The 208,641-nt window shown below is 59.7% G+C and carries 181 protein-coding genes and 3 pseudogenes (1 of these 184 cut by a window edge); 83 read left to right on the top strand and 101 right to left on the bottom strand.

The annotated features are described in order from the left end of the window. Both rhtA and AB7M25_RS09100 read left to right on the top strand, forming a co-directional pair. A protein-coding gene (gene rhtA, locus AB7M25_RS09105) for a threonine/homoserine exporter RhtA (protein WP_429389102.1) crosses the window boundary here: on the top strand, window positions 1–636 show its 3' portion. It extends 252 nt beyond the left edge of the window; the window shows 636 of its 888 coding nt (coding positions 253–888); the start codon falls outside the window, past its left edge; it ends in the stop codon at window positions 634–636. A gap of 168 nt (window positions 637–804) precedes the next feature. After that, window positions 805–1,086, top strand: coding sequence for a hypothetical protein (locus tag AB7M25_RS09100; protein WP_218482961.1), 282 nt, complete (start codon window positions 805–807; stop codon window positions 1,084–1,086). Window positions 1,087–1,100: 14 nt separating this feature from the next. Here AB7M25_RS09100 and AB7M25_RS09095 read toward each other — a convergent pair whose 3' ends face one another. Further along, window positions 1,101–1,661, bottom strand: a complete 561-nt coding sequence (locus AB7M25_RS09095; RefSeq protein WP_429516736.1) for a TetR/AcrR family transcriptional regulator — start codon at window positions 1,659–1,661, stop codon at window positions 1,101–1,103. Window positions 1,662–1,753: 92 nt separating this feature from the next. On the opposite strand from AB7M25_RS09095, the gene AB7M25_RS09090 reads away from it, so the two are divergent. Then, the gene (locus tag AB7M25_RS09090) at window positions 1,754–2,482 is read left to right on the top strand and encodes an SDR family oxidoreductase (RefSeq protein ID WP_429389104.1); all 729 of its coding nucleotides are present in this window, start codon (window positions 1,754–1,756) and stop codon (window positions 2,480–2,482) included. A gap of 36 nt (window positions 2,483–2,518) precedes the next feature. Beyond that, window positions 2,519–3,109, top strand: a complete 591-nt coding sequence (locus AB7M25_RS09085) for a 2-hydroxychromene-2-carboxylate isomerase (protein WP_429389106.1) — start codon at window positions 2,519–2,521, stop codon at window positions 3,107–3,109. Here the strand turns inward: AB7M25_RS09085 and AB7M25_RS09080 are convergent. Continuing rightward, a complete protein-coding gene (locus AB7M25_RS09080; protein WP_429516734.1) occupies window positions 3,106–4,104 on the bottom strand; it encodes a zinc-dependent alcohol dehydrogenase family protein in 999 nt (332 codons plus the stop codon). The genes AB7M25_RS09085 and AB7M25_RS09080 overlap by 4 nt on opposite strands. A gap of 103 nt (window positions 4,105–4,207) precedes the next feature. Between AB7M25_RS09080 and AB7M25_RS09075 the strand changes: the two genes are divergently transcribed. Continuing rightward, on the top strand, window positions 4,208–5,128 hold the full coding sequence (locus tag AB7M25_RS09075) for a LysR family transcriptional regulator (RefSeq protein ID WP_454237181.1): 921 nt from the start codon (window positions 4,208–4,210) through the stop codon (window positions 5,126–5,128). Here the strand turns inward: AB7M25_RS09075 and AB7M25_RS09070 are convergent. The 4 genes from AB7M25_RS09070 to AB7M25_RS09055 form a co-directional block, all read right to left on the bottom strand. Further along, window positions 5,121–6,929, bottom strand: coding sequence for an aminopeptidase P family protein (locus AB7M25_RS09070; RefSeq protein WP_429389112.1), 1,809 nt, complete (start codon window positions 6,927–6,929; stop codon window positions 5,121–5,123). The genes AB7M25_RS09075 and AB7M25_RS09070 overlap by 8 nt on opposite strands. A gap of 65 nt (window positions 6,930–6,994) precedes the next feature. Continuing rightward, complete coding sequence (locus AB7M25_RS09065) at window positions 6,995–8,152, bottom strand: cysteine desulfurase family protein (RefSeq protein ID WP_454237180.1); 1,158 nt, start codon at window positions 8,150–8,152, stop codon at window positions 6,995–6,997. Between the two features lie 210 nt (window positions 8,153–8,362). Continuing rightward, window positions 8,363–8,977 (bottom strand): LysE family translocator, encoded by a 615-nt coding sequence (locus tag AB7M25_RS09060; RefSeq protein WP_104448866.1) that lies wholly within the window; start codon window positions 8,975–8,977, stop codon window positions 8,363–8,365. Window positions 8,978–9,078: 101 nt separating this feature from the next. Further along, entirely contained in the window at window positions 9,079–9,348 is a 270-nt protein-coding gene (locus AB7M25_RS09055) for a hypothetical protein (RefSeq protein ID WP_429389116.1), read from the bottom strand. A 275-nt stretch (window positions 9,349–9,623) separates the two neighbouring features. Between AB7M25_RS09055 and AB7M25_RS09050 the strand changes: the two genes are divergently transcribed. The 9 genes from AB7M25_RS09050 (at window position 9,624) to AB7M25_RS09010 (ending at window position 16,694) form a co-directional block, all read left to right on the top strand. Further along, on the top strand, window positions 9,624–10,082 hold the full coding sequence (locus AB7M25_RS09050; protein ID WP_429389118.1) for a VOC family protein: 459 nt from the start codon (window positions 9,624–9,626) through the stop codon (window positions 10,080–10,082). A 351-nt stretch (window positions 10,083–10,433) separates the two neighbouring features. Then, window positions 10,434–11,636, top strand: coding sequence for a PepSY-associated TM helix domain-containing protein (locus AB7M25_RS09045; protein WP_454237179.1), 1,203 nt, complete (start codon window positions 10,434–10,436; stop codon window positions 11,634–11,636). After that, entirely contained in the window at window positions 11,633–12,175 is a 543-nt protein-coding gene (locus tag AB7M25_RS09040) for a thiamine pyrophosphate-binding protein (RefSeq protein ID WP_454237178.1), read from the top strand. Before AB7M25_RS09045 ends, AB7M25_RS09040 begins: the two co-directional genes overlap by 4 nt. Then, window positions 12,172–12,501 (top strand): hypothetical protein, encoded by a 330-nt coding sequence (locus AB7M25_RS09035; RefSeq protein ID WP_095968110.1) that lies wholly within the window; start codon window positions 12,172–12,174, stop codon window positions 12,499–12,501. Before AB7M25_RS09040 ends, AB7M25_RS09035 begins: the two co-directional genes overlap by 4 nt. Then, a complete protein-coding gene (locus AB7M25_RS09030) occupies window positions 12,498–13,070 on the top strand; it encodes a DUF6162 family protein (RefSeq protein ID WP_429389124.1) in 573 nt (190 codons plus the stop codon). Before AB7M25_RS09035 ends, AB7M25_RS09030 begins: the two co-directional genes overlap by 4 nt. A 35-nt stretch (window positions 13,071–13,105) precedes the next feature. Further along, window positions 13,106–14,032, top strand: coding sequence for a metal ABC transporter substrate-binding protein (locus AB7M25_RS09025; RefSeq protein WP_429389126.1), 927 nt, complete (start codon window positions 13,106–13,108; stop codon window positions 14,030–14,032). Next, window positions 14,029–14,892 (top strand): metal ABC transporter ATP-binding protein, encoded by an 864-nt coding sequence (locus AB7M25_RS09020; RefSeq protein WP_429389128.1) that lies wholly within the window; start codon window positions 14,029–14,031, stop codon window positions 14,890–14,892. Before AB7M25_RS09025 ends, AB7M25_RS09020 begins: the two co-directional genes overlap by 4 nt. Further along, window positions 14,892–15,791, top strand: coding sequence for a metal ABC transporter permease (locus AB7M25_RS09015; RefSeq protein ID WP_428605125.1), 900 nt, complete (start codon window positions 14,892–14,894; stop codon window positions 15,789–15,791). Before AB7M25_RS09020 ends, AB7M25_RS09015 begins: the two co-directional genes overlap by 1 nt. Next, on the top strand, window positions 15,792–16,694 hold the full coding sequence (locus AB7M25_RS09010) for a metal ABC transporter substrate-binding protein (protein ID WP_429389130.1): 903 nt from the start codon (window positions 15,792–15,794) through the stop codon (window positions 16,692–16,694). Window positions 16,695–16,883: 189 nt separating this feature from the next. Here AB7M25_RS09010 and AB7M25_RS09005 read toward each other — a convergent pair whose 3' ends face one another. The 4 genes from AB7M25_RS09005 to AB7M25_RS08990 all read right to left on the bottom strand — a co-directional run bounded on the left by AB7M25_RS09005 (window position 16,884) and on the right by AB7M25_RS08990 (window position 20,795). Then, complete coding sequence (locus tag AB7M25_RS09005) at window positions 16,884–17,111, bottom strand: MbtH family protein (RefSeq protein WP_429389132.1); 228 nt, start codon at window positions 17,109–17,111, stop codon at window positions 16,884–16,886. Window positions 17,112–17,192: 81 nt separating this feature from the next. Beyond that, window positions 17,193–18,593 carry an aspartate aminotransferase family protein gene (locus AB7M25_RS09000; RefSeq protein ID WP_429389133.1) on the bottom strand — a complete coding sequence of 467 codons (1,401 nt, stop codon included), beginning with the start codon at window positions 18,591–18,593 and terminating at the stop codon, window positions 17,193–17,195. Window positions 18,594–18,792: 199 nt separating this feature from the next. Next, window positions 18,793–20,118 (bottom strand): ATP-binding protein, encoded by a 1,326-nt coding sequence (locus AB7M25_RS08995; RefSeq protein WP_007973431.1) that lies wholly within the window; start codon window positions 20,116–20,118, stop codon window positions 18,793–18,795. Further along, on the bottom strand, window positions 20,115–20,795 hold the full coding sequence (locus tag AB7M25_RS08990; RefSeq protein WP_008020398.1) for a response regulator: 681 nt from the start codon (window positions 20,793–20,795) through the stop codon (window positions 20,115–20,117). Before AB7M25_RS08990 ends, AB7M25_RS08995 begins: the two co-directional genes overlap by 4 nt. Window positions 20,796–21,111: 316 nt before the next feature. Between AB7M25_RS08990 and AB7M25_RS08985 the strand changes: the two genes are divergently transcribed. From AB7M25_RS08985 to dsbG, 4 genes are all read left to right on the top strand, one after another. Next, window positions 21,112–21,852, top strand: coding sequence for a hypothetical protein (locus AB7M25_RS08985; RefSeq protein ID WP_454237177.1), 741 nt, complete (start codon window positions 21,112–21,114; stop codon window positions 21,850–21,852). A gap of 96 nt (window positions 21,853–21,948) precedes the next feature. After that, the gene (gene dsbD, locus AB7M25_RS08980; RefSeq protein WP_429389139.1) at window positions 21,949–23,685 is read left to right on the top strand and encodes a protein-disulfide reductase DsbD; all 1,737 of its coding nucleotides are present in this window, start codon (window positions 21,949–21,951) and stop codon (window positions 23,683–23,685) included. Beyond that, window positions 23,685–24,539 carry a TlpA family protein disulfide reductase gene (locus AB7M25_RS08975; protein ID WP_429389141.1) on the top strand — a complete coding sequence of 285 codons (855 nt, stop codon included), beginning with the start codon at window positions 23,685–23,687 and terminating at the stop codon, window positions 24,537–24,539. The genes dsbD and AB7M25_RS08975 overlap by 1 nt, the downstream gene beginning before the upstream one ends. Continuing rightward, window positions 24,515–25,282, top strand: coding sequence for a thiol:disulfide interchange protein DsbG (gene dsbG, locus AB7M25_RS08970; protein WP_102700840.1), 768 nt, complete (start codon window positions 24,515–24,517; stop codon window positions 25,280–25,282). The genes AB7M25_RS08975 and dsbG overlap by 25 nt, the downstream gene beginning before the upstream one ends. A 147-nt stretch (window positions 25,283–25,429) precedes the next feature. Here the strand turns inward: dsbG and AB7M25_RS08965 are convergent, their stop codons facing one another. Beyond that, window positions 25,430–26,242 (bottom strand): alpha/beta fold hydrolase, encoded by an 813-nt coding sequence (locus AB7M25_RS08965; protein ID WP_429389143.1) that lies wholly within the window; start codon window positions 26,240–26,242, stop codon window positions 25,430–25,432. Window positions 26,243–26,447: 205 nt separating this feature from the next. After that, entirely contained in the window at window positions 26,448–39,446 is a 12,999-nt protein-coding gene (locus tag AB7M25_RS08960) for a non-ribosomal peptide synthetase (RefSeq protein ID WP_454237176.1), read from the bottom strand. 384 nt (window positions 39,447–39,830) lie between these two features. Between AB7M25_RS08960 and AB7M25_RS08955 the strand changes: the two genes are divergently transcribed. Beyond that, entirely contained in the window at window positions 39,831–40,379 is a 549-nt protein-coding gene (locus AB7M25_RS08955) for an RNA polymerase factor sigma-70 (protein WP_429389147.1), read from the top strand. Between the two features lie 126 nt (window positions 40,380–40,505). Here the strand turns inward: AB7M25_RS08955 and AB7M25_RS08950 are convergent, their stop codons facing one another. From AB7M25_RS08950 to AB7M25_RS08940, 3 genes are all read right to left on the bottom strand, one after another. Further along, entirely contained in the window at window positions 40,506–41,519 is a 1,014-nt protein-coding gene (locus AB7M25_RS08950; protein WP_454237175.1) for a GNAT family N-acetyltransferase, read from the bottom strand. 76 nt (window positions 41,520–41,595) lie between these two features. Beyond that, the gene (locus AB7M25_RS08945; RefSeq protein WP_429389151.1) at window positions 41,596–42,417 is read right to left on the bottom strand and encodes a substrate-binding periplasmic protein; all 822 of its coding nucleotides are present in this window, start codon (window positions 42,415–42,417) and stop codon (window positions 41,596–41,598) included. A gap of 89 nt (window positions 42,418–42,506) precedes the next feature. After that, the gene (locus AB7M25_RS08940; protein ID WP_429389153.1) at window positions 42,507–43,133 is read right to left on the bottom strand and encodes a TetR/AcrR family transcriptional regulator; all 627 of its coding nucleotides are present in this window, start codon (window positions 43,131–43,133) and stop codon (window positions 42,507–42,509) included. A 177-nt stretch (window positions 43,134–43,310) separates the two neighbouring features. On the opposite strand from AB7M25_RS08940, the gene AB7M25_RS08935 reads away from it, so the two are divergent. The 8 genes from AB7M25_RS08935 (at window position 43,311) to ppnP (ending at window position 52,638) form a co-directional block, all read left to right on the top strand. After that, window positions 43,311–45,113 (top strand): acyclic terpene utilization AtuA family protein, encoded by a 1,803-nt coding sequence (locus tag AB7M25_RS08935; protein ID WP_454237174.1) that lies wholly within the window; start codon window positions 43,311–43,313, stop codon window positions 45,111–45,113. A 12-nt stretch (window positions 45,114–45,125) separates the two neighbouring features. Next, window positions 45,126–45,995 (top strand): SDR family oxidoreductase, encoded by an 870-nt coding sequence (locus AB7M25_RS08930; protein WP_007973449.1) that lies wholly within the window; start codon window positions 45,126–45,128, stop codon window positions 45,993–45,995. A 3-nt stretch (window positions 45,996–45,998) separates the two neighbouring features. Continuing rightward, entirely contained in the window at window positions 45,999–47,615 is a 1,617-nt protein-coding gene (gene atuC, locus AB7M25_RS08925; RefSeq protein ID WP_429389158.1) for a geranyl-CoA carboxylase subunit beta, read from the top strand. Between the two features lie 24 nt (window positions 47,616–47,639). Continuing rightward, on the top strand, window positions 47,640–48,797 hold the full coding sequence (atuD, locus tag AB7M25_RS08920; RefSeq protein ID WP_454237173.1) for a citronellyl-CoA dehydrogenase: 1,158 nt from the start codon (window positions 47,640–47,642) through the stop codon (window positions 48,795–48,797). Next, window positions 48,794–49,591, top strand: coding sequence for an enoyl-CoA hydratase/isomerase family protein (locus tag AB7M25_RS08915; protein WP_454237172.1), 798 nt, complete (start codon window positions 48,794–48,796; stop codon window positions 49,589–49,591). The genes atuD and AB7M25_RS08915 overlap by 4 nt, the downstream gene beginning before the upstream one ends. 118 nt (window positions 49,592–49,709) lie before the next feature. Further along, window positions 49,710–51,671: an acetyl/propionyl/methylcrotonyl-CoA carboxylase subunit alpha gene (locus AB7M25_RS08910; protein ID WP_454237171.1), complete on the top strand. Its 1,962-nt coding sequence runs from the start codon at window positions 49,710–49,712 to the stop codon at window positions 51,669–51,671. Between the two features lie 70 nt (window positions 51,672–51,741). Beyond that, window positions 51,742–52,284 (top strand): exonuclease domain-containing protein, encoded by a 543-nt coding sequence (locus AB7M25_RS08905; RefSeq protein ID WP_429389164.1) that lies wholly within the window; start codon window positions 51,742–51,744, stop codon window positions 52,282–52,284. Between the two features lie 69 nt (window positions 52,285–52,353). After that, window positions 52,354–52,638, top strand: a complete 285-nt coding sequence (ppnP, locus tag AB7M25_RS08900) for a pyrimidine/purine nucleoside phosphorylase (RefSeq protein ID WP_007973461.1) — start codon at window positions 52,354–52,356, stop codon at window positions 52,636–52,638. Window positions 52,639–52,723: 85 nt separating this feature from the next. On the opposite strand, the gene AB7M25_RS08895 is transcribed toward ppnP, so the two are convergent. Further along, entirely contained in the window at window positions 52,724–53,530 is an 807-nt protein-coding gene (locus tag AB7M25_RS08895; protein WP_429561558.1) for an MOSC domain-containing protein, read from the bottom strand. 173 nt (window positions 53,531–53,703) lie between these two features. After that, window positions 53,704–54,639 (bottom strand): chemotaxis protein CheV, encoded by a 936-nt coding sequence (locus tag AB7M25_RS08890; protein WP_429389168.1) that lies wholly within the window; start codon window positions 54,637–54,639, stop codon window positions 53,704–53,706. 463 nt (window positions 54,640–55,102) lie between these two features. Between AB7M25_RS08890 and AB7M25_RS08885 the strand changes: the two genes are divergently transcribed. The 3 genes from AB7M25_RS08885 to AB7M25_RS08875 all read left to right on the top strand — a co-directional run bounded on the left by AB7M25_RS08885 (window position 55,103) and on the right by AB7M25_RS08875 (window position 57,570). Beyond that, the gene (locus tag AB7M25_RS08885; RefSeq protein WP_429389170.1) at window positions 55,103–55,573 is read left to right on the top strand and encodes a hypothetical protein; all 471 of its coding nucleotides are present in this window, start codon (window positions 55,103–55,105) and stop codon (window positions 55,571–55,573) included. Window positions 55,574–56,020: 447 nt separating this feature from the next. Then, window positions 56,021–56,914 (top strand): sensor histidine kinase, encoded by an 894-nt coding sequence (locus tag AB7M25_RS08880; protein ID WP_454238340.1) that lies wholly within the window; start codon window positions 56,021–56,023, stop codon window positions 56,912–56,914. After that, window positions 56,911–57,570, top strand: coding sequence for a response regulator (locus AB7M25_RS08875; protein ID WP_429389172.1), 660 nt, complete (start codon window positions 56,911–56,913; stop codon window positions 57,568–57,570). The genes AB7M25_RS08880 and AB7M25_RS08875 overlap by 4 nt, the downstream gene beginning before the upstream one ends. On the opposite strand, the gene yegS is transcribed toward AB7M25_RS08875, so the two are convergent. Continuing rightward, window positions 57,554–58,471, bottom strand: a complete 918-nt coding sequence (gene yegS / locus AB7M25_RS08870) for a lipid kinase YegS (RefSeq protein ID WP_429389174.1) — start codon at window positions 58,469–58,471, stop codon at window positions 57,554–57,556. The two genes, AB7M25_RS08875 and yegS, sit on opposite strands and share 17 nt — an antisense overlap. A 209-nt stretch (window positions 58,472–58,680) precedes the next feature. On the opposite strand from yegS, the gene AB7M25_RS08865 reads away from it, so the two are divergent. After that, complete coding sequence (locus AB7M25_RS08865) at window positions 58,681–58,935, top strand: hypothetical protein (protein ID WP_454237170.1); 255 nt, start codon at window positions 58,681–58,683, stop codon at window positions 58,933–58,935. 65 nt (window positions 58,936–59,000) lie between these two features. On the opposite strand, the gene AB7M25_RS08860 is transcribed toward AB7M25_RS08865, so the two are convergent. Both AB7M25_RS08860 and moaB read right to left on the bottom strand, forming a co-directional pair. Beyond that, window positions 59,001–60,188, bottom strand: coding sequence for a molybdopterin molybdotransferase MoeA (locus AB7M25_RS08860; RefSeq protein ID WP_454238339.1), 1,188 nt, complete (start codon window positions 60,186–60,188; stop codon window positions 59,001–59,003). Between the two features lie 22 nt (window positions 60,189–60,210). Further along, entirely contained in the window at window positions 60,211–60,750 is a 540-nt protein-coding gene (gene moaB / locus AB7M25_RS08855) for a molybdenum cofactor biosynthesis protein B (protein ID WP_015094061.1), read from the bottom strand. Between the two features lie 81 nt (window positions 60,751–60,831). Here moaB and mobA point away from each other — a divergent pair, with 81 nt between their 5' ends. Both mobA and AB7M25_RS08845 read left to right on the top strand, forming a co-directional pair. After that, a complete protein-coding gene (mobA, locus tag AB7M25_RS08850; RefSeq protein ID WP_429389178.1) occupies window positions 60,832–61,434 on the top strand; it encodes a molybdenum cofactor guanylyltransferase MobA in 603 nt (200 codons plus the stop codon). Between the two features lie 76 nt (window positions 61,435–61,510). Next, window positions 61,511–61,732, top strand: coding sequence for a YgdI/YgdR family lipoprotein (locus AB7M25_RS08845; protein WP_007973479.1), 222 nt, complete (start codon window positions 61,511–61,513; stop codon window positions 61,730–61,732). A gap of 85 nt (window positions 61,733–61,817) precedes the next feature. Here the strand turns inward: AB7M25_RS08845 and AB7M25_RS08840 are convergent, their stop codons facing one another. The 4 genes from AB7M25_RS08840 to AB7M25_RS08825 form a co-directional block, all read right to left on the bottom strand. Next, entirely contained in the window at window positions 61,818–62,708 is an 891-nt protein-coding gene (locus AB7M25_RS08840) for a pseudouridine synthase (protein ID WP_454237169.1), read from the bottom strand. Between the two features lie 334 nt (window positions 62,709–63,042). After that, complete coding sequence (locus AB7M25_RS08835; protein ID WP_007973482.1) at window positions 63,043–63,360, bottom strand: hypothetical protein; 318 nt, start codon at window positions 63,358–63,360, stop codon at window positions 63,043–63,045. Between the two features lie 172 nt (window positions 63,361–63,532). Then, window positions 63,533–63,769, bottom strand: a complete 237-nt coding sequence (locus AB7M25_RS08830; RefSeq protein ID WP_429389182.1) for a glutaredoxin family protein — start codon at window positions 63,767–63,769, stop codon at window positions 63,533–63,535. A 75-nt stretch (window positions 63,770–63,844) separates the two neighbouring features. Beyond that, window positions 63,845–65,053 (bottom strand): ammonium transporter, encoded by a 1,209-nt coding sequence (locus AB7M25_RS08825; RefSeq protein ID WP_429516713.1) that lies wholly within the window; start codon window positions 65,051–65,053, stop codon window positions 63,845–63,847. A gap of 329 nt (window positions 65,054–65,382) precedes the next feature. On the opposite strand from AB7M25_RS08825, the gene AB7M25_RS08820 reads away from it, so the two are divergent. From AB7M25_RS08820 to AB7M25_RS08785, 8 genes are all read left to right on the top strand, one after another. Further along, window positions 65,383–65,697, top strand: coding sequence for a DUF883 family protein (locus AB7M25_RS08820; protein WP_429389185.1), 315 nt, complete (start codon window positions 65,383–65,385; stop codon window positions 65,695–65,697). 1 nt (window position 65,698) lies between these two features. Beyond that, a complete protein-coding gene (locus tag AB7M25_RS08815; protein WP_429389187.1) occupies window positions 65,699–66,088 on the top strand; it encodes a phage holin family protein in 390 nt (129 codons plus the stop codon). Beyond that, a complete protein-coding gene (locus AB7M25_RS08810; protein ID WP_429389189.1) occupies window positions 66,085–66,429 on the top strand; it encodes a hypothetical protein in 345 nt (114 codons plus the stop codon). The genes AB7M25_RS08815 and AB7M25_RS08810 overlap by 4 nt, the downstream gene beginning before the upstream one ends. Before the next feature lie 217 nt (window positions 66,430–66,646). Next, window positions 66,647–67,975 (top strand): deoxyguanosinetriphosphate triphosphohydrolase, encoded by a 1,329-nt coding sequence (locus AB7M25_RS08805; RefSeq protein WP_102700815.1) that lies wholly within the window; start codon window positions 66,647–66,649, stop codon window positions 67,973–67,975. A 176-nt stretch (window positions 67,976–68,151) separates the two neighbouring features. Continuing rightward, window positions 68,152–68,544, top strand: coding sequence for a response regulator (locus AB7M25_RS08800; RefSeq protein WP_104448906.1), 393 nt, complete (start codon window positions 68,152–68,154; stop codon window positions 68,542–68,544). A 247-nt stretch (window positions 68,545–68,791) separates the two neighbouring features. Then, the gene (locus AB7M25_RS08795) at window positions 68,792–69,418 is read left to right on the top strand and encodes a response regulator transcription factor (RefSeq protein ID WP_007973494.1); all 627 of its coding nucleotides are present in this window, start codon (window positions 68,792–68,794) and stop codon (window positions 69,416–69,418) included. A gap of 8 nt (window positions 69,419–69,426) precedes the next feature. Then, window positions 69,427–73,068, top strand: a complete 3,642-nt coding sequence (locus AB7M25_RS08790; protein ID WP_454237168.1) for a transporter substrate-binding domain-containing protein — start codon at window positions 69,427–69,429, stop codon at window positions 73,066–73,068. A gap of 49 nt (window positions 73,069–73,117) precedes the next feature. Continuing rightward, window positions 73,118–76,063 carry an HD domain-containing phosphohydrolase gene (locus tag AB7M25_RS08785; protein ID WP_454237167.1) on the top strand — a complete coding sequence of 982 codons (2,946 nt, stop codon included), beginning with the start codon at window positions 73,118–73,120 and terminating at the stop codon, window positions 76,061–76,063. On the opposite strand, the gene AB7M25_RS08780 is transcribed toward AB7M25_RS08785, so the two are convergent. Both AB7M25_RS08780 and AB7M25_RS08775 read right to left on the bottom strand, forming a co-directional pair. Then, complete coding sequence (locus AB7M25_RS08780; RefSeq protein WP_429389198.1) at window positions 76,064–76,546, bottom strand: GAF domain-containing protein; 483 nt, start codon at window positions 76,544–76,546, stop codon at window positions 76,064–76,066. It lies immediately after the preceding gene. Further along, the gene (locus tag AB7M25_RS08775; protein WP_454237166.1) at window positions 76,543–77,433 is read right to left on the bottom strand and encodes an ATP-binding protein; all 891 of its coding nucleotides are present in this window, start codon (window positions 77,431–77,433) and stop codon (window positions 76,543–76,545) included. The genes AB7M25_RS08780 and AB7M25_RS08775 overlap by 4 nt, the downstream gene beginning before the upstream one ends. Window positions 77,434–77,598: 165 nt before the next feature. Between AB7M25_RS08775 and AB7M25_RS08770 the strand changes: the two genes are divergently transcribed. Continuing rightward, window positions 77,599–79,920: a response regulator gene (locus tag AB7M25_RS08770; RefSeq protein ID WP_454237165.1), complete on the top strand. Its 2,322-nt coding sequence runs from the start codon at window positions 77,599–77,601 to the stop codon at window positions 79,918–79,920. Here the strand turns inward: AB7M25_RS08770 and AB7M25_RS08765 are convergent. From AB7M25_RS08765 to msrB, 3 genes are all read right to left on the bottom strand, one after another. Next, window positions 79,904–80,365 (bottom strand): MarR family winged helix-turn-helix transcriptional regulator, encoded by a 462-nt coding sequence (locus AB7M25_RS08765; RefSeq protein ID WP_429389202.1) that lies wholly within the window; start codon window positions 80,363–80,365, stop codon window positions 79,904–79,906. The genes AB7M25_RS08770 and AB7M25_RS08765 overlap by 17 nt on opposite strands. Continuing rightward, complete coding sequence (locus tag AB7M25_RS08760; RefSeq protein WP_008002671.1) at window positions 80,362–80,847, bottom strand: glutathione peroxidase; 486 nt, start codon at window positions 80,845–80,847, stop codon at window positions 80,362–80,364. Before AB7M25_RS08760 ends, AB7M25_RS08765 begins: the two co-directional genes overlap by 4 nt. A gap of 187 nt (window positions 80,848–81,034) precedes the next feature. Beyond that, window positions 81,035–81,430 carry a peptide-methionine (R)-S-oxide reductase MsrB gene (gene msrB / locus AB7M25_RS08755; RefSeq protein WP_218479702.1) on the bottom strand — a complete coding sequence of 132 codons (396 nt, stop codon included), beginning with the start codon at window positions 81,428–81,430 and terminating at the stop codon, window positions 81,035–81,037. Between the two features lie 226 nt (window positions 81,431–81,656). Between msrB and AB7M25_RS08750 the strand changes: the two genes are divergently transcribed. Both AB7M25_RS08750 and htpX read left to right on the top strand, forming a co-directional pair. After that, complete coding sequence (locus tag AB7M25_RS08750) at window positions 81,657–82,868, top strand: pyridoxal phosphate-dependent aminotransferase (protein ID WP_007973513.1); 1,212 nt, start codon at window positions 81,657–81,659, stop codon at window positions 82,866–82,868. A gap of 318 nt (window positions 82,869–83,186) precedes the next feature. Next, entirely contained in the window at window positions 83,187–84,077 is an 891-nt protein-coding gene (gene htpX, locus AB7M25_RS08745; RefSeq protein ID WP_007973520.1) for a protease HtpX, read from the top strand. Window positions 84,078–84,261: 184 nt separating this feature from the next. Here the strand turns inward: htpX and AB7M25_RS08740 are convergent, their stop codons facing one another. After that, a complete protein-coding gene (locus AB7M25_RS08740) occupies window positions 84,262–84,918 on the bottom strand; it encodes a thiopurine S-methyltransferase (RefSeq protein ID WP_429516706.1) in 657 nt (218 codons plus the stop codon). Between the two features lie 102 nt (window positions 84,919–85,020). Between AB7M25_RS08740 and AB7M25_RS08735 the strand changes: the two genes are divergently transcribed. Continuing rightward, complete coding sequence (locus AB7M25_RS08735) at window positions 85,021–85,788, top strand: DODA-type extradiol aromatic ring-opening family dioxygenase (RefSeq protein WP_429561651.1); 768 nt, start codon at window positions 85,021–85,023, stop codon at window positions 85,786–85,788. 197 nt (window positions 85,789–85,985) lie between these two features. On the opposite strand, the gene AB7M25_RS08730 is transcribed toward AB7M25_RS08735, so the two are convergent. Further along, on the bottom strand, window positions 85,986–87,659 hold the full coding sequence (locus AB7M25_RS08730) for a DEAD/DEAH box helicase (protein ID WP_007973525.1): 1,674 nt from the start codon (window positions 87,657–87,659) through the stop codon (window positions 85,986–85,988). 424 nt (window positions 87,660–88,083) lie between these two features. Between AB7M25_RS08730 and AB7M25_RS08725 the strand changes: the two genes are divergently transcribed. Beyond that, on the top strand, window positions 88,084–88,875 hold the full coding sequence (locus tag AB7M25_RS08725) for a crotonase/enoyl-CoA hydratase family protein (protein ID WP_429389209.1): 792 nt from the start codon (window positions 88,084–88,086) through the stop codon (window positions 88,873–88,875). Between the two features lie 124 nt (window positions 88,876–88,999). Here AB7M25_RS08725 and AB7M25_RS08720 read toward each other — a convergent pair whose 3' ends face one another. After that, window positions 89,000–89,755 (bottom strand): spermidine synthase, encoded by a 756-nt coding sequence (locus AB7M25_RS08720; RefSeq protein WP_429389211.1) that lies wholly within the window; start codon window positions 89,753–89,755, stop codon window positions 89,000–89,002. A 150-nt stretch (window positions 89,756–89,905) separates the two neighbouring features. Here AB7M25_RS08720 and AB7M25_RS08715 point away from each other — a divergent pair, with 150 nt between their 5' ends. After that, window positions 89,906–91,252 carry a class II 3-deoxy-7-phosphoheptulonate synthase gene (locus AB7M25_RS08715; protein ID WP_429389213.1) on the top strand — a complete coding sequence of 449 codons (1,347 nt, stop codon included), beginning with the start codon at window positions 89,906–89,908 and terminating at the stop codon, window positions 91,250–91,252. An 86-nt stretch (window positions 91,253–91,338) separates the two neighbouring features. Here AB7M25_RS08715 and AB7M25_RS08710 read toward each other — a convergent pair whose 3' ends face one another. Then, entirely contained in the window at window positions 91,339–92,568 is a 1,230-nt protein-coding gene (locus AB7M25_RS08710) for a winged helix-turn-helix domain-containing protein (protein ID WP_454237164.1), read from the bottom strand. Window positions 92,569–92,648: 80 nt separating this feature from the next. Beyond that, a complete protein-coding gene (locus AB7M25_RS08705; RefSeq protein ID WP_007973532.1) occupies window positions 92,649–92,864 on the bottom strand; it encodes a DUF1127 domain-containing protein in 216 nt (71 codons plus the stop codon). Between the two features lie 95 nt (window positions 92,865–92,959). Between AB7M25_RS08705 and AB7M25_RS08700 the strand changes: the two genes are divergently transcribed. Further along, window positions 92,960–93,814 (top strand): LysR substrate-binding domain-containing protein, encoded by an 855-nt coding sequence (locus tag AB7M25_RS08700; RefSeq protein ID WP_102700339.1) that lies wholly within the window; start codon window positions 92,960–92,962, stop codon window positions 93,812–93,814. On the opposite strand, the gene AB7M25_RS08695 is transcribed toward AB7M25_RS08700, so the two are convergent. Beyond that, window positions 93,804–94,553 (bottom strand): sulfite exporter TauE/SafE family protein, encoded by a 750-nt coding sequence (locus tag AB7M25_RS08695; protein ID WP_429389218.1) that lies wholly within the window; start codon window positions 94,551–94,553, stop codon window positions 93,804–93,806. The two genes, AB7M25_RS08700 and AB7M25_RS08695, sit on opposite strands and share 11 nt — an antisense overlap. A 110-nt stretch (window positions 94,554–94,663) precedes the next feature. On the opposite strand from AB7M25_RS08695, the gene AB7M25_RS08690 reads away from it, so the two are divergent. From AB7M25_RS08690 to AB7M25_RS08675, 4 genes are all read left to right on the top strand, one after another. Next, a complete protein-coding gene (locus tag AB7M25_RS08690; protein WP_429389220.1) occupies window positions 94,664–95,620 on the top strand; it encodes a LysR family transcriptional regulator in 957 nt (318 codons plus the stop codon). A 67-nt stretch (window positions 95,621–95,687) separates the two neighbouring features. Further along, on the top strand, window positions 95,688–96,149 hold the full coding sequence (locus AB7M25_RS08685) for a MarR family winged helix-turn-helix transcriptional regulator (protein ID WP_429389221.1): 462 nt from the start codon (window positions 95,688–95,690) through the stop codon (window positions 96,147–96,149). 350 nt (window positions 96,150–96,499) lie between these two features. After that, window positions 96,500–96,919, top strand: a complete 420-nt coding sequence (locus AB7M25_RS08680; RefSeq protein WP_007973539.1) for an organic hydroperoxide resistance protein — start codon at window positions 96,500–96,502, stop codon at window positions 96,917–96,919. Window positions 96,920–96,953: 34 nt separating this feature from the next. Beyond that, window positions 96,954–97,970 (top strand): alpha/beta hydrolase, encoded by a 1,017-nt coding sequence (locus AB7M25_RS08675; RefSeq protein WP_454237163.1) that lies wholly within the window; start codon window positions 96,954–96,956, stop codon window positions 97,968–97,970. Between the two features lie 162 nt (window positions 97,971–98,132). Here AB7M25_RS08675 and AB7M25_RS08670 read toward each other — a convergent pair whose 3' ends face one another. Together AB7M25_RS08670 and earP are read right to left on the bottom strand one after the other, a co-directional pair. Continuing rightward, entirely contained in the window at window positions 98,133–98,702 is a 570-nt protein-coding gene (locus AB7M25_RS08670; protein ID WP_007955690.1) for an elongation factor P, read from the bottom strand. Between the two features lie 48 nt (window positions 98,703–98,750). Next, the gene (gene earP / locus AB7M25_RS08665; RefSeq protein WP_429388086.1) at window positions 98,751–99,893 is read right to left on the bottom strand and encodes an elongation factor P maturation arginine rhamnosyltransferase EarP; all 1,143 of its coding nucleotides are present in this window, start codon (window positions 99,891–99,893) and stop codon (window positions 98,751–98,753) included. Window positions 99,894–100,017: 124 nt separating this feature from the next. On the opposite strand from earP, the gene AB7M25_RS08660 reads away from it, so the two are divergent. Beyond that, window positions 100,018–100,428, top strand: a complete 411-nt coding sequence (locus AB7M25_RS08660; RefSeq protein WP_104448924.1) for a hypothetical protein — start codon at window positions 100,018–100,020, stop codon at window positions 100,426–100,428. A gap of 2 nt (window positions 100,429–100,430) precedes the next feature. Continuing rightward, entirely contained in the window at window positions 100,431–100,913 is a 483-nt protein-coding gene (locus AB7M25_RS08655) for a GreA/GreB family elongation factor (protein ID WP_429388090.1), read from the top strand. Window positions 100,914–100,919: 6 nt separating this feature from the next. On the opposite strand, the gene cysB is transcribed toward AB7M25_RS08655, so the two are convergent. The 5 genes from cysB to AB7M25_RS08630 form a co-directional block, all read right to left on the bottom strand. Next, window positions 100,920–101,894 (bottom strand): HTH-type transcriptional regulator CysB, encoded by a 975-nt coding sequence (gene cysB, locus AB7M25_RS08650; RefSeq protein ID WP_015094029.1) that lies wholly within the window; start codon window positions 101,892–101,894, stop codon window positions 100,920–100,922. 113 nt (window positions 101,895–102,007) lie between these two features. Continuing rightward, on the bottom strand, window positions 102,008–102,511 hold the full coding sequence (locus AB7M25_RS08645) for a universal stress protein (RefSeq protein ID WP_057713811.1): 504 nt from the start codon (window positions 102,509–102,511) through the stop codon (window positions 102,008–102,010). Between the two features lie 95 nt (window positions 102,512–102,606). After that, window positions 102,607–103,512: a 5'-nucleotidase gene (locus tag AB7M25_RS08640; RefSeq protein ID WP_110659447.1), complete on the bottom strand. Its 906-nt coding sequence runs from the start codon at window positions 103,510–103,512 to the stop codon at window positions 102,607–102,609. 26 nt (window positions 103,513–103,538) lie between these two features. Continuing rightward, window positions 103,539–104,492 carry a putative 2-dehydropantoate 2-reductase gene (locus tag AB7M25_RS08635; protein WP_429388093.1) on the bottom strand — a complete coding sequence of 318 codons (954 nt, stop codon included), beginning with the start codon at window positions 104,490–104,492 and terminating at the stop codon, window positions 103,539–103,541. Then, window positions 104,489–104,875, bottom strand: coding sequence for a thioredoxin family protein (locus tag AB7M25_RS08630; protein WP_033052386.1), 387 nt, complete (start codon window positions 104,873–104,875; stop codon window positions 104,489–104,491). Before AB7M25_RS08630 ends, AB7M25_RS08635 begins: the two co-directional genes overlap by 4 nt. Between AB7M25_RS08630 and AB7M25_RS08625 the strand changes: the two genes are divergently transcribed. Both AB7M25_RS08625 and AB7M25_RS08620 read left to right on the top strand, forming a co-directional pair. Beyond that, window positions 104,874–105,317: a PilZ domain-containing protein gene (locus AB7M25_RS08625; RefSeq protein ID WP_104448928.1), complete on the top strand. Its 444-nt coding sequence runs from the start codon at window positions 104,874–104,876 to the stop codon at window positions 105,315–105,317. The two genes, AB7M25_RS08630 and AB7M25_RS08625, sit on opposite strands and share 2 nt — an antisense overlap. 187 nt (window positions 105,318–105,504) lie before the next feature. After that, window positions 105,505–106,581, top strand: a complete 1,077-nt coding sequence (locus AB7M25_RS08620) for a 3-deoxy-7-phosphoheptulonate synthase (protein ID WP_429388097.1) — start codon at window positions 105,505–105,507, stop codon at window positions 106,579–106,581. Between the two features lie 85 nt (window positions 106,582–106,666). Here the strand turns inward: AB7M25_RS08620 and AB7M25_RS08615 are convergent, their stop codons facing one another. After that, entirely contained in the window at window positions 106,667–106,954 is a 288-nt protein-coding gene (locus AB7M25_RS08615) for a GNAT family N-acetyltransferase (protein ID WP_150812280.1), read from the bottom strand. Between the two features lie 639 nt (window positions 106,955–107,593). On the opposite strand from AB7M25_RS08615, the gene oprI reads away from it, so the two are divergent. Further along, window positions 107,594–107,845, top strand: a complete 252-nt coding sequence (gene oprI, locus AB7M25_RS08610; RefSeq protein WP_003199355.1) for an outer membrane lipoprotei OprI — start codon at window positions 107,594–107,596, stop codon at window positions 107,843–107,845. 123 nt (window positions 107,846–107,968) lie between these two features. Here the strand turns inward: oprI and AB7M25_RS08605 are convergent, their stop codons facing one another. From AB7M25_RS08605 to AB7M25_RS08595, 3 genes are all read right to left on the bottom strand, one after another. Further along, a complete protein-coding gene (locus AB7M25_RS08605) occupies window positions 107,969–108,943 on the bottom strand; it encodes a L,D-transpeptidase family protein (RefSeq protein ID WP_007973563.1) in 975 nt (324 codons plus the stop codon). A 756-nt stretch (window positions 108,944–109,699) separates the two neighbouring features. Next, complete coding sequence (locus AB7M25_RS08600; RefSeq protein WP_003226812.1) at window positions 109,700–109,993, bottom strand: hypothetical protein; 294 nt, start codon at window positions 109,991–109,993, stop codon at window positions 109,700–109,702. A 56-nt stretch (window positions 109,994–110,049) separates the two neighbouring features. Beyond that, a complete protein-coding gene (locus AB7M25_RS08595) occupies window positions 110,050–110,655 on the bottom strand; it encodes an arylesterase (protein ID WP_429388099.1) in 606 nt (201 codons plus the stop codon). A gap of 10 nt (window positions 110,656–110,665) precedes the next feature. Here AB7M25_RS08595 and AB7M25_RS08590 point away from each other — a divergent pair, with 10 nt between their 5' ends. The 3 genes from AB7M25_RS08590 to greB are packed head-to-tail and all read left to right on the top strand — an operon-like array spanning window position 110,666 to window position 114,385. After that, the gene (locus AB7M25_RS08590) at window positions 110,666–111,349 is read left to right on the top strand and encodes an ABC transporter ATP-binding protein (protein WP_429388102.1); all 684 of its coding nucleotides are present in this window, start codon (window positions 110,666–110,668) and stop codon (window positions 111,347–111,349) included. Continuing rightward, window positions 111,349–113,853, top strand: coding sequence for an ABC transporter permease (locus tag AB7M25_RS08585; protein WP_429388105.1), 2,505 nt, complete (start codon window positions 111,349–111,351; stop codon window positions 113,851–113,853). Before AB7M25_RS08590 ends, AB7M25_RS08585 begins: the two co-directional genes overlap by 1 nt. A 34-nt stretch (window positions 113,854–113,887) precedes the next feature. After that, entirely contained in the window at window positions 113,888–114,385 is a 498-nt protein-coding gene (gene greB, locus AB7M25_RS08580; protein ID WP_007973570.1) for a transcription elongation factor GreB, read from the top strand. 3 nt (window positions 114,386–114,388) lie between these two features. On the opposite strand, the gene AB7M25_RS08575 is transcribed toward greB, so the two are convergent. The 3 genes from AB7M25_RS08575 to AB7M25_RS08565 all read right to left on the bottom strand — a co-directional run bounded on the left by AB7M25_RS08575 (window position 114,389) and on the right by AB7M25_RS08565 (window position 116,905). After that, window positions 114,389–114,697, bottom strand: a complete 309-nt coding sequence (locus AB7M25_RS08575; protein ID WP_008001428.1) for a hypothetical protein — start codon at window positions 114,695–114,697, stop codon at window positions 114,389–114,391. A 248-nt stretch (window positions 114,698–114,945) separates the two neighbouring features. Further along, window positions 114,946–115,380 (bottom strand): DoxX family protein, encoded by a 435-nt coding sequence (locus AB7M25_RS08570; protein ID WP_104448931.1) that lies wholly within the window; start codon window positions 115,378–115,380, stop codon window positions 114,946–114,948. A 103-nt stretch (window positions 115,381–115,483) separates the two neighbouring features. Continuing rightward, window positions 115,484–116,905, bottom strand: coding sequence for an MltF family protein (locus AB7M25_RS08565; protein ID WP_429388110.1), 1,422 nt, complete (start codon window positions 116,903–116,905; stop codon window positions 115,484–115,486). Between the two features lie 224 nt (window positions 116,906–117,129). On the opposite strand from AB7M25_RS08565, the gene AB7M25_RS08560 reads away from it, so the two are divergent. The 3 genes from AB7M25_RS08560 to AB7M25_RS08550 all read left to right on the top strand — a co-directional run bounded on the left by AB7M25_RS08560 (window position 117,130) and on the right by AB7M25_RS08550 (window position 120,102). Beyond that, window positions 117,130–117,939, top strand: a complete 810-nt coding sequence (locus tag AB7M25_RS08560; RefSeq protein ID WP_429388113.1) for a TatD family hydrolase — start codon at window positions 117,130–117,132, stop codon at window positions 117,937–117,939. Window positions 117,940–118,052: 113 nt separating this feature from the next. Then, window positions 118,053–119,534 carry a methyl-accepting chemotaxis protein gene (locus AB7M25_RS08555; protein WP_429388115.1) on the top strand — a complete coding sequence of 494 codons (1,482 nt, stop codon included), beginning with the start codon at window positions 118,053–118,055 and terminating at the stop codon, window positions 119,532–119,534. Window positions 119,535–119,736: 202 nt separating this feature from the next. Further along, window positions 119,737–120,102, top strand: a complete 366-nt coding sequence (locus AB7M25_RS08550) for a terminase (RefSeq protein WP_429388118.1) — start codon at window positions 119,737–119,739, stop codon at window positions 120,100–120,102. On the opposite strand, the gene AB7M25_RS08545 is transcribed toward AB7M25_RS08550, so the two are convergent. The 3 genes from AB7M25_RS08545 to AB7M25_RS08535 form a co-directional block, all read right to left on the bottom strand. Continuing rightward, window positions 120,103–120,900: an acyl-CoA thioesterase gene (locus AB7M25_RS08545; protein ID WP_429388121.1), complete on the bottom strand. Its 798-nt coding sequence runs from the start codon at window positions 120,898–120,900 to the stop codon at window positions 120,103–120,105. 233 nt (window positions 120,901–121,133) lie between these two features. Beyond that, entirely contained in the window at window positions 121,134–121,892 is a 759-nt protein-coding gene (locus AB7M25_RS08540; protein WP_429388123.1) for a CHAD domain-containing protein, read from the bottom strand. A 130-nt stretch (window positions 121,893–122,022) separates the two neighbouring features. After that, window positions 122,023–122,301, bottom strand: a complete 279-nt coding sequence (locus AB7M25_RS08535) for a hypothetical protein (RefSeq protein WP_007973587.1) — start codon at window positions 122,299–122,301, stop codon at window positions 122,023–122,025. 221 nt (window positions 122,302–122,522) lie between these two features. On the opposite strand from AB7M25_RS08535, the pseudogene AB7M25_RS08530 reads away from it, so the two are divergent. Beyond that, window positions 122,523–123,561: pseudogene (locus AB7M25_RS08530) on the top strand (patatin-like phospholipase family protein). A gap of 171 nt (window positions 123,562–123,732) precedes the next feature. Here AB7M25_RS08530 and AB7M25_RS08525 read toward each other — a convergent pair. The 6 genes from AB7M25_RS08525 to kdpF all read right to left on the bottom strand — a co-directional run bounded on the left by AB7M25_RS08525 (window position 123,733) and on the right by kdpF (window position 131,846). Beyond that, window positions 123,733–124,422 (bottom strand): response regulator, encoded by a 690-nt coding sequence (locus tag AB7M25_RS08525; RefSeq protein WP_429388129.1) that lies wholly within the window; start codon window positions 124,420–124,422, stop codon window positions 123,733–123,735. Between the two features lie 48 nt (window positions 124,423–124,470). Further along, window positions 124,471–127,122 carry an ATP-binding protein gene (locus AB7M25_RS08520; RefSeq protein WP_429388131.1) on the bottom strand — a complete coding sequence of 884 codons (2,652 nt, stop codon included), beginning with the start codon at window positions 127,120–127,122 and terminating at the stop codon, window positions 124,471–124,473. Between the two features lie 131 nt (window positions 127,123–127,253). Then, window positions 127,254–127,799, bottom strand: a complete 546-nt coding sequence (gene kdpC, locus AB7M25_RS08515; RefSeq protein WP_429388134.1) for a potassium-transporting ATPase subunit KdpC — start codon at window positions 127,797–127,799, stop codon at window positions 127,254–127,256. A 185-nt stretch (window positions 127,800–127,984) separates the two neighbouring features. Then, window positions 127,985–130,042, bottom strand: a complete 2,058-nt coding sequence (gene kdpB, locus AB7M25_RS08510; protein WP_454237162.1) for a potassium-transporting ATPase subunit KdpB — start codon at window positions 130,040–130,042, stop codon at window positions 127,985–127,987. 11 nt (window positions 130,043–130,053) lie between these two features. After that, a complete protein-coding gene (gene kdpA, locus AB7M25_RS08505) occupies window positions 130,054–131,748 on the bottom strand; it encodes a potassium-transporting ATPase subunit KdpA (protein ID WP_429388138.1) in 1,695 nt (564 codons plus the stop codon). A gap of 8 nt (window positions 131,749–131,756) precedes the next feature. After that, window positions 131,757–131,846 carry a K(+)-transporting ATPase subunit F gene (gene kdpF / locus AB7M25_RS08500; protein ID WP_007899818.1) on the bottom strand — a complete coding sequence of 30 codons (90 nt, stop codon included), beginning with the start codon at window positions 131,844–131,846 and terminating at the stop codon, window positions 131,757–131,759. A gap of 343 nt (window positions 131,847–132,189) precedes the next feature. Here kdpF and rfbB point away from each other — a divergent pair, with 343 nt between their 5' ends. The 6 genes from rfbB to AB7M25_RS08470 all read left to right on the top strand — a co-directional run bounded on the left by rfbB (window position 132,190) and on the right by AB7M25_RS08470 (window position 137,718). Beyond that, entirely contained in the window at window positions 132,190–133,272 is a 1,083-nt protein-coding gene (gene rfbB, locus AB7M25_RS08495) for a dTDP-glucose 4,6-dehydratase (RefSeq protein ID WP_217837535.1), read from the top strand. Then, window positions 133,269–134,144: a glucose-1-phosphate thymidylyltransferase RfbA gene (rfbA, locus tag AB7M25_RS08490; protein WP_104448944.1), complete on the top strand. Its 876-nt coding sequence runs from the start codon at window positions 133,269–133,271 to the stop codon at window positions 134,142–134,144. Before rfbB ends, rfbA begins: the two co-directional genes overlap by 4 nt. 46 nt (window positions 134,145–134,190) lie before the next feature. Continuing rightward, window positions 134,191–135,060, top strand: coding sequence for a dTDP-4-dehydrorhamnose reductase (gene rfbD, locus AB7M25_RS08485; RefSeq protein ID WP_454237161.1), 870 nt, complete (start codon window positions 134,191–134,193; stop codon window positions 135,058–135,060). Between the two features lie 259 nt (window positions 135,061–135,319). After that, window positions 135,320–136,684 carry an ethanolamine permease gene (eat, locus tag AB7M25_RS08480; protein ID WP_454237160.1) on the top strand — a complete coding sequence of 455 codons (1,365 nt, stop codon included), beginning with the start codon at window positions 135,320–135,322 and terminating at the stop codon, window positions 136,682–136,684. Window positions 136,685–136,825: 141 nt separating this feature from the next. After that, on the top strand, window positions 136,826–136,993 hold the full coding sequence (locus AB7M25_RS08475) for a DUF2897 family protein (RefSeq protein WP_079246726.1): 168 nt from the start codon (window positions 136,826–136,828) through the stop codon (window positions 136,991–136,993). Between the two features lie 167 nt (window positions 136,994–137,160). Next, on the top strand, window positions 137,161–137,718 hold the full coding sequence (locus AB7M25_RS08470; protein ID WP_429388146.1) for a TetR/AcrR family transcriptional regulator: 558 nt from the start codon (window positions 137,161–137,163) through the stop codon (window positions 137,716–137,718). Here AB7M25_RS08470 and fabF read toward each other — a convergent pair. Together fabF and AB7M25_RS08460 are read right to left on the bottom strand one after the other, a co-directional pair. Continuing rightward, window positions 137,699–138,988, bottom strand: coding sequence for a beta-ketoacyl-ACP synthase II (gene fabF / locus AB7M25_RS08465; RefSeq protein ID WP_429388148.1), 1,290 nt, complete (start codon window positions 138,986–138,988; stop codon window positions 137,699–137,701). The genes AB7M25_RS08470 and fabF overlap by 20 nt on opposite strands. Before the next feature lie 31 nt (window positions 138,989–139,019). Then, entirely contained in the window at window positions 139,020–139,814 is a 795-nt protein-coding gene (locus AB7M25_RS08460) for an SDR family NAD(P)-dependent oxidoreductase (protein WP_429516686.1), read from the bottom strand. 361 nt (window positions 139,815–140,175) lie between these two features. Between AB7M25_RS08460 and AB7M25_RS08455 the strand changes: the two genes are divergently transcribed. Further along, entirely contained in the window at window positions 140,176–141,582 is a 1,407-nt protein-coding gene (locus AB7M25_RS08455) for a Wzz/FepE/Etk N-terminal domain-containing protein (RefSeq protein WP_429388150.1), read from the top strand. Between the two features lie 80 nt (window positions 141,583–141,662). Here AB7M25_RS08455 and AB7M25_RS08450 read toward each other — a convergent pair whose 3' ends face one another. From AB7M25_RS08450 to AB7M25_RS08440, 3 genes are read right to left on the bottom strand one after another with little or no spacing between them, the layout of a single operon-like run. Continuing rightward, entirely contained in the window at window positions 141,663–143,072 is a 1,410-nt protein-coding gene (locus AB7M25_RS08450) for a TolC family outer membrane protein (protein ID WP_429388152.1), read from the bottom strand. Next, window positions 143,069–144,391 carry an HlyD family type I secretion periplasmic adaptor subunit gene (locus AB7M25_RS08445; RefSeq protein ID WP_429560658.1) on the bottom strand — a complete coding sequence of 441 codons (1,323 nt, stop codon included), beginning with the start codon at window positions 144,389–144,391 and terminating at the stop codon, window positions 143,069–143,071. The genes AB7M25_RS08450 and AB7M25_RS08445 overlap by 4 nt, the downstream gene beginning before the upstream one ends. A gap of 13 nt (window positions 144,392–144,404) precedes the next feature. Beyond that, complete coding sequence (locus AB7M25_RS08440; protein WP_429388233.1) at window positions 144,405–146,147, bottom strand: type I secretion system permease/ATPase; 1,743 nt, start codon at window positions 146,145–146,147, stop codon at window positions 144,405–144,407. Between the two features lie 289 nt (window positions 146,148–146,436). On the opposite strand from AB7M25_RS08440, the gene AB7M25_RS08435 reads away from it, so the two are divergent. Then, window positions 146,437–148,203, top strand: a complete 1,767-nt coding sequence (locus tag AB7M25_RS08435; protein ID WP_429560657.1) for a calcium-binding protein — start codon at window positions 146,437–146,439, stop codon at window positions 148,201–148,203. A 98-nt stretch (window positions 148,204–148,301) separates the two neighbouring features. Here the strand turns inward: AB7M25_RS08435 and AB7M25_RS08430 are convergent. From AB7M25_RS08430 to mtnA, 26 genes and pseudogenes are all read right to left on the bottom strand, one after another. Further along, window positions 148,302–149,524 (bottom strand): IS3 family transposase gene (locus AB7M25_RS08430; RefSeq protein ID WP_454236982.1). Its coding sequence is split into 2 segments (ribosomal slippage): window positions 148,302–149,173 and window positions 149,173–149,524, totalling 1,224 coding nucleotides; the frame shifts between segments, so codons are not numbered across the junction. Window positions 149,525–149,629: 105 nt separating this feature from the next. Then, window positions 149,630–149,965, bottom strand: coding sequence for a ComEA family DNA-binding protein (locus tag AB7M25_RS08425; RefSeq protein WP_429516678.1), 336 nt, complete (start codon window positions 149,963–149,965; stop codon window positions 149,630–149,632). Between the two features lie 112 nt (window positions 149,966–150,077). Further along, window positions 150,078–152,072 carry a polysaccharide biosynthesis protein gene (locus tag AB7M25_RS08420; protein WP_454237159.1) on the bottom strand — a complete coding sequence of 665 codons (1,995 nt, stop codon included), beginning with the start codon at window positions 152,070–152,072 and terminating at the stop codon, window positions 150,078–150,080. Window positions 152,073–152,175: 103 nt separating this feature from the next. Further along, window positions 152,176–153,201, bottom strand: a complete 1,026-nt coding sequence (locus AB7M25_RS08415) for an MraY family glycosyltransferase (RefSeq protein ID WP_429388160.1) — start codon at window positions 153,199–153,201, stop codon at window positions 152,176–152,178. 64 nt (window positions 153,202–153,265) lie between these two features. After that, entirely contained in the window at window positions 153,266–154,228 is a 963-nt protein-coding gene (locus AB7M25_RS08410; protein ID WP_429388162.1) for a UDP-glucose 4-epimerase family protein, read from the bottom strand. A 20-nt stretch (window positions 154,229–154,248) separates the two neighbouring features. Next, window positions 154,249–155,376 (bottom strand): non-hydrolyzing UDP-N-acetylglucosamine 2-epimerase, encoded by a 1,128-nt coding sequence (wecB, locus tag AB7M25_RS08405; RefSeq protein WP_454237158.1) that lies wholly within the window; start codon window positions 155,374–155,376, stop codon window positions 154,249–154,251. Next, window positions 155,369–156,379, bottom strand: coding sequence for a polysaccharide biosynthesis protein (locus tag AB7M25_RS08400; RefSeq protein ID WP_015093995.1), 1,011 nt, complete (start codon window positions 156,377–156,379; stop codon window positions 155,369–155,371). The genes wecB and AB7M25_RS08400 overlap by 8 nt, the downstream gene beginning before the upstream one ends. A 33-nt stretch (window positions 156,380–156,412) precedes the next feature. Further along, window positions 156,413–157,270 carry a dTDP-4-dehydrorhamnose reductase family protein gene (locus AB7M25_RS08395; RefSeq protein ID WP_429388163.1) on the bottom strand — a complete coding sequence of 286 codons (858 nt, stop codon included), beginning with the start codon at window positions 157,268–157,270 and terminating at the stop codon, window positions 156,413–156,415. Beyond that, on the bottom strand, window positions 157,267–158,511 hold the full coding sequence (locus AB7M25_RS08390) for a glycosyltransferase family 4 protein (RefSeq protein WP_454237157.1): 1,245 nt from the start codon (window positions 158,509–158,511) through the stop codon (window positions 157,267–157,269). Before AB7M25_RS08390 ends, AB7M25_RS08395 begins: the two co-directional genes overlap by 4 nt. 3 nt (window positions 158,512–158,514) lie before the next feature. Then, a complete protein-coding gene (locus tag AB7M25_RS08385) occupies window positions 158,515–159,654 on the bottom strand; it encodes a glycosyltransferase family 4 protein (protein ID WP_429388167.1) in 1,140 nt (379 codons plus the stop codon). Between the two features lie 24 nt (window positions 159,655–159,678). Beyond that, a complete protein-coding gene (gene asnB / locus AB7M25_RS08380; protein ID WP_429388170.1) occupies window positions 159,679–161,604 on the bottom strand; it encodes an asparagine synthase (glutamine-hydrolyzing) in 1,926 nt (641 codons plus the stop codon). A gap of 34 nt (window positions 161,605–161,638) precedes the next feature. Then, complete coding sequence (locus tag AB7M25_RS08375; protein ID WP_429388172.1) at window positions 161,639–162,850, bottom strand: hypothetical protein; 1,212 nt, start codon at window positions 162,848–162,850, stop codon at window positions 161,639–161,641. Between the two features lie 115 nt (window positions 162,851–162,965). Continuing rightward, on the bottom strand, window positions 162,966–164,189 hold the full coding sequence (locus AB7M25_RS08370) for an oligosaccharide flippase family protein (protein ID WP_429388174.1): 1,224 nt from the start codon (window positions 164,187–164,189) through the stop codon (window positions 162,966–162,968). 5 nt (window positions 164,190–164,194) lie between these two features. Next, on the bottom strand, window positions 164,195–165,244 hold the full coding sequence (locus tag AB7M25_RS08365) for an NAD-dependent epimerase/dehydratase family protein (RefSeq protein ID WP_429388177.1): 1,050 nt from the start codon (window positions 165,242–165,244) through the stop codon (window positions 164,195–164,197). 61 nt (window positions 165,245–165,305) lie between these two features. Continuing rightward, a pseudogene (tviB, locus tag AB7M25_RS08360) lies at window positions 165,306–166,584 on the bottom strand (Vi polysaccharide biosynthesis UDP-N-acetylglucosamine C-6 dehydrogenase TviB). 468 nt (window positions 166,585–167,052) lie between these two features. Further along, window positions 167,053–168,093, bottom strand: a complete 1,041-nt coding sequence (locus tag AB7M25_RS08355) for an LPS O-antigen chain length determinant protein WzzB (RefSeq protein ID WP_429516672.1) — start codon at window positions 168,091–168,093, stop codon at window positions 167,053–167,055. Window positions 168,094–168,499: 406 nt separating this feature from the next. After that, window positions 168,500–168,814 (bottom strand): integration host factor subunit beta, encoded by a 315-nt coding sequence (ihfB, locus tag AB7M25_RS08350; RefSeq protein WP_104448966.1) that lies wholly within the window; start codon window positions 168,812–168,814, stop codon window positions 168,500–168,502. A gap of 133 nt (window positions 168,815–168,947) precedes the next feature. Next, entirely contained in the window at window positions 168,948–169,229 is a 282-nt protein-coding gene (locus tag AB7M25_RS08345) for a hypothetical protein (protein ID WP_429388181.1), read from the bottom strand. A gap of 208 nt (window positions 169,230–169,437) precedes the next feature. Further along, entirely contained in the window at window positions 169,438–171,129 is a 1,692-nt protein-coding gene (rpsA, locus tag AB7M25_RS08340; RefSeq protein ID WP_007973639.1) for a 30S ribosomal protein S1, read from the bottom strand. Window positions 171,130–171,249: 120 nt separating this feature from the next. Continuing rightward, window positions 171,250–171,939 (bottom strand): (d)CMP kinase, encoded by a 690-nt coding sequence (gene cmk / locus AB7M25_RS08335; RefSeq protein ID WP_007973641.1) that lies wholly within the window; start codon window positions 171,937–171,939, stop codon window positions 171,250–171,252. Beyond that, window positions 171,936–174,143, bottom strand: a complete 2,208-nt coding sequence (locus tag AB7M25_RS08330; protein WP_429516742.1) for a bifunctional prephenate dehydrogenase/3-phosphoshikimate 1-carboxyvinyltransferase — start codon at window positions 174,141–174,143, stop codon at window positions 171,936–171,938. The genes cmk and AB7M25_RS08330 overlap by 4 nt, the downstream gene beginning before the upstream one ends. A 28-nt stretch (window positions 174,144–174,171) precedes the next feature. Next, window positions 174,172–175,284, bottom strand: coding sequence for a histidinol-phosphate transaminase (gene hisC / locus AB7M25_RS08325; protein WP_429388183.1), 1,113 nt, complete (start codon window positions 175,282–175,284; stop codon window positions 174,172–174,174). A gap of 12 nt (window positions 175,285–175,296) precedes the next feature. Further along, complete coding sequence (gene pheA / locus AB7M25_RS08320) at window positions 175,297–176,391, bottom strand: prephenate dehydratase (RefSeq protein ID WP_007939916.1); 1,095 nt, start codon at window positions 176,389–176,391, stop codon at window positions 175,297–175,299. Next, complete coding sequence (gene serC, locus AB7M25_RS08315; protein WP_429388185.1) at window positions 176,391–177,476, bottom strand: 3-phosphoserine/phosphohydroxythreonine transaminase; 1,086 nt, start codon at window positions 177,474–177,476, stop codon at window positions 176,391–176,393. Before serC ends, pheA begins: the two co-directional genes overlap by 1 nt. A 221-nt stretch (window positions 177,477–177,697) precedes the next feature. Then, window positions 177,698–180,352 carry a DNA gyrase subunit A gene (gene gyrA, locus AB7M25_RS08310; RefSeq protein WP_218479647.1) on the bottom strand — a complete coding sequence of 885 codons (2,655 nt, stop codon included), beginning with the start codon at window positions 180,350–180,352 and terminating at the stop codon, window positions 177,698–177,700. A gap of 416 nt (window positions 180,353–180,768) precedes the next feature. Continuing rightward, window positions 180,769–181,845: an S-methyl-5-thioribose-1-phosphate isomerase gene (mtnA, locus tag AB7M25_RS08305; protein ID WP_429388187.1), complete on the bottom strand. Its 1,077-nt coding sequence runs from the start codon at window positions 181,843–181,845 to the stop codon at window positions 180,769–180,771. Between the two features lie 108 nt (window positions 181,846–181,953). Between mtnA and AB7M25_RS08300 the strand changes: the two genes are divergently transcribed. The 3 genes from AB7M25_RS08300 to mupP are packed head-to-tail and all read left to right on the top strand — an operon-like array spanning window position 181,954 to window position 184,719. After that, window positions 181,954–183,288, top strand: a complete 1,335-nt coding sequence (locus AB7M25_RS08300; RefSeq protein WP_454237156.1) for a TRZ/ATZ family hydrolase — start codon at window positions 181,954–181,956, stop codon at window positions 183,286–183,288. A gap of 56 nt (window positions 183,289–183,344) precedes the next feature. After that, window positions 183,345–184,043: a bifunctional 2-polyprenyl-6-hydroxyphenol methylase/3-demethylubiquinol 3-O-methyltransferase UbiG gene (ubiG, locus tag AB7M25_RS08295; protein ID WP_007973655.1), complete on the top strand. Its 699-nt coding sequence runs from the start codon at window positions 183,345–183,347 to the stop codon at window positions 184,041–184,043. Between the two features lie 4 nt (window positions 184,044–184,047). Further along, window positions 184,048–184,719 carry an N-acetylmuramic acid 6-phosphate phosphatase MupP gene (gene mupP, locus AB7M25_RS08290; protein WP_102702340.1) on the top strand — a complete coding sequence of 224 codons (672 nt, stop codon included), beginning with the start codon at window positions 184,048–184,050 and terminating at the stop codon, window positions 184,717–184,719. Between the two features lie 20 nt (window positions 184,720–184,739). On the opposite strand, the pseudogene AB7M25_RS08285 reads toward mupP, so the two are convergent. Next, window positions 184,740–184,820: pseudogene (locus AB7M25_RS08285) on the bottom strand (outer membrane lipoprotein carrier protein LolA); the annotation flags it as partial. A 55-nt stretch (window positions 184,821–184,875) separates the two neighbouring features. On the opposite strand from AB7M25_RS08285, the gene AB7M25_RS08280 reads away from it, so the two are divergent. Both AB7M25_RS08280 and AB7M25_RS08275 read left to right on the top strand, forming a co-directional pair. Next, the gene (locus AB7M25_RS08280; protein ID WP_429516667.1) at window positions 184,876–185,616 is read left to right on the top strand and encodes a YciK family oxidoreductase; all 741 of its coding nucleotides are present in this window, start codon (window positions 184,876–184,878) and stop codon (window positions 185,614–185,616) included. A 367-nt stretch (window positions 185,617–185,983) separates the two neighbouring features. Continuing rightward, window positions 185,984–186,910: a GGDEF domain-containing protein gene (locus AB7M25_RS08275; protein ID WP_429388195.1), complete on the top strand. Its 927-nt coding sequence runs from the start codon at window positions 185,984–185,986 to the stop codon at window positions 186,908–186,910. A gap of 134 nt (window positions 186,911–187,044) precedes the next feature. Here AB7M25_RS08275 and AB7M25_RS08270 read toward each other — a convergent pair whose 3' ends face one another. From AB7M25_RS08270 to AB7M25_RS08240, 7 genes are all read right to left on the bottom strand, one after another. Beyond that, on the bottom strand, window positions 187,045–187,806 hold the full coding sequence (locus AB7M25_RS08270; RefSeq protein ID WP_429516663.1) for a TenA family transcriptional regulator: 762 nt from the start codon (window positions 187,804–187,806) through the stop codon (window positions 187,045–187,047). 76 nt (window positions 187,807–187,882) lie between these two features. Then, a complete protein-coding gene (locus AB7M25_RS08265; protein WP_429516662.1) occupies window positions 187,883–190,342 on the bottom strand; it encodes an EAL domain-containing protein in 2,460 nt (819 codons plus the stop codon). A 166-nt stretch (window positions 190,343–190,508) separates the two neighbouring features. Further along, window positions 190,509–192,326: an ABC transporter ATP-binding protein gene (locus AB7M25_RS08260; RefSeq protein WP_454237155.1), complete on the bottom strand. Its 1,818-nt coding sequence runs from the start codon at window positions 192,324–192,326 to the stop codon at window positions 190,509–190,511. After that, complete coding sequence (locus AB7M25_RS08255) at window positions 192,319–192,954, bottom strand: DsbA family protein (protein WP_429388205.1); 636 nt, start codon at window positions 192,952–192,954, stop codon at window positions 192,319–192,321. Before AB7M25_RS08255 ends, AB7M25_RS08260 begins: the two co-directional genes overlap by 8 nt. Window positions 192,955–192,957: 3 nt before the next feature. Beyond that, window positions 192,958–193,899: an oxygen-dependent tRNA uridine(34) hydroxylase TrhO gene (gene trhO, locus AB7M25_RS08250; RefSeq protein ID WP_015093968.1), complete on the bottom strand. Its 942-nt coding sequence runs from the start codon at window positions 193,897–193,899 to the stop codon at window positions 192,958–192,960. 187 nt (window positions 193,900–194,086) lie between these two features. Then, entirely contained in the window at window positions 194,087–194,386 is a 300-nt protein-coding gene (locus AB7M25_RS08245) for a BolA family protein (RefSeq protein WP_007973667.1), read from the bottom strand. Between the two features lie 12 nt (window positions 194,387–194,398). Then, entirely contained in the window at window positions 194,399–194,923 is a 525-nt protein-coding gene (locus tag AB7M25_RS08240; RefSeq protein WP_007973670.1) for a DUF2059 domain-containing protein, read from the bottom strand. Between the two features lie 191 nt (window positions 194,924–195,114). Here AB7M25_RS08240 and AB7M25_RS08235 point away from each other — a divergent pair, with 191 nt between their 5' ends. After that, the gene (locus AB7M25_RS08235) at window positions 195,115–196,509 is read left to right on the top strand and encodes a class II fumarate hydratase (RefSeq protein WP_454237154.1); all 1,395 of its coding nucleotides are present in this window, start codon (window positions 195,115–195,117) and stop codon (window positions 196,507–196,509) included. A gap of 127 nt (window positions 196,510–196,636) precedes the next feature. Here AB7M25_RS08235 and AB7M25_RS08230 read toward each other — a convergent pair whose 3' ends face one another. The 3 genes from AB7M25_RS08230 to pap all read right to left on the bottom strand — a co-directional run bounded on the left by AB7M25_RS08230 (window position 196,637) and on the right by pap (window position 200,655). Continuing rightward, window positions 196,637–197,596, bottom strand: a complete 960-nt coding sequence (locus AB7M25_RS08230; RefSeq protein WP_454237153.1) for a DMT family transporter — start codon at window positions 197,594–197,596, stop codon at window positions 196,637–196,639. A 248-nt stretch (window positions 197,597–197,844) separates the two neighbouring features. Continuing rightward, the gene (locus AB7M25_RS08225; RefSeq protein WP_454237152.1) at window positions 197,845–199,029 is read right to left on the bottom strand and encodes a thiolase family protein; all 1,185 of its coding nucleotides are present in this window, start codon (window positions 199,027–199,029) and stop codon (window positions 197,845–197,847) included. A gap of 102 nt (window positions 199,030–199,131) precedes the next feature. Further along, window positions 199,132–200,655 carry a polyphosphate:AMP phosphotransferase gene (gene pap / locus AB7M25_RS08220; protein WP_454237151.1) on the bottom strand — a complete coding sequence of 508 codons (1,524 nt, stop codon included), beginning with the start codon at window positions 200,653–200,655 and terminating at the stop codon, window positions 199,132–199,134. Window positions 200,656–200,930: 275 nt separating this feature from the next. Here pap and mnmC point away from each other — a divergent pair, with 275 nt between their 5' ends. From mnmC to AB7M25_RS08195, 5 genes are all read left to right on the top strand, one after another. Then, entirely contained in the window at window positions 200,931–202,910 is a 1,980-nt protein-coding gene (gene mnmC / locus AB7M25_RS08215) for a bifunctional tRNA (5-methylaminomethyl-2-thiouridine)(34)-methyltransferase MnmD/FAD-dependent 5-carboxymethylaminomethyl-2-thiouridine(34) oxidoreductase MnmC (protein WP_454237150.1), read from the top strand. A 170-nt stretch (window positions 202,911–203,080) separates the two neighbouring features. Next, window positions 203,081–204,853 (top strand): N-acetylglutaminylglutamine amidotransferase, encoded by a 1,773-nt coding sequence (locus tag AB7M25_RS08210; RefSeq protein ID WP_429516655.1) that lies wholly within the window; start codon window positions 203,081–203,083, stop codon window positions 204,851–204,853. 3 nt (window positions 204,854–204,856) lie between these two features. Beyond that, window positions 204,857–206,605, top strand: a complete 1,749-nt coding sequence (gene ngg, locus AB7M25_RS08205; protein ID WP_454237149.1) for an N-acetylglutaminylglutamine synthetase — start codon at window positions 204,857–204,859, stop codon at window positions 206,603–206,605. Window positions 206,606–206,766: 161 nt separating this feature from the next. After that, complete coding sequence (locus AB7M25_RS08200) at window positions 206,767–207,957, top strand: osmoprotectant NAGGN system M42 family peptidase (protein ID WP_429388223.1); 1,191 nt, start codon at window positions 206,767–206,769, stop codon at window positions 207,955–207,957. A 201-nt stretch (window positions 207,958–208,158) separates the two neighbouring features. Beyond that, on the top strand, window positions 208,159–208,386 hold the full coding sequence (locus AB7M25_RS08195) for a YheU family protein (RefSeq protein ID WP_003199186.1): 228 nt from the start codon (window positions 208,159–208,161) through the stop codon (window positions 208,384–208,386). A 4-nt stretch (window positions 208,387–208,390) separates the two neighbouring features. On the opposite strand, the gene csrA is transcribed toward AB7M25_RS08195, so the two are convergent. Further along, the gene (csrA, locus tag AB7M25_RS08190) at window positions 208,391–208,576 is read right to left on the bottom strand and encodes a carbon storage regulator CsrA (RefSeq protein WP_104448987.1); all 186 of its coding nucleotides are present in this window, start codon (window positions 208,574–208,576) and stop codon (window positions 208,391–208,393) included. Window positions 208,577–208,641 lie beyond the last annotated feature (65 nt).

Here is a 208,641-nt window from a genome sequence, read left to right as displayed (position 1 = left end):
ATGAACTTCCTCTTCTATATGTCATTGCAAACCGTACCGCTGGGCATCGCGGTGGCGCTTGAGTTCACCGGCCCACTGGCCGTGGCGATCTACGCCTCGCGTCGCGCGATCGACTTTTTGTGGATTGCACTGGCCGCCGTCGGCTTGCTGCTACTGATACCAACTGGAGAAGCGAGCGCAGGAATCGATCTGCTAGGCGCCGGCTATGCCTTGGGGGCGGGGGTCTGCTGGGCACTGTACATTTTGTTCGGGCAAAAAGCGGGGGCCGATAATGGCGTGCAAACCGCCGCGCTGGGGGTAATGATCGCAGCGCTCTTCGTAGCCCCTATCGGTATTGTCCATGCTGGCTCCGCTTTGCTGAGCCCGTCATTGATCCCTGTAGCCCTCGGCGTCGCCGTCCTGTCCACAGCCCTCCCCTACACCCTGGAGATGGTCGCTCTGACCCGCATGCCTGCCAGAACCTTCGGTACGCTGATGAGCATCGAGCCCGCCTTCGGCGCGTTATCTGGCTTGCTGTTCCTTCATGAATACCTCTCGCTGTCGCAGTGGATGGCAATCATGTGCATCATTCTGGCCTCCGTCGGTGCAACCATGACCATGGGCAATGCCACCAGGCCAGCAGTCGCGGCAGATTGATAGCAGATATGACGCAGGTCTGGTATTTGCCGCTCAATTAGGCCATGTTTAGCCCCGCACCCAGAGTCATGCCATGGACAATTTCAGATAGGGATATCGCTACGCTTCAAGCGAAAGCGAATGCAGCCAGACCCGGGCACAAGATCCGGGGACGCTATAAGGACAGTAATGAAACGATTTTTGATGCTGATCGCCGCACTTGCAATTGCGGGATGCGCAGCGACATCCGACACACAGATCAAGCACGGCAAGAAAGGGCTACACATCAACTGTTCCGGACTGTCTTCGTCCTGGGACAAGTGCTACGCCAGCGCTGCCAACTCCTGCGCGCCCAAGGGATACAAGGTCATCGCCAAGTCGGGAGACGCCGTGGAAGAGCCCGGTGATTATCCGTTTGGCCTCAATCCCGCGGGTTATACCAGCCGCAGCATGATTGTCATCTGCAAATAGGCAGGGCCGTCGCGTCAGGTTCCCGAACTTGCGATCTGACGGCCGATTTCCTCGTAGCTGGACTTCAGCACCCTGCGCTGGACATCCGGGCTAGCCAGCATGCGCGCTACGACCAACGCGCCAATGCATTGCGACAGAATCGCCCACGCCAGGCTGTCGCTTTGCAAGACACCTGCCCAACTTTCCTGAAGACGGCAAATCCAGTGCTCAGCCTGTTGGCGGACATTCACATCGGAACGGGCAATTTCCGCCCCCAATGCCGGTAACGCACAACCGGTTTCCGGATTCTCGACGTGAGACATGCTCAGGTACAGTTTCAGGCAGCGCTCAAGCTTGTCACGGTCCTGCCCTTCCCCCAGCCGCGCCAGACTTTGACCCAACTCACGTTCGACAATGCTTGCGAACAACTCGTCTTTCGACGAGAAGTGACTGTAGAAGGCCCCGCCACTCAGGCCAATGGCTTTCATCAGGCCGTCTACACCCACCGTGGAAAAACCGGACTTCTTGGCCGACAACGCGCTGCTTTCCAGCAGCCTTTGCCTGGTTTCCAGCTTGTGACTGACCGAATAACGCATTGCTTTTCCCCCTGAGTTGCTCACCTTGACGCCTGTCGAATCATAGCATAACGTTCGTTTAGTTAACGATCGTTTACCAAAGGGATCAACCCATGAATAACAAGAAGGTCGTATTGGTCGTTGGCGCAGGTGATGCCACGGGCGGCGCCATTGCCAAGCGGTTTGCCCAGGAAGGGTTTGTCGCCTGCGTCACCCGCCGCAGCGCGGACAAGCTCCAGCCACTGGTGGAGGCCATCAAGGCTGATGGCGGCGAGGCCCACGGATTTGCCTGTGATGCACGTAATGAAGAAGACGTGATCGCGCTGGTCGAGCAGATCGAAAGCCAGATCGGCCCCATCGAAGCATTTGTCTTCAACATCGGCGCCAACGTGCCGTGCAGCATTCTCGAAGAAACCGCCCGCAAGTATTTCAAGATCTGGGAAATGGCCTGTTTTTCCGGTTTTCTCAATGCCCGAGAAGTGGCCAAGCGCATGGCCAGGCGACAGCGCGGCACGATCCTGTTCACTGGCGCCACCGCTGGCATGCGTGGCGCTGCCGGGTTCGCCGCATTTGCCGGTGCCAAGCACGGCATTCGAGCATTGGCGCAAAGCATGGCCCGAGAACTCGGGCCGATGAACATTCACGTTGCCCATATCATCGTCGATGGCGCCATCGATACCGATTTCATCCGTGAAAGTTTCCCCGAGAAATACGCTACCAAGGATCAGGACGGCATCCTCAATCCCGAGCATATCGCCGAAAACTATTGGTACCTGCACAGCCAGCCCCGCGATGCCTGGACCTTCGAGCTGGACCTTCGCCCCTGGAGCGAACGCTGGTAATCGCCCACACACAACAATAAGACGAGCGCCTTGAACATGAGCAAAACCGTGGAGTTCTACTTCGACCTCGGCAGCCCCGCCACCTATCTGGCCTATACCCAGCTACCGAAGATTTGCGCACAGACCGATTCCCGGCTGGTCTACATTCCGCTCTTGCTGGGCGGAGTATTCAAAGCCACCGGCAATGCTTCTCCGGCGACTATCCCGGCCAAGGGCCGCTACATGTTTCAGGACCTGGACCGCTACGCCAAGCGCTACGGCGTGCCCCTGAAGTTCAATCCGCACTTCCCGATCAACACCTTGATGCTCATGCGCGCCGTAACGGGCATGCAGTTGCGCCACCCGGAACGCTTTGCCGCCTTCCTCGACTGCCTGTTCAAGGCCATCTGGGTAGAGGGTCGCAGCCTGGACGAACCGGCAACCGTCGCGGCAGTGCTCAGCGAAAACGGCTTCAACCCACAGGAAGTACTGGCCCTGACCGCCGATGAAGAAATCAAGACGGCGCTCAAGGACAATACCGAAAAAGCCGTACAGCGAGGCGTATTCGGAGCCCCGAGCATGTTTGTCGACAACCAGCTGTACTTCGGCCAGGATCGACTGGACTTCGTGCTCGAAGCCTTGAGTTAGACCTCGATGACCAACCGCCCCTTTGCCGCTCCCGACAAGAGCAGTGCATGGGCGGATTCTGCCGATTCCAGCGTGAACGAGTGCGGGTCAAGCAACGGCACGAGCTTGCCCGCCTCGATCAACCGCGCCGCCTCGCGCAGAATCTCGCCGTGATGCTCGCGTCCCTGGCCCGTCAACAGCGGCAGCAGGGTGAAGACACCGGAGTAAGTCGCCCCGCGAAAGGAAAGCGGTGCCAGGCTGTGCTGGCCCCACCCCAGGCAGCTGAGTACATGACCGTGATACACCCGGGCAGCCTTGAATGACGCATCCAGCGTTTCGCCCCCCACGGTGTCATAGACAATGTCGAAACCCTCACCGGCCGTGTGCTCGGCCACATAGTCTTCGACCGAAGACTTGCGGTAATCGATAAACGTCGCGCCGAACCCTTCGATGATCGATTGCTGCCCGGCCGAGCCTGTGGCAAAAACCTCAGCACCAAAAGCGCGGGCGATTTGTACCGCTACATGTCCGACGCCACCGGCACCACCATGAATCAATACCTTCTGACCGGACCGAACGCGAGCCCGGTCCACCAGGCCTTCCCAAGCGGTGATCAGCACCAGTGGCAATCCGGCCGCTTCGCGCATGCCCAGGTTGTGCGGTTTGTGAGCCAACAGGCGGGCATCGACCGCCGCGTACTCGGCCAATGAACCTTGAACACCACCAATACCGGTGGCCATGGCATACACCTCATCCCCCGGCAGCCAGCCACTGACGCCCTCGCCCAGCGCCTCTACGGTCCCGGCCAGATCCATTCCCACGATCGCCGGCAATGGTTGCCGCGCATGGGCCGCCTGCCCGGAGCGGATTTTTCCATCCAGTGGATTCACACCGCTGGCCTTGATCCTGACCAATACCTGCCCTGCCTGTGGCACGGGCCGCGCGATGGAGACCAGGCGTAACGGCGCATTGGCCGAGTCGATCATCAGAGCGCGCATGTTCAGTGAGTCAGTCATTTCGCCATCTCCCATCAGAAGTGAATACAGGTCAATCTTGCCTCGCCCTATACATGCCGATAAGACGCCATATCGCTATAGTGATCATGCCGACACAGCATCAATGAGAAATACCGTGGACACACTCAATGCAATGGCGATTTTCGTACGGGTGGTCGAGCGTGGCAGCTTTTCCGCCGTTGCCCGAGAGTTGCAAACCAGTCAGCCGACCATCAGCAAGGTGCTGCAAGCGCTGGAAACCCGATTGGGCGGAAAGCTGATTGCCCGCAGTACCCGCAAGCTATCGCTGACGGACGAAGGTCAACGCTATTACAACGATTGCCGGATCATCCTCGCTGCCGTGGATGCGGCAGAACATAGCTTCCAGTCCGGCCGGGAGCGGGTTGTCGGCCCTCTGAAAATCGGTTCGTCGGTCAGTTTCGGCCGCTTGCAGATCGCCCCCCGATTGCCGGACTTTCTCAGACACTACCCTGACGTACAGATAGACCTGCAACTCAACGATCAGAACCAGGATCTGGTCAGTGAAGGGCTGGACGTCACCTTCCGGATCGGTGCCCTGAACGACAGTGGCCTGATCGCTCGCCTGGTGGGTACGACCCATCGGGTGACCGTTGCATCACCTGACTACCTCAGGCAATACGGTCAACCGCAAACACCGCAGGAACTGGGCAGGCACAACTGCCTGATGTTCAACCTGCTGAGCAGTCAAAACCTGTGGGTTTACACAAAAGATGCCCAGCGTCATGAGGTGCGGATCAAGGGCAATGCGCAGAGCAACAATTCCGAGGCGATCCGCGAACTGGTGCTGGGGGGATTGGGGATTGCGCTGTCGCCGGTATGGTTGTTCAGCGAGGATCTGAAAGCCGGGAGAGTGACGGCGATTCTTCAGGACTACACAGCGCAGTCGCTACCGATTCATGCCGTGTCCCCGGCGAATCGTCGCCAATCCGCCAGGGTCAAAGCCTTTGTTGACTACATGAGCCGGGCGCTGGAGACAGCGCCCGAACTGAAAGCAATCAAATAGCCACGGTACGAGTGTTCAGCCACTCAAGGGCCGCACCCTCGACCAATGGGCTCAGGCGTTCGCGCACTTCGGCATGGTAGGCGTTGAACCACTGCTTTTCGTCTTCGGTCAGCAGCGTGGTTTCCAGGCAACGGGTGTCGATCGGACACAGGGTCAGCGTTTCGAACTTCAGGAACTCACCGAATTCGCTTTTGCCTGCCTCACGGTTCATCGCCAGGTTTTCGATCCGCACGCCCCAACGGCCCGGACGATAGGTGCCCGGTTCAATGGACGTGATCATGCCCGGTTGCATCGCCGTCTGTGGCGCAGGCGCAGCCTGATAGGCGATGACTTGCGGACCTTCATGAACGTTGAGGAAGTAACCGACGCCATGACCGGTGCCATGACCATAGTCGACACTTTCCGCCCAGATCGGCGCACGGGCGATGGCATCGAGCAGCGGCGACAGAATGCCTTTCGGAAACTGCGCGCGGGACAAGGCAATCACGCCCTTGAGCACGCGGGTGCAATCGCGCTTTTGCTCATCGGTCGGGGTGCCCACCGCAACCATCCGCGTGATGTCGGTGGTGCCGCCCAGGTACTGGCCGCCGGAATCGATCAACAGCAGGCCGTCCCCTTCGATGACCGCGTGTTCCTCTTCGGTGGCATGGTAGTGCGGCATCGCGCCATTGGCGTTGTAGGCGGCAATAGTATTGAAGCTCAGCGACACGTAACCCGGCCGGCGTTCACGGGCGGCGGTGAGTTTTTCATCGATGGTCAGTTCGGTGATGCGCTCACGGCCCAGCGCCGAGTCCAGCCAGGCGAAGAATTCGCACAGTGCTGCGCCGTCCTGCTCCATGGCCTGACGGATGTGTTCGGCATCGGCCAGGCTTTTTTGCGATTTGGCCAGGGTGGTCGGGTTCAGGCCCTCGATCAGTTTCACCCCGCTGTCGAGGTTGTCCAGCAACCCCGCCGTGACCCGCGCCGGGTCGACTTGCAGGCTCGCGCCGCTCGGCACGGCGCGCAGTGCTGCAGCGACTTCGCTGTAATCGCGCAAGGTCACGCCGTCCTGTTCAAGGATGGCGCGCAGTTCGGCACTGACTTTGCTCAGGGCGACAAACAGCGTGGCCTGTTGCTGATTGATCAAGGCGAAGGAAACGAATACCGGGTTGAACGACACGTCGCCGCCGCGCAGGTTGAACAGCCAGGCGATGTCATCGAGGGTGGCGATGAAATGCCAGTCGGCACCGCGGGCCTGAAGGGTTTCACGCAGTTTGGCGAGTTTTTCGCCACGGCTGACGGTCGCCTGTGGTGGCAAGTGCTGATAGATCGGTTCGTTCGGCAGGCTTGGACGGTCGCTCCAGACTCCGCCAAGCAGGTCGATGTCGGTGCGCAGACGGGCGCCACGCTCTTCGAGTTTAGCGCCCAGGGTCCGTGCCGACGCCACGGCCATGACCGCACCATCGACCGCGACAACGCCCCCCTCGGGGGTTTGCTCGGCCAGCCATTCCAGTGGCCCGGGTTGACCCGGTTGCAGCTTGACCAGGTCAATGCCGCTGCCCTTGAGTTCCTTGGTCGCCTGCTCCCAATAACGGCTGTCGGCCCAGACGCCGGCAAAATCCGGGGTCACGATCAGGGTGCCGACCGAACCATGGAAACCCGATAACCACTGGCGCCCCTGCCAGTAACCCGGCAGGTATTCGGACAGGTGCGGGTCGGCCGACGGCACCAGCAAGGCGTGAATGCCCTCCCGGCTCATCAGTTCGCGGGTTTGCGCCAGGCGCCGGGGCACCGATCCATTGATCGAAAGCTGCGTATTCATCGTGTCTCCTGCTAACCACTTCATCATTATTGTTAAGTGCCGCTCAACGTCGGCGCTTCGTCGCCCTATTGCCAGAATGCCGGAGCACTGGCGCAGGCTGCCTTGATCAGTTGAACCGCCTGGTCGATGTCCTGCTCGGTGGTAAAGCGCCCGAGGCTCAAGCGGATGGTGCGGCTGGCCGAGCGGGCATCATGCCCCAAGGCCAGCAGCACATGGGATGGGGTATTGCTCGCGGAATTGCAGGCCGAGGTCGCGGAAAACGCGATCGAGGCCAGCAACGCCGCCGGATTGAACTCGCCTTCCGCGAAGGTCAGGCTCAGGGTATGGGGAATGCGCCGGGTCGGGCTGCCGTTGAGACGCACGCCGGGAATGTCCAGCAATTGCTCGAGCAAGCATTCACGCAAACGCACGATGGTGGCTTTCTCTTCATCGAACGCAGCCGCCGCCAGCGCAAAGGCCGAGCCCATGGCCACGATCTGATGGGTCGCCAGGGTGCCCGAACGCAATCCGCCCTCATGCCCGCCGCCATGGATCTGCGCCTGCAATCGTTGTTGGGCACGCGGACCGACATACAACGCACCGATGCCTTTGGGGCCGTACAGTTTATGCGCGGAAAACGACATCAGGTCCACCGGCCACTGCCCGAGGTCGATCGCCACTTTGCCCGCGCCCTGCGCGGCGTCGACATGGAACAACGCCCCGCGTTCACGCACCACCTGACCGATGGCGGGAATATCGTTGAGCGTCCCCAGTTCGTTGTTGACCAGCATCAGCGACACCAGGAAAGTGTCCTCGCGCATGGCTTCGCTGACCGCTTGCGCGCTGATCAACCCATCAGCATCCGGCACCAGGTACGTCACGGCGACACCGGCATCCTGCAGTTGCCTGGCGGTATCGAGAATGGCCTTGTGCTCGATCTGGCTGGTGATGATATGGCCACCGCCAGTGCCGCGGCCCTGGGCTACGCCTTTGAGCGCGAGGTTGTTGGATTCGGTAGCGCCTGAGGTCCAGACGATCTGCTCAGGTGTCGCGCCGACCAGTTCGGCGACCTGGCGTCGCGCCTGCTCCACCGATTGCCGGGCCTGCTGGCCGAAGACATGAGAGCTTGAGGCCGGGTTGCCGAAATTGCCGGTAAAGCCCAGACACTCGACCATCACCTTGATGACCCGCTCATCCACCGGCGTGGTGGCGGCGTAATCGAAATACAACGGACGTTTGTTCATAAAAGAAAGACTCGCAGAGCGTGTTCCGGGATCAGGAAGCTCGTGACTGTAAACGGCAAAGCGCAGCCTTGTGAGCTGCGCGCTGTTTTCAGAACGTTACCAATACCTGATCGGATGCCGTTAAAGAAGGACTACTTCATTTAATAGTGCGTAGGAACGCTCCTGAAAAGTCAGCTTAACAGGCATCGGGCAACCGGTTGAAGCAATGCGTCAGCTAAAGCTTTCGAGCAGCAGCGGATACAGCGAACCCACGAGCAGCGCGGCCATGCCCCAATTGAACAGGCGCAGCCAGCGGCGATCCTTCAGAACGTTGCGCAACAGCGTGCCGCAAGCGGCCCAGACACCGACGCTCGGCAGGTTGATGATGGCAAAAACGGCCGCAATCACGATCACATTGGTGAAGTAACCCTGCATCGGCGTGTAGGTGCTGATGGCGCCAATGGCCATGATCCAGGCCTTGGGGTTGACCCACTGGAACGCGGCGGCGCCCAGATAGCTGATCGGTTTCGCCTCGCTCTGCTGACTCTCCGACATGGGCCCGGAATGAGCGATTTTCCACGCCAGATACAGCAGGTACGCCGCCCCCACGTAACGCAGCACGGTGTAGAGCAAAGGGTAAGCCTGGAACACCGCGCCAAGGCCGAAACCGACCGCCACCACCAGTACAAAGAAGCCACAAGTGATGCCGAGCATGTGCGGAATCGTGCGGTTGAAGCCGAAATTCACCCCGGAAGCCAGCAACATGGTGTTGTTCGGACCGGGTGTGATCGAGGTGACGAGGGCGAACAGGGCAAAGCCCAGCAGCAGGTCGAGTGAGAGCGTCATGGGAGGCAGTCCGTCAGGGTCGGTCAGGTGTTGACCCTATCGCACACCTTGGGCGAAACCCATGGACAGTTAGGCGAAACTTGGAGCAGTACAGTTTCGCCTCAGCTTGGACGACCGTGAAGCTGTATAGATCGCCCGGCGTTCATTTCCCCCTGCTTGTCGTAGCTGAACGACTTTTGCGGTTGGCCGAGCAGTTCGGCTTTCTTCGCGTGGTATTCGTCGAAGGACAATCCGCGGCGGTTCAGCGCCTCCAGCGCCAGCTCCTTGCTTTCTTCAGCGCTGTAGGGCCGTAGCTCCGGGGAAACATGGCTGGCACATCCGGCGAGTACGGAGACGGCGAGCATCAGCAAAGTGGCGATCATCGGTTTCATTTCTGGCGTCCTGGCGACTGGGTTCGAGGCAATGAACACAGGCTACCCGCGCCTTCCGGGTAGCAGAAATCAACGCTTTCAATAGTGGCTATCAGGAAATGGCGATCATTGTCGATGTGCTGGGAGCGCACTGGTTGGAGCCGACCTGATGGCACTTGTGTGGCGATGCTGCTCGTCGGGCGCTCGGTGGGGCGAAAGCGGCTGGCCTATATTTATCCGGTTGTACAACGAAGCAGGTACTTTCCATTCACACAACAAGAACAGGGAGATCCATCATGAGTGTCAAACCCATTCCGGAGGGGTATCACAGCATCACCCCCTATCTGGGCATCCACAAAGCTGCCGAAGCCATCGATTTCTACAAGAAAGCCTTCGGCGCCACCGAGGTCATGCGCCTGGCCATGCCCGATGGTGGCATCGGTCACGCCGAACTGCGCATCGGCGATTGCCCGATCATGCTGGGCACACCGTGCGATCAAGGACCGCTGAGCAACCCGGACAATTCGCCGTCCGTGGGTCTGCATTTGTATGTGACCGATGTCGACAAGTCCTACAAACAGGCCATCGATGCCGGTGCCACCGTTGTATCCGAGGTCAAGGATCAGTTTTACGGCGATCGCTCGGGCACCTTGAAAGATCCCTACGGGCATCTGTGGTTCCTGGCGACGCGCAAGGAAGACCTGACGCAGGAACAGATTGAACAACGGGCGAAGGAAATGTTTCAGCAGGGTTGAAATCTTCGCGAGCAGGCTCGCTCGGACTCTGTGGGAGCGGGCTTGCTCGCGAAGGCGGTGTGTCAGGCAACATTGACTTTGAATGTGCCGTTCCCTTCGCGAGCAAGCCCGCTCCCACCGTTTGATCTTCAGTGAATGTAAATCCTGCGGCCGGCCGTGCGCGGATTGCACTGACTTTCTGCCTATCGAGAAACATTTTCTTTCACTTCCCCTTTCGGGATTTCCTTTGCTCATCCGTCTTACCTAGATGCAGTCCTGTCGCGTAGGCAACAGCCACGACTGGACCTTCAGGGCGCTCATCCCTGCGAAGCCCGCAGCCGAGCTGCCTCTCATCCAGGCAAGACCTTCAATATGTCGAAGAAATCCCGTTCAAAAATCTGGTTCCTGGTCCATAGCTGGCTGGCGCTGCCGATCTGGTTTTTCGTGCTGATCGTCTGCGTGACCGGCACCCTGGCGGTGATCAGCCAGGAAATCGTCTGGCTGGCCAACCCGCCCATGCGCGCCAGCCAGCCCTCGGACGATGCACCGCTGCTCAGCTATCAGCAGATCATCGAGGCCATCAACAAGGCCGAACCGCGAACCGTGGTGCAGAGCATCAGTCGGCCCGACGAGTCGCACTTCGCGCTGGATGTCGAAGTCAGCTATCCCGACGGACGCTCGGTGGTGATTTATGTCAATCCATACAGCGGCGTGATCCAGGGCGTCGCGCCGGAGTTCAACTTCCGCGCCTTCACCCGGGCGCTGCACGGTTGGTGGCTGGTGCCGTTCACCAACGGCTACAGCTGGGGCTGGTACCTGGTGTCGTTTCTCGGCTTGCCGCTGCTGGCTTCATTGGTCACCGGGCTGGTGGTCTACAAACGCTTCTGGAAAGGCTTTTTCCGCCCGACCCTGCGGATTCGCCACGGCGCGCGGATTTTCTGGGGCGACTTCCACCGCTTGAGCGGCATCTGGTCAATCTGGTTCATTGCGGTGATTTCCATCACCGGCACCTGGTTCCTGATCCAGGCCTTGCTGTTCGACAACCAGATTTCCATCTCCACGGAAAAGATCATTCCGGCGATGTCCCGCGAAGCGGTGCCGCTATCGCCCGATGGGTCGCCCCCGCCGCGCATCGACCTCGATCGCGCGATTGAAATCGCCACGCAGAAAATCTCCGGGCTGGAAGCCAGCTTCGTCAGCCTGCCGGGCAATGCCTATAGCCACCTGGATGTCGGGGGACGCGGTTGGTATCCACTGATGTTCCAGACCGCGACCCTCAATCCGTACACCGGCGAAATCGCCGCATCGCGCCTGATTTCGGATCGTTCGGCCCTGGAGTTCGTCACCGAGTCCATGCGCCCGCTGCACACCGGCGACTTCGGTGGCCTGTGGATCAAGCTGATCTGGGCGTTCTTCGGCCTGTTGCTGAGCATGATGGTGCTCAGCGGCTTGCTGATCTGGACCAAGCGCACCGCACTGGCGACGGCCAATGCCTTCAAGCGCAGCAACAAAAAAACGCGTAGCACCACGGCGCAACCGGCTACCCGCAACGAAACATCGGAGGCCAACCTGTGAGCAAAGACATTGCGCTCTCGCAACCCTCGCGCCTGAGCGTGTTCTGGCACAAATGGCGCTTTCACCTGAATGTCCTGTTACTGCTGATTCCGCTCGGTTTCATGCCCAAGTATTTCGCCGACGAAGCGTTGATGCGTGGCGACAGCGGCCTGGGCGAACGCGAAGTCGGCGAAGTCCAGGTCGGCCCCTGGAGCCTGCGCCTGGCGGAGTTGCGCAACGCCGCACCCACGCTCGATGGCCCGGCCGGCTACATGAAGGGCTTCAACGCGGCACTGTGCGAGGCCTGTATCGGACAGGTCAAGGCCACTTACCTGCGCATTGGCAAACCCCGCAGCCTGCGCGCCGCCGGCGTGATTTTCTTCGGCACGCCGTACCGCATGGGCGCTTCACTGCCCGTCCCGGAAAAGACCACGGCCGACGCCGAGCTGTGGATCACCATGGAAGGCTGGGACGGCGCCATGCATCAGGCATCCATTCCTTTGAGCCAGGCCTCTCCCGCCACCCTCGCCTGGCTGAACAAACAAGGAGGCAAACCATGATCAACCCGCTTCGTCCACTCAACACTCTGTTGCTGCTGCTCTGCGCCGGCTTCAGCGCCAGCGCCCTGGCCCACAACCCGATGTGCGAATGCAAGGCCATCGACGCCGAGCAGATCAAATGCACTGGTGGTTTTTCCGACGGCAGCGGCGCTCCGGGCGTGACCCTCGATGTGATCGGCTACGACGAAACCATTCTGGTGCCAGGCAAACTCGGAGCCGATTCGACCCTGACGTTCAAGAAGCCCGGCGCCGAGTTCTATGTGCTGTTCGACGCAGGCCCCGGTCACGTGGTGGAAATCGACCAGGCGGACATCCAGGCGCCATGAATACTTCAACGACCCAAGTGGTGCGCCCGGCCGGTGCCGGCCACGAAACCCTCTACGTCCTGCTGCTGTGCCTGATGATCCTTGCGGTCGCCGGTTCGGTGGTGCTCTGGCGCGGGGAATCCCATGAGGCGAGCAGCGTCAACAGCCACCAACTGGATGCGCGTCGCGACCTCAGCGCTGCCGAGCAAGGCATCTACGCCGATTTGCGGGTGACGCTGGACGAGATTCATTTGCTGCGCCAGGAACAGCAAACCCTGCCGACTCCCGAGGCCCTCGCCGACGAGGGTTTTGCCCCGTTTGCCCGGGATGCCAGCTCCGTCAGCCGTGGCAGCCATGCCTGGCAATTGCTCAACGCCAAGGCCTACTTCGGCCAGAGCCAGACGCCGACGGTCGCCGGTTCATTCCTGATGCGCTTGACCGCCACCGATGATGCTCCGGACATCTGGCTCAACCGCGCCGGCACGCTCACGGCTCCAGCCGACCTCAGCGACAGCGCGCTCGAAAGCGCCGGCTGGCAACAGATCGTCGCGCAATTCGATGCCGGCGTGACCCGCCAGCACCGGCATTGAACCCTCGCCCTCCCCCGAGAGAAGACCGCTTTCCCATGCCCATTTCATCTCAACGTTCTATCTTGCGCGTGCTGCTGATCGGCCTGCTGGCCTGCCTGCTGCCATCCCTCGCCAATGCCGACGCAGCCAAGCGTCTGCGCATCGGCATCACCCTGCACCCTTATTACAGCTACGTGGCGAACATCGTCGGCGACAAGGCCGAAGTGGTGCCGCTGATTCCGGCCGGTTTCAACCCCCATGCCTACGAACCCCGCGCCGAAGACATCAAGCGCATCAGCGGGCTGGACGTGATCGTGCTCAACGGCGTAGGCCATGATGATTTCGCCGACCGCATGATCGCCGCCAGCGAAACCCCGAACGTGCCGGTGATCGAAGCCAATGAAAACGTGCCGCTGCTCGCCGCCACCGGTGTTGCCGCCCGCGGTGCCGGCAAGGTGGTGAACCCGCATACCTTCCTGTCGATCAGCGCCTCGATCGCCCAGGTCAACAACATCGCCCGGGAGCTGGGCAAGCTCGATCCGGTCAATGCCAAAACCTACACCGAGAACGCCCGCGCCTACGGTAAGCGCCTGCGCAAGATGCGCGCCGATGCCCTGGCCAAACTGACCCAGGCGCCGAACGCCGAGTTGCGCGTGGCCACGGTGCACGCCGCCTACGACTACCTGCTGCGCGAATTCGGTCTGGAAGTGACCGCCGTGGTCGAGCCGGCCCACGGCATCGAGCCGAGCCCGAGCCAGTTGAAAAAGACCATCGACCAACTGCGTGAACTGGACGTGAAGGTGATCTTCTCGGAGATGGATTTTCCCTCCACTTACGTCGACACCATCCAGCGCGAATCCGGCGTGAAGCTGTATCCGTTGTCGCATATCTCCTACGGCGAGTACGCCGCCGACAAGTACGAAAAGGAAATGACCGGCAACCTGGACACCGTGGTGCGGGCGATTCAGGAGTCAGGGGTATGACTGCCAAGGAGATCATCAGTGCACAAAACCCCGTTCCAAGCGACTCCGAATCCATTGTGGGAGCGGGCTTGCTCGCGAAGGCGGTGGATCAATCAGCATCATTGCCAAATGACACACCGCATTCGCGAGCAAGCCCGCTCCCACAGGTTCCCGGCCCGACCCTGGATTTTTCCGACATCAGCCTGACCCTCGGACGCACGACGATCCTCGACAAGGTGACCTTCCAGGTCCGTCCCGGCAGCGTGCATGCGCTGGTCGGCCCCAACGGCGGCGGCAAGAGTTCGTTGATCAAGACCCTGCTCGGGCAAATGCCGCATCAGGGCCGCTTGAACCTGCAGTGGTCGGCCGAGCCGGGGACCATTGGCTATGTGCCACAGGCGCTGGAGTTCGACCGGGGCTTGCCGATGACCGTCGACGATTTCATGGCTGCCATGTGCCAGCGTCGCCCGGCCTTTCTCGGTTTGAGCAAACATTACGCGGCGGCGATTGGCGAGGCCCTTGAACGGGTCGGTATGCAGGACAAGCGCAAGCGCCGCATGGGCGCATTGTCCGGCGGCGAACGCCAGCGTGTATTGCTGGCCCAGGGGCTGATCCCATCTCCGCAATTGCTGGTGCTCGACGAGCCGATGTCAGCCCTCGATGAGGCCGGGATCCGGGTGTTCGAACGCCTGCTCGGCGACTGGCGAGCGGCGGGCATCACCGTGCTGTGGATCGAGCACGACCTGGAAGCGGTCGGGCGCCTGGCCGATCACGTCACCGGCCTCAATCGCCGCGTGCTGTTCGACACCACGCCGCAACAGGCACTGACGCCGGAGCGCCTGCTGACGTTATTCTCGACTCACCCACGGAGCCTTGCCTGATGAGTTACGAAGCTTTTCGCCTGATGGTCCAGGGTTGGGCATCGTCGGGTTATCTACCCGAGGCGCTGGCCTATGGGTTTGTGGTCAATGCACTGCTCGCCGGCCTGTTGATCGGCCCGGTGCTGGGCGGCCTGGGTACGCTGGTGGTGGTCAAGCGCTTCGCGTTTTTCTCCGAAGCCGTCGGCCATGCCGCATTAACCGGCGTGGCCATCGGCATTTTGCTCGGCGAACCCTACACCGGTCCCTACGGCAGCCTGTTCGGCTACTGCCTGCTGTTCGGCATTCTGCTCAACTATCTGCGCAACCGCACCGGCCTGGCGCCGGACACCTTGATCGGCGTGTTCCTCTCGGTGTCGCTCGCCCTGGGCGCCAGCCTGTTGTTGATTCTGGCGGGCAAGATCAACGTGCACATCCTGGAAAACGTGCTGTTCGGTTCGGTGCTGACGGTCAACGGCAATGACTTGCTGGTGCTGGCCATCGTCGGTGCGCTGGTGATGGCCCTGGCTTTGCCCTTGTACAACCGCATCATGCTCGCCAGCTTCAATCCGCAACTGGCGGCCGTGCGCGGGGTGGCGGTGAAAGCCCTGGATTATCTGTTCGTGATTCTGGTGACGCTGATCACCGTCGCCGCGGTGAAGGTCATCGGTGCGATTCTGGTCGGCGCGCTGCTGGTGATTCCGGCAGCGGCGGCGCGTTTGCTCAGCCAATCGCTGAAGGGCTTTTTCTGGTGTTCGGTGCTGATCGCCACCGTCAGCACGCTGTGCGGGATTCTCGCGCCGATCGTCTTCGACCTGCCGATTCCGTCCGGCGCCGCGATCATCCTCGTGGCCGGTATCGCCTTCGCCCTGGCCGCCATTGCGCGCGGCATCGTCCCCAGCCTGAAAGGGAACCTTGGATAAATGATTGTTTCTCTGCGCCAACTGACCCTCGCGGTGGCCCTGTGCGGGCTGACCGCCACGACCTTCGCCGCAAACGACGGCAAACCGCTGCGTGTGCTGGCCTCTTTGCCGATTACTTATGGTCTCGGTGAAGTGCTGCTCAAAGGCACCGATGTCAGCCTCGAACGTGCCGCGCCGGCCAATCTGCCCGGCAGCCGCCAGACCGCCTACTTCACCGGCCGAGGTGCCCCGGCGCTGGCCCGACTGGCGAAGGATGCCGATGCGGTGATCGGCCTGCGCTCACTCTGGCCGGATGACCCGCTGTACCCGATCTCCCGGCGCAGCAATATCCGTATCGTCGAAGTCGATGCCGCCCGCCCGGTGGACGGCGCCCTGCCCGGCATCGCCGTGCAGCCGGGCAACAGGGTCGACGGCCTCAACAGCCAGCCGTGGTTTTCCAGCAACAACATGGGTCGCATGGCCGACGTGATGGCGGCGGACCTGGTACGCCTGGCCCCCGAGGCCAAGCCGAAAATCGATGCCAACCTGGCAGCCCTCAAGCAACGCTTGCTCAAGCTCAGTGCCGACAGCGAAGCGCGGCTGGCGACGGCCGATAACCTCAGTGTGATGAGCCTCAGCGATCATTTCGGCTACCTGATCGGTGGGCTCAATCTGGAGTTGATCGGCCAGGACGCACGCCCCGATGCCGAGTGGACAGCCGATGCGCTCAAGCAGTTGGGCACAACGCTCAAGGACAACGATGTGGCGGTGGTGTTGCATCACCGGCAGCCATCGGATGCTGTGAAAGCGATGATTGCCGAATCGGGTAGCCGGTTGGTGGTGTTGAGCACCGATGCCGGAGATCCGGTGGCGGAGCTGGAGGGGAATGTGGATCTGGTCATCAAGGGGTTGGGCGGCGCGTAATCCTGTAGGAGCTGGCTTGCCAGCGATGGACGTTAACGATGACGAGTACTTGGTGGATGAACGTGGTGCCTATGAGTCCATCGCTGGCAAGCCAGCTCCTACAGGTTCTGCGGTGTGCACAAATTTGCTGTAGACCTGAAAAAGCCCGCTGACCTTACCGGCTCAGCGGGCTCTTTTATGCGCGACGACTCAGTGCGCCACAACCGCCGGCTCATCCATCTTCTGGCGCAGGCTCAACGGACGCATGTCGGTCCAGGTCTCTTCGATATAGGCCAGACATTCCTTTTTCAGCCCGCTTTTGCCCACGGTGCGCCACCCCTGCGGCACGGCTTTGTAATCGGGCCAGATCGAGTATTGCTCTTCATGGTTGACCACGACCTGAAAGAGGATGTCCTCGCGGTCGAATACTGAAGTCATGCTGTCTCTCCATCGATATTGGGCGGGCTGCGCCCTGTGCGCAGCCGTTATGTAGAAGTAACGTTGCGTGGCGCGAAAAATTTACTGATCGCCGGTGGCAGCAGCCAGGGCCCGGCCGAAAATCCCGGCCACCTGATCGATTTCCGCAGCGCTGATCACCAGTGGCGGCAGGAAGCGCACCACCGCGCCATGACGGCCACCGAGTTCCAGGATCAAGCCACGCTTGAGGCATTCGCGCTGTACCAAGGGTGCCAGGCGGGCGAAGGCCGGGGGGTGACCCTGGGCATCCAGCGCGCCCGTCGGATCGACCAGTTCGACACCGAGCATCAAGCCACGCCCACGAATATCTCCCAGTTGCGGGAAGTCCCGTTGCAGGATGCGCAGGTGCTCGGCCAGGCGCTCGCCCATGGCGGCGGCATGCTCGCAGACCTTGTGTTCGACCAGATAACGCATCACTGCGGAACCGGCGGCCATGGCCATCTGATTGCCACGGAAGGTCCCGGCGTGGGCGCCCGGCAGCCAGGTGTCGAGCCACTCACGGTAGACCACCACCGCCAACGGCAGGCTGCCGCCGATGGCCTTGGACATCACCACGACATCGGGAATGATCCCGGCGTGCTCGAAGGCAAACATCTTGCCGGTACGGGCGAATCCGCTCTGGATTTCATCGACGATCAGGGCGACGCCGGCCTTTTCGGTGATCCGCCGCACACCGCGCAACCAGTCCAGGTCGGCCGGGATCACCCCACCCTCGCCCTGCACCACTTCCACGATTACCGCCGCCGGCAATTGCACGCCGGCCTCGGGGTCGTTGAGCAAGTTTTCCAGATAACTCAGGTTGGCTTTCACCCCTTGCGTACCGCCCAGCCCGAACGGGCAGCGGTAATCGTAAGGGTACGGCATGAACTGCACGCCGCTGCCGAGCAAGGCGCCCAGCGGCTTCTTCGGCCCGAGGCTGCCCATCAGGCTCAACGCGCCCTGGCTCATGCCGTGATATCCGCCCTGGAACGAGATCACGGTGCTGCGGCCGGTGGCGGTACGCACCAGCTTCAGGGCGGCTTCCACGGCGTCGGTGCCCGTAGGACCGCAGAACTGGATCTTCGCTTCAGCGGCCAGGGCAGGCGGCAGCAGTCCGAACAAGTCCTGGACGAACTGATCCTTGACCGGGGTGGTCAGGTCCAGGGTGTGCAGCGGTAGTTCATCGGTCAGCACTTGCTGGATGGCCTGGATCACCACCGGGTGGTTGTGCCCCAGGGCCAGGGTCCCGGCACCGGCCAGGCAGTCGATGAACGTGCGGCCTTCGACGTCTTCGACGTAAATACCCTTGGCGCGCTTGAGCGCCAGGGGGATGCGTCGCGGATAGCTGCGGGCGTTGGATTCCTGCTGGCTCTGGCGGACCAGCAATGGCGATTCATTGAATTGATAAAGCGTCTCGGCGGACGTCGCCGGCTGATCTTCGATAAGGCTGGTAGCGACTGACATCTCTCGACCCCTCAATACGGTTTTCCTGTTCTGGAAACGCATCAACGCTTGAGGGATTTAGGCGGTAACACGGAAACCTTTGTAGGAGCGAGCTCTGCTCGCGATGGACTCAAGAACACCGCGTGCATTCAGAAAGCACGCGTTATCGTTATCGACCATCGCGAGCAAGCTCGCTCCTACAGGGGTTTTGTGGTGTTTTTCAGACCGGTTGCAGCGGCATCGTCAGCTCGACCCGCAAACCGTCCGGTCGGCTATCGAATTGCAGTGTACAACCGCAACGCTGAACGATGGCCTGGACAATCGCCAGCCCCAGGCCACAACCCGTGCTCTGGCCGTTGCGCCAGAAGCGTTGGGTCAAGTGCTGCAAATCCTCTTCGGCAATCCCCGGCCCATGGTCGCGCACCACGAACTGCACACGATTGCCGGTGGTTTCCAGGCTCAACTCCACCGCTTTGTCGGCGGGAGTGTGGCGCAGTGCGTTGTCGAGCAAGTTGCGCAGCGCGGCGATCGACAGCACGGCGGGCATTTGTACTGGCGCAGCGGAGACCTTGCCCGGCGCCTGAAACCTGATGCGCTGGCGATCACCGCTCGCCGCATCCTGGATCGCCAGTTTTGCCACTTGCTCGGCGTTGCACTGCACACCGTCGTCAAACGACAGGCTGCCCTCGACTCGCGCCAGCAACAGCAATTGCTCGAGGGTGCGATGCATGCGATCCGCCCCTTCTTCGGCACGCGCCAGGGATTGGTCCCGGGCGCTACCGTCGGTCATGCGCGCCACTTGCAGATGGGTCTTGATGGCGGTCAGCGGGCTGCGCAACTCGTGGGCCGCGTCACCGGTCAGGCGACGTTCGCGCTCGATGGTCTTGCCGATGCGCTGGAGCAACTGGTTCTGGGTTTCCAGCAAGGGTTGCAGCTCGCTGGGCAATGGCTGGATCTGCAAGGGTTCCAGGGAGTCGGCGCTGCGGCGCATCAAGGCGTCGCGCATGCGGTTGAGCGGCGCCAGCCCCTGGCCGATGCCCAGCCAGAGCAGGCACAGGCAACCGAGCAGCGCCACGCCCACCGGTACCGAAGCGGCCAGCAGGATCGACATGTTCAACGCCTCACGCTCAATCTGCCGGTCGGCGGTGGTGATGCGCAGATCGCCCCGGGCCAGTGTGAAACTGCGCCACGGCGCGCCGTCGATCATCTGATCGTGAAAACCCAGCTTCTCGGCCTCCAGAGTCTGCTGCGGATCGGTGTGGCTGCGGGCCAGGATTTCACCGCGCAGCGAGCTGACCTGGCACGCCATGCCACCCGGTATGTTCAGTTGTTCGGCGCTGAAGTGGGTGCCCTCGCCCTTGCTCGGCACGGGCGGCAGTTGCTCCATCAGGCCGGCGACCATGCGTGCCGACGCCACCAGGCGCTGGTCGAGGGAAAACATCATTTGATTGCGCAAATCGCTGAGCATCCAGGCCGCGGCCAGGGCCCAAATCAAGGCAAATGCGGCGCCGAGCGTCAGGCTCAGGCGCAAACGCAGACTCATCACTTCGATTCTTCTCCGCCATCAGCCGGCCCCAGGCGATAGCCCAGGCCGCGCACGGTCTCGACAATGCCATTGCCGAGCTTGCGCCGCAGGTGATGGATATGGACGTTGAGGGCGTTGCTTTCCAGCTCGTCGTTGAAACCGTAGACGCTGTCCTTCAGTTGCTCGGTGGACAGCACCCGGCCACGGTTATGCAACAAGGCTTGCAGCAGCGACTGCTCACGACGCGAGAGGTCCACCGGCTGACCGGCGAGCGTGGTTTCGCGGCTGCTCGGGTCGTAGGTCAGGGCGCCGTGTTCGATCAGGTTGACGCTGCGCCCCGCCACCCGTCGCAACAGCGTGTGCAGGCGCGCAGCGAGTTCGCGCAGGTCGAAGGGTTTGAGCAGGTAATCATCGGCACCGGCTTGCAGGCCATCGACGCGGTCGGTGACCGAATCCCGCGCGGTGAGGATCAAAACCGGCAACTCCAGGCCCTGATGGCGCAACTGCTGCAGCAGCTTGAGGCCGTCTTCGTCCGGCAGCCCGAGGTCGAGCACCATGACATCGAACTCCGCCACCTTGAGCATCGCCCGGGCGGCGGACGCCGTGGCCACGTGTTCCACGGTCAGGCCCTGGGCGGTCAGGCCGGCGACGATGCCACTGGCGATCAGTTCATCGTCTTCGCAAACCAGTACGTGCATGACAGCTCCATGGGTAAAAACATGAGTCAAACAGCGGTGGATTAAGGTGCAATTATGACAAGGGCATTGGCTGACGAACAGCATGGGGAGATTTCGATCAAGCCCAGCCCTGGATGACAGCGTATTTCTTGACCCTTCAAATTTGGCAGTACTGCCCAAAACTTATCTAACGGCGTTATTTAAAGAGAAAACAAACAGCCATCAAATACACATTTAAACCCTCTTCAAAACAAGCTAGCTTCACGCCTGCCAAGATAAGAACATCCATAAAACTTTAACCACTTCAAAACCCCAAACATCTGAAAGGAATCAGACTATGTCAAAACCAAAAGAGTTTATTGCCGTTGATTGGCGCTCCGGAAAAGACCGCTTCTATTTCTTCTTCAAAGAAAGCAACACATACACTCGATTTGATATTGGCGACAACAAAGTCCCTGACGATTATCCCGCCGAAGTCAAGCCCAGCAATTGGGACAGTTTTCACTCCAACGCCAAGAACCTGCGGTTCGGGTTCACCACTACCAATCTGCTGAGTGAAAGCCAGTGGAGCATCGACGAAGACTTCCTGTGGCTTTTCTATTACGAAGGCCATACACCAATGGTTTGTAAATACGATCAAGACGATGACAAGGTCATAAGGAATTACCGCGTTGCAGATTCAGAATGGCGCAAGATACTTCCCTATTTCGATCGCATCGTCGCCGGCACATGGTGGCGTACTTATGCCCCGGAAAATAGCGGGACGTTTCGTTTTCTCATGAACGATGGTAATTCACTGCTGCTGGATTGGAATCTACCGCAGCGCCCCCCGCATTTTAACGAGGGGATACACGAGTTGAAAATTGAACCCATCACCGATGCGACCTGGCCTGGTCTGGAACCTTACAAACATCGGTTCATGACGGCCGTACAACACGATCGGACGCTTGCCGACAGTTATCTCTATATCTTCCTGACTGATAACGAATACATCACCTACAACATTCAAGAAAACAAAGTCGAATACGGCCCATACGAAGTCAACGACGTCACCTGGCCAGGACTGTTACGCGACTGAGCTGCAGGGCCAATGGCGGAACTGCGCGGCGGTTAATCATCGGTTAATCGCCACCGCACATTGTGCACCTCACCTGCACTGAGCCAAGGTTTTTCCATGCGTCGACTGTTTTTATTTTTTGTTCTCTTGATCTCGGGTCTGGCCCAGGCGGGAACCAATCCGTTCGAAACCAAACCTGAATTTCTTCCGGTCGGCAAAGCCTTCATTTTTACTTCCGAACGCCTGGAATCCGGTGAAACCCAGCTGTTCTGGCAGATTGCCGACGGCTATTACCTGTATCAGAAGCGCCTGAAATTCGATGGCCTGCCGGAACAGCACAAACCCGTGCTACCGGAGGGCGAGGCCCACAGCGACGAGTTTTTTGGTGAGCAACAGGTTTATCGACAAGGCCTGGAACTGAAAATCCCTGCCGGGGCCAGTGGCCAGATCAAGGTAGGCTTCCAGGGCTGTGCGGATGCCGGTTTGTGTTATCCACCGCAAACCCAGATCGTGGACCTGGGCGACAGTGCCATAGTTAATTCAGCCACCGAAGCGCCAGATCAGGCCTTGGCCAGCGACCTGCAACAACGGGCGCTGGGCTGGAGCCTGCTGGTGTTCTTCGGTCTGGGCCTGCTGCTGGCCTTCACCCCCTGTTCATTGCCGATGCTGCCGATTCTGGCGGGGTTGATCGTCGGCAGCGGCGCCACGCCCAAGCGCGGTTTCGCCCTGGCCGGCAGTTACGTGGTCAGCATGGCGTTGGTGTATGCGGCGATGGGTGTCCTGGCCGCCTCCCTGGGGGCGAACCTGCAAGCCTGGTTGCAAAACCCCTGGCTGCTGGGCAGCTTCGCGGCGATTTTCGTGTTGCTGGCGCTGCCGATGTTCGGCTACTTCGAGCTGCAACTGCCGGTAGCCGTGCGTGATCGCCTGGAAAACGTCTCGCGCAATCAACGCGGCGGCAGCCTGATCGGCGCCGGGGTGCTGGGCGCCCTGTCCGGACTGCTGGTCGGGCCCTGCATGACCGCACCACTGGCCGGCGCCCTGCTCTACATCGCGCAAAGCGGTAACGCGTTGCATGGCGGGTTGATTCTGTTTGCCATGGGCATCGGCATCGGCGTACCGCTGCTGTTGCTGGTGACCGTGGGCAATCGCTTCATGCCCAAGCCGGGCGCCTGGATGAACCTGGTCAAGGGCATTTTCGGCTTTCTGTTCCTCGCCACTGCGTTGCTGATGCTGCGCCCGGTGCTGGACGAATCCCTGTGGGTCGGCTTGTGCGGTGCACTGCTGTTGATCACGGCGTACAGTGCCTGGAAACAGTCGGCGGGTTTCGGCCGCATTGCCCACCTGTTTGGCGCCAGTTCATTGCTGCTCGGTTTGTGGGGGGGCCTGCTGGTAATCGGGGCGGCCGGTGGCAGTGACGATCCGTTCAAGCCGTTGCAGGTTTTCCGCGCCTCGAACCAGGCGGTGGCCGCCGTGCCGGTTGGCCACGATGCCTTCACCACCATCAAGGATCCGCAGGCATTGCAACGGGAGCTCGACGCCGCGCGGGCGCAGGGCCAGTGGGTGCTGCTGGACTACTACGCTGACTGGTGTGTGTCGTGCAAGGTCATGGAAAAACAGGTCTTCGGCAACACCAGTGTCCTGCAAGCCTTGAGCGATGTGCGCTTGCTCCGCCTGGACGTCACCGCCGACAATGCCGCCAGCCGCGAGTTGCTCGGCCGTTACAAAGTGCCAGGGCCACCGAGCCTGCTGTGGATTGGCGCTGACGGTGAAGAACGGCGCAGCCAGCGCATCACCGGCGAGGTCGATGCCGACACTTTCCTGCAACGCTGGATTACCACCCGAGACGCCCGTTAATGCTGACCTTCACCCTCGGCACCTTTGCCATCGCGCTCAATCACCTGCTGCTGATCAGTGCGCTGGCGCTGGCCACTTTTGTCGGCTGGCGGGTGGCCAAGCGTGGCGGAGAAAACCCCGAGTCCGCGCTGTTCAGCCTGTTCCTGCTGGGCATGCTGGCGGCCCGGATCAGTTTCGTGGCGGTCTATTGGGCGCACTACCGCAATGATCCGTGGCAGATCATCGACCTGCGCGATGGCGGTTTTCTCGCCTGGCCGGGGGTGATTGTCGTGCTGCTCGCCACGCTGTATCGCGGCTGGCGTCGCCCGGGTCTGCGCCGCCCGTTGGGCTTTGGCGCGGCCAGCGGCCTGGCATTCTGGATGCTGGCAACGTTCTCCCTGTCGATTTATGAACATGGCACACGCCTGCCGGAAATCGCCCTGCGCAACGCCGCCGGCGAAACCGTGCAACTGGCCGACTACAAGGGCGGCCCGCTGGTCATCAATCTCTGGGCCACCTGGTGCCCGCCGTGCCGCCGGGAAATGCCGGTGCTGGAAAGCGCCCAGCAACAACGTCCGGACCTGACGTTCCTGTTCGTCAATCAGGCGGAAAGCATGCAAAGCGTCGCGACCTTTCTGGAGACCCAGGGCCTGAGCCTGTCCAACGTGCTGTTCGACGGCGGCGGGCGACTGGGCCAGGCCGTCGGTTCCATGGCATTGCCGACTACGCTGTTCTACAGCCCCGAAGGTCGCCTGCTGGGTAGCCATCTGGGTGAGCTGTCAAACGCCAGCCTGGCTCGCGCACTGGAAAACTTCGACACCGTTCCCGCCACCTCTTCAAGGAAACTGCCATGCCCCGCCTCCGCCACCTGCTGACCCTGAGCCTCGGTGCTGCCCTGCTGCACCTGCCATCGGTGCAGGCCGAAGAGTTGCCCGATGCGATCAGGAAAATCGAGGCCAAGGGCGCGAAAATCGTCGGCCAGTTCGACGCCCCTGACGGCTTGCGCGGGTATGCCGCGCAATACCAGGGCCGCGGCATGGCGCTGTACCTGACCCCGGATGGCAAACACGTGTTGCTGGGCAACCTGTATGACGCCGAGGGTAACGACCTGAGCAGCGCGCCATTGCAGAAACTGGTGTATGCGCCGATGGCCAAGGAAGTCTGGGCCAAGTTCGAAACCAGCAACTGGATCGGCGACGGCAAGAAGGATGCGCCGCGCGTGGTGTACCTGTTCAGTGACCCGAACTGTCCGTACTGCAACATGTTCTGGGAACAGGCCCGGCCGTGGGTCAAGGCCGGCAAGGTGCAGTTGCGCCACATCATGGTGGGCATTATCCGCGAGGACAGCCCGGGGAAATCCGCCGCACTGCTTGCCGCCAAAGACCCGGAAAAAGCCCTGCAGGATCACGAAGCCGCCGGCAAGGGCAGCTCGCTCAAGGCCTTGAAGGAAGTGCCGCCAGCGATTCAGGCAAAGTTCGCGGCCAACATGCAATTGATGGAAGAGCTGGAGTTGCAGGCGACCCCGGCGATTTTCTACATGGACGACAAGGGTAATCTGCAACAACAGCAAGGCGCGCCGTCACCGGACAAGCTGGTGAAGATTCTCGGGCCGAAGTAAGTAGCCCGCCGTCGGATTCACGGTGATCACTCTGACGCCATCGCGGGCAAGCCCGCTCCTACAGGAGACTACGGTGTTCACAAAATCTGTGTTCACCACCTGCCCTTGTGGGAGCGGGCTTGCCCGCGATGAGGCCAGCACAACCGACTAAACTCTCTCGGCCAAAAATGCCAGCAGGGTTTCGGTCACGAACTGCGGATTCTCCAGACTGGAAATATGCCCCGCCTCCGGCACCAGTACCCACGGGCAGCCAATCAACTCAGCCATTTCACGGGCTTCCTCCGGCGGACGCGGGATGTCCTGATCACCGCACATCACCAGAGTGCTGGCAGCGTCCAGCTCGCCCAGCCGGTTCATACAGTCATCACGACCAAAGGTAATGCGCCCCATCGGCACGATGCTTTCACGCAGGCGACCAGCGGGCAAGGCAGCCAACGCCGCACGGAAGTTCCGGTACAGCGCTGATTGCGGGTCGATACCGGGGCGAAAGAAGATCGGCACCACGATATCCAGCAGCGCAGGAGTGATGACACCCGCCTCTTCGATCTGCTTCAACAGTGAAAAGTAATACTGGCGAGTCGGCTCAGGTTCAGCACCGACGTAGGTGTCCATCAGCACCAGCCCGTTGATCCGGTGTGCAGCCGATAAGGCCAGGCGCGTTCCCCACATGCCACCGACCGACAAACCGACCAGCGTGACCCGCTCGATGTCCAGATGATCGAGCAGGACCAATGCCTGACGCGCCAGGTCATCCAGCGATACAGTGCCGACAGGCAATGGCCCGGATTGACCGTGCCCCCACAGATCCAAGGCTATCACACGATACTGTTGCGTCAGCGCGGCAATCTGCGGCGCCCACATGCCCTGGTCCCACAGGTAACTGCCGGCCAGCAGTACAGCGGGGCCGGTGCCTTGATCGATGTAGTGAAGGGGTTGTCCGCCTATCGTTACGAAGGGCATCGACTGTCTCCGCGAGCAAAAAGGGAGCCCGAAGACTGAGCGGCTCACGGATCACAGTCAATCGCCAGAATGTATGCGTTTGTACCACCGCCTTCGCGGGCAAGCCCGCTCCCACAGGGTTTCAGGTGTTCATGCATCATGAGTACACCACCGAACCTGTGGGAGCGGGCTTGCCCGCGATGAGGCCGGTACAGCCGCTGGAGATTTACAACCCCTCCAGCTCCGCCATCAGGTCATTCAGGCGGTCCACCTTCTCCTCGGTAATCTCGCTGGCCACCAATCCGTCGATGTACCCGGCCAACGCCTCCACCGTGCTGCACTCGAACATCGCCCGCAACGGCACGTCCCGTTGAAGGGTTTTCTGCACCCGTGAGGCGATCTGCGTGGCCAGCAGCGAATGCCCGCCCAGTTCGAAGAAGTTGTCGCGAACACCCACCTTCTCGACTTTCAGTACCTCAGCCCAAATGTCTGCCAGGGTCTGCTCCAGGTCATTGCGCGGCGCCTGGTAATCCTGGCTCTGCATCTGGCCGATCTCCAGCACCGGCAGGGCCTTGCGGTCCAGTTTGCCGTTGGCGTTCAGCGGCAGCTTGTCCAGCCACAGCCAGTGCAGCGGCACCATGTATTCCGGCAGTTCGGCGCGCAGGCGTTGCTTGATCCGCTCCAATCCCTCGGCCGGACTCAACGCAACCTGCGCCGCGACCAGATAGCCCACCAGATGCTTGCCGTTCACCCCTTCCTGCACACCCACCGCCGCATCGCGGACTTCCGGTTGTTCATGCAGACGAGCCTCGATTTCACCCAGCTCGATGCGGTAGCCGCGAATCTTCACCTGATGATCGATGCGCCCCACGTACTCCAACACGCCATCGCTGCGACGGCGGGCCAGGTCACCGGTGCGATACAGGCGCTCGCCCGGCGCGCCGAACGGGTTCGGCACAAACACCGGAGCCGTGCGCAACGGGTCGCTGACATAACCGCGCCCGACCCCGGTGCCGGCGACGCACAGTTCACCCACGGCACCCAGCGGCACCAGTTCCAGTGCGCCATCGAGCACATACAACCGGTTATTGTCGGTCGGCGTACCGATCGGCAAATAGCTGCCGCGGGTCGAGGCCAGGTCGACACGGAAGAACGCCACGTCGTCCGAGCACTCCGCCGGACCGTAGGCATTCACCAGGCCGATCTGCGGATAACGCAGCAACCATTGATGCGCGAGCTCCGGCGGCATCGCTTCACCGGTCGGCAGCATCCAGCGCAGGCCGTCGAGGCTCATGCGCTCCTGGGCGAGCATGCCCTGGATCAGCGACGGCACGCTTTCCAGCACGGTGATGCCCTGTGCCGCAACATGCGCCAGCAAACCCTGCGGATCGTGGGCGATGGTGTTCGGCACGATGTCCACCCGTGCGCCGAACAATGGCGCGGCGAGGAACTGCCACACGGAAATGTCGAAGCTCTGCGAGGCGGTCTGGGCGATCACGTCGGCGTTGCTCAGGTTCAGGTACGGCACTTTGCTCAATTGGTTATTGAGCATGCCGCGCTGCTCGACCATCACGCCTTTGGGCAACCCGGTGGAACCGGAGGTGTAGATCACATAAGCGAGGTTGTCCGGGCCACTGTAGATGCCTGGGTTGTCCGCCGACAGCGCAAGGGACTGGACCTCCTCCCAGACCAACAGCCGTGGCCGGCTGGCGCAGCCGAACTCGTCGAGCAAAGCCTGCGCCTGTTCACGGCACGCTTGCGTGCACACCAGCAGTGGCGTGCGGCTCAGTTCGATGATCCGGCTCAGACGCTGGCTCGGCAGGCCCGGGTCCAGCGGCAGGTAACCCGCGCCGGCCTTGAAGCTGCCGATGATCATGCCGAGCAAATCGAGGCTGCGTTCGGCCAGCAATGCCACCGGTTGATCGCGCCCGACACCGGCGGCGATCAACCCATGACCGAGGCGGTTACTGCGCTGGTTCAGCTCCGAATAACTGTACTGCCGGTCAAGACAACTGGCGGCAATCCGCTGCGGGTGTCGGGCGACCTGCGTTTCAAACAATGAAACGTAGCTCTGCTCCAGCGGATATTCGTGTTCGCTCTGGTTGCAGCCATGGAGGAGGAAGTCCTGCTCCTCGGCCCCCAACAACGGCAGGTCGGCCATGTCGCCGTGGAAACCTTCCACCAACGCCAGCAGTAATCGCTTGAACTCGCCGAGCATGCGCTCGACCGTAGCTTCATCGAAGTAGCGCTGGTCGTAGGACAGGTGCAAGCCCAGGTCATCACCCGGATAGCACACGGCCGTCAGCGGGAAGTTGGTGTGGGTCCGGCCCGAATCCGAGGTCGCGTTGAGGCTCTGCGCACGGTCCAGCACCGAGACTTCCACTGGTGCGTTTTCGAACACGAACAGGCTGTCGAACAGCGGCTGGCCTTTGGGCAGCTCGCTTTGCTCCTGGATGTTCACCAGTGGCAGGTATTCGTATTCACGCAGTTGCATGTTGCTGTCGAGCAGACCGGTGAGCCACTGGCGCACGCTGCATCGCTGACCGTCCTCGGGCATCTTCACCCGCAGCGCGATGCTGTTGATGAACAGGCCGACGGTGCGCTGCATCTGCGGCATCTCCACCGGACGCCCGGCCACGGTGACGCCGAACAGCACGTCGCGATCACCGCTCAAGCGTCGCAGCACCAGCGCCCACGCCGCCTGGGCGAAGGTGTTGACGGTCAACTGATGGGCCTGGGCCAGTTCGCGCAATTGCGCACCGTCACGGGCATCGAGCCTGGTGTAGCGGTCGCCGACGATCATGCCGCCACTGTCGCCGGCATGTTCACGCAGGAACGGCCGGTCGCTCGGGATCGGCGTGGTCCGCTCAAACCCCAGCAGGTTGGTTTTCCACCATTGCCGCGCTTCGTCCAGGCTCTGGCGTTGCAGCCAGCCAATGTAGTCGCGATAACGCGACACAGGCCCAAGCTGCGCTTCCCGGCCTTCGCCGAGGGCGCTGTAGATCTCGAAGAAATCGTTCATCAGCAGCGAGCGGCACCAGGCATCGATGAGGATGTGGTGGTTGCTCATCATGAACCAGTAGCGCGCCGCGCCGACCCGGATCAGGCGCAAGTGGAACGGCGCCTGGTTGAGCAGATCGAAACCCGCCTCGCGTTCGGTCTTGAGCAAGGTTTGCAGCTTCGGCTCTTGCTCGGCTTCGGCGATATCACGCCAGTCGAGGTACTCGATCGGTGTGCTGCCCGGTTTGTGGATCACCTGCAGCATGTCCGCGCCGACGTTCCAGCAGAACGACGCGCGCAATGCTTCGTGGCGGGCGACGACGGCTTGCCAGGCCTGGGCGAAACGCTGCGGATCCAGCTCGCTGTTGATGCGGTAGCGGTCCTGCATGTAGTACAGGCCGGTGCCCGGCTCCAGCAAGGTGTGCAACAGCATGCCTTCCTGCATCGGGGTCAACGGGTAGACGTCTTCGATAGCGGCGGCCGGGACTGGCAGTGCATCCAGTTGCGTCTGGCTGAGCTGCGCCAGCGGGAAGTCCGACGGCGTCAGGCCGCCGGCGTCGTCGCGCAGGCAATGCTCGATCAGGCTGCTCAACTCACCGAGGTAGGCATCGGCCAACTCGCCGATGGTTGACGGATCGAAGCGTTCGGCGCTGAACGTCCAGCGCAATACCAGTTCACCGCCATACACCTGACTGTCGACGCTGAGCTCGTTGGGCAACGGTGCATGGGCATCGTGGGCCGCGCCGACGGCTTCATCCAGGGGATGGAACAGCGCCTCCGCGCCGAAGCTCTGGTCGAACTGGCCGAGGTAGTTGAAGGTAATCGGTGCCTGCGGCAAGCCCGCCATGCTGTGGCGACTCGGCTCATCGGCGAGGTAACGCAGCACGCCATGACCCAGGCCCTTGTGCGGCACGGCACGCAGCTGTTCCTTGATCGCCTTGATCGAGGCCCCCTGCCCGGCGGCTTCTTCGATGTTCGACGGCGTCAGGCGCAACGGATAGGCACTGGTGAACCAGCCCACCGTGCGGGTCAGGTCGATGTCGTCGAACAACGCTTCGCGGCCGTGGCCTTCCAGTTGAATCAGCGCCGATGGCTGACCGCTCCAGCGGCACAGTACGCGGGCCAAAGCGGTCAACAGCAAGTCGTTGACCTGGGTGCGATAGGCACTTGGCGCCTGCTGCAGCAACTGCCGCGTACGCTCGCTGTCGAGACGCACGCTGACGGTTTGCGCATGACGGTTTTGCCGCCCGCCTTCAGGGTGATCGCAGGGCAGACCGGCACATGGCCCGGCCAGTTGCGCCTGCCACCAGCCCAGCTCTTCGCGCAGGGACTCGCTGCCGGCGTAGGCCTGCAAGCGTCCGGCCCAGTCCTTGAAGGCACTGGTTTTCGCCGGCAGTTTCACCGACTGCCGCGCCTCCAGTTGGCGATACACGGTTTGCAGGTCATCGAGCAGCACCCGCCACGACACACCGTCCACCACCAGGTGGTGAATGGCGATAAACAAGCGTTGCTGGCCTTCAGGGCCATCGACCAGCAACACGCGCAGCAAGGGTCCCTGTTCAAGGTCGAGACTGCGCTGGGCATCGGCGAACAAGGCCGCGCTTTTATCCATCGACGAAACACGCACTTGCCACAACACCGGCGCATCGGAAACCGGCTGGTGCAAGGCCTGCCACTGGCCGGCAACCTTGCCAAAGCGCAGGCGCAAGGCGTCGTGCTGTTCAATCACGGCCAGCAACGCTTGCTCCAGGCGATGAGATTCCAGCACCACCGTCGGTTGCAACAACAACGCCTGGTTCCAGTGTTGGCGTTGCGCGATATCGGTGTCGAAGAACCAGTGCTGGATGGGTGTCAGGCGCGACTCGCCCATGATCAAGCCCTGCTCGGCGCTGACCTGCTCGCTGCGGGTGGCCACGGCGGCGAGGGTCTGCACGGTCTGGTGCTGGAACAGGTCGCGAGGGCTGAAGTGAATGCCCTGCTGCCGCGCCCGGCTGACCACCTGGATCGACAGGATCGAGTCGCCGCCCAGTTCGAAGAAGTTGTCGTTGAGACCGACCTGATCGACGTTCAGCACTTCGCACCAGATCTGCGCCAGCGTGACTTCAAGCTCATTGCTCGGCGCCACGTAGTCTTGGCGATTCAGCTCCGGGTCCGGTGCCGGGAGCGCACGGCGGTCGAGTTTACCGTTGCCGGTCAACGGCATGCTCGCCAGCAGGATCAGGTGCGTGGGCACCATGTAGTCCGGCAGTTGCGATTTCAAATGCGCCTTGAGGGCTTCGCGCAATATCGATTGCTGCGCTTCGCCCTGTTCGGCGACATCCGTCACCAGATAGCCGACCAGTTGCTTGCCGCTCGGTGCGTCAAGCGCCAGCACGACCACCTCACGGACTGAATCATGGTCCAGCAGGCGGGTTTCGATTTCACCGAGCTCGATGCGGAATCCGCGAATCTTCACTTGGTGGTCGATGCGTCCAAGGTATTCCACCAGGCCATCGGCACACTGGCGCACCAGGTCACCGGTGCGGTAGATACGCCCGCCATCGGCGGCAAACGGATCGGCCACAAAGCGCTCCGCTGTCATGCCCGGACGCTGGTGATACCCCTGGGCCAGGCCCGCGCCACCGACGTACAACTCGCCCGTCGCGCCTTGCGGCACCAACGCCAGGTCGGCGTCGAGAATGTAGGCCACGCGGTCGCCGATCACACTGCCGATCGGCACGCTGCCGGCGCCCTCTTCCAGCACTTGCGGAGCAAGGCTGGCCAGCGGCATGACCACGGTCTCGGTCGGGCCGTAGGCGTTGAAGAAGCGGCTCGGCTTGAACGCTGCACGAATACGCGCCAGGTGCTCACCGGTCAGCGCTTCGCCGCCGGTGATGATCATGCGCACCGGCAGGGTCTGTTCCTGGGTCGCCAGCCATTGCGCCAACTGGCTGCCGTAGCTCGGCGTGAAACCGAGTACGTTGATCTGATGACGACGGATCAGGCCGCAGATTTCTTCGGCGTCCCACTGCCCTTGCGCTCGCAACACCACGTGCGCGCCGCTGAGCAGCGGCACGAGCAAACGCTCGGTGGCGGCGTCGAAGTTGATCGAATAGAAGTGCAGTTCACAGTCGTCGGGGCGCATGCCGAAACGCTCGATCACCGCGCGGCAATGCATGGCGATTTCACCGTGGGACACCACCACGCCTTTCGGTTTCCCGGTCGAGCCCGAGGTGTAGATCAGGTAGGCCTGATGCTGCGCCAGACTGATCGACGGCAGCTCGCTGGCCGGGAAATGGGCCAGCGCAGCGGCGTCTTCTTCAAGACACCAGCGGCCGACGGTCGCTGGCAACTCGCCCAGGGCCTTGAACATCGCCGCATCGCTGAGCAGCAGACCGATGCCGCTGTCTTCGATCATGTAGTGCAAGCGGTCCAACGGGTATTCCGGATCCAGCGGCACATAGGCGCCGCCCGCCTTGAGGATCGCCAACAGACCAACCACCATTTCCAGCGAACGCTCAAGTGCCAGGCCCACACGAACCTGCGGTCCGACACCTCGCTCGCGCAGCATCCAGGCCAGGCGGTTGGCGCGGCTATCGAGTTCGGCGTAGCTCAGGGTTTGCCCGGCGAACGTCAGGGCCGGCGCATCCTGGCGCACCAGGGCTTGCTCGGCGAACAGGTGATGGATGCATTGATCCAGCCGATGCTCGCCTGGCTCGACGCCGAGGCTGTCGAGCAGAAGCTGTTGCTCGCCGGACGCCAGTAGCGGCAGTTCACTCAAGCGTTGTTGCGGATCGGCAATCAGCGCTTCCAGCAGATTGCGCCAATGCCCGGCCATGCGGGCGATGCGCGGTTCGTCGAACAGATCGGTGCTGTAGGTCAGGCCGCAACCGAGGCGATGGTCGAGGTCGGTGACTTCCAGGTTGAGATCGAACTTGGTCGCGCGGGCATCGTTGGCCAGGTACTCGACCGTCATGCCGGCCAGGGTGCGGCTTTGCTGAAATTCCCAGCGCTGCACGTTGCACATCACCTGGAACAACGGGTTGTACGCCGCGCTGCGTGGCGGTTGCAGGGCTTCCACCAGATGATCGAACGGCAGGTCCTGATGGGACTGGCCTTCGATCACCGTGTGCCGCACCTGCTCGAACAGCTCGCCGACAGACATCTGCCCGTCGAGCTGGCAGCGCAACACCTGGGTGTTGAGGAATGCACCGATCAGCCCCTCGCTTTCCGGACGAATGCGGTTGGCCACTGGCGCGCCGATGCGCAGATCGGTCTGGCCGCTATAGCGGTACAGCAGGGTCGCCAGTGCGGCGGTCATGGTCATGAACAGGGTCAGGCCGCGCTGTGCATTGAAGGCACGCACCCGTGCCGCGAGCTCGTCGCTCAGGTCAAAGCGATACAGCTCACCCTGATGGCTTTGTACCGGCGGACGCGGACGGTCAGCCGGCAACTCCAGCAGCGGATGTTCATGGCCCAGTTGCGTGGTCCAGTAATCGAGCTGACGCTGACGCTCGCCCGACTCCAGCCACTGACGCTGCCACACGCTGTAATCCAGGTACTGCACCGGCAACGGCGCGAGCGGCGATTCACGGTCGTCGACAAAGGCTTCGTACAGCGCGCTGAGTTCCCGGGCAAAGATGTCCATCGCCCAGCCTTCGGTGACGATGTGGTGCAAGGTCAGAACGAAGTAGTGCTCCTGCTCGGCAGTCTTGACCAGACACCCACGCAGCAGCGGTCCGGTTTCCAGATCAAACGGCTGGTGCGCTTCGTCATCGGCCAGTTGCTGGACCTGCCACTCGCGGCCTTCGGCATCCAGCGCGGTGAAATCCTTCCACGCCATGCGCACGCCGGTCTCCATGTGCACCTGTTGGCGAGCGACGCCGTCAACGCTCGGGAACGTCGTGCGCAGGGTTTCATGGCGCATGATCAAGGCTTGCAGCGCCGCTTCGAAACGCGCGACATCCAGCACGCCGCGTAGCCGCGCCATGCCGCCGACGTTGTAGGCCGGGCTGTCCGGCTCCATCTGCCAGAGGAACCACATGCGCTGCTGAGAATAAGACAGCGGCACCGCCTGGCGGCGATCGATTGTTTCAATCGGCGGCTGTTTGTTGGTGCTGCAGCTGGCCTGGATCAAGCGGACCTGTTCGGCAAATGCGCCCAGCTCGCTGTGTTCGAACAGCGTCCGCAGCGGCAACTCGACGTCACAGGCTTGACGGGTGCGGGAGATGATTTGCGTGGCCAGCAGCGAGTGGCCGCCGAGGGCAAAGAAATCATCGCGCAGGCCGACTGGCGTCAGGCCCAGCACTTCGCGCCAGATACCAGCGATCTGTTGCTCCAGCTCGGTCACGGGCTCGATGTGTTCGCGAACCTGCCACTGCGGTTCCGGCAAGGCGCGACGGTCGAGTTTGCCACTCGGGCCGAGGGGCATTTGGTCCAGACGCATCAGCTGTGCCGGGACCATGTATTCCGGCAGTTGCGCCGTCAGCGCCGCTTTCAGGCGAGTCGTTTGAGCATCGATGGATTCAGCAGTATCGGTCGTGGTGAAGTAACCGATCAGTTGTCCACCCGCCGCCGTTTCGCGCACCAGCACCACCGCTTGGGCGACACCTGCCTGCGCCAGCAGACGGGCTTCGATTTCCTGCGGCTCGACGCGGAAGCCGCGCAGCTTGACCTGCTGATCGAGGCGACCGAGATACTCGATCACGCCATCGCCAGTCCAGCGTGCACGATCACCGGTGTGGTACAGACGCGCGCCGTGCTCGCCCAATGGATCGACGACAAAGCGTTCGGCAGTCAGGCCCGGACGGCCCAGATAGCCACGCGCCAGACCGCTGCCACTGATGCACAACTCACCCGGCACACCGGCCGGCACCGGATTGAGCTCGCTGTCGAGCACGCGGCAGATCACATTGCCCAGTGGCCGGCCAATCGGCGAGCGTTCGCCATCGGCGCTGGAGCATTGCCAATGGGTGACGTTGATCGCGGTTTCGGTCGGACCGTAGCGGTTGTGCAACTGTACGGCCGGCAGTTGCGCCAGCACGCGGTTGCGCAGCTCCGCAGGCAAGGCTTCGCCGCCGGAGAATACGCGGCGCAGGCTGGAGCATTCAGTGCTGAGCGGTTCGTCGATGAACAACGAAAGCAGCGGCGGCACAAAGTGCAGGGTGGTCACGCCGTACGCTTGCACAAGCTGGGCGATGCGATGCGGATCACGGTGTTCGCCGGGGCCGGCAAGCAACAGGCGACTGCCGGTGATCAGCGGCCAGAAGCACTCCCACACCGACACGTCGAAACTGATCGGCGCCTTTTGCATCAGTACGTCGGTTTCGTCCAACTGATAGGTTTGCTGCATCCATTGCAGGCGCTCGGCCAGTGCCGCGTGGGTGTTGCCAACACCCTTGGGTTGACCGGTCGATCCCGAGGTGTAGATCACATAGGCGAGGTTATCGCCTTGCAGATGCAGGCCTGGCGCCTGGCTTGGCCAGCTGTCCAGGTGCAAGGTGTCCATGGCGATCACACTGACGCCCTGGCTGGCCGGCAAGCGATCGAGCAAGCAGGTTTGCGTCAGCAGCAATTCGACACCGCTGTCGCTGAGCATGTAGGACAGGCGCTCGGCCGGGTAGTCCGGATCCAGCGGTACATAGGCACCACCGGCCTTGATGATCGCCAGCAGGCCGATCAGCAGTTGCGGCGAACGCTCGCAGGCAATGGCCACGCAGACGTCCGGGCCGACGCCCTTGTCGCGCAGGTAGTGGGCCAGGCGGTTGGCCTGGGTGTGCAGTCCGGCGAAGTCCAACTGACCGCCGTCCCACAGCAGCGCCGTGCGTTGCGGGGTCAGCCGGGCTTGTTCGTCAAGCCGTTCCGGTAGCCATTGACTGGCCGGAGTGCAGGGTGCTACGGACCAGTTCGCTTGCTGGTTGTGCTCAGTCTCAGTGAGCAGTTGCAGATCGCCGAGGGCCGTTTGCGGACGCTCGCAGACTTCACGCAACAGGTTGGCGTAATGCTGGGCCAGACGCTCGATGGTCGCTACATCGAACAACTCGCTGGCATAGTCGAAGGACAGGCTCAGGCGACCGTTGCGATCCTCTTCACTGTGCAATTGCAGATCGAACTTGGCTTCCCGGCTGTGCCACGGCAGTTCTTCGGCCAGCAACCCGGGCAGGCGCTTCAAGGCACTGAGGTCGCGCTGCTGGTGGTTGAACATGATCTGGAACAAACCCTGTTCACGAGCCTGCGGGAAGGCTTCAAGCAGCTGTTCGAACGGCAAGTCCTGATGCGCTTGCGCACCCAGCGCTGCCTGACGGGTTTGCCCAAGCAGCTCAATGAACGGCAGCCGTGAATCCACCTCGGCGCGCAGCACCTGGGTGTTGATGAAAAAGCCGATCAGGCCCTGCGTTTCCAGGCGCGGACGGTTGGCGTTCGGCACGCCGATGCGGATGTCACGCTGACCGCTGTAGCGATGCAACAAGGCCTGGAACGCAGCGAGCAGCAACATGAAGGAGGTCGATTCGTGGGCCTGGGCGGTCTGGCGAATCCCATCGCTGAGGGTCGCATCCAGACGCAGGGTATGGCGGGCGGCGCTGTGCAGTTGTTGTGCGCAGCGTGGATGATCGGTGGCCAGGCTCAGGGTTGGATGCTCATCGCCCAGACGGGCTTTCCAGTAGGCCAGTTGCCGCTCGCCCTCCCCTTGCGCCAGCCATTGGCGCTGCCAGCTGGCGTAATCGGCGTATTGCGTCGGCAATGGCGCCAGCAGCGCTTGCTGGCCTTGGGAGGCCGCCGCATACAGGCGCGAAAACTCGTCGATCAGCACATTCAGCGACCAGCCATCAGCGATGATGTGGTGCATCGTCACCAACAACTGATGGTCTTCGTCGTCGAGGCGAACCAGCGTCACCCACAGCAGCGGGCCTTTCTCCAGATCGAACCGGGTACGCGCCTCGTCCTCGCGGATTTGCTGCGCACGGGCTTCACGTTCGGCAGCCGGCAGATCGCTGATGTCGATCATTTGCAGGTTGAACTCAGCACCCGCGGTGACCTGCTGCAGGGCCACGCCATCACGCTCGAAAAAGCGCGTGCGCAGGGATTCGTGGCGCTCGATCAACTGCTGGAAACTGGCGCGCAATGCGTCCTCGTCCAGCTCGCCACGCAAGCGCAAGGCACCCGGAATGTTGTAGGCGCTGCTGTGGGGGTCGAGTTGCCAGGTGATCCACAAACGGTTTTGTGCCAGCGATTGCGGCATCGGATGCTGGCGCGACAGCGCCGTGATCGCGCCCTGGGCCAGGCCACCGTCCTGTTGCTGACGGGCCACGGCATCGGCGAATGCGCCAAGGGTCGGGGCTTCGAACAGCAGGCGCAGGTTCAGCTCCAGCCCCAGCGCTTCACGCAGACGCGCCACCACTTGCGTCGCTGCAATGGAGTTGCCACCGAGCAGGAAGAAATGATCGTCGGCGCCCACCCGCCCGACCTGCAATTGCTCGCACCAGATCCGGCCGATCAGGCTTTGCAGTTCAGAGCCCGACTCGACCTGGCTTGCACTTTCGGTGCTGGCCGACGGGAACACCGCGTAGCTGTCGAGGCTGCCGTCCGCCAGTCGACTGCGGCACGCCGAGCGTTGCAATTTGCCGCTGGACGTCTTGGGCAGCGCACCCGGATTGAGCAGCACCACCACGCTCGGTGCTTCCTGATACGCCTCGGCGACGGCCTGGCGAATGGCCTTGATCAGGGATTCGGGTGGCAGGATTTTCTGTACGCTGCGGCTGATTTCGGCGGCGATGCCGATGCCCTCCTGACCATCGACCGTGACGGCAAAGGCAGCAACGCGGCCCTTGCGCACCACTTCCACTTCGCACTCGACGGTCTGTTCGATGTCCTGCGGGTACAGGTTGTGCCCGCGCACAATCAGCATGTCCTTCAGGCGGCCGGTGATGAACAGCTCGCCGTTGCGCATGAAACCCAGGTCACCGGTTCGCAGCCAGGTCTGGCCGGCGTGCCGGACGAACGTCTTGGCTGACGCCTCGGGGTTGCGCCAATAACCGAGGGCGATGCTCGGCCCGCTGGCCCAGACTTCGCCGACGGCGTTGTCGACCTGTTCGCTGAGCGAAACCGGGTCGACGATCAGCACGGCGTGATCCGGCTGGCTGATGCCACAACTCATGATCGGGCTGCCCTCGCCCGCTTCCACCCGGTTCTGCGCCAGGGCCTGATCGTCCACCCGCAGGTTGCCGATGCCTTCGCCGCGCGCGGTGCCGGCCACAAACAAGGTGGCCTCGGCCAGACCGTAAGAGGCCATGAAGCTGTCCGCGGTGAAACCACAGCTCGCGAACTTCTCGGCGAAGCGTTCCAGGGTGTCGAGGCGAATCGGTTCGGAACCGGAATACGCCACGCGCCAGCCACTCAGGTCCAGCCGTTCCAGGGCCGATTCGCTGACCCGCTCGCTGCACAGGCGATAAGCAAAATCCGGCCCGCCGCTGATGGTGCCGCCGTATTCGCTGATCGCTTCCAGCCAGCGCAACGGCCGGCCGAGGAAGTACGCCGGCGACATCAACACGCAAGGCACGCCGCTGAAAATCGGCTGCAGCAAGCCGCCGATCAGGCCCATGTCGTGGTACAGCGGCAGCCAGCTGACGATCACGTCGTCGGGATTGAGGTCGATGCCGAAGCCGTGACGAATCAGCAATTCGTTGGCCACCAGATTGCCGTGGCTGACTTGCACACCCTTGGGCAGCGCGGTGGAGCCGGAGGTGTATTGCAGGAAGGCGATGTGATCGTCCTGCAAATCCGCCGCGACCCAGCGGTCGGCCAGCGCACCGTCGAGGGTGTCGACACACAGCAACGGCGGCGCCCCTTCGATTGGCTGCAATGCATCGCGCAGCCCGGCGCTGGCCAGCAGCAGGCGCGGCTGCGCATCGCTGATGATCGACAGCAGGCGCTCCTGGTGATGACGGCGCGTCGACTCCGGCGGGTAGGCCGGGACCGCGATCACCCCGGCGTACAGGCAACCGAAGAACGCCGCGACGTAATCCGGGCCGCTGGGGAACAACAACACGGCGCGGTCGCCAACATCCGCTTGAGCCTGCAAGGCGCCGGCAATCGTCCGCGCCCGCTGATCCAGCTCGCGATAACTGAGCACCACAACCTGTTCCGGGGTCTCGGCAAGAAAACGCAGGGCCACCCGATCCGGCGTCAGGGCCGCGCGGCGCTGAAGGGCTTGGACCATTGTGCTGGGGAGTTCGAACGCGTCGGTCATGAGGTTTCCTGCCTGATTTCGGCTTGGTAGGAGCGAGCCTGCTCGCGAAAATCCGGAGAACACCGCGGGGTGTCAGGCGCCCATCGTCATCGTTGACGACCATCGCGAGCGAGCTCGCTCCTACGGGGTGATGAGGGTTGCGCTGTGCAATTCACCAATGAGAACGGATGACGTCTTGAAATAATTAGTCGCCAGGTTGCAACGCCAGGCGGGCTGAAGGGAGCGTCAACGTGTCGCAGTTCGCACTCTGCACCTTTGTTGCTCAGTAATTCTATTTCTCATTTGACAATCATTATCATCAAGCCTAATTTGTCGCTCGATTGTGCAGGACGGCCCCCCGGTTTATCCCCGTCCCACTAACCTTTTGGCAGCAGGGTGATTTCCATGATGGAACCAGTATCCACAAGCAGGTGCGATACACCGCTACTTCAGGCATTCGTCGATAATCGACTGATTCTGGTGAAGATCGCAGCCCGTATTACCGGTTGCCGCTCACGTGCCGAAGATGTTGTGCAGGACGCGTTCTTCCGGTTGCAATCAGCCCCGCCCATCACCAGTTCGATCAAGGCCCAGCTCAGCTACCTGTTCCAGATCGTGCGCAACCTGGCAATCGACCACTACCGCAAGCAGGCGCTGGAGCAGAAGTATTCCGGCCCTGAAGAGGAAGGGCTGAATGTGGTGATCCAGGGTGCGTCACCGGAAACTTCGCACATCAATTTCTCGACGCTGGAGCACATTGCCGATGCGTTGACCGAGTTGCCGAGCCGTACCCGCTACGCCTTCGAGATGTATCGCCTGCACGGCGTACCGCAAAAAGACATCGCCCAGGAACTCGGCGTCTCGCCAACCCTGGTGAACTTCATGATTCGCGATGCGCTGGTGCACTGCCGCAAAGTGTCGGGGAATCGTGGCGATATAGCCGCTCGCCACTAAGATCTGAAATCTGCGTCGCTCCCTTCGCGAGCAAGCCCGCTCCCACAGATTCAGCACACACCCTGTAGGAGCGAGCTTGCTCGCGATAGCGGACTCAAGATCTATACAGAGCTTGAGCCGTACCTATCAAGCCAGTGCGCACCGATCAAAAAACCGCTCACGCCCCAACACCATCAAGGCCGCGCGCTTGTGCGGGAAGTCGAACTCTTTCTCGCAGTGAAAGCACTGGTTGTGCATGTACCCGATCATCTTCGAGTTATCGGCACGCGGCTCGGCCACTACGCGCTGCGTGCGCGGATCATCGAGAAACAGGTAATGCACCAGCGCCGATAACCAGCTCGCCACCTTGTGCGGACCGCGATGGTTTTCCTCACCCACCAGCATGTGAATGCCACGGTCGTAATCGCCGGCATCATAGAAGGGTGCGATGCGATCCTCCTTGGCCCAGTAGGCTTCGAAGTAAGCGAACGGCTGATCGTCGAAACACCCGATCAGCGTCAGGGTGTGCGGATCAGCCTCGAGTTTGCTCAGGTATTGGCGATGCTGTTCGAGGCTGCCCTGCTCCTGCCAGAAGCTGGCGACGCGCGGACTGTTCTGCCAACGATTGAAACGCGCCAGGTCTTGCTCGATTTCCAGGGTACGCAGGGAAACCCAGGCGCCCAGCTGCGCATCGTATCGTCGATACACCTCACCCCGGGGTTTCACCGCTCGCAGTGGGTGACGCTTGCCGCCGGTGATGACCATTTGCTGTGGGTAGCTGCCGGTCAGGGAATGCCCCAGCCATGGCTGCGGCAACTGCCAGAACAAGGTGCGCTCGCAGCAATACTGGCCATTGACGGAAGTCGGAATCAGCAAACCACTGAGCACAGCTTCGTGCGGCACCTCTTGCAGTTGCCAGACCAGGCGCTGACAGTCGGAGTCGCGGGCGAACAGCCAGTAACAGGCCGCCCATATCGCTTGCCCTTCGGGATGACTGAAGCGCTCCAGCAATTGCACGTGCAATTCGGGGCCAGGATTGAGCCGCAGGATGAGCAACGGCTGCCCTTCCAGGCTGAGGCTCAGGCGGCCTTGCGTTTCATCAGCGGCAAGACGACTGCCGGTCGGCAGGCACAGGGCAGTCAGGTCATTCAGATTGGACATGGGGGCGGACTCACGATAATCGTCGACAGTTCAACGAGGTGACGTCAGCCACGGCGGGAAATTTAGGAAAAGAACGTCAATTGACGACTTGAGGTGCCGGTTCTTTGTGCGGGACCGGCACCACCGCAATCTTGTACGGATCGAAAATCCTCAGCATCTGGCCACCGTCCCGCAAGCCTTGCAACAACTTGCCGAAGGCCTCGCCGCTGATGGGGGCCGCCGGGCGCAGGATGGCGTAATGGTGATAGAGCTGATCGATGCGATCGGACGCCAACAACTCCTTGGCGACATTCGGATTGCGCAAAAAATAGTCGTTCAGGTAAGAGCGCGTGACCAGGGCGATGTCGGCGCGACCGCGTAACACCATCAGCAGATTGCTGTCATGGGAATAGGTCAGCGTGGCATTGTAGTTTTTCGCCAGGTACTGGGGCTCGGCATTGAAGTTGGCGAACTCGTAGTGATAGCCGCTGAAGAGTGCCAGGCGCTTGCCGCTCAGGTCGGCAAAATAGCTTTGCTGCCGATCGGGCAGGCGTTGCGCGACAAAAATCTCGGCGTCTTCCAGCCCCATGTCGACGGCGGTATGGGGAATGTCTTCCCAACCCCAGGCCGGATTTTCGAAGATGGCCATGTCGACCCGCCCCTGCTTCAAGTCACCGAAACGCCGTGGAATGGACGTGGGCACCAGGACAAACCGATAGTCGCTTTGCGCTGCGTTCAGGGCCTCGACCAACTGCGGCAGCAACCCGGTATCGGCCCCGGATTCCGGGCGCACGGTGTAGGGCGGAAAATGCGCGGCACCAATGCGCACCAGTTGCGCAGCCTGGGATGGCAGCACCGTTAACACCGCAAGCGTCGCGAGCAAAAGCCGCGAAGCTGTTCGAATTGGCGACCCCCTCAAAACAGCTCACTCCCCAATAAAACGGCATCGATGACTTCAAGCTAGGCGTTTTCGTCAAGTTAGCCAGTTTAATGCTGGCCAACACAAATTTATTGCCGGTCTTCCAGCACCAGAATCAACGCTTCATCGGCCAACTGATCAAGGCTCATGCTACCGCTGGCGCGAAACCAGGTGGTGGTCCAGGACAATGCGCCGGTCAGGAAGCGGCGGGTGATGAACACATCGCCGCGGATAAACCCGGCGCTCTTGGCTTCGCCCAGTACTTGCAGCCAGATGTCTTCGTAGATTTCGCGCAGCGCCAGGACCTTGGCCTGGCCCTCTTCGGACAGCGAGCGCCATTCGTAGACCAGCACGGCCATGGCCTCGCCGCTGCCGCCCATGATCGACTGCAATTCACAGCGGATCAGCGCCAGCACCCGTTCGCGCACATTGCCGGCCTCGGCGATGGCCGCACGCATCAACGCAGTGTTGTAGCGGATGGTTTCCTCCATCACGGCGCGCAGGATTTCGTCCTTGCTTTTGAAGTGATGGAAAATACTCCCGGACTGGATGCCCACGGCACCGGCCAGATCGCGCACGGTGGTGCGCTCATAGCCTTTATTGCGGAACAGGTGGGCCGCCACTTGCAGCAGCTTGCCACGGGCGCTGTCCGGGTCGGTCAATTGGCCGTCGTCCACCAATTCACGCATGACCCTCAGGGCTTTTTGCTCGTCCACCCGTTCTCTCCTACAGTCGATCAATCAATAACGCCGATCACCCCGAAAACAGCGGGGTTGCGCGGGCAATTTAAGCTCATGGATGCAACCAAGCAAGCGCTTGGCAGAAGATAACCCAGTCATTTACAAACCAAGCGCTTGCTTGGTAATGTCGACGCACTTGAGTTGGAGGTGGCTATGGAACGGACTGCGCCAAAATCAATTCGCATCGGTTGCGCCAGCGCCTTCTGGGGCGATACCTCGACCGCTGCCGCGCAACTGGTGGAACACGGGCATCTGGACTATCTGGTCTTCGACTACCTGGCCGAGATCACCCTGTCGATCATGGCCGGCGCACGGATGAAAGACCCCCTGGCCGGGTATGCGGGTGACTTCATCGAAGTGCTCGCCCCCTTGCTGCCGCAGCTCGCGCAGCACAACATCCGGGTCATCAGCAATGCCGGCGGGGTCAATCCCCAAGCCTGCGCCGCCGCCCTGCAAGCGGCTTGCGACAAGGCCGGGGTGGCGTTGAAGATCGCCGTGCTGCTGGGTGACGACCTGCAACCGCAACTCAAACAGCTGGGCAGCCAAGGCATTCATGAAATGTTCAGCGGTGCGCCCCTGCCATCGAGGTGCGTCTCGACCAATGCCTACCTCGGCGCACCCGGCATCGTCGAAGCCCTGCGTCTGGGCGCGGACATCGTGATCACCGGACGCGTGGTCGACAGTGCCGTGGTCAGCGCTGCGCTGGTGCATGAGTTCGGCTGGTCGTGGCACGACTACGACAAACTCGCCCAGGCGGCATTGGCCGGGCACATCATCGAATGCGGCGCCCAGTGCACGGGCGGCAACTTCACCGATTGGCGCGATGTGCCCGACTACGAACACATCGGTTTTCCCATCGTCGAAGTCAGCGCCGACAGCCAGTTCATCGTCAGCAAACCGCAAGGTACCGGCGGGCTGGTCACGCCACTGACGGTGGGTGAACAGATGCTGTATGAAATCGGTGATCCGCGCGCGTATCTGCTGCCCGACGTGGTGTGCGACTTCACTCAGGTCAAACTGCTGCAACAAGGCAAGAACGCGGTGCAGGTGCACGGCGCCAAAGGCCTGCCGCCGACGGCTCAATACAAGGTCAGCGCCACGTACCCCGATGGTTTTCGCTGTACCGCCAGTTGCCTGATTGCCGGCATCGATGCCGTCGACAAGGCGCAGCGAGTCAGCGCGGCGATCATCAACAAGACCTCGGAAATGTTCAGCCAGCGCGGCTGGGCGCCGTACAGCGAGGTGAATATCGAGTTGCTGGGCAGCGAGGCCACCTACGGCCCCCACGGCCAGCGGCAGGACAGCCGCGAAGTGGTGATCAAACTCGCCGTGCGCCATCCGGACAAGCAGGCCTTGATCGTGTTCTCCCGGGAGATTGCCCAGGCCGCCACCGGCATGGCGCCAGGGCTGACCGGCATTGTCGGTGGTCGGCCGACGGTGTATCCGCTGATCCGACTGTTCTCGTTCCTCATCGACAAAACCGCCTGCACGCTGGACATTGACTTCATGGGCCGGCGCCACCCCTGTGCCCTGCCCGCCCTCGATACGCTCGACCCGCTGGACCTGCCAGCCCCGTTCGCTGCGCCGAAGCCGACCGGCCAGGCCGACGCCAGCGTGGCCCTGGTCAAGCTGGCGGTCGCCCGCTCTGGCGACAAGGGCAACCACAGCAACATCGGCGTCATGGCCCGCGATCCCGAATTCCTGCCATGGATCGCCGAAGCCCTGACCCCGGAGGTGATCGTCGACTGGATGGGCCACGTCCTCGATCCCATCCACGGGCGGGTCGAACGCTGGTACTTGCCCGCCAGCCACAGCCTGAATTTCCTGCTGGAAAACGCCCTCGGCGGCGGCGGTATCGCCAGCCTGCGCATCGACCCGCAAGGCAAGGCCTTCGCCCAGCAACTGCTGGAAATCCAGATCCCGGTGCCGCAGCGCATCGCCGACCAGTTCAACTAGAGGATTGCCGCCATGGCCTACGATTCGATTTTCAAAGCCGATTTGTTTGCCGGCCAAAACATCATCGTCACCGGTGGCGGCAGTGGCATCGGCCGCTGCACCGCCCACGAACTGGCGGCCCTCGGCGCCCATGTGCTGCTGGTCGGGCGCAAGGCCGACAAGCTCAAAACCGTTGCGGCAGAGATCGCCGAAGACGGTGGCAAGGCCGACTGGGCTGTTTGCGATATCCGCGAGGAAGAAGCGGTGACGCATCTGGTCAGCGAGCTCATTCGCAAGCATGGACCGATCCATGGCCTGGTCAACAATGCCGGCGGGCAGTACCCGTCGCCCTTGGCCTCGATCAATCAAAAGGGTTTCGAAACCGTGATGCGCACCAATCTGGTGGGCGGCTTCCTGATGGCCCGGGAAGTGTTCAACCAGTCCATGAGCCAGCACGGTGGCGCCATCGTCAACATGCTCGCCGACATGTGGGGCGGCATGCCCGGCATGGGCCACTCCGGCGCGGCACGTTCGGGCATGGACAACCTGACCAAGACCGCCGCGTACGAATGGGGTCATGCCGGGGTGCGGGTCAACGCCGTGGCGCCGGGCTGGGTTGCCTCCAGCGGCATGGACACCTACGAAGGCGCCTTCAAGGCCGTGATCCCGACGTTGCGCGAACACGTACCGCTCAAGCGCATCGGCACCGAATCGGAAGTCAGCGCGGCGATCGTTTTCCTGCTCAGCCCGGCAGCGGCGTTCGTCAGCGGCAGCACCCTGCGCATCGACGGCGCCGCCAGCCTCGGCGGGCGCGCCTGGCCGATCCATAAAGCGACCAACAGTGAGTCCTACAACGGTTTCCACCGCGCCTACATACCCGACGTGTTGAAGGACAAGGAATAACCCATGCCGGTGATTCAGTCGCAACTCGACCCCCACAGCGAGTCGTTCGTCCAGAACCGTGCTGCGATGCTCAGCGCCATCGAACAAGTCCGCGCGCTCGAACAGAACCTGCTGGACAAGGCCGCCGAAGCCAAACCCAGGTTTGAAAAACGCGGTCAGTTATTGCCCCGCGAACGCCTCAATCTGCTGCTCGACCCCGGCGCGCCGTTTCTCGAACTGGCGAGCCTGGCCGGCTACAAGCTGCACGACGACAAGGACGGCAGCTGTGCCGGTGGCGGCCTGATCGCCGGCATCGGCTATGTGTCTGGCGTGCGCGTGCTGGTAGTGGCGAACAACAGCGCGATCAGGGGCGGAACCATCTCCCCCAGCGGCTTGAAAAAATCCCTGCGCCTGCAACAGATCGCCATGGAAAACAAACTGCCGGTGATCACCCTCGCCGAAAGCGGCGGCGCCAACCTCAATTACGCGGCGGAGATTTTCGTCGAAGGCGCGCGCAGCTTTGCCAATCAGGCGCGGATGTCGGCCATGGGTTTGCCGCAGGTGACGGTGGTGCACGGCTCGGCCACGGCGGGAGGCGCCTATCAGCCGGGTTTGTCGGACTACGTTGTAGTGGTGCGCGGCAAGGCCAAGCTGTTTCTCGCCGGGCCGCCACTGCTCAAGGCCGCCACCGGCGAAGTCGCGACCGATGAAGAACTGGGCGGCGCCGAGATGCACGCACAGACCGCCGGCACCGCCGAATACCTGGCTGAAAACGACGCCGACGGTGTGCGCCAGGTACGCGAGATCGTCAGCCTGCTGCCGTGGAACGAGCAGTTGCCCCAACCGCACGAACGACGCTGGGAGGAGCCGCTGTACCCCATCGACGAACTGCTCGGCCTGATCCCGGATGACCCGAAAAAACCCTACGACGTACGCGAAATCATCGCCAGGATTGCCGACGCTTCGAACTTTCTCGAGTTCAAGGGCGAGTTCGATCAGCAGACCGTCTGCGGTCACCTGAAAATTCAGGGACGCGCCTGTGGCTTCATCGGCAACAACGGCCCGATCACGCCCAAGGGCGCGAGCAAGGCTGCGCAATTCATTCAGCTGTGCGACCAGAGCCAGACGCCGCTGCTGTTTTTCCACAACACCACCGGGTTCATGGTCGGCACCGAATCGGAACAGCAGGGTGTGATCAAACACGGTGCGAAAATGATTCAAGCAGTGGCCAACGCCCGAGTGCCGAAGCTGACCATAGTCGTTGGTGGCTCCTACGGTGCCGGCAACTATGCAATGTGCGGGCGCGGCCTCGACCCGCGTTTCATCTTCGCCTGGCCCAACAGCCGCACCGCGGTGATGGGCGGCGCGCAAGCGGGCAAGGTCCTGCGCATCGTCACCGAGGCCAAACAGGCCAAGGACGGCCTGGTGCCCGATCCGAAAATGCTCGACATGCTCGAACAGGTCACCGCGCAGAAACTCGACAGCCAGTCCACGGCGCTCTACGGCAGTGCCAATCTGTGGGACGACGGTTTGATCGACCCGCGCGATACCCGGACCTTGCTCGGTTACTTGCTGGACATTTGTCACGAGGCCCAGGTGCGGCCATTGCAAGCCAACAGTTTTGGCGTAGCCCGGCTCTAGGCCGGCTCAAGGAGAACAATAAAAATGATCTTCACCCAGGAACACGAAGCACTGCGCCGCACCGTGCGCCAATTCGTCGAGCACGAGATCAACCCGCACGTCGAAGAATGGGAAAAGGCCGGGCGCTTCCCCATCCACGACATCTTCCGCAAGGCCGGCGATCTCGGCTTGCTGGGCATTTCGAAACCGGAAAAATTCGGCGGCATGGGGCTCGACTACAGCTATTCGATCGTCGCCGCCGAAGAATTCGGCACCATCCATTGCGGCGGCATCCCGATGTCCATCGGCGTGCAGACCGACATGTGCACGCCGGCACTGGCCCGTTTCGGCTCCGATGAATTGCGCGACGAATTCCTGCGCCCGGCCATCAGCGGCGAGCAGGTCGGCTGCATCGGTGTTTCCGAAGTCGGTGCAGGTTCCGACGTCGCCGGGCTGAAAACCACCGCGCGCAAGGACGGCGACGACTACGTGATCAACGGCAGCAAGATGTGGATCACCAACTCGCCGAGCGCCGACTTCATCTGCCTGTTGGCCAATACGTCGGACGACAAGCCGCACATCAACAAGTCGCTGATCATGGTGCCGATGAATACGCCGGGCATCAGTTTGAGTTCGCACCTGGACAAGCTCGGCATGCGCAGTTCGGAAACCGCCCAGGTGTTTTTCGATAACGTGCGCGTGCCGCAGCGCAACCGCATCGGCCATGAGGGCGCGGGGTTCATGATGCAGATGCTGCAGTTCCAGGAAGAGCGCCTGTTCGGCGCGGCCAACATGATCAAGGGCCTGGAATATTGCGTCGACAGCACCATCGAATACTGCAAGGAGCGCAAAACCTTCGGCAATGCGCTGATCGACAATCAGGTCATCCACTTCCGTCTCGCAGAACTGCAAACCGAAATCGAATGCCTGCGGGCACTGGTCTATCAGGCCACCGAGCAATACGTCAAAGGCCAGGACGTCACGCGCCTGGCCTCGATGGCCAAGCTCAAGGCCGGGCGGCTGGGCCGCGAAGTCAGCGACAGCTGCCTGCAGTATTGGGGTGGCATGGGCTTCATGTGGGACAACCCGGTGGCCCGCGCTTACCGCGATGTGCGGCTGGTGTCGATTGGCGGCGGCGCCGACGAAATCATGCTGGGGATCATCTGCAAGTCGATGGGCATCCTGCCGGGGAAAAAGAAATGAACAACCTGCCGGTTTGCCAGACCTTGCTGCTGGAACTGCACAACGGCGTGTTGCACGTCACCCTCAACCGCCCGGAATGCCGCAATGCGATGAGCTTGCAGATGGTCGCCGAGTTGCGTTCGGTGCTGGCGGCGGTACGTGATAAACCAGGGGTTCGCGCACTGGTGATCGGTGGCGTCGGCGGGCACTTCTGTGCTGGCGGCGACATCAAGGACATGGCCAACGCCCGCGCTCAGGGCCCAACTGCGCATCGGGACCTGAACCGGGTGTTCGGCGCGCTGCTGCAAGAGGTGCAACACGCACCGCAAGTGGTGATCACGGTGCTGCAAGGCGCGGTACTCGGCGGAGGTCTCGGCCTGGCCTGCGTCAGCGATATCGCCCTGGCTGATCACCAGGCGCAATTCGGCCTGCCGGAAACCAGCCTGGGTCTGCTGCCGGCGCAAATCGCACCGTTCGTGGTCCAGCGCATCGGCCTGACCGAGACCCGGCGGCTGGCCCTGACCGCGGCCCGGTTTGATGGTCACCAGGCACGGCGCATGGGGCTGGTGCATTTTGTCGAGCATGATCCGCAGGCCCTGGCCGAGCGTCTCGATGAGGTGTTGGCCCATGTCTTGTGTTGTGCGCCGGAGGCGAATGCGATGACCAAAAAACTCCTGCTGGCGAGTGCCGGACAACCGTCGGATGCCCTGCTGGATCAGGCTGCCGAATGGTTCAGCGAAGCGGTGACCGGAGCAGAAGGCGTCGAGGGAACGATGGCCTTCGTGCAAAAACGCAAACCGGGCTGGGCCATTTAAAAGCTTCGCTGGCAAGCCAGCTCCTACAGGGTTTGTGTGTGACATGAATCCACTGTAGGAGCTGGCTTGCCAGCGATGAAGCCCGAACAGACACCGCACAATCTGAGAGACACCGCCCATGCCCGGACTCAAGAAAATCCTCATCGCCAACCGCGGTGAAATCGCCTGCCGCATCCAGCGCACGGCCCAGGCGCTGGGCTATCGCACGGTTGCCGTGTTCAGCGACGCCGACGCCGATGCATTGCACGTGCAGATGGCCGACGAGGCAGTCAACATCGGTCCGGCCGCAGTGCAACAGTCTTACCTGAACATCCCGGCCATTCTCGACGCCGCCCGGCGTACGGGGGCGGATGCGATCCATCCGGGCTACGGTTTCCTCTCGGAAAACGCCGGGTTTGCCCGCGCCTGCCAGGATGCCGGCATCACCTTCATCGGCCCCAGCCCCGAGGCCATCGAACTGATGGGCAGCAAGCGCCTGTCGAAGATCGCCATGATCGAAGCCGGTGTGCCCTGCATCAAAGGCTATCAAGGCGCCGAACAGGACGACGCCACCCTGAGCCGCGAAGCCGAGCGCATCGGCTATCCCTTGATGATCAAGGCCAGCGCTGGGGGCGGTGGACGCGGCATGCGCCTGGTGCACGAAGCCAGCCATCTGCTGGAACAGATTCGCACTGCGCGCTCCGAAGCCCTGAACGGATTTGGCAGCGACGAACTGATACTCGAACAGGCACTGATAGAACCCCGTCATGTCGAGATTCAGCTGTTCGGTGACCGGCATGGCAACCTGATTTACCTCGGCGAGCGCGATTGTTCGGTGCAGCGTCGGCATCAGAAAGTCATCGAGGAAGCGCCCTGCCCGGTGATGACCCCTGAACTGCGCCAGGCCATGGGCGAAGCGGCGCTCAAGGCCGGCCGGGCGGTGCAGTACGTCGGCGCGGGCACTGTGGAATTTCTGCTGGATGCCCGCGGGCAATTCTATTTCCTGGAGATGAACACCCGACTGCAAGTCGAGCACCCGGTGACCGAATTGATCACCGGGCTGGACCTGGTGGCCTGGCAATTGAACATCGCCGAAGGGCAACCACTGCCCTTGCGCCAGGAACAGGTGCAACTCACGGGCCACGCCATGGAAGTGCGCCTGTATGCCGAAGACCCGGCCCAGGGTTTCCTGCCCCAAACCGGTCGCGTCGTGGCCTGGGAACCGGGATTGCAGGAGGGCGTGCGGATCGACCACGGCCTGATCGAAGGTCAGCTCATCAGTCCCTTCTACGACCCGATGCTTGGCAAGCTCATCGCCCACGGCGCCACCCGCGAGGAGGCCCGGCGCAAATTGCTGCGGGCGGTACAAGACAGCGTGCTGCTGGGGGTGCAAAGCAATCAGCGTTTGCTCGAAAACCTGCTGGAGCACCCGCAGTTCACCAGCGGCGACTTCAGTACCGGGTTCATCGCGCAGCACTTTACCGACCCTGCCGGTCTGCAGTCCCATGCCCCGGGTGCACAACACCTGGCCATCGCAACCGCCCTCTTCTACCAGGCTTCGGCACAGGCTCATCCAGCCCCGCTCGGCGGTTGGCGCAACAATGCCAGCGTGCCCCTGCACTATCGTATCGGCCTTGAGGATCAGGACTGGGTGGTGACGTTGCAGGCAATCCCGGGTGAACCATTGCGCATTCAGGCCGCCGAACGCTGCCTCGAGCTGAAGGTCCTCCACTGCGACGGACGCTGGGCCACCCTCGAAATCGATGGCATCCGCCAGCGCCACGCCTATCGCCTGGAGGCAGGGCAACTCTGGCTGTTTACCCGGCCGGGCAGCTTGCAGTTTGCCGATCGTACTCAGGCGCAGGTTTCCAGCCGGGCCAGTGTCAGTTCCGGCACCCTCAAGGCCCCGATGGACGGTGCGATTGTCGACGTCCTGGTCAATGAAGGCACCCCGGTCATTAAGGGCCAGCTGCTGGTGGTACTGGAAGCGATGAAAATGGAGCACCCCTTGAAATCAGGCATCGACGGTGTCCTGAAACGCTTGCAGGTCAAAGTCGGGGATCAGGTGAAAAACCGACAGATACTGTTGGAGGTCGAATAAGGCGCTAGGCGGAACCGCCGGGTTTGGCTACGCTCAAACCCTACAGGACGCGGATACCAGGAACCCTGCAATGCCTCATTGGCTGGTCATTGATCTGGAGGCCACCACCGATGAGGGTGGATGGCCCGTAACGGATATGGAAATCATTGAAATCGGCGCCACCCTGGTGGACCGCAAGGGACGTGAACTGGACCAGTTCCAGCGCTTCGTCCGCCCCTTGCGGCGGCCCTTGCTGACGCCGTTTTGCCGCGAGCTGACGCACATCACCCAAGCCAACATCGATGCGGCGCAACCGCTGGGCGAAGTCTGGCCGGCGTTTGAACGCTGGCTCGGCCATCACCACACGCGACTTGAAGGCTGGGCCAGTTGGGGCGATTACGATCGCAAACAGCTGCTTCAGGATTGGCAGCAACAGGGACTCGTCAGTGTGCTGGCCAACGTGCCCCACATGAACCTCAAACAGCGCTTTGCCAAGGCCAGGCGCCTGGAACGCCCGCTGGGGCTCAACGGCGCCCTGCAACTGGCCGGACTGCAGTTCACCGGCCAGCAACACCGGGCGCTGGAAGATGCGCGCAATACCGCACGCCTGCTGCCACTGGTTCTTCCGCTTTAGACAGGTGACGACACCCGGGGCCTTGTGCATACTGGCCGGCCCTTTTTAGCCCTTTTCGAGGAATCGCCCATGTTTAAAGTCAACGAGTACTTCGACGGCACCGTCAAGTCGATCGCCTTTGGCACCGCAGAAGGTCCAGCGACCATCGGCGTCATGGCTCCGGGCGAATACGAATTCGGCACCAGCCAGCGTGAAATCATGCACGTGGTCAGCGGCGCATTGACCGTCAAACTGCCAGACAGCAACGACTGGGAAACCTTCGCCGCCGGCAGCCAGTTCAACGTGCCGGCCAACAGCAAGTTTCAGTTGAAAGTGGCCGTCGACACCGCTTACCTGTGTGAATACCGCGGCTAAACCCGCAGGCTTTGCCGAAATAAAGGTCAGCGCAATAAAAATGCCCGTGTTTTTCGACACGGGCATTTTTTTGCTCTGCGCAAAATTATTCGAGGATCTCCACCGGCATGCCGACTTCGAGTCGACCGTTGCCGTCGTTGACCAGGTTCTGGCCAAACATCGCGCCGTCAGCCTGCGAACGGTATTTCTGCAAGGTTGCCAGGGGTTCGCGGTCGTCGCTGCGCTCGCCGGTTTGCGGGTCGATGGTGGTCAGGATGCAGCGTGAGCAGGACTTGACCACGCGGAACTCGACATCGCCGATGCGGATACGCTTCCAACCGTCCTCGGCGAAAGCTTCACTGCCTTCGATCACCAGGTTGGGCCGGAACCGCAACATCTCCAACCGACGCCCGACCTGTTTCGACAAGTCCTCGAGGGAGGCCTGGCCAATCAGCAGCAGCGGATAGCCATCGGCGAAGGCCACCTGGTCGTCATCCTTGCCGTAGCCCGCCTCCGTCATCCGCGCCCGATCCAGCGGCACTTGCACCAGACGTGTCGGTTTACCAATGAACTGGCTGACCCAGGCTCCGGCTGCATCGCCTGCATCGGGGACCCGCAAGGTATCGCGCCAGATCGTCACGCCACGCAGTTCTGCATCAAGGCCGGGCAAGGCTACGTCGATCGGCGAATGACCAGGCGCACTGAGCGTCAAGCCGCCTTCGGCATTCCACAACGCCGACAACTGGCTCATCTGCGCCACCGCACGCTGGGTCAGGAAACGACCGCTGGCTTCATCCACCAGCATCCAGCGGCGATCGCCGTCCAGACCGAGTTTATCGAGACCGGTCTGTTGCAGCATCTCGCCCTTGGCGGACTTCAACGGATAACGATACAACGCGCTCAGACGCAACATGGCCAGCTCCCTGTTAGGCAAAACGCCACCCTATACGAGCTTGATCAGCGAATCAAAGAGCAAAAAACTGTAGGACCGAGCTTGCTCGCGAAAAACCCAAGGACGCCGCTGGGCATCTGGCTTTACGCGTTATCGTTCAAGACCATCGCGAGCGGGCTCGCTCCTACAAGGGCTCAGACGGTGACTTCGTCAAGCATCAGGCGCTGGCGCACCACGTCGACGAGTTTGTCCGGCTGAAATTTGGAGAGGAAATTGTCGCAGCCGACCTTTTTCACCATCGAATCGTTGAAGCTGCCGGACAACGACGTGTGCAGCACCACGTACAAGCCACGCAGGCGCGGATCGTTGCGAATTTCGGTAGTCAGGCGATAGCCATCCATTTCCGGCATTTCCGCATCGGTGAAGACCATCAGCAGTTTTTCGGTCATGTCCACGCCGGTGTCGGCCCAGGCCTTGAGCATGTTCAAGGCCTTTAATCCGTCGCTGGCGATGTGCATCTTCACGCCCAACTGTCCCAGGGTATCGCGCAATTGCGCCAGGGCCACATTCGAGTCATCCACCAGCAGCACCTCACGGCCACGGGCGCGTTCCAGTACCGGATCTTCGAGCTTGTCACGGGAAACCTTGGCGTTGTACGGGACGATTTCGGCCAGGACCTTTTCGACGTCGATGATTTCCACCAGTTGATCATCGACCTTGCTGATGGCGGTCAGGTAATGCTGGCGACCGGCACTGCTCGGTGGCGGCAGGATGGCTTCCCAGTTCATGTTGACGATCCGGTCCACGCCACCGACCAGGAAGGCCTGAACCGAACGGTTGTACTCGGTGACGATAATCGTGCTGCCAGGCCCCGGCACCAGCGGGCGCATGCCGATGGCCTGGGACAGGTCGATCACCGGCAGGGTCTGGCCACGCAGGTTGACCACGCCGCAGACAAAAGGATGGCGCTGCGGCATCAGCGTCAACTTTGGCAACTGCAGCACTTCCTGTACTTTAAAGACGTTGATCGCGAACAATTGCCGTCCGGCGAGCCGGAACATGAGAATTTCCAGGCGATTCTCACCCACCAGTTGCGTGCGTTGGTCTACCGTGTCGAGAATGCCGGCCATCAATGACTCCTGGTCTTGTTCGGATGAATTCACTTAGAGAAAGTTATCGGCTGTTTTTGCCGAAGCTTGACCCTCTCTAAAATGCCACGCGCAGGCATTGATGTCACATTAACATCATGCTTTACTGATGCTGTGATTACATCTGCTGCACTTCTGCGCCACGCGGCCCTGGTTCTTGCGAAAGGTTCCGCTGCGTAAGGGATTCCCCTATCAACAATCAGGTGAAACCTGATATTCGCAATATCCAATAGCCATTAATGTGACGCCATTCTCATTGCATGAACGGAGTCAGGCTTTTGTGTGCGATCGCAAGCCAGTGGCCAACCACCCTCTCGTGTTCCCCAGCCTGCCTCCGGGCCAGCCGCCGTTCGTTCACCCGACGACTCGGCAATGCCGGGGTTCCGAGCGCCCTCGTCGACACACACGATATCCCCTCATTTGACATGACGTTGTGGAGATAAGTATGCCGAACGACCGTAAAGAGTGGGCCCAGCGGCTCCCGGAGTTTCTCGTCGAGGCTGAAACACTCCTGGCCAAGACCGAGGAATGCCTGAGTCATCTGCAGTTGATCAGCAATGACAAGGACGCCATCGACTGCATGCTCAGCACGCTGCTCAAGCTGGCCAACAAGGCCGATGCCCTGGCGTTGGCGGCCGTGTCTGAATTTTCGCTGCATATTCATGGTTTGCTGAACCACGCACAGAACACCATGTGCCTGCATGACGAGGCGCTGAGCGCCCTGAAAGACTGTCTGACCCTGATTGCCTGGCAACTCGAACTCATCGACCAGACCACCGGGCAGCTCAGCCTCGATGACAGCGAGCAGGTCACCCTTATCGAAGCCTTTGCCTTCCAGGTCGGGCAAAGCCGCTTTCAGCCACCGGTCAATTCCAGGCCGCTCACCCTCGTGCCCTATTCGGAACGAAGGGCTTGAACTAATCCAACTATGCCGCATGGCGTGGTTTGGTTATCAGTACCGCACTGTTACTTGAGTGCGCATATGTCGCAAATGAATACTTCATAGCTATAAGCGACATTCTTAAAACAATCACTATTGTCCATCGATAATTGCGCCCCCGCCTTGATCAGGTATCACCTGGTATCAACAGCAAAACCCCGGGACTACGGCATTTTGCCGCGGCAACAGTCAACTTGTTCCATTATGGAAGCATCTTCTGAACGACTGGATTCCTGACTTTTCGGACATGCATACGGACGCGACCAACGGTATCTTAAGTGCTACTATGCCGCCTGTTAGTTGACGCCAATTAATGGCTGCGTGATCGCAGCCGAACTCGGCGGCGCTCCACATAAAAAACAGGGGCCTGTCAGCCAGCATGACCGGTCAGCCCGCAGCGAACATCCATTGGCTCCATCCGCTATGTACGCCAGCCTCAAGTCAATCGCCAAGTGGCCCCCCTCCCGGGAAAATGCTCGCAGATTCACGCTGTTGCTATGCACCTGCTCGACCCTCGGCAGTTTGCTGGTCCATGGCTTGTCCATTCCGCTGCCCCTGTCATTGCTGGTGCTCAACATTGCGGCGCTGACCAGTGTTGTCGTGCAGTACTGCCTCTCGCGTAAATCGATCAAATTCCAGCCTCAGGAGCTGGCCGACCGGCTGTTGCAGGTCCAGGAAAACGAGCGCCACCGACTGAGCCGCGAACTGCATGACGACATCGGTCAATTGTTGACCGCCGCAAAATTGCAAAGTGACTGGCTCAAACGCCGGATGCCCGAAGAGCTCCAGGGACAATGCACGGTCCTTTGCGACACGCTGGAAGAAACCCTGGCCAAAGTTCGTGACGTATCCGCCATTCTCAATCCCCGGCAGTTGACCAGCCTCGGGCTGGAAGCCAGTCTGCGGGCACACCTGCTCAAGACCCTGGCCAACACCCCGGTGCACTGGAGCCTGGAATGCCAGCAGCGCCTGACCGGCATACCGGAGGAAATGGCCGTGGCGGCTTTTCGCATTACCCAGGAAGCGGTTACCAACATCCTGCGACATGCCCAGGCCAAAAACCTCCTGGTGTGCCTGCAGCGCCTGCCCCAAGGCCTGAGGTTGCAGATCAGCGATGATGGTCAGGGCTTCGCCCCCGCAACAGACCCAGGTCGCGAAGGGCAACGGGGTATGGCCGGGATGTCGGAACGGATCGATCAACTGGGCGGCACGTTGACCGTTATCAGCGAGCCGGGCAAAGGCACTCAAATCGAAGCTCTATTTCCCTGGGCGCCCCGTGCGCTCGAACGGGCCAGTTCGAATAAGGTTATGCATTGACTTGTAACTTACTACTGGTGGATGACCACTCGCTGATCAGGGCTGGCGTGCGCGCCCTGGTAATGGACCTGCCCGGCTACGCCGTCATCGGTGAGGCCAATGACGGCTCGCAGTTGCTCGAAATGGTCGGGCATCTGTCCCCGGATATTGTCCTGCTGGATATTTCGATGCGCCAGACCGGCGGCCTCGAAGCCTTGCAACAGCTCAAGCGGGTGCGCCCGCAGAGCAAGGTCCTGATCCTGTCGATGCACACCGACCCGGCCCTCATCATGCAGGCCCTGGAGTCCGGAGCCCACGGCTACCTGCTCAAGGACACCACGGCGACCGAACTCGAGCACGCGCTGGACGCCTTGCGCAACAACGAGCGCTATCTGAGCCCGGCCATTGCCCACACGGTGATTACCCAGGCCCTGACCCGAAATCAGAAGCACCAGCCCGATCTTGCCGACTCGCACAACCTGACGGCACGCCAGCTGGAAATCCTGCGGTTGATCGTTCGCGGCAAATCCACCCGAGAGATCGCCAACGGCCTGGGGTTGAGCGTCAAGACCGTCGAAACCCACCGCTCGCAGATCATGAAGCGTTTGCAGATCTACGATGTGGCCGGCCTGGTGCTGTTCGCCGTGCGTGAACAAATCATCAGCCTTGATGACTAGCCACTTCACTGGCCCGTAACAGCGGCGAATCCTCAGGCAGATGCACGAGCAACGCCGCTGGACGCACCGAAAAACGCAGGTTGTCCCCTTCCAGCGGTTCACCATCCAGGTTGATGTACAACCCTTCCGAAACCTTGATCTCGACCCAGGGCAGGCGCACCCGGACAAACATGCTGTCGATGCCAAAACCTTCGGTCAGCAGGTTTTTCAATGTACCGACCACCTCCTGCGGTGCCGGCAGGATACTGATGTCGAGCAAACCATCATCGACCAGGGCCTGTGGGCACAATTCCCGTCCGCCACCGGCCTGCCGGCCATTGCCGATGCCCAGCGCCAGAAGGTCGCCGCTCCAGTGGAAATCCGGTCCCTGCAATTCACCGTAGGCGGTATGCAGCTCATTGAAGCGTGACAGGCCAGTGAACAGGTACGCCGCACCGCCGAGGATTTTCTTCAAGTCCTCCGGGGTGTTCGCCGTGACATGGCTGCCAAACCCACCGGTTGCCATGTTCAGGAATATCTGCCCGTCGACTTCCCCCAGATCAATGGCGGTCGGCGCGGTATCAAGCAACGCCAGCGCCTGATCAGGCTGCAAGGGCACGCCCGCCGCACGCGCAAAATCGTTGGCGGTTCCCAGCGGCATAAGTACCAGGCTGGCTTTTTTCGAGTGCTCCGCCATGGCCTCGGCGATATCGCGCAAGGTGCCATCACCGCCACCGGCAATGATCTGTCGATAACCGGCCGCCAACGCTTCGCCCACCAGTCGCTGCGCATCGCCGGCTTCCCAGGTCAATCGAACAGCCAGCTCCCAGCCTTGCTCACGCCGGCTTTCGACGGCGGCGCGAACCGCCTCGTTGAGCGCCTGTTTGCCATGCAGAATCAACAGTGCCTTGCGATCGCTCATTACTTCACTCCCCGGTTTGGATGGCATCTGGGAGATGTTGACCGCGCAGGCGTCGTTAAAGGTCGCCAGAAAACCAATTATTTCCAGTCAGGCAACTTGATCCCCCCACGGCAGGATTTTTCTTACAAAACGTGAGGAATCTGCTCAATTGACCGGAAATCCGAATGGGTAGACCTTGGGGCTTGAGCAGGACACCACAGGGACATGCCATGCAAGGCCAAAACCCTGAATCACCGGCCAGCACAAAAGCCACGGGAGAAATTGATATGGAACCTCGCGTCACCGAGCTGGAAACACACCTCAAGCACATACGCAGGGACCTGGACGAGATCCGCGGTGACGTCAAATCCATCAAGCACAGGCTTGCCTACTCCGCCTGCGGAACGGTCGTGATCCTCGGTCTTCTTGGCTGGATCGCCAATAGCCGTTTCGAGCAGGTCATTTCATTGTTCCTGGCACATTGAATGGCCATCAAGCAAAAACCCGGTTCAATCAACCGGGTTTTTGCCTGGCCAATCCGCTGAAGCGATCAGCCCAGGACTTCGCTCAACGGAATGAAGAAAACGCTATCGTCCTGAACCAGCGTGCGACCTTCCAGGACTTCTACCAGTCCATCAGCCCAGGCAGCGCTGCGCAGTACGCCGGAACTCTGGTTTTTGTAGATCGTCGCCCTGCCGTTTTCCAGCCGTCCACGCAAATACTCCCGTCGATTGCCAGGTTGGGGCCAGTCAAACCCTGCCGGCACCTGCACCTTCAGCGGCTCGACGTCCTTTACACCCTGACGACGCAGGAGATAGGGCCTGGTCAACAAGGCAAAGGTCACGAGGGTCGATGCCGGATTGCCCGGCAAGCCGATCACGGGTACACCACGGAAATGCCCGAACGTCAGAGGTTTGCCGGGCTTGATGGCGAGTTTCCAAAGCGTCAGTTCGCCCTCTTCGCGCAAGGCGATACCCAGAAAATCGGCTTCTCCCACCGATACGCCACCGGTCGAGAGGATCAGGTCGACATCCTCCAACTCACCCAACCGGGAACGGGTGGTTTGCAGATCGTCCGGAAGAATGCCCGCGTCGATGACCTCACAGCCCAGACGCTGCAACCAGCTACACAACAACACCCGGTTGCTGTTGTAGATCTGTCCCGGACCCAGCGGCTGACCGGGCTCAATCAATTCGTCGCCGGTCGACAGCACCGCCACACGGACCTTGCGAACCACCTCCAGCTCGGCGCAGCCCAATGAGGCAGCCAATCCTTGCTCGATCGGCCCCAGCCGCGTGCCTGCCGGCAGAACCAGCTCGCCGACGGTCGTTTCCTGGCCTTGCGGACGGATGTTCTGGCCCAGGGTCAGGGCTTGCGTGAAACGCACTCGCTCATCCGTCTGGACCTCGGCGTTTTCCTGCATCTCGACGCAATCGGCACCAGCGGGAACAGGCGCTCCGGTGAAAATGCGCGCACAGGTACCTGGCCGCAACGGATCGGGGGCCTGGCCGGCAAACACCTTCTGGCTGACCACCAACGGCTCTCCCGTCCAGTCAGCCATACGCAAGGCATAGCCGTCCATGGCACTGTTGGGCCAGGGCGGCAGATCAAGGGTCGACAGCAGATCTTCAGCCAGTACACGCCCCTGCACCTGCGCCAACGGCAAGCGTTCACGCTCGACGATCCTCGAGGCCTCGGCCATTTCCAGCAAGCGTGCCAACGCCTCCTCGACAGGCATCAGGCTGCCGGTCTTGCCCGGCTTACCCACGGGATTCACAAGGCGCTGCCTGTTTCAGGTGAGGCACGAAATTGCACGGGCGATGCCGCGAATCCAGCTGTTCGGCCAGAATGCCATCCCAACCGGTGCGCACGGCATTGGTCGAACCCGGCAAACAGCAAACCAGCGTGCCATTGGCCAGACCGGCCAACGTCCGGGACTGAACGGTCGAGGTGCCGATGTCGGCAACCGAGATCTGGCGGAACAGCTCACCGAATCCATCGACCTGCTTGTCCAGCAGGCAGCTGACGGCTTCCGGTGTGCTGTCACGCCCGGTAAAACCGGTTCCGCCGGTGATCAGCACCACCTGCACGACATCGTCGGCAATCCAGTTGGCGACTTGCGCACGAATTTTGTAGAGGTCATCTTTGAGCAACACCCGGGCTGCCAGGTAATGACCGGCGGCGCTCAGGCGGTCGACAAAGAGCTGGCCCGAGGTGTCGGTTTCCAGCGTGCGGGTATCGCTGACAGTCAGCACTGCAATGTTCAGCGGTGCGAAAGGTACATCAGCCTTGGCTTTCATAGGCTCGTCCAGTTGTAGGAGAAACAGCCCGGTGTTATATCACAGCGCTCCGTTTTTTCGCCGCTCCCATGGAGACCTGCCATGACCATGAATTCACAATTGCCCCCCTGCTCCATTCTGCTCCTGGCGGGCGGACGCGGCCAACGTATGGGGGGGCGGGACAAAGGGTTGCTGGACTGGCGCGGCGAACCGCTGATTGCCCACTTGCATCGCAAGACCCGCCCGCTGACCGATGACCTGATCATCTCCTGCAACCGCAACCTTGAGAAGTATGCGCCCTACGCCGACCAGTTGGTCCACGACGATGAAGGTGACTTCCCCGGCCCCCTGGCGGGAATTCGGGCGGGCCTGGAAGCTGCTCGCCATACTCATATGCTGGTCCTGCCCTGTGACGTGCCGGGCATCGATGCGGCGCTGATCGACACGATGCGCGAGACCGCCAACCTGAACCCGGACAAGCCACTGATGGTGCGACACGATGACCACTGGGAGCCGTTGTTGTGTGTGATTCCAGTGCTGCACAGGGCAGCCTTTGAAAAGGCCTGGAGCGAGGGTGAGCGCAGTCCTGGCCGGTTGATGCGCAAGCTCGGTGCGACCGCGTTGCAATGCCCCGACAAGGACCCTCGGCTGGCCAACCTCAACACGCCGGAACTATTAAGCGGTCATGACACTGTGTCAGACTGACATTGATCAGGAACTTGCGCGGACGCTTCACGTCTCAAGTTCAGTAACTAAAGAATTCTTATTCGGAGACACACACATGATGCAACGGACCCTCGCCACTTTCATGCTCGCACTGGGCCTCGCCACCCTCGCCGGTTGCGCGTCGCCTACGGTGATCACCTTGAATGACGGTCGCGAAATCCAGGCCGTCGACACGCCAGAGTTCGACAAGGATTCCGGCTTTTACGAATTCGAACAGCTCGATGGTAAACAGACCCGCATCAACAAAGATCAGGTGCGTACCGTCAAAGAGCTGTAATCCGCTGCCGCCGGATACAGAAAAGCCCGCTTGATGCGGGCTTTTTCCTGACTGAAGAACAGCACTTCAGGGGTGCCGCTCAGGATCACCATTGCAGGGTTATTTCACTCTCGAACTCACGCGCCTGGCCTGTGACCGGATCGATGAATTTCAGCCCCTGAGCCAGCAGTTTCAAAGGATTGGCGTAGTCATCCTGCGCATCCTTGAGCACCTCGGGGTAAAACGGGTCGTTGCAGATAGCGGCGCCCAACGCCGCCATGTGTACCCGTAGCTGATGTTTCTTGCCCGTCACCGGGTAAAGACCATACCGCCAGAGTTTCTCCTGTTTCTCCCTGACGTCGATCGCCGTCTCGGTGTTGCAGGCCCCTGGCCCTTCCTGCATGCGGAAGAACGGCTCGCCATCGACCAGCCGGCTTTTATGAACCCGCGGGAAAGCAAGTTCAGGCAACGCCGCTGCGATGGCCTCGTAGCGCTTTTCGATCTGCCGGGTTGGAAACAACGACTGATAAGCCGAACGACTCTGCGGATTGGCGGAAAACAGTACCAGCCCTGCGGTATGCCGGTCGATGCGATGCAATGGCACCAGATGCGGGTTGTCCAGGCGACGAATCAAGCGCCTGAGCAGCGTCTGTTCGACGTACTCGCCTGCCGGCGTCACGGGTAGAAAGTGCGGTTTGTCGGCCACCACCAGATGCTCGTCCGCGTACAGAATCGACTCGATCACCGGTATCGGCTTTTCATCCGGCACTTCGCGAAAATAATGAATCCGCAAACCTTCCCTGTAGGCCAGATCGAGGGCAATCGGCTTGCCCTGCCCATCGAGGACCCGGCCACGGGCGATCCTGTCCAGCCATTGTTCACGACCGATGGCGCTGAAATGCTCGCACAGGCAATCGACAACGGTCTGCCACGGGCCAGGTGGCAAGTACAGCGTACTGGCCTGGCTGTGTGCCGCGGAAAAAGAAGAAGTGGACATACGAAAGCTCTAACCTCAGTGCAGGGCGGCATTATCCAACAGCAGAGGGAATGAACCTAGGGGGCGTTCTCAATTAGTTTTCCCGTCGCGTTGTCGCCTTAAAGCGGGCCAGGCAAGGCGCAGGCCGCTGGAAATGGTTGTTCCCTTTCCAAGGCCTGCAACGCAGCCTGGCCCGTTTTAAGGCACAACCCGAAGGGCCGGGCCTGCTGTTGTGCAGGGCTGCGTTGCTCGAAGCTTATTTGGAATGACCAAACCACGCTTCTCGCGCCTTGCCCTGCACAACAGCAGGCCCGGCGCGGCGTGAAAACTAATTGAGAACGCCCCCTAAGATTCCTCAAGCCGGGATCTGTGTGCGCGCCGCCGCTTCGGTGTACTCCTTGAGCCAGCGCAGTACATCGACCGCCTCCCAGCGAGCGGGGTCATAGAGGGCGTACAACAATCCCTGATAACCCACGACATCGAGTTGCCGGTGATAACCGGCGCGTTGAAACAAGGCTTCGATTTCTGCGAAACAGGTATTGAAATGCGTTTTGTTGAAGGGCGTCTTGCCCTCGGTCACCAGACCATCCAGACGCAACTCAAGAACGGCTTCACTCACGACGTCTGCGGACATCCGGTTCACGCTGTTCTTCAACTGTTCGACATTGACCACGATTCATCCCTCTCACGCCTGGACTTGTCTGCTCGCTGCCGAAAAATAGCAGCGGCAATGCAGGCACCACGAATAACTGTATGCGCATACAGTATCCGATCAATGCCGGATAAGCCAAGGGGATCAATCGCAAAGTTCGACAGGCGGGAAACACCGCCAGCGCAAAAACCGCTTAACCCAGGAACTTCACCACCTCATCGGCACTGAACGGCCAGCCCAGTTCAGCGCCGGTGTCGATCCGCCGCAACACCGGAATACGCAGGCTGTAAGCGGCGAACCAGGTTTCATCGTCGGCGATATCCACCAGCTCCACCAGCAGACCGCGCTCGACAAACTCCATCAACATGGCTTCGGCTACTTCACATAGATGGCATCCAAGGGTGCCGAACAGCTGACATTCGGGAAGCATGAGCGCTCAACCAGAAAATGAAGTGACCATTCTAGGCCTGCCCCGAAAAACCGTCGAGCCATTGAGTCGCCTGCCCTAGTCCTGGCTCACGGCGCCGATCTTGTGGATCGACAGGTCCGCACCGTAATACTCCTGCTCCTGACTCAGGCGCAATCCATGCAGAGCCTTGATCACGCCATACACGGTGAACCCGCCGGCCAGTGCCACGGTGACGCCCAGTGCCGTGCCGATCAACTGGCTGATCAGGCTGACCCCGCCCAGCCCGCCCAAAGCGCTCTGGCCGAAAATGCCGCAGGCAATACCGCCCCACACGCCGCACAAGCCGTGCAGCGGCCAGACACCCAATACATCGTCGATGCGCCATTTGACCTGAGCGGCGGTAAAGCACCAGACAAACAACGCCCCCGCGACGGCGCCGGTCACCAGCGCCCCCACCGGATGCATCAGGTCGGAACCGGCGCAGATCGCCACCAGTCCCGCCAACGGGCCGTTGTGCAGAAAGCCGGGGTCGTTGCGCCCGACGATCAGCGCGGCCACCGTACCGCCCACCATGGCCATCAATGAGTTCACTGCCACCAGTCCACTGACACCTTGCAGGGTTTGCGCGCTCATGACGTTGAAGCCGAACCAGCCAACAATCAGGATCCACGAGCCCAACGCCAGAAACGGGATGCTCGAAGGCGCGAATGCGACCAGCCGACCGTCGCGATAGCGGCCATTGCGCGGCCCGAGCAACACCACCGCAGCCAATGCCAGCCAACCGCCCATGGCATGCACCACCACTGACCCTGCGAAATCATGGAAACCGGCGCCAAAGCGCTCCAGCAGCCAGGCTTGCAAGCCCAGGTTGCCGTTCCAGACCATGCCTTCGAAGAACGGATAGATGAACGCGACAATCAACGCGGTTGCACACAGTTGCGGGACAAACCGGGCGCGCTCGGCGACGCCCCCGGAAATGATCGCGGGGATAGCCGCGGCAAAGGTCAGCAGGAAGAAAAACTTCACCAGTCCATAACCATGGTCGGCATTGAGCACGGCTGCCGGTTGCATGAACGTCACACCATAAGAAATCCAATAGCCTATAAAGAAGTAGGCCAGTGTCGATACCGCGAAGTCGCTGAGGATTTTCGACAAGGCGTTGACCTGGTTTTTCTGTCGCACGGTTCCGACTTCGAGAAAGGCAAAACCGGCGTGCATGGCCAGAACCATGACCGCACCGATCAGAATGAACAGCGTGTTGGAGCTATGGACCAGGGTGTCCACGGCGCTTTGCAGATTTTCCATGGGAGGGGCAGACCTTATGGCAGAAAAAAGCACCAAAGCAGTTCGCGATGACCGTCCATGCACCAAGTTGCGGCTTCGAAGCATCAGAGGACTGATCTCGTTGAACCGCCTTGGTGCACGGACACCGTCCGGGAAAAACGTGACCCGGACGTTTTGCGCGAGTTTTTGATTGTTGGTCCTACGGTTTTACTGAAATCATGCCCGGCTATAGCGCAATGGTGCGGACCGGCGCACCACGACACAGCAAAAGTTGTACCAGTCATTTGTACTGAACCTTCGCCGAAGGCTCATACTCGAACGCATCAGAAAGCCACTTATGGAGATCCACCATGGCCCGCATCCAGGCAAAGACTGCTCAAGAAATCCTGATGAACGACTTTCAGACACTGGTCAGTGACACCGAACGGTTGCTGGAGCACACCGCGACCCTGGCCGGCGACCAGGCCGACGAGTTGCGCGAGCAGATTCACGACAGTCTCTTGCGTGCCCGTGAAACCCTGAAGCTGACCGAAGACTCCCTGCGCGAACGCGGCAAGGCGGCTGTCACCGCCACCGAAGACTATGTCCAGGCCAACCCTTGGCAATCGATCGGGATCGCGGCCGGCGTGGGTTTCCTGATCGGCCTGCTGGCCAGCCGGCGCTGATATGTCGATCGGTGAATCCGGCCCGTCTGCGACGGGAACAAGCTCCTCATCGCGGCGCCTGGGTGCTGCCTTCCTGGGGTTGCTGCACAGCCATGTCGAACTGTTCGGCATCGAGTTGCAGGAACAGAAAGCCCGCACCGTCAGCCTGTTGCTGTTTGCCGGTCTGGCGCTGGTGTTTGCGTTGCTGCTGCTGGTAGGGCTGTCGACGCTGGTGCTGATCGTGTTCTGGGACACCTATCGCCTGACCGCCATCATCGGGCTCTGCGTGTTCTACACCCTCGCCGCCCTATTCTGCGCGATGCGTTTGAGGGCAGCGATTTTCGATGAGTCCTCGCCCTTCCACGGTACGCTGGAAGAGCTGGCCAACGATCGGGAGCGCCTGCTGCCATGAACCTGCCTGAATTGCCACGCAACAGCTCACGCACGGAAATGCGCAAGGCGCTGATTCGCCTGCGCATGGAAATGCACCGCCAGGAAATCCGCCACGAATCCGCGCAACTGCTGCAACCTTTGCAACGCGTGCGCGGGATGACGCAGAACCTGCAGGACGGTTTCGGCATCAAACACGCTCCACTCTGGGGCGTGGCCGCCGTCACCTTGCTGGGTTTTCTGACCGGCAAGGGCGCAAAGAACGGTGGCGGCCTCAGCAGCCTGACCCGGCTGATCCGTCTCGGCACCACACTGGGGCCGCTGATCAAACTGATCATGCAGGGCTCTTCGCGCAAAGACTGATCAGTTTCTTTCAGGCTGCATTCTTGCAATGTCGACGGGATGCGCCCCTCTATCGAGGGGCGCAATCCTGTACGCCTACCTGGCCAACAGGCACCCTCCAAAAAAAAGAGCTTACAAGGTGGCCTCGATATCGACGCCGCCGGGTTGTAGTTCCGCTTGCAGGTCATGACGCGAAACGGGAAGCTAGGCCCTCAGTCACCTGACGGAGAGACCCGCCTTGGATTGGCACACCCTGCTTACCCGCGAACGCCTCGGAAAGCCTCTGCACAGCCCGGAAGAGCTCGGCCGCAGCCCTTTTCACAAAGACCACGACCGCATCATTTTCTCGGGGGCTTTCCGCCGCCTCGGGCGCAAGACCCAGGTCCATCCGGTGTCCAGCAATGATCACATTCATACGCGCCTGACCCACTCGCTGGAAGTCAGTTGCGTGGGGCGCTCGCTGGGCATGCGGGTCGGCGAAACCATCCGCAACGCCCTGCCCGACTGGTGCGAACCCAGCGACCTGGGAATGGTGGTGCAATCGGCCTGCCTGGCACACGACATCGGTAACCCGCCTTTCGGCCATTCCGGTGAAGACGCGATTCGTCACTGGTTCCAGCAAGCCGCCGGCCGTGGCTGGCTGGATGCGATGAGTGAAGCCGAGCGCAATGACTTCCTGAATTTCGAAGGCAACGCCCAGGGCTTTCGGGTACTCACTCAACTGGAGTATCACCAGTTCGACGGCGGCACCCGACTGACCTATGCAACCCTGGGCACCTACCTGAAGTATCCATGGACGGCCAGGCACGCCGATTCGCTGGGCTACAAGAAACACAAGTTCGGCTGCTATCAGAGCGAGCTGCCGCTATTGGAGCAGATCGCCCATAAACTCGGCCTGCCGCAACTTGAAGAGCAACGCTGGGCGCGGCATCCGCTGGTGTACCTGATGGAGGCCGCCGACGACATCTGCTATGCGCTGATCGACCTGGAAGACGGCCTGGAAATGGAGTTGCTGGAATACGCCGAAGTCGAGTCCCTGCTGCTGGACCTGGTGGGCGACGACTTGCCGGAGACCTACCGCCAACTCGGTCCCGGCGATTCGCGCCGACGCAAACTGGCGATCCTGCGCGGCAAGGCCATCGAACACTTGACCAATGCCGCGGCCCGCGCCTTCGTCGAGCAACAGGACGCGCTGCTGGCCGGCACATTGCCCGGCGACCTGGTGGAGCACATGCACGGGCCCGCCAAACGTTGCGTGCTGAACGCCAAGGACATGGCCCGCAAGAAAATCTTCCAGGACAAGCGCAAGACCCTGCACGAGATCGGCGCCTACACCACGCTGGAAATCCTCCTCAACGCCTTTTGCGGCGCAGCACTGGAGCAGCACAACGGCCGAACCCCGTCATTCAAAAGCCGCCGCATCCTTGATCTGCTGGGTAACAATGCACCCGATCCTCACGGCCCGTTGCACACGTCGTTTTTGCGCATGATTGATTTCATCGCCGGCATGACCGACAGCTATGCCAGTGACATGGCCCTGGAAATGACGGGCCGTGCCAGCCACTGAGGTGCTTCGTTTGATCAGCCATTACGGCGTTCGTTTTGGCTGATCCCCCTTCAACCTCCAACAGCACTCAAGTCTCGTCGAATCGCCCTACAACACATGGCGAGCGAACTGATCGCCTGTCCGGCATTCTCGCGAAACAATCGGCCTCCCTCTGTTCGACAGATGAAGTGTGCACCATGGCCGAAGACGATCTACGCATCCTCGTGGTGGAGGACCACCCCTTCCAACTGATAGCCACTCAATGCCTGCTGGAAAGTTATGGCTTCACCCGACTGACTACCGCCGACAGCGCCAAAAGCGCCATGCAGCAAATGCTCGGGGTCGACCAGCCATTCGACATCCTTTTATGCGATCAATGCCTGCCCGATCTGAAAGGACTCGATCTGGTCGGGTTCGCCAGTGAGCGAGGGCTGATCAGGCAGGCGATCATACTGAGCAGCCTGACGACGTCTGAACTGGATGAACTTGTAAAAACGGCCACTGAACACGGGCTGCCATTATTGGGTTACTTGATAAAACCATTGAAACAACCTGAATTTAGAGACCTGTTGACCCTGGCACCAACATAAACAAAAAGCACATATAAAAACTGACAAATGCACAGCGTAAAACCTACAAACAACTTCCTGAAAAAGTGCACCAAACCGCTGGACTTTCCCGGACTTCCTAATAAGAAACCTAGTTAATACGTAGTCCCATTCCTTTTAATTTGTAGGATTTCTCCTATATTGCTGCCATAGCCCGGTCCGTTCATGCGTCCCTTCAAGTATCTGAGCTAAGGTGCGCGCTTTATTTGAGCTCGCATGGGACTTGATTATGAACTCCGTTTTTATTGTCGACGATCACCCGGTTATCCGCCTTGCCGTTCGAATGTTACTGGAACACGAAGGTTACAAAGTCGTCGGCGAAACTGACAATGGGGTCGACGCCATGCAAATGGTTCGCGAATGCATGCCGGACCTGGTCATTCTCGATATCAGCATTCCAAAGCTGGACGGCCTGGAAGTGCTGTCCCGGTTCAACGCAATGAGTAACCCTCCTAAAACACTGGTACTGACCGCGCAATGTCCAACACTCTTCGGTATTCGTTGCATGCAATCCGGAGCCTCGGGTTATGTCTGCAAACAAGAGGACATCAGTGAACTGGTGAGTTCTATAAAAGCGGTATTTTCAGGTTACAACTATTTCCCGAGTGAAGCCTTGAACCCCATCCACGGAGATGAAACACGCTGCATCGAATTGGAACTGTTCAAGTCCGTAAACGACCGGGAACTGATGGTCCTGCAACTTTTTGCCCAAGGTCGCACAAACAAGGAAATCGCCAAGGGCATGTTTCTGAGCAACAAGACCGTGAGTACCTACAAAAAGCGCCTCATGCAGAAACTCAAAGCCAAATCCCTGGTTGAACTGATCGAGATGGCAAAACGTAACGCACTCGTGTGAGAACCTGGATGCCCAGCCGTTTGAAGGTCTATCTGATTCAAGTGACCGCAGGTCTATGCGTGAGCACCTCGTTGTTCGGAGCACCGGGCAATGAACTCTACACGCTGCTCAGTCGCTCGAAGGTCGGGGCGCTGGAGATTCGACTGGATGAATCCCAGCGACAATGGATAAACAACAAAAATCAACTGACGCTCGGCACGTCGGCCCCGGACTACCCCCCTTTCGACCTGACCACCAGTGGCCAGGACTATGAAGGCTTTACCGCCGATTACGCTGGCCTTCTGGAAAATGCAACCGGGTTGCCCGTCAAGGTTCAGCGTTTCGCATCCCGAGGGGCTGCGATCGCTGCGCTGCAGAACGGCGATGTCGATCTGCTTGGCACCGCCAATGGATTCGAAGCAGGCATTGCCGAGATTGCCCTGTCCATACCCTATGCCGTCGACCAACCCGTATTGGTGACCCGCGAAGGGGAAACCCGATCCCTCACCGATGGCCTGGCCGGATTGCGCCTGAGCATGGTGTATCACTATTTGCCGCTGGCGGAAGTCAAGGCGTTGTACCCAAAGGCGATCATCACGTCCTATCCGTCCTACCAGAATGCTATCAATGCCGTTGCCTTCGATCAGGCGGATGTGTTCCTCGGTGACACGATTTCAACTCACTACATGATCAACAAGGGGTACTTGAACAACATCCGGATGGCCAACTTCGGCAAACATGAAGCCCATGGCTTCAGCTTTGCCGTCAACAGGCACAACCCCGAGCTGCTCGGCATCATCAACGCAATGATCAGGGCCGTCCCCTCCAGTGAGCGAGAAAACATCGCCAAACGCTGGAGCGCCGGCAGCGACATTCTGCTGACCGATCAAAAACTGCAGCTCACTGACCGGGAAGAACGCTGGCTGGCACATCACCCGATAGTGCGCGTCGTCGTCAATGAAGCCTTTGCGCCACTGACGTTTTTCGATAGCAATGGCAACTTTCGCGGGGTCAGCGCGGATTTGCTTGAGCTGATCAGGCTGCGCACCGGCTTGCGCTTCGACATCCAGCGCAGTCGAAACGATGACGAGATGATCAAACAGATCAAAAACAACCAGGCCGATGTGATCGCCGCGTTGCTCCCCAGCGCCAAACGTCAGTCCCAGCTGAACTTTACCCGTCCCTTTCTGGAAAATTCCTACGTCCTGCTGACCCGTAAAGCCGCCGACAGCCCGACCAACCTCGTGCAGTTGCAGGACAAGCGCCTGGCCATTGCCCGCGGCAATCCACTCAAGGACTACCTGCGCAGAGAGTTTCCCCGGATCAAGCTGATCGAAACCCCGGACACCTTCAGCGCCGTAGAGATGCTCGCCGAAGGTCAGGCCGAGGGCGTGGTGAACTCACTGGTCATTGCCAATTATTTCATTTCGTCGCGGCTGTTCGAACACACCTTGCAAATCAGCACCACCATCGGCACCGAGCAGGCAGCGTTCTCCCTGGCCACGGCACGGGGCGCCAAAGAGCTCAACGCCATTCTGAACAAGGCGCTGCTGAGCATCTCGCCCGAGGAACTGGGCATCATCAACAGTCGCTGGCGCGGCTATTCGGCGTCCTCGCAAAGCACCTGGCGCAACTATCAAAGACTGTTCTACCAAATCGCCATCGGTGCTGGTGCGCTATTGCTGATTTCCATTGCGTGGAACGACTACATGCGACGCCAGATCAAGCAGCGCAAGGCCGCCGAGCGCGCATTGAACGATCAGTTCGAGTTCATGCGATCGCTGGTCAATGGCACACCCCATCCGATCTACGTACGTGATCGCCAGGGGCTGCTGCAAAGTTGCAACGACAGTTACCTGCAAGCGTTCTGCGCCAGGCGTGAAGATGTCATCGGCAAAAGCGTGATGCAGGGGTCGATGAGCAATGTGTTCGAAGCCCGGGAGTACCAGGCCGACTACCAGCGCGTGGTGACCGAGGGCAGACCGTTGATCGTCGATCGCGAACTGCACATTGGTGGCCGGCGGCTGACGATCTATCACTGGATTCTTCCCTACCGCGATTCCAGCGCGAAAGTGCAAGGCATTATCGGTGGCTGGATCGACATCAGCGAACGCCGGCAACTGCTCGATGATCTGCGTTGCGCGAAAGAACACGCCGATAACGCCAACCGGGCCAAAAGCACGTTTCTGGCCACGATGAGCCATGAGATCCGCACGCCGATGAATGCAATCATCGGCATGCTTGAACTGACACTCAAGCGTCTTGATCATCGGCACCCGGAGCGCCCGGCCATCGATGTCGCGTACAACTCGGCGAAAGGGTTGCTGGAACTGATTGGCGACATCCTCGACATTGCCAGAATCGAATCCGGGCGCTTGAGCCTTAGTCCGGAGCGCGTTAATCCGGGCGAACTCGTGGCCTCGGTCGTACGGATTTTCGATGGCCTTGCCCGACAGAAGGAACTCGAACTGAAGCTGGAGTTTTCTTCGGCCAACCCGACCTTCGATGTGTTGCTGGACCCTTTGCGCTTCAAGCAGGTGCTGTCCAACCTGATCAGCAATGCCATCAAGTTTACCGAGCAAGGCCAGGTCCGGGTCATTGTCGACCTGCACCCGGCAATGCAGCCTGATCGTGTGCAAATGCAGGTGCAGGTTCACGACAGTGGTATCGGGATCAGCGAACAGGATCAATACCGGCTGTTCGAGCCCTTTGCCCAGGCCGACAACGCCATTCAATCGGCCAGGGGGGGCGCAGGGCTGGGGCTGGTCATCAGCCGCAATCTCTGCGAGATGATGGGCGGTAGTCTGCAATTGCGCAGCGAGCCAGGTGTCGGCACTCAAGTGGAGGTATTGCTGCACCTGGAAACGTTACCGCTGCAACAATCTACCCAGGTGGCCGAAACGCAAATTGTCGTCGCCACAACCCCATTGAATGTTCTGGTCGTCGACGATCACCCGGCCAATCGTTTGCTCACCTGCCAGCAACTGGAGTTTCTGGGCCATCGATTTACCGTCGCGGCCGATGGCCAGGAGGGATTGGAGGCCTGGAAAGACCAACCGTTTGATCTGGTGATCGCCGATTGCAACATGCCGGTCATGAACGGTTACGAGCTGGCCCGCGCCATACGCCAGCACGAAAGACAAAACCTTCGCCCTCCCTGCACCGTGCTCGGCTTTACCGCCAACGCCCAACCGGAAGAACTACAACGCTGCAAACAGGCCGGAATGAATGACTGCCTGTTCAAACCCCTTAGCCTCGGAGCCTTGAGCCAGTGGATGGAAAACATTGAACCCACCCATGCAACCCCGGCGTTCAGCCTGCACGGGTTGAAACTGCTGACCGGGGGCAACCCGATGTTGAACCGCAGATTGCTCAACGAGTTGGTCAACAGCAACCGCCAGGATCTGCAAACGCTGATGTCGCTATCCAGCTCCAGGGATACGCAGGCGCTGCAGGACATTGCCCACAAAATCAAAGGCGCAGCCCGGATAGTGCAAGCCTCACCCCTGATCGACCGCTGCGAGGCGCTCGAAGCAGCCTGCCATGAGGATTTCGATCACGAAAAAATGGCCGGATGCTGCCAATCCATGGAGCGCACCATGCTTGAGCTGGAGGACGCGTTACTACGTCAGATCAAGCATTACGACGAAGGCAAAATGACAGAGCCTTAACTATGCTTGGACCCTCGGCAGTGTGTTGACCCTCATGGAGAAACCCGCAATGTCTGACCCACTGCGCACGGATCCACGCCGATTTCCACTGCATGTCCATATCAGTGTGATGTTCACCTTTCTCTTGTTGCTGACCGGAGTGTTGCTGGGTCTTTTCAACTACCGGCAAACGACCCAGATCATACTGTCCAGCAGTGAAAAACTCTTCAACCGTATCGAGCAGGATGTCCGGCTGGACCTGCACGCCACCTATGAACCCATTCGCCACCTGTTGAGCCTGCTGGCACTCAATCCGGCGGGCCAGTCCGCTGATCTGGAACACCGCCTGGCACTGCTCGAACCGTTCAGCCAGTCACTCGAGGACAACCCCAATCTGGCGTCGCTGTACCTGGGCTACGACAACGGAGACTTTTTCATGGTCCGCCCGCTGCATACCCCAGAGGTCAAAGCCCTGGTCAAGGCCCCGGATTCTGCGGCTTACCAAGTCTGGAGCATTGAGCACCACAGCAGCGGCCAGGCTCGCTCCCAGTCTTTGTTTTTCGACCGGAACCTGGCACTCGTCAGCCGCCAGGACAACCTGAACGACACCTACGACCCTCGTAGCCGCGCCTGGTTTACCAGCGCCCGTAGCGACAATGACCAGATCACGACCGGACCCTATATCTTTTTTTCCACCCATGACATTGGCACGACGCTGGCACGACGCAGTGGCGACAAGGCAATCATGGCCGCCGACCTGACCCTGGCCGAACTCAGCGCGACCCTGGCCAAGCACGTCGTGACCCCCCATACCGAAATCGTGCTGTTCGATGCCGAAGGCAATGCCATTGCCTACCCCGACAGCCGCAGGCTGATCATCGATGATCAGACATTGCGCCTGGTCAAGGCCGCGGACCTGAGCCCCAGCCTGGGTGCGTTGCTCAACAACCCCTCTCAAGGCAGTCGCCTGGATGCCAACGGCCGGCAGTGGATCGTGGCCCGCAGCAGCATGCAGGAAGGCGGCCCCCAAGGCCTGCAACTGGCGCTGCTGGTACCTGAAGACGAGTTGCTCGTCGATGCTTACCGGATGCGCTGGCAAGGTGCGCTCATTACCCTGGCAACGCTGCTGTTATGCGTGCCGCTGGGTTGGCTGACGTCAAGAATCCTGGTCAAACCCTTGCGCTCCCTGGTGCAGGAGGCCGATGCGATTCGCAGTTTCGATTTCAATTTTCCGCTTTCCCGTCGCTCGCCGGTGCTCGAAGTCGACCAACTGAGCGTGTCAATGGCACGGATGAAAGACACGCTGGCGAGCTTCTTCCAGATCACTGACAGCCTCAGCGCCGAAACCCGTTTCGCCCCCCTGCTGGAACGCGTGTTGTTTGAAACCGTGAAAATCGGTCAGGCCCAGGCCGGCCTGATTTATCTGCGCGAAGGTGATGGCGGGCACATGGAACCCCACGGACTGGTGATCAATGACACCACCGAAAACCTGCAATCCTTCGACATCCGCGGACACTCACTGGAAAACCCGCAAAGCCCCCCATGGCTGCAGCAGCTGGCAAACGTCGACAACGTCGTCAGTAACCTGGGGTTCGAGCAAGCGGGCGATCTGCAGAAAGTCTTGCTCGCGCTGAAAAGTCCCCGGGTCCATCTGATCGGAATCCGCCTGCATAATCGTCACAACGAAACCGTGGGCCTGCTGGTATTGCTATTGGCCGACAGCGGCGAGCAAAGCGATCTGGACAAACTGCGGCCGGACCGCATTGCGTTTCTCCAGGCGGTGTCCGGCGCGGCGGCCGTGTGCATCGAAAGCCAGCGCCTGCAAGCCCGGCAAAAACAGCTGCTGGACGCCTTCATTCAACTGCTGGCCGGTGCCATCGACGCCAAAAGCCCCTATACCGGCGGCCATTGCCAGCGAGTGCCGGAACTGACCCTGATGCTTGCCCGCGCGGCGGCAGCCAGCCAGGACCCCGCCTTCAGCGCCTATCGGCCGACCGACGATGAATGGGAGGCACTGCACATCGCTGCCTGGCTGCACGATTGCGGCAAGATCACCACACCGGAATACGTCGTCGACAAAGCCACGAAACTGGAAACCCTGACCGATCGCATCCACGAAATCCGCACCCGCTTCGAGGTACTCAAGCGCGATGCCTGGATCAGCTACTGGCAGGCCATTGCCCTGGGCGGTGACGAGCAAGCGCTGGCAGAACGGCGTGATGCCAGCCTGGCCGGACTGGATGATGATTTCGCCTTCATTGCCCGTTGTAATCTGGGTGGCGAAGCCATGGCCGACGCTGATCTGCAACGCCTGCGCAAGGTGGCTGAACGCACCTGGACCCGGACCCTGGATGACCGGCTTGGCGTGTCCTGGGAAGAGAACCGGCGTCAGGCCCGAACGCCCGCCCCCACCCTGCCCGTCAGCGAACCCTTACTGGCGGACAAACCCGAGCACCTGCTCGAACGCAGCGAAAACGAAGTGATACCGCAAGATAACCCCCTGGGCTTCAAACTCGACGTTCCGCCCCACAAATACAATCGGGGAGAGCTGTACAACCTGAGCATTGTGCGGGGCACCCTGACGAGCGAGGAGCGTTATGTCATCAATCACCACATTGTTCAGACGATCCTGATGCTCAACCATCTGCCGTTTCCCGGGCACCTGCGCAGCGTCGCGGAAATAGCCGGCGGGCATCACGAAAAAATGGACGGCAGTGGTTATCCGAAACGCTTGAAGCGAGAAGACATGAGCCTGCCGGCGCGCATGATGGCGATTGCCGATATTTTCGAAGCGCTGACGGCCGCCGACCGCCCCTACAAAAAAGCCAAGACCTTGAGCGAGGCGCTGGGCATTATGGCGTTCATGTGCCGTGATGCCCACATCGACCCGGAACTGTTCGGTCTGTTCATCAGGGCACAGATCTATTTGCAGTACGCCAGGCGCTTCCTCGACCCTGCGCAGATCGATGCGGTGGACGCATCGGGCCTGCTGGCCAAGGCCGGCCTGGCGTCTTGATCAGCAGTCGGTCAGGCGCAGGAAAATCGCCGCCATTTGCTCGATCCCGGCCTGGTCCTGCGGGGTGAACCGCGCCAGTTTCGGGCTGTCGAGGTCGAGCACGCCGATCAATCGGCCGTCCTTGACCAACGGCACCACCAGTTCGCTGTTCGAGGCGCTGTCACAGGCAATGTGACCGGGGAACGCGTGCACATCTTCGACCAACTGGGTCTGCAAGGTAGCGGCTGCCGTTCCGCAGACGCCACGCCCGAACGGAATCCGCACGCAAGCGATCTGCCCCTGAAACGGACCCAGCACCAGTTCTTCATTGCGGTTGAGGTAGAAACCGGCCCAGTTCAGGTCATCGAGCTGATTGAACAGAAACGCCGAGAACTGCGCGGCATTGGCGATGAAATCCCGCTCGTCCGCCAGCAAGGACTCAAGCTGCGCGTGCAGCATGCCGTAACCTTCGAGGCCCTGGCCGCTCTTTTGTAAATCGATCATGCCTTGTGCTCCAACAGTTTCAGCCCGACCCAGTAACGGGCAAATTGATAAGCGCAACGTCCATTGCGATTGCCTCTGCCGATGGCCCAGCGTACCGCCAGGATGTCCAGCTCTTCGTTGCGTTGCCATGCCAGTCCGGCTTTACCGGCCAACTGGCCGATCCAGTGCTCGACGACGTTGAGGAAGTGTTCCTGGGTAAACGGATAGAACGATAGCCACAGGCCGAAGCGGTCCGACAGCGCGATCTTGTCTTCCACCGCCTCGCTCGGATGCAGCTCACCGTCGACCCGCTTCCAGTTCTCGTTGTCACTTTCCTTTTCCGGCACCAGGTGGCGACGGTTCGACGTGGCGTACAGCAAGACGTTGTCCGGCGCCTGTTCCAGCGAGCCATCGAGTACGCTTTTGAGCACCCGGTAATCGCCCTCGCCCGACTCGAACGAGAGGTCATCGCAAAACAGCACGAAGCGCTGGGGCAGTTTGCCGATCTGTTCGACCACGCGCGGCAGGTCTGCCAGGTGATCGCGTTCAATCTCGATCAGACGCAAACCGGCTTGAGCGTGCTCGGCCAACAAGGCGCGCACCAGCGACGACTTGCCGGTGCCGCGCGAGCCCCAGAGCAAGGCGTGGTTGGCGGGCATGCCATCGAGGAACTGTTGGGTGTTGCGCCCAAGCTGCTCAACTTGTCGGTCGACGCCGATCAGGTCCGACAGGCGCATGTCGAGGCTGACCTGCAGCGGCATCAGATAACCGCCGCGAGACTCACGCTGCCAGCGCGCGGCCAGGCATTGCGTCCAGTCGATGGCTGGCCGGGGTGCCGGCAGCAACGGCTCGATACGGGCCAGAACGGCATCGGCGCGTTCAAGAAAAGCATTCAATCGGGAATCCACGACTTCTCCTCGGGCACGTTCACAGTAATGATGGTGATACAGCGACGAAACACAGCGTCACACAAGCGGCTGCCCCCGCGGTACAGGCCTCGCGAGAACATCAACAGGCAGGCATGATCGACTATGCTTGAGCAGCGAAAGGAAACGGAAGTGGTTCACCCTCCCATGGACATCAAATTCACCAACCGGCTGTCATTCAAGCAAGCCCGGCTTACCGTGCTGGTCGGTTTCATTCTGGGCACGCTGCTCAGCCTGCTGCAAATAGGCATCGATTATGCCAGTGAAGACGCCTCCATCAATCGTGAAATCCTTTCATTACTGGAAATCAGCCACAACCCGGCTTCGCGAATCGCCTACAACATCGACGCCGAACTCGCCAAGGAACTGACCCAGGGCCTGCTGCGCTCGCCGGCGATCATCGGCGCGAAACTGACCGACAACAACGGCACCGTGCTGGCCAACGCCAAGCGACCCGAGGTGCAAAACGGCTACCGGATGCTCAGTGACTTCCTGTTCGGTGCCAGCCGACAGTTCGAAGACCGGCTTTACCTGGATCATTTACCCAACGAATCCCTGGGTACGCTGCGGCTGAAGGTCGATACCTACGCCTTCGGCAACCGGTTCCTGCGCCGGGCCGAAGTGACCCTGATCAATGGCTTCGCCCGCAGCCTGCTGCTGTCCGGCATCCTGCTGGCGCTGTTCTATGTGATGCTGACCAAACCCCTGGTGCGGGTGATCCGAGAGCTCAGCGGTCGCGACCCGGGCAACACCGAACCGACGTCGCTGGAGTGTCCCGCGGGGCACGCCAACGATGAGATCGGTGTACTGGTCAAGGTTGCCAACCAGCAATTCAAAAACATCGCCACCGAAATCCAGCAGCGGCGCAACGCGGAAAACCGCCTGACCGAATATCTTGGCCAACTGGAAAACATCGTCTCGGCCCGCACCGCCGAACTCAAGGCAATCAACGCCCGGCTGAGCCAATCCAACGAGGAACTGGAAGCCGCGCGCAGTACCGCCCTCGACATGGCCGAAGCCCGCTCGGTGTTCCTGGCCAACATGAGCCATGAAATCCGCACGCCCCTCAATGGCTTGCTCGGGATGATCGCGCTGTCCCTCGACGGACCGCTGAATGCCGAACAACAGCAACAGCTGTCGATCGCCCATGACTCGGGCAAGGTACTGGTGGAACTGCTCAACGATATCCTCGATTTGTCGAAGTTCGATGCCGGTCAACTTGAACTCGAACACATCCCCTTCGACCTCGGTTCGCTGATCGAGGACACCGCCAACCTGTTGTCGCAGAACGCCGCCCCCAGCGTCGAACTGACCTGCCTGATCGATCCGCATTTCCCGGCACTGGTGCTCGGCGATCCGACCCGGGTGCGGCAGATCGTCAGCAACCTGCTGTCCAACGCCCTCAAGTTCACCCGTTTCGGGCGTGTCGACGTACGCCTGTCGACGTTCGGGGACGGCGTCAGAATCGAAGTGTGCGACACCGGCATCGGCATCCCTCAGGAAGCCCAGGCCAGGATCTTCCAGCCTTTCACCCAGGCCGGTGCCGGTATTACCCGCCAATTTGGCGGCACCGGGCTGGGCCTGGCGCTGACCTACAACCTTTGCGAAGCCATGCAAGGGCGCCTGACGATCAGCTCCGAAGCGGGTTTTGGCAGTCAGTTCTGCGCCGATCTGCCATTACCCAGCCATACCCGCGCAATGCCTGCTGTTGCGCTCAATGGCAAAGTCGTCGCCATCACGGCCGCCAGCAGCGGGCTGGGCGAACTGCTGAACAGCCTGTTGCCTGGCTGGGGGCTGGACTATGAACGGCGCTCCATGGATGACTCACTGCTTGGCCTGGCAGCCGACGTGCTCATCACCGACTGCCCCGAATGCCTGTTCAATTTGCGCCCCGCCCTCAGCGCGCCGATCCTGCTGATCACCGCGTATGGCAATTTCATGCCCGGCGAAGAGGTAAACGCCCTCGCCCCCTTGCAACAACAGGCACGCCCCCTGGCGCGCAATACGCTGTATCAGAGCTTGCGACGGATCCTGCAACCGGAAATCCACCCGATCAACGATGTCCGGCACGAAACGCAATGCCCGCTACGCCGCGGGCGCGTGCTGCTGGTGGAAGATAATCCGGTGAACCAACTGGTGGCCAAGGGCATGCTCGGCAAACTCGGCTGCGAGGTCACCACCGCGGCCCATGGTGGCGAGGCCCTGGATCAACTCGAACAACGGGAGTTCGACCTGGTGCTGATGGACTGCAACATGCCGGTGATGGATGGCTATGAAGCCAGCCGGCAGATCCGCCGCAGCGGACGCTGGCCCCAACTGCCCATCGTCGCCCTGACGGCCAACGCCATGTCGGAGGAGCGCGAACGCTGTCGTGCCGCGGGCATGAGCGACTACCTGGCCAAACCCTTCCGGCGCGAAGAACTGGCCGCCCTGCTGGACTTGTGGATCCCCGCTACGACAGCGTCCTGATCTGTCCCAACAGGTGGTCGAGACCATCGCGCAAGTCGTTGAGACGATTCAGGTCGACCCCACTGTCGCACAACAACCGCGCCTTGAGTGGCCCGACCTGATCGCGCAAGGCCGTTCCGGCTGGCGACAGGCTCAGGTGCACTTCTCGCTCATCGCGCGCCGAACGCTGACGCTGCACCAGTTGCAGTTGTTCGAGGCGCTTGAGCAAGGGGGTCAACGTGCCGGAATCCAGGGCCAGACGCTCACCCAGTGCCTTCACGGTCGGTTGCTCGGGGGCTGCTTCCTGCCACTCCCACAGCACCAGCATCGCCAGGTACTGAGGGTAAGTCAGGCCCAACTGATCGAGCATTGGCTTGTAGGCGCGAATGACCGCACGGGAAGCTGCGTACAGCTTGAAACACAGCTGGCTGTCGAGCTTCAGGGAATCGACGGACAAGGTGTTCATTTGAGCAGGGCTTCGATCTCGCGGGTCAGGTCCTGCGGCTTGGTCGCCGGGGCGAAGCGCTTGACCAGTTGCCCGTCCTTGCCGATCAGGAACTTGGTGAAGTTCCACTTGATGCCCTGGGAACCCAGCACACCCGGAGCGCGCTTTTTCAACTGCACGAACAAGGGATGGGCGCCGGCGCCGTTGACTTCGATCTTTTTGAACAGCGGGAAGCTGACACCGAAGTTCAGCTCGCAGAATTCGGAGATCGCCCCTTCATTGCCCGGCTCTTGCTTGCCGAACTGATTGCAGGGAAAACCGAGCACCACCAGGCCCTGGTCCTTGTAGGTCTGCCACAACTCCTCCAGGCCTTTGTACTGCGGGGTGAAACCGCACTTGCTGGCCGTATTGACCACCAGCACGGCCTTGCCGGCGAAATCCGCCAGGGTCTTTTGCTCTCCCTTGATGGTGGTGCATGGGATGCTCAGCAGGTTGTCGCTCATGTTTGAGGTTCCGAGTGAATGCCAGAGACAACAAAATAGCGAGCAATTGAATTGTGTGCAATTTAAATAATTGATTTCCTCCATACAGATTTTCTGTAGGAGTTGGCTTGCCAGCGATGAGGCCCTCGAAATTTACATTGCACTTGAGGACGCTATCGCTGGCAAGCCAGCTCCTACAGGGCTCGCATTACTCGCGTGGAACGAGGTCCAGGCACACCGAGTTGATGCAATAACGCAGGCCCGTCGGCGGCGGACCATCAGGGAAAACATGCCCCAGGTGCGCGTCGCATTTGGCGCAGACCACTTCGGTGCGGATCATGCCGTGGCTGACATCACGGATCTCGGTCATGGCGCTGTCGCCGATCGGCGCGTAGAAACTCGGCCAGCCGCAGCCGGAATCGAATTTGGTCCTGGAGTCGAACAGCGGTTCGCTACAGCAGATGCAGTGGTAGACACCGTCGGTTTTGGTGGCGTTGTATTTACCGGAAAACGGACGTTCGGTGCCTTTGAGGCGGCACACGTTGTACTGCTCTGGATCGAGCATCGCCTTCCATTCTTCCAGGGTTTTTTCCAACTTTTCCATCATCACACCTCAGCGGCTGAAAAAGCCCGATCTGTACCTTTTCCACGGATCGGGCGGCACGTATGATTGCGCCTCGTCAAACGCCAGTCTGGCAGCCAGACCACGCGCATTCAAACGGAAATATGGGTGCTGCATCTCAAGGCGCCGGGCCTGTGTGAATACGCAGGATTCCCAGCACGGCTGTCCAAACGCCGTCTGGATCGTTCATTTTCGGGAACACATCGCCATGCAGGTCAGCAAATCGAACAAGCTCGCCAACGTCTGCTACGACATTCGCGGCCCGGTGCTCAAGCACGCCAAGCGCCTGGAAGAGGAAGGCCATCGCATCCTCAAGCTGAACATCGGCAACCCGGCACCTTTTGGTTTCGAAGCGCCGGATGAAATCCTCCAGGACGTGATCCGCAACCTGCCGACCGCCCAGGGCTATAGCGACTCCAAGGGCCTGTTCAGTGCGCGCAAGGCTGTGATGCAGTATTACCAGCAAAAGCAGGTAGAAGGCGTCGGCATTGAAGACATCTACCTGGGCAATGGTGTTTCCGAACTGATCGTGATGTCGATGCAGGCCCTGCTCAACAATGGCGACGAAGTGCTGGTGCCTGCGCCTGACTACCCGCTATGGACCGCCGCCGTGAGCCTGTCCGGCGGCAATCCGGTGCATTACCTGTGCGACGAGCAAGCCAACTGGTGGCCGGACCTGGCCGACATCAAGGCCAAGATCACCCCGAACACCAAGGCCCTGGTGATCATCAACCCGAACAACCCGACTGGCGCTGTGTATTCGAAGGAAGTGCTGCTGGGCATGCTGGAACTGGCCCGCCAGCACAACCTGGTGGTGTTCTCCGACGAGATCTACGACAAGATCCTCTACGACGATGCCGTGCACATTTGCACCGCCTCCCTGGCGCCGGACCTGCTGTGCCTGACCTTCAACGGTCTGTCCAAGTCCTATCGCGTGGCCGGTTTCCGCTCCGGCTGGATCGCCATTTCCGGTCCGAAACACCACGCCCAGAGCTACATCGAAGGCATCGACATGCTGGCGAACATGCGCCTGTGCGCCAACGTGCCGAGCCAGCATGCGATCCAGACCGCCCTGGGTGGCTACCAGAGCATCAATGACCTGGTGCTGCCGCAAGGTCGCTTGCTCGAACAGCGTAACCGCACCTGGGAATTGCTCAATGACATTCCGGGCGTGAGCTGCGTCAAGCCGATGGGCGCGCTGTACGCATTCCCGCGCATCGACCCGAAAGTCTGCCCGATCCACAACGACGAGAAATTCGTCCTCGACCTGCTGCTCTCCGAAAAGCTGCTGGTGGTTCAAGGCACCGCATTCAACTGGCCATGGCCAGACCACTTCCGCGTCGTGACCCTGCCACGTGTCGATGACCTGGAGATGGCCATCGGACGCATCGGCGGCTTCCTCAAGTCCTACCGCCAGTAAGCGAGCCATTACCGTGCGATACGCCTGCGCGTCGCACGGTGATTTTCATCCGGCAACATTTGTTTGCATTGCGTCACTGGCAGTCGTCTTGCCCGCTGCCGGACAACGCCGTGCCTGCTCGCGCCTAACAAAGGCGGGGCCTTCGACATGAATTGACTGACAAACACTTCCTGCATTCGCGTCGGAAATGCCCTGCAAGCAGCTAAACTATTGCCGTAGGACACAGTTTGAAATAGTCACCCGGTTGAATACCCCGGTGCAGCACCTTATATACCCCGCAGTACGCTACATCTTTAGCATGAGGAGATTTCTACAACCATGATGCGCATCCTGCTGTTCTTGGCCACTAACCTGGCGGTCGTGCTGATTGCCAGCATCACCCTGAGCCTTTTCGGCTTCAACGGGTTCATGGCGGCCAACGGGGTTGACCTCAACCTCAATCAGCTGCTGATTTTCTGTGCGGTCTTTGGTTTCGCCGGTTCACTGTTCTCGCTGTTCATCTCCAAATGGATGGCGAAGATGAGCACCAGCACCCAAATCATCACCCAGCCACGCACCCGTCACGAGCAATGGCTGCTGCAAACCGTCGAGCAACTGTCCCGCGAAGCCGGGATCAAGATGCCCGAAGTCGGCATATTCCCTGCCTACGAGGCGAACGCCTTCGCCACCGGCTGGAACAAGAACGACGCACTGGTCGCCGTGAGCCAGGGCTTGCTCGAGCGCTTTTCGCCCGATGAAGTGAAAGCCGTCCTGGCCCACGAAATCGGCCACGTGGCCAATGGCGACATGGTTACCCTGGCGCTGATCCAGGGCGTGGTGAACACCTTCGTGATGTTCTTCGCCCGGATCATCGGCAATTTCGTCGACAAGGTGATCTTCAAGAACGAAGAAGGCCAAGGTATTGCCTACTACGTGGCGACCATCTTCGCCGAACTGGTTCTGGGCATCCTGGCCAGCGCCATCGTCATGTGGTTCTCGCGCAAGCGCGAATTCCGTGCCGACGAAGCCGGTGCAAACCTGGCCGGCACTGCCGCGATGATTGGCGCCCTGCAACGCCTGCGGGCGGAACAAGGCCTGCCGGTGCACATGCCCGATACCCTGAACGCCTTCGGCATCAATGGTGGCATCAAGCAAGGGTTCGCTCGCATGTTCATGAGCCATCCGCCACTGGAAGAACGCATCGACGCCCTGGCTCGTCGCCGCGGCTAAGAGGTTCCACCGCAAATTAAAAGGCCCGCAGCGATGCGGGCCTTTTTTGTCTGCTTGAATACTTCGGTGTGTTTCAGGCCTCTTCGCGGGCAAGCCCGCTCCCACAGGGGATCGCGGTCAAATGTGGGAGCGGCGGTGCGGCGATCCGACTTGCTCGCGAAGGGGCCAGTGCAGCTAACCGTTCCTACCGACTGGAAACCCGATACACCCGCTCCTCAAGTCGCGTCACACCCGCCTCCAGGAACTTCCCGCTCTCACTCAGTACGTCCTGATCCTCCAGCACCTTCAGCGACCATGACCCGCCCAACAATCGCTGCACCTCATCATCGAGCACGGCAAACGGCGGTCCGTCCATCTGTACCTGGTCATAGTCCAACGTGATCAATAATCCGCGACACTCTTTCGGCAGAATCCGATTCAGGTGCGCGGCATATTGCTCACGCATCTTCGGCGGCAACGCAATCAACGCGGCGCGATCATAGAGCGCTGAGCAATCAGCCGTGTCACCGGCCGTCAGCTCAAAGAAATTTCCACACCACAGCTCGATGGAACCTGCCCGATAGACCTTGAAAGGCCCCTGCTCACTGACGGCCGGATCAAAGCCATGCTCGCTGAAAAACTCCTCGATGGCTTTTTCCGACAGCTCGATTCCCAGGACCTCATGGCCCTGATGGGCGAGCCAAAGCAAATCCAGGCTTTTTCCACATAACGGCACCAACACGCGTGCCCCCTCTTCAAGGCTTAACGCTGGCCAGAACCGTTTCAGATAAGGGTTCACCTGCGGCAGGTGAAAGCCGATCTGATTCGCCGCCCATTTCTTGTGCCAAAACTCCGGCTGCATAAATAACCCCGAAAATTCGATCAAAACACCCTAAAACTTATATTAGATTTAGATTAATGATCTGACTGAAGATGTTGCATCTTAACTCTCAGGAGCTCATTCATGTTCCCCAGCCTGTACATATCCCACGGCTCCCCGATGCTCGCCCTGGAGCCCGGCGCCAGCGGGCCGGCACTCGCCCGCCTGGCTGCCGAGATACCCAGACCCAAGGCCATCGTGATTGTTTCTGCGCACTGGGAAAGCAATGAGCTGTTGGTCAGCGGTAACCCACAACCGGAAACCTGGCATGACTTCGGCGGCTTCCCCAAGGCCCTTTTCGAGGTCGAGTACCCGGCACCCGGCGATCCACGACTCGCCGCAGAGGTTGCCGAGTTATTGAAAACCGCTGGCTTGCTTGCGCGTATCGACAGCAATCGGCCTTTCGACCATGGCGTCTGGGTGCCTTTATCGCTGATGTACCCGCAAGCAGACATCCCGATTGTTCAGGTTTCGCTGCCCACCCGTGGCGGCCCCGCTCTGCAGACCCGCGTTGGCCACGCGCTGGCCAGCCTGCGCGAGCACGGCGTGCTGCTGATCGGCTCCGGCAGCATCACTCACAACCTGCGGGAACTGGACTGGCATGCCGGCCCCGAGAGCGTTGAGCCTTGGGCCCAGGCGTTCCGCGACTGGATGATCGAGAAACTCGCAGCGAACGACGAAGCCGCGCTGCACGACTATCGCGCACAGGCGCCAAACGCTGTACGCAATCATCCGAGTGATGAGCACTTGTTGCCGTTGTACTTTGCCCGCGCTGCCGGGGGGCAGTTCAGCGTTGCTCACCAAGGGTTCACCATGGGTGCGCTGGGCATGGACATTTACCGCTTCGGCTGACAGACAGACCGCGTCGCGGCCTTCGCGAGCAAGCCCGCTCCCACATTGGTTCTGTGTCGTTCACAAATCAAGTGTGGGAGCGGGCTTGCTCGCGAATGGGCCACCGCCGCTCACCAGCCAAGTCTTGACGACAGGCAAAAAAAATCCCCGAACCAGTCGGGGATTTTTCATCTTCGATCAATCAGCCCGAAAGCGGATCAATCTTCGCGGTAGCGACGCAGCTTCAACTGCTTACCAGCAACGCGAGTGTCCTTCAGCTTGGTCAGCAACTTCTCCAGACCATCTTCCGGCAGCTCGACAAGGCTGAAGCTGTCACGCACCTGGATGCGACCGATCGCTTCACGCGCCAGACCACCTTCGTTGAGGATGGCGCCCAGCAGGTTCTTGGCAGCGATACCGTCACGCGCGCCCAGCGCGGTACGGCAACGTGCACGGCCTTCGCCCAGTGGCATCGGAGCACGACGCTCGCGGTCGCCACGCTCAGGACGATCACCGGAACGCTCTGGACGATCGCCACGCGGTGCATTGTTCGGCACCAGTGGACGCTCTTTCTCGATAGCGGCCAGGTTCAGCGCTTGACCGTTGGTTGCCTTGCGCAGCAGGGCTGCGGCCAGGGCACGCGGGCTGCAACCGATGTCGGCGGTCAGGCGATCAAGCAGATCACCGTGGGTCGATTCGGCCTCGGCCACCAGCGGCGACAGGCTGTTGGTCAGTTTCTTGATGCGCGCATCCAGAACGGCTTGAGCGTCCGGCAGGCGAACTTCAGCAACCTTCTGACCGGTTACACGCTCGATCACTTGCAGCATGCGGCGCTCACGCGGAGTCACCAGCAACAGTGCACGGCCTTCGCGACCGGCACGGCCGGTACGGCCGATACGGTGAACGTAGGACTCCGGATCGTACGGCATGTCAACGTTGAACACGTGAGTGATGCGCGGAACGTCCAGGCCACGAGCGGCAACGTCGGTCGCCACAACGATGTCCAGGCGGCCATCCTTGAGGGAGTCGATCACGCGCTCACGCTGGTTCTGGGCGATGTCACCGTTCAGCGCAGCGGCTTTGTAGCCTTTGGCTTCCAGGGCACTGGCCAGGTCCAGGGTCGCTTGCTTGGTGCGCACGAACATGATCAGGGCGTCGAAATCTTCCACTTCCAGCAAGCTGAGAACGGCCGAAGTCTTCTGGTCAGCGTGAACCAGCAGGTGAGCCTGCTCGATCGCGGTAACGGTCTGGGTCTTGCTCTGAATCTTGACGTGCTTCGGATCGCGCAGGTGGCGTTCGGCGATGGCACGGATCGACTGAGGCAGGGTGGCCGAGAACAGTACGGTCTGACGGGTTTCCGGCATGGCCTTGAAGATGACTTCCAGGTCGTCCATGAAGCCCAGCTTGAGCATTTCGTCGGCTTCGTCGAGAACCAGGTGGTTCACGGTCGCCAGTACTTTTTCGTCGCGACGCAGGTGGTCGCACAGACGGCCCGGAGTGGCGACAACGATTTGTGCGCCATTACGGATTGCTTTCAGTTGTGGGCCCATCGGCGCGCCGCCGTAGACAGCCACAACAGTCACGCCCGGCATTTGCTTGGCGTAGGTTTCGAAAGCGGTTGCAACTTGTAGCGCCAACTCACGAGTTGGGGCCAGGATCAGAGCTTGCGGCTCGCGCTTGGACGGATCAATGCGGTGCAGAATTGGCAGGGCAAAGGCAGCGGTTTTACCGGTACCGGTTTGCGCCTGACCAATCATATCGTGACCGGCGAGAATGATCGGGATCGACTGCTGCTGAATGGCCGAAGGCTCTTCATAGCCGGTAGCGACTACTGCAGCGACAATATTTGGATGAAGTTCAAGAGCGGCGAAGCCGCCGATTTCCTGGGTCATGGGTCTGCCTCTAAGTGCATCCGCAAAGACCCATGCTCCAAAGCTGCACATGCCGTGTTGAGACTCAAGAGTCGCCCTGGCAGCTTTGTCGGCGGGGATTTGCGAAAACGAATGAATGAAAAGAATCGTCAAGGAAGAGTCCGCTGGGCGGACGTGCAGCCGAAGCTGGCTTCGGGGAATTGCGCTACCTAAACGCGGCCCGGTTAAAGGCCGGCGCGCACTATACCGGAATTCGTTAAAAAAGGGAGCTTTTTTTATCGGAAATCCACCGGATACACCGTTGTGTCACAGGCTTTGCGAATAATCGGTCAGCCGTCTATTTTTCAAAGGCCCGGCCTTTCGGGTGATGGCGCTAAAACGGTTCACCCTTTACCGTGCAGACCGCAGGTCCCCGCACGCCTTTCCCACCCCCGAGGACCGCTCCATGAATCAGCCCAGCTCCAGTCGAGTCAGCCGCGAACGGCGCGGCCATGTGTTCATGATCGGTCTGGATCGGGTGGCCAAGCGCAACGCCTTCGATCTTGATCTGCTCAACGCGCTGAGCCTGGCCTATGGCGAATTCGAGGCCGACAGCGAAGCGCGCGTGGCGGTGGTGTTCGCTCATGGCGAGCACTTTACCGCCGGGCTCGATCTGGTGAATGCCAGCGTCACACTGACAGATGGCTGGCAGGTTCCACCCGGCGGCTGTGATCCGTGGGCGGTGTTTGCCGGCCCCAGGGTCAGCAAACCGGTGATTGTCGCCGCCCAGGGTTATTGCCTGACCATCGGCATCGAGCTGATGCTCGCCGCCGACATCAACCTGTGCGCCAGCAACACCCGGTTCGCGCAGATGGAAGTGCAACGCGGGATCTTCCCGTTCGGCGGTGCAACCCTGCGCCTGCATCAAGTCTCAGGTTGGGGTAACGCCATGCGCTGGTTGCTGACCGGTGATGAATTCGACGCCCATGACGCCTTGCACCTGGGATTGGTGCAGGAAGTCATGGCCAGCGAGGATTTGCTGCCCCGGGCAATTGAACTGGCCGAGCGAATCGCTCGCCAGGCACCGCTTGGCGTTCAAGCGACACTGATGTCTGCGCGACAGGCCCGCTATGAAGGGGAAACCGCAGCGGCACAGGCGTTGTCCGCACTGGTGAAAAAGTTGATGGCGAGTGAGGACGTCAAGGAAGGCGTGCGGTCGATGGTGGAGCGGCGGCCTGGGGTCTTCAAAGGGCTTTGATTTTTACATTGGCTTTGATGGCCCTTTCGCGGGCAAGCCCGCTCCCACAGAGTCCGGCGAGCTCCAAAGATCCACTGTGGGAGCGGGCTTGCCCGCGAAGGGGCCCGTCCAGACAATTAATTAATCAGGTCGCCGGGCGAATCGCCTTGATCAACGACTGCAACGAATACCCCAGGCGCGGCGCCAGCGTTTCGGCACGGGCGATCAAGCCGTCCATGTCCAGTTCCTGATCCAGCTCCGACGGCACGATCAGAATCACGTTGCCCTCCTTCACCGGCAGCTCCCAATAATGTCGGTGATACAAACCGCGCAACAAGGCGGCGCCCAGGGGTTTGCCATCGTCGGTCGCCCACTGATTGATCACCAGCCAGCCACCCGGATTCAATCGCTTCTGGCAGTTTTCCAGAAAGCTCCAGGCCAGGTGCCCGACACCCGGGCCGACATCGGTATAAAGGTCGACGAAAATCAGGTCCGCCGATTCGGCGGTATCCAGCAACTCCAGCGCATCGCCAACGCGGATGTACAGGCGTGGATCGTCATCCAGCCCCAGATATTCAATGGCCAGGCGCGGCACGTCCGGGCGCAGCTCGATGGCCTCGACATCTTCCAGCGGCAGGAACTTGAGGCAGGCCTGGGTCAGCGTACCGGCGCCGAGACCGAGAAACAGTGCGCTTTCCGGTTGTTCATGGCACAGCGCGCCGATCAGCATCGCCCGGGTATAGTCGTACTCGAGCCAGCTCGGATCGGCGGTGAACACGCAGCTTTGCTCGATGGCATCACCGAACTCGAGAAAACGGTAATCGGCCACTTCCAGCACACGAATCACACCGAACTCGTCCTGTACCTCGGCGAGCAGATGCTCGACGCGTTCCTCAGTCATTTCATCTCCTGACCGTCACCGGGGCCGGCAACGCAATAACACCGCGTGTAGAGAGCGGCAAAGGCGAGATTGTCAGCGATGCGACGGGAACAGGTCACGCACTAATTTGCTGATAACATGGGCGTCCGAGCGAAAAAACTAGAGACCGTGATGAGCCAACCCTGGAGCCCTGACAGCTGGCGCGCCCTGCCGATCCAGCAACAACCCCGATACCCCGACGCCGCGCATTTGCAGCAGGTCGAGCAGACCCTGGCCAGCTATCCGCCGCTGGTGTTTGCCGGTGAAGCCCGTGAGTTGCGCCGTCAGTTTGCCGAAGTGACCCAGGGCCGCGCGTTTCTGTTACAGGGTGGCGACTGCGCCGAAAGCTTCGCCGAATTCTCCGCGGCGAAAATCCGCGACACCTTCAAGGTGTTGCTGCAGATGGCCATCGTGATGACTTTTGCCGCCGGCTGTCCGGTGGTCAAGGTCGGGCGCATGGCCGGGCAGTTCGCCAAGCCGCGTTCGGCCAACGACGAAACCATCGATGGCGTGACGCTGCCCGCCTACCGTGGCGACATCGTCAATGGCATCGGTTTCGACGAAAAAAGCCGCGTACCCGACCCCGAGCGCCTGTTGCAGTCCTATCACCAGTCCACCGCCACCCTGAACCTGCTGCGCGCGTTCGCCCAGGGCGGGTTTGCCGATCTGCATCAGGTGCACAAGTGGAACCTGGACTTCATCGCCAACTCGGCGCTGGCGGAAAAATACAGCCACCTGGCCGATCGCATCGATGAAACCCTGGCGTTCATGCGCGCCTGTGGCATGGACAGTTCGCCGCAGCTGCGCGAGACCAGTTTCTTCACCGCCCACGAAGCGCTGCTGCTGAACTACGAAGAAGCTTTCGTGCGTCGCGACAGCCTGACCAACGATTACTACGATTGCTCGGCGCACATGCTGTGGATCGGCGACCGCACCCGCCAACTCGACGGCGCCCACGTCGAATTCCTGCGCGGGGTGAACAACCCGATCGGGGTCAAGGTCGGCCCGAGCATGAACCCCGACGACCTGATTCGCCTGATCGACGTGCTCAACCCGAACAACGATCCGGGCCGCTTGAACCTGATCGCACGGATGGGCGCGAACAAGGTCGGCGATCACTTGCCGCAACTGATCCGTGCCGTCCAGCGTGAAGGCAAGCAGGTGCTGTGGAGTTCCGACCCAATGCACGGCAACACCATCAAGGCCAGCAGCGGCTACAAGACCCGCGACTTCGCGCAGATCCTTGGCGAGGTGAAGCAGTTCTTCCAGGTGCACGAAGCCGAAGGCAGTTATGCCGGCGGTATCCATATCGAAATGACCGGGCAGAACGTTACCGAGTGCATCGGCGGTGCGCGGCCCATTACCGAGGACGGTTTGTCGGATCGCTACCACACCCATTGCGACCCGCGGATGAATGCCGATCAGTCGCTGGAACTGGCGTTTTTGATTGCTGAAACGCTGAAGCAGGTTCGGCGGTAAATAGCATTGCCCCATCGCTGGCAAGCCAGCTCCTACAAAAGCAGTTTTATCCCTGTAGGAGCTGGCTTGCCAGCGATGGCGTCGGCTCAATCACAACCGATCTGTGCAAATGCCACCCGCAACCTTGCCGCACTCGCCCGCGGGCAATTCAACTGAACCTGCGCCAGCCCCAGCCAACCCGCCATCTGCCGAAGATTGGCCGCCAGCGCCAACATCCCCTCGTCATCCAGCCCCGTTTCTTCTTCATACACCGCATGCACAGCCAAACGACCCGCCGCCCGCTCGGCACGCAGATCGACCCGTGCGGCAATCCGTTCGTTGTGCAGAAACGGCAGTACGTAATAGCCGTAAACGCGCTTGTCCTGCGGCGTGTAGATTTCCAGCCGATAACGGAAATCAAACAGCCGCTCCGTACGGCTGCGCTCCCAGATCAGCGAATCGAATGGCGAGAGCAAGGCACTGGCCGCAACTTTGCGCGGTACCTTCGGCTCGGGCAGACAATAGGCCGGTTGTCGCCAGCCCTGGACTTCGCAGGTCAGCAACTCACCGGCCTCGACCAACTCGGCCAAACGTGGACGACTGTCCGCAGGGCTCAGGCGGAAGTAGTCACGCAAGTCCTTCTCCGTACCGACACCCAAGGCCGTTGCCGCATGCCGTAACAGGCCGCGCTGGGCGTCAGCTTCATCCAGGACGGGCTGCGCAAGCACCGCCGAGGGAATCACCCGCTCGGGCAAATCGTAGAGCCTTTCAAACCCGCGCCGTCCGGCAACGGTCACTTCACCGGCAGCGAACAACCATTCCAGCGCATGCTTTTCCGCACTCCAGTCCCACCAGGGCCCGGCACGCTCCTGACGGGTCGACAGGCTTCCGGCACCCAGCGCGCCCTGCTGCTCGACCGAAGCCAGCACGCGACGAATCGTGTCTTGCTGTTCACGCCCAAAACGCGCCAGTTGCTGATAGATGTCTTCGCCACGGCTCGCTCGCTGCATGCGCCAACGCATCAGCGGGTACAGGGAAAGAGGCAACAACGAGGCTTCATGGCCCCAATACTCAAAGAGTGTTCGACGCCGGCCCTGGCTCCAGGCAGCCTGGTCGAGCAAGTCCGAGGAATAATGGCCGAGGCGGGAAAACAGCGGAAGGTAGTGCGAACGCACCACTGCATTGACCGAATCGATCTGCAAAATGCCCAGCCGTTCGATCAGTCGGTTGAGCGCAACTGCCTTGATCGCCGCTGGCGACTGCCGCCCGTTGAACCCTTGGGCGGCCAGCGCCAGACGCCGAGCCTGTTTGAGGGTAAAGGACAATGTTGCGGGCATGGGCATCTCCTTGTCTGCTCGCAACCTACCTCACCGGTAAGGGGTTTGTGTAGCGTGGGATTCATCATTTATTGATCGGATCATTTATGCATCGGGTCGCTCCAGAACGGTTTGATTGACTCGTTCTCCACATCCGCACGACTCATGCCGATGTCCTTGAGTGCTTCGTCGCTCAAGCTCGCCAGCAGTTCGCGCTCGCGATGCAGTTCGTACCAGCGGCCGACCTTGTGCAGCAGATCGGATATCAGGTGAATCGAGTGTTTTTCCGCACCGTGGAACTCATGTTGACCTTTCATCTTGTTGCCCTCCGTTTGGATGGCTCCAGTCTCGCGCCGGGTCTAAGATCAATCCAACGAATGTTTCTGATGTCACATATCTCGGAGATTGATGAATGTCGGCCTACCCGAGTATCGATACCGAAGTGTTGCGCACCTTCGTCGCCATCGCCGACCAGGGCGGCTTTACCCGCGCCGGCGAATTGGTCAACCGCACCCAGTCAGCCGTCAGCATGCAGATGAAACGACTCGAAGAAGACGTGCTGCAGCGCCAGCTGTTCCAGCGCGACGGACGGCAGGTGCGACTGACGGCCGAAGGCCAGGTGCTGCTGGGCTATGCGCGGCGGATCCTCAAGCTGCACAGCGAGGTCTTCAATACCCTGCGTGAGCCCGACATGGTCGGCACGGTGCGTATCGGCACGCCGGACGATTATGTGATGCGATTTCTCCCGGGGATTCTGCGTCGGTTTGCCCAGTCCTATCCGCTGATCCAGATCGAAGTGCACTGCGAATCATCGAAACAGCTGTTGATGCGCCAGGACCTGGACCTGTCCATCGTGACCCGCGAACCGGGCAGCGAAATCGGCCAGTTGTTGCGCAAGGAACGTTTTGTCTGGGCCGAGGCGCAATGCTACAGCGCCCACGAACAGACACCGCTGCCGCTGGCGATGTTCAACAGCGATTGCTTCTGCCGCCAGTGGGCCTGCAATGCCCTGGATGCCCGGGGGCGCGATTACCGGGTGGCGTACAACAGCGACAGCCTGTCGGCGATCATGGCCGTGGTCAGCGCCGGCCTGGCAGTGACCGCACAGCTTGAAAGCCTGATCACCGCGGACATGCGCATTCTGGGTGAAGCCGAGGATCTGCCGTTGTTGCCCGAGGCCAGTATCATGCTCGTGCGTAACCTGCATAACCCGTCACCGATCACCGAGTGCCTGGCCGACCACATCATTGATGGCTTCAAACTTTGAAGACGAGCGTCACCGCACAGAACACCAGGAACCCGCAAAACAGCCCGCGCAGCAGCCGCTCCGGCAAGGCGTGGGCAACCTTCACGCCCCAACTGATGCTCATCAGCCCACCGACTGCCAAGGGTAAGCCGATCCCCCAGTTGACCTGATGGTGCACGGCATAAGTCACCAGCGTCACTCCCGTGCTCGGCAAGGCCAGCGCCAACGACAATCCCTGCGCAACCACCTGGCTGGTGCCGAACAGACTGGTCAACACCGGCGTCGCCACCACCGCGCCACCCACGCCGAACAAACCGCCCATTGTGCCTGATGCAGCGCCCAGCACGCCCAGCCAGGGCCATGAGTAGTTCATCTGTGACGCCGCCGTGGTGTATGCGGCGAACATGCGAACAAGGTTGTACGCCGACAGTGCGATCAGAAACGCGACAAAACCTATGCGCATGGTTCGCGCATCGATGCCCACCGCCCAGATCGACCCGAGCCAGGCGAAGCAGAACCCCATGAGGGCCAACGGTAGCGCGTGGCGCAGCTCGATCCGGTTGCGTTGATGGTAGCGCCACAGCGCCAGCATCACGTTCGGCACGACCATCACTAGCGCCGTGCCTTGGGCAATCTGCTGGTCGAGCCCGAACAGCACGCCCAACAGCGGAATGGCAATCAGGCCACCGCCGATGCCGAACAAACCGCCAAGGGTGCCCAGGGCGGCACCGAACACCAGGTACATCAGAAACTCAATCACGGCCGATTTCTCCTCACATCACGCCATTGATCCTACGCAGTTGCTTATGGCACGGAAACGCACAGCGACGCACAATGGCTGTGCCAAATTCGCACAAGCGCAGACTTGCCATGAACCCCAACCAACTGACCGACCAACTGGCTTTATTCCTCGACGTACTGGAAACCGGCAGTTTTTCCGCCGCCTCGCGCCGTCACCCGATGACCCCTTCGGCCGTGGCACGGCGTATCGACAGCCTGGAAAACGCGGTCGGCAGTCAGCTGTTCATCCGCAGTACGCATGCGGTGCGCGCTACCCCGGCAGGATTGGCCTTCGCCGAGCGAGCACGGCGGATCGTCGCCGAATTGCGCCTGGCCCGGGCCGAGGCCGTGTCCTTGAGCAGCGCGCCGGAAGGCCTGATTCGTATCGATGCGCCAGCAGCCTTCGGGCGCCGGCACCTGGCACCGGTGATTGCCGATTTCCTCATGCTCTATCCGGGACTCGATGTACAACTGCACCTGATCGACAGTTTCGTCGACATGCAGGGCCAGAACCTCGGCAAGGTCGATCTGGTGCTGCGCGCCGGGCAATTGGCCGACACCCGACTGGTGGCCACGCCACTGGCGAGCATGGTGCGCATTGCCTGCGCCAGTCCTGATTATTTGCGGCGACGCGGCGTTCCGACCGATCCGTCACAGCTGATTGAACACGACGGACTCGATTGGGATGGCCTCGCCCCGCCCTTCGCCTGGCGTTTCGAACGGGACGGGCAAATGCAGTTGCATCGGCCGGCGCGGGTACGCATGAGCGCCAACAATGCCGAGGCGCTGGTCTGCGGCGCATTGGCCGGATTGGGTATCGCGCACCTGCCGACCTGGCTGGCCAGCGAGTACCTGTTGCGGGGTGAGTTGCTGCCGCTGTTCTGCGACAGCGGCCTGCCAAAACCGGAAAACGCCGGCATCTATGCCTTGCGCCTGGAACAACAACCCAACTCCCGTAGCCGCTTGTTGCTGGAGTACCTGAAAACCCGCTTCAGCCCGGTGCCGCCCTGGGATCTGCTGTTGCAAACCCATTTGCAACGGCACTGATCAAAATTATCTGGCGCATTAAAGATTCGCCCGCTAGATTCCAAAGACCACAGATCAAGGCTTCGACATGAGCACCGAGCGCAACACCCCGGACAACTGCGACAACCTGCTGCTGGATAACCAGGCCTGCTTCGCCCTGCACTCCACTTCGCTGATGATGACCAAGGTCTACAAGCCCCTGCTGCAAGCGCTGGGCCTGACCTACCCGCAATACCTGGCGATGATGGTGTTGTGGGAAAAGGACGGTTTGACGGTAGGCGAAATCAGCACGCGATTGCTGACCGACCCAGGATCCTTGACGCCGCTGCTCAAGCGCCTGGAAGCCGAAGGCCTGCTCAGCCGAACCCGCAGCCGCGAAGATGAACGCGTGGTGATCGTCGAGCTCACCGAACAGGGCCGGGCGTTGCGCGACAAGGCGCGTGATATTCCCCAATGCATCCTCGGTGCCAGCGGGATGACACTGGAGCGCCTGCAAAACTTGCAAACGGAGCTGCAAGCGCTGCGTCGTCACCTGCAGGACAGCCTCTAGCCTTCAAACCACCACAAATCCCCTGTGGGAGCGGGCTTGCTCGCGAAGGCGGTGTGTCATTCGAAATTTACGTCACTGACACACCGCTTTCGCGAGCAAGCCCGCTCCCACAGTTGTTTTGTGCGGTGTCGTAGAACCCGCCCCCCCCCCCAAAAAAGCCGCCTGTAAAACCTCCATCCGCTCTAATTCAATAGTTTCAGCCAATCCCGCTTAGCCGTTCGTCGCTCCTGGCAAATTTATTCCATTTTTTATCTTGCGCACTAAACATTAGCGCGATACATTTATTTCGCACTTACTTAGCGCGCAAACATTTAGCGCAAACAAATCAAACCCTGAACGAGGCTTTCACCATGCAAACTCTCTACACCGCAATCGCAACTTCCACCGGTGGCCGTGACGGTCGTGCGGTTTCCAGCGACAACATCCTCGACGTCAAACTCGCCACGCCGAAAGAACTCGGCGGTGCTGGCGGCGCAGCCACCAACCCTGAGCAACTGTTCGCCGCCGGCTACTCCGCCTGCTTCATCGGCGCCCTGAAATTCGTCGCCAGCCAGACCAAGCGCAGCATCCCGAGCGACGCTTCGATCACCGCCCATGTCGGCATCGGCCAGATCCCCGGCGGTTTCGGCCTGGACATCGACCTGCACATCAGCCTGCCGGGTCTTGAACAAGCCGATGCCCAGGCACTGGTCGACGCCGCCCACCAGGTCTGCCCGTACTCCAATGCCACCCGTGGCAACGTCGATGTGCGTCTGCACGTAACCGTCTAAGCGCTGACTACCCAGGCCCGAACAGGAAACGAACATGAACACTTTCAGCAAAGTCTTGACCGGTACCCTTCTCGCTCTGTCGATCAACGGTGCGTTCGCAAGTGACGGGGTTGAACACAACACCCAGGCGTTCCTCGATGTGCTGAATGCCGGTACCGGCAAGCCGCTTGAACAACTCAGCCCGAAAGACGCCCGCGCCGTGCTGATGGGCGCGCAGGCCGGGGTGAAACTGACACTGCCAAAAGCCGATATCAGCCAGAAGACCATTCAAGTCGATGGCCAAGCGCTGAACCTGACCATCGTCCGGCCGGCCGGGGTCAAGGGTGAACTGCCCGTGTTCATGTTCTTCCACGGCGGCGGCTGGGTACTGGGGGACTTCCCGACCCACGAGCGGCTGGTGCGCGATCTGGTGACGGGTTCGGGGGCAGCGGCCGTGTTCGTGAACTACACGCCGTCGCCGGAAGCCCATTACCCGGTGGCGATCAACCAGGCTTACGCCGCGACACAATGGGTGGCCGAGCACGGTAAGGAGATCAACGTCGATGGCAAGCGCCTGGCGGTAGCCGGCAACAGTGTCGGCGGCAACATGGCGGCCGTGGTTGCACTGATGGCCAAGGACAAGGGAACCCCGGCGATCAAGTTCCAGGTGTTGCTGTGGCCGGTGACGGATGCCAACTTCGAAACCGCGTCCTACAACCAGTTTGCCGAAGGGTACTTCCTCAGCAAAAATGCGATGAAGTGGTTCTGGGACAACTACACCACGGACGCCAACCAGCGTAACGAGATCTACGCCTCACCGCTGCGCGCCACCACGGCCCAGTTGAAAGGGTTGCCGCCAGCACTGGTACAGACCGCCGGTGCTGACGTGTTGCGCGACGAAGGCGAAGCCTACGCCCGCAAACTCGATGAAGCCGGAGTGCCGGTGACCTCGGTGCGCTACAACGGCATGATCCACGACTACGGTCTGCTCAACGTGGTGAGCCAGGTGCCAGCGGTGCGTTCGGCGATGTTGCAGGCGTCTGAAGAGTTGAAACAACACCTAAAGAAATAACACCTTCTTCTGTAGGAGCCCGGCTTGCCGGCGATGGTGGCCTCGAGTACGCCATCGCCGGCAAGCCGGGCTCCTACAGGGCTCAGCGTCAACCCGCACATTTCTACCCGGCACAAAAAAGCCCGACTCAATGGTCGGGCTTTTTCATTCCTCAAGCAGTGCTTATTTGGCACGGCCTTTGTAGGAACCACCTTCGCGGGTATCGATCTCGATCATGTCGCCGATTTCGATGAAGTCAGCAACCGACAGCTCGGTACCGTTCTTCAGTTTGGCAGGCTTCATGACCTTGCCGGAAGTGTCGCCGCGAGCGGAACCTTCGGTGTAGTCAACCTGACGCACGATGGTGGTCGGCAGCTCTACGGAAACCAGACGGCCTTCGAAGAACACGGCTTCGCAAACGTCGGTCATGCCTTCTTCCACGAATGGCAGAACGCTTTCGATGTCTTCGGCGTTCAGCTCGTACATGGTGTAGTCGGTGGTGTCCATGAACGTGTAGGAGTCGCCGCTGATGAAGGACAGGGTCGCTTCCTTACGGTCGAGGATCACGTCGTCCAGCTTGTCGTCCGCACCGTATACGGTTTCGGTCTTGTAGCCGGTCAGCAGGTTCTTCAGCTTGGTCTTCATGATCGCGCTGTTACGACCGGACTTGGTGAATTCAGCTTTCTGAACCAGCCAAGGATCGTTGTCGATACGGATCACGGTACCGGGTTTGAGTTCTTTACCAGTTTTCATTGCGAATATCCGAATTTGGATGGGATTTACAAAAATCTAGGCCGCGTATCATATCCAATTTCCATAAAACTGTACCAGCGCCGTGGCAAGATCGGCCTGCAAGGCCTGTTCCAGACACCACGCCTCGGCGTGTTTTTCCAGCTCTGGCCAGTGTTTACGGGTGGATTGCCAGTGGTCGGGCATTTTTTCACCGGCGTTCCAGGCCCGCCAGAGACCGCTGATCGCCTCCCGCGCAGGGTCCGATAGCCCCTTCACATAGAGTTCGAGGAAGGCCTCGAGCTTGTCCAGATGGATATCTTCTTCCTGCCGGTAGATGTGCCAGAGAAATGGCCGGCCCGCCCATTGAGCGCGCACAAAGGAATCTTCGCCACGCACGGCATTGAAATCGCAGCACCACAGCAACCCGTCGTATTGGTCCTGGCGGACGAATGGCAGCACTTGCACGGTCAAGGCGTCACGCACATGCACGGCACCGGCCGCCAACCCCTGCACACCGAGCCAACGCTCGACGTCGCCGAGAATCCGCCCTTCCGGCACCAGCAGGTGAGTGGCTGTCGAATCGCCAGCCATCGCATCGAGCCAACTGGCCAGCCCGGTGTTTTCGTAGGCGAACAATGAGATCAACTGTGCGCCGGGTGCAGGATCAATCCCTAAACCGTGCAGGAATTCTCTTTGAGCTTGCGGGTCCTGCTGAAATTGCCGACGACGCTCAAGCAATCCGCGCTCACGCAACAATCCGCCAGTGCCCTTCTGGAAACCCGGGAAGAAAAAGAACTTCTGTACGTTCTTGTACTTCACCGAGGGCAAACCGTGACAGCCGATCACCCAGTCCTCGGCACTCAGGTAGTCGAGGTTCATCCATAGCGGGGTCTTTTCCCGCTCGGCCATGGCGTCCATATAGGCGCTCGGCAATTGGCAGGCGAATGCAGCAATCACCACATCGGCAGCTTCAGTCCGTTGCCACTCGGCTGGCCATTGGCGCACTTCGACGCCTTGCTGCCATTGCTGCGCAGCGTGGATATCGATTGGCGGACACAGGCGCTCGAACGCTCGCAGATCATCGACCCATAGACGCACCGCCAGTCCATGTTCGGCCACCAGTTGCCGGGCCAGTCGCCAGGTCACGCCGATGTCGCCGAAGTTGTCGACCACGGTGCAAAAAATATCCCAGCGGGTTTTCAGTTCAGGCATTCCAGGCTCCCGTTGGCAAAGGCGCCGATTGTCCGCATAAATTACCCCGCGCAGAAGAGCCGACGACGATTATTCTTCATGCGACAATCGCCACTCGCCAGCGCCCTTTCGCCAGGAAGCAACCATGCCCCACCGCCCCGCTCCGCGCCGATCCTTCCCGATCAGCCTCAATGCCCTGCAACTGACCGGCAGCATCGCCCTCGGCATGTGGCTGGGATTCATTGCCATTGTGCTGACCTGCTGGCTCGCTTCACGCCTGCTTTTCAGCGAACAATTGGCACCCGTGGCGGCAGCCGTGGAGCAATTGGCCAAGCCACCGGTGGTGACTCAACCGGTGCCAGACATCCCGCCACAGAGTCCGCTGTTCGAGCAGTATGAAGAAAACCTGCGCAAGAACGAGCAGGCACAACGGCTCGATCAGGCACGCAGCAGTACTCGCAACCTGGCCAACCCGAACTGTCAGTTCTGGCTGCAACAGGACCGGACTGCACCCAGCGAAAAAAGCCGCGCCAACGTTCTGCAATTCTGCGATTGATCATGAATAAGCACACCGTCCAGCAACTGATTCTCGACAAGCTGCAGATCGATCTCGGCATCGCTGAACGAGCGGCGCAAACCGCCTACGAAACGGCGACCCATGAAGAAAACATTGCCGAGAACAAATACGACACCTTGGGGCTCGAGGCGTCCTATCTCGCGGCAGGGCAAGCCAAGAGGGTCGAGGAAATCCGCCAGTCACTGAACCTCTGCCAGAACCTGGCCCTGCGCCCGTATGACGAACGCCGGGGCATCGAAGTCGGCGCGCTGCTCGGGCTCGAAGACGAAAACGGGCGCGAACAATGGCTGTTCCTCGCCCCTGATGCAGCCGGGTTGAAAGTCGACCTGGTGGGGCAACTGATCACCGTCATCACCCCGCGCTCACCGCTGGGCAAAAGCCTGCTGGGCAAGTTCGAGGGCGACGAGGTGGAAATTACGGTGGCGGGCGCTCGGCAACAGTTCGCTGTCACCGAGGTCGTTTAAACGGGCTTAATGGACTGGCAGTTCGACACCTTCGAACAGCTCTTCGAGTTCCTGCTTGTTGTGGCATTGAATGGCCTTGGCCATGACTTCGCGGGTCAGGTGCGGCGCGAACTTCTCGATGAAGTCGCACATAAAGCCACGCAGGAAGGTGCCGCGACGGAAGCCGATCTTGGTCACGCTGGACTCGAACAGTTCGCTGGCATCGAGTACGACCAGGTCGCTGTCGAGTTTGGTGTCGACCGCCATTTTCGCCACGATGCCCACGCCCAGCCCCAGGCGAACATAGGTCTTGATCACGTCGGCGTCGGCCGCGGTGAACACCACTTTCGGCGTCAGGCCTCGATGGCTGAACGCTTCGTCGAGTTTCGAACGGCCGGTAAAACCGAACACGTAGGTCACGATCGGGTATTCGGCCAGCGCTTCGAGGGTCAGTTTCGACAGTTTGGTCAGCGGGTGGCCCTGAGGCACGACCACGCAGCGGTTCCAGCGGTAGCACGGCATCATCACCAGATCACCGAACAGTTCGAGCGCTTCGGTGGCAATGGCGAAATCCACGGTGCCGTCAGCGGCCATTTCGGCGATTTGCATCGGCGATCCCTGGTGCATATGCAGGGCAACGTCCGGGTATTGCTTGATGAAATTGCTGATCACCGGCGGTAACGCATAACGCGCCTGGGTATGAGTGGTGGCAATCGACAGGGTGCCTTTCTTCTCGTTGGAGAATTCCTGGGCGATCTGCTTGATGCTTTCAACCTTGCGCAGAATCTCGCCAGCGGTGGTGATGATGCGCTCACCGGCCGGGGTGACCCGGGTCAAGTGCTTGCCACTGCGGGCAAAGACTTCGACGCCCAGTTCATCTTCCAGCAGACGGATCTGTTTGCTGATGCCCGGTTGAGAGGTGTAAAGGCTTTGGGCTGTAGCGGAAACGTTGAGGTCGTGGTGCGCCACTTCCCAGATGTAGCGCAATTGTTGAAGCTTCATATGAATCCCTCAAAGCAGGTAGACGCCACGGGCATCAGCGACGATATATAACTATATTAATGGCTCGAAGAATAAATCTAGAACTTTTTTATCAGATTGCCATTATTCGGGTCCTAGAGGTCCCCTTGACGACGACGTTGCACCAGCGGCACCAGATAGACCGGCACCTTGGACAGTTGCAACACACGGGCGGCGGTGCGGCCCAAAGGCGTTTCCGCACCCGCACCGTGGCTGTGACTTCCTACGATCAACAAATCCACGGAGAGTTTCTGCGCCTGGTCCAGAATCACCTGCGATGGATCGCCCTGCAGCACCCTTACCGCCTGAATCCGCTCCAGGTCGTGCTCCCCTTCATCCCCCAGTTCCTCACGAAAACTGTCGAGCACCCGCTGCTCGATACTGGCAATCACTGTATTCAGGCCCTGGCTGTGAAACTCGTTCAGCGCCTGTTCATCGAGATAACTTTGCAGCACCGATTCGGCAAACAGCCCCATGGGCTCAACCGCATGCACAACGTACAAACTGGCATTGAAGGTCCGGGCCAGCTCCAGGGCATGCTGCATCACCACGGGCGCGTACAGGCCAAGGTCAGTGGCGTACAGCATCGAACGAATCATATGACCTCCTCGACTGCCAACATGGCGGAGATTTGATTCAGCTTAGCAGTGCCTTGGCGACTACGACGTCCGGCGCAACACATTGAACGGCGGGCTTAAACCTTTTGCTCGTTGCTTATGCCGTGGGGCACATGACCGGTGGCGACGACTTCACGGGCCAATTCGCAGTGGCCGGCCTGATCATCGAAAAACACATCGGCCGCGAAGGCTTCGAGAAAGGCGGACTTGGTCAGGCCGCCGAGGAACAGCGATTCGTCGAGACGGATGTCCCACTCGCGCAACGTACGAATCACCCGCTCATGGGCGGGCGCCGATCGCGCCGTGACCAGAGCGGTACGAATCGGACAGGCGTCCTCCGGGAACTCACGCTGCAACAGGTTCAGGGCCGCGAGAAAGCCCTTGAACGGCCCACCGCGCAACGGCTCGCGAGCGGCCTCACGCTCGCTGGCCTGGAACGCCTCCAGACCACCGGCCTGATAAATGCGCTCCGACTCATCGGAAAACAGCACCGCGTCTCCGTCGAAGGCAATGCGCAGCTCGTCGCTGGCCGCACGACTGGCACCGCCAGACAGGATGGTCGCCGCGGCGAATCCGGCGTCCAGGGCATTGCGTACGTCTTCGGCGTGGGTCGAGAGAAACAGATCGCAGCCAAAGGCCTTGAGGTAGGGATACGGACTACGCCCGCCGACGAATGCCGCACGGGAAATCGCCAGTCCGTAGTGGTCGATCGAATTGAATACTCGCAGCCCGGTGTCGGCGCTATTGCGCGACACCAGAATCACCTCGACCCGGGCGCGGCCCAGGCTATTGTTGAGGTTCAGGAGTTTCTGCACCAACGGAAAAGCATCGCCGGGCTCAAGGATTTCGTCTTCGTGTTCGATCTGATACTGCCGGTAGGCTTCGACGCCGCTCGACAGATAAACCTTGTGGCTTTCGCTCAAATCAAACAGCGCTCGCGAAGAAATCGCCAGCACCAACTTGTCGTCAATTGCCTTTGGCATGCCCTTCCCCCCTCAGGTCGGTCGACTCAGGTGTTGCGTCGATCAATGAAACTCAAGCTGCGATACAAGGCCTCGATGCGCGGCATTTCACATCCCGCGGCCCTGGCGGCCGCCAGTGGTCGGGCGTAGATCGCCGCCAGCTCCAGCGGCCGCTTGTGCAGGAAATCGTGGTACATGCTCGGCCAGTAGTCGGGCATTTTTTCGGTCACCATGAACAGGTGCTCGGCATACCCTGGCGGTACATCGTGCCCGCAGGCAATTGCGCCTTGCACCACTTCAGCCATCAGCGCCTTGATCAGTTCGCGACTGTCGGCATCCGCCATCAAAGGCGTGGTGCTCGCACCGAGCAAAACCGAGAGACCGTTGTAAGGGATATTCCAGACCAGTTTTTGCCAGCGCGCCTGGTGCAAATTCGCCATGGCCTGGGAATCGAGGCCGGCGCTGCGGAACAGGCCGACACCCTCCTCGACTATCGCAGTGCGTGTCGGCCCATCGGCGGGACCGCTGTGATAACCCACGTGCACCGCGCCCAGCGCCTGATGGGTGATGACGCCCGGCGCCTCGCGATGAACGCAGATGTAGCAGAGCCCGCCGAGCACATGCAGCGAATCGGGGAGCAACTCGCGCAGGCTGTCTTCCACGTCCAGGCCATTTTGCAACAGCAGCACTTTGGCATTCGGTGCCGCCGCCTGCAGGATGGCCGGTGCCAGATCTGCGTTGCTGGTGGTTTTCGCGCCCACCAGCAGCCAGTCGCAGGGCGGCATGTCTTGCGCCTTCGAGTAAGCCTGTACCGGGTTCAGTTTCAGCGCACCGTGGGGCGCGCTATCGACTTGCAACCCGTGCTCGACCACAGCGGAAAACTCGCTGCGCAGCAGAAAATGCACATCAAAACCGGCACGCGCCAGCATCACCCCGTAGAACCCGCCGATTGCGCCGGTCCCGATAATGCCGATTGTCGGCCTGGCAACTGTCCCCATCATGGCAACTCCTCTGCTGTTCGACTCAACGCCTGGCGCACGGCTCGATTGAGCTCTGTGTCGGTCAGGCGCGATTTCAGTGCTCCGAAGAATTCGCCGTCGCGAACGACAAACAGCGCCGGCAAATGAAAGACCTGATAACGCTCGACCACCCCGCCGTTATTGCCGGCATCGATCCAGCACAGTCGATCGACGGCCAGATCGAGTGTCGGCAATTGCTCGCGGGCAAAACGGCAGCTGGCGCAGCCGACACTGGTAAAAATAACCAGCGAAACACCGCTCATCGCCAGCAGCCGTTGGTCGGCGTCAAAATCGGTCAGTTCCAATTCGACCACTATACTGGGGAGAACAATGTCAGATGGCCGACACATGGAGTCTGTGTTCATGGGACGATTCATTCCTCACCCTGACGATGTGCCTGTCGAATTAACCTTGCTCAAACCTGAGTGTATTTCGCGACGGCAGCTGCACACTATCAGCCTCGGGGGCATGGCTTGCAATTATCACCGCGCGTGGCGCTACGGCACGGCGCTGGAAGTACGCATGCCGACCGTGAACCCGGACATGCGCTACCTGGGCTACGTCGCCTGGTGCCTGCGACGCAAGCGCGGTTATCTGGTGGGCATCGCCTTCGTCGACGAACAAACGCTGTTCAGCGCCCGAATGGGTGAGCAGGTGTGCCAGATCGAACGCTACTGCCGCCTGCATGAGACCCACGAAGACTTGCAGGATGTTCAGGCCCTGGCGCTCGAATGGGTCCAGGAGCATGCCGACGAGTTCTCGCACGAATCGGTGCGCAAGGCTTTTGCGCAACCTGTGCCGGAATAGGGGCGTACTTGATCAGTTTGGCCCTCACGGCAGGGAAACTGACTGCGAAAGCCCACCAAACCGGCGTCTGCCCATTGTCGAGCCACGGTGTAACGCGCTAAGGTTCGGCTCCCCGACGCGCTTAATTTGCTGTGCTCCGCCGCGCGGGTTCGCTGGCGGCCGGCACCCGTGACCTGACGAGTAAACGATGGCTGATTTACCGATCAACGACCTAAACGTCGCCTCCAACGAGACGCTGATCACTCCCGACCAGCTCAAGCGCGATATTCCCCTGAGCGACGCCGCACTGCGCACCGTCACCAAGGGTCGCGAAGTCATTCGCAACATTCTGGATGGCACCGACCACCGCCTGTTCGTCGTCATCGGGCCTTGCTCGATCCACGACATCAAGGCCGCCCACGAATATGCCGAGCGCCTGAAGGTTCTCGCTGCCGAAGTGGCCGATACCCTGTATCTGGTCATGCGCGTGTATTTCGAGAAGCCGCGTACCACCGTCGGCTGGAAAGGCTTGATCAACGACCCTTACCTGGACGACTCGTTCAAGATCCAGGATGGTTTGCACATCGGTCGCCAGTTGCTGCTGGACCTGGCCGAAAAAGGCCTGCCGACCGCCACCGAAGCCCTCGACCCGATCTCCCCGCAGTACCTGCAGGACCTGATCAGCTGGTCGGCCATCGGCGCGCGCACCACCGAATCCCAGACTCACCGTGAAATGGCGTCCGGCCTGTCCTCGGCCGTCGGCTTCAAGAACGGTACCGATGGCGGCCTGACCGTGGCGATCAACGCCCTGCAGTCGGTTTCCAGCCCGCACCGCTTCCTGGGCATCAACCAGGAAGGTGGCGTCTCCATCGTGACGACCAAGGGCAATGCCTACGGTCACGTGGTGTTGCGCGGCGGCAACGGCAAGCCGAACTACGACTCGGTCAGCGTTGCGCTTTGCGAGCAGGCGCTGAACAAGGCGAAGATCAAGCCGAACATCATGGTCGATTGCAGCCACGCCAACTCCAACAAGGATCCAGCCCTGCAACCGCTGGTGATGGAAAACGTCGCCAACCAGATCCTCGAAGGCAACAAGTCGATCATCGGCCTGATGGTTGAAAGCCACCTGAACTGGGGCGCCCAGGCGATCCCGAAAGACCTCGCCGACCTGCAGTACGGCGTGTCGATCACCGATGCCTGCATCGACTGGACCGCGACCGAAAACACCTTGCGCAGCATGCATGCCAAGCTCAAGGATGTGCTGCCTAAACGCGATCGCAGCTGATCGCCTGACGGCCTGATCAAAAAGCGCACACAAAAAAACGCCGGGTAGAACCCGGCGTTTTTTTGTGCATTCGTTTGACTGAAAGTCACTGACTCAGCTTGGCCGCATGCCGCTGGTGACGCTCCATGTAGCGTTCGACGTAGGAGCACGATGGAATGACGGTGTAGCCCATTTCGTCAGCGTACTCCAGCGCCTTCTCGGTCAAGGCTGCCGCAATACCGCGACCACGCAATGCGTTGGGCACGAAGGTGCGATAGATATCCAGGGTCTGTTTCCCCAGATCCATATAGGTCAGATAGGCACGATGACCGTCCACACTGGTCTCGAACTGATGACCAGCCTGGTCATGGTGGATGGACAACGCCTCGCTCATCACTACTCCTCGCGGGTCTGGAATTTCGACCCCTACCTTACCGATGTTTTTCCGGCGAAGGAACATCTACGCCACCCCGTGCCTGAATGGACACCGAGAAGAGCTGCACCGATCTCGCGCTACCGAGCACGTACAAATAGTAGGCACCATTGGCAGAAATGCTCAAGGTGCGCTCGTCATCATGCCGGTTGGCGGGTGCTGCTCCGTAATCACGCAGGAATGGCTCGACCGAAGGTCACTCCGGGTCGATAGCCTGAACATTGCCGGATGTTGAGACTTAAGACGAGCGCCCGTTGTTAAAGTCACCTGAACATCGAGAAAGATAGTGAGAGGCGCTACGCAAAAGCCGAACAAAAGTGTAGACGAATCCATATAGGCGGACTTAGCCAACCGGGGAAAAGAGCGCTGTGCCGAAGGAACTTTTTCTCGGCAGTTCGCTCAGCCACGGGCCTTGCAGCTGGATATTTTTTAAACAGTTCAGTTAAAAGTTGCTCGAAAAAGAATCAACGCCTACAATTTTTTTTGCTTCTTGCTTCACGTCAGTTTTACTTACTACAAGTAATGGGTAGTATGTACGCCGGCTATTTCCTCAATCGGAGGAGATAGCTACTTAATAGAAAGTCCTTGAAGGGGAACACGATGAACAACGTTCTGAAATTCTCTGCTCTGGCTCTGGCCGCAGTTCTGGCTACCGGTTGCAGCAGCGCATCGAAAGAAACCGAAGCACGTCTGACCGCTACTGAAGACGCAGCTGCTCGCTCCCAGGCTCGTGCAGACGAAGCTTACCGTAAAGCTGATGAAGCTCTGGCTGCTGCTCAAAAAGCACAACAGACTGCTGACGAAGCTAACGAGCGTGCTCTGCGCATGCTGGACAAAGCTAGCCGCAAGTAATAATCCTTCGGGATTGTTATCAAGCCGACCCATTTTTTGGGTCGGCTTTTTTATTGCCCGACGTTTCTCCAGGCAATAAAAAACCCGTCGACGCGGTCTGCGTCGACGGGCTCTTGACCCGCGTTACTGCAGCGGATCGATCGGCGTGCTCGACACCATCGGCGCAACGCCGTTGCCCGGCACAGCGATCTCTACCGGCAGGCCGTCTTCAGCGGCCACCACGTCCCGCACCACATCCCAGTTCATGCGCAGGTTGTTGGTGATGTCTTCACGCTTGAGCATCGCATTGATGACCGCTGTGTGCTTGTCGACCACCGACGGGTTGCCCTTGTCGTCCAGCGGCGTGTGCGCCTCCAGATAGACCTTGCCGCCACTCATGCCGAACTTGTACGGGTCGTTGATGATCCGTACCGAGGTACCGACCGGCACCATGCCTGCCATTTCCAGCACGTTGTTGTTGAACATGCGGAAACAACCGTGGCTGGTACGCATGCCGATACCGAACTTCTTGTTCGAACCGTGGATCAGGTAGCCCGGCGTGCCCAGGGTGAACTTGAACGGGCCCAGGGGGTTGTCTGGGCCTGCCGGCACGACGTTGGGCAGCGGATCACCGTCTGCCGCGTGCTCGGCCTTGATCGACGCCGGAGGCGTCCAGGTCGGGTTAGGCGTCTTGGCAGTGATGCTGGTGTGGGCAATCGGCGAGCCCCAGCCTTCACGACCGATACCCAGCGGGAACGTGTACACCACGTTCTTGCCTTTCGGGTAGTAGTAGAGACGGTACTCGGCCAGGTTGATCACGATGCCTTCACGCGGGCCTGGTGGCAGGATGAAGCGGGTTGGCAGAATGATTTCCGTGCCGGCGCCCGGCAACCATGCATCGACACCCGGGTTGGCCGCGACCATTTCCGTGTAGCCCAGGTCATAGGCAGTACCCAGGTCGGCGAACGTGTCTTCGTACTTGGCCTTGATCACCTGCACCTGGCCGATGATGTCCTCACCGGGCGGTGGCAGGGGAAACTCCAATGCTGCAACAGGACCGGCCACAAAAAGGGCGGCAAGAGTCAGGCAGCGGGTGACGGCAGGAAAGCGCGGCAACATCCGGAAAATCCTTCGCATGATCAACTGAGGGTATAAGGACGCGATTGTACACTGCCGCCCGTTATTTCGGGGAGATGGCCCGATTGCAGGCAATGCAAGGCGATTTTGCGATTATCCTCGCTCCCACACTGGGCCCCTGGCCACTGAAGATCCCTGTAGGAGCGAGCTTGCTCGCGATGGAGGTCAACGATGATGTGGGGAGCCTGGCACCCCGCGGTGCTCTCAGGTTTTTCGCGAGCAAGCTCGCTCCCACAGGGGATTGGGTATACCTGTGAGAGATTGGACGGCTGGCAGGCCGCCTTCGCGAGCAAGTCGGATCGCCGCACCGCCGCTCCCACAGAAGAGCAAAGGCCGAACGGTGTACCCTCACGCTCTTCACCACTCAACAGGCCGAGCGTTAGCTCGCCTGCAGCTTGTGATCTTGATCCACCCGCCCCCTCGGCAGGCTGAGTGGAGGTGTTCATCCGGGGATAGGCGCGCAGCGCCGTTCGACGCAGTCGAACTCATTGCATGTAGGTCGAAGCGAAGCCGACCGGAGGGCAATGCCCCCGGATGAATGCCGGAGCGAAGGAACCCCGAGCCTAGGCGAGGGGCCGTACGTAAGGGGCGAGCGTTTTTTGCTTACTTTTTTAGGCGCTTGTAAAAAAGTGAGTCGCCGTAAGGGCGAAACCGCCAGCCGCCGTTACCGAAGAAACGGATATATACACGGTCAACAAAAGACAGGTCGGCTATCAGGCCGCCTCGACTCCCGGCGGATCAAAGCTCAAACCGCAACTCAGGCCAGATCGGCGACGTCCCCCGCTTCTGCGACTCAAGAATGGCCCGGCACAACGAACACAGCCGCTGATCCTGAAACACCCGGCGATCAACACTCGACCAGCGCGGTTGCGCCGGCAACAGGCTCCCGCACAGGGTCCGGTCCGCCGAGCCGCCCAACTCCAGCTGACGGGTCACCAGATGCACCCGCACTTCCTGGCAGGCGAACAGATCCAGCTGTTCGTCAGGCTCGATCAGTTGATAGGCAAAGAGTGACCAGGCGGGACGCGGCATCGGGGGCTCCAAATCGGGGGCGCCACCTTAGCCGAAAGCCTGCGTCTAGAAAAGTGTCATAACAGCGGTTTTAGAGTAGGCCAGACATTTTCCAGCAACTTGTCCTGGGCCCCGGCCGCCGGGTGTATGCCGTCGGCCTGCATCAACTCCGCATGACCGCCCACGCCGTCGAGGAAAAACGGCACCAGCGGGATCTTTTTCTCATCGGCCAGGTTGCTGTAGACCTCGGTGAACGCCTTGGTGTAACGCGCACCGTAATTGGGTGGCAATTGCATGCCGAGCAACAGCACCTTGGCACCGCTGGCCCGGGAGCTGTCGATCATCGAGGCAAGATTTTGTTGCAATTGAGTTGGCAGCAAACCGCGCAGGCCGTCATTACCCCCCAACTCGAGGATCACCAGTTCCGGTTTATGCTCTGCAAGCAGCGCGGGCAGGCGCGCCCGGCCTCCGGCACTGGTGTCGCCACTGATGGACGCATTGATCACTTTGTCGTCGAAACCTTCGCGCCTGAGCCGCTGTTCAAGCAGCGACACCCACCCCAGCCGGGTATCCAGCCCGAAACCGGCGCTGATACTATCGCCAACGATCAGGACTGTACCCGCCGCTGCGTTTTGGGCCATGCACATCAAGGCCAGGCCAGCACTCAAAAACCAGACACGCATCGGACTCTCCATGGGCGCAAGCATTCTCATCGCGAAGGACCTTAGCAAAGTGGTTCCCAGCGCGGAAGGTGAACTGACCATCCTGCACGAACTCAGCCTGGAACTGAACCAGGGCGACAGCCTGGCCATCGTCGGCGCTTCCGGTTCCGGCAAATCCACACTGCTGGGCCTGCTCGCCGGTCTCGACCTGCCGAGCAGCGGCGAAGTCACCCTGGCCGGGCAAGCCCTGAGCAACCTCGATGAAGACCAGCGTGCGCGTATCCGCGCCGAACACGTGGGTTTTGTCTTTCAATCGTTTCAGTTGCTCGACAGCCTCAATGCCCTGGAAAACGTCATGCTGCCGCTGGAGCTCGATGGCCGCAAAGACGCCCGCGAACGCGCCACCGAATTGCTGCAACGGGTAGGACTCGGCCAGCGCCTGACGCATTCGCCGCGCCAGCTCTCCGGCGGCGAGCAACAACGCGTGGCAATTGCCCGCGCGTTTGCCGCCGAACCCGATGTGCTGTTCGCCGACGAACCGACCGGCAACCTCGACAGCCACACCGGCGAGCGCATCAGCGACTTGCTGTTCGAACTCAACAAGGAACGCGGCACGACCCTGGTGCTGGTGACCCACGATGAACGCCTGGCCCATCGGTGCCGGCGCCTGATCCGTCTTGAAGCCGGCCTGCTGGTCGCCCCTGTGGAGCCTTGATGGCACGCCTGCCGCTGTTGCGCCTGTTCAGTCTCGCCATCCGCCAATTGCTGCGCGATGCCCGCGCCGGTGAATTGCGCGTATTGTTTTTTGCCTTGCTGGTGGCCGTGGCCGCGAGCACTGCCATTGGCTATTTCGGCGCCCGCCTGAATGGCGCCATGATGTTGCGCGCCACTGAGTTTCTCGGTGCCGACCTGCTCCTCGAAGGCAGTTCGCCCGCACGCCCCGAACAGATAAGAAGCGGCACAGACCTGGGACTGCAACATGCGCAAGTGGTGGAGTTTTCCAGCGTTATCGCCACAGACAACGGCATCCAGTTGTCCAGCATCAAGGCGGCCGATGACACCTACCCGCTACGCGGCGAACTGAAAAGCGCGCCCGCCCCGTTCGCCACGGAAAGCGCCGGTGGCGGACCGCAACCCGGTGAAGCCTGGGTCGAGGCCCGCCTGCTGACCGCCCTGGACCTGAAAATCGGCGACAGCATCGATGTCGGCATGAAAACCTTGAAACTGGCGCGGGTGCTGACGTACGAACCCGACCGCGCCGGCAATTTCTACAGCCTGACGCCGCGGGTGCTGATCAATCTCGGCGACCTTGCGGCAACCGGCGTGGTGCAACCCGGTAGCCGGGTCAGCTATCGCGAATTATGGCGAGGCAATGCCCAGGCACTCGAGACGTATCGGCAATTGATCAAACCGGGTCTCGCCGCCAACCAGCGCTTGCAGGATGCCCGTGACGGCAACCGGCAGATCGGCGGCGCCCTGGGCAAGGCCGAACGCTACCTGAACATGGCCAGTCTGGTGGCGGTGTTGCTGTCCGGCGTGGCGGTGGCGTTGTCGGCGACCCGCTTCGCCACCCGCCGCTTCGATGCCAGTGCCTTGCTGCGCTGCCTCGGACTGTCGCGCCGGGAAACCCTGGTGTTGTTCAGCCTGCAACTGACCGTGCTCGGGCTGCTGGCCAGCATCAGCGGTGCCCTCCTCGGCTGGCTTGCACAGCTGGGGTTGTTTGCCCTGCTGCACGACTTGCTGCCGACCGACGTACCTCCGGGCGGACTGTTTCCAGCCGTCGCCGGGATCGGCACCGGGCTGGTGGCCCTGGCCGGTTTCGCCTTGCCGCCCCTGGCGGCTCTGGGCCGGGTTCCGCCATTGCGCGTGCTGCGCCGGGACATGCTGCCGATCCCTTCCAGCACCTGGATGGTCTACGGAGCAGCGCTGGGCGCCCTCGCCCTGATCATGTGGCGCCTGAGCCTGGACCTGGTGCTGACCTTTGCCCTGCTCGGCGGCGGCGTGATTGCAGCCCTGGTGCTGGGCGGTTTGTTGCTGCTGCTGTTGAAGAGTCTGCGGCGCTTGCTCGCGCGTGCGTCCTTGCCCTGGCGCCTGGGACTCGGGCAATTGCTGCGTCATCCGCTCGCTGCCGCTGGCCAGTCCCTGGCGTTCGGCCTGATCCTGCTGTCGATGGCGCTGATTGCGCTGCTGCGCGGTGAATTGCTGGATACCTGGCAGAACCAGTTGCCGAAAAACGCCCCCAATTACTTCGCCCTGAACATCCTGCCTGCGGATAAACAGGCCTTCACCGATCACCTGATCGCCGTGTCGGCAAAATCGGCACCCTTGTACCCGGTGGTGCCGGGGCGCTTGATCAGCATCAACGGCGAACCGGTGCAGCAGATCGTCACCAAAGAATCGGCCGGGGACCGGGCAATCCAGCGCGACCTGAGCCTGACCTGGGCGGCGGACCTGCCGGCGGGCAACAAGCTCACGGCGGGCAATTGGTGGAACGAACAAACGCCAGACGATGTTCCCGGCGTGTCGGTGGAAGGCAAGGTCGCTGAAAGCCTGAAACTCAAGCTCGGCGACCACCTGGTCTTCAGCGTGGGCGGGGTCAATCGCGAGGCGAAAGTCACCAGCCTGCGGGAGATCAACTGGGACAACTTCCAACCGAACTTTTTCATGATCTTCCAGCCCGGCACCCTCAAGGATCTGCCGGCGACTTACCTGACCAGTTTCTATCTGGCAGCGGGACATGACCAACAGATCGTCGACCTGTCCAGAGCGTTCCCGGCGGTGACGATCCTGCAGGTCGAAGCCTTGCTTGAGCAATTGCGCAGCATCCTCGCCCAGGTCACCCTGGCGGTGGAGTACGTGTTGTTGTTTGTGTTGGCCGCGGGGATGGCGGTGCTGTTTTCCGGCCTGCAGGCGACGTTGGACGAACGCATTCGCCAGGGCGCGCTGCTGCGTGCGCTGGGGGCCGAACGGCAATTGCTGGTCAAGGCGCGGCGCATCGAGTTCGGTTTGCTGGGGGCGGTCAGCGGTTTGCTGGCGGCATTGGGCTCGGAACTGGTGAGCCTGGTGCTCTACCGCTATGCCTTTGACCTGCCGTGGCATCCGCATCCATGGCTGTTGCTGCTGCCACTGCTGGGCGCGGTGCTGATCGGCGGTGCCGGGGTGTTCGGCACCCGTCGGGCATTGAACGCCAGCCCGCTGACAGTCCTGCGCGAGGGTTGATAGACTCCAGCCGTCTCCACCACAAGAAGTCGCCATGAGCCGTTACCGCCCTCCCCGCACCGCCGGCACCGCGCTGATCACCCCCGAGGGTGAAGCGCGGATGCGCGCCGAATTCCATGAACTGTGGCATGTGCGTCGGCCCCAGGTGACCCAGGCTGTCAGCGAAGCCGCGGCACAGGGTGACCGCTCGGAGAACGCCGAGTACACCTACGGCAAAAAGATGCTGCGAGAGATCGACAGCCGCGTGCGTTTTCTCACCAAACGCCTGGAAGCGCTCAAGGTTGTCAGCGAAAAACCCAGCGATCCGAACAAGGTCTATTTCGGCGCCTGGGTCACAATCGAGGACGAGGATGGCAAAGAGTCGCGCTACCGCATTGTCGGACCGGATGAACTGGACCTCAAACAAGGCCTGATCAGCATTGACTCGCCATTGGCCCGAGCCCTGATCGGCAAGGCACTGGACGCCGAAGTCCGGGTCCAGACACCGACCGGTGAGCAGTGTGTTTATATCGTGGCGATCGACTACCCGTGACGTTCAACGGCGGGTGATCAGCCCTTGCCGGGCAACGCGGGTCAGTTGCCTGATCACCTCGGGAGCGTCCTCGAGGCTGGGGGATTGAATCACTGCCAGATCAAAACTGTCGTCGGCGAAACGCGCGAGCGACTCACCGTCTTCGACAAACTGGATCAGAAAGGCAGCGGGACCGCCGGTACGACGTGGCCAGCCATCGAGATAACGCAAGAGCGTCGGCTGATGTTTGCCGCCAAGCAGGATTTTTGGATTGCGCTGGGTGAGATGTGCCGTGATCGGCGCGGGACGTACAACCGGGTTTAGTGCATTCATTGTGTCGTGTCTCTGCCTCAAAAGTCTGCATGGCAGGTGAGAGGCAACACCGAACCAGCGCTTTAGCGGTATTTCGAAGCCTGTTCCGGCTTCTATCGGCAACTGAATGAGTCACCTGGCGCCCCGCAAGTAGCTGTTTAAATCGGCGCATGAGCAACATCCTAGAGAAGCTGGCTGGACAGTGTCAAGAATGACGCTCAACAAAAAAGGCCCGCACGATGCGGGCCTTTTTTGTTGAGCCAGAGCGGTCAACCGGCGATGACACGGTCCGCCGAGAGTTTGCCTGCACCTTCGATCAATACCGCGATACTGCCACCGAGCAGGGCCAGGGCGAATTCATAACCGTTGTTGGCCATGAACAGTCCGTTGCTGATGTGCACCGTGAAAATCGCAACCAGTGACAGGAAGATCAGGCCCAATGCAGCCGGGCGAACCAGCAAGCCGATGATCAGCGCCAGGCCGGCGAAGAATTCGGTGCCGCCCGCCAGTGCCGCCATCAAGTAACCCGGCGTCAGCCCGAGGCTTTCCATGTACTGCGCGGTTCCGGCCAGACCATAACCACCGAATGCCCCGAAGAGTTTTTGCGAGCCGTGAGCGGCGAAAACGATGCCGACCACGATGCGCAGAACGGTCAGGCCGTAGCCGGCGCGGGTAAACAGTACCTTGTTGATCAGAGTGCTCATGCTGGTTCAATCCTTGTCAGTGTGTGTGGGTTGGGCGCCATATTAATCAACAAATCACATGTTAAAAGCGGAAAAAACCCACCATTACAATCAGATTAGTTGATCATTTGCGAGAGACAACCTTTTGTCCCTGAGGCTCCAACGACTCCCGCTCCCGGTCGAACGCCAGGTAATACTTGTTCACGCTATTAACATAGCTGACAGGTCCCATACCCACCTGCTCCATGGCCACGCGTTCGACCTGGAAGAACCACTGGTTGGGATTCAGTCCTCGCCGCCGGGCTTCGGTGCGCATGCCCTGAACCCGCTCCGGCCCTATGTTGTAGGCAGCCAGCACGAAGGCCATGCGTTCGCGCTCGTTGAGTTTCGGGCTGGCAAAGAACTTGCGCCGAATCATCGCCAGGTACTTGGCCCCGGCCTGCACATTGCCGTCCATGTCCTGAATATTGCTGACCCCCACCCGCTGCGCCGCAGAAGGCGTGATCTGCATCAGGCCGGTCGGGCTCCCGCCACTGCGGGCGGTGGGCTGCAACGCTGACTCCTTGAAGGCCAGCGCCGCCAGGTTCAGCCAGTCCATGCCCTGGGCATCCGCGTGTTTCTGCAGCACCGGGCGCAGTTTTTCCAGGCGCTGCCGGTCCGCCTTGGCCAGTGGATAGTGCACTTGATAGAGACGACGATAGATGCGCAGGAATGCAGCGTCCTGATCCGATGGTTTTTTGTAGACGGTGAGGAAGCGATCAATGCTGGCCCGCAGCATCGACGCATCGCGGCGCACGAACCAGAACTCTTCGCCCGGCTCACTGATGACGACCTGCTTGTCGAAACGCAGCTTGGGCAGGATCTTGCCCCAGCGTTCGGCAATCGGCTGCTCGACGATGGTCAGGTGAAAGATTCCGCCCTGGACCATCTCCAGTACGTCCTCGACGGCAAGGCTCGGATCGACCCACTCGATGTTGACCGGTGGCAGTTTGTGCAGGGCGAGCTTTTGATTGATCTGGCTGATGGCATCCCCGGCGGCGCTGCCGGCGGGTAGCGCCAGGGTCTTGCCGGAGAGCTGTTCAAGCCGGGTGTAGCGGCGTTCGCCCTTGATACCCACCAGGACCAACGGGATATTGCTGGCAATCGGCTCACTGGTGCTGACGGCGAAGCCCGGTTGCAGGTCGAGCAACTCGCCTGGCGCCACCAGATCGCCCTCCCCGCGCTGCAAGGCGCCAAGCAGTTGATCCTTGGCCTTGGGAATGATCTTGAGGGTGATTTCCTGACCGTCACGGGCGTGACCGTTGAGGTATTGCTCGAACGCTCTCAGGCGATGGTATTCGACCCCGATCGCCTGCCCCTGGACTTCGCCGGAACTGTTGCGACTCTGGTTGACCAGCACCCGCAGCACACGACTGCTGCGGATCTGCGCAAGGTCGCGCACCTCGCTGGCCGGTACGGCTTGCAGCGGCCCGGGCAGACGCGCGACCGCCGTCATCGGCAGTAGCAGCGAACAACACAGCAGTAGCAAAACCGAGGGACGAATCATCCACTCTCCGGAAAGAATATGAGGCCGCTTCAATGTAGCGCGGCGACAAAAACAGGGCGCCCAAGGCGCTGACAACGTGCGAAAGACTGGCACAATGATGGCAAAACTACCAACCCAGCCAGGCCCGCGGCTCAAGAGACAGCGTTAACCCGTTGTAGTTCTTGGCTTTTCTTATAAATCCACGGCTCTGATATGCTTTCCGGCCTTTGGGCCGAGGTAGCACCATGCAACTCATCGATATCGGCGTCAACCTGACCAACGCCAGTTTTGCCGACAAACACCAGGCCGTACTCGACCGCGCCTACGCGGCCGGCGTGTGCCAACTGGTGCTGACGGGCACCAGTGTCGAAGGCAGTGAACAGGCCCTTGAGCTGTGCCGGCAATTGGACGCAAGCAATCAACGCCTGTTCGCCACCGCCGGTATTCACCCTCACTGCGCCAGCGACTGGAACGCCGACAGCGCCCGCCGTCTGCGCAGCTTGCTCAACGAGCCGAATGTGGTGGCCGTGGGCGAGTGCGGACTGGATTTCAACCGTGATTTCTCGCCACGCCCGCAGCAGGAAAAGGTCCTCGAAGAACATCTGGCCATGGCCGTCGAATTGCAGCTGCCGGTTTTTCTGCACGAACGTGACGCCAGCCAGCGTTTGCTGGAAATCCTGCGCGACTTCCGCGACCAATTGCCGGCCGCAGTGGTGCACTGTTTCACCGGGGAGCAGAAGGCGCTGTTCAGCTACCTCGACCTGGACCTGCACATCGGCATTACCGGCTGGATCTGCGACGAGCGCCGGGGCACGCATTTGCATCCGCTGGTCAAGGAGATCAAGCGCGGACGCCTGATGCTCGAAAGCGATGCACCGTACCTGCTGCCGCGCAGCCTGCGCCCCAAGCCGAAAAACGGGCGAAACGAGCCGGCGTACCTGACCGAAGTATTGCGCGAAGTGGCACTGCATCGCGGGGAAAGCCAGGAGGATCTGGCGGCGCACACCACTGCGTGCGCACGCGCGTTCTACGGCTTGCCATCAATCCCCCTGTAACCACAATTCCCCTGTGGAGCTGGCCCTTGATCTGCATCAAGAACCAGCCACCTGAGTAGCGGCACAATAATGGCACCTTGCCAAAACTGTTTCCGCTATCAGAGAAGACCTCCATGGGTGCCTGGCTTAGCAATATCTCGCTGAAATACAAATTCTGGGCGGTCAACGCCGTCGCGTTCGTCACCACCCTGTTGTTGGTGCTGTACGCGGTGCAGCTTGAGCAGCAGGCCCGCAGTCACGCGTCCCAGGCTTCGGCCCAGGCCCAGGCGCGATTGCTCCAAGCCTGGCCCGCCGGGCAACCGCTGCCCCACACCGACAACCTGCTGGCGTTCAGCCGCGGGCAAGCCCCCATGCTCAATGAGCGCCCCGTGCCAGAACTGGCCGACGCCAATGGCTGGGTCGAGATCAACCCGATGCCATTGTTCGGTGACAACCCGTTGATGGGCGCCGAAGTGTTCGCACGCGCCGACGGGCAGCGGGTCGCCGTGATCGCCCATGGTCCAAGCCTGAGCCAGGTATTCAGCGAGCGCTTCGCCCACTACGCGGTGGCAGTGTTCATCCTGATGCTGGCCATGCTCGGCGCATCGCAGTTGTTGATCCGCTTCCTGCTCAGCCAGCTCAACACCTTGAAGGACGTCATGTTGCACGTGGAGAAAACCGGTGACCTGTCGGCCCGCGTGCCATTGGCTTGCAGCGACGAAGTCGGCCAGATGGCCAACGCCTTCAACGCCATGCAGGCCGGATATCAACGGGTAGTCAACACCGTCGCCAGCACCGCCCGGCAACTGGACACCGGCGCTGCGCGGCTGGCGGCGAGCATGAATGAAGTGCGCCACGGCATGCTCGGTCAGCAAAGCGAAACCGACCAGGCAGCCACCGCAATCAATGAAATGACCGCCACGGTCTATCACATCGCCCAGCACGCGGGCGCCACCCGTGACCTTTCGCAATCGGCCGATACCCTGGCCGGTAGTGGGCAGGAAGTGGTGACGCGGGTGCAGCGCTCGATTGCCGGGCTGTCCACCGGCGTGCAGCAGACCGCCGAGATGATTCAACGCCTGGCCGAGGACAGCCAGAAGATCAACGGCGTGGTCAACGTGATTCACAGCATCGCCGAACAGACCAACCTGCTGGCGCTCAACGCCGCCATCGAAGCGGCCCGGGCCGGCGAGATGGGGCGCGGCTTTGCGGTCGTCGCCGATGAAGTACGCAACCTGGCCAAACGCGTGCAAGCCTCCACGGATGAAATCACGATCATGGTGTCAGCGTTGCAGGCCGGGACGCGGGACGCCGTGGATTTCATGCAAGAGAGCTCGTTCAAGGCCGATGACTGCGTACGACAAGCGCAAGAGGCCGGCGCGGCCCTGGCCGAAATCACCGGCGCAGTGGCACAGATGCGTGAAAGCAACACGCAGATCGCCGTGGCGGCCGAGCAGCAGAGCCAGGTGGCGGAGGAGATGAACCGGGCGGTGGTGAGCATCCGTGACGTGACTGAGAACACGGTGCAGCAGACGGTGACTTCGGCGACCACCAGCAATGAGCTGGCGGCATTGGCCGGGGAGTTGAGCAAGGCGATAGGTCAGCTGAAACTTTGAGGGCCTCATCGCGGGCAAGCCCGCTCCTACAGGGAAACGCGATTCACTGTAGGAGCGGGCTTGCTCGCGAAGGCGTCAGAACTGGCAGCATCAATTCCAGTCATGGCACCTATCAAGCCAATAGCCAGCCTTGATTCGCCGCCGGCATTGACCGGGCCTATTCTTCATCACATGTGTTCAACATGGATCGAGGATCAGCATCATGGGCAAACGTCACCCCAACCTTCCCACCTGGCAATGGCGAGCGTACCCGAACAATCATCAGCACCCGACCAATCTGGTGTTGCACCTGATCGCTGTGCCGCTGTTCATCGTGGCGTTTCTGCTGATCGTATCCGGGGTGTTCAGCCTGAGCCTGGCGAACATCGCCATTGGCGTGATCGGCGTGATTGCGGCGCTGGCCCTGCAACGCCACGGCCACAGCATGGAGACGCAAGCCGCCGAGCCGTTCAGTGACCGCAAGGATGCGATATCGCGGCTGTTGGTCGAGCAGTTTCTGACCTTTCCGCGGTTCTTCCTCAGCGGTGGCTGGTGGCGCGCCTGGCGTGAGCGCCACCGCCGTCACTGATCAGGCGAACACCGTCACCGTCTGCCGGCTCATGGCGATCAACCGGCCATCGGCGCTCCACATTTTGGCCGCGGCATGCCCGTAGCCGTCCGCGGCGTGCTCGGTCTCGACGAGGTATTTGCACCAGTCCAGGGTGGTCAATTCCAGCAGCGGTTGTACGAACTCGATGGTCCAGGTCAGCGTGCTGCCCATCGCCGGCTTCTTCAAAAACGGCATCAGGGCCGGCGGCCAGGCGTCCACCAGTGCGAGGATATGCGCCTCGCTGATGGCCTCTTCCTTGACATCGCCGCGCAAGCGCACCCAACCTCCCATTTGCCGCGATGTGCTACCGCTGAACGGCAGCCCGCCTACACTCCAGCGCATCGCCAGGTGCCGCATGAACTCCGGGATGACGCCTTCGACAAAAGGCAATTCCTGACACTCGTCCCAGTGCTTCATTTCAGGTGCCGGTTCAGCGGCCACGGCCACCACCGAAGGGCGTGAAGCGCCGAAACTGCCCTGGATCAACGTCACCACCTGGCCCTTCTGCATCACCCGGCCCAACACCTGACTGACCGCCTTGCCTTCGCGCAATACGTCGACCTCAAAGCTGACTGGAACCTCGGGCTCAACCGGGCCGACAAAGGTGATCGCCAATGAGCGCACCGGGCGATCCGCTGGCACCCGGGCACGCATGGCTTCGTACTGCAGCGCCGCCACCAAGCCACCGAAGCTGGCGCGCCCCTGAGCCCAGGAGGCCGGAATGGACAGTTCCAGCGGCTGGCTACGGACAGCGTCAAGCAGTTCGGAAAAACGCATGAAAACCTCAGGGATCGGAAAAAGATGAGGGAATCTTAACCATCTGGCGAGATGGATACATCGCCTATTCCGGACAAATTGACTGACAGATAAGTCGCGCAGGTTTCATGTCGAACATAAACCCCCTGTGGGAGCGGGCTTGCTCGCGAAGACGGTTTGTCAGTCACCAACAATGTCCGGGCTGATGGCCTCTTCGCGAGCAAGCCCGCTCCCACATTTGTTCGGTGGGGGTTTCAGGATTTGAAACAATCGCGACTGAGCTTTTCCAGCACCCGGTCCGCACGGTTTTCTGCCTCGGCCATGGTGGTTGTCCAGACCGCGACACAGGGCTGCAAATCCGCCTCCTGCTCAGCCATGGCCAGCCATTGCACGCAATCGTGCCAGCCACCCAGTGCGCCCTGGGCTGATTTCAATCGGGGCATGGCCGCTTTCGGCAAACGGTCCAACTCGGGGTAAGCGTCGATGCCATAGCGTACGCGCTTGATCAGCAGGCGTAGCCGATGACGGTCGTGGGCTGGGTCGTGCAGTGCTTCGTCGAGTTTTTTCCACTGTTTGCCCAGGCGTTTTTCGATGCGCTTGCGCAGGCCCTTGAGCAATCCCTGGCGCTGGGCAGCTCGCAGAAAACGCGGAAACGCATCGAGAACGATCAGCAACTGCGCGAGCTCGGGACTGGCCGCCACGGCCGGATAGGCTTCGGCCATTTGCGCCATGCGCCACTGTGCAGCTTGGGGTTGACCGTGCTGAAACAGGTACGCCGCCATCACTTCGCGATCACGCAACGGCGTGGTCAGGTCGCCCACCCGTGAGGCGGCCGCCTCCAGTTGTTCGACACCGGGCAGCCCGCGCAAAGGCCGCAACAGGCTGCGTAACCGACGCATGGTTGTGCGCAGATCGTGTAAAGCTTCAGGGTCAGTCCGCTCTTTCAAGCGGGCCTGACAGGCCAGCAGACGAACTTCCAGGCCCAGGACATGAGCCACCAGCCGATCGATCATGGGGGTTACTCCGTAGACAACGCCCTACATCTGTAGGAGCTGGCTTGCCAGCGATGGCGACATCAGGTCGCATAATGTTCAACGGCCTATCGCCGGCAAGCCGGCTGCTCCTACAGGACTAGCAGAGTTTTTAACGCCCCGCGCGCGATTCACGAATATAGAAACGAGCCTTCTCGGCTTTCCTGGTGCAGCCTTCGAACCCTTCGAATTGCTGCTGGGTCTTGGCCGCGGTCAGCAGCGACAGGGCCTTGGAGTAGCTGACAGTCCCGGCGAAACCTTCGGCCTTGGCCAGGTCCAGTTCATGCCATGCCGCATCCAGGTTACTACCGCAACTGTCGCGGTAGGCGGTTTTGCCGGCACAACCGGCGAGCGCCAAGGCAATCAATGGCACGCAGATCCAGGCTTTCATCACTTACTCCTCAAAGATAGGTCAACAGTCATGCAGGTAAGACGGTGTGGCACCTGAAAAGTGCCGTTGGTCCGCTGTGCGAACTATAGCGCTGACCAGAACAACCCTGTGCCGCCATGGAGTGTCGAAAATACGACGCTCTTGCCCCATCGAACGACCATGACGATTGAAGCATGACCCTCGATGGGTGCATTGTTGAAGCATTCAAACGAGGGCGATTCATGAAAAAGCGTGTCGCACTGGTATTGGGCTCGGGTGGAGCCCGGGGTTACGCACATATTGGGGTCATCGAAGAGATCGAGCGGCGCGGCTATGACATCGCCTGTATCGCCGGTTGCTCCATGGGCGCGGTGGTGGGCGGGATCTACGCCGCCGGCAAACTCAATGAATACCGCGACTGGATCGAGAGCCTGGATTACCTCGACGTGTTGCGCCTGGTGGACGTGAGTTTTCGTCTGGGGGCGATTCGTGGCGAGAAGGTGTTCGGGCAGATTCGCAAGATCGTCGGCGAAATCAACATCGAAGACTTGCGCATCCCCTATACCGCCGTTGCCGCCGACCTGACCAACCAGCAGGAAATCTGGTTCCAGGAAGGTTGCCTGCACCAGGCGATGCGTGCCTCGGCAGCGATTCCCAGCCTGTTCACCCCGGTGATGCAGGGCAACCGCATGCTGGTCGATGGCGGCATTCTCAACCCGCCTGCCGATCGTGCCGGTGGTGTCGAGCCATTGCGACCTGATCATCGCGGTCAACCTCAACTCCACCAACCAGCGCCACTACCAATTGCCGGTGATCCAGCGCCCCGCCGCGTTCAAGACCCGCTTCGACAACCTGATCAGCTCAGTCGGCTCGAAGTTGCCGTTCCGGCGTAAACAGGCGGAACAATTGTTGATCCTCGAGCAGGAAGCGTTGAAAGCCGAAGGTGCGGATTTCAACCCGTGGATCGAGTCCGCCGAACCCGAAGCACAGCAACCCGCTGCTGCTCCGGAAGCCAGTGGCGCGCCCAGCTCCGCCACCGGTTCGTTCATCATCGACAACGTCGGGCCGGCGTCCTTGCTCGACTTGATCAACCAGAGTTTCGAGGTGATGCAGACGTCGCTGGCGCAATACAAGATTGCCGGGTATCCGCCGGACATCCTGATCAACGTGCCCAAGCGCGTGTGCCGGTTTTTCGAGTTCTACAAGGCGCCGGAGCTGATCGCGCTGGGACGGGAGATTGCGCGGGATACGCTGGATCGGTATGAGAATGAGCAGAATTGAAAGTCTGAAAGTTCTCGGGTGACTACCAGGGCCACTTCGCGGGCAAGCCCGCTCCCACAGGGCTCGCGTCGTCCACAAAATTTGTGACCGACGGGGTAACTGTGGGAGCGGCGGTGCGGCGATCCGACTTGCCCGCGAAGTGGCCCTGATAGTCACCACAAAATTTCAAAATTACTCACTCAACAACCGATACCCCACCCCTGCTTCGGTCACGATGAACCTTGGCTGGGTCGGGTCATCCGCCAGTTTCTGGCGCAAATGCCCGACCACGATGCGCAGGTAGTGAGTGTCTTCGGTGTGCGTCGGCCCCCAGATGTCCTTGAGCAATTGCTGCTGGGTGATCACCCGCCCGGGATGCCGCGCCAGTTGCGCCAGCACGGCGTATTCCTTGCGAGTCAACGCGACTTCGACACCGTCGAGCAACACCCGGCGATACGCCAGGTCGACCGTCAAAGGACCGAAGCTCAGTGCCGCTGGCTGGGCTTCGCCCACGGGCGCCTGGCGCAGCAATGCACGAATCCGCGCCAGGAATTCCTGGATGCCGAACGGCTTGGTCACGTAGTCATTGGCGCCGCCATCCAGGGCCTCGACTTTCTGCCCTTCACCGGCGCGCACGGAGAGCACCAGCACCGGTACCGTCGACCACTCGCGAAAATCGCGCAATACCTGTTGGCCGTCCATGTCCGGCAAGCCGAGGTCGAGCACCAGCAAGTCCGGTTTGTTCAATGCAGCTTGGGCCAAGCCTTCACTGCCCGTGCCGGCCTCCAGCACTTTGTAGCCTTGGGAAGCGAGGCTGATGCGCAGGAATTTGCGGATCTGCGGTTCGTCGTCGATGACCAGGATGGTCGCGGTCTGGCTCATGGGTTCACATCAACACAAAGAAGTGGCAAGAGAGTAGCGCAAGCAGGATCAGGCTTCACTCTCGTATCCCGGCTGAGCCTGTAGCGGCAGGTGCAACGTGATGCAGGTGCCGCGCCCCTCGATGCCGTCGGCGACGCTGATGCGCCCGCCATGGGCACCGACCATGCCCTGACAGATCGCCAGCCCAAGTCCGGTGCCCTGCCCGCCACGATCACCTCGCGCCGCGGTGTAGAACATGTCGAAAATCTTCGCCCGATCCTCCTCCGGAATCCCCGGGCCTTCATCGCTGACCGAAAAGAACAGCTCACCGTCGTCGGCCCCGGCGCGCAATTGCAAACGCCCGTGGGGCGGCGAAAACCGCGCGGCGTTTTCCAGCACGTTGACCAATGCCTGTTCGATCAGCGCGGCGTGCACATACAACAGCGGTAACTCGGCCGGCACATCGGTACTGACTTGCAGCGGCGCAAGGACTGCACGCAGGCGATTGAGCGCACTGCCGACGATATCGGCCGGTGACACCCAGTCCCGCGCCAGCTTCAGGGCTCCGTGGCCGAGGCGGGTCATGTCGAGCAGATTCTGGATATAACGATCAAGGCGCTCGGCTTCATCGCGGGTGCCTTCGAGCAGTTCACGCCGGTCCTCCAGCGGGATCGCTTCACCCAGGGCCAGCAGGCTATCGATACTGCCGCGCATGGACGTCAGGGGTGTGCGCAAATCGTGGGACACCGAAGCCAGCAAGGCACTGCGCAATTGCTCGGTTTCACCGTGCAGCCGCGCCGCTTCCAGATCATCGGCCAGTTGCGCCCGGGCCAGCGCCTGGGCCAGCGGCTGGCTCAGCGCGGTCAACAAGCGACGGCGCTGGCCGCTCAGGGTCTGGCCTTCCTTGGCGCAAACGCCAAGCAGCGCGAGCGGGCCGTCCTCGACCGATAACGGCCACCACCACCAGCGGCCGAACGGCAAGGTGCCGGTGCCCGCACCTGCCGGTTGATCGTGCTGCCAGGCCCAATCGGCGGCGGCGCGCTCAGCTTCGGTAAACTCCAGCGGGCCACCGGTTTCGACTTTCCAGCCGCTCTGCCCGTCGCGGTTGAGCAGACACAGTTGCACGTCGCTCCAACCGTTGAGGTGCTGGGCGGCCGCACTGACCACGGCCTGGCGGTCGGTGGCGGCCGTCAGTTTGCGTGACAGGTCGAGCAATTCAGTGGTCTCTTCCTGGGTATCGCGCAGTGCCTGCAATTGCCTGCGCTGGCGCGCCGCGAGGTTGCCGGTGAGGGCTGCCATCAGCAGGAAAAACAGCAAGGTCAGCACGTCTTCTTCGCGCTGGATGCTCAAAGAGAAAGTCGGTGGAATGAACAGGAAGTCATAGGTCAGGAACGACAGCGCCGCACAGGCCAGCGCCGGCCCGAGACTGCTGCGCACCGCCACCAGCAACACGGCCGCGAGGAACACCAGTGAAATATTCGGCAGTGCCAGGACACTCGCCACGGCCCAGGCCAAGGCGCTGGCCAGAACCGTCGCGACCACGGCCAACGCGTAGTCGAACCAGACCAGTGGCCCCATCGACCGTTGATGGGGTTGATGCTGTTCGTGATCGCTATCGAGAACGTTGATTTCCAGTCCGCGCGCATTGCGCAGCAGCCGCGCCGCCAACCCGCCACCGAACAGGCGTCGGCGCAATCTCGGCCGGGACTGGCCCACCAGCACCAGGCTGGCGCGACGTTCGGCGGCATGCTGGATCAGGGTTTTCGCCACCTCACCGGCGCGCAGCAACACCACTTCACCGCCCAGGCGTTCGGCCAGTTGCTGGGCGCTCTGCAGACGCAGGCGTGACTGCTCGTCACGCACGCGACCGTTGTCCACGTGCACCAGGCTCCAGGGCAGGTGCCGCCGTTGGGCCACGCGACTGGCATGCCGTACCAGACGCTCGGCCTGGGCATCGCCGTCCACCCCTACCAGCAAACGCCCGCGCACCGCTGGCGCCGCTTGTCCGAGTTGGCGATAGCCCAGGGCCAGATCGTTATCGACCTGAGCCGCTGCGGTTTGCATCGCCAGTTCGCGCAGGGCTGTCAGGTTGGTCTGGGAAAAGAACGCGTCGATGGCCGCCCGCGCCTGCTCCGGCACATAGACTTTGCCGTCGCGCAGGCGCTCGAGCAGTTCCCGTGGCGGCAAGTCGATCAGCAGCAGTTCGTAGGCTTCTTGCAGCACCCAGTCCGGCAAGGTTTCACGGACCTGCACGCCGGTGATGCCACGCACCTGATCGTTGAGGCTTTCCAAGTGCTGGACGTTGACCGTTGTGTAGACATCAATGCCGGCGGCGAGCAGTTCCTGAATGTCCTGCCAGCGTTTTTCGTGACGGCTGCCGGGGGCGTTGGTGTGCGCCAGCTCGTCGACCAGCACCAGCTTCGGTTTGGCTTTGATCAGCCCGTCCAGGTCCATTTCTTCGAGCAACACACCACGGTATTCCGAGCGCACCAACGGCTGCTGCGGCAAGCCGCTGAGCAGTACTTCGGTTTCGGCACGGCCGTGGGTTTCGACGACGCCGGCAATGACCTTCACCCCTTGGCGCAACTGAGTGTGGGCCGCCTGGAGCATGGCGTAGGTCTTGCCGACTCCGGGGGCGGCGCCGAGAAATACCTTGAGCCGGCCACGGCCATCGCGGGGCAGGTCTGCTAACAGCGCGTCGGCGCGGCCGGAATTGCTCATGCTCGGAGTTCTCGTCTTTCAGATGTTGATGTAGTGATTGTCAAACCGTCTTCGCGAGCAAGCCCGCTCCCACAGGAGTACGCATTCCAATTGTGGGGACGGGCTTGCTCGCGAATGGCAGCACCACGGACCTAAAGCTTTTCCAGTGCCAGATTCAACTCAAGCACATTCACCACCGGCGGGCCTACCAATGGCTGCTCGATGTGCGCGTCCAGCAGCTGTTGCAAAGACGCGACCGGCAGGTTGCGCGCCGCCGCGACACGCGCCAGTTGATAGGCAATCGCCGTCGGTGGCAAGTGCGGATCGAGACCGCTGCCCGACGTCGTGACCAGCGCCAACGGCACCGGCCCCTGGCCGGGTACCAGCAACTTGCCGGCTTCGTCGACCACCCGCGTGGCCAGGGCCGGGTTGCTCGGCGACAGGTTGCTGGCGCTGCTCGATACGGTGGCAAAGGCACCGGCCGAAGGACGCGGGTGGAACCAGGCGTCGCCGACGAAATCCTGGGCGATCAGCGAGGAACCGCGGACCTTGCCTTCGGCATCGCGCACCAGGCTGCCGTTGGCTTGATCCGGGAACGCGACCTGGGCCACGCCGGTAACCACCAGTGGATAGGCGACGCCGGTGATCAGCGTCATCAGGACCAGCAGGCTCAGGGCCGGGCGTATCAATGTGGACATTTCAAAATCCTCGAATTGTAGGAGCGAGCTTGCTCGCGAAGAACCGGAGAGCGCCGCGTTTATCCAGACAGAACGCGTTATCGTTAACGTCCATCGCTAGCAAGCTAGCTCCTACAGGGGGTGTCGTTCGCGAGACCTGTAGGAGCCGGCTTGCTGGCGATCGAGCGCGAAGCGCTCGCCATGGGTCAAACCAGATGCAACGCCGTCAACAGCATGTCGATCGCCTTGATGCCCACGAACGGCACCAGGATCCCGCCCAGGCCATAGATCAGCAGATTGCGTCGCAACAGCGCCGCCGCACTCGCCGCCTGCACGCGCACACCGCGCAATGCCAGGGGAATCAGCACCACAATGATCAACGCGTTGAACACGATCGCCGACAGAATCGCACTCTGCGGACTGCTCAAGTGCATCACGTTGAGCACACCCAGTTGCGGGTAGATCGCAGCGAACAGCGCCGGCAGGATCGCGAAGTACTTGGCCACGTCGTTGGCGATGGAAAAGGTCGTCAGCGCACCGCGGGTAACCAGTAACTCCTTGCCGATCTGCACCACGTCCAGCAACTTGGTCGGGTCGCTGTCGAGGTCGACCATGTTGGCCGCTTCACGTGCCGCTTGCGTGCCGTCGTTCATCGCCATGCCGACGTCCGCCTGGGCCAGTGCCGGGGCATCGTTGGCGCCGTCGCCGCACATGGCGACCAGACGCCCGTCGTTTTGCTCGTGACGAATGCGCGCCAGTTTTTTCTCCGGCGTGGCTTCGGCCAGCACGTCATCCACGCCCGCTTCGGCAGCGATGGCGGCGGCGGTCAACGGGTTGTCGCCAGTCACCATGACGGTGCGAATGCCCAGCTTGCGCAACTCGGCGAAACGTTCGCGGATGCCAGGCTTGACCACGTCCTTGAGGTGGATCGCGCCAAGCAACTTGCCGTCGGCGCAAACCAGCAAGGGGGTGCCGCCGCTTTGCGCGATCTTGTCGATTTCGCGGGACAAGGCCGGTGCCAGGTCAGCACGTTTCAGGCCGACGAAGGCCAGCAATGAATCCACCGCACCCTTGCGGTACACACGTCCTTGATAGTCGACACCGGACAAGCGGGTTTCGGCACTGAACGGCACGGCTGTCAGCACGTCGGCGGACGGTTCCGGTTGCGGATGAGTGCCACGCAGGTACTCGACGATCGACTTGCCTTCAGCGGTGTCGTCGGCCAGCGACGCCAGCAACGCGCCTTCGGCCAATTCCTTGCCTGTCACCCCTGGTGCGGCATACACCGCCGAGCAACGACGGTTACCGAAGGTGATGGTGCCGGTCTTGTCCAGCAGCAGGACGTGCACGTCCCCCGCCGCTTCCACCGCACGACCGGACTTGGCGATCACGTTCAGCCGCACCAGACGATCCATGCCAGCGATACCGATGGCCGACAGCAAACCGCCGATGGTGGTCGGAATCAACGTGACCAACAGCGCCACCAGGAACACCAGCGGCAGGCTGCCATTGGCGAAGTGGGCGAACGGTTGCAGGGTGACGACCACCAGCAGGAAGATCAGGGTCAGGCCGATCAGCAGGATGTCGAGCGCCACTTCGTTCGGGGTTTTCTGGCGTTTGGCGCCTTCGACCAGGGCGATCATGCGGTCCAGGGTCGACTCGCCAGGGTTGGCGGTGATCTTCACCAGCAGCCAGTCGGACACCAGCCGTGTATTGCCGGTGACGGCCGAGCGATCGCCGCCGGACTCACGAATCACCGGGGCCGACTCACCGGTAATCGCCGCTTCGTTGACCGCTGCGATGCCTTCGAGCACTTCGCCGTCACCGGGGATCATCTCCCCGGCTTCGACACGCACCACATCACCCTTGCGCAGACTGGTGGCCGGCACCATCTGGAACGAGCCATTGCTGGTTTTGCGCCGGGCGCTGAGGCCTTCGCTACCGGCCTTGAGGCTGTCGGCGCGGGCCTTGCCACGACCTTCGGCCAAAGCTTCGGCGAAGTTGGCGAACAGCACGGTGAACCACAGCCACACGGCAATTTGCACGGCGACGAAGGTCGGTACGGCCGTATCGGGAATGAAGCACAGCACGGTGGTCAGGATCGCGGTCAGTTCGACCACCAGCATCACCGGCGCACGTTGCAATTGCCGTGGGTCGAGCTTGACGAAGGCTTGCACCAGCGCCGGGCGCCAGAGGGCCGAGATCGCGGTTTTCGGTCGTTCCGGCGCCTTGACGGCGACGGTTTTGGATACGGGCATATTCATCTTCAACTTCCTCAGAAGGCCATGCTCAGATGTTCAGCAATCGGGCCCAGCGCCAGGGTCGGCAGGAAGGTCAGGCCACCCACCAGCAAAATGGTCACGGTCAGCAAGGTCACGAACAGCGGGCCGTGGGTCGGGAAGCTGTTCTGGCCGATCGGTGCGGTTTTCTTCATCGCCAGGCTGCCGGCCAGGGCCAGAACCGGGAGGATGTAACCGAAGCGACCAATCAACATGCCCAGGCCCAGCATCAGGTTGTGGAACGGCGTGTTGGCACCGAAGCCACCGAACGCCGAACCGTTGTTGGCACTGGCCGAGGTGTAGGCGTAGAGCAACTGACTGAAACCGTGGGCGCCGGGGTTGCTCACCGAGGCCACCGGGCCTGGCAGGCTGGCGGCAATCGCGCCGAGCACCAGTACGCCAATCGGCATGACCATCAGGGTCACCACCAGCAATTGCACTTCCCTGGCTTGCAGTTTCTTGCCGAGGTACTCCGGCGTACGACCGATCATCAGGCCGGCGAGGAACACCGCGATCAACACGTTGAGCAACATGCCGTAGAGCCCGGCACCGACGCCGCCGAAGATCACCTCGCCGACCATCATGTTGACCAGCGCGACCATGCCGCTCAGCGGGTTGAGGCTGTCGTGCATGCCGTTGACCGAGCCATTGGACGCGGCCGTGGTGGTCACCGACCAGAGCACCGTAGCGGTAGTGCCGAAACGCGCCTCCTTGCCTTCCAGCGGTGCAGTCTGCTCGACGGCTACGTTGTTCAGGGTCGGGTTCGGCTGGTATTCAGCCCATAGTGAGGTCGCGCCGCCGATCAGGAACAGCGCCAGCATGCAGGCGATAATCGCGCGACTCTGACGCAGGTCCTTTACGTAGTGGCCGAAGGTGAACACCAGTGCCACCGGGATCAGGATGATCGAGGCCACTTCGAACAGGTTGCTCCAGGCCGTGGGGTTCTCGAACGGATGCGCCGAGTTGACGCCGAAGAAGCCGCCACCGTTGGTACCCAATTGCTTGATCGCAATCTGGCTGGCAGCCGGGCCCAGTGGAATGACCTGATCGACGCCTTGCACCGTCACGGCATTCACGTACTGCGCGAAGGTTTGCGGCACGCCCTGCCAGACCAGATACAGCGCCAGCAACAGGCACAGCGGCAGCAGGCCGTAGAGGGTGGCGCGGGTCATGTCGACCCAGAAGTTGCCAAGCGATGCCGTGGATTTGCGACCGATGCCGCGGCACAGCGCAACCAGTACGGCCAGGCCAGTGGCGGCGCTGACGAAGTTCTGCACGGTGAGGCCGGCCATCTGGCTCAGGTAGCTCAGGGACGCCTCGCCGCTGTAAGCCTGCCAGTTGGTGTTGGTCATGAAACTGATGGCGGTGTTGAACGCCAGCGTCCACTCCTGGCCCGGCAGGTTTTGCGGATTCAGCGGCAGATGGTCCTGGAACAACAGGATCGCGAACAGCAGCAGGAAACCCGCAAGGTTGAAGGCGAGCAAGGCCAGGGTGTACTTCTGCCAGCTCTGTTCGGCGTGCGGATCGACGCCGGCCAGGCGATAGCAACCGCGTTCGACCGGGCCCAGGACCGGCGACAGCCACGTGCGCTGCCCCTCCATTACCTTGTAGTAGAAGCGCCCGAGAAACGGCGCCGGGACCAATACCAGGGCGAAAAACCCGAGGATCAGCCCATAGTCATAACTGTGCATAGCCGCTCCTAGTTCCGGTCCGCGCGCAACAGCGCAACCAACAGATAAATGAACAGCCCCACTGCCAACAGCAGTGACACCCCGTCCAGAACGCTCATGGAAGTTCTCCGTGTTACGGCGTATTGCCGCGTGTGGAGTCATTGTCGGAAAGGAGGCTGTAAAGGAACGAGACCGAGGGGGCGGGCCGGGCATAAAGAAAGCGTAAAGAGTGGGTTTACGCTGGGGTTACGGGGAGAGCGAAGGCCTTGCGATACGCAAAAAACCGTGAGGGTCGTACCCGGAACTCCAAATCGTGCGCAAGAGTAGTGAGTGACGGCGGCAACTCATGGATAATCGAGCCTGATTGGCGCGACGCAACCAAATGGATCAAGAACTCTTGCACCTCCCCGCTCGCGCCTGCAAGCTACCGCCATTCGCATTACTGAAAAAGGCTGGCCCAACGTGCGCATCCTCATTACCGGCGGAGCCGGCTTCATCGGCTCGGCCCTTGTTCGCGAGCTGATTCAACACACCGGGCATGAAGTGCTCAACCTGGACAAACTGACGTATGCCGGTAATCTCGAATCGCTGACCAGCATCGCCAACGACACGCGCTACGAGTTCGTTCAGGCCGATATTGTCGACCAGGCCACCGTCAGTGCTGTGCTGGCCCGCTTCCAGCCTCACGCGATCATGCACCTGGCAGCGGAGTCCCACGTCGATCGTTCCATCGACGGGCCATCGGAATTCATCCAGACCAACATCGTCGGCACCTACAGCCTGCTCGAAGCCGCCCGCGCGTATTGGCAAGCCCTTCCGGCGCCCGAGAAAAGCGCGTTCCGCTTTCATCACATTTCCACTGACGAGGTTTACGGCGACCTGCACGGTGTCGATGACCTGTTTACGGAAACGACGCCTTACGCACCCAGCTCGCCCTACTCCGCCAGCAAGGCCGCGTCCGACCATCTGGTCCGCGCCTGGCAGCGAACCTATGGCTTGCCGGTACTACTGACCAATTGCTCGAACAATTACGGGCCTTTCCACTTCCCCGAGAAATTGATTCCGCTGGTCATCCTCAATGCCCTGGCCGGCAAGCCGCTGCCGGTGTATGGCAATGGCCTGCAAGTGCGCGACTGGCTGTTCGTCGAAGATCACGCCCGGGCACTGCTCAAGGTGGTGACCACCGGCACCGTCGGCGAGACCTACAACATCGGCGGGCACAACGAACAAAAGAACATCGACGTGGTGCGCGGCATCTGCGCCCTGCTCGAAGAACTGGCACCGCACAAGCCTGAGGGCGTTGCGCAGTACGCCGACCTGATCACGTTCGTCCAGGATCGTCCGGGTCATGACTTACGCTACGCAATCGATGCCGGCAAGATTGAACGCGAACTGGGCTGGGTGCCCGAAGAGACCTTCGAAACCGGCCTGCGCAAAACCGTTCAATGGTACCTGGACAACCTGGAGTGGTGCCGCCGTGTCCAGGACGGCAGCTATCAAGGTGAACGCCTTGGCGCCATCAATCCCAAGGAGCTGCTCGCATGATGAAAGGCATCGTTTTGGCGGGTGGCTCGGGCACACGCCTGCACCCGATTACGCTCGGCGTGTCAAAGCAACTGTTGCCGGTCTACGACAAGCCCATGATCTACTATCCGATCTCGGTGCTGATGCTGGCCGGCATCAAGGACATCCTGCTGATCTCCACCCCGCAGGATCTGCCGCAGTATCGCAATCTGCTGGGTGACGGCAGCCAGTTCGGGGTGAACTTCAGCTTTGCCGAGCAGCCCTCACCGGACGGTCTGGCCCAGGCGTTCCTGATTGGCGAGGAGTTCATCGGCGATGACCCTGTGTGCCTGATCCTGGGCGACAACATCTTCCACGGTCAGCACTTTGGCGAACAGTTGCAGAACGCGGCAAAACGCTGCTCCGGCGCCACCGTGTTCGGTTACTGGGTCAAGGACCCCGAGCGTTTCGGTGTCATCGACTTCGACAGTGATGGCCGTGCGCTTTCGATCGAGGAAAAACCGAAAAAACCGAAATCCAGCTATGCCGTTACCGGCCTGTATTTCTACGACAACGACGTGATCGAGATCGCCAAGGCGGTGAAACCTTCGCCTCGCGGCGAGCTGGAAATCACCGACGTCAACAACGCCTATCTGCAACGCGGCGACCTGCAGGTCGAGCGTTTTGGTCGGGGTTTCGCCTGGCTCGACACCGGTACCCACGACAGCTTGCTCGAAGCCTCTCAATACGTGCAGACCATCGAACACCGCCAAGGCCTCAAAGTCGCCTGTCTCGAAGAAATAGCCTATGAAAATGGCTGGATCGACCGCGAACAGCTGCTGGAGCGCGCCCGGTACTTTGGCAAGACGGGTTATGGCCAGTACCTGGCCAAACTGGCAGGGGAAGAGCCATGAACCTGTGTCAGCCCGATTTGCCTCGTGAAGAGACTGGGCTGCTGCCATGAAAGTACTCATCAATGGCCGCAATGGTCAGGTTTCGCATGAGCTGCAACGGCGGCTGGGGGGTGTCGGCGAACTGATCGTATTGGGTCGCGATCAGCTCGATCTCGCGCACCCCGATCAGATTCGCCGCCAGGTGCAAAACCTCAGGCCGGATCTGATCATCAACGCGGCGGCCCATACAGCGGTCGACCTGGCAGAAAGCGAGCCGCAAGCAGCCTTTGCCATCAACGCGATCGCTCCCGGCATCCTCGCCGAAGAGGCACTGGCCCTGGACATCCCGTTGATACATTACTCCACGGACTATGTGTTCGACGGGTTGAAAGCCGGACCCTACAACGAGGACGACGCGCCCAATCCGCTCGGGGTATACGGCAAGAGCAAGCTGGCCGGTGAACAGGCCATCAGGGACGTGCAAGGCAGACACCTGATCCTGCGTACCAGTTGGGTCTATTCAACCCACGGCCGCAACTTTCTGCTGACGATGCAGCGCCTGCTGCAAGAGAAACCGGAGTTGCGTGTAGTCGCCGATCAAATCGGAGCCCCCACCTGGACCGGTACGATCGCCAACAGCACCCTTGCCCTTATTGAACACTGGCAGGCGAACGAAGTGGCCAACTGGGGTACTTACCACCTGAGCGCTCAAGGTGAGACCTCCTGGTTCGGCTTCGCCCAGGCAATCGGCGAAGCATTGCGACAACAGGGCAAACCGTGCGCCGCCCTGTTACCGATCCCGTCCAGCGACTACCCGACGCCTGCCGCCCGGCCGCTCAACTCGCGCCTGGATTGCAGTCGCCTGCAACGCGATTGGGGCGTCAGCCAACCTGACTGGCAGACGGCGTTGCGCGAGTGCCTTACCGAACAGACCTGAACATCAACGGCAGCCCGCACCTGCTGTGAAATGCGACGTACCCGCTTCGCAGCGGCGTCGTGTAGCAGACAGGCGGGCTTGCTCGCGAAAGCGGCATTTGCAGCAACGACGCCCCCGACTGACGCACAAAGTTCGCACAATCAGTGGCGAACATCTCCGATACGACGCCTTTCAGCCCATTACGACGCACCCTCGCGAAATGGCACGCCCACTGCACTGACCTCCCCCGAGCGTTCCAAACCACTCAGGGAGCAAGCGCATGAACACACAACTCAAACCCACGCTGGGCACGTTGCATCTGTGGGGTATTGCCGTCGGGCTGGTGATTTCCGGGGAGTATTTCGGCTGGAGTTATGGCTGGGGCGTGGCCGGGACCTTGGGCTTTCTGGTGACCTCTTTCATGGTCGCCACCATGTACACGTGCTTCATCTTCAGTTTCACCGAGCTGACCACCGCCATTCCTCACGCTGGAGGTCCGTTTGCCTACAGTCGTCGCGCGTTTGGGGAAAAAGGCGGATTGATCGCCGGCCTGGCGACATTGATCGAATTCGTCTTCGCCCCACCGGCGATTGCCCTGGCCATCGGCGCCTATCTCAATGTCCAGTTTCCAGCCCTGGACCCGAAACACGCGGCAGTCGGTGCCTACATCCTGTTCATGGGTCTCAACATCCTTGGCGTGAAACTGGCGGCGACCTTCGAGCTGGTGGTCTGCGTGTTGGCGGTCGCTGAATTGCTGGTGTTCATGGGCGTGGTCGCGCCGGCGTTCAGCTTCAGCAACTTCGCCCTCAATGGCTGGGCCGGCAGCGACGTGTTCGGCGCTCCGGCGATTGCCGGAATGTTCGCGGCGATCCCCTTTGCCATCTGGTTCTTCCTGGCCATCGAAGGCGCCGCCATGGCCGCCGAAGAAGCCAAGGACCCGAAACGCACCATTCCCAAGGCCTACATCAGCGGTATTTTGACCCTGGTGCTGCTGGCGATGGGCGTGATGTTCTTCGCCGGTGGCGTCGGCGACTGGCGCACCCTGTCGAACATCAACGACCCGCTGCCCCAGGCGATGAAAACTGTGGTCGGCGAAAGCTCGGGCTGGCTGCACATGCTGGTGTGGATCGGCCTGTTCGGCCTGGTGGCGAGTTTCCACGGGATCATCCTTGGCTATTCGCGCCAGTTCTTCGCCCTCGCCCGCGCCGGCTACCTGCCGGCGTCCCTGGCCAGATTGTCGCGCTTCCAGACGCCGCACCGGGCGATCATCGCCGGCGGCGTGATCGGCATCGCGGCGATCTACAGCGACGGTTTGATCAATCTCGGCGGCATGACGCTGACGGCGGCGATGATCACCATGGCGGTGTTCGGCGCCATCGTCATGTACATCATGAGCATGCTCAGCCTGTTCAAGCTGCGCAAGACCGAGCCGAACCTGGAGCGCACCTTCCGCGCCCCGTGCTACCCGCTGGTGCCGTTCATTGCGCTGATGCTGGCGGTGGTGTGCCTGGTGGCGATGGCCTGGTTCAACACCTTGATCGGCCTGATCTTCCTGGGCTTCATGGCCGCAGGTTTCGTGTACTTCACGCTCACCGCGCAATTGCGCGCCGACGCACCGGCGGACGCGATGCTGACCGGACTTTGAATGCGTTCGGGTGAACCTTGGACAACAGGCATAGAATGAGGGTGATAGCGATGGAACTGCGATGAAACCCCGTCACTCAAAGTGCTATACGCGATTGGTTGGCGAACCCTCGTCGACCCGCCTGCTTTCAAGGAGAGTCCTATGCCCTGGTATGCCTGGTTGATTCTGGTCGTTGCCATCGGCTCGATCGTTGGTGGTCTGATGATGCTGCGCGACACCGCCAACAAGGTCGAACTGACCGAAGAGCAACGTAAGCGCGTCGCCGAACGCAATGCGGAAATGGACGCCAAGGAAGCGCAGGACCGCTGAATGAAAACCCCGCCTTCAACGGCGGGGTTTGTTTTTACGTGGCTTCCTCTGAAATCATGCCGCTTTGTACCCATATCGAAGCATCTGCATGCTTTTTAGAAGTAGAAGTACAGTCACCATGCAATTTTCATTGGTTAATATGTGCCGCATTGATGCGGAGATATCAGATGCGTTACTCGCAGGACCATAAAGCCCAGACCCACCAACGCATAATCAAGGAAGCTTCAGCGCGATTTCGACGCGACGGTATTGGCGCGACCGGGCTGCAACCCCTGATGAAAGCACTGGGCCTGACTCACGGTGGCTTTTACTCGCACTTCAAGTCCAAAGACGAACTGGTAGAAAAAGCCTTGCAAGAGGCTGGCGCACAAGTCGACGAATTGTGCGCGCAAATCTTCGCCGAGGAGCATCCACTCGAAGCCTTCATCGACACTTACCTTTCCGAATGGCATCAAACCTCACCCCACGAAGGCTGCCCGCTGTTGACCATTTCTTCGGAACTGGGGCTGCGTGGTCAACCGAGTCCGACCAGCGACGCCGTACTCCAGGCGCGACTCGATCAGATCCGGCACACGCTTGACGGAGAGCACACCGCCGACCGTAGCATCGTCATCATGTCTACGCTGGTCGGCGCCTTGCTGTTATCGCGCAGCGTGGCCGACGCCGGGTTTGCCCAACGGATTCTCGACGTCGCACGCGAACACCTCAAACACCCGCAGGATTAACCTGCCAACGCTTGAACAACACGCTGGCATTGACCCCGCCAAATCCGAAGCCGTTGGACAACGCATATTCGATGGCCATCGGCCGTGCGCTGCCATGAACAATGTCCACGCCTTCAGTGGCAGGGTCCGGTTTTTCGAAATTGAGGGTCGCAGGCACGACCTGGTCGCGGATCGCCAGCAATGTAAAAATCGCTTCGAGTCCACCCGCTGCACCGAGCAAATGCCCGGTCGCCGACTTGGTGGATGTCACGGCAATGCCATTTTGCGCCCCGAACAATGCCTTGATCGCCGCCAGCTCACCCAGATCTCCTACCGGAGTCGAAGTTGCATGAGCATTCAGATGCTGGACCTGAGCCGGTGAAACACCGGCCTGTGCCAATGCCAACGACATCGCTCGCCGCGCACCGCTGCCGTCCTCGGGACCGGCGGTCAGGTGATAGGCATCGGCACTGGTGCCGTAGCCGACCAGCTCCGCCAGGGGCTTGGCGCCCCGGGCCAGCGCATGGTCCAGAGACTCGATGACCAGCAGCCCCGCCCCTTCTCCCATGACAAAGCCATCGCGACCACTGTCGAAAGGTCGTGAAGCGCGCTCAGGCGTGTCGTTGTAGGCACTGGACAAGGCGCGAGCAGCGGCGAACCCGGCAAGGCTGACCCGATCAATCGCCGCTTCCGCACCGCCGCACACCGCGATATCCGCCTCGCCCGTGCGAATCATTCGCGCCGCGTCGCCAATCGCCTGAACCCCGGCTGCGCATGCCGTGACCGGCGCACCCAATGGCCCTTTGAAGCCATGCTGGATCGACACATGACCGGCCGCAAGGTTGACCAGAAATGAAGGAATAGTGAATGGAGACAAACGCCTCGGCCCACGGCTATCGGTAGTCCGCACGGCGTCGGCAATCGCGCCGAAACCACCCACGCCAGAACCGATGATGGTGGCCGTGCGCTCCTGGGCATTGGCATCCAGCGCTTGCCAGCCGGCTTGCTCCAGCGCCTGACGCGCGGCTTCCATGGCGAACAGAATGAAGCGGTCCATCTTCTTCTGTTCCTTGGGTGGGGTCGCCCGGTCCGGATCGAAACCCGCCTGCGGATCATCAGCCAGCGTCGGCACCGCACCGCCGACCTTGGCCGGCAGATCGGCAACCACCTCATCCGGCAGATTACGCAGCCCGGAACGCCCGGCCAACAGCCGCTCCCAGACCACTTCGACACCGCTCCCCAGCGGCGACACCAGGCCCATGCCTGTTACAACCACACGACGATCACTCATACCGCTCACACCTCGATCTGGTTGATGCCACTTACCGATAACGGGCAGCAGCCTTGTTTTTGGACAGGTTAGGCGCCATCACAAGACGCGCCGCCACGAACGCATTCCAATCCGCCGCATCGGGCAATGAAGGAATAGTGATCAATTCACCCTGATCCAGACCCGACAATGCAGCATCGACCATCTCACCCGCCTCCATCACCATGTCCGCAGGAATTTGTGACGCATCGATGCCGGAGCGCTCCCAGATCTCGGTTCGGGTCACACCGGGCAGAACCGCCTGGATCTTCACCCCGGTGCCGTCCAGTTCGGCGTTCAACGATTGAGTCAGGCTCAATACATAGGCCTTGCTGGCGCTGTAGGTCGCGTTGAAACGCTCGGGAAACAAGGCCACCACCGACGCAATATTGATGATTGTGCCGCGCCCGGCCTTGGTAAAACCGGCTGCAGCCGCCGCGGCCAATCGCGTGACAGCGGTGATGTTCAACTGGATCATTCGCTCCAGTTGATCGATATCGGCATTGGCCAAAAGCCCGTCCGCCGCCACGCCGGCGTTATTGAGCAACAGACTGATACTCGAATCGCTGCGTAACCGCTGTTCGAGCTGCAGCACGTCTGCTTTTTGAGTCAGGTCCGCCTTCAGCACTTCAACCTTGTTCCCATGCTCCGAGCGCAGTTTGCTCGCCGCCGCCTCCAGTCGCTGCTCGTCGCGAGCCACCAGCAACAAATCAAAACCGCGGGCCGCCAACCGCTCGGCGTAAACCGCGCCGATACCTGAGGAAGCACCGGTGACAAGGGCCGTACCTTGGGACTGAACTGAACTCATGACAGTGCTCCTGAAGGATGCTGAGGGACGCCTGACACTAACGCACACTGGCGCAAGCTGTATTCATTATAGTCATAATTCAAACGCAATATGATAGTCGTAATTTTATTTCTCGAGAAACGCTCGGCTCTCGTCGGTGACCCTGCCAGAATGAGAGTAGACCCTGAATGAACATGAAACCGCGCCAGCCCTGTGCGATGGAATGAATGGTATTGCGGGCTGACCGATAAATGGTGGGGGATGAACAAAGCGCTTTAAGGGTACCTTGGGGACCGGGGGCGCATGCGTAGAACCAGCCCTTGAAGCCACCGAAGCGATACCAGATCAGCCCTGCACACGTATTTGCGACTGTTTCTCACCCTTGCTGTTTGGTAACAAATGCAGGAAAATCCAAAAAAATTTAACCGGATGTAAATTTTTCAACCTGGATGACGATAATTTTCCAGAAACACTTTTGGAGCGTCTGTCCAAACTTTCAGAGCGCGTGATGAACATTCCAGTAAATACAATTGATACCCCCCGACACGAAGTTGCTGAAGTAAAGGAGCTTATTGGTAGCCTCTGGAGCCAACGGGCGATTGTTTTACTGTTTACTGCACTGACTGTTACCGTTGCTATTGCTTATGCACAATTGGCGACTCCGGAATATGAGGCGGAAACTACTGTTCGCCCCGTTCCACTGGCTGACCTGGACGAATTGAACGAATCCGGACTTTACAAAATCCGGCCAAATGATGCGCTGAATAACGTTGGCTCATCAATGCAGTCGTATGATGTCCGCCTGAAGTTCTTCCAGGCCAACCCGCAGTTCCTTGCACCCTTGCAGGCACCTGGGCAATCCATTGAAGAAACATTTGAAAAATTCAACGAAAAAGCATTTTTGCTTGAAAAAATCGACCCTAAAAAGAGTTCCAGCCTTACCGAAGCCGTTGGCCTTAGTCTCAGGTATCCTCAGGGTGTAGATGGCGTAGGCATCTTGAAAGCCTTTACCGAGTACGTCGTTAAAACCGAGAAAGAAAAAACTGCCGCAAACTTGAAAACACTCGTTGCCAACCGTATCGACAACGTGGAAAAGAAGCTGGAGTCAAAAAAATCCGTCTATGAGGCGGAAAGAGATTCAAAAATCGCCCACTTGTTGGAAAAAGACAAGTTAAAAAAACAAACACTTCAAGACGAACTCAAAGCACTGCGTCAACAACTGCAAAGCCGCAGACAAAACCGCATCAAAGAGCTTGATGAGGCCATCGTCATCGCCAAGAAACTCGGCATCGTAAAACCCACCACGCCCTCGGCGCTGGGAGATGGAGAGCAGGCACATCAGGGCAACATGATCCGCACTGAAGTCAACAATCAGAAAATACCGCTGTACTTCCTGGGACAGGCTGCACTCGAAGCAGAACGCGCCACCCTGGTAACCCGTAATTCCGATGATTTCACCGAGCCGCGTATTGATGAGATTCAAAAAGAACTCAGCCTGCTGGCTACAAACCGCGAAGCGGCACTTCTCAAAGAGCGGGATAATCCTGAGCTGTTTCTTAAGGACTTCGCAGACATTCGCGGAGAGTTGACTCACTTGAAACAACTGAATGTTAACTTCGATCAATTCAACCTGGTACAGGTTGATAAAGATGCGACGGCACCTCAAGCGCCTATAAAACCGAAGAAAGCCCTGATCGTCGGATTTGGCCTGATCTTCGGATTCATACTCGGCGTGGGTGTCGCCATTCTGCGTCGCGCCCTGCTTTCAATGCATTCATCTCGTCGTTGATTGTCGAGGGCTGCGCTTGTTCTGCAGGCGCAGCCCAGCTTGTCCAACGCGATACGCAAGCGCGGTTAACGGGCGACAACTTATTCGCGCAGTGTCTCTGGTGAAGTGATCGTTTGATCATTCCCACTCAACCAGACATTGACGTTCTCGACACTTTCCTGCGACAACTTTCCGGCCCAGCGATTCAGGATAAAAAGGTTGGTTATAAAGTCGTACTGAGTCTTCAGCAGATCGCGACGTGCCGTGAATTCGTTCTGCACCGCCGTCAATACATCCACGGCATTAACCACGCCGTAGGTGAATGCCTTTTCTGCTGCAATGCGCGACTGCTCGGCCGAAGCCAGTGCATTGCGATTGGCATGAATCTTTTCCACGCTTGAATCTGCAGTCAAATATGCGTTAGTCGTTTCCTTGACCACCTGACGACGTGTCGCCACCAATTGCTGTTCTGCGGTGAGCTGGTCCTGATACAACTGCCTTACCCGAGCGGACGTCGCACCACCGCTATAGATCGGAATCTGCACTCCCACACCCGCGACATAGCTGTCGGTCTGCGGCGCCAACGAGTTGTTGTAACCCTCGTTGGTCTGTTGTGCGCTCAGGTTCAGATTGACCGTGGGATAGTGCCCGCCCTTCCCGGCGCGCAGGGCGGCCTCGGCAGCCTCCTGCGCATTTTCACTGGCCTTGATCGCCGGATTGTCGGCGATCGCCAGATTTACCCAGCTTTCCAGGCTTTCGGCGGATACCTTCAGCTCGACATCATTACGCACACGGCTCAGCTTCTCTTTGACCGGCCGTCCGATAATCTCCGACAACGCGACGCGGCTCAGACTGGACTGGTTACGCGCATCGACTTCCTGGGCGGCCAGCGAATCGACCCGCGCCTGCAGATCCAGCATATCGGTAACCATTGCCAACTGTTTGCTGTAGAGCGCACTGACCCTGTCGAGGTTTTTCTGGGTAGCCCTGCGCTCGGCCTGCACCAGTTCAAGTTCATCGTCGGCAGCCAATGCAGCGAAGTAACGCTGCGCAAGATCCACCGTGGCCTCGGCCTGAGCCTCCTTTGATTCGGAGTCCGCCTGCTTTGCCAGGCTTTTGAAGTGCTGGTAGTTTTCCCAGGCAGCCTTGTTATACAAAGGCTGGGTCAACCCCACCGAATAATTGCGGCTGTTGTAGGCCTCGTCGATCTGAAGGTTGGTCTGTTTGATCCGGTTGAATCCGGCGTTAGCCGTCACCGAGGGCAACAGACTGCCAAATGCCTGGTTTTGCTGTTCGACCCCGGATTGAGCCTTGGAGTAAGAAGCGATCACCCGAGGATCTTCCAGGCGTGACTCGCGGTACAACTGCATCAAGTCAACCGAGTAGTTCTGTTTACTGACCGAAGCCGTTGGCGGTGTCGTGATAGAGGAACGGGCAACGGGCGCTTCGGCGGCGTGGACAGGCAATGCCAACGAACCCAACACCAGGCAGGGAAACAGACGCACGATCACTCCTCGATCATCGACTGGGCGATAACGTTACGTGCCGGCTGCATCAGGTACTGCAGCATGGTGCGCTCTCCGGTGTTGATCAATACGTCTGCCGGCATGCCCGCCAACAACTTGCGATCACCCAGTTTGCGCGCCCCTTCCCGAGTCACGCTGATCCGGGCCAGGTAATACGGCGCGCTGGTCTTTTCGTTGATCAGGCGGTCGCCGGAAACGCTCGTCACTCGACCTTCGATGACAGGAGTCGTGGCCGTGTTGAAGGCATTGAAGCGAATGTCCGCCAACTTGCCGACAGCGATTCGGTCGATGTCATTGGGCGAGACCTGCGCCTCGACCACCAGATCGGAAACCGATGGAACGATATCCAGCAAGGGTGTCGCGGGTCGCACGACGCCACCGATGGTGTGAACCGTCATGCCGATCACCATCCCGTCATCCGGAGCGCGAATAACCACCCTGCTCAGGCGATCCTCCAGCGCCGAAGCCTTTTCCTGCAAGTCATAGGCCTTGGTCTGGGTCTCTGCCAACTGCCTGGTAACGTCGGCGCTGAAGTCCTTGTCGATCTGCAGGATCTGCAACTGGGTTTCGTTGATCTGCAACTTGGTCTTGATGTTGGTCGAGCGGTGATCCGCCACTTCAGACTTGAGCAAATCCAGTTTGCGTGCCTGTTCGAGCATGCGCTGCTTGTCGACAAAACCCTGGGCCAGCAATTCTTTCAATTCGGCAATTTCGCCGCTATAGGAATCCTGCAAGCTGGTCTTGGTACCGATCATGGTGTCGGTTCCCTTGATTTGCTGATTCAACTGACCAATACGTTCCTGCAGGACCGATATTTGTCCAAGTCGCGAGCTGCGCCGTGCGTTGAACACCTGAGTCTCGCCGTAACGCGATTCGGAACTGCGCTGATTGTCGGAATTGAGGTCATTGGGGAACGCAATCATCGGCAGGCCATCCCGCTCGGCCAGCAAGCGCGCCTCCATTGCCCTGGCAGCGATCAACTGGCTGCGGGTCATTTCGTATTCGGAGCGCAGTTGAGCGTCGTCGAGCACGATGATCGGATCACCTTTTTTCACAACATCGCCATCATGGGCAAGCAGGTCCTTGACGATGCCGCCCTCCAGATGCTGCACCGTCTTGCGGTATGTTTGCACGGTAACGACACCCGGCGCGTAAGCCGCCCCGTCCAGTGGAGCAAACGCCGCCCATCCGCCAAACAGGCCGAACGTCACGAATACAATGAGAAATCCTTTACGGCGTACGGATCTGTCGGACATGGGCAGATCTGCGAAAGTATCGGCAGGAGTAGTGAGCGTGCGGTTCATCGATAACTTCCTGTCAAACTTCGGTCGAAGCGACTTCTGTGCCTGCCCGTGCGCCAGGCTTTTGCTGGGCGGCCAATTGATTCGCGTTGAGTTGCGCGAGGACCTGATCCCGTGGGCCGTACAAACTGATTGTGCCGGCGTTCATCACCAGCAAGCGGTCAAGCTGGGCCAGAATCGAGGTCCGATGGGCGATCACGAAAACCGTTGCCCCGGTGAGTTTTATCTGTTGCAGCGCCAACGCCAGCGCTCGTTCACCGACCTCGTCCAGATGAGCGTTCGGCTCATCCAGCACGATAAGCCGCGGGCTGCCATAGATTGCCCGCGCCAACCCGATACGTTGCCGTTGCCCACCCGACAGATTGATGCCCCCCTCACCGATGACCGTATCGTAGCCATCAGGCAGCATCAGAATCATTTCGTGGACACTCGCGGTCCTGGCCGCCAGCACGACTTTATCCGGGTCCACGACACCAAAACGCGCGATGTTGTCGCTGATAGTGCCTTCGAACAATTCAATGTCTTGCGGCAAATACCCGAGGTGCGGTCCCAATTGGCTTTTGTCCCAATTGGCAATATCGGCAGTATCCAGACGGACTACGCCATGCTGTGGCTTCCATACGCCCACCAGGGCCTTGGCGAGCGTCGACTTGCCCGAGGCACTTGGCCCGACGACACCGATCATTGCGCCTGCCGGTGCGTTGAAACCGATGCCTTTGATGATCGCGGTCTTTGCTCCAGGAGCACCCAGGGTGAGGTTCTCCACCGTCACATGACCGATTGGAGCGGGCAATTGCATACGCTCGGGTTCGGCTTTTTGCTGGTCGAGAATGCCGTTCAGTCGTGCGTATTGTGAACGGGCAGCGATGAATCCTTTCCAACTGCCGATCATCAAGTCCAGGGGGGCCAGCGCTCGCCCCAACAGCACTGAACCTGCGATTACCAGCCCGGGATTAATCTCATGGCTAACCGCCAGATAAGCGCCGAGGCCAAGAATCAGTGATTGAACAAGCAGACGGAAAGTCTTTGATATCGACGTGATGATCCCGCTGCGATCGCTGGCTCTGGATTGCAACAGCAGCACCTTCTTGTGCCGCAGACTCCAGCGTGACATGAGGGAGTCAAGCATGCCCATGGATTCGATGACTTCGGCATTGCGCAAATTCTTGTTGGTTTGCAGCGTCGTACCAATGCTCTCTTTATTGGCCTCTGCCAGAACCTTGCCCGTGGATTGCTCATTGATCCAGGCCAGCGCCAGCAGGATCACCGCACAACCGATTGCCGTCCAGCCATACCAGGGGTGAAAAAGGAACAGCACCGCGACATAGATCGGCAGCCACGGCGCATCGAAAAAAGCGAACAGTCCGTTCCCGGACATGAATTGGCGCAGCCCGGTCAGATCGCTGAGCGGCTGGGCCGACGCGTCCTGGCCACCGCTGTCCAGGGCCCGTTTGAAACTGGCCCTGTAGACATCCCGGCCCAGCAACACGTCGAGCCTGGTGCTGACACGAACCATGATCCGCGAGCGTACCCACTCCAGCAGGCCCATCGTCACGAGCAGAAAGGTCAGAATAAGGGTCAACATGGCCAACGTCGTCAGGCTGCCGCCCGTGACGACCCGCCCGTAGACTTGAAGCATGTAGAAGGTCGGGACCAACATCAGTGCGTTGATGAACAGGCTGAAAAAACCCACTGACATGAAACTGCTCCTGCAGGCCCTCAGGGCTTCCTGCAAGCTGTTTTCGGGCGTACTGCGTATCATCTCGGAACTGACAACCTGGCGTGTTGATCGGGGATTGCGGGGCGCGCGAGTGTATCACCTGAGCGACGTATGCAGAATGAAATCGCCACTATCCTGGTTTTGCGATGTAGTCGACGAGCAGCGCTGGTCCTTACGCTCTGAAGATTTATAATTCCGCTTGAGTTGATAATGGTTCTTTAAAATACCGGCCAAAGAACTGTAACATATGTGAAATTTTGGCCTGCAACGCCGTTTGCATAACGATTTGGATATCGGGAGCGGCCACCCAATCAATATGGAGTCACTCTTGATCAATTATTTTTCTTTACTTGCCAATATCGTCCGGGAAGAAGCGGCCGCAACAGGCGCGTTGCTGCAAGACGTCGCCCGCGAACTATTGGCCACCAATACAACTCACTCGGATGGTGCCTGGTGGGCTGCCCACGGCAATGACCCCTTCTATACCGCCGAGCAAATTTACAAAACCGTCACAGGCGACCCCACTGCCGAACGCGCAGAGCTGCTGTGCGGCAACATGGTTAACGTATTCAGCGGCCTTTGCGCAGAACTTGGCCTGCAAAAACGCACCATCTGGACATATTCAGATTCCCAGGGGTTCTTTCAGGGACATACGTACCTTGAAATTTTTAATACAACTACCAACAAATGGGAAATTCAGGACGCGGACTATAACGTCTATTACACCGACGTTCGCACGGGCGAGCGTGTCGGTGTCAAGGACATGATGAACGCAGACGATATTGAAAATTTCATTCCGCATAATGCCAGTGAATCCGGATGGTCAGAGACAGGTGCAGAAGCCTTGCGCCTGGCTAATCTATATGCAGCGCAAATAATCACTACAGAGCATAAGCTCTATACCAGTAACGGCAGTCTGAGCGATACCTTGCTGGACAGTATTTCCAATTCTCTTAGCGGAGTCTTTGACTATACGGTAGATAGCGGTATCGCCAGCCTGACCGCCACGCATCTGACAGATAGCGACGCCGTCACCAACAACGGCAGAGCCACGGTCACCGGCAGTTCGAGCGCTGACTTCATTTCATATGATGGCAGTTCACTCAGCCCGGTGTTCGCCACGCTCATCGGTGGTGCCGGCGATGACACACTTGCGCTACGTTTTTCGGGCGGTCAACTTTACGGCAATGAGGGCAATGACATCCTGATTGGCGGGCTGGCTTCAGACCTTCTGGTCGGCGGTACCGGTGATGACTACATGTCTGGCGGATACGGTGCCGACCAGTATGCGTTTTCCAAAGGCGACGGCTTCAATGACACCATCGACAGTTTCGGCGTAGGTACCGATCAGCTTGTTTTCCTCGGCGTCAGCGGTACCGGTGGTACCGGTCGTACGCAAATTTCGGAAAAAGAGTTCAACTTCAGGATCGACCAGAAACTGACCTCGGACGGTGTCTATCTTCGCTATGACACCGATGGTGACGCACGCTTTGACGGCGGGATGCTGATCGAAGGCCGTACGACACTGCTCACTGCCAACGACGCTACATTTATTTTCAACGCCGACCCACTCAAAGGCTTCAATACGACTGCCGTCGCTGGCAATCCTGGTTCCGGGCACGCCGAAAAAATCTACGGCGGCAGTGCGGCAGACAAAATCCTCTACACCGGCACCCTTGGCGCAGAACTGGCTGGCAGTACCAGCGGAGCAAACAGCGGCAATGACATCATCCAGTCTCACTCGGATGCGAACTGCTCGCTGTACGGTCACGATGGCAACGATGTATTGGTTGGAGGAAACGGCAGCGACTTCATTGTCGGCGGCACCGGCAACGACCTGCTGATTGGTGGAAAAGGGCGGGACGTCTTCGTATTCAACGCAGGCTCGGGCTCAGACACCATCCAGGATTTCAAACAAGGTGAAGATACTCTCTACATCTACGGCTGGACGACTACCAAGGCCGTGACACAGACGCTGCAGGACAATGGGCTGGTTGTGACTTTCGACACTGCCGGTGACGGTGCTCACGGGGGCAATATCACACTGCTTGGCCAGACCACCTTGCTGAACAATGCCGACCTGTACTTTACCTGAGTTCGGATGAGCGGCAACAACGCACCGTACACGTAAAAGGGACTGGCCCGCCGGGCTTAAGTCTCGCTGTCTAGTCCTGAAATAGGTTTACACCTGTTTCACCCTAACGCCCGATGCACCGCATCGGGCGTTTTGTATTTTAAAGACAGGTGCGGCCGCTCCTGGTTGTAGATCGTGACCGCCTCTTGCACCATCTGTGTGGCCTGCGCCAAATCCGCTGGTCGATGGATCAAGAACTCTGTTTTCAAGATGCCGTTGACCCGCTCTGCCAAGGCGTTCTGGTAGCAGTCGTAGCCATCAGTCATCGAGCAAGTAATGCCATGTTTTGCGTGCACTTCTTGGTAAAGGGCCGAGCAGTACTGGGCGCCTCGATCCGAGTGATGGACTAGTTTCTGACCGCTTCGACGCCGCTTCAAAGCCATTCGAAAGGCTTGCACCACGGAGTTGGTGTGCAGATTCTCATGCACGTGATAGCCGACTATTTTTCTCGAAAAGGCATCCGTCACCAAACTCAAATAGGCCACGCCATCACGGGTAGGCAGGTACGTAATATCGGCCACCCAGACCTGTTCCGGGCCGTTAGCGATTATTTGTTCCGGGCTTGGTTTCAGCAAATTGGGGTGCCGGCGGAAGCGATGATGACTGTCGGTCGTCTTGTGATACGCTCGCTTTCTGTGGACCAACTGGCGGCTTTCACGCAAAACCGCGAATAAACGATCCCGGCCAACATGAAGCTCCCGTTGCTCGCGCTGCTCATGCATCATCGAGTGCAGCTTCCGGGTACCGATGCAAGGTTGGCGGACACGGATTTTCTGTACAAACGCTATGAGCTGCCGATCCTGGTCGGCCCGAGCCCTGTAGACCCGGTTACGTTTGTAATAGGCCTGACGGCTTATTCCCATAAATTGGCAAGCCCTGCTGACACTCAGGGTTTGGGTTTGCGCAACGACTTGCCGGGTCGCTTTTTTACGACAGATACGCCGTAGTCGTTCTTCAGAACATCAACCACGGCTTCAAAAAATTGGGCTTTCTGATTCGCCAGCGCCAACTGCTCCTCAAGTTCTTTGATTCTTTGCTCGGGAGTCAATGGCAAGGTTGGCTCGTCCATAGGTCTGATCCTCTGGGAGCGAATGGAGGCGCCTTGGCTCCAGTCCTGGCGACCATGCTTGCGTAACCAAACCAACACCGTCGACCGACCCTGAATCCCATAGCGCCGCTGAGCCTCTTTATAACTCAACTCGCCTTTTTCGACCTGGTCGACGACCGATAATTTAAAAGCCAGCGTGTAATCACGCTGACTGCGTTTCGTACCCGTATCCATTGCACCTTCCTGAAAAGAAGTCAGAAGGTGTAAACCTTATTCAGGACGGGACACGCTACAGAAAAAGGCCGATCAATGATCGGCCTTTTTCGTTTCAATCACACCTCAGTTCACTTCAATCCTGTCGCGGTTTCTATCCAGTATCGCCTTGCCGATACCTTTCACTTCCAGCAATTCGTCAACTGACGCAAACGCACCATTACTTTCACGATAAGCAACAATCGCTTGGGCCTTGGCCTCGCCCACTCCAGTCAACTCGCGTTGCAGCGTAGGTGCATCAGCACTATTGAGATCGACTTTGCCGGATTGCGCCTTGGCAGTGACATCCTGCACCAACGGCGCACTCATGACCTCAGGTGCGTTGACAGGGGCGGCGATTGCCGTAAGAGAGGTGCTGGCGAGAAGGGCGAAAACCAGAGAATGGAAACTGCTTGTACGCATTAGTGAAGCTCCATGCCATCGTTTGAGAAAGCAGCTTTTCCGCAGCTGCTCTCCAAACTTAGGCCATGACATCGAGCTGTCAAAAATGTGTACGTTACCGGATATGAAACAATCAGGGTTCCAGGCGGCGCTGCTGGTAGATCCAGTCGACGATCTCACCGTCCGGGGTGTAGCCGCTGACGGTGTCGCGCAACAATTGACGGACGCGCGCATAGTCGTCCTGATCCACCGCAGCAAGCAACTCGGTCAGTTTGACCTTCAGCACATCCCAGGACAGGTGATCCTCGTTGGCCGTCATGATCATCGGGTGCTGGGTGGCCGCCACGTTGTCACCAATCAGAAGCTCTTCGTATAGCTTCTCACCCGGACGCAGCCCGGTGAACTCGATAGCGATGTCGCCATGCAGGTTCCTTTCCGAACGCACGCTCAGGCCGGACAAATGGATCATCTTCTCGGCCAGCTCGACGATCCTCACAGGCTCACCCATGTCGAGGACAAACACATCACCACCCTGCCCCATGGAACCCGCCTGAATCACCAACTGCGCCGCTTCCGGGATGGTCATGAAGTATCGAGTGATCTTCGGATGCGTGACCGTCAGCGGGCCGCCCGACTTGATCTGTTTGTGAAACAACGGAATGACCGAACCCGACGACCCCAGGACGTTACCAAACCGCACCATCGTGAAGCGTGTTTTGTTCACACGGGAGACATTGCTCGTGTCGCCGAACAAAACCGGAGCCAACTCACGGCTCAGCGCTTGCAACGTCAACTCGGCAAGGCGCTTGGTGCTCCCCATGACATTGGTAGGCCGCACGGCCTTGTCCGTCGAAATCAGGACGAAGTTGGCCACGCCTGCCTGGAGTGCGGCCTGGGCCGTATTAAGCGTGCCGATGACATTATTGAGTACGCCTTCGGCAATGTTGTGCTCGACCATGGGCACATGCTTGTAGGCGGCGGCGTGATACACCGTGTCTACTCGCCAGGTTTTCATGACATCCAGCAATTTGTCCCGGTTGCGAACCGACCCGAGAATCGGCAAGAGACGGATGGACAGCGACTCTCGAGCGACCCGCTGCTCCAGCTCGGACAGGATGGAGTAAAGATTGAACTCGCTGTGTTCAAACAGAAGCAGCGTTGTCGGGCGTAGCGCCAGAATCTGCCGGCAAAGCTCGGAGCCAATGGAGCCCCCGGCGCCCGTGACCAACACGGACTGCCCCGTGATGCAATGCTCGAGTAAATCAGCCTGGGCCGGGACTGCGTCACGCCCGAGCAGATCGGCAATGTCTACTTCCTGGATATCGTCGACCTTGACCCGGCCACTGGCCAGATCCATGAAACCCGGGACGCTTCGAACGTGCAGCGGAAAGCCTTCGAGAAACCCGAGAATCTCGCGACGGCGGCCCCGGTTTGACGAAGGGATGGCAAGGAGAATTTCCTGGGCACCGGTGTTATCGATCATCTGCTGGATGTGCTTGGGCTTGTACACCTGCAATCCGGAAATCACCCGGTCGGCGATCCCGCTATCGTCATCGATAAAGGCAACAGGCCGCATGACGCGCCCCATCCGCAAGGCTGTAACAAGTTGATTACCTGCCGCCCCTGCGCCGTAGATCGCCACTTTCGGCAGACCGTCATCCCGGCTGGTGAACGGGACGTGTTGGGCGGCGCTGAACCAGTCGCCCATAAAGTACTGACGCATGGCCAGGCGCAGACCGCCGATCATGATCAGGCTCAACCACCAGTAGTTGAAAATGATCGAGCGCGGAACCACGTTTTGATGATTGCTGTACCAGTACACCACGACGCCAAGTATCAGGGACGATAGTGTCACCGCCTTGATAATGGCAATGAGCGCGTCATTTCCAAAGTAGCGCATGACCGCACGGTACATGCCAAAGCGAACGAAAAGAGGAATGGCGATGACAGGTGCACTGACAAAAAGCCAGACGTGCTGAGTGAACGGGTTGACCAGTTCGTCCACCCCAAGTCGCACGACAAACGCCATCCACAGGGCACACCAGACTAGCGAAATATCAGTCAGGACCTGCAGAATGCGTTTATGTCGTCTTGGCAGACTTAACAACTTTGCCCGAATCTTATCCATAACCCCTCTAAACACCTGTCGAAGCTCCTAGCATTGATACAGCAACTGCAGCTTTGGGTAACTCACTTACCGACAAAGCAATACTCAATAACCAATGCGTTCATCACGCCTTGCCAGCGATTTCCAACTCGCCCGCGTGAAACTTGAAAGCCAGCAACACCAGAGGCACGTAGGCCAGGACCACGCCTGCCACGCCATCGATATATTGCATGACGACCAATATAGCCACTGGCACTAACCACAACAAATTGATCGCAGCAATTGTCAGCGTGACCGCCCGATGGCTGCCATATTGTCGTGAAGCATACTGGTATCCATGGCTGCGATGGGCCTCATAAACCTTATCCCCACGCAACAGCCGACGAATGAGGGTAAAGGTGGCATCAACAATGAAGACGCCCAACAAAATGAGCCAGGCCCAGAGAAACAGTGGATTCGTCCATGCTGCATAGAGCGACATCACCGCCAGCACGATGCCCAGAAAACCACTGCCGGCATCGCCCATGAAAATCTTCGCTGGCGGGAAATTCCAGGCCAGGAAACCCGATACGGCCATCGCCAGCACCAGCGGAGCAATCGCAAGGCTGGTGTGGCCTGCAATCCAGTAGACCAGGCAAGCACCGACACAGGCACAAATCGCCTCGACGCTGGCCAGGCCATCAATGCCATCCATGAAGTTGTAGAGGTTGAGCATCCAGACCAGATAGAACGCACCGATGACATATCCGAACCAGCCGAGACTGAACTCGTAGCCGAACAGGTTGATCGGCGCCATCCCGCCAATCCAGATCAATGCCCAGATGGCACCCGCGAAATGCGCAAGCAGGCGCCAGCGCGCGGCAATATGCCCATGATCGTCGAGAAACCCGATGATCGCGATCCAGCCGCCGGCCCCCAGCAGAGCCAGCGCCATCGGCCAGGTGACGGCATCTGTCCAGGCCAGGACTGGCAATGCGATCAGAAAGCTCAGGACGATAGCCACACCACCACCCCGGGGGGTCGGGACCGAGTGTGAGCTACGCGCATTGGGAATATCTATCAAGCTGCGTGCCAGCGCGTATTTGCGCAATGCACCGGTGCCCAAGAATGAAACACCCACCACCAACGCCAACAACCAAATCGTGTTCAAAGGTCAACTTCCTGAAACAGCCAAAATCAATTCTGCAATTGAACCGGCATTGTCATAAGCCAGCTTAGCGCTGCCTTTCCTTGTAGTAGTTGGCAGCCGAGACAAGCGCCTCATCGACGCTGACCGGCGGAATCCAGCCCAGCAACTCTCGGGTTTTGCTGATATCGACTTGCAACGAACCGCACAGACGTTGCGACAAAGCCTTCTTGCCGAGCATCTGCGCCCCTCGTTCAAGCAACACGCTTGGCACAGGCAACAGGCGTGCAGGTTTACCCAATGCCTTTGCCATCCGCGTCAACAGTTGTGTCGTTGACAAATCCTCCCCGTCGCTGACGAGAAAGGTCTGATTGGCGGCGGCCGGATGACGGATGCAGGTCACGATCAAATCCGCAAGATTTTCCAGCGCGACCAGGCTGCGGCGATTATGGATAGCCCCGAACGGCAAGGGTATTCCCTTGTCCAGCCAACGCATCATGTTCAGAAAGTTGGCTCTCACGCCCGGGCCGTAAACCAGTACCGGACGGATGATCACCACTTCCATCGCGCAAGTGCTCGCAATTTCACGCAGCCCTTGCTCGGCCTCCATTTTCGAAATGCCATACGGATCACCAGGCGCGGGCGTCGCGTCGGCGAAGTAAGGCTGATTGAGCGGCGTACCTTCGCCATTCACCTTGATCGAACTGATGAACACAAAGCGCCGAACACCCGACGAGGCTGCCTGTCGAGCGAGGCTTAGCGTGCCCTCGACATTCACCTTGCGAAACGCCTCCAGCGGATCGGATTCGGTGTCATTCATGACGTGAACGCGAGCCGCGCTATGAATGACAACCTCCACTTGATCCAGCGCCTGAGACCAATCGGTATCGGCACTGAGCCCGGCGGTTCGAACGGTCATAACGCGCGAAGGACAGTCAGGCAGGGCGTGCCCACGAATGGCTGCCACCGGTTCCAGATCGTCAGAGGCCGCCAGGCGACCCAATACTGCGCGACCAACGAAACCCGTAGCACCTGTCAATAAAACACGCATTTTTCAAACCTCGACGACGCTCAGGATTTCGACCAGACAGTACGATTGATGTAGTCGGTGTAACTCAGCACGACCCGAACGACCTGCTTCGACACAGGACCTGCCTGGTAATCCCTGACGACCGGGATAACGCGCTGGCTACGATCATGCTGGCTGGTAACGACACGTACGGCATCCAGAACACCCTCCACTTTCAGGCCACTCATGATGAGAGTACCTTCATCCATCCCTTCCGGACGCTCGTGCGCATTACGAATGGTAATGGCGGGCAGATTCAGAAGAGAGGCTTCTTCGGTGATGGTGCCGCTATCGGACAGCACGCAGAACGCCGACATCTGCAACTTGATGTAGTCGAGCAGACCAAATGGTTTCGAGAAGCGAATCAGCGGATGGTCCAGCGACTCGCCTATCGCTTCCAGACGTTTGCGCGTACGAGGATGCGTGGAAACGATAATCGGGTACTGGTACTTGTCGGCCAGGGCTCGCAGCGTTTTGAGCAAGTCGCGAAGGTTTTCCGGCGTATCGACGTTTTCCTCACGGTGAGCGCTGATGATGAAGAACTTGTCCTGTTCCAGGACTTCTCGCGCCAGCACGTCGGAAGTAAGGATTTTCGGCATGTAATAGTCGAGCACCTCCTCCATATGCGACCCGGTCTTGATGATGGTTTCAGGACGAATGCCTTCAGCGATCAGATAACGCCGGGCATGCTCGGTCAAGACCATATTGATGTCGCTGAGGTGATCGAGCACCTTGCGGTTCAATTCTTCAGGGACGCGCTGGTCAAAACAGCGGTTGCCGGCTTCCATATGGAACACCGGAATCTTGCGGCGCTTGGCGGCAATGACGGCCAGGCAGGTATTGGTATCGCCGTAGAGCAGAAGTGCATCAGGCTTTTCAGCCTCGAATACTTCGTCCGCCTTCGAAATGACTTCGGCGATGGTCTTGGCTGCGGTATCGCCGGCAGCGCCCAGGAAATAATCAGGCTTGCGAATTTCGAGATCATCGAAAAAGACCTGATTCAATTCGAAGTCGTAATTTTGACCCGAGTGAACCAACACATGATTAACCTGCTTATCAAGCTCGGCAATAACGCGGCTCATCTTGATAAGTTCTGGTCGCGTCCCGACCAGCGTCATGACCTTAAGCATCAAGTTGCTCCTGAATGTATTCCAGATTCAACAGAACTTTCTTCACGCCTTCTACATCGAGACGCTCGGTGTTATGGGAGGTGTAATCGTCGAGATCGGAGATTTCCTGCTCGCCCTCGACAAAAAACTTCTTGTAGTTAAGGTCGCGATTGTCCGAAGGGATACGGTAGTAGCGTCCCATGTCTTCGGCCTTGGCCATTTCTTCTCGGGAGATCAGCGACTCGTAGAGTTTTTCGCCGTGGCGAGTACCAATGACCTTGACGGCATTGTCGCGAACAAACAGTTCCTTAAGTGCCTGGGCCAGGTCCGCCACTGTCGAGGCTGGTGCTTTCTGGACGAAAATATCACCTTGCTCGGCATGCTCGAATGCGTGCAGGACCAGGTCAACGGAATCCTCGAGCGACATCAGGAAACGTGTCATGTTCGGGTCAGTGACGGTCAGCGGCTCGCCACTCTGCAGCTGATTGATGAACAACGGGATCACCGAACCGCGCGATGCCATGACGTTACCGTAGCGGGTTGCGCAAATCACCGGGCCTGTCGCCGGAATCATCCGCGATTTGGCAACCATCAGCTTTTCAGCCATGGCCTTGGAAATACCCATGGCGTTGATCGGGTATACCGCCTTGTCGGTACTGAGTACGACAACGCGTTGTACGCCCGAAGCAATGGCCGCATTCAAAACGTTCTCGGTACCCATGACGTTGGTACGCACCGCTTCCATCGGGTAAAACTCGCAGGAAGGCACCTGTTTCAGGGCTGCGGCGTGGAAAATGTAATCCACACCCACCATCGCCTGATCCAGGCTGTCACGATCACGCACGTCACCGATGTAGAACTTCACCTTGTCATTCGACAAGGCAATGCGCATATCTTCCTGCTTCTTCTCGTCACGGCTGAATACGCGAATCTCTTTTACATCGGTATCCAGAAAACGCTTCAACACCGTATGGCCAAACGAGCCCGTACCGCCCGTGATCATCAAAACTTTATTATCGAACATAACTACCTACCCAAACCTGATTGAATTTAATGATCAACGCAACGCGCGCATCGACTTAACCAATTCCAACCACGACGGTGGAACGTAACCGGTTGCCGCCTGAAACTTCGAGGAGTTCAGCGAGCGATCTATAGCAACTTGACTGTCCGCGATGATCTCGATTTCCTTTTCGTAAACTTCCGCCACCAGCTTCAGAAGAGACAACTTGTCAATCGGTGCCACCGAAACATGATACAGGCCGTGAAGCTGTGGATTCGGGATCACATAGTCGCGAATGACACGCGCCAGCTCAACGGTAGGCAGTCCCGAGAAAATGGCCTTCTCATAGCCCTTGACCGGCCCGTTCTGGGACAGGAACCAGTCCACCAGCGAGTACTGGCTCCCCAGTTCGTGACCGATGATGGAGGTCCGCAACGTGACGGCATTCAGGTCCGTGTGAAGCTCGCCGATGTACTTGGACTTTCCATAGAGATCCTCCGCATCGGAGATATCTTCCTCGGTGTACATGCCTTTACGGCCGGAAAACACGCAATCGGTGCTGATATGAATCAGGCGAGCACCGGACAACGCGCACAATTTGGCGATGCGATGCGGCAACATGGCATTGATGGGGAGCGCAGAAAGTGGGTCCTTGGCATCGGCCAATTGCTTGATCAGCCCGACGCAGTTGACGACGACATCCGGCTTGACCCGTGCCAGAACCGAGACCAGTGAGTCCTGGTCAAGCACGTCGACATTACTGATCAACGAACTGTGCATGTCCTCAGAAAAGTATTTTGCGCCACCCGGATTACGCAAAGTGCCCCACACCTCGACGTGCGGGTTTCCATGGAATTGCCTGAACACTGTGCTACCCAGCATTCCGGTGACCCCTAACACAAGAACTTTCATTTTGAGATACCTTTTAATTCATTGATCCTGCTACTGAGGATTTCGACCAAGCGCTGGCTTTGCCGCTCCATCTCGAAATGCTCGAGGAAATACGCCCGACCCGCCTGTCCCAACGATTCCCGCTCATCCGAAGTCATGCGGAAAAGTTGCTCAATGCAGTTGGCCATACCTTCGGCGTCCTGCGCCGCAGTGGTCAAACCGGCTCCGGCCTCCAGAATGACGCGCGCACCCTCGCCATCCAGCGCGGCGATAATCGGCCTCCCCGCTGCCAAGTAAGCCTGGACTTTACTGGGGATGGTATAGGAGAACGCCTCATCCTGCTTCAACGTCACCAACAATCCCTGCGCACGGCTGAAAAAATGCGGCATTTCAGTGGCCGCAAAGCGTCCGGCAAGAACAAGGTTGTCCAAACCGCGGGATTTCTTCTGGCTTTCGATCCAGCTCGACATGCTGCCGCTACCAACCAGTACAATCCTGACCTGCGACAAATGGCGAAGCTTGTCAGCGACCTCAACGAGGGTCTCGACCGACTGCGCGGTCCCCAGGTTTCCGGCAAAAACAAGACAGAAATGATTGTCGAGCTCCGCAAGCAAAGGTACAGGGATCCGGGTCTCTTCTACACTCGGCGGCACGTCCTGATAGGAGTTGGGGTAATACACGACCTTGCCAGGATTGGCATAACGAGCGACCGGGTCTCGAAACGCCCTCGATTGAACAAGCAGCGTATCGACGAAGGCGTAAATGCCTCTCACCAGCCAGCCCACAACGCGCAATATTGCCTTGTTCTTGATGAACCCGGTCGCACTCAAACTCTCTGGCCAGAGATCCTGGACCCATACAACCAGATGGCTTTTGAGTTTCCACTTCAAGTAAATCGCCGGAATAACCGACGTAATGGGAGATGGCGCAAATACAAAAATCGCATCATAGGCCTCCCCTTTCACTGCGCGTGGGTAGTGCTTCAAGCCATTCAAGATAAATGACAAATAGTTCAAGACGAGGTTTTTTGCACCGGAAGTACCACGAGGTCTGAGCGGCGCACGGAAAACACTGACAGAGGACTCGAACTTTTCTTCCTGAGCTCCGGAGGCACTGTAGCCATTAAAGACGACACCATCCGGGTAATTGGGCTTTCCGGTGAGAATTTTTACAACGTGGCCCTGGGCAGATAAAGTTTTAACCAAGTCATTGATAATAAAAGACTCTGGCCAAAAGTATTGCGACACCACAAGAACCTTCATTTATCAAATACCTTTTTTGGGGCTCACGGCCAACGCCAGCAACTCTGACCATGTATTTCTTGAAGTTTTTTCCCAGTCAAACTTATCGCTCTGGGTCACCGCCGCAACGGACAACGCCTTCAACGTATCAGGGCTTGTCAGCGCCTCAGACAGCACATTTTTTATATCTTTTGAATCAAACGGAGAAAAATACAGTGCGGCATCCGCTCCAAATTCCGGCATCGGCATTACGTTGGAGCAAATCATCGGCCTTCCAGAAGCGAGCGCTTCGAGAAGAATATTAGGGCAGTTCTCGCACGACGAGGCAAAGAGATTCAGATAGGCGTGATGATAAAGTGGAGGAAGCGTCTGATAGGGAATAGCGCCCAATAAAAGCACTTGGCCTTCGAGGCCTAGCGTTGCAATGAGAGATTTGACCCGATCGGCCTCCGGCAGGTTTGTTTCACCCACAAGAACCAATGGAAATTTTTCACGAAGTTCCTTTGGCAGCTCCGCATAAGCGCTAACCACTTCATAATGATGTTTGTAAACATCAAATCGCGACACATATAAAACATATTCTCGAGCGGGCAAAAAGTCCGGCCGAAGAACGGCAGAATCGCCATGCGTCCTGAATACCGAGCCGATTCCGTGAGGAATCGTAACTGGATTCTTGATATGGGTCAGCGACTCAATGACACTTCGCGCGTAATTTGAGATGAATATCGTCAGATCCGCTTCGCGCATGCTCTTGAGCATAATACGATTCAACAACCAATTTCTCAGGCGCTGCAATCCAAGTGGAATGCTTTTGCGTACTCGCAAATCAAAGGGGATCATGTTCCGAAACATTGTCGCAACTTTGCAACCTGTTGGAGCAGAGGTGCCCACTACGCCACCGGGACAAAACAGAACGTCAGCTTTCTCAGACTTCAAAATACCGGGCAGCACCCACCGCTCCCACACGGCTCTGACAATCGGGTTTTCAGTGGGCCAGGTTGGTTCGACCCGCTTGATTCTCGGGTGATCAGGCAGCTTGAGTGACGCCGGGGCGAAAACCAGAATCTCAAGATCCGCATTGTCAGGTACGAACTGAAAAAGATTGATCAGGTATGTCTGACCTCCACCAAGACGGGCAGAGAGTGCATTGAAAACTATCTTCATGGAAAACCTTTTGCTCAATCTGGATTAGTGGCTATTTTTATCGAGCCAGGATTGGAACATTAGAATATTCCACAAATGAAGACTGCGATCGTATGTTCCGTTCTGATGCTGGAGCCATGCCGAGCGAATTTTCTGAGAATCGAAGTAGCCCTCTCTCTTGAGCCGCTCCTCCGTTAACAGGTCTTCTGCCCACTCTTTCAGCGGCCCACGCAACCATTGCGCCAATGGAATAGAGAACCCCGCCTTCGGCCTGTCAAAAAATGAAGTAGGAACATATCGCTTAAGAAGCTCGCGAAGCGGCCACTTCCCCACACCATTTTTTATCAGTTGGTCTGACGACAAGGAAAACGCGAGTTCCGCAACCCGATGATCAAGCAATGGAGCACGGGTTTCCAGGCTTGCGCTCATCGCACCACGATCCACTTTAACCAGCAAATCGTCAGGCAAATACTGAGAGACGTCCCAGCGCCGCATTTCCTCGACGTAATCCACTGCCGACTCCCAGGAAACTACGTCTTGCCGTTGAGCATCGACACCCAGCACCACATTGTCGGTCGACTGCCACTGAGACATCAAACCGGTATACATCTGCGCCAGATTTTCAGAACCCAACAGCTCGGACATTCTGTAGATACGTCGACCATTGACTTTGGTTCGAAGACTGCCCGGCAGAATCGAACAGACGTTGTCCCACCCCTTGGACGAGAGCGAACGAAGTGAATAAGCCATGACCTGGCGTGCAGGCAACGGCAGCTTTTTTATACGCTCCCATAGCCCGGCAGTAATCTGGTAACGGGGATATCCGGCAAAAAGCTCATCGCCACCATCACCGGACAGGGCAACGGACACATGCTGTTTTGTCATCCTGGAGACCAGGATTGTAGGTATTTGAGAGGAGTCAGCAAAAGGCTCGTCGTAAATTTCCGGCAGGTGCGGAATTATTGAAACAGCATCGTCGGCACTCAGATAAAACTCGGTGTGATTAGTCCCCAAGTGCTTGGCAATAGCTTTGGCGTAAGGTGCTTCATCAAACTCGGGCTCATTAAACCCGATCGTGTAAGTGTTGATACTGGTAGAGCTTTGTGATTGCATCAACGACACTATCAAGCTTGAATCGACACCCCCTGACAAAAACGCTCCAAGTGGAACATCGGCGATCATTTGCGATTTTACTGCAGCAGACAATCTTTGACCGACAACATCCACAACTTCCTTATCGCTGGCCTGCGAAAGTTCGTGTTTTAACTTGCCAGCTGGCGGTAACGACCAGTAGGAAACGGGGTCCAGCGCACTAGATAACGAGCCGACATTCAAATAGTGTGCCGGCTCCAACTTTTTAATGCCTTCATAGATGGATTCCGGAGCCGGAACATATCCATATCTTACGAACTTGGCCAGCGCATGACGATCAATTCGCAGATCGCTGCCAAATGCAGCCTTGATCGCTTTCAGCTCGGAGGAGAAGACAAAACGGTTACCCACAATACCGTAGTAAAGTGGTTTCTCTCCCATTCTGTCTCGTGCCAATGTAATCGTCTTGGAAACTTTATCCCAAACCGCAAAGGCAAACATGCCCACCAGGTTTTCAAGGGTTTTTTGTACCCCCCACGCACCGAGCGCTGCCAGTAACACTTCTGTATCAGAGTGCCCGCGCCAGACACGCGTCAGACCTGACGCAATCAACTTCTCGCGCAACTCATTAAAATTGTAGATTTCGCCATTGAAAACAATAACATACCGTTCATCATCGGAAACCATCGGTTGACTTCCGTGTACCGAGAGTTCCAGGATCGAAAGCCGTCGGTGTCCCAGCGACACCCCACTATCGGCATCTGACCAAACTGCTCCATCGTCGGGCCCACGATGTATCAGCGCGTCCACCATCTTGCCAACGGCAACGGCGCCTTGCTGATCCAGCTTCCACCCGACAACTCCCGCAATTCCGCACATACCTACTCTCTCAATCCAATGAAAATATTAAAACTCACTTCAAAACCCGAACGAGCTTCATCGTGAAGAATAATCCTAATGCCATCACATAAAAAACCAATGAGTTCAGCAAATATATTTCGCCGTACCAAACCCAGTGCATAACCGATGCAGCACACAGCATGTACAAGAAAATTCGCAAAAAATCATCCTCGCGGCAGCGCGAGTCGATCAACCGCAAGAAGCAGACACTGATGAATCCATTGAGGAAAACACCAAACAGGCCGAAATTCTCAAAAGCCACGCCGGCAACGTGGATCCCACCGAGCCCGGTAATGTAATACCAGAGGGCTGGATTATCCACCATAATGGGTTTTTCCATGCCAAAAGCCGAATAGAAGGGTGACGGTGCCAACGAAAGGAACATATCGAGATAGGTCTGGCCATAGCGCAGATGCTCCCCATCCCAGAAATTGGTTAACTGCTGAACAAGCGGTAAAATGATCGCATTCCAGGAGTTGAACAATAAATACTGCGTAATGTTATCCGAGGTTAAGTCCACATCCATTCGGCTCATTGAAACAACAACACCGCTGACGAGCAGAAGAGCCATGAATACAGCAACGGACAACAGAGCTTTAAGCTTGATAAATTTATTATAGCGAAACAACAGCCCTAGAATCGAAGCGACAACCAGGACAACAAAATCACGATCCCCCGTCATAGCGTTGGCAACACTATAAGAAACCACCAGAGCTGCAGACACAAAAAACATCGATCTGGATGGGTACGAAAATGCCAAGGCAATGATCGCGATGATGGAAAAAACCACTACTGACTCGATACCCGCGAACATTTCAAGCAGTGCGTTCGCGTTTACAAGCCTGAAGCTGATAAAGAAAATGGACAGCGCAAGAAAAATGAAACCTGCCAACTTGAAGTCCAACGCAGAAAAAAAAGTTTCCCGCTCCGCGTGCAAACTTCTGGGCGGCACCGCCAATGACAATAGATAACCAGCAAGTCCACCAGCAACACCAAGAAACCAGACCAGTGAAAGCCGGAATACTAATAGGTCATCCAGATAAAAGTCATAGTCTCCGATAGGCCAAAGTGTAATGGTTTCGCCCCACAAGCAACTGACAAGCCCTAAAAAAGGCACCGAATAGCAAACGGCGTACAACGCAACGAGATATTTTTTTGATACCAGGCACAGAACGCATTGTACGAGCAATACCAGCAGGCACGTCGAAACCAGTAATATAACCATTAACCCTGACCAACAAAAACTAAGCAACTGAACCGTAAACCAGACTCAATACTGGCCCCAATATTACTTTCAGCCATGCACCCTGTGTAACCAACGCACATGCTCAACATATTCATCACTGCACCAACTTACGGCCGCCCAGGACCGCGAGCACGGCAATTTGAGCTGCCAGTGCCAAAACAAAGGATCTGAAAAGATCGACCGCCAACATATCGCCTTTTAACCCTGCCACTACCGTCAGCGACAAATAAACAAACGCATAAACACAGCTACCAAGGAAAACAACCCTGGTCATGTTTTTACTGTGCAATATTTGAGTAACGATTGTAGTTGTAAGCCCAATGCCACCCGCCAGTACTGCGTAAGCCAGAAGATCATTTTTGCTGCAAAAGCTACTGCCGAGCAGGCACAGCCAGTAGCTCTGTGACAAGACCAGGAACACAGGCAAACAAACTGAAATTGATAGCCCGAGCATCAAGTACAACTTACTGGCACTATTCCCGCGCCCTGCCAGTTTTACAATGGCATAGGATGTCAGGGAGCTTGGCAACACAGTTACCAGAATATAAAAAAGGAAAAACAGATTAAAATAGCCAATCTCCGACACGTTCAAGCTCGAGTTGGCAAATATCATCAGACAAACAATATGAACAGGTGCCCCGAGAAGCATACTACCGGCAATGGTCGGAGCCCCTGAGCGCGAAAGCAATGCCGCCATTTGTCGAAAAAAGGAAGGTTCTCGCTCCCCCTTGCCATCATGGCTGAACTGGTTCTTCTTTATTGTAAAGAATCCATATGCAGGCGCGATTAGCGTACACATCGCGAGGGTAAGAATGACCCCCTCTATTTGCCCAGCAATCTTTGCAATGGAAACGACCAGCAGCAATCCAAGAAGACCATGGGCCGCCAGTGCAGCAGCCCATTTCCCCGAGGTGTTAAGGGAGAACATCAACCCGGTTATAGTCAAATTGCAAACACAAGCGAAACCTAGAAAAAATGCTCCGATCAGCAAGTAACCAGAATTCATTTCGTAAGAGGAAGCTGGCGCCGGAAAAATCAAAAACACGATGATACAAAGGGCACCTACAATGATGCCGCCCCATGACATGAGGCCCAAGGAAGTCTTGTAATTCACTTCCTCGGCATTCAGGACCGCATAACGACTTAGCGCGACGCTCAAGCACTCCCCTACCACCGTTGCGATACCTGTGACTATCGCGTAATGGTAAGAGAACACACCGTATAGTTCGACGCCTAAAATTCTTGCCAAACTGAACAACAATACAAACATGCAAAGTTTGTTTGCAAGAACCGTGATTGCGCAGATCTCTTTAATCACTAGCCTTAACTTCTTGCAAAGAACGAGACATACCAACTTGCTGCTTTCAGCATACCTTCACCAACAGTGAAAAGCGGCTTGTAGCCCAACAAACTCTTAGCCTTATCAATATTCGCCTGCGAGTGCCTTACGTCACCAGCCCGGAAATCCCGATAGACCATATCCGATGTAGACTTGACATCAACGCGAGCCAAAGCGTCCTTGATGCAGGAAAAAACCTGATTCAATGTTGTCCTGTCACCGACGGCGACATTGTAAACATTATTCTTTGCTTCAGGACTGGCACAGGCAGCCAGTATATTGGCTTGAACTGCGTTTTCTACGAAGCAAAAGTCCCGACTTGTTTCACCATCACCATTGACGAAAACCTCTTCGTTATTGATCATGGCCGCCGTCCACTTAGGAATCACGGCTGCATAGGCTCCATTCGGATCCTGACGCTTGCCAAAGACGTTAAAATAGCGAAGCCCAATGGTATTGAACCCGTATGTACTGGAAAAAACCTCAGCATACAGTTCGTTTACATACTTTGTGACCGCATAAGGGGACAGCGGCTTGCCAATCACACCTTCAACCTTTGGAAGTCCAGGATGATCGCCGTAGGTAGAGCTCGACGCGGCATAAGTAAAACTTTTTACTTCCGCATCCTTCGCCGCAACCAACATATTCAGGAAACCGTCGATATTGGTACTGTTCGTTGTAACAGGATCATTGATGGAACGCGGAACAGAGCCTAATGCTGCCTGGTGCAATACGTAATCTACCGGAATATCGGTGGCCGCCGGGAAAGTCATCGCGGTTCTGCAATCGTCAATATTTCTGATATCACCTTTTACCAGCACGAAGCGCGCCCATTGCTCAGGACTCACGACTGATTGCACTTCATCGAGATTACGCTGGTGCCCTGTTGCAAAGTTATCGAGACCTACAACCCGCTGATCTAATTGCAGCAGTGTCTCCAATAAATTGGAGCCAATAAATCCGGCCACCCCCGTAACCAGCCAAACCTTTGGGGATTGTTGAATTTCAGCTTTAACTTCTTCGAAACGGGTCATTTGATTCTCGACTTGTTTTTTTCCGGCGGTAACGAATCAGGGTCTTTACAGACCCTGATATTCAGAGACGCAGATCTGATTGAGAGGCATCCAGCAGGTACTTGAGGTCATAGAGAACGTGCTCTGCCTTACCCAGGCTGCGAATTTGTTCAGCCCCCATCGCAGAGAACTCATTGTGTGCAACAGCCAGAATGATACCGTCGTAAGAATCAACCTGCGGTTGAGCGATAGGAGTAATTGAATACTCGTGCATTGCTTCCGCCGCATCTACCCACGGATCATAAACGTCAACAACAATATTGAATTCAGCGAGTTCATTCACAATATCGATGATTTTAGTGTTACGCAGGTCCGGGCAGTTCTCTTTGAACGTCAGCCCCATGATCAAGACGCGAGCACCATCAACATGAATCTTGCGTTTGAGCATCGCCTTGACAAGTTGAGATACTACATAGGCTCCCATGCTGTCATTCAAGCGACGACCCGCCAAAATGATCTCGGGATGATAGCCGATGGACTGTGCCTTGTGAGTCAAGTAATAGGGATCTACACCGATGCAGTGGCCGCCGACCAGTCCCGGACGGAAAGGCAAGAAGTTCCACTTCGTCCCCGCTGCCTCCAGAACCGCCTGGGTATCGATACCCATCTTATTAAAAATAAGTGCCAACTCATTGATCAGGGCGATGTTCAAGTCGCGCTGTGTGTTTTCAATAACCTTTGCCGCCTCGGCAACCTTGATACTCTTGGCCTTATGAGTTCCGGCGACAATTATTGTATTATACAAAGCATCAACCAGATCAGCGACCTCTGGAGTGGACCCGGCAGTTACTTTCTTGATGGTAGTAACACGATGCTCTTTATCGCCAGGATTTATCCGCTCCGGGCTATAGCCTGCATAGAAATCGACATTGAACTTCAGTCCGGATACTTTCTCCAGCACTGGAACACAGTCTTCCTCAGTAGCGCCAGGATAGACCGTTGACTCATAAATAACGATATCGCCCTTTTTCAAAACACGCCCAATCGACTCACTGGCTTTAACCAAAGGAGTCAGATCCGGTCTCTTATGCTCATCAATCGGGGTTGGGACGGTAACAATATATATATTGCAGGCGGACAACTCTTCCAGCACAGAACTGAAACTTAAACCCGACGCAGAACGCAATTCAGAATCAGACACTTCGAGAGTAGCGTCATGACCTGCTTTGAGCGCTTCGATTCGACGTTGGCTGATATCAAATCCGACGACTTGCATTTTTTTTGCCAAACTCAACCGCCAGCGGCAAGCCCACATAACCGAGACCCACTATGGCCAACTTCACATCTTCGAGTTTAAGCATTGTTTTCCCTTGCCATTCATCAATATTAAGTCGATCGTAAAAAGCGCGCCAAATCTTGCGCTTTAAAACAAACATCACGGCTGCGTAAATTAGAAATTATACCGAAAGCGCCTATGGGAGCCATAAGAATTTTCAGAAAGCCAACGAAGAGCTCGAACGCCCTCCTTTCCGCCTGCACACACTCAAAGCCACGGCTGCAACGCAAGCCGCCGCAACGCAATTACCAGTCGTTGATCGCACCCATCTAGCATGGTGCCGGGCACTCACTCAACCCCGCACATGAAAAATATGCAAAACCCCGAAAGCGGTGTTCAGCCTGTCAAAATTCCTGTCGGAACTGACAGCAGGAAGGTCACCGGGATCAATACTCCAACCAAAACCCGATCCGTTTCGACTAAACGGGCAGACAGCCTGCTCCCGGCCCAAAGATAGAAATCCCCTTCCCCAGGTGATTTCCTACAAACTCAGCTATTCCTGCCTCACGACAAACAGCCCGCGAAGCAATACAAAAGCAATGCCTGTGATCAAGCCAGCAATAACACCCAATACAAGGATCAGAGCCTTGCGAGGTTTCACCGGGTTATCAGGCAACTCCACTACCCCGTCTTGCCGATAGACGGACACCACCGCCGGCTCCGTTTTCAACCCCTTGAAGAAGTTGTATCGATCCTGAAGATCACGCAAGTTATCCGTAAAAGGGTCATCGGACTCGCGCGCCTGTAAATTTTCAATTTCCGCCTTTAGCGCTTTCGAGCCACGCATATACGTAAGCTGACCAGCCTCCCCACCCGCAATGACCGACTGGCTCACCGTGATCGCCGGCGGTTTCTCCAGACCGATTGACTCGGCAATCCGCAGCGCCTCGCTCAACCTGGCAATCGAATCCTCTCTGGCCTTGCTGCTTTTCTCTCTGGCGGAACTTATCTGCTGCTCCAAATTACGAGCCCGGACCTCAGACTCAATTGAAACGTTCTTGATCATTTCGCTCTTGGCCAATTCACCAGCCTGAGCCACATATTCAGCAACCCACTCTTTGGCCTTCACAGGATTGGTGGCCTGCACGACAACCGAATACCTGTCAGAGTTTTCCCTGAGTGGCGGAACCACACGCAACACTTCGGAAAATTTCGAATACAGAACATCCCGGGATTTTTTCTGCTCCTCCGAGGACAAACTCGGCACATAAATCTTGCTAAAAAAATCTAGACGAAGTGACTCTGCCTGCAAATATCGAGTGTAAATGTCATAGACATCCTTAACCGTGTAAGGAACCAACTCTGACTCTTTCATTCGACCATAGTTAAAGTTGGATATATCACTCTGAGACGGCGGCATTACAAAAGCTTTCGCCTCATAGACGGGAGAGGCCAGGAAAGCATAGCTCGCAGCCAGAGCAGCCCCCAAAACAGCAAAACCGACAACAACAAGTTTTTGCCTTAAAATCGCACGAACAAATCTTTGAAACTCAAAATCTTCCAACCCATTATCTTTTTTTGAATCAACACGCATATATTGTTAGCCTTATTCACTTAAGCGCTTGCGTTAAATACATAAACCAGACCACTAGAGATGGATCAACATAAACCAGACAGAAGAAGGAGCCCCCTCCTTTTTCTCAACTCACGCTAATTACTTTATTACATCTACGAACGCGCAAACTAACAACACCAGGCAAAATCAATGCCCGGCCTATCGTCCACGCCTCCTCCCCAGGAAATGAGCTACCACAACCCCTCCCCCAAAAATCATCCCCATCAGGAACGAAGCAACTCCAAACATCGAGATCTGTAGCTGGGGTGACGAAAAACCGAAGAAGGAAACAACGACAAGCTGTTGGTTTTCCAGCACGAAGAGCAGACTTGTAATTGATATTAACAAGACTAGCCCAGTGATCATGAATCGCTTGATGCGACTCTTATCTCGCCAACTCATCGCCACCTAGACCCTCCTCTTCCTCATTTACACGATCACGCAATTCTTTACCCGGCTTGAAATGCGGGACGAATTTGCCGTCGAGACTGACAGACTGCCCGGTTTTCGGATTACGACCAACCCGTGGAGCGCGGTAGTGCAGAGAGAAGCTGCCAAACCCCCGGATCTCGATACGATCTCCGGTAGCCAGACATTGGGACATTTGCTCAAGCATGGTCTTGATGGCCAGCTCCACATCCTTGGATGAGAGCAGCCCTTGATGGGTGACAATTCGTTCGATCAACTCCGACTTCGTCATATTTTTCCCTTCTTTTTCAAGCAGCTAGATCAGCGCTCCAAAGGTTTTAGCACGCCGGCATGATTTTGAACAGCCCGAGTTTTGCCATACATCCCACCATCCCGGTATGCCTGATTCCTGAGCCATCACTGCCTCATCGGCAAATCACCAGCATCGTGCGCGTCAGGAAACCTGCGGGATTGAAGCCGAAGGGGAAGCCATCTTCCTCCTCCTTGACATCGTCAGACCTCGCCACCACTTTATAGCCCGCCCCCCTGCACTCCTTGGCCGCGCGCTTGTAACATTTGTCCCATTTCGAACCGAGCCCCGAACAATCAACCTCAATGCCGCTCACCCCGCGTACTACGTGGGTTTTGGCATTAGTGGTACAACCCGCTAGCGCCAGCACTGCTACTGCGACAATTAGCTTGTTCATTCACGTCCTTTTGCCAGATAGCCCAATGGGCGATCATTAGTCTCAGGCTAAAGACTAGCTGCAAATAAGCACTTGATCCGACTAAACAATCAGACATTTTTTCGGCGTCTTTGGTTCACCACTCGAACAGCCAAGGCCAGGCACCCCACCAAATTCCAGACAAAAAAAAGGGCGACCGAAGTCGCCCTTTTTTACAGAAAGTCAGAACTTAGTTCTGCTTTTCCATTTGTGCACGCAGCAGGTCACCCAGAGTGGTGGCCACAGGAGCATCAGTAGCTACTGGCTTGTCGCGCAGGCTCTGGATTGCTTCTTTCTCGTCTTCAACGTCTTTCGACTTGATCGAGAGCTGGATTACACGGCTCTTGCGGTCAACGCTGATGATCTTGGCTTCTACTTCTTCGCCTTCTTTCAGAACGTTGCGCGCGTCTTCAACGCGGTCACGGCTGATTTCGGAGGCTTTCAGAGTCGCTTCGATATCGTCGGCCAGAGTGATGATGGCGCCTTTAGCGTCAACTTCCTTCACGATGCCTTTAACGATGGCGCCTTTGTCGTTCTCTTGAACGTACTCGGAGAACGGATCGCTTTCCAGTTGCTTGATACCCAGGGAGATGCGCTCGCGCTCTGGATCAACCGACAGGATAACGGTGTCCAGCTCGTCGCCCTTCTTGAAGCGGCGAACGGCTTCTTCGCCCACTTCGTTCCAGGAGATGTCGGACAGGTGAACCAGACCGTCGATGCCGCCGTCCAGACCAATGAAGATACCGAAATCGGTGATCGACTTGATGGTGCCGGAGATTTTATCGCCCTTGTTGAACTGGCCAGAGAAATCTTCCCATGGGTTAGATTTGCACTGCTTGATACCCAGGGAGATACGACGACGCTCTTCGTCGATGTCCAGAACCATGACTTCCACTTCGTCGCCGACTTGTACGACTTTCGAAGGGTGGATGTTCTTGTTGGTCCAGTCCATTTCGGAAACGTGTACCAGACCTTCAACGCCTTCTTCCAGCTCAGCGAAGCAGCCGTAGTCGGTCAGGTTGGTTACACGCGCGGTAACGCGAGTGCTTTCTGGGTAACGGGCTTTGATAGCAACCCATGGATCTTCGCCCAGTTGCTTCAGGCCCAGGGAAACACGATTGCGCTCGCGATCGTACTTCAGAACCTTGACATCGATCTCGTCGCCAACGTTGACGATTTCGGAAGGATGCTTGATACGCTTCCAAGCCATGTCGGTAATGTGCAGCAGGCCATCGACGCCACCCAGATCGACGAATGCGCCGTAATCGGTGAGGTTCTTGACGATACCTTTGACTTGTTGGCCTTCCTGCAGGGATTCCAGCAGAGCTTCGCGCTCGGCGGAGTTCTCGGCTTCCAGGACGCTGCGACGGGAAACGACAACGTTGTTGCGCTTCTGGTCCAGCTTGATGACCTTGAATTCCAGCTCTTTGCCTTCCAGGTGCGTGGTGTCGCGCACTGGACGGACGTCAACCAGAGAACCTGGCAGGAACGCACGGATGCCGTTAACGTCGACAGTGAAGCCGCCTTTAACCTTACCGTTGATAACGCCCTTGACCACTTCTTCGGCTGCGAAGGCTGCTTCCAGAACAATCCAGCATTCAGCGCGCTTGGCTTTTTCACGGGACAGCTTGGTTTCGCCAAAGCCGTCTTCAACCGAGTCCAGAGCAACGTGAACTTCGTCACCGACGTTGATGTTCAGTTCGCCAGCGTCGTTGTAGAACTGCTCAAGCGGGATGAGTGCTTCAGACTTCAGGCCAGCGTGAACGGTTACCCAGCGAGCCTGGTAATCGATATCAACGATAACACCGGTGATGATGGAGCCTGCCTGAAGGTTCAGGGTTTTTAGGCTTTCTTCAAAGAGTTCCGCAAAGCTTTCGCTCATTTTAATTCCTGTTGATGAGGGCGAAGAAAACGCCCATCTCCACACCCCAGACGGTGTGGGTTAGTTTCATTTAAAAGAAGCCACCGCAGGACTATGACTGGTCCCCTGCGGCCCTCTTGATCACCCGGCGATATCGCGAATGGCGATCTCGCTCATGATGCGTTCCAGCACCTGGTCGATGGACAATTCCGTGGAATCCAGCTGTATGGCGTCAGCCGCCGGTTTGAGCGGGGCTACCGCTCGCTGGGTGTCACGCTCATCGCGCGCACGTATCTCATCTAGCAGACTCGACAGACTAACACCCTCGACTTTGCCCTTCAACTGCAAATATCGGCGGCGCGCCCTCTCCTCGGCACTGGCGGTCAGAAAAATCTTCAGCGGCGCATCAGGAAAAACCACCGTTCCCATGTCGCGCCCATCCGCCACCAGACCCGGCGCTTCCTGAAAAGCACGCTGGCGCTGCAGCAGCGCCTCGCGCACAGCAGGCAACGCAGCTACCTGGGAAGCGCCGGAACCGACGCTTTCGGTGCGAATGACATCGCTGACTTCATCACCTTCCAGAATGATGCGTTGCAGCTGACCGTCCGTCGCCGCGATGAACTGCACGTCCAGATGAGCGGCAAGTTTCTTCAGCAGTTCCTCGTTGGTCAGGTCGACACCATGGTTATGCGCAGCGAAAGCCAGCAGGCGGTACAACGCACCGGAATCCAGCAGGTTCCAGCCCAGGCGCTTGGCCAGAATCCCGGCTACCGTGCCCTTGCCCGAACCGCTTGGTCCATCGATGGTGATGACCGGTGCAATGTTGTTCACGACTGCGCCTCTTGTGCCACACGAATGCCGACCTGCGCGCACAGCGCCAGGAAGTTCGGGAACGACGTCGCGACGTTGGCGCAGTCATGAATGCGGATCGGCGCACTGGCGCGCAGCGAAGCAACGCTGAACGCCATGGCGATACGGTGATCACCATGACCGTGCACTTCACCGCCGCCGATCTGGCCGCCGTCGATGATGATGCCGTCCGGGGTCGGTTCGCATTTGACGCCCAGTGCCAGCAGACCATCCGCCATGACCTGGATGCGATCCGATTCCTTGACCCGCAGCTCTTCGGCGCCGGTCAGCACAGTGCGCCCTTCGGCACAGGCAGCGGCCACGAACAGCACCGGGAATTCGTCGATGGCCAATGGGACCAACTCTTCAGGAATCTCGATACCTTTGAGTTTAGCTGCCCGTACACGCAGATCAGCCACGGGCTCGCCGCCGACTTCACGCTGGTTTTCCAGCGTGATGTCCGCACCCATCAGGCGCAGGATGTCGATCACACCGGTACGGGTCGGATTGATGCCGACATGCTCGAGCACCAGGTCCGAACCTTCGGCGATCGATGCCGCCACCAGGAAGAACGCCGACGACGAAATGTCGCCCGGCACTTCGATGTGAGTCGCGGCCAGCTTGCCGCCGGACTCAACCGATGCCGTGGCACCGTCAACGCTCACCGGGTAGCCGAAACCGCGCAGCATGCGCTCGGTATGGTCGCGGGTCGGAGCCGGCTCGGTCACGGTGGTCTTGCCTTCGGCATACAGACCGGCCAGCAACAGGCAGGACTTAACCTGGGCGCTGGCCATCGGCATGGTGTAGGTCAGGCCCTTGAGCTTGTTGCCACCACGGATGGTCATTGGTGGACGACCTTCGGCGGCGGTCTCGATCACCGCGCCCATTTCACGCAGCGGATTGGCCACGCGATTCATCGGGCGCTTGGACAGCGAGGCGTCGCCGGTCAGGGTGCTGTCGAAGTTCTGCGCAGCCAGCAGGCCGGACAGCAGACGCATCGACGTACCGGAGTTGCCCAGGTAGATCGGGCCCGGCGCCGGCTTCAGGCCGTGCAGGCCAACGCCGTGAATGGTCACGCGACCGTGGTGCGGACCTTCGATGACCACGCCCATGTCACGGAACGCCTGCAAGGTCGCCAGGGCATCTTCACCCTCAAGGAAGCCTTCGACTTCGGTGACACCCTCAGCGAGGGAACCGAGCATGATCGAACGGTGGGAAATCGATTTGTCACCCGGTACGCGAATCCGACCGGACAGGCGGCCACCAGGTTGAGCCAGGAAAATCAGATCGTTGGAATTCATAGCGTCCACATAGGCCCTGCGGGCCAGGATTTTACTGAAATGCTCGCGGGCAACCCGGGCGCGAGTGAAAACGCCCAACAATTGGTGCCCATCCCCTGCATCGACCGCGTCGCGCAAGGCGTCGAGATCGCTGCGAAATGTATCAAGTGTGCGCAGGACAGCTTCGCGGTTGGCGAGGAAGATGTCGTGCCACATGACCGGGTCGCTTCCGGCGATTCTTGTGAAATCGCGGAAACCGCCCGCAGCGTAACGGAAGATCTCAAGATTTTCATTGCGCTTGGCCAACGAATCGACCAGGCCGAACGCCAGCAAGTGCGGCAGATGACTGGTCGCGGCCAATACTTCGTCATGACGTTCGACCTGCATGTGCTCGACATCGGCACCCAGCGCGCGCCACAAACGGTCGACCACGGCCAAGGCTGCCGGATCGGTCTGATCCAGCGGCGTCAGGATCACCTTGTGCCGACGGAACAGCTCGGCGTTGGAGGCCTCGACCCCACTCTGCTCGGAACCGGCAATCGGATGCCCCGGCACGAAGCATGGCGGCATCTTGCCAAATGCTTCGGTGGCGGCGCGCACCACGTTGCCCTTGGCGCTACCGACATCGGTCAGGATCGCCTGCCCCAGGTCCATGCCGGCCAGACGCACGAGCACTTTCTCCATGGCCAGGATCGGCACCGCCAACTGAATGACATCGGCGCCCTGACAAGCCACGCCCAGGTCTTCTTCGCAGCGATCCACCACCCCCAACTCGACCGCGAGTTTGCGCGATTGTGGATCGAGATCGACCCCGACCACTTCGCGACACATCCCGCTTTCGCGCAAACCCTTGGCAAACGAACCGCCGATCAACCCCAGACCGACCACCACCAGGCGACCGATCATAGGTTCGGCAGATTGCAGTGCAGTGACATCAACCACGAGCCAGAACCTTGGTCAGCGCTTCCAGGAAGCGGCTGTTCTCTGCCGGCAGACCAATGGTGACGCGCAAGTGATTCGGCATGCCGTAGTTGGCCACCGGGCGCACGATCACACCTTCACGCAGCAAGCCCTGGAACACCGGGGCCGCCACCTGGCCAAGATCGACGCAAATGAAATTGCCCTTGGACGCAATCCAGCTCAGCCCCAGCTCACGGAAACCGGCTTCCAGCTGCTGCATGCCAGACTCGTTCAACTGACGGCTCTGTGCCAGATACTCGTCGTCCTTCAACGCCGCACAGGCCGCAGCCAGGGCCAGGCTGTTGACATTGAACGGTTGGCGCACACGGTTCAGCACGTCTGCGACTACCGCCGTGGACAAGCCATAACCCACGCGCAACGCCGCCAGACCGTAGGCCTTGGAGAAGGTGCGGGAAACCAGCAGGTTCGGATAAGCCGCCAGGAAGTCCAGGCCATCCGGCAGATCGCTGCCTTCGGCGTACTCGATATAGGCCTCGTCCAGTACGACCAGCACATGCTCAGGAACATCCTGCAGGAATTCGTCCAGTGCCTCGGCGTCGAACCAGGTCCCGGTCGGATTGTTCGGGTTGGCGATGAAGACCACGCGGGTATTGGCGTCGATGGCCGCCAGCATTGCCGGCAGGTCATGCCCCCAATTCCTGGCCGGAACCACCTTGGCTTGCGCACCGACCGCCTGAGTGGCAATCGGATAGACAGCGAACGCATGCTCGCTGAACACGGCGTTCAGGCCCGGCGCCAGATAGGCACGCGCGACCAGTTCAAGGATGTCGTTGGAACCATTGCCCAGCGTAACCTGATCAAGTTCGACGCGGCACTGCTCGGCCAACAGGCTCTTGAGGGCAAAGCCGTTGCCGTCCGGATAACGGGTCAGCTCGGCCAGCGCATCGCGGATGGCTGCCAACGCCTTGGGGCCGGGGCCCAGCGGGTTTTCGTTGCTCGCCAGTTTGATGATGCTGGCTGGATCGAGGTCCAGCTCACGAGCCAGTTCGTCCACGGGTTTGCCCGGAACGTAAGGCGAAAGTTGTTGCACGCCCGGCTGTGCCAGAGCGAGGAAATTGCCACTCATTTGCTACCGCCCTTAGAGAACTGCTTTCGGGTAGGAACCCAGCACTTTGAGTGCCACTGCTTCCTGACTGATTTTTTCCAGCACACCTTTTACCAGCGGATCGCGGTGGTGGCCGACAAAATCGATGAAGAACACGTAGGTCCATTTGCCGCTGCGCGACGGACGGGTCTCGATTCGCGTCAGGTCGATGCCGTTGTCGTGGAACGGCACCAGCAACTCATGAAGCGCACCCGGCTTGTTGCTCATCGAAACGATGATCGAGGTCTTGTCGTCGCCGGTCGGCGGCACTTCCTGGTTACCGATCATGAGGAAGCGCGTGGAGTTATCCGGGCGGTCCTCGATTTTTTCGGCCAGACGGGTCAAGCCGTACAGGCCGGCCGCCATGTCACCGGCAATCGCCGCCGAGTTCCACTCGCCCTTGACCCGCTTGGCCGCTTCGGCGTTGCTGGACACCGCCACGCGCTCGACATTCGGGTAATGGGCATCCAGCCACTTGCGGCACTGGGCCAGGGACTGGGCATGGGAGTAGATGCGGCTGATGCTGTCGGTCTTGGTGTTTTCACCGACCAACAGGTGATGGTGGATACGCAGCTCGACTTCGCCGCAGATCACCATGTCATGCTCGAGGAAGCTGTCGAGGGTGTGGTTGACCGCGCCTTCGGTGGAGTTTTCCACCGGCACGACGCCAAAGTTCACCGCCCCGGCCGCCACTTCACGGAACACTTCGTCGATCGCCGCCATCGGCTTGCTGATCACCGCGTGACCAAAGTGCTTCATGGCCGCCGCCTGGGTGAAGGTACCCTCCGGGCCGAGATAAGCCACTTTCAACGGCTGCTCGAGTGCCAGGCAGGAAGACATGATTTCGCGGAACAGCCGCGCCATCTCTTCGTTACCCAGCGGCCCCTGGTTACGCTCCATGACACGCTTGAGCACCTGAGCCTCACGCTCAGGACGATAGAACACCGGCACTTCGCCTTCGGCCAGCGAGGCCATCTTTACTCGCGCGACTTCCTGGGCGCAGCGCGCACGCTCACTGATCAGCTCCAGGACCTTTTCGTCCAGGGCATCAATGCGCAGGCGCAGTGCCTTGAGTTCTTGCTCAGACATTAGCCGTGTTCCTTCTCGAACTCTGCCATGTACGAAACCAGCGCGTTGACGGCGTTGATGTCGACGGCGTTATAGATGGAGGCGCGCATGCCGCCCACGGAGCGGTGCCCCTTGAGGTTCAACAGGCCGCGCTCGTCGGCACCGGCCAGGAACGGCTTGTCCAGACGATCATCAGCCAGGCGGAACGGCACGTTCATCCACGAGCGGTCCGACTTGTTGATCGGGTTGCTGTACAGGCCGCTGGCATCGATGAAGCTGTACAGCGTGCGCTGCTTGACTTCGTTGAGCTTGCCGATGGCCTCGACGCCGCCCTGCTCTTTCAGCCACTCGAACACCAGGCCGGACAAGTACCAGGCCAGGGTCGGCGGGGTGTTGTACATCGAACCGTTGTCGGCCGCGACCTTGTAATTGAGCATGGTTGGGCACAGGGAGCGGGCATTGCCCAGCAGGTCTTCGCGAACGATGTTGACGACGATACCGCTAGGGCCGATGTTTTTCTGGGCACCGGCGTAGATCATGCCGAAACGCGAAACATCCACCGGGCGCGACAGGATGTCCGAGGACATGTCGGCCACCAGAGGAACGTCACCGGTTTCCGGAATCCACTGGAACTCCAGGCCACCGATGGTTTCGTTCGGCGCATAGTGAACGTAGGCCGCGTCTTTCGACAGTTTCCACTCGTTCTGACCGGGAATGGCGAAATAGTCGTAGGGTTTGGCGGTGCCGGCAACGTTGACGTGGCCGTAGCGCGAAGCTTCTTCGATGGCTTTCTGCGACCAGATACCGGTGTCGATATAGTCGGCCGAACCATTTTCCGGCAGCAGGTTCAGAGGAATCTGCGCGAATTGCTGGCTGGCGCCACCTTGCAGGAACAGCACTTTATAGTTCGAGGGGATATTCAGCAGATCACGCAGATCCTGCTCGGCCTTGGTGGCGATGGACACGAACTCATCACTGCGATGGCTCATTTCCATGACCGACAAACCCTTGCCGTGCCAGTCGAGGAGTTCACCCTGGGCGCGCTGCAGGACAGCTTCGGGAAGCGCCGCAGGACCGGCACAGAAGTTATAGGCTCTCTTGCTCACATCCAATCTCGCTCTGATTTGGGGGTATCACATATCAGTCGACGCCAACCTGATGTGGGAGCGGGCTTGCTCGCGAAAACGGGCTGACATTCAGCAAAGATGTCGCCTGATACTCCGCTTTCGCGAGCAAGCCCGCTCCCACAGGGGATCTCATGGGCGTCGATATTTCATTACGGACAAACAACAAGGGGGCGAATTCTCATCCGCCCCCTCATGTCCACTTATTCTTGTGGCTCTTCGTCAGCAGCGGCGTCGAGTTGCTGGTCTTCAACGGCATCGTCGATCACGACGTCACCATCGAACACCGCCCCCTCTTCACCTTCCAGTTCTTCACCTTCGATTTCCGAAGGCTCCTGAACCCGCTCAAGGCCGACCAGGGTTTCATCCTTGGCCAGTTTGATCAGGGTCACGCCCTGGGTGTTACGACCCAAGCTGGACACTTCGTCGACACGAGTACGCACCAGGGTGCCCTGGTCGGAAATCAGCATGATTTCCTCGCCGTCGAGCACCTGGACCGCGCCGACCAGACGGCCGTTACGCTCGTTGCTGACCATGGCGATAACGCCTTGACCACCACGTTTGTACTCAGGGAACTCGGTGATCGCGGTGCGCTTGCCAAAACCACGCTCGGAAGCGGTGAGGATCTGGCTGCCTTCTTCCGGGATCAGCATGGAAATCAGCTTCTGGCCTTCCGGCAGACGCATGCCGCGCACACCGCGGGCAGTACGGCCCATGGCGCGAACGTCGGATTCCTTGAAGCGGGTAACCTTGCCACCGTCGGAGAACAGCATCACTTCACGCTCGCCATCGGTAATGGCGGCAGAAATCAGCACGTCGCCTTCATCCAGCTCCAGCGCGATCAGGCCGACGCTACGCTGACGGCTGAAGGATTCCAGCGGGGTCTTCTTCACGGTGCCGTTGGCAGTGGCCATGAAGATGTAGTGACCTTCGGTGTATTCCTCGACCGGCAGCATGGTGGTGATGTATTCACCGTCATCCAGCGGCAGCAGGTTGACCAGCGGACGACCACGGGCAGCGCGGGACGCCTCAGGGATTTCGTAGGTTTTCAGCCAGTACACCTTGCCCTTGCTCGAGAACAGCAGCAGCGTGGTGTGGCTGTTGGCAACCAGCAGGTGAGCGATGTAGTCCTCATCCTTGACGCCGGTCGCCGACTTGCCTTTACCGCCACGACGCTGGGCCTGGTACGCAGCCAATGGCTGGGTCTTGGCATAGCCGCCGTGGGAAATGGTCACGACGCGCTCTTCTTCCGGGATCATGTCACCCAGGGTCAGGTCGAGACGGGCATCAAGAATCTCGGTGCGACGCACGTCGCCGTACTCGGCACGAATCACTTCCAGCTCTTCGCGGATCACTTCCATCAGGCGCGTGGCGCTGTTGAGGATGCGGATCAGCTCGCCGATCTGGTTGAGGATCTCTTGATACTCGGCCAGCAGTTTTTCGTGTTCCAGGCCGGTCAGGCGGTGCAGGCGCAGTTCCAGAATGGCTTGCGCCTGTTCCGGCGACAGGAAGTACTTGCCATCGCGCAGACCGTATTGCGGATCGAGGTTTTCCGGACGGCACGAATCGGCGCCGGCACGCTCGACCATCGCCACCACGGCCGAGGACTCCCAAGGGGTGCTGACCAGCGCTTCCTTGGCTTCCGACGGCGTTGGCGAGGCCTTGATCAGGGCGATGACCGGGTCGATGTTCGACAGGGCAACCGCTTGACCTTCAAGGATGTGACCGCGCTCGCGGGCCTTGCGCAGTTCGAATACGGTACGGCGAGTGACGACTTCGCGACGGTGACGCACGAAGGCTTCCAGCAGGTCCTTGAGGTTCAGGATCCGCGGACGGCCGTCGATCAGCGCGACGATGTTGATGCCGAACACCGCTTGCAGCTGGGTCTGGGCGTAGAGGTTGTTGAGGATCACCTCAGGCACTTCGCCGCGACGCAGCTCGATCACGACGCGCATACCGTCCTTGTCGGACTCGTCGCGCAGTTCGGTGATGCCTTCGAGCTTCTTCTCTTTTACCAGCTCGGCGATCTTCTCGATCAGACGCGCCTTGTTCAACTGGTAAGGGAGTTCGGTGATGACGATCTGCTGACGGCCACCGACCTTGTCGATGTCTTCGATCATCGAGCGGGCGCGCATGTAAATGCGGCCACGACCAGTGCGGTAGGCTTCGATGATGCCGGCGCGACCGTTGATGATCGCAGCGGTCGGGAAGTCCGGACCGGGGATGTATTGCATCAGCTCGTCGACAGTCAGCTCGGGATTGTCGATGAGCGCCAGGCAACCGTCGATGACTTCACCGAGGTTGTGCGGCGGAATGTTGGTCGCCATGCCCACGGCGATACCGCTGGAACCGTTGACCAGCAGGTTGGGAATACGGGTCGGCATGACCGCCGGGATCATTTCGGTGCCGTCGTAGTTCGGCACCCAGTCCACGGTTTCTTTGTGCAGGTCGGCCAGCAGCTCGTGCGCCAGCTTGGTCATGCGCACTTCGGTGTATCGCATGGCCGCGGCGTTGTCGCCGTCCACCGAACCGAAGTTGCCCTGGCCGTCTACCAGCAGGTAGCGCAGGGAGAATGGCTGTGCCATCCGAACGATGGTGTCGTACACCGCGGTATCACCGTGCGGGTGATACTTACCGATCACGTCACCGACAACACGGGCAGATTTCTTGTACGGCTTGTTGAAGTCGTTGCCCAGCTCGCTCATCGCGAACAGCACGCGCCGGTGCACGGGCTTCAAGCCATCGCGCGCATCCGGCAGTGCCCGCCCGACAATTACGCTCATCGCGTAGTCGAGGTAGGACTGCTTCAGCTCGTCTTCGATATTGACCGGGAGGATTTCTTTGGCCAGTTCGCCCATGAGAAGCCTGATTCCTTTTTCTGGTGAAACTTCGTCAGGACCAACGAAGCTCGCCGCTGCAGGCTCGGTGCCATGCAGTGGCTTACGACAAATCAACGAGTTATGCCATGGATCTGCGCAGTAAAGGTCACCCCGAAGGGTAACCATGGAAACCGCCGGATGTTATCACAAGAGCCGCCACGCACCTATCCCCCAGATGCGCATGGAGAGTAGTTAGTTGACCGGTGACAGGCTTGAAGGGGACGAGAGGGGCTTAGAGCTGTGTTGAATGGAGAATTTATGGCCGATTCGGGTTGATTTGTTGGCTTTCAGGGCCTCTTCGCGGGCAAGCCCGCTCCCACAGGTTTTGTGAACACCCTAAGACACTGTGGGAGCGGGCTTGCCCGCGAAAGCGATTGTGCAGACGCCAACGATAATCAATGCAGACGCTTGCGGCACATCAACTGCGCCATCTTCGCCGTATCCGGGCGCTCGACGATGCCTTTTTCGGTGACGATCGCATCGATCAGATCCGCCGGCGTCACGTCGAACACCGGATTGAAGGCATGGACATCGGCCCCGACGCGCTTGCCACCGACTTCCAGCAACTCGCGACCATCACGCTCTTCAATCGGAATGTCGTCGCCACTGGCCAGGTTCATGTCGATGGTCGAACTCGGCGCCACCACCATGAAGCGCACGCCGTGGTGCATGGCATTGACGGCCAGCTGATAGGTGCCGATCTTGTTGGCCACATCGCCATTGGCGGTGATCCGGTCAGCGCCGACAATGACCCAGGTAGGGCCTTTGGTCTTCATGATATGCGCAGCGGCGGAGTCGACATTGAGGGTCACGGGAATGCCTTCATTGGCCAGTTCCCATGCGGTCAGCCGTGAACCCTGCAGCCATGGGCGGGTTTCGTCGACATAGACCTGCTCGACCATCCCCTCGATGAATGCAGCGCGAATCACGCCCAGCGCCGTGCCAAAACCACCCGTGGCCAGTGCCCCGGTATTGCAGTGGGTCAGGATCGCCTGGGCGTTGCCCTGATGCTTGCGGATCAGGTCGACACCCAGTTGCGCCATGGTCAGGTTGGCTTCGCGATCACTTTCGTGAATGGCAATGGCCTCGGCCTCCAGCACCGCCAGCGGATCGGCATTGTCTTTCAGGCGATCAAGCCGGTCGTGCATGCGGCCCAGCGCCCAGAACAGGTTGACCGCCGTAGGACGGGAATCGGCCAGCAGCATGAAATCCTCTTCCAGCGCCGCATACCAGTCGCCACCTTCGGCAATCCGGGCACGGGCCGCGAGCACGATGCCATAAGCGGCGCTAATGCCGATGGCCGGCGCGCCACGCACCACCATCGAGCGAATGGCCTCGGCCACACCGGCTGCACTGGTGTAGGCAATCCAGGTTTCCTCGAACGGCAAAATACGCTGATCCAGCAGATGGAGAGCGCCATCACGCCAATCGATGGCCTTTACCTTTTCCGCAGCCAACAGTCGATCGCGCATCCCTCACCCCGCACTCATGAACAAAAGCCGCCGATTATAGCGATCCCCCCGCGAAGACGCTCGGGTATACTTCGCCATCCTTTACAAAAGCACTGGAACCGACCCTCGATGCCGAACACTGCCGCTGCGCTCGACCTGTTATTGCTGCCGACCTGGCTGGTACCCGTCGAACCCGCTGGTGTCGTCCTCAAGGAACATGGCGTGGGCATCCGTGATGGACGCATCGTGTTTATCGGCCCACGTTCCGCCGCACTGAAGCTTAACGCAACCGAAATCCGCGAATTGCCCGACATGCTGCTCAGCCCCGGCCTGATCAATGCCCACGGGCACGCGGCGATGACCCTGTTCCGCGGTCTGGCCGATGACCTGCCATTGATGACCTGGCTGGAAAACCACATCTGGCCCGCCGAAGCCAAGTGGGTCGACGAGGACTTCGTGCGCGACGGCACCGACCTTGCCATCGCCGAGCAAATCAAAGGCGGCATCACCTGCTTCTCTGACATGTACTTCTTCCCGAAGGTTGCCAGCGAGCGCGTGCACAACAGCGGTATTCGCGCGCAGATCGCGATTCCGATCCTCGATTTCCCGATTCCGGGCGCCGCTACGGCGGATGAAGCCATTCGTCTGGGCGTTGAACTGTTTGGCGATCTCAAGCACCACGAGCGCATCAAAATCACCTTCGGCCCCCACGCACCCTACACCGTGGGCGACGAAAACCTGGAAAAAATCCGGGTGATCGCCGAGGAACTGGACGCCTCGATCCACATGCACGTGCATGAAACGGCGTTCGAGGTGCAGCAATCGGTCGAGCAGCGCGGTGAACGCCCGCTGGCCCGCCTGGCGCGCCTGGGCTTGCTGGGGCCGCGTTTCCAGGCGGTTCACATGACCCAGATCAGCGATGAAGACCTGGCACTACTGGTAGAAAGCAACAGCAGTGTGATTCATTGCCCGGAGTCGAACCTGAAGCTGGCCAGCGGGTTCTGCCCGGTCGAGCGCTTGTGGGAGGCCGGGGTCAATGTCGCGGTCGGCACCGATGGTGCGGCGAGCAACAATGACCTGGACCTGCTCGGCGAAACCCGCACCGCGGCTCTGCTGGCCAAGGCTGTCGCCGGCTCGGCCACCGCGCTGGATGCCCATCGCGCCCTGCGCATGGCCACTCTCAACGGTGCCCGTGCGCTGGGCATCGAAACCGAAACCGGCTCGCTGGAAATCGGCAAGGCCGCGGACATGGTGGCTTTCGACCTCTCCGGCCTGGCCCAGCAACCGGTCTACGACCCGGTTTCGCAGCTTATATACGCCACCGGCCGGGACTGCGTGAAACACCTTTGGGTGGCCGGCAAACAACTGCTCGACGACCGTCGCCTGACTCGCCTGGATGAACAACAGCTTGGCGCTGTCGCGAAAACCTGGGGCCAGCGCATCAGCGGCCGTACCGAATTGTAAGCACCCTGGAACGCAATCCGGGGCAACAGGATTTTTCAAGTTTTAGAGGACTTAACATGAGCAACGTCGACTACGCCGAAATCGCCAAATTCGAGGCCCTGGCCCATCGCTGGTGGGACCGCGAAAGCGAATTCAAACCGCTGCACGACATCAACCCGCTGCGGGTCAACTGGATTGACGAGCGGGTCAATCTGGCCGGCAAAAAAGTCCTCGACGTCGGTTGCGGCGGTGGCATCCTCAGTGAAGCCATGGCCCAGCGCGGCGCGACCGTGACGGGTATCGACATGGGCGAAGCACCGCTGGCGGTTGCCCAGTTGCATCAGCTGGAATCGGGCGTCAACGTCGAATACCGGCAGATCACCGCCGAAGCCCTGGCCGAGGAAATGCCCGAGCAGTTCGACGTGGTCACCTGCCTGGAAATGCTTGAGCACGTGCCGGACCCGTCGTCGGTCATCCGCGCCTGCTTCCGCATGGTCAAGCCCGGCGGCCAGGTGTTCTTCTCGACCATCAACCGCAACCCCAAGGCGTACCTGTTCGCCATCGTCGGCGCCGAATACATCATGAAGCTGCTGCCGCGCGGCACCCACGACTTCAAGAAATTCATCCGCCCTTCCGAGCTCGGTGCCTGGAGCCGCATGGCCGGCCTGACCGTCAAGGACATCATCGGCCTGACCTACAACCCGCTGACCAAGCACTACAAGCTGGCCGCCGACGTGGACGTCAACTACATGATCCAGACCCTGCGCGAGGAGTAAGCCGATGCCAATCAGAGCAGTTCTTTTCGACATGGACGGCACCCTGCTCGACACCGCGCCAGACTTCATTGCGATCTGTCAGGCGATGCGTGCCGACCGCGGCTTGCCGCCGATGAACGACAAGCACATCCGCGACGAGATTTCCGGCGGCGCCAGGGCAATGGTCGCCGTGACCTTCGCTATGGATCCGGAATCGCCGGGGTTCGAAGCGCTGCGCCTGGAGTTTCTGGAGCGCTACCTCGTCGGTTGTGCGGTGCACAGCAAGCTGTTCGACGGCATGGCCGAGTTGCTCGCCGATATCGAGAAAGCCAACCTGATCTGGGGCGTGGTCACCAATAAGCCACTGCGCTTCGCCGAACCGATCATGCAACAACTGGGGCTGTCCGAGCGTTCGGCGCTGCTGATCTGCCCGGATCACGTGAAGAACAGCAAGCCGGATCCGGAGCCGCTGATCCTCGCGTGCAAGATGCTCGACCTGGACCCGGCCAGCGTGCTGTTCGTCGGCGACGACCTGCGCGACATCGAATCGGGCCGTGATGCCGGCACCAGGACGGCCGCGGTGACCTTCGGCTACATCCACCCTGACGACAACCCCCGTCACTGGGGTGCGGACGTGGTGGTCGATCATCCGCTGGAGTTGCGCAAAGTGCTCGATAGCGCGCTCTGCGGCTGCTGAATCTCTTTACTGAGCTCGCCCACTGTAGGAGCGAGCTTGCTCGCGAAAAATCTGAGAGCGCCGCGGGGTGCCGGGCTCGTCGCGTAATCGTTGACGACCATCGCGAGCAAGCTCGCTCCTACAAGGTTCGCTCGTTCTGATTTGTTGAGGTTTTTTATGTTTGATTATTCCGCCCGCCCCGAACTGCTCAAGGATCGGGTCATCCTGGTTACCGGCGCAGGACGCGGCATCGGCGCCGCAGCGGCAAAGACCTACGCAGCCCACGGCGCAACCGTGTTGCTGCTGGGCAAGACCGAAGCCAACCTGAGCCAGGTCTACGATGAAATCGAAGCCGCCGGCCATCCACAACCGGCGGTGATCCCGTTCAACCTCGAAACCGCCCTGCCCCATCAGTACGATGAGCTGGCGGCGATGATCGAAAACGAATTCGGGCATCTCGACGGCCTGTTGCACAATGCCTCGATCATCGGCCCGCGTACGCCGATCGAGCAGCTTTCCGGCGAAAACTTCATGCGGGTCATGCAAGTCAACGTCAATGCCATGTTCATGCTCACCAGCACATTGCTGCCGCTGCTCAAGCTGTCGCCGGACGCCTCAGTGGTGTTCACTTCCAGCAGCGTCGGCCGCAAGGGGCGTGCGTACTGGGGTGCTTACGGCGTCTCAAAATTCGCCACCGAAGGCCTGATGCAAACCCTGGCTGACGAAGTCGATACTGTGGCCCCGGTACGCTCCAACAGCATCAACCCGGGCGCGACCCGCACCAGCATGCGCGCCCAGGCCTACCCGGGTGAAAACCCGCTGAACAACCCGACGCCCGAGGAGATCATGCCCGTCTACCTTTACCTGATGGGCCCGGACAGCACCGGTATCAACGGTCAGGCGTTCAACGCCCAATAACGACCGTACGTCGCTTTTTCGGTGCCGCGCCGGCTTCCCGCCGCGGCACTCGAAGACACGTCATGCACCTGTCAAACAACCGTCATACGCTGCGCCACATACGTAGTAGATGAAGCGCAACCATTTGATTTAATACGCATTTTATTCGGATGAACCGAATGGCACGACTTTCGCTCTAAGTTTGCTCAGACACGCAACGTGAAAGCAGACGGGGTGAAGCATGAGTGCAGAAGTTACTCATCTTCCAGAAAGCAGATTAAACTTGTACGAAATGTCCTACGGGACTGACGGACCAGTACGACGCGCAGCCCTAAGCCGCTCTCACCCTGCTTGTAAGACAGCCTTACTGCTTAGGGGCGCACGCCTAATGAAACCACCTTCCCAGACCAACGCAATTGACTTCGATAGCGCCAAATTGCAGCGCCTGGGCTTTGGTCAGCAGCCGCCTCTTCTGGAACGGCCCGTCAGCCTTGCACAAATGCGCCAGCAACTGGGCCTGCAACTGCAAACCAGTCTGGAGCCGCAACGCATTCTTGGGACTTTCTATCGCGAGATTCAACGATTGGTGCCGTTGGACGCCTTGTGTTACCTGCACAGGATCAGTGATCTGCGCCTGGAGTTCGGCCAGCGTGGCCACCACTCCATCAGTTACAGCCTCAGCCACGATGGCGAACACCTGGGTGAACTGATTTTCCGCCGCAATCAGCGCTTCAGCGAACAGGAACAGGGCAATCTCGAATCTCTGCTGGCCGCGCTGCTGTTTCCGATGCGTAACGCGCTGCTTTACCGTACCGCCACCCAAAGGGCACTGCGCGACCCGCTGACGGGCACCGGTAACCGCATCGCCATGGACCAGACCCTGCAAAGGGAAATCGAGCTGTCCCGACGCCATCTGCAACCGTTATCGGTGTTGATGCTGGACATCGATCATTTCAAGCTGGTCAATGACACCCATGGCCACAGCACTGGCGATGACGTGCTCAAGGCGGTCGCCACCTCGATCAAAAACCAGCTGCGCAACGTCGACATGGTGTTTCGCTATGGCGGTGAAGAGTTCCTGATACTGCTGTCCAATACCAGCCGCGAAGCCGCGGCCATGGTGGGTGAACGGCTGCGGTTTGCAGTGCAGTCCGAAGAGTACCTGGCCGACGCCCATGCGATCTTGCTGACGGTCAGCCTCGGCTGTTCGACCCTGTTGCCCGGCGAGTCCGCCGACAGCCTGTTGCGACGGGCAGACAGTGCGCTGTATGTGGCCAAGCGCGAAGGGCGTAACCGGCTGGAGATGGCGGGCTGATATTCAGCCACGACACAAACCAATGTGGGAGCGGGCTTGCTCGCGAATGCGGAATATCAGCGACATCCATGCCGCCTGATACACCGCTTTCGCGAGCAAGCCCGCTCCCACAGTTGTTTCAACCAGACTTTGAATCAGCCTTCGGCCAATGCCATCCGCTCACGCACGACCGGCGCCCGCTCTGCGTGCTCCAATTGCATGCAACGCTCGAGAAACAGGTACATGTAGTCGTAACTCTTGCAAACGGCCTGGCGCAGTTCCACCTGCAGGGATTTGCTCGGGTTGGTGCCCGCCAATGTGCAGATGATTTCCAGGGCTTCCCACGGATGGGCATCGTCGTACTGGGCATGCATCTTCAGCCACTTCATCGCCCGCTTGCGATCCTCCTCGGGGAACGAGGCGGCGTAGATACCGTTGGAACAAACGACCGCCGACCATTCCCCGGTCGCTCCTTCGATGGCGTAGTTGGTGGCGGCAATCGCAACGATCAGCGAGTCGGCCGAACTGGTGTGCCAGCACCAATGGCTCAACGCGTGAAGCTCCGGTGCCACCTGCTGTTCCTGCAGGTCCTCCAGAGTGACACCGTGCGCGCGACTCCAGTGCACCCAGTAATCGGCGTGGTTCAATTCGACGCGAATGTTGCGCATCAGCCAGCGACGGGCCATGTCTTCGCCGGGATGACGGGCGAATCGGGTCTTGGTCAGGTTTTGTGCCATATACAACGCGAACTGTTCGACCACCGGCCAGCCACCGATCAGGTATTGGCGCATGGTCTTCGCACTGAGTTTGTTGTCTCGCATGCGTTGGTACAGTTCGTGTTCGACAACCCGGCGCTTGCTCTCGCTGCAATCCTGGATCAGGCGCTGGGCCCAGGCAGGGTAACTTGCAGCTTCCATGAGCGGTCCGGTTCGGTTGAATGTGTCGATCACTGTCGAGCTCCTTTTGATTGTGATTGTCAGACCGGCAGGAGTTTCAACGGAACGTGCCAGGGGCCTTGAACAACAACGGTTGGGGCCTGGCAGGACGACTCAACAAGCTATCGCAGGTAAACAGATGCGGGCGTTCAATCACATACCCTTGAGCGTAATCCACCCCGATCTCCAGCAATGCCTGCTCGATCTGGGGCGTTTCGACAAACTCGGCAATCGTGCGCTTACCCATGACATGGCCGATGTGATTGATCACTTCGACCATGGCGCGGTTAATCGGGTCGTCCAGCATATCCTTTACGAAACTCCCGTCGATCTTCAGGAAGTCTACAGGCAAATGTTTCAAATACGCGAATGAGGACATTCCGGCACAAAAATCGTCCAGTGAAAAATGGCATCCTAAGCCTTTGAGTTCATTAATGAATCTAATGGCGCTGCCAAGATTTGAAATGGCACTGGTTTCAGTAATTTCAAAACAAATCATTTCAGGCGGAATCGAATACGTCACAAACTGTTCACGCAGGAAGTCCAGGAACGCCTCATCCCCGATCGTTGTGCCTGACAGATTGATCGCACACATGGCCAGCGGGCCTTGGCCTTGCTCGGCCCGGCACTGGGCAATGATCTTGAACACGTTCTGCACAACCCAGCGATCAAGCGAGCTCATCAGGCCATAACGCTCCGCAGCCGGAATGAAGCTGTCGGGCAAGATCATCCGCCCGGCTTCATCATGCAATCGCAGCAGAATTTCAATATGCCCGCCGCCCTGCTCGACATGACCCAAGGGGACGATTTCCTGGGCGTACAGGCAGAAGCGGTCTTCCTCCAGCGCCATGTGCAAACGCTGCACCCAGGCCATTTCGCCGAAACGCAGGGACAGTTCCGAGTCATCCGGATGGTAGACCTGGACCCGGTTGCGGCCCTTTTCCTTGGCCATGTAGCACGCCATGTCAGCGGCACGCAGCGAGACTTCGAGCGTCGTCGGATTCTGCGCGACATGAACCAGCCCGATACTGACAGTGGTGACGAAAGGTCGGCCCTTCCAGACAAAATGCAGATTCTGCACAGTCTGGCGCAGGCTCTCGGCAATTTTCTCCGCCGCTTCCGGCGCGCAGTTTTCCAGCAGAATGCCAAACTCGTCGCCGCCAAGGCGCGCCAGGGTATCGCCTTCGCGCAGCCCCGATTGCAGCAAGGCGCAGATATGCCGCAACAGTTCGTCGCCCGCCGCATGGCCGCAGGTATCGTTGACCAGTTTGAACTGATCCAGATCGAGGAACATCAGGGCATGGCGACCCGAGTAGCGGGTCAGGTTGTGCAGCGCCTGTTCCAGGCGATATTCGAATTCACGGCGGTTGGCGAGTCCGGTCAAGGCATCGTGGGTCGCCTGCCATGACAGATTGGCGATGTATTGCCGCTCCTGGGTCATGTCATGCAGCACCAGCACCGTCCCGCTGACTTTACCGGCATTGCGGATGGGCGCGCCCACCAGTGTGACCGACACCGTGCTGCCGTCCAGGCGTTGAATCAGCCTGGAGTGCTCGCTGCCGCCACTGAGCTGGCCGCTGAGAATATGCTCGATAAGGGTGAAGCCATCGGTCTGGGCCTCTTCGTCCAGCAGGTTGAACAGCGCTGCCAGCGGCAATCCCGTCGCCTGCTCGGCCTTCCAGTGGGTCAACGCCTCGGCCGCCGGATTCATGTAGGCAATCGCACCGGAAACATCCGTGGTGATCACGCCGTCGCCAATCGATTGCAGGGTGATCTGCGCCCGTTCCTTCTCCAGTTGCAGTGCATCGGCGAAGGCATGGCGCTGCTTGAGCAGCTTGTGGGTGCGCATCAGCGCCAGTGCAATCAATCCAAGCGCAGTGGCGAGGTTAGTCAGCAGCAGCAGACGAAGAATGACCCGCGACCCTTCCCCCAGCGCATCACTGAAGGCTTTCGCAGCCGGAGTCACTTCATCATTGATCGCGAAAATCTGCTCCTTCCAGCGCTGGATATCCGCAACAGAGGCAGGGCTGGCATTGATGTGCTGATGCATGTCCCTGGCAACGCCATCGAGTTTGGCCAGATAGGCATCACCCACGGTCCACCGGTCGATGGCTTTTTCGAGGTAACTGAAGTGACGAAAGTTGAGGTACAGCCAGATCAGGCTGGAAACGTCGTCCGGGTGGTTGCCCCCCTTGAGAATCGCCACGCGCGCCGCTTCGATGTTCGGCGGATGCTGATCCAGCGCCACACGCAATTCATGCCCGCCTTGAGGCACGGAAATGGCGTTCTGGTACTTGTGAAATGTCCCTTCGTCGCCGCTGTCGGCGTAGAGGTTGAGGTAATAGATGGCATCTTTCTGGCCCTTGGACCAAAGGCTTTCACCGGCAACATAGCCGCGAACAGCCGACAGCACATAAAGGCTCACACCGCCCAGCAAGGCTTGAAACAACACAACGGCGATAAATGGCCAGACAATGCCCAACAGCCGTGGCGTTCCGAGAGTCCGCGTTTGATTCATGAGGTCCCTTGCATTAGCACTGCTTGCTCGCCTTCCGGACGAAATCGCTAAAGCTAGACTAGGTTGCGATTCCGATCCCGGCAAGCGACAAGCTATGCCCGGAGGGTGTATCGCGGCCACTGAATTCGGTCGCGATGATGTTTTTTATAATATTGATGACATCCGGCTACAACCGCTGCAAGTGACCGTAAAGCTTGGCGTACAGACCACCATCGGCAATCAGTTGCTGATGATCGCCATCTTCTGCGATCTGGCCGCCGTCGAATACCAGCACTCGGTCGGCCTGTTTTACCGCCGAAAGGCGGTGGGCAATGATCAACGTGGTGCGGTTGCTCAGAAACCGCGCCAGGGCCTGGTGCAGGTTGTATTCGGTGGCGGCATCCAGCGCAGAGGTGGCTTCGTCGAGGATCACCACCTTGGGCTCGGCCAGCACCATCCGGGCGATGGCCAGGCGTTGGCGCTGTCCGCCGGACAAACGCACGCCGGAGCGCCCGACGACGCTGTCCAGGCCATTGGGCAAATCCCGCACCGTGCCGTGCAATTGGGCGATTTCCAGAGCATGCCAGCAAGCCTCGTCGCTGCGCTCACGACCCATGGTCAGGTTGGCCCGGATGGTGTCGTTGAACAGCGCCGGATGTTGCAGGACCACGGCAACATTTTCCCGCACGGTTTCCAGGCCGATCTCCTGCTGGGTCGAACCGCCAAAGCGAATGGTTCCGGCCGACGGCGTGTACAAGCCCAGCAGCAGTTGCACCAGCGTGCTCTTGCCCCCACCACTGGCGCCGACGATCGCGACCTTTTCGCCAGGGGCAATGGACAGGTTCATCTGGTTCAGGACCAGTTCATCGCCGTAACCGAAGCTCAACCCTTGTACTTCCAGCCCGACCGTCTCGCGCCCGATGAACGGGTCGATGCCGCCCGGGTATTCAGGCTCATCAGCGCGCGACAGCAGCTCATTGATCCGCGACAGCGCACCGCCGGCAGCGTAGTAGGCATATTGCAGGTTCAGCAGCTGTTCGACCGGACCGATCATGAACCACAGGTAGCTGAACACCGCGAGCATCTGGCCGATGGACAGGTCGGAGAACAACACCGTGAGCATGGCCGCGGCGCGGAAAATATCGATGCCGAACTGGAACAACAAACCGCTGGCCCGGTTCGACGCATCGGTTTTCCATTGCGAATTCACCGCATAGTCGCGCACGTCACGGGCGCGTTGCCCCAAGCGACCGAGGAAGAACCCCTGACGGTTGCCGGCGCGAACTTCCTGGATGGCATCCAGGGTTTCGGTCAGCGCCTGGGTAAAGCGCGAAGTGCTGTCGTTCTCGAGTTTCTTCAGGTGCTTGACCCGTTTGCCCAACTGCACCGTGGCGTAGATCACCAACGGGTTGAACAGCAGGATCAGCAATGCCAGTTTCCAGTGCATCCACATCAGAATGCCCGCCGTACCGACCAGGGTCAGCATGGCCACGAGGAAACGGCTGAGGGTTTCACCGACGAATTTGTCCAGCGTATCCAGGTCGGTGACCAGATGCGTGGTCACCGTGCCGCTGCCCAGGCTTTCGTATTCACCCAGCGAGATACGCTTGAGCCGCTCGATCAGGCGTATGCGAATGCGGTAGACGATGTCCTTGGCCAACCCGGCGAACAATTTCGCCTGCACCACGTTGAACAGCAACGCCGTACACCTCAGGGTCAAGGTCACCAGCAGCATCAGGCCGATGTAGCCCGCCGCTTTTTGCCAGCCTTCGGGCAGCGCGTGGTTCATGATCTTCAACGCGGCGTCACCGTGCCCCAGCAACACCTCGTCCACCAGCAACGGCAGAAGCAAGGGAATCGGCACACTGCACAAGGTCGCCAGCACGGCCACGCCGTTGGCGATCCACAGGGACTTCTTGTGATGCAGGGCCAGACGACGGATTTCCGCCCAACTCAGACGGTCGACACGTTTAGCGGCAGCGACGTCATCGGGCAGGTCATGCACAGGCAGCACGCTCCAGCCAGCGGCCGAGCAGCGGGGACAGCACACTCAGAGGCTGATAGCCGTTGGTCAGCAATGCCAATTGACCCTTGCGCTCAGCGAGCAATGTAGGAAAACCGGCGATGCCCAGGTCCTGGACCCAGGTAAAATCGGCGGCGGTGGCTGCGTGCATGTCAGCCCGATCGAAAGCGCCGGCGAACTCGATGCGCGGCAGACCGGCCTGTTCCGCCAACTCGACCAACACGCTGGCCTGGGTGACATCACGGCCTTCGGCATAAAATGCGTGCTGAATCAGCCCGAGCAGTTTCAACGCGCAATCCGGCGCCAAGCTGCGCGCCGTCACCAAGGCCCGGCAGGCAGGTTCGGTATCGTAGACAAAACCGTCGGGCAGCGCGCCTTCGAGCTTGAACGGCTGGCCGGTGGCCTCGGTGACCGCCTGCCAATGCTCAAAAATATAGCGTCGGGTGGTCGGCTCCAGCGCCGCACCGCTACCGGTGCGCAAACCACCCACGATCAGATGCACATCCACACCTGCGGCTTGCGCCTGCTCGACCAGTGCGTTGGCCACCGGGGCAAACCCCCAGCACCAGGAACACATCGGGTCCATTACATAGAGCAGGCGCGCAGACATGGTTCAGGCCTCGGTGGATGCTTGCTTGTAGTTGTAGCCGATCGGGTGAGGCTGGTTACGAGCCTTGGCCAGCTCGATCTGCTTCTGCCGGTCGATGGCGCTGCGACGGGTCTTCTCACTCAGCTTATCCCAGCAATGCGGGCAACTGATGCCGGCCACGTAATGCTCGGACGCGCGGTCTTCGATGCTGACCGGTGTGCGACAGGCATGACATTGATCGTAGTCACCTTCGCTCAGGTCGTGACGCACGGTCACGCGGTTGTCGAACACGAAGCAGTCGCCCTGCCACTTGGTTTCTTCCTGCGGCACCTCTTCGAGGTACTTCAGGATGCCGCCCTTGAGGTGGTAGACCTCACCGAAGCCCTCGCTGAGCATGTAGCTCGACGCCTTCTCGCAGCGGATGCCGCCGGTGCAGAACATGGCGACCTTCTTGTGCACGGCCGGATCGAAGTTGGCTTTGATGTAGTCGGGAAATTCGCGAAAACTGGTGGTTTTCGGGTCGATGGCGCCTTCGAAGGTGCCAATCGAGACTTCGTAATCGTTACGGGTGTCGATCAACAGCACTTCCGGGTCGCTGATCAGCGCGTTCCAGTCTTGCGGGTCGACGTAGGTACCGACCTTTTTGTTCGGGTCCACGCCTTCCACGCCAAGGGTGACGATTTCTTTCTTGAGTTTGACTTTGGTGCGGTAGAACGGCTGCTCGTCGCAGTACGACTCTTTATGGTCGATGTCGTCCATGCGCGGATCGTTCTTGAGCCAGGCCATCAGCCCGTCGATGCCTTCGCGGCTGCCGGACACGGTGCCGTTAATGCCTTCTTCGGCGATCAGCAGGGTGCCTTTGATGCCGTTGTCGACCATCGCTTGCAGCAGGGGCTCGCGCAGAGCGACGTAATCTTCCAGGGTGACGAACTTATACAGTGCCGCCACGACAATCTGTTGTGTCATGGGTAAATCTCCAGGTGGCTACCCTCGTAAGGGGTGAACCGGATGCGAAAAAAAACGCGCCGTAGGAGCGGCGCGCTGCGTAGTCTAACAAATAATTGTAGGAGCCGGCTTGCCGGCGATGGCGATGGCGATGGCGATGGCGATGGCGAAGACGCCATCGCCGGCAAGCCGGCTCCTACGGGGAGCGTCAGTGCTTGCTGCCACCAGCACAGGTCGGCGAGGCCGGAGCCGCGTCGATCTGTGCCCATTCCTCTGGCGTGTAGGTATGCAGCGCCAACGCATGGAACTCGCCCATCAGCTCGCCGAGCGTGCCGTAGACTTTCTGGTGACGCTTGACCCGGTTCAGGCCATCGAACTGCGCGCTGACCACCACGGCCTTGAAGTGGGTCTGCAGCCCACGGCTGTGCATATGACTCTCATCCAGCACTTGCAGATGCTCGGGCTGAAGCAGGGCCAGCGTCGATTCGATGCGTTGTTGCATGGTCATACCGAACTCCGCTTAAGGCTTTTTCTTGGCTGGAGCAGCCGCGTCTTTCGGGGTCAGCTCGGCGGTCATGTCGGCCAGCAGCTTGTTGACCACCGGCACTGCGCTTTCCAGCTTGGACTGGGTCATCTGGGCCGATTGCTGGGTCAGCTGGGGCATTTTTTCCATGACTTTCTTGCCCAGTGGCGACTGGTAGAACGCAACCAGGTCCTTGAGCTCGGATTCGCTGAAGTTGCTGGTGTACAGCTTGACCATGTCCGGCTTCAGCTTGTTCCAGCCAATGGCCTGGTCCAGAGCGGCGTTAGCCTTGGCCTGGTAGGTTTCCAGTACGGCTTTTTTCGATTCAGGGGCTTTGGTCTGTTCGAAACGCTGGGCAAACATCTGCTGTACTTGCATGTACACCGGGGTGCCCAGTTTGTCAGCGTGCGCCATGGTCAGGAAAGCCTCGGCACTGGCGTTATGGCTAGCGGTGTCGGCGAGAACCTGGCCGCTGGCGCAGACCAAAGCAACGGCGGTACAGATGGCACGAAGACGAGTCATCGAGTTTCCTTTTCTAGCTGGCGAGGTAAGACCCCAAGGGCGTCCATTCTGCGCCTAAAAAAGTGTGTCGCTCAACCCCAAGCCTTGTCGCACCTGATTTAGAGGGGTTGAATGGTCAAATACAGACTGATGGAACCACGGCCGTCGATCACGGCCTAAACTGCGCAATCGGACCTACAGGAGTGAGCAAGATGAGCCGTATCGAAACCGACAGCCTCGGCCAGGTTGAAGTCCCGGATGAAGCCTATTGGGGTGCTCAGACGCAACGCTCGCTGATCAACTTCGCCATCGGCAACGAACGCATGCCGCTGGCGGTGTTGCATGCCCTGGCGCTGATCAAGAAAGCCGCGGCGCGGGTCAATGATCGCAACGGCGACCTGCCCGCCGATATCGCCCGTCTGATCGAGCAGGCCGCCGACGAGGTGCTCGCCGGCGACCACGACGACCAGTTTCCGCTGGTGGTCTGGCAAACCGGCAGTGGCACCCAGAGCAACATGAACGTCAACGAAGTCATCGCCGGTCGCGCCAACGAGCTGGCTGGCAACCCCCGTGGCGGCAAGTCCCCGGTGCACCCCAACGATCACGTCAATCGCTCGCAGAGTTCCAACGACTGCTTCCCCACCGCCATGCACATCGCGGCCGTCCAGGCGGTGCAGCAGCACTTGCTGCCGGCGATCAGCGAGCTGTCCGGCGGCCTGGCCGAGCTGGCAGCTCGCCATATGAAGCTGGTCAAGACCGGTCGCACCCACATGATGGATGCGACACCGATCAGCTTCGGTCAGGAAGTCTCGGCCTTCATCGCGCAACTCGATTACGCCGAGCGAGCGATCCGCAGCGCACTGCCCGCGGTCTGCGAGCTGGCCCAGGGCGGCACAGCGGTCGGCACCGGGCTGAATTCGCCCCACGGTTTCGGTGAAGCCATCGCCGCCGAACTGGCCGCCCTTTCCGGCTTGCCGTTTATCACCGCGCCGAACAAATTCGCCGCGCTGGCCGGCCATGAGCCGCTGACCACGCTGTCCGGTGCGCTGAAAACCCTCGCCGTGACCCTGATGAAAATCGCCAACGACCTGCGCCTGCTGGGCTCCGGCCCGCGCGCCGGCTTCGCCGAAGTCAGGCTGCCGGCCAATGAACCGGGCAGTTCGATCATGCCGGGCAAGGTCAACCCGACCCAGTGCGAAGCGTTGTCGATGCTGGCCTGCCAGGTGCTGGGCAACGACGTCGCCATCGGCTTTGCGGCCAGCCAGGGCCACCTGCAGTTGAACGTGTTCAAACCGGTGATCATCCATAACCTGCTGCAATCGATCCGTTTGCTCGGTGATGGCTGCAGCAACTTCCAGCAGCATTGCGTGGCCGGCCTGGAGCCGGATGCGGAAAAAATGGCTGAACATCTGGAACGTGGCCTGATGCTGGTGACGGCGCTCAACCCGCACATTGGTTACGACAAATCGGCGGAAATCGCCAAGAAGGCCTACAGCGAAGGGCTGACCTTGCGTGAGGCGGCGTTGCAGCTGGGGTATTTGACCGATGAGGAGTTCGATGCCTGGGTAAGGCCGGAGAATATGCTGGAGGCCGGGGCCAAGGGCTGAAACATGTAGTGATCTGAAGTCCGTCTTCGCGGGCAAGCCCGCTCCCACAGGTTTTGCATCGTCCACAAAATTGAACGACGCAAAACCTGTGGGAGCGCGGCTTGCCCGCGATGAACGATGACGCGGTCTAACTGGCTGCCATCCGCACTTTCCGCGCCTTGAGCCCGGCAATCAACGACGGCCCCAACGCCACCAGCGCCGACCCCAGCACCACCAGCACCGCACCGCCATAACCCAGACCATTGATCGTCTCGGCATGCACATAGTCGGGCCACAGCCATGCCGCCATGGCAACCGCCGCAAAAGTCACCAACGGCGTAATGGCCAGCGTCGCGCTGACCCGGGAAGCTTCCCAGTGGGCCAGGGCCTCGGCAAACGCGCCATAGGCAATCAGGGTGTTAAGACAGCACGCCAGCAGCAACCAACCCTGCAAGGGGTTCAATTGCAGCGCTTCGAGCGGATGCACCCAGGGCGTCAGCAGCGCCGCGCAAAACAGGTAGATCACCATCATCACCTGCAGCGAGTTCCACACCGTCAGCAATTGCTTCTGCCCCAGGGCATAGAAGGTCCAGACCGTGGACGCCAGCAGCACCAGCAGCACGCCGGCGGTGTAGTCGGTCAGCGACGTGAGCAATTCACTCAGGCGCTGGTTGAAGAACAGCGCAAAGCCGATCAGCAGCACCAGCAGGCCAATCCCCCGCCCCAGGCTGAAGCGTTCCTTGAACACAAACAGACTGGCGATCAGCAGCATGATCGGCCCCATCTGCACCACCAGTTGCGCGGTGCCGGGGCTGAGCAGGTTCAGGCCCATCAAATACAAGACATAGTTGCCCACCAGGCCGAGCACGGCCATCAGCACCAGCCAGCCACCGCGAGGGCCGAGCACTTTGCGACTGGGCAGGCGCCTGGTGGCCGCCAGGTAAATGAACAGACAACCGCCAGACACCAGCAGGCGAAACCAGGTCACCGTCACCGGGTCCATCACCAGCAACACTTGCTTGAGCTTGATCGGCAGGATTCCCCACAACAACGCGGTCAGCAAGGCCAGGAACAGACCGTAAACCCAGCGACCCGATGAAATGTGCATGTGAACCCCGAAGCCAACTGACAGGAGCCGTCATTCTAGGCCTGGAGCCTTGGCGTACACAGGCACAGTTTGGATCTGGCCGCGAACGAAACTGTGCGGGTCGTTATCTGGAGCAAGGGTGAACAGCTATACCGCGTCGCCTGCATTCGCGAGCAAGCCCGCTCCCACATTGAATGGTGTACGCCGTCAAATGTGGGAGCGGGCTTGCTCGCGAAAGCTATAGGACAGACAACACAAAGTGCTGAGGCTTACCGCACCGCCTCAAACAACCCGGTAGCCCCCATCCCGCCCCCCACGCACATGGTGACGATGCCGTACCGCAGATTGCGCCGCTGCAATTCACGCACAAGGTGCCCGACCTGACGCGAACCGGTCATGCCGAACGGGTGGCCGATGGAGATCGAGCCGCCGTTGACGTTGTACCGGGCGTTGTCGATTTCCAGACGATTACGGCTATAGAGGCATTGCGAAGCGAACGCCTCGTTGAGTTCCCACAGATCAATATCGGCAACTTGCAAGCCTTTGGCCTTGAGCAGTTTCGGCACCGAAAACACCGGGCCGATGCCCATCTCGTCCGGCGCGCAACCGGCCACGGTAAAACCGCGGAAGAACGCTTTCGGCTTTAGCCCCAGTTCCAGTGCCTTTTCCAGGCTCATCACCAGCGTCATGGACGCGCCGTCCGACAGTTGCGAAGAGTTGCCGGCCGTGACCGAACCATCTTCGGCGAACACCGGTTTCAAGCCGGCCAGGCTTTCCAGGGTGGTGTCGGGGCGGTTGCAGTCGTCGCAGTCGACGATGCCGTCGAGGATCTGTGTCTGGCCGGTCGCCTTGTCTTCGACGCGGTACTTCACCGCCATCGGCACGATTTCATCAGTGAACAGCCCGGCAGCCTGAGCCTCGGCGGTACGCTGCTGGCTTTGCAGCGCGTACAGGTCCTGCTCTTCGCGGCTGACGTTGTACCGGCGCGCGACGATTTCAGCCGTCTGGCCCATCGGGAAGTAGATGCCCGGCACCTGCTCCTTGAGCAGCGGGTTGATCAGGTTGTCGGTGTTGACGCTTTTCATGGTCAGGCTGATGGACTCCACGCCACCGGCGACGATGATGTCGCTGCAACCCGAAGCGATCTGGTTGGCGGCGATGGCGATCGCCTGCAAGCCCGAGGAACAGAAGCGGTTGAGGGTCATGCCGGCCGTGCCGATGCCCAGGCGCGACAGCACCGCGACATTACGCCCGATATTGAAACCCTGGGCGCCTTCGTTGGAGCCGGCGCCAACGATGCAGTCCTCGACGCTTGCCGGATCGATACCGGTACGCGCCAACAGGGCATCGACACAGTGTGCCGCCATGTCGTCCGGGCGGGTCATGTTGAATTTGCCGCGAAAGGATTTGGCCAGGCCGGTCCGCACGCTGTCGACGATCACCACTTCACGCATGGCATACCTCATTGTTGTTATCGGTTGAGAGTGGGCCGAGCATAAGTCCAGCCCTTCACCGACCGCGACAATCATTCACCCCGCGTATGCGCAACCATCGCCTCAATCCTTGTCTTTCTGCTTCTTACGCTCATGCCGGTCGGACTTTTCGAAAGCCTCCTCCAGTGCCCGATTGATGGTGCGCAAGACTTTGACTCGCGCCCAGCGCTTGTCGTTGGCTTCCACCAGGGTCCATGGCGCAATCTCGGTGCTGGTACGGTCGACCATGTCGCCGACCGCCGCGCGATAGTCATCCCATTTTTCACGGTTGCGCCAGTCATCTTCAGTGATCTTGAAGCGTTTGAAGGAAATCTTTTCGCGTTCCTCAAAGCGCTCCAGTTGCGTCTGTTTGTCGATGGACAGCCAGAACTTGACCACGATCACACCGGCGTCGGTGAGTTGTTCCTCGAAGTCGTTGATTTCACCGTAGGCACGCAGCCAGTCTGCCGGGCTGCAAAACCCTTCGATGCGCTCTACCAACACCCGACCATACCAGGAGCGGTCGAACACGGTGAACTTGCCCCGGGCCGGAAGGTGTCGCCAGAAGCGCCACAGATAGGGCTGCGCCCGCTCCTCTTCGGTGGGCGCGGCAATCGGCACGATGCTGTATTGGCGCGGATCAAGTGCCGCCGCCACCCGGCGAATCGCCCCGCCCTTGCCTGCCGCGTCGTTGCCCTCGAACACCGCCACCAGCGCATGGCGACGCATGCGTTTGTCACGCATCAACCCGGAAAAACGCGCCTGCTCGGTGATCAGCTGTTCTTCGTAATCCTCCTTGTCCAGGTGCAGGCTCAGGTCCAGGCTGTCGAGCAGGTTCACTTGATCGACACTGGGGAACACTGGCGCCGCACTGACCTTTTCCGGATGGATCGTTGGCCGTTGCAATGCGCCCTGCAGGCCCGCCAACAGAATCCGCCCCACGGCCAGACTGCGATAATGGGCATCCGCCCCGGCGATCACATGCCAGGGTGCATAGTCGCGACTGGTGCGACGCAGCACCCGCTCGCCATACTTCACGAACCTGTCGTAGGTTTCCGATTGCTGCCAGTCCAGCGGGCTGATGCGCCAGCTGTGCAACGGGTCGTCGGCCAGCGCCTTGAGGCGTGCCTTCATTTGCTTCTTGGAAAGGTGAAACCAGAACTTGAAGATCAGCGCACCTTCATCGCAGAGCATCTTTTCCAGGCGCTCGGCGCCGTTGATCGCCTGGTCCAGCCGCGGATCCTTGAACTCGCCATGGACCCGCCCCTGCAGCATCTGGCTGTACCAGTTGCCGAAGAAAATCCCCATGCGGCCCTTGGCCGGGAGCATCCGCCAGTAGCGCCAGGCCGGTGGCCGCGCCAGTTCTTCGTCAGTTTGCTGATCGAAGGTGCGGACCTCGATCAGCCGCGGGTCCATCCACTCGTTGAGCACCTTGATCGTCTCCCCCTTGCCGGCACCTTCGATGCCATTGATCAAAATGATCACCGGAAAGCGGCGTTGCTGCTGCAGTTCGAACTGCGCTTCGAGCAACGCTTCGCGCAGGGCGGGGATTTCGGCGTCATAGGTTTCTTTGTCGATGGCGTGATCGATTTCGGCGGATTCGAACATGGATGGCTCCCTTCCAGATCTGAGCAAGACTAGCGGATTGAACTGAAGGCCAGCAGAGTTTTTCCTGATGGTTCCGGATTCCTGTGGCGAGGGGGCTTGCCCCCGTTGGGTTGCGAAGCGGCCCTGAAATCAGCCAACCGGGTCTGTCAGGTAAATCCGATTGGCTGGTTTTACGACTGCTTCGCAGCCGAACGGGGGCAAGCCCCCTCGCCACAAAGAGTTTGACCATGCCGTCGATCGGCTAGAATGGCGGCCTTGCCGTTGCCGAGCCTGCCATGAAACCTGTATTGCCCCACGCCCAACTCGACTGGGACGACCAAGGTCGCCCGTATTCGCGAGTGTTCGATGATGTGTATTTCTCCGACAAATCGGGGCTGGACGAAACCCGCTACGTATTCATCGAACAGAACCGTTTGGCGGAGCGCTTTGCGGCCTTGCCCGAGGGCGGGCGGCTGGTCATCGGTGAAACGGGGTTCGGCACCGGGCTGAATTTCCTGTGCGCCTGGCAGGTGTTCGAGCAACACGCCGCAGCCAGTGCGCGATTGCATTTTGTCAGCGTGGAAAAGTACCCGTTGAGCCCGGCCGACTTGCAACGGGCCCTGGCGCTGTGGCCGGAACTCAAGGTGTTTGCCGATCAACTGCTTGAGCAGTACGTGGCCATCCATCAGGGCTTTCAGCGCCTGACGCTGGACCACGGCCGCGTCACCCTGACCCTGCTGATCGGCGACGCGCTGGAACAACTGCCCCAACTCGACGCCCGGATCGACGCCTGGTTTCTCGACGGTTTCGCTCCGGCGAAAAACCCTGACATGTGGACCTCCGAACTGTTTGCCGAGCTGGCGCGCCTGGCCGCGCCCGGTGCCTCCATCAGCACCTTCACCAGCACCGGTTGGGTGCGGCGCCTGCTCAACGCCGCCGGTTTCAAGATGAAACGCACCCCGGGCATCGGCCACAAATGGGAAATCCTGCGCGGCGAGTTCCTCGGCTGGCCCCACGACGTACCCGCCCCGGCGCCCGACAAACCCTGGTTTGCCCGACTTGCACCACCGAGCGGCGAGCGCCGGGCACTGGTGATCGGCGCAGGGCTGGCCGGTTGTGCCAGCGCCGCCAGCCTGGCCGCACGGGGCTGGCAAGTGACGTTGCTGGAGCGTCACGACGACATCGCCCGGGAAGCTTCGGGCAATCCGCAGGGCGTGCTCTACCTGAAGTTATCGGCGCATGGCACGGCGCTGTCGCAAATGATCGTCAGCGGATTCGGCTACACCCGGCGACTGCTCGAACACTTGCAACGGGGCCGCGACTGGGACGATTGCGGCGTGTTGCAACTGGCCTTCAATGCCAGGGAAGCCGAACGCCAGGCGCAATTGGCGGCGGCGTTTGCGCCGGACCTGTTGCACCTGCTGGACCAATCCGGGGCCCAGGCCGTGGCCGGGATCGGGCTGGCACACGGGGGCCTGTTCTATCCGCAAGGCGGCTGGGTCCACCCTCCGGCGCTGTGTCAGTGGCAGGCCGGACACCCGCAGGTTCGACTACTCAAGCATTGTGATGCACTGGAACTGCGCAAGGTCAAGGATCAGTGGCAAGCCTGGAACGGCGAGCAATTGCTGGCCTGCGCCCCTGTGGTGGTCCTCGCCGGTGCTGCGGAAATCCAGCGTTTCCCCGAGAGTGCCGGGTTACCGCTCAAACGCATTCGCGGGCAAATCACCCGCCTGGCGCAAACGCCGCAAAGCCAGGCCCTGAGCACTGTGGTGTGTGCCGAAGGTTATGTCGCTCCTGCACGCTTGGGCGAACACACCCTGGGAGCCAGTTTCGATTTCAACAGCGATGACCTGACGCCGACCACGGCTGAACACCTGGGCAACCTGGCCATGCTCGAGGAGATTTCCCACGATCTGGTCGAGCGCCTGGAGATCGACCGCCTCGACCCCGAGAGCCTCCAGGGGCGCGCCGCGTTTCGCTGTACCAGCCCCGACTACCTGCCAATCGTCGGCCCCTTGGCCGACACCCAGGCCTTCGCTCAGGCCTATGCCGCGCTGGGCAAGGACGCCCGGCAGGTGCCGGACGTCGAGTGCCCGTGGCTCGACGGCTTGTACATCAACAGCGGCCACGGCTCGCGCGGCCTGATCACCGCGCCGCTGTCCGGAGAACTGCTGGCAGCCTGGCTGGACAACGAGCCCCTGCCCTTGCCCAGAAGCGTGGCCGAAGCCTGTCATCCCAACCGGTTTGCGTTACGGCGCCTGATCCGGGGCAAATAGCCGATACCGCCGTCGAGAGCGCCCGCACAGCGGCTCTCGGCCCCGGCTTCGCCCGCTTATAACTCATCGATATAAAACTCCCCTTGCCGAGGCGGGTCAGTTTCTGAGTACCCGCCCTTTTGGCGCGGTATCGATTGACCCTCCCCAACGGAAAAACCGGTAAGGAATTTATGTGCGGATTAGCTGGCGAGTTACGTTTTGATCACCAACCTGCAGACCTTGCAGCCGTTGAACGAATCACCCATCACCTGGCCCCTCGCGGCCCCGACGCCTGGGGGTTTCATAGCCAGGGACCGGTTGCCCTGGGCCATCGGCGCCTGAAAATCATGGACCTGTCGGACGGCTCGGCGCAGCCGATGATCGACCCGCAATTGGGCCTGTCCCTGGCCTTCAACGGCGCTATCTACAACTTTCCGGAACTGCGTGCCGAGCTTGAAAGCCTGGGTTACGCCTTCTATTCCGGTGGCGACACTGAAGTGTTGCTCAAGGGCTATCACGCCTGGGGCGAAGCCTTGCTGCCGAAACTCAACGGCATGTTTGCCTTTGCCGTCTGGGAGCGCGATGCCCAACGCCTGTTCATCGCCCGCGACCGTCTTGGCGTAAAACCCTTGTACCTGTCGCGCACCGGCCAGCGCTTGCGCTTTGCCTCAGCACTGCCGGCATTGCTCAAGGGCGGCGACATCAATCCACTCCTCGATCCGGTGGCGCTCAATCACTACCTGAATTTCCACGCCGTGGTCCCCGCACCGCGCACGTTGCTGGCGGGCATCGAAAAACTGCCGCCAGCGACCTGGATGCGCATCGAAGCCGATGGTCGCACCGAGCAGAAAACCTGGTGGACCCTGGCCTATGGCCCCCACGACGACGAGAAAAACCTGACCCTCGAAGACTGGCGCGACCGGGTGCTCGACAGCACCCGCGAAGCCGTCGCGATTCGTCAGCGTGCGGCGGTCGATGTTGGCGTGCTGCTGTCCGGCGGTGTCGACTCGAGTCTGCTGGTGGGCCTGTTGCGGGAAGTCGGCGTGGACAATCTGTCGACCTTCTCCATCGGTTTCCAGGATGCCGGCGGCGAACGCGGTGACGAGTTCCAGTACTCCGACCTGATCGCCCGACACTACGGCACACAGCACCACCAATTGCGCATCGATGAAAAAGAGATCATCGAACAACTGCCCGCCGCATTCCGCGCCATGAGCGAACCGATGGTCAGCCACGACTGCATCGCGTTTTACCTGTTGTCCCGCGAAGTGGCCAAACACTGCAAGGTCGTCCAGAGCGGCCAGGGTGCCGACGAACTGTTCGCCGGCTACCACTGGTATCCGCAAGTGGACGGTGCGAGCGATCCCTATGCCGCGTACCGCGATGCGTTTTTCGACCGCAGCTACGACGACTACGCGGCGACCGTGCAGCCAAAATGGCTGACCGCCAATGACGCCGCCGGTGACTTCGTCAAAGCCCATTTCGCCCAGCCCGGTGCCGATGCGGCGGTGGACAAGGCCTTGCGTCTGGACAGCACGGTGATGCTGGTGGACGACCCGGTCAAACGCGTCGACAACATGACCATGGCCTGGGGTCTGGAAGCGCGCACGCCGTTTCTCGACTACCGCCTGGTGGAACTGTCGGCACGGATTCCGGGGCCTTTCAAACTGCCGGATGGCGGCAAGCAAGTCTTGAAAGAAGCTGCGCGCCTCGTGATTCCCAGTGAAGTGATCGACCGCAAGAAAGGTTACTTCCCGGTGCCGGGCCTCAAGCATTTGCAGGGCGATACGCTGGAGTGGGTGCGTGAGTTGCTGCTCGATCCGAGCCAGGATCGCGGCCTGTTCAACCCGGCAATGCTCGACCGTCTGCTGACCGATCCACAGGGACAGTTGACGCCGTTGCGCGGCTCCAAGCTGTGGCAACTGGCGGCCCTCAACCTGTGGCTCAGCGAACAAGGAATCTGACCGATGAAACCTCACGCCACGGCTATCAGCCAACGCCTGTTGCGCGGCCAGTCGCCTTCCTACGAACGTTTGCAGGCACGTCTGGCCGAGGATGGCAGTGAACTCGGCGCCGCGCCGATTGCGCTGCATTGCGGCTGGGGCCGCTTGTTGATCGGCCACACCTTTGCCGATGCGGCGAGCCTCGCCGCGGAATTACTCAACGAGCAGCCCGGCGAACGGGACATCGCGCTGTACGTCGCCGCGCCCCAGCAGGTGTTGGGGCTGGAGCCGGCGCAGTTGTTCCTCGACCCGTCCGATACCTTGCGCCTGTGGTTCAGCGACTACCGCCAGGCGACCCGGGTGTTTCGTGGATTTCGCATTCGACGCGCGCAGAGCGACGCCGACTGGCAGGCCATCAACCAGCTGTATCAGGCGCGCGGCATGCTGCCGATCGATGCCACCCTGCTGACTGCGCGCCACCTGGGCGGCCCGGTGTACTGGCTGGCGGAAGACGATGACAGCGGCGCGGTCATCGGCAGCGTCATGGGCCTCAATCATGCAAAGGCCTTCAACGATCCGGAACACGGCAGCAGTCTCTGGTGCCTGGCGGTCGACCCGCATTGTGCGCGGCCGGGCGTCGGCGAGGTGCTGGTGCGGCATCTGATCGAACACTTCATGAGTCGCGGTCTCGCTTACCTCGACCTGTCCGTGCTGCACGACAACCGCCAGGCAAAAAACCTGTACGCCAAGCTCGGTTTTCGCAACCTGTCGACCTTCGCCATCAAGCGCAAGAACGGCATCAACCAGTCGCTGTTTCTCGGGCCTGGCCCCGAAGCCGCCTTTAATCCGTACGCCCGGATCATCGTCGAAGAAGCACACCGTCGCGGCATCGATGTGCAAGTCGATGACGCCGATGCCGGAATGTTCACCCTCAGCCATGGCGGGCGCCGGGTACGCTGCCGCGAATCCCTGAGCGACCTGACCAGCGCTGTCAGCATGACCCTGTGCCAGGACAAGAGCCTGACCCACAAGGTGCTCAAGGCCGCCGGGTTGAACCTGCCCGTGCAGCAACTGGCCGGCAACGCCGATGACAATCTGGCGTTCCTTGATGAGCACCGGCGCGTGGTGGTCAAACCGCTGAACGGCGAACAGGGTCAAGGCGTGGCGGTCGACCTGCAGACCATCGAAGAGGTACAGCACGCCATCGAGGCGGCTCGCCAGTTTGATAGTCGCGTGCTGCTGGAAAGCTTCCATCAAGGCCTCGACCTGCGAATCCTGGTGATCGGTTTTGAAGTGGTCGCGGCCGCGATTCGCCGGCCGGCCGAAGTGGTCGGCGATGGCCAGCACTCCATCGGCGAGTTGATCGAAGCCCAGAGCCGGCGCCGACAAGCGGCCACGGGTGGCGAAAGCAAGATCCCGCTGGACGCGGAAACCCTTCGCACCTTGCAGGCGGCCGGATACGACTACAGCAGCATTCTGCCGGCCGGCGAGCATCTGTTCGTACGACGTACGGCGAATCTTCATACCGGCGGCATTCTCGAGGACGTCACGGCGATCCTGCATCCGACGCTGCTGGATGCGGCTGTACGGGCCGCACGGGCGCTGGACATTCCCGTGGTCGGCCTCGACCTGATGGTGTCCGCCGCTGACCAGCCGGACTACGTGTTTATCGAAGCCAACGAACGGGCCGGGCTGGCCAACCACGAACCACAGCCGACGGCGGAGCGATTTGTGGATTTGTTGTTTCCGCACAGCCAGCCGGCAGCCTTATAGAAAGGGGATATACGAGCTGACGCCATCGCTGGCAAGCCAGCTCCTACAGAAGACCGCATCCCCTGTGGGAGCTGGCTTGCCAGCGATAGCGACCTGACAGACACCCAACATTCTTTCCCCTCATCGAAACCATCGATGCGCTCAACTCATCAGGAGTTTCCATGACCAGCAAAATCCCCGAACCGGACCTCGGTTACCTGCAAAAAGTCCTGCTGGAAATGCTCGCCATTCCCAGCCCCACCGGGTTCACCGACACCATCGTGCGCTACGTCGCCGAACGCCTTGAAGAACTGGGCATTCCCTTCGAGCTGACCCGTCGCGGCACCATTCGCGCCACGCTCAAGGGCAAGAAGAACAGTCCCGACCGCGCCGTTTCCGCCCACCTGGACACCATCGGCGCGGCAGTGCGTGCGGTGAAGGACAACGGCCGCCTGACCCTCGCGCCAGTCGGCTGCTGGTCCAGCCGCTTTGCCGAAGGCAGCCGGGTCAGCCTGTTTACCGACAACGGTGTGATACGTGGCAGCGTCCTGCCGTTGATGGCCTCCGGGCACGCATTCAATACCGCCGTGGATGAAATGCCGATCAGTTGGGATCACATCGAGTTGCGCCTGGACGCCTACTGCGCCACCCGCGCCGACTGCGAGTCGCTGGGCATCAGCGTCGGCGATTTCGTCGCCTTCGACCCGTTGCCGGAGTTCACCGAAAGCGGCCATATCAGCGCCCGCCACCTCGATGACAAGGCTGGAGTGGCCGCGCTGCTGGCGGCCCTCAAAGCCATCGTCGACAGTGGCGAAGAACTGATGATCGACTGCCATCCGTTGTTCACCATCACCGAGGAAACCGGCAGCGGTGCCGCGGCGGCGTTGCCCTGGGACGTCAGTGAATTCGTCGGCATCGACATCGCACCGGTCGCGCCCGGCCAACACTCCAGCGAACATGCGGTAAGCATCGCGATGCAGGATTCCGGCGGACCGTATGACTATCATCTGTCGCGCCACCTCTTGCGCCTGGCCAGCGACAACGAGCTGGCGGCACGTCGTGACCTGTTCCGCTACTACTTCAGCGACGCGCATTCGGCGGTCACCGCCGGCCACGACATTCGCACGGCCCTGCTGGCCTTCGGCTGCGACGCCACCCACGGTTACGAGCGCACCCACATCGACAGCCTCGCCGCCCTGAGCCGCCTGCTCGGTGCGTACATCCTCAGCCCGCCGGTGTTTGCCAGCGATGCGCAACCGGCCAAGGGCTCACTGGACCGGTTCAGCCATCAGCTCGAACATGACACACAGATGGAAAGCGATACGCGGGTGCCGTCGGTGGACAGCCTGGTGGGGCAGCGGTCGGAGAGCTGAGTCAGACTCTTCATTGCCTGACAGATCGCCTTCGCGAGCAAGCCCGCTCCCACATTGACCGAGTTACTTCCATGAAAATGCGGTCGAATGTGGGAGCGGGCTTGCTCGCGAAGGCGTCAGACCAGACAACACATCAGCCCCAGGCTAGCCGCAACAGCCCATACGCCGTAGCATCGCGCCATTGATCCAACCGAGGTGCCTATGCTGATCCCCCACGACCAACTTGAAGTCGACACCCTCACCCGCCTGATCGAAGACTTCGTGACCCGCGACGGCACCGACAATGGTGACGACACGCCGCTGGAAACCCGCGTACTGCGCGTGCGCCAGGCGCTGACCAAGGGCCAGGCACTGATTGTCTTCGACCCGGAAAGCGAGCAATGCCAACTGATGCTCAAGCATGACGTGCCCAAGCACCTGTTTGACTGAAGCTTCAGCGTTCCTTGGTTTTCGCCAGTTTGTTCTGGATGCGTTCATAGATTTCGGAGCGGTGCACATTGACGTCCTGAGGCGCTTCGACGCCAAAGCGAACGTGGTTTCCGTTGATCGCGAGAACGCGCACGCAAATGTTGTCACCGATGGAAATGGTTTCGCCCACAACGCGACTGAGTACGAGCATAAGGAGTGTCCTTCAGGGGTTATTGGCCCCTGAAGATGCCCGGCCCGCCGTACGCCTACAATGCT

The organism is Pseudomonas sp. AP3_22 TE3818 (genome assembly GCF_053628995.1).
The sequence above is the reverse complement of the archived record's forward strand: the minus strand, read 5'-3'. Positions and strand labels throughout refer to the sequence as shown.

Excerpts from the sequence above, each read along its gene's own strand:
- rpsA (WP_007973639.1), bottom strand. The coding sequence starts at position 171,129 with ATGAGCGAAAGCTTTGCGGAACTCTTTGAAGAAAGCCTAAAAACCCTG.
- AB7M25_RS08240 (WP_007973670.1), bottom strand. The coding sequence starts at position 194,923 with ATGACTCGTCTTCGTGCCATCTGTACCGCCGTTGCTTTGGTCTGCGCC.
- AB7M25_RS08915 (WP_454237172.1), top strand. The coding sequence starts at position 48,794 with ATGAACAACCTGCCGGTTTGCCAGACCTTGCTGCTGGAACTGCACAAC.
- AB7M25_RS08275 (WP_429388195.1), top strand. The coding sequence starts at position 185,984 with ATGAAACCACCTTCCCAGACCAACGCAATTGACTTCGATAGCGCCAAA.
- AB7M25_RS08965 (WP_429389143.1), bottom strand. The coding sequence starts at position 26,242 with ATGCCCTTCGTAACGATAGGCGGACAACCCCTTCACTACATCGATCAA.
- mnmC (WP_454237150.1), top strand. The coding sequence starts at position 200,931 with ATGAAACCTGTATTGCCCCACGCCCAACTCGACTGGGACGACCAAGGT.
- AB7M25_RS08985 (WP_454237177.1), top strand. The coding sequence starts at position 21,112 with ATGTCAAAACCAAAAGAGTTTATTGCCGTTGATTGGCGCTCCGGAAAA.
- AB7M25_RS08955 (WP_429389147.1), top strand. The coding sequence starts at position 39,831 with ATGATGGAACCAGTATCCACAAGCAGGTGCGATACACCGCTACTTCAG.
- AB7M25_RS08975 (WP_429389141.1), top strand. The coding sequence starts at position 23,685 with ATGCTGACCTTCACCCTCGGCACCTTTGCCATCGCGCTCAATCACCTG.
- kdpF (WP_007899818.1), bottom strand. The coding sequence starts at position 131,846 with ATGAGCGTTCTGGACGGGGTGTCACTGCTGTTGGCAGTGGGGCTGTTC.
- rfbA (WP_104448944.1), top strand. The coding sequence starts at position 133,269 with ATGATGAAAGGCATCGTTTTGGCGGGTGGCTCGGGCACACGCCTGCAC.
- AB7M25_RS09045 (WP_454237179.1), top strand. The coding sequence starts at position 10,434 with ATGTCGAAGAAATCCCGTTCAAAAATCTGGTTCCTGGTCCATAGCTGG.
- greB (WP_007973570.1), top strand. The coding sequence starts at position 113,888 with ATGAGCCGTTACCGCCCTCCCCGCACCGCCGGCACCGCGCTGATCACC.
- AB7M25_RS08760 (WP_008002671.1), bottom strand. The coding sequence starts at position 80,847 with ATGAGCGACAACCTGCTGAGCATCCCATGCACCACCATCAAGGGAGAG.
- eat (WP_454237160.1), top strand. The coding sequence starts at position 135,320 with ATGAACACACAACTCAAACCCACGCTGGGCACGTTGCATCTGTGGGGT.
- wecB (WP_454237158.1), bottom strand. The coding sequence starts at position 155,376 with ATGCTTAAGGTCATGACGCTGGTCGGGACGCGACCAGAACTTATCAAG.
- AB7M25_RS08815 (WP_429389187.1), top strand. The coding sequence starts at position 65,699 with ATGTCGATCGGTGAATCCGGCCCGTCTGCGACGGGAACAAGCTCCTCA.
- AB7M25_RS08375 (WP_429388172.1), bottom strand. The coding sequence starts at position 162,850 with ATGGTTATATTACTGGTTTCGACGTGCCTGCTGGTATTGCTCGTACAA.
- rfbD (WP_454237161.1), top strand. The coding sequence starts at position 134,191 with ATGAAAGTACTCATCAATGGCCGCAATGGTCAGGTTTCGCATGAGCTG.
- htpX (WP_007973520.1), top strand. The coding sequence starts at position 83,187 with ATGATGCGCATCCTGCTGTTCTTGGCCACTAACCTGGCGGTCGTGCTG.
- msrB (WP_218479702.1), bottom strand. The coding sequence starts at position 81,430 with ATGGAAAAGTTGGAAAAAACCCTGGAAGAATGGAAGGCGATGCTCGAT.
- ppnP (WP_007973461.1), top strand. The coding sequence starts at position 52,354 with ATGTTTAAAGTCAACGAGTACTTCGACGGCACCGTCAAGTCGATCGCC.
- AB7M25_RS08950 (WP_454237175.1), bottom strand. The coding sequence starts at position 41,519 with ATGTCCAATCTGAATGACCTGACTGCCCTGTGCCTGCCGACCGGCAGT.
- AB7M25_RS08255 (WP_429388205.1), bottom strand. The coding sequence starts at position 192,954 with ATGTCTGCGCGCCTGCTCTATGTAATGGACCCGATGTGTTCCTGGTGC.
- AB7M25_RS08740 (WP_429516706.1), bottom strand. The coding sequence starts at position 84,918 with ATGCAGCCGGAGTTTTGGCACAAGAAATGGGCGGCGAATCAGATCGGC.
- AB7M25_RS08280 (WP_429516667.1), top strand. The coding sequence starts at position 184,876 with ATGTTTGATTATTCCGCCCGCCCCGAACTGCTCAAGGATCGGGTCATC.
- AB7M25_RS08520 (WP_429388131.1), bottom strand. The coding sequence starts at position 127,122 with ATGAGCAATTCCGGCCGCGCCGACGCGCTGTTAGCAGACCTGCCCCGC.
- AB7M25_RS08895 (WP_429561558.1), bottom strand. The coding sequence starts at position 53,530 with ATGTTGCGTCTGAGCGCGTTGTATCGTTATCCGTTGAAGTCCGCCAAG.
- AB7M25_RS08700 (WP_102700339.1), top strand. The coding sequence starts at position 92,960 with ATGTCGGCCTACCCGAGTATCGATACCGAAGTGTTGCGCACCTTCGTC.
- AB7M25_RS08710 (WP_454237164.1), bottom strand. The coding sequence starts at position 92,568 with ATGCCCGCAACATTGTCCTTTACCCTCAAACAGGCTCGGCGTCTGGCG.
- AB7M25_RS08735 (WP_429561651.1), top strand. The coding sequence starts at position 85,021 with ATGTTCCCCAGCCTGTACATATCCCACGGCTCCCCGATGCTCGCCCTG.
- AB7M25_RS08670 (WP_007955690.1), bottom strand. The coding sequence starts at position 98,702 with ATGAAAACTGGTAAAGAACTCAAACCCGGTACCGTGATCCGTATCGAC.
- fabF (WP_429388148.1), bottom strand. The coding sequence starts at position 138,988 with ATGAGTGATCGTCGTGTGGTTGTAACAGGCATGGGCCTGGTGTCGCCG.
- AB7M25_RS08675 (WP_454237163.1), top strand. The coding sequence starts at position 96,954 with ATGAACACTTTCAGCAAAGTCTTGACCGGTACCCTTCTCGCTCTGTCG.
- AB7M25_RS08460 (WP_429516686.1), bottom strand. The coding sequence starts at position 139,814 with ATGAGTTCAGTTCAGTCCCAAGGTACGGCCCTTGTCACCGGTGCTTCC.
- AB7M25_RS08565 (WP_429388110.1), bottom strand. The coding sequence starts at position 116,905 with ATGATTCGTCCCTCGGTTTTGCTACTGCTGTGTTGTTCGCTGCTACTG.
- AB7M25_RS09050 (WP_429389118.1), top strand. The coding sequence starts at position 9,624 with ATGAGTGTCAAACCCATTCCGGAGGGGTATCACAGCATCACCCCCTAT.
- AB7M25_RS09005 (WP_429389132.1), bottom strand. The coding sequence starts at position 17,111 with ATGACTTCAGTATTCGACCGCGAGGACATCCTCTTTCAGGTCGTGGTC.
- oprI (WP_003199355.1), top strand. The coding sequence starts at position 107,594 with ATGAACAACGTTCTGAAATTCTCTGCTCTGGCTCTGGCCGCAGTTCTG.
- AB7M25_RS08355 (WP_429516672.1), bottom strand. The coding sequence starts at position 168,093 with ATGCGTGTTGATTCAAAAAAAGATAATGGGTTGGAAGATTTTGAGTTT.
- AB7M25_RS08470 (WP_429388146.1), top strand. The coding sequence starts at position 137,161 with ATGCGTTACTCGCAGGACCATAAAGCCCAGACCCACCAACGCATAATC.
- AB7M25_RS08425 (WP_429516678.1), bottom strand. The coding sequence starts at position 149,965 with ATGCGTACAAGCAGTTTCCATTCTCTGGTTTTCGCCCTTCTCGCCAGC.
- AB7M25_RS08715 (WP_429389213.1), top strand. The coding sequence starts at position 89,906 with ATGAGCCAACCCTGGAGCCCTGACAGCTGGCGCGCCCTGCCGATCCAG.
- AB7M25_RS08905 (WP_429389164.1), top strand. The coding sequence starts at position 51,742 with ATGCCTCATTGGCTGGTCATTGATCTGGAGGCCACCACCGATGAGGGT.
- AB7M25_RS08475 (WP_079246726.1), top strand. The coding sequence starts at position 136,826 with ATGCCCTGGTATGCCTGGTTGATTCTGGTCGTTGCCATCGGCTCGATC.
- AB7M25_RS08685 (WP_429389221.1), top strand. The coding sequence starts at position 95,688 with ATGAGCACCGAGCGCAACACCCCGGACAACTGCGACAACCTGCTGCTG.
- AB7M25_RS08885 (WP_429389170.1), top strand. The coding sequence starts at position 55,103 with ATGCCGAACGACCGTAAAGAGTGGGCCCAGCGGCTCCCGGAGTTTCTC.
- AB7M25_RS08300 (WP_454237156.1), top strand. The coding sequence starts at position 181,954 with ATGCCGAACACTGCCGCTGCGCTCGACCTGTTATTGCTGCCGACCTGG.
- AB7M25_RS08620 (WP_429388097.1), top strand. The coding sequence starts at position 105,505 with ATGGCTGATTTACCGATCAACGACCTAAACGTCGCCTCCAACGAGACG.
- AB7M25_RS08400 (WP_015093995.1), bottom strand. The coding sequence starts at position 156,379 with ATGTTCGATAATAAAGTTTTGATGATCACGGGCGGTACGGGCTCGTTT.
- AB7M25_RS08385 (WP_429388167.1), bottom strand. The coding sequence starts at position 159,654 with ATGAAGATAGTTTTCAATGCACTCTCTGCCCGTCTTGGTGGAGGTCAG.
- mupP (WP_102702340.1), top strand. The coding sequence starts at position 184,048 with ATGCCAATCAGAGCAGTTCTTTTCGACATGGACGGCACCCTGCTCGAC.
- ihfB (WP_104448966.1), bottom strand. The coding sequence starts at position 168,814 with ATGACGAAGTCGGAGTTGATCGAACGAATTGTCACCCATCAAGGGCTG.
- AB7M25_RS08820 (WP_429389185.1), top strand. The coding sequence starts at position 65,383 with ATGGCCCGCATCCAGGCAAAGACTGCTCAAGAAATCCTGATGAACGAC.
- ngg (WP_454237149.1), top strand. The coding sequence starts at position 204,857 with ATGAAACCTCACGCCACGGCTATCAGCCAACGCCTGTTGCGCGGCCAG.
- AB7M25_RS08570 (WP_104448931.1), bottom strand. The coding sequence starts at position 115,380 with ATGAGCACTCTGATCAACAAGGTACTGTTTACCCGCGCCGGCTACGGC.
- AB7M25_RS08930 (WP_007973449.1), top strand. The coding sequence starts at position 45,126 with ATGGCCTACGATTCGATTTTCAAAGCCGATTTGTTTGCCGGCCAAAAC.
- AB7M25_RS09020 (WP_429389128.1), top strand. The coding sequence starts at position 14,029 with ATGACTGCCAAGGAGATCATCAGTGCACAAAACCCCGTTCCAAGCGAC.
- AB7M25_RS08345 (WP_429388181.1), bottom strand. The coding sequence starts at position 169,229 with ATGAACAAGCTAATTGTCGCAGTAGCAGTGCTGGCGCTAGCGGGTTGT.
- AB7M25_RS08725 (WP_429389209.1), top strand. The coding sequence starts at position 88,084 with ATGAATCAGCCCAGCTCCAGTCGAGTCAGCCGCGAACGGCGCGGCCAT.
- AB7M25_RS08575 (WP_008001428.1), bottom strand. The coding sequence starts at position 114,697 with ATGAATGCACTAAACCCGGTTGTACGTCCCGCGCCGATCACGGCACAT.
- AB7M25_RS08845 (WP_007973479.1), top strand. The coding sequence starts at position 61,511 with ATGATGCAACGGACCCTCGCCACTTTCATGCTCGCACTGGGCCTCGCC.
- AB7M25_RS08960 (WP_454237176.1), bottom strand. The coding sequence starts at position 39,446 with ATGACCGACGCGTTCGAACTCCCCAGCACAATGGTCCAAGCCCTTCAG.
- AB7M25_RS08630 (WP_033052386.1), bottom strand. The coding sequence starts at position 104,875 with ATGAACACAGACTCCATGTGTCGGCCATCTGACATTGTTCTCCCCAGT.
- AB7M25_RS08590 (WP_429388102.1), top strand. The coding sequence starts at position 110,666 with ATGGGCGCAAGCATTCTCATCGCGAAGGACCTTAGCAAAGTGGTTCCC.
- AB7M25_RS08785 (WP_454237167.1), top strand. The coding sequence starts at position 73,118 with ATGTCTGACCCACTGCGCACGGATCCACGCCGATTTCCACTGCATGTC.
- AB7M25_RS09100 (WP_218482961.1), top strand. The coding sequence starts at position 805 with ATGAAACGATTTTTGATGCTGATCGCCGCACTTGCAATTGCGGGATGC.
- AB7M25_RS08210 (WP_429516655.1), top strand. The coding sequence starts at position 203,081 with ATGTGCGGATTAGCTGGCGAGTTACGTTTTGATCACCAACCTGCAGAC.
- AB7M25_RS09075 (WP_454237181.1), top strand. The coding sequence starts at position 4,208 with ATGAGAAATACCGTGGACACACTCAATGCAATGGCGATTTTCGTACGG.
- atuD (WP_454237173.1), top strand. The coding sequence starts at position 47,640 with ATGATCTTCACCCAGGAACACGAAGCACTGCGCCGCACCGTGCGCCAA.
- AB7M25_RS09085 (WP_429389106.1), top strand. The coding sequence starts at position 2,519 with ATGAGCAAAACCGTGGAGTTCTACTTCGACCTCGGCAGCCCCGCCACC.
- AB7M25_RS09035 (WP_095968110.1), top strand. The coding sequence starts at position 12,172 with ATGATCAACCCGCTTCGTCCACTCAACACTCTGTTGCTGCTGCTCTGC.
- AB7M25_RS08750 (WP_007973513.1), top strand. The coding sequence starts at position 81,657 with ATGCAGGTCAGCAAATCGAACAAGCTCGCCAACGTCTGCTACGACATT.
- AB7M25_RS08615 (WP_150812280.1), bottom strand. The coding sequence starts at position 106,954 with ATGAGCGAGGCGTTGTCCATCCACCATGACCAGGCTGGTCATCAGTTC.
- AB7M25_RS08935 (WP_454237174.1), top strand. The coding sequence starts at position 43,311 with ATGGAACGGACTGCGCCAAAATCAATTCGCATCGGTTGCGCCAGCGCC.
- AB7M25_RS08890 (WP_429389168.1), bottom strand. The coding sequence starts at position 54,639 with ATGGCCGGCATTCTCGACACGGTAGACCAACGCACGCAACTGGTGGGT.
- AB7M25_RS08765 (WP_429389202.1), bottom strand. The coding sequence starts at position 80,365 with ATGAACACCTTGTCCGTCGATTCCCTGAAGCTCGACAGCCAGCTGTGT.
- AB7M25_RS08270 (WP_429516663.1), bottom strand. The coding sequence starts at position 187,806 with ATGGAAGCTGCAAGTTACCCTGCCTGGGCCCAGCGCCTGATCCAGGAT.
- AB7M25_RS08265 (WP_429516662.1), bottom strand. The coding sequence starts at position 190,342 with ATGAATCAAACGCGGACTCTCGGAACGCCACGGCTGTTGGGCATTGTC.
- AB7M25_RS09030 (WP_429389124.1), top strand. The coding sequence starts at position 12,498 with ATGAATACTTCAACGACCCAAGTGGTGCGCCCGGCCGGTGCCGGCCAC.
- atuC (WP_429389158.1), top strand. The coding sequence starts at position 45,999 with ATGCCGGTGATTCAGTCGCAACTCGACCCCCACAGCGAGTCGTTCGTC.
- AB7M25_RS08865 (WP_454237170.1), top strand. The coding sequence starts at position 58,681 with ATGCAAGGCCAAAACCCTGAATCACCGGCCAGCACAAAAGCCACGGGA.
- AB7M25_RS08390 (WP_454237157.1), bottom strand. The coding sequence starts at position 158,511 with ATGAAGGTTCTTGTGGTGTCGCAATACTTTTGGCCAGAGTCTTTTATT.
- AB7M25_RS08645 (WP_057713811.1), bottom strand. The coding sequence starts at position 102,511 with ATGATTCGTTCGATGCTGTACGCCACTGACCTTGGCCTGTACGCGCCC.
- AB7M25_RS08655 (WP_429388090.1), top strand. The coding sequence starts at position 100,431 with ATGAATAAGCACACCGTCCAGCAACTGATTCTCGACAAGCTGCAGATC.
- AB7M25_RS08840 (WP_454237169.1), bottom strand. The coding sequence starts at position 62,708 with ATGTCCACTTCTTCTTTTTCCGCGGCACACAGCCAGGCCAGTACGCTG.
- AB7M25_RS09015 (WP_428605125.1), top strand. The coding sequence starts at position 14,892 with ATGAGTTACGAAGCTTTTCGCCTGATGGTCCAGGGTTGGGCATCGTCG.
- kdpB (WP_454237162.1), bottom strand. The coding sequence starts at position 130,042 with ATGAATATGCCCGTATCCAAAACCGTCGCCGTCAAGGCGCCGGAACGA.
- hisC (WP_429388183.1), bottom strand. The coding sequence starts at position 175,284 with ATGAGTGGCAATTTCCTCGCTCTGGCACAGCCGGGCGTGCAACAACTT.
- AB7M25_RS08660 (WP_104448924.1), top strand. The coding sequence starts at position 100,018 with ATGCCCCACCGCCCCGCTCCGCGCCGATCCTTCCCGATCAGCCTCAAT.
- AB7M25_RS09080 (WP_429516734.1), bottom strand. The coding sequence starts at position 4,104 with ATGACTGACTCACTGAACATGCGCGCTCTGATGATCGACTCGGCCAAT.
- AB7M25_RS09095 (WP_429516736.1), bottom strand. The coding sequence starts at position 1,661 with ATGCGTTATTCGGTCAGTCACAAGCTGGAAACCAGGCAAAGGCTGCTG.
- AB7M25_RS08640 (WP_110659447.1), bottom strand. The coding sequence starts at position 103,512 with ATGCCAAAGGCAATTGACGACAAGTTGGTGCTGGCGATTTCTTCGCGA.
- AB7M25_RS09060 (WP_104448866.1), bottom strand. The coding sequence starts at position 8,977 with ATGACGCTCTCACTCGACCTGCTGCTGGGCTTTGCCCTGTTCGCCCTC.
- AB7M25_RS08730 (WP_007973525.1), bottom strand. The coding sequence starts at position 87,659 with ATGACCCAGGAAATCGGCGGCTTCGCCGCTCTTGAACTTCATCCAAAT.
- AB7M25_RS08770 (WP_454237165.1), top strand. The coding sequence starts at position 77,599 with ATGGACATCAAATTCACCAACCGGCTGTCATTCAAGCAAGCCCGGCTT.
- AB7M25_RS08540 (WP_429388123.1), bottom strand. The coding sequence starts at position 121,892 with ATGATCGATCGGCTGGTGGCTCATGTCCTGGGCCTGGAAGTTCGTCTG.
- AB7M25_RS08880 (WP_454238340.1), top strand. The coding sequence starts at position 56,021 with ATGTACGCCAGCCTCAAGTCAATCGCCAAGTGGCCCCCCTCCCGGGAA.
- AB7M25_RS08825 (WP_429516713.1), bottom strand. The coding sequence starts at position 65,053 with ATGGAAAATCTGCAAAGCGCCGTGGACACCCTGGTCCATAGCTCCAAC.
- AB7M25_RS09025 (WP_429389126.1), top strand. The coding sequence starts at position 13,106 with ATGCCCATTTCATCTCAACGTTCTATCTTGCGCGTGCTGCTGATCGGC.
- dsbD (WP_429389139.1), top strand. The coding sequence starts at position 21,949 with ATGCGTCGACTGTTTTTATTTTTTGTTCTCTTGATCTCGGGTCTGGCC.
- AB7M25_RS08990 (WP_008020398.1), bottom strand. The coding sequence starts at position 20,795 with ATGCACGTACTGGTTTGCGAAGACGATGAACTGATCGCCAGTGGCATC.
- AB7M25_RS08680 (WP_007973539.1), top strand. The coding sequence starts at position 96,500 with ATGCAAACTCTCTACACCGCAATCGCAACTTCCACCGGTGGCCGTGAC.
- AB7M25_RS08235 (WP_454237154.1), top strand. The coding sequence starts at position 195,115 with ATGAGCCGTATCGAAACCGACAGCCTCGGCCAGGTTGAAGTCCCGGAT.
- AB7M25_RS08790 (WP_454237168.1), top strand. The coding sequence starts at position 69,427 with ATGCCCAGCCGTTTGAAGGTCTATCTGATTCAAGTGACCGCAGGTCTA.
- AB7M25_RS09000 (WP_429389133.1), bottom strand. The coding sequence starts at position 18,593 with ATGTCAGTCGCTACCAGCCTTATCGAAGATCAGCCGGCGACGTCCGCC.
- AB7M25_RS08550 (WP_429388118.1), top strand. The coding sequence starts at position 119,737 with ATGGGCAAACGTCACCCCAACCTTCCCACCTGGCAATGGCGAGCGTAC.
- AB7M25_RS08420 (WP_454237159.1), bottom strand. The coding sequence starts at position 152,072 with ATGGATAAGATTCGGGCAAAGTTGTTAAGTCTGCCAAGACGACATAAA.
- AB7M25_RS08860 (WP_454238339.1), bottom strand. The coding sequence starts at position 60,188 with ATGCCTGTCGAGGAGGCGTTGGCACGCTTGCTGGAAATGGCCGAGGCC.
- ubiG (WP_007973655.1), top strand. The coding sequence starts at position 183,345 with ATGAGCAACGTCGACTACGCCGAAATCGCCAAATTCGAGGCCCTGGCC.
- AB7M25_RS08410 (WP_429388162.1), bottom strand. The coding sequence starts at position 154,228 with ATGCGTGTTTTATTGACAGGTGCTACGGGTTTCGTTGGTCGCGCAGTA.
- AB7M25_RS08830 (WP_429389182.1), bottom strand. The coding sequence starts at position 63,769 with ATGCTTCCCGAATGTCAGCTGTTCGGCACCCTTGGATGCCATCTATGT.
- AB7M25_RS08800 (WP_104448906.1), top strand. The coding sequence starts at position 68,152 with ATGGCCGAAGACGATCTACGCATCCTCGTGGTGGAGGACCACCCCTTC.
- mobA (WP_429389178.1), top strand. The coding sequence starts at position 60,832 with ATGACCATGAATTCACAATTGCCCCCCTGCTCCATTCTGCTCCTGGCG.
- AB7M25_RS09090 (WP_429389104.1), top strand. The coding sequence starts at position 1,754 with ATGAATAACAAGAAGGTCGTATTGGTCGTTGGCGCAGGTGATGCCACG.
- AB7M25_RS08595 (WP_429388099.1), bottom strand. The coding sequence starts at position 110,655 with ATGCGTGTCTGGTTTTTGAGTGCTGGCCTGGCCTTGATGTGCATGGCC.
- csrA (WP_104448987.1), bottom strand. The coding sequence starts at position 208,576 with ATGCTCGTACTCAGTCGCGTTGTGGGCGAAACCATTTCCATCGGTGAC.
- AB7M25_RS08605 (WP_007973563.1), bottom strand. The coding sequence starts at position 108,943 with ATGTTGCCGCGCTTTCCTGCCGTCACCCGCTGCCTGACTCTTGCCGCC.
- AB7M25_RS09055 (WP_429389116.1), bottom strand. The coding sequence starts at position 9,348 with ATGAAACCGATGATCGCCACTTTGCTGATGCTCGCCGTCTCCGTACTC.
- AB7M25_RS08795 (WP_007973494.1), top strand. The coding sequence starts at position 68,792 with ATGAACTCCGTTTTTATTGTCGACGATCACCCGGTTATCCGCCTTGCC.
- dsbG (WP_102700840.1), top strand. The coding sequence starts at position 24,515 with ATGCCCCGCCTCCGCCACCTGCTGACCCTGAGCCTCGGTGCTGCCCTG.
- AB7M25_RS08560 (WP_429388113.1), top strand. The coding sequence starts at position 117,130 with ATGCAACTCATCGATATCGGCGTCAACCTGACCAACGCCAGTTTTGCC.
- AB7M25_RS08445 (WP_429560658.1), bottom strand. The coding sequence starts at position 144,391 with ATGAACCGCACGCTCACTACTCCTGCCGATACTTTCGCAGATCTGCCC.
- AB7M25_RS08245 (WP_007973667.1), bottom strand. The coding sequence starts at position 194,386 with ATGACCATGCAACAACGCATCGAATCGACGCTGGCCCTGCTTCAGCCC.
- kdpC (WP_429388134.1), bottom strand. The coding sequence starts at position 127,799 with ATGTCCACATTGATACGCCCGGCCCTGAGCCTGCTGGTCCTGATGACG.
- AB7M25_RS08600 (WP_003226812.1), bottom strand. The coding sequence starts at position 109,993 with ATGCCGCGTCCCGCCTGGTCACTCTTTGCCTATCAACTGATCGAGCCT.
- AB7M25_RS08720 (WP_429389211.1), bottom strand. The coding sequence starts at position 89,755 with ATGACTGAGGAACGCGTCGAGCATCTGCTCGCCGAGGTACAGGACGAG.
- AB7M25_RS08690 (WP_429389220.1), top strand. The coding sequence starts at position 94,664 with ATGAACCCCAACCAACTGACCGACCAACTGGCTTTATTCCTCGACGTA.
- asnB (WP_429388170.1), bottom strand. The coding sequence starts at position 161,604 with ATGTGCGGAATTGCGGGAGTTGTCGGGTGGAAGCTGGATCAGCAAGGC.
- cysB (WP_015094029.1), bottom strand. The coding sequence starts at position 101,894 with ATGAAGCTTCAACAATTGCGCTACATCTGGGAAGTGGCGCACCACGAC.
- AB7M25_RS08625 (WP_104448928.1), top strand. The coding sequence starts at position 104,874 with ATGGGACGATTCATTCCTCACCCTGACGATGTGCCTGTCGAATTAACC.
- AB7M25_RS09010 (WP_429389130.1), top strand. The coding sequence starts at position 15,792 with ATGATTGTTTCTCTGCGCCAACTGACCCTCGCGGTGGCCCTGTGCGGG.
- AB7M25_RS08535 (WP_007973587.1), bottom strand. The coding sequence starts at position 122,301 with ATGAAAGCCTGGATCTGCGTGCCATTGATTGCCTTGGCGCTCGCCGGT.
- AB7M25_RS08525 (WP_429388129.1), bottom strand. The coding sequence starts at position 124,422 with ATGAGCCAGACCGCGACCATCCTGGTCATCGACGACGAACCGCAGATC.
- AB7M25_RS08705 (WP_007973532.1), bottom strand. The coding sequence starts at position 92,864 with ATGAAAGGTCAACATGAGTTCCACGGTGCGGAAAAACACTCGATTCAC.
- AB7M25_RS08225 (WP_454237152.1), bottom strand. The coding sequence starts at position 199,029 with ATGCGTGAAGTGGTGATCGTCGACAGCGTGCGGACCGGCCTGGCCAAA.
- kdpA (WP_429388138.1), bottom strand. The coding sequence starts at position 131,748 with ATGCACAGTTATGACTATGGGCTGATCCTCGGGTTTTTCGCCCTGGTA.
- AB7M25_RS08195 (WP_003199186.1), top strand. The coding sequence starts at position 208,159 with ATGCTGATCCCCCACGACCAACTTGAAGTCGACACCCTCACCCGCCTG.
- AB7M25_RS08395 (WP_429388163.1), bottom strand. The coding sequence starts at position 157,270 with ATGAAAGTTCTTGTGTTAGGGGTCACCGGAATGCTGGGTAGCACAGTG.
- AB7M25_RS08230 (WP_454237153.1), bottom strand. The coding sequence starts at position 197,596 with ATGCACATTTCATCGGGTCGCTGGGTTTACGGTCTGTTCCTGGCCTTG.
- AB7M25_RS09070 (WP_429389112.1), bottom strand. The coding sequence starts at position 6,929 with ATGAATACGCAGCTTTCGATCAATGGATCGGTGCCCCGGCGCCTGGCG.
- AB7M25_RS08545 (WP_429388121.1), bottom strand. The coding sequence starts at position 120,900 with ATGCGTTTTTCCGAACTGCTTGACGCTGTCCGTAGCCAGCCGCTGGAA.
- AB7M25_RS08585 (WP_429388105.1), top strand. The coding sequence starts at position 111,349 with ATGGCACGCCTGCCGCTGTTGCGCCTGTTCAGTCTCGCCATCCGCCAA.
- AB7M25_RS08330 (WP_429516742.1), bottom strand. The coding sequence starts at position 174,143 with ATGATCGGTCGCCTGGTGGTGGTCGGTCTGGGGTTGATCGGCGGTTCG.
- pheA (WP_007939916.1), bottom strand. The coding sequence starts at position 176,391 with ATGTCTGAGCAAGAACTCAAGGCACTGCGCCTGCGCATTGATGCCCTG.
- pap (WP_454237151.1), bottom strand. The coding sequence starts at position 200,655 with ATGTTCGAATCCGCCGAAATCGATCACGCCATCGACAAAGAAACCTAT.
- AB7M25_RS08365 (WP_429388177.1), bottom strand. The coding sequence starts at position 165,244 with ATGACCCGTTTCGAAGAAGTTAAAGCTGAAATTCAACAATCCCCAAAG.
- AB7M25_RS09065 (WP_454237180.1), bottom strand. The coding sequence starts at position 8,152 with ATGAACAAACGTCCGTTGTATTTCGATTACGCCGCCACCACGCCGGTG.
- AB7M25_RS08910 (WP_454237171.1), top strand. The coding sequence starts at position 49,710 with ATGCCCGGACTCAAGAAAATCCTCATCGCCAACCGCGGTGAAATCGCC.
- AB7M25_RS08780 (WP_429389198.1), bottom strand. The coding sequence starts at position 76,546 with ATGATCGATTTACAAAAGAGCGGCCAGGGCCTCGAAGGTTACGGCATG.
- gyrA (WP_218479647.1), bottom strand. The coding sequence starts at position 180,352 with ATGGGCGAACTGGCCAAAGAAATCCTCCCGGTCAATATCGAAGACGAG.
- AB7M25_RS08555 (WP_429388115.1), top strand. The coding sequence starts at position 118,053 with ATGGGTGCCTGGCTTAGCAATATCTCGCTGAAATACAAATTCTGGGCG.
- AB7M25_RS08810 (WP_429389189.1), top strand. The coding sequence starts at position 66,085 with ATGAACCTGCCTGAATTGCCACGCAACAGCTCACGCACGGAAATGCGC.
- earP (WP_429388086.1), bottom strand. The coding sequence starts at position 99,893 with ATGCCTGAACTGAAAACCCGCTGGGATATTTTTTGCACCGTGGTCGAC.
- trhO (WP_015093968.1), bottom strand. The coding sequence starts at position 193,899 with ATGACACAACAGATTGTCGTGGCGGCACTGTATAAGTTCGTCACCCTG.
- AB7M25_RS08200 (WP_429388223.1), top strand. The coding sequence starts at position 206,767 with ATGACCAGCAAAATCCCCGAACCGGACCTCGGTTACCTGCAAAAAGTC.
- yegS (WP_429389174.1), bottom strand. The coding sequence starts at position 58,471 with ATGAGCGATCGCAAGGCACTGTTGATTCTGCATGGCAAACAGGCGCTC.
- moaB (WP_015094061.1), bottom strand. The coding sequence starts at position 60,750 with ATGAAAGCCAAGGCTGATGTACCTTTCGCACCGCTGAACATTGCAGTG.
- mtnA (WP_429388187.1), bottom strand. The coding sequence starts at position 181,845 with ATGCGCGATCGACTGTTGGCTGCGGAAAAGGTAAAGGCCATCGATTGG.
- AB7M25_RS08635 (WP_429388093.1), bottom strand. The coding sequence starts at position 104,492 with ATGATGGGGACAGTTGCCAGGCCGACAATCGGCATTATCGGGACCGGC.